The following is a 230,686-nucleotide window of genomic DNA, read 5'->3' on the forward strand; positions in this document are numbered from 1 at the left end:
CACAGCAGATTGCACGCGGTGCAACCACGGCAGAGTCAACCGCAACAGGGCTTTAGTTAACGTGTTGTTTCAGCACATATAATTTTTCTGACGTTTTCCAGGCTTTCTTTATAAATCATACGGATATCGTCACAGTTTCATAGGTTGAAACAGAAAGTATATGTCTGGAGCAGGTCATATTTGTGACACTGGCGTGAATATTGCGCATTGATCTTTTCATACAGAGCGAGTAAAACAAAAGGGTGGCTGAACATTAATTCACCACCTTTTTCTTTCCACCAGATTCCACAGACCTTACATGAGGGACACGGAGTATGAAGAGACAGAAACGAGACCGCCTTGAGCGCGCCCATTCACGTGGTTATCAAGCTGGCATTACAGGACGCTCTAAAGAGATGTGTCCGTATCAAATGATAGACGCTAAGTCTCACTGGTTGGGAGGTTGGCGACAAGCCATGGAGGACAGGTCGGCTGCGGCTTAGCCGGATGTCACTGAAAAGGGATATAACCTCCGCACTGTGCGGAGGTTTTCGTTTCTGTGGAATGAAACGTCAGAATGCAGCAGTATCTTTGAACAGGCCAACTTTCAGATCGCTGGCTGTATAGATCAAATTCCCGTCAACAAACACTTCACCATCTGCCACGCCCATAACCAGTTTACGGTTAATCACGCGTTTAAAGTGAATGCGGTAGGTGACTTTTTTCGCGTCTGGCAGAACCTGACCGGTGAATTTAACTTCACCCACGCCCAGCGCGCGGCCTTTTCCTTCGCCACCCAGCCAGCCGAGATAGAAGCCAACCAGTTGCCACATCGCATCCAGGCCCAGACAGCCAGGCATCACCGGATCACCAATGAAATGGCAGCCAAAGAACCACAGATCTGGATTGATATCCAGTTCAGCTTCCACGAAGCCTTTATCATATTTCCCGCCGTCCTCGGTCATTTTGACCACGCGGTCCATCATCAGCATATTGCCGGAAGGGAGTGGCGGACCATTTTCGCCGAACAGTTCACCGCGACCAGACAGGATCAGGTCTTCTTTGGTATAGGATTCGCGTTTATCTACCATGTTCTTATTAAGCCTTCTTTTAGTGAATCACGAATATTAGCGAACAGTTGTACACTGAGCAAATGAGATTAACGGTGGTTGAACCAGTTAAGCCATCTCAACGGCCATGCCCGAGGGGTGGGCTCAGGCTGATTCATCTGACTGATGCGCTCCTGAATCGTACGCAGCAGGCATTCGCCTTCGCCGTCTTCCGTGTTCCAGACTTTTCCGGTCAGTAAGGGCAACGCTTCATCAGCCGTATCGATTGCCCAGATATGGAAACGACCGGCTTCGACCGCACTCACAACCTGCTGATTCAGACTCAGGTGGCGCACATTGCAGGCAGGAATAATCACACCTTGCTGACCCGTGAGCTCACGCTGATGGCAGATGTCGAAGAAGCCTTCAATTTTCTCATTCAGGCCACCGACCGGCTGGACGTTACCAAACTGATCGACCGAGCCCGTGACCGCAATTTGCTGATTTAGCGGTGTATCGGCAAGGGCACTGATCAGAGCACACAGTTCTGCCAGCGACGCGCTGTCGCCGTCAACTTCCGAATAGGATTGTTCAAACACCAGCGAAGCAGAAAAAGGCAGTTGCTGATCTAACTCCAGCTCCGCAATAAGATAGGCCTGCATAATCATCATGCCTTTAGCATGAATATTGCCGCCCAGCTCCGCTTTGCGTTCGACGTCGGTAAATTCTCCGTCGCCAGGATGAACCACGCAGGTGATACGGCAGGGATCGCCCCAGGCCCGCGGGTGACCGGGATATTCCACGACGGAAAGACCGTTGATCTGGCCCACCACTTCGCCTTCCGTTTCGACCAAAATCTGGCGCAGCAAAATCTCATCACGCATGCGTTCATTCAGATAATTTTCGCGCCACAGACGTGCTTCCAGCGCGTCACGCAAGGCTTCAGCGTTTAGTGTTTCACCCATCAACGCGGTCTCACGCAGCTGACGCAGCAGCCAACGTGGACAAAGGGGATAGGTTTCCTGATCGCCACTATAGCGAACGCCTTCTTTGATGAGCTCAGGCCAAAAGTCCTCATCTGGCGCAGCGATATCAGCCTGTGCGGCCAAATCTACTGTCCAGCGGCACCATGCCAGCACATCATCTTCATCCACAATTTGAAGGTTTTCTTCAAATTCAGTGTAAATCGCCATCTCATGCGCTTCGGCATCCAGCTCCTGAAAATCAGCGAGCGTATCGCGTTCGCCACAGAGCACCAGATTTAACTTCAGCGGAAGCGGCGGGACAGAGACAGGCAAAGGGCGGCGCTCATCCTGCGACAGCCATTCGAGGTAGCCTTGCTCAATGCTTCTTTTCAGCCGCAGCCAGAGCAGGGGCTGAGCGAGGAGCGCACGGAGTGAAAGCACCAGCGTTCCGCCATTGGCACGATGGATCAGACCAGGTTCCAGCTGAATACGATCTTTATGTACCCGGACACAGCCAAACAGCTGCTCCTGCTCAATCCAGTCGGCAAAATGCACACCACCCTGGCTGGTAAAAGGACGCTGACTGTCAGTGGGCGGCTGCAACGTGACGTTGTCGGCCAGGATATGATAATCCCCGCCCGCCAGGGACGAAGCGGTGCCCATTACGCGCTGTGCCGCACTGGCGATCAGCGAGAGATAATCGCGGTTTTCCTGGCTGCGAACCAGCAGCAAAGGAAAACCCTGACTCTGATGGTGCAAGTGGGCCAGCGCATTCAGCAATCGGGGCTGCACCGTTGCTAAAGCATCGGTTTCTTCATCAGCAATTCGGGAGAAAACGGATTGATATTGCGCGCTATCCGGCTGTAAGGTTTGCCACGTGAGTTGAGTGCTGGTCAAAATAATCGCATTTGTCTGTTTTGAGAAAAGCGAGATTATACAGGATTCACTGTGCTTAAGCACTGCGGAGTTCAATCAGAAGTTGTGACACTGACAGCATGTTTTTCGTTGCTGCATCCAGTAAAAAAGCTGTTATTCTTAGTTCGTTACGTGATCACGATGAGATTCCGATGAAATACCAGCAGCTCGAAAATCTTGAATGTGGATGGAAGTGGAAATACCTGGTGAAAAAACATCGGGAAGGTGAACTGATCACGCGTCACCTTGAACTCAGCGCGGCACAGGCGGCAGTCGATAAGCTGTTAACGATGGAGAATAATCCCGTCGACGTTAACGACTGGATTAGCCAACACATTCATCCCGAACTGGACAACCGGCTTAAACAAACGATCCGTGCGCGGCGAAAACGGCATTTCAATGCCGAGCATCAGCACACACGAAAAAAATCCATCGATCTGGAATATCTGGTCTGGCAGCGGCTGGCCGGCCTGGCGCAACGGCGCAACTGCACCCTGTCTGAAACGATTGTGCAGCTAATTGAAGATGCCGAACGCAAAGAAAAGTACGCCAGCCAGATGTCGACGCTGAAGCAGGATTTGCAGGCTATACTGGGCAAGTCGGATACTGACAACGGTTAGTTTACGGAGCAATATTCAGGCCTGCTCCGGATTAAAGGACAAAAAAAACCCCGCATGCGCGGGGTTTTTTATCACGTATAACTTAAGCCTGAGGCTGAGTTACCACGTCTTTGATACCTTTAACGTCGATTTCTACACGACGGTCTGGCGCCAGGCAGTCGATCAGGGCTTTACGGCCTTTCACGCTGTCACAGGTGTTGCCAGTCACTGGGTTAGATTCACCCATGCCGCGAGCAGAGATCTTGTTAGCAGGGATACCTTTAGATACCAGGTAATCTACTACAGACTGAGCACGTTTCTCAGACAGTTTCTGGTTGTACTGCTCTGAACCGATGCGATCGGTGAAGCCCAGAACAACGACTGAACCGTCTTTAGGATCCATTGAGCTCAGCTGGCTGTACAGCTGATCCAGAGCCTGCTGACCTTCTGGCTTCAGAGTTGACTTGTTGAAGGTGAACAGAACGTCTGATTTCAGAGTAAAGCGCTTAGTCTGAACAACTGGCGCTGGTGCTGGTGCTGGAGCCGGAGCTGGCGCAGCAACATCATCCTGACCGAAACGGTAAGAAACACCCAGGCTCAGCATGCCGTTGTCTGGACGAGCACCAACGGTCTGTGCGTCACCGATGTTGTTCACCCACTGGTAATCCAGACGGGTTGCCCAGTTTTTGGTCAGAGCATACTCAACACCAACCGCTGCCAGTGGAGAAACACCGGTGTCGTGGTCGCTGATGCGGTTGCCGCCAACTACTTGCTGGGTAGAATCTGCACGCCATACCATACCACCCAGGCGGGTATAAACGTCGAGATCGTCAGCGATTGGGTAGCTCAGTTTAGCAGCCAGTTGGATGCCCTGTGCTTTGAAAGCGCCGTTAACCTGGTTGCCTTTGTTAGGCATACGGCCTAACCAGTCATAACCCAGCTCGAAACCCAGGTATGGGTTAGCCTGGTAACCGGCGAATGCGCCAGCACCCAGTTGGCTTTCGTGAGTTGGGCCGTCGTTATTTTGGTAACCGTGACCGTAGTAGCCAGTGTCGTGATACTGAGACCAGCCCAGTTTAGCACCGGTGTACCAGGTGTTATCTTTAGGGGCGGCCTGCGCTACGGTAGCGAAGCCAGCCAGTGCCACTGCAATTGCGATAGCTGTCTTTTTCATTTTGCGCCTCGTTATCATCCAAATAGGCAATGAGCATAAAGGTTGCTCTTGGTTTAATCCTTCGCCGGGTCAAAACGCTCGCTTATGACTCTACCGCAAAAAACGGAGGTTATTGAGCACCCTGGCGAGATAAAGTCTACAACGAGATTGGAAACTTACAAGTGTGATGTGAGGCACTTATGTAAAAAAACAGTGTTTTATACATAAATTCTAACAATTTAGGGTGAACTTCTGTGATGGGGGTAACCCGCAAAATGGGGGCTAAGCCATTGTCATTACTGGCAGGAGCAGAATCAGTGTCTTAGCCCAACGCGAGAGAAAAAATTTCTTGAGATAAATCTCATTTTTTACTTAATGAAACAAATCAGACTGAATTTTTAGCCGACTTTCTGGTCTGACTGGCGTTTTAGAGGACTCACCCGAGCGCAGGATGAGTCCTAACGCTTCACCTTCAGCCGCAGCGAGCTCTAGTTCCCGACGCTCATCTTCATCCAGATCGTAGGGAATCCAGGCTAAAACGACACTGTAATTTCCCGTACGCAGGGCCTTAATCATGGCCTCGACGGCGTTGTAACGTTCAGCGTCGGCGATATGCATACTTTTCTCCAGGGGCAAGCCTGCTTCCTGCATCCAGACCCGACTCAACTTATGCGCAGGTGTTAACCAAAGCTGCCAGCGGGATTGCTGGCTCAGTTGCTGAAGCAACGGTAACAGCAGCATCTGCATCATTCCCGGTTTTTCGCTATAGCGCAATTCAGTAATCCAGCCGCTCTGAGAAGCGGGGTCAGAAGGCGAAGCGTAACGGTGAGTCGGGCATACATTACGGGGATGTTGGGTGCGCATAAATTAATCACTCAGCAGTTGACTGTATGGATATACAGTAATGACATCCTGGATAAAGATCAACCTGAATTTCTGAAAATGCCTCGCAAAATTCGCATAATGTTGACGCCAAAGTGATTTATTCATTGAACCTGCAACTGAATTTTCTTATCTTCTAACCGACTGAATAGTAACGTTTTTAACAGGTTTTTGTTACAAGGAGGTGATGATATGAAGAAAGAACAGCGGGTCGTTTTGCGATCAAAACAACAACTGGCATCTTTAGGTAATGTCGAATCCCGTACTCAGTTTGGCGGTTACGCCTTAGCTGTTGAGCGCGTCGTGTTTGCCTTGATAAAAGACGATCAGCTTTATCTGCGCGCCAGCGAAGCCCTGCGGGAATATGTGGCTAAACGCCCCTTGGAGCCGCTTATTTTTCGCAAACGCGGTATGCCGGTCAGCCTGAATTATTTCAGGGTCGATGAAAATTTATGGTGTGACCCGGAGCATCTGGTTGCGCTCTCAGCGGCCTCACTACAGACCGCCCGTCGGGAACAGGATGACCGACAAGACCGGTTGCGTTTAAAAGATCTGCCTAATGTCAGCTTACGGCTGGAAATGATGTTGCATGAGATAGGCATTTGCAGCGTTAAACACCTGCACGAGGTCGGAGCCAGGGCGTGCTGGTTAAAACTAAAACGTTATAACCAGCATCTCGGTTTCAAAACCTTGCTGGCGCTTCAGGGTGCTATTTCGGGTCATCATGAAGCCGCTCTCCCGCCAACGGTTAAAGCGGAGCTGGGTGAATGGTACCAGGCTGCGCTCAAAACAGTGGAAGAGGCGAAGAAAGGGCCTTAGTGAGAACCTAAAGCACGCCGCAGGCGAGCGATTTCCGGCAGCAAGGCAACCAGTAACCCAAGTTGCTGCAGTACCAGTGGCGTAGGCGAATCAGACCCGGCGGTAAACCGGGTAAGGCGTTGTTCCAGTTCCCGACGCATTTCCTCAGCCCGGCTGTCACTGACGATGTCGGTTTGCAGCACATCTTCGACATAGCACACCGTGTCGTCGAGAAGCGCCAGCAGCGCTGGATCAGTGACTTTATCGCGGTGCGCCCCCAGCGCGGAGATATAGCTGAGCAACGAGTGGTTCAGGCAAAGTAGCTGAAAGGCCGATTCCCGCAGCTTAGGGTTGGTACGGGTTTCACTGCTCATGTTCGACACGACGGAGGCCAGTTCCGCGTCAGCATTGTGTGCATCGCGGCGGGCAATACGGTAAGCGAGGCGATTATCTTTGCCCTGATGGTATTGTTCCATAATGGCATCCAGATAACGGCAATTGGCATTGAGTGTGCGCGTCGCCACCGCCGGAAGCTGGCGAAAACGCCAGTCTGGCCAGATAAAGGTGACGGCCAGCCAGGCCAGCGCACAGCCCAGTAACGTGTCCACTACCCGGGGCAGGGCCACCTCAAAGCCTTCGCCTAACAAATTAAAACAGAACAACACCAGCAGAGTAATGAACAAGGTTGCATGAGCATACTGCACCTGACGAAACGCAAAGAACATGATGCCCGTGACCACAATCAAGACCAGTTGGCCTTCAATGGAAGGGACCAGCCAGAGCAGGGGCAGTCCAAGCGCAATGCCCGCGAGCGTGCCGCCAATGCGTAGCGCCAGTCGGCGTTGGGTTGCGCTATAGTTAGGCTGGCAAACAAACAGACTGGTCAGCAGGATCCAGTAGCCGCGCTCCAGCCCGGTAATCTGGATAAATCCGTATCCCACACACATCACAATCGACATGCGTACGGCGTGGCGAAACAGGGCAGAGGCCGGACTCAGGTGAAGGCTGAGGCGCAGTTTAATATCACTCCAGCCACTCAGTTCTTCGCGTGACAGCAGGTTGTCGCTGTGCTGCGGATCAACTGCCTGCGCCTGCTCGGTTTCGATTGAGGCCAGTTGTGCATCGATGGCCTGCAGGTTGCGAAGCAGCCAAAGCAGTGCACCGGTATGGGCGGCATCCGGCTCGCTCTGTGCCAGCCGGTGAATCGCATTTTCCAGACGTTCAAAAACACGCTCAAAGCGGCCATCATGTTCCCAGCGTTCGCGCAGCAGAATCGCCCGGGCAAGCTGGCGACAGGCCTGTGCCTGCATATTCAGTAAACGCTGAAAGCGAAACAGGATCTCGTTGTAACGCCAGTCGCCACGCAGAAGATGGTACTGCAGATGCGAAGAGCTGGCGCGTTCATGGATATCCTGAGCCACGAAGTAATAGTGCAGGCTGCGTCGGGTACCGCGTGAGCCTCTGTCACCTCGTAAACGGCTTTGCAAGGTGGTCTTGGTCAGATTGAGCTGTGCAACAAGCTGGCTGTTTACCATCGCGGCTTTAACAAATGCAGCATCATCCTGTTCACCCGCGTCAGGATCAAAAAGATTGGCTTTGGCATCCAGATAGTGGGCCAGCTGTGAAAAACTGGCTGCCAGTTGTTCCTGCACCGGACGAACCGGAAACATTAAATGGCCCAGCAGCGTCAGCAGGTTATACCACAGTGCCCCAACCAACAGCAGCATGGGCTGCATATACCATTGTGAGAACAACCCAATGCCCAGCATGGTGTAAACGGCAATCAGTAAGGCGCCAAATGCAATGGTGGCATAGCGCTGTCCCAGCGCGCCTAACAGAATGAATCCCCATGTTGAACCTGCCAGGCCGATAATAAATACCAACGGATGCGGGAACAGCAGCTCTACTGAAACCGAAGCGATGCAAAAACAAAGTAAGGTAATCAGCAGGTTTTTAAGCCGCCCGGCCAGCCTGTCATCCAGATCGGCCAGCGCGGCGGCAACCACGCCGAGGGTTAACGGAATTGTCCACTCAATTTGCTGCAGTATCCAGGGCACAGCCGCACATCCTGATAAGGCAAACAGAATGCGCAGCAGATAACGCCAAGTGCTGTTAAAAAGATACTTTCGCCACCCGGACAGCATACTAATAGCGGCGGCGGGCATTGGCATCACGCGCGGCACGCGCTTCTTCCACAGAGACGACCCGACGTCCTACCGGCCAGAGTGCAATGGTGGCAATCTTGAAATTGGCGAGGCCCACCGGAATACCAATAATGCTGATGCACTGCACGATGCCGACAGAAATGTGCGACAGGCATAACCACCAACCGAAAAAGATAAACCAGAAAATGTTCAGAAACGTGCCGCCGGTGTTCATGATAGAGCTTTTATTCTCCGGGCGCAGAACGTCAACATGGACCGCTTCATTGCCAAACGGCAGAAATGACAGCTTAGTGATCTCCCAGCAGGAGCGCGTTAAGGGCAGGGTAAAGATCAGGACGATACTGATGAGCGTGGCGAATAACCAACTCAGCGTGGTGAAAAATCCACCCAGGACAAAATTAAGAATATTTAAAACAGTACGCATAACAGGCTTTTCCTTTTGCACTCCGCAATCTGTGCCGCCAAGTTTAGCGTGTTTTAAGGCTGGAGCGTCAAGAGTCTGACAGGTAAACTCCGATTACTCTCTATCTCGGTCGTTGGTGTCGGCGTGGAACTTAAAGCAACATCCATGGGCAAACGGCTTGCCCAGCATCCTTATCATCGTGTTCGCCTGTTATCCGCGGGCGTTGAGGTCAGCGGCGACAAACACGAATATTTGATCCCCTTCAATCAGTTGTCCGACATCACCTGTAAACGGGGAATGGTGTGGGGTGAACTGGAATTCTTACTGGCGGACAACAAGGTTGTGCGTTTGCACGGTACGGAATGGCAGGAGACGCAGCGTTTTTTCCACTACCTCATGCAGTCGTGGCAAAGCTGGAGTCAGGAAATGAGTGAAGTATGCGCCGCGGTTTTACAGGCGCTGCGCGACGACATTCAGGGATTCAGCGAACAGGAGCGTTGGCTGAAGCGCAGCGAACTTCAGGCGATCAAAGATAAGATCCGCAAACAGTTTGACGCGTTACCTTTGCCGCTTTCCCGCATTGAGCAGTTTGATTCCTGCCGTGAAAACTGGGCATTTTGCCAATACTGGCTGCAGCAGGGCGAGACGGCGATGACGCAGCGCAATCGTGACTGGACGGCGGCCATGTTGACCCGCTACCGGGATTTTTTCGCCACGGTGGAATCCACCCCGCTGAACGAGTCACAGGCAGAAGCGGTGGTTAACGGCGAAGACGCTGTGCTGGTGCTGGCGGGCGCTGGCAGCGGCAAAACGTCAGTATTAGTGGCCCGCGCGGGGTGGCTGTTACAGCGCAGACTGGCCGCTGCCGATCAGATTTTGTTGCTGGCATTTGGTCGTCATGCGGCGGAAGAGATGAATGACCGTATTCAACGCCGCTTAGGGGCCGGGGATATCCAGGCGCGTACGTTTCATGCGCTGGCCCTGCATATCATTCGGGAAGGAAGTCATAAACAGCCGGTCATCAGTAAACTCGAAAGCGATCCCGACGCGCGTCGGACATGGCTGATCGACCACTGGCGTCAGCAGTGTAATGAAAAAAAAGCTCAGGCGAATGGCTGGCGGCAATGGTTGCGTGATGAACTGGAGTGGGAGGTCAGCGAAGGCCCTTTCTGGCAGGATGATCGTTTAGCACAGCGCCTGGCGTCTCGTCTTGAACGCTGGCTTGGCCTGATGCGGATGCATGGCGGCGCACAGGCCGCCATGATTGAGGATGTACCTGACGCGCTGCGCGACGTATTCAGTAAGCGGATTAAATTGATGGCACCCCTTCTGAAGGCCTGGAAAAGTGCGCTTAAGGACGAGTGCGCAGTCGACTTCTCCGGGCTGATTCATCAGGCCATCGCGATCCTCGAAAAGGGCCGCTTTGTCAGCCCCTGGAAGCATATTCTGGTTGACGAATTTCAGGATATCTCGCCACAACGCGCGGCTTTACTCAGCGCGCTGCGTCAGCAAAACACACGCACGACATTGTTTGCGGTGGGCGATGACTGGCAGGCAATTTACCGGTTCAGCGGCGCAGAGATGAGTCTGACAACGGCATTCCATCACTATTTTGGTGAGGGCGATCGTTGTGTGCTGGATACGACCTATCGTTTCAATGATCGTATTGGTGAAGTGGCGAATCGGTTTATCCAGCAAAATCCGCATCAACTGCGTAAGCCCTTAAACAGTCTGACGAAAGGGAATAAAAAGTCGATTGCTTTGCTCCCGCACGATCAGCTTGAGGCACTTCTTAACAAGCTAAGCGGTTATGTTAAAGCGGATGAGCGCGTACTGCTGTTGGCCCGCTATCACTATTTGCGTCCTGAACTGCTGGATAAGGCAAAAACCCGCTGGCCAAAAATGCGTATCGATTTTATGACCATTCATGCCAGTAAAGGTCAGCAGGCCGATTACGTCATTGTGCTGGGTCTGCAGCAAGGCAAAGAAGGGTTTCCCGCGCCGCAGCGTGAGTCCATTATGGAGCAGGGGCTGCTGCCGCAGCCCGAAGACTTCCCTGATGCAGAAGAGCGCCGGCTGGCGTATGTTGCCCTGACGCGCGCGCGGCAACAGGTCTGGTTGCTGTTCGATAAACAGCAACCCTCAGTCTTTGTCGATGCGTTCCGGGCACTGGATGTACCCGTATTACGTAAAGCCTGAATCAGTTCAGGCGTTCGGCAAGGTAGCGCGCGTAATCCGGGATTCGTACGTCCACTGTCTGCGAAAAAAGCGGTGACTGAATAATAAAATCGGCCGTTGCCCGATTGGTGGCGACCGGAATATTCCACACTGTCGCCAGACGAAGCAGGGCCTTAACGTCAGGATCGTGGGGCACGGCATTAAGCGGATCCCAGAAAAACATCAGCGCATCTATTTTGCCTTCGGCAATGAGCGCATCGACCTGTTGATCGCCGCCCATTGGGCCACTGAGCATCGCGTTCACGTTCAGACCGGTGTGACGGTTGATGAGATTACCGGTCGTCCCGGTTGCGTAAAGAATATGGGGTTCAAGTGCGGATTGGTTACGTGTAACCCAGTCCAGCAGAGAAGCTTTGCAATGGTCATGGGCGACCAGCGCAATATGTTTTTGTTGACCAAGCGTTCGTACGGTGTAGTCCATAACAGCATCCTGATGCCAGTGAGCCCAACAGCCCGTTGCCGCAGTTTACCTTGTACGCTTTCTGTCTATCAACTTGCCCGCAGCATTTTGACCAGATTGATAAATTGCTGGCGGGTTGCTTCATCAAAACGTTCAAACCAGCGCTGAATTGTAGGCGTTGTGCTCTGAACGGACCAGGCGAGGTCCGCCGTCAGTTGGGCGGAAGGAGAGGGCGCGGTAAGATTCGCGAATTGCGGCACAGAGGCCGCCAGGCCCATGCGATTATACTTAACCATGGCTTTTTCGATGTCCACGCCCGGGCTGGTGGGCAGCCGATCGCGCACGCTGAATATTTCTTTGCCCTTCTCGTCCACCAGCCTGAAGGCCAGCGTTCGGTCGAAGTTATGTCGCTCGCGCGCACTGGTCAGCGGTGGCAGGCGAATCGTGATGGTTTTTGCCGCCGCAGTGAATGCCACGATCATGGGCACGGACTGGTAGCCCGGTAGCGCCGTCTTACGCGGATCTGCCGGTTGTTCTACCCGAAATAAAAATTGATGTTGACCCCGTTCAAGCTCCAGGCTGTCGGCCCCTTTCAAGAGAGAGCCTGATATCTTACGCCCGTCCAGTACCATTAGCGTAATCTGCGGATCAAGTTTTAACGTAATTGCAGAACAGGACGCCGAAACGAGGAGGGCAATAAACCCCGTTACAGCCATTGACAGCTTCATTTCGACTCCGGTCAAAAGTGGGTGGATGTAGCAATTTTTTACATTATGGCATTAAGTTTACAATTATACATATATATTCGAGCGAAGCGGCACAATATGTCTTTACGCCAGGGGCGAACTCTGTAACGCCTCATCTACACTAAAGATTAAAGTGAAAGGAGATGGACATGAATGATCAGACTATTCGTGATGTACTGACCCGGACAAAACGCATCGCGTTGGTGGGGGCGAGTGATCGTCCGGAACGCCCCAGTTATGGCGTAATGAAGTATCTGCTTGATCAAGGCTATGAGGTTATTCCGGTGAGTCCGAAGCTGGCAGGCAAAACCCTGTTAGGGCAGACAGCCTATGGATCGCTGGCAGAGGTGCCGGGAAAAATCGATATGGTGGATGTGTTCCGTAATTCAGAGGCGGCATGGGAAGTGGCTCAGGAAGCCATCGCTGCCGGAGCCGATTCGCTCTGGTTACAAATTGGGGTAATCAATGAGCAGGCCGCCGTGCTGGCCCAGGATGCGGGAATGACGGTGATTATGGATCGTTGCCCCAAAATCGAGATCCCGAGACTGGGGCTGGGACACTAATATCAGGCGCGGCAACACCGTTGCCGCCCGCTGTTAATGGCGCAGATGAGGAGCCTGAAGCTGTTTACGTACCGAGGCGGCCAGTTCATCCATTGAGGGCTGTTCAGGATGTTCCGGGCTGGTTTCACCGGCCAGCTGAATTTCGGCCACATAGGTATGAACCTGACTGCCTTGTTCATCTTCCATCACCACATGATACCAGGGCGCACTGCGCATGGTATCGGCGGCACCAATTTCATCCAGGTGCGGCTCATCTAACGCGTATTCAGGATCGACATCGACAATGACACCCAGCACGCCGGAGAGGCGATGACGAACCTGCTGACCAATACCAAATTTACTGGCAATCATGATGACCTCCGAAAAAAACTGTCCTGCCTGTTATATGGGGGCAGGGACAGTCATTTCAAGTCACATGACGCGGCAGGCGAAGCCTTTCAGGTAAAGTCCTTCAGGATAGGTTGCAATCACGGGATGATCGGCCGCCTGGCGGAACTGTTCAACAAACTGCACGTCACGGCCGGCATCCAGTGCGGCATCTGCGATGATTTTCTGGAAAAGGTCGGTAGCCATTAAGCCCGAACAGGAGAAGGTCATCAATATTCCGCCGGGATTCAGTAACTGAATGGCCAGCATGTTAATGTCTTTATAGCCACGGCAGGCTCCCATGAGCTGGCTTTTATTCTCCACGAACTTAGGCGGATCCATAATGATGAGATCAAATTTTTCACCCTCATCACGGTAGCGGCGCAGCAGTTTAAAGACATCATCGCGCTGAAATTTAGCACGCGCGAGATCCAGCTTATTCAGCTCAACGTTTTGTCGTGCAACATCCAGCGCGTCCTGAGACGTATCTACGCTGATAACTTCCTGACAACCGCCGATTAGCGCTGATACGGCAAAGCCACCGGTGTAGGAGAAACAGTTAAGCACGCGAGCATCTTTGGCATAGCGCCGTGTGGCATAACGGCTGTCGCGCTGGTCAAGGTAATAGCCTGTTTTATGCCCACCCTGAATATCCACCAGCAGTTTCATATCGTGTTCGGTGATCGGCAAGAGTGCGGGAGGATACTCACCGGTAACGGTGCCCTGCGCCAGTTCCAGCCCTTCTTTTTTACGGACAGCGACATCAGATCGATCGTAGATCGCACAATCCGGAAAGCACTGCTGCAGCGCTGAAATGATAGCCGGGCGTTGGTATTCTGCGCCGGCGGATAATAACTGCAGCACCAGAAAGCGTCCGAAACGGTCAATAGTCACGCCAGGCAGACCATCCGACTCGCCAGCGATCAGGCGATAGCTGTCCAGCCCATCGCGCTCAGCCAGCCATTCACGCCAGACCAGCGCGTGCTGAAAACGCCGCACGAAAAAGGCGATATCGATGGATTCGTCCTGCTGCCAGCTCCAGACGCGGGCGCGAATCTGTGACTGCGGTGAATAGGCGGCGCGAGCCAGCCATTTGCCATTACTGTCACAGACATCAATGGTTTCACCTTGTTGCGCTTTGCCTTCCAGACGAGCAACGGCCCCAGAGAAAACCCAGGGATGGCGACGGAGCAGGGACTTTTCACGTCCCTTCGCGAGAATCAATCGAACGGTCATATTTGCTATGCTTACCTGAAAAAATGAGGCGCTATTGTCCAGTGGATAATGGCAAATTGCAACGAAAGGCAGGAGAAGGCCATGGCGAAGGTCTGTTACAAAGCCTGGGTACAGGGCACGGTGCAGGGCGTGGGTTTCCGTTACAGCACCCAGGCGAAAGCAAATAAACTTAACGTGCAGGGTTACGCACGGAACCTTGAAGATGGTCGTGTGGAAGTCCTGGCCTGCGGCGATACCGAACAGGTCAATGCATTACTCGACTGGTTAAAAGCGGGCGGGCCGCGCACAGCCCGTGTAGAAAAGGTCCTGGTGGAGCCGCATCATGCCGCTGACATGCCGCACGGCTTCACCACGGGTTGATTACAGGCATTTTGCCGGTTTTGGCAGACCGGCAATTTTGGTTGCCTGCTTAGCAGGGCCCTCGGGGAAAAGGCGAAACAGGTAACGGCTGTTTCCTTTTTCTTCGCCATACTTTTTTGCCATCGCCTTCACCAGCATTCTTACGGCGGGGGAAGTATTAAATTCCAGATAAAAGTCGCGTACGAAGCGCACGACTTCCCAATGGGCATCTGTCATGGTGATGGCTTCTTCTGCCGCAATCTGGAGCGCCAAGCCTTCGCTCCAGTCCTGATGGTTTTTCAGATAACCTTCGGCATCGACAGCAATTTCGTCACCGTTGTAATTCATAGTGCATCCTCAGATTCGTTCGGGCTGCAGTTTACCAAACTGGCCTCACAGAAAAAGCAAAAACCCCGCCTGAGCGGGGTTTTCAGTTTACATGCAGTGCGTTAGTTACTGCGTGAGAAACCTAAAATGCTTAACAGGCTCACGAAGATGTTATAGAGGGAAACATACAGGCTGACCGTTGCACGAATATAGTTGGTTTCGCCGCCATGAATGATGTTGCTGGTTTCCCACAAAATAGCCCCCGCCGAGAACAGAATGAACAGGGCGCTAATCGCCAGTTGCAGCGCTGGCAAGTGCAGGAACAGGTTCGCCACAACGGCGACCAGTAACACGACAAAGCCCGCCATCATCATGCCGCCAAGGAAGGACATATCCCGTCCTGTCGTCAGCACATAGGCAGAGCAGCAGAAAAACACCAGTGCCGTTCCGCCGAGCGCCAGGGCGATCACGTCACCCATCCCTGCGGCCAGATAGGTGCTCAGGATAGGACCCAGACAGTAGCCCAGGAAGCCCGTAAATGCGAAAGCAGCTAAAATTCCCGTCGGGCTGTCAGCCAGACGGTAGGTCAGGAACATCAGACCATAGAAGCCCACCAGCATCAGGATCAAACCCGGGGCGGGCAGGGCCAGCAGTGTACTCGCTGTTGCGGTCAGCGCGGAAAAGGCGAGGGTCAGGCCCAGCAGAAAATAGGTGTTACGCAGGACCTTGTGCGTACTCAGTAATGACTGTCGCGATGATGATGAAACTATTCTGTCCATGTTGCGCTCCTGTAAGGCAGAACACCAAATATGCGTTGAGAATACGCAGCGCGATAAAGCGGGAAAAGAGGTTTTACCCTTCTTTACGCGAAAAAAACGCTAATTCTTTGAGCACACTGGCGATTTTGACAACGAATAACGCTTTTTTGACTGTTTTTCAGGCGAACGGATTATCACAGGCTTTACATCTCCATAGGGGATGTTTATAGTGCGCGTCATTGCGGAGGGGTGGCCGAGCGGCTTAAGGCAGCGGTCTTGAAAACCGCCGATGGGAAACCATCCGAGAGTTCGAATCTCTCCTCCTCCGCCACTTCATCTCTTAAAGAGTGAAGTGGCAAGACAGCGTTATCGCATCTTGCCTTTGCAGTAGTATGACAACCCGGAGGGATGGCCGAGCGGCTTAAGGCAGCGGTCTTGAAAACCGCCGATGGGAAACCATCCGAGAGTTCGAATCTCTCTTCCTCCGCCACATTCACAGGCCAGCACAGCGTGCTGGCCTGTTTCGTTTTACGTGCCTGACACATTTCTTCATTATTATCCCTTCCTTTTCAGTAAACTGGACTGTTTTTACCCGCGTCCGGTATCTCTGCTATAGTCCAGTAATTGTTTTTACTGTCACCTGGCGCTTTTCAGGGGCAAGCTGAGTTACACTATCCGTCACGTCGCTCTATGGCGAGCTAATCGGTTGATAGCCAGAGTGTTTTTTTACTGAATGAATGGAATAGGCACAATGATCAAGAAACTGAGTCTTTGCGCATTGTCGGTACTCGCTGCATTACCGATCGGGACGCTGGCCCACGCCGCGGATAACGAGATGCAGCTCCAGCAGGTACTGATGTTTAGCCGCCATAATCTGCGTGCGCCGCTTGCGGATAACGGTAGCGTACTGGCACAGTCCACCAAAAAAAGCTGGCCAGAGTGGGAGGTGCCCGGCGGGCAACTGACCACCAAAGGTGGCGTGCTGGAAGTCTATATGGGTAACTACACGCGCCAGTGGCTTGCGCAGCAGGGCCTGGTGAAGAACGGCGCCTGTCCGGACAGCAACAGCGTGTTTGTCTACGCAAACAGCCTGCAACGTACCGTAGCGACGGCCCAGTTTTTTGTAAATGGTGCCTTCCCGGGCTGTGATATTGCGGTGACCCATCAGGATGAAATGGGCAGCATGGATCCGGTATTTAATCCCGTGATCACCGACGGCAATGAAGAATTCATCAAAAAAGCGCTGGCGGACATGACTGCCGCTAATGAGAAGCTGGCCCTGAAGCCAGCGTATCAGCGTCTGGACAAAATTGTCGACTACAAGTCTTCTCCGGCCTGTAATAACAAAAAGCAGTGCGATCTGAGCAGTGGGCAAAATACCTTTATTGTTGAAAACGGCAAAGAGCCTGGCGTGAACGGACCGCTGAAAGTGGGAAATTCCCTTATGGATGCCTTTACGCTGCAATATTACGAAGGCTTCCCGCTGGATCAGGTTGCCTGGGGGCAAATTAAAACCCCTGAGCAGTGGCAGTCACTGTCAGCGATCAAAAACGGCTATCAGGACACGCTGTTTACCACACCAGATGTGGCACGCAACGTCGCGGCTCCGCTGGTGGACTATATCCGCAGCCAGCTCATCGATCAGGATAAAGCTGACTCACCCAAAGTGACCCTGATGGTAGGGCATGACTCCAACATAGCGTCATTGTTGAGCGCCTTACAGGTCAAACCTTATGATCTGCCAGAGACCTATGAGAAAACGCCCATCGGTGGACAGGTGGTGTTTGAACGCTGGCATGATGCCAAAAACAACAAAGACCTGCTGAAGATGGAATACGTGTATCAGACCGCCGATCAGTTGCGCGATGCCCAGGTGTTAAGTCTGAAAACGCCACCGAAGCGCGTCACCCTGCAACTGGCGGGTTGCCCGACTGACGCGAACGGTTACTGCAGCTGGGAGCAGTTTACTCAGGTGCTGAACAGCGCGCTGCAGGGGACCGCGTTGCAACCGGCGGCGGCAGAGCAGCCAGCGGCCAGTGCCAACGCGGGCGCGGCGAATCCTGCGGAGTCAAAAGCTGACGATAAAGCCAGCGCCGATAAGGCGACGGCTGATAACGCTGCTGCCCAGAAAGCGGCTGACGATAAGGTAAAGGCGGACAAAGCGGCTGACGAGAAAGCGAAAGCTGATAAAGCCGCCGCGGATAAAGCCGCTGCGCAAAAGGCGGCGGATGAGAAGGCCAGCGCTGATAAGGCTGCTGCCCAGAAAGCGGCGGATGACAAAGCCAAAGCGGAAAACGCCGCCAACGCGCAAAATAAAACAGATAACAGTCCTGCGAAGCAGCCCGCTGCAGCCAACTAATATCTTTCTGTCACTGAAAACAAAAAACCCCGTCAAGACGGGGTTTTTTTTACGCTTCAGGCTGCGCTTATCCGGCCACAACCACCAGTTTCTGGTTCGCAAACTCTTTGATACCCAGATCGGAAAGTTCGCGTCCGTAGCCAGAACGCTTCACACCGCCGAAAGGCAGCTCCGCAGAGGTGTCGCTCTGCGAGTTGATGAACACCATGCCCGTTTCAATGGCGGAGGCCAGCTTACGGCCACGCGCAATATCGCGTGTCCACACGGAACCGCCCAGCCCATAGTGTGAATCATTGGCCAGGGCCACCGCCTCGTCATCACTGGCGACCACATAAACCTGCGCCACCGGGCCAAAAAACTCCTGAAAATAGGCAGGGTTATCGCGGGTGATATGGGTAAGCAGCGTGGGCTGGTAATAGCACCCTACGCCCGCCACCGCTTTACCACCTGTGACCAGCTTAGCGCCGTTTGCGACGGCTTCATCAACCTGTTTAACCAGACGATCGCGCGCATCAGCCGACGAAAGCGGTCCCAGAGTGGTTTTCTCATCCAGCGGATCGCCCAACACCGCTGCGTTAAGCGCCGCACTGAATTTATCGATAAAGGTATCCGCAATCTTCTCGTTCAGAATAAAACGCTTGGCTGCTGTACAGACCTGACCGCAGTTGCTCAGTCGCGCCTGCACGCCCTGACGAACGGCTTCATCCAGATCGGCATCCTCCGTGACCACAAAGACGTCATTGCCGCCCAACTCCAGCGTGGATTTTTTCAAATGCTTACCGGCCTGTTCAGCAACGGCGCTTCCCGCCCGTTCGGATCCTGTCAGAGCCACGCCCTGTACCCGGTCATCGGCAATCAGTTCCGCAACCTGATCGGTAGAGATAAACAGGTTGGTCCAGGCACCCTCAGGCGCGCCCGCTTCCTTCACCAGCTTTTCGAAGACATCGGCACAATGCGGCACGATGTTGGCGTGTTTAGCCAGTACCGGATTACCCAGTGCCAGATTTGGTGCCAGCACGCGCATCAGTTGGTAGTAGGGGAAGTTCCACGGTTCGACCGCAACCAGCACACCAATGGGATGATACTCAACCCAGGCGTCGCCCAACTCACTTTCATAAGGTTGTGGCTTCAGGATGCGTTCTGCATGCTCAGCGTAATAGCGGGCGATTTGCGCGCAGATTTTGACTTCGCCACGGCTTTGGCCAATCAGCTTGCCCATCTCTTTACTGGCAATAGTCGCCAGTTCTTCCGCACGGTCATCAATCAGATCAGCCAGTTTTTTCAATACCTGAAGTCGTGGCTGAATAGCGCCTTTACTCCAGTCAGAGTGGAACAGCCGATCCGCCGTTTCCAGCGCTTGCGTCACGGCCGCGCTGTCATGGGAAGGCCAGCTTTTCATTAACTGATTGTTTGCCGGGTTGATGCTTTGATAGGAAGACATAGAATTCTCCGTGGTCAACGATAAAAAAAAGGGCGGGGCCAGGCCCGCCATGCCGTCAGACGTTCTTTCGCTCAACCGTTTTGTCGTCCCACGTGAGGACGTCCTGATCGGTTTTTTCAAACGCGCGGATTAAGACGTCATCGCTTCCCTGTTGACGCCAGATCTCTTCCGCCAGGCGCTCGTCATAGTTTGCGACTTCAAAAATGGCCTCGGCAATTTCGGGCGAGGTGTGACGCAAAGTGGCCCATTCACCTACGTGATGTGCTTTTGACTGATTCGTCGACATACTGATCTCCTTCTGGAAGGTTAGTCCTTAAGTTTTGCTGCCAGCCCGGCAACGTGTTCGCCCTGGAAACGGGCAATAATCAATTCTTCCTGGGTTGGCTGACGTGAACCGTCACCACCGGCCAGCGTAGTGGCACCATAAGGCGTACCGCCGCGGACCTCAGAAATGTCAAACATCTCTTTGGTACCATAGCCGATAGGCACGATGACCATGCCGTGGTGGGCGAGGGTGGTCCAGACAGACGTAATGGTTTGTTCCTGTCCTCCTCCGGTACCGGTGGAGGTAAAGACGCTGGCAATTTTGCCGTAAAGCGCGCCAGAGGCCCACAGGCCGCCTGTCCGGTCCCAGAATGTTCGCATCTGCCCTGACATGTTGCCGAAACGGGTAGGGGTGCCCACGATGATGGCATCATAGTCAGGCAGTATCTCTGGCGTCGCTTCAGGCGCGGATTGCTGAGTTTTACCGCCAACTTCCGCAAAGCGTTGTGCATCCATGGTTTCGGGGACGCGCATCACATCTACCTGGGCGCCAGGTACCTTGCGTGCGCCTTCCGCGACAGCGTTCGCCATGGTTTCAACGTGTCCATACATTGAATAGTAAAGCACCAGAATCTTAGCCATTGATCTCTCCGGGAGTTAGTCAACACATCGAAAAGTATAGAAGAGCTTTACCTGACTGTGAGAAATCACCGGTCAGACAGTCAGCGTAACGACACTGAAAATGCTGAGAATGGGTTTTTTTAAGGATTAATCGTCGTCTTTTAAGTCAATTCTTAGCGTAGAGTCTGTTTCTAAATGTAATTTTCAGCGATCCAGAGACCTAAAAGGTGGAATGTCACACAGGCTTCCACGCACATGTCCTTCGATGAACATCAAGCCGCCTCACGTGAAGCGATGTGGCACTGAACGTTCATGCATCAGAAGATCGCAAACAGGTGCAGGTATGTTCACCTGTTATCGCTCCAGCCCAGACCGTGTCAGGCGACAGGGTGCCGCCTGATGCGAGGCGACAGTCACGCGGCAGCAAACGGAATTGCATTCGCCCGGAGCACTGATCACAATAGCGCCTGAAAACAGATACAGGTGAATTATGTCGGATACGACTCGCAAACTGACTGTCGGTATTACGCGTCAGGAACTGGTCCTTATTTTTATTACGGTAATCTGGGGGGGAACGTTTCTGGTCGTGCATCAGGCGATGCATTATTCAGGTCCGTTCTACTTTGTCGGTTTACGCTTTGCTACCGCTGCGCTGTTACTGGCGTTTTTTTTCCGCCGCTATCTTGCTGCCGTCTGTTGGCGCGAAGTCAAAGCGGGCACGATGATCGGCCTCACGATTGCGGGGGGCTACGGCTTACAAACCTGGGGCATGCAGACGATATCCAGCAGTCAGTCAGCGTTTCTCACCGCGCTTTATGTTCCCGTGGTGCCGCTGTTGCAGTGGCTGTTTCTGCGCCGTCCGCCAAAACTGATGGCGTGGTTGGGTATTTCACTGGCGTTCTGCGGATTGATTCTGGTCGCGGGGCCGCAGGATGGCCGAATTGCGCTGAATCAAGGGGAAGCCGCGACGTTACTCAGCACGCTGGCTATTGCCGGAGAAATCATTCTTATCAGTCGTTATGCCGGTCAGGTTGATGTGCGTCGGGTGACCTTCATTCAACTGACTGTCGCTTCACTGTGTGCCTTCTGCTTTATGATCCCGAATGGTGAATCCGTGCCTGCGTTATCGGCCCCGCTGTTAGTCAGCGCGGTCGGGCTCGGCGCAGCCAGTGCGCTGATACAGGTAACAATGAACTGGGCTCAACGCAGCGTATCACCGACACGCGCCACGGTCATTTATGCCGGTGAACCGGTCTGGGCGGGTGTGGTGGGGCGTTTAGCAGGCGAGCGTCTGCCGGCCGCTGCCATTCTTGGCGGTATCCTGATTGTCTGCGGGGTCATTGTCAGCGAGTTGCGCTGGAAACGTAGCATGCCATCGGCCTCTTCCGATGAATAGTGGCGCGAGAATAAGTGCTTATGGCCCTGTCAGTGTGGCCCTTTCCCTGCGCCGTATATCACAGCTGTCGGCACGTTACCGCCTGAAAACAGTCTGTTGCCGTGATGCGTAACGGTAACGTGAAGGAGATACGTATGAAAAAGGCTACGCCCGGGCCAACGCGTCGTGCGGTCGCCGTTGCAGCGAAACGTGCGGCAATTCTGCAGGCTGCCCTGACCTGTTTTTCCCAGTTTGGTATTCACGGGACGCGGCTGGAGAAAGTCGCGGAGCAGGCTGGCGTCTCCAAAACCAATTTGCTGTACTACTATCCCTCTAAAGAAGCGCTTTATATTGCCGTATTAAAAGAGATCCTGGATGTCTGGCTGGCACCGCTACGTGCCCTGACTTACGAGCAGGAGCCGTTGCGCGCCGTGCGTCAGTATATTCGCCTTAAGCTGGAGGTTTCTCGCGATTATCCACAGGCATCAAAGTTGTTTTGCCTGGAAATGCTGCAGGGTGCGCCCTTGCTGAAAGGTGAACTGGCCGGCGATCTGAAGACGTTGATGGACGACAAAACAGCGATAATTGAGCGCTGGATAGCTGAAGGACGGCTGGCGGCAATTGCGCCTCAGCATCTGATCTTTATGCTGTGGGCGACGACACAGCATTATGCTGACTTTGCCAGCCAGGTCGAAGCGATCACGGGGAATCAGCTCAGCAATCCTGTTTTCTTCGAGGAAACGGTGGAGAACGTTCAGCGCATTATTATTGAAGGCATTCGCGTTCGTTAATAAAACGCGATCAAACTCAGCCCTGTAACAGACAAGGGAGTGGCGTGATGGATTCTGTTTCACAATGTGTTCTGGGCGCATCCGTGGCGCTGGCTGTGATGGGGCGGCGCGTACCTGCCTGGCAAGCCGCGGCGGTAGGCGCAATCAGTGGCACATTGCCCGATCTGGATGTGTTTATCGACCACGGTGATGCTATCCGCAACATGACGCTGCACCGGACTGAAAGCCATGCCTTACTCTATCTGACGTTGTGTTCACCGTTGCTCGCCGCGCTGGTCGCGCGGCTGTTCAAATCCGGCGTGACATGGATCGCCTGGTGGCCTGCTATTTGGCTGGCGCTGATCACGCATCCCCTTCTTGATTTGATGACAGTCTATGGCACTCAGCTTGGGCTGCCTCTCACCGATCATCCTTATGCGATTGGCAGCATGTACATCGTCGATCCGCTTTATACGTTGCCGCTTATCATCGGGCTCTGTGTCGCTTTGTGGCGGCGTAACAGACGGGGATTACGCTGGAATCACGCGGGGCTGGCACTCAGTACCGGCTACCTTGCCTGGAGTATGGTCATTCAGCAGGTGGCTGATGAACACATTAAACACTCACTCGAACAGCAGGGGGTGGCGACTGACAAGGTGTTGGTCACCCCAACGGCATTCAATACGCTGGTCTGGCGCAGCGTCATCATCACGCCTGACCGCTATGGCGAGGCTTACTGGTCTTTGCTGTCGCCTGCTCGTCCTGTCACGGTAATGTGGCGGCCGCGTCATCCTGAGCTATTCGTCCCGTTTAAAGGAAACTGGCTGGCAGAACGTGTTGCCTGGTTCAGCCATGGCTTTTATGCCATGGATGAGCGTGACGGGCAGGTCACCATTGCAGATTTGCGTATGGGAGAAGGGAGCCATTACACGTTTACGTTTGGTTTGGGCACGGCGGAAAGCCCTGATTTGCAGCCACAGCGCCTGCCGTCTGGTGAACGGGCCCTGCGCCGCGGCGTCAGTCGTATACTTGAGCGGTTATAAAAAAGCCCGACGTGCGTCGGGCTTTTTTCAGTCTCTATATCAACGACGCGTGCGTCGACGCAGTTGCCAGCCTGCGGCGAGCAGGATAAACCACAACGGCGTGACCATGAGTGCCTGTCGCGTGTCTTCCTGCAGTGTTAGCAGCACCAGTATAAAGACAAAAAACGCCATACATGCCCAGCACATGAATTTGCCTAAAGGCATTTTAAATGTCGAGGCGGCATGACGTTCCGGAAATTTTTTGCGATATGCAAGGTAACTGCACAGGATAATGGTCCACACAAACATAAACAGAATGGCAGACACGGTGGTCACCAGCGTAAAGACCGTCATCACATTCGGGATCAGGTAAATCAGAGCCACACCACACAGCAGGCAGAAGCAGGAAAAGAACAAGCCGGTCGTGGGCACCGCGCGTGACGATAAACGACCAAAAGCACGGCTGGCAACGCCCTGCTGCGACAGACCATACAGCATGCGGCTGGTGGAGAAAATACCGCTGTTGGCTGAGGATGCCGCCGACGTCAGGACCACGAAGTTAACAATGCTGGCCGCAGCTGGCAGGCCAATGAGCACGAACATTTCCACAAACGGACTGCGATCGGCCATCACTTCGGTCCACGGTGTAACGGACATAATCACCAGCAGCGCCAGAACATAGAACATAATGACGCGCAGCGGAATGGCATTAATGGCCCGCGGTAAAACCCTGTGCGGGTCATGCGTTTCGGCCGCCGCTGTACCCACCAGCTCTATACCGACAAACGCAAAGACGGCGATCTGGAATCCGGCAAAGAATCCGCTCAGTCCTTTCGGGAAAAGCCCCCCGTGATCCCAGATATTACTCAGTGCAGCGGTGCCACCACCCGGCGACGGGTAATGAATGGACACCAACACAATGCCGGTAATGATCAGCGCGACAATCGCCACGATCTTGATGATGGCAAACCAGAACTCCATCTCGCCAAATAATTTCACCGTGGCAATGTTTAAGGCCAGGAAAACAAAAACACATAGCAGTGCGCTCATCCAGATCGAAAAGCCGGGAAACCAGAGCTGGAAGTAGGCGCTTATAGCCACCACGTCGGCAATGCCGGTAACAACCCAACAGAACCAGTATGTCCAGCCGGTGAAGTAGCCGGCCCAGGGACCCAGTAAGTCAGCCGCAAAGTCGCTAAAGGATTTATACTCAAGATTCGACAGCAGTAATTCGCCCATTGCCCGCATGACAAAAAACAGCATGAAGCCGATGATCATGTAAACGAAAATGATCGAAGGCCCTGCCAGACTAATTGTTTTACCCGAGCCCATGAACAAACCGGTGCCAATCGCACCGCCAATAGCGATGAGCTGGATGTGTCGGTTATGAAGATTACGTCGCAGCGTGTCATCGCCCTGTGAGCTCGCCTGCGTTTGAGTAGATTGATCAACCATGAAAGTGTCTTTCCTGTCTTGATGTTGTGTCAGCTCTGGTGGCTGTTGAGAATACCGGATTGCCGGGAGCAATTTGGCATAAGATAGTGGAAGTGTTAATGAAAACGGTAATTGTTTTTTAACAATATCGGACAACGCTGGCATTAAAACGGCGCTTTCACTTAACGTTGGCGATTTTTACGTCAGATTAGGTAATATTTCATCACCCTGTGTCATCTTTTAAGCGTATCCTGCCGTGTGCTTCTACACTACCTCCGTACAGCTTCTTTCAGCTACAGAGGTTCTATGCGCACACTTGTTCTGCTTATCATCATGACCGGAGTGGGGTGGATGAGTTTGCCATGGTTAAAACAGCACCTTCCTGCGCAATTTAATCCCTTTACGCCACTCTCTGTAACGGATCCGCCGGGCTGGATGACGCGATTAAAATTCAAAAGACTGCAAACTGATCCCGCCGCCTGTCTTGACGTGATGCAGCGTGCACAGCAGGCCGGCGTTGTACGTTTCAGTCAACGGCCGGCGGTGACAGGGGCCTGTCCGTTGTCCGGCCCCCTCAGGCTGCAAAATTTTGGGCCCGTCTCGCTCAGCAGCAGTTTCCTCGCCAGTTGCCCAATGGCCGTTGCGGCTACAATGTACGTGGCTTACAGCCGCGAGCAAATGTTACATCTGTCTGGCAGTGATCTGACCCGAATTGAACATGTCGGAAGTTATGCCTGCCGCAACATCTATCATCAGGCCACCGGACGCCTGAGTGAACATGCCAGCGCGGATGCCTGGGATATTACCGCCTACCAGCTTGCTAACGGCGAGCGGTTGGTGCCAGGAAAAAACTGGCAACAACCTGGCCAGAAATCACTATTACTTCATGCATTATGGCGATCGGGTTGTAACTTTTTTGGTAATGCGCTTGGGCCTGATTATAATCGCGCGCATGCTACACATTTTCATCTGGGCATGCGGGGGGCGGGTTATTGCAGGTGAGATTAACCTTTACTTTCACCGTAAAACTGTGTCGTGGGTTTAATATTATTTTCTTCTGTTCTGCTTTTTTACTGTTTTAAAAAGGGTGTCACATCTGCTTATTTTTTCTCATGGCGTCAGTGTTATTTAAATCATTCACCCGGTGTTATCACCGTTCATTGCCTGCTAAATGACCAAATTGAGAGAGTATACTGCATTATTATTACCTGACTGGGTGAATGATGCCGTTTTAACAGGGCGATAAATTTGAGTTATCTGTACATAAATAAAGGAGGATGACAGTGTCGTTAAATAATTATTTTTCTCTTTTCAGATGCGTTATTTATTAAATAAGTTATCTGTACAAGCCCGCACCAGGCCAAAATGACAGCGGTGACCGGTCACCGGTCTGCGCCATCCGCCAGGCGTCTTGCCTGTAAAGACGGGCAGTGCCGTTATGCTGGCCGTTCAACAGGCCTTGTACGGCCGTCTGCCCTACGACGCAGAGCCATAAGCCATCTTTTGTAGGACCAAAAGATCCGGGTAAAACGCGTACCAGAAAAGGGGTACTTTCCCTGCCTGACTGCAGAAAACATGCGGTGGTGATTGCCTGAAAAAGACATCGTGTTTTACAAGATATGATCTGCGTTTTTTTTCAGCATAATACGTTGCCGGGCGCAACTTATCGAGTGAGATTTGTTGATCATGGCTATGTTAAATGATTGAAAAAATATAAGAAAAATCTTATTATTTCCTCTATTGCACTCGCCTGAGTTATCCCGAAGCGTTTGCTTACCCTGTATTTTTATCCTTTTCTCTGCAGGTCGTTGTCGCCAGAATGAAAATAATGCTTTTTATGACGTCGCAACAAAGAGTAAATTAATTACATAACGTGTTAATCAGAAATACCCGGCAAGTTGTTGAATTTGAGGCAATATGATAGGTGAAGATTATTTTTCCTGGCGTGAAAATGTCGAACAGCACTTTCAGGTATTAACGGCAGCTCCGCAATTAAAGGGGCTTTTACAGGATTATATCCAGTCACTGGGCTTCGATTTTTTCGCTTTTTTTATCCAGCATCGCGTTCCTTTTACGCGTCCGCGAGTTTATTTGCATGATACTTACCCCGAAGCGTGGATTAAACGTTATAAGGAACGGAATTATTATGCCATTGACCCCGTGTTGCAGCGCTGCCTGCGTGCTGGAAAGGGGGTGGAATGGACACCTGAACTCTTTTGCTCGGCGAAGGAAATGTGGCAAGAAGCGGGTAATTTTGGGCTGCTGAGCGGATTTTCTTGTTCTGCAATGGCGTCAAATCGAGCCGTTGGTATATTATCTATAGGTTCGCATCGTCCCTTTATTACTGACTGTCGGCAAGTGGAGCTGGAGGTAAAGTTGCACTTCCTCGCCGAGCAAAGCTTGTGCTTACTTGAACGCCTCAATGATGAAGCGCTGATGGTTCAGGGAAATGATTTCAGCCAGCGTGAGCTGGAAATTTTGAAATGGACCGCAGAGGGAAAAACCTCTCAGGAAATTTCACTTATTTTGTCGATTTCTGAACACACCGTAAATTTTTACCAAAAAAATATGAAAAAACGTTTTAATGTTTCCAATAAAACGCAGATTGCCTGCTATGCCGCAGCAATTGGTGTGATTTAAAAGAAAAGCAACTGCCAACTTTAGTAGTTCCTTACCTGAAGGGACTTCTCTACCCTGCGCGGGTGCGCTTTTGGCAGGCGCATAGAAATCATTGCAAACATGGGGATGTCAGAGGCGCATGATGAAAATAGTTCAAACGCAGTTAAAGGATATGCCATCCTCTTTGCTTGCCGAACTTGGCAGCTACCGTTACAGCGTGTTTGCGCGGGGTGAAGGCTGGTCGATTCCACCGCGTCTGAGTACACCAGGGCAAGAATATGACCGGTATGACCGCTCTGATGTGACCTGGTTAATCGCCTGGAGCGTGCGAAGCGGCATTAGCGGCTGCGCCCGCCTGATGCCCTGGACGGAACCCGAGCAAACGGAAGGCATTGTTTTGCCGTTCGATCATGAAAAGGTCTGGGAAATGTCCCGCTTCTCTGCACGACTGGAAGTGGATCCTGAGCTACCGCTCAATATTCTGTGGCATGCGGTACAGCTGGCGGAGCTGAACGGCATTGAATGCATTATCAGTTCGGCTACGCCGATGCTGGAAAAAATGTTTGAAGAACATCAGGTCGTCTATGAACCTCTGACGCCGGGTTTAATTCTGTCAGAGGATAATCTCTTTGCCATCCGTATCCCCGTCAGTCAACCTGCGCTGGCAGAGAAATACCGTGGTACGCGGCGTTTCAGCCCGGAAGAGGTGCTGCCTTCACTCGGCGTGTCCGTTAACTGGCATTCGAACGGTTAGCGCGCTGCCCCCGGGCGGGGGCAGCACAAGCCATTACTGGCGATAAGCCGCTTTGATTTGTTTAATGGTGTTACTGAACACGTCTGCCTGCGGCTTTTCGCCCAGGGTTTTCACATAACGTTCCATATTAATGATTACTTTTCCGGCATCAGCCTGGCCCATCCCTTTCAGGATCAAAGTAATCATCATCTTAAGGCAAGCCACTTCATCAGATAATTTTTGCGTTTCCTGCGAGGTAGCGAAATCTTCATCGCTCATGAATTTCTCCTTGGTGATTAACATCGTCTCTACAATCTTTACGCGCAGCAATCGGTGAGTATATCACACGAAAGACCACTTGCTGTTAGCGTGGGCAACGCAGGCTGTTTAACTATGTCAGTTCAGTCATATTAATTAATAACGGATGTGAATAGTAGCTGACGAGAGCGTCGCAGTTTGGTAAAAATCTCATAAATACAATATCGTCTGATTGTTGTAACTGTTTGATAAAACATTTTTTTTACATTATACAGGCTGTCATGTCTGTTCCTGCAGGCGTAAACAAGAACAGAGCCAGGTTGCATGAAGATAAAACACTGACGCGATCTGACCTGCCACTTTGTATCTGTGCTTTTAATGCAAAAACAGGTATGATTGCCGCTTGCAATCGTTAAATGCTACCTCTTTATTAGCTGCGGAGTGCTTCGCGTTGATCACTGTCCTTCTTGTCGATGACCATGAGCTGGTACGTGCCGGCATCCGCCGTATTCTTGAAGATATCAAAGGTCTGGTGATCGCTGGCGAAGCGTGTTGTGGCGAAGATGCAGTTAAGTGGTGTCGGGCTAATCAGGTTGACGTCATCTTAATGGACATGAATATGCCGGGTATCGGTGGGCTGGAAGCCACGCGCAAAATCGTGCGCTACAACCCGGATATCAAAATTATTATGCTGACGATTCACACTGAAAACCCGCTGCCTGCCAAAGTGATGCAGGCCGGTGCGGCAGGTTATCTGAGTAAAGGTGCCGCGCCGCAGGAAGTGGTGAACGCCATTCGTTCGGTTAAGGCCGGCCAACGCTACATTGCCTCGGACATTGCTCAGCAAATGGCGTTAAGCCAGATTGAGCCGCAAAAAGCCGAATCTCCCTTCAGCTGTTTGTCGGAAAGGGAATTGCAGATTATGCTGATGATCACCAAAGGACAAAAGGTGACGGAAATTTCCGAGCAGCTGAATCTCAGTCCTAAAACCGTTAACAGCTACCGCTACAGAATGTTCAGTAAGCTGAATATCAGTGGCGACGTAGAGTTAACGCATCTGGCCATCAGACATGGCCTGTTCAATGCGGAGCCGTTAATCAGTAGTGAGTGACCTCTTTAATCCCAAAAATTTTCTCAGTACGGTCACCAGCGAGCCAGGTGTTTACCGGATGTACGATCTGTCCGGAACGGTTATCTATGTCGGCAAAGCGAAAGATCTGAAAAAGCGACTGACAAGCTACTTTCGCACCCAGGTGGGTAGCCGAAAAACCGAAGCGCTGGTAAGTAACATCCATCACATTGATGTCACCGTAACCCACACTGAAACCGAAGCGTTGTTGCTTGAGCATAATTACATCAAGCTTTATCAACCGCGCTATAACGTTCTGTTGCGTGACGATAAATCCTACCCCTACATTTTTCTGAGTGGCGACACACACCCGCGTCTGGCAATGCACCGGGGCGCTAAGCACGCCAAAGGGGAGTATTTCGGTCCGTTTCCTAATGGTTATGCGGTAAGAGAGACGCTGGCGTTGCTGCAAAAGGTCTTTCCGATACGGCAATGTGAAAACAGCGTTTACCGCAACCGCACGCGCCCCTGTTTGCAGTACCAGATTGGCCGCTGTCTTGGCCCTTGCGTGGCAGGGTTGGTCAGTGAGGAGGAATACGCCCAGCAGACAGATTACGTCAGACTGTTTTTAGCGGGCAAAGACGATCAGGTGCTGAATCTGCTGGTGACGCGCATGGAAGAGGCCAGTCAGTCACTGCGCTTCGAAGACGCGGCCCGGCTGCGCGATCAGATTCAGGCCGTCAGACGCATTACCGAGAAGCAGTTTGTCTCTAATCAGGGCGACGATCTGGATGTGATTGGCGTTGCCTATGACGCCGGAATGGCGTGTTTGCACGTCCTGTTTATCCGCCAGGGGAAAGTACTGGGAAGCCGAAGCTATTTTCCCAAAGTGCCCGCGGATACGGACCTGGCTGAAGTCGTCCAGACCTTCGTCGGACAGTTCTATTTGCAGGGTAGCGAAATGCGCACCTTGCCCAGCGAGATTTTACTCGATTTCACTTTGCCCGAACGTGAGTTGCTAGCAGACTCATTGACAGAATTAGCCGGTCGACGGGTAAACATTCAAAGTAAACCCCGCGGCGATCGCGCGCGTTACCTCAAGCTGGCTCGGACCAATGCCGGTTCGGCATTAAAAACGCGTCTGTCGCAGCATTCCACGATTCATCAGCGCCTCACCGCGTTGGCCGAATTTCTCAAACTGGAGAAGGTTGGCCGCATGGAGTGTTTTGACATCAGTCATACCATGGGTGAACAAACCATCGCTTCCTGCGTCGTGTTTGATCAAAACGGCCCGCTTCGCGCTGACTACCGCCGTTATAACATTACCGGCATCACACCCGGCGATGACTATGCGGCTATGAATCAGGTGCTACGCCGCCGTTATGGCAAAGCGATTGAGGAAGAAAAAATTCCCGATGTGATCCTGATAGATGGGGGCAAAGGTCAGCTGGCACAGGCAAAACAGGTGTTTGCAGAGCTGGACGTGCCCTGGGATAAATCCCGCCCCATTTTGCTGGGCGTTGCAAAGGGCACCGATCGTAAAGCCGGTCTGGAAACCTTATTTTTCGAGCCAGAAGGCGAGGGCGTTTCTCTGTCACCCGATGCGCCAGCGCTTCATGTCATTCAGCATATTCGTGATGACGCTCACAATCATGCAATTTCAGGGCACCGTAAAAAACGGGCCAAAGTCAAAAACACCAGCGCACTGGAAAGTATCGAGGGCGTGGGACCAAAACGGCGACAGCAGTTGCTCAAGTACATGGGCGGCCTGCAACCGTTGATGAATGCGTCGGTCGAGGAGATCGCCAATGTGCCCGGTATATCGCATGCGCTGGCGGAAAAAATCTACTACTCGTTGAAACACTAGCATTGAAACAGGGGGGGCAATGTAGGAACATACGTTAAACACCACCCAATCCAGACAGTTACCAGCATATGCAATTTAACATTCCGACCTGTCTTACCCTGTTTCGCGTCGTTCTTATTCCGTTCTTTGTGCTGGCTTTCTATCTGCCTTTCCACTGGGCGCCCTTTGTTACCGCGTTGATTTTCGTTGTTGCCGCCGTGACCGACTGGTTCGATGGCTTCCTGGCTCGCCGCTGGAAGCAGACAACCCGCTTTGGTGCGTTTCTCGATCCGGTGGCGGATAAGGTGATGGTGGCCATTGCTTTGGTACTGGTTGCGGAATATTTCCATGCCTGGTGGATCACGCTGCCCGCTGCCACGATGATCGCCCGTGAAATTATTATTTCAGCCCTGCGTGAGTGGATGGCAGAGATAGGTAAACGGAGTAGCGTTGCGGTTTCCTGGATCGGTAAAGTGAAAACCACCGCGCAGATGTTTTCGCTTTTTGCTCTGCTGTGGCGTCCGGACAGTATGGTGGTCGGTGTTGGCGTGGTCGCGCTGTACATTGCCGCGGTGCTGACGTTCTGGTCCATGTTCCAGTATTTAAGCGCTGCCAGAGGCGATTTGCTCGAACCGTGATCGATGCGATTCAAAAAGCAGCAAACGGACGCAATGTGGGGATAATTTTATTGACTCACCGCGTCATCTCAGTAGAATGCATCGCATCGAACGGCAGCACAGCTGCAGAAGCTAAGAAAAATCAGTAAGTTCGATAAAGCGTAGTAAAGTCTGACCCTTCAGCAGCGAGTTATCTGAACGGTAAGATGATGCGGGAATAGCTCAGTTGGTAGAGCACGACCTTGCCAAGGTCGGGGTCGCGAGTTCGAGTCTCGTTTCCCGCTCCAAATTCGCTGGCCAGGCAATCCTGGCGGCAAATCGGTTTTAGGCGCGTTGGCAGAGTGGCTATGCAGCGGATTGCAAATCCGTGTACCTCGGTTCGACTCCGGGACGCGCCTCCAGTTATACCTCGCCCGGGTGGTGAAATCGGTAGACACAAGGGATTTAAAATCCCTCGATCGTAAGGTCGTGCGGGTTCAAGTCCCGCCCCGGGCACCATATTGAAACACCCATAAAATCAAGTAGTAGCAATGTCGTTTAAGCCGCCTCTTTGGGCGGTTTTTTGTTTTTATAAGCCCTTCCTGCTATGTCATTTCTGATTCTGGTCTCAGGCTCTTGTTAAACCCCTTTCTCCCTTTGCCGTTTGTCTCCTCCTGTGCTGACCTGAAGCTGTTTTTTATAACATGCCACGTCTGGCAATCCAGCAAGGGCATCAAGATGCGTCTGCACGATGAGTGGAAACAAGCCCGGTAGACTGAGAAAGAGAGGCTTTACGGGTACAGGCAGCATGATATCGATTACCGAAAACGCTCGTCCTGAATGTGGGTGACAGTAGCAAAACCAGTAACAGTTTTGACTATGCTCTCTATCCCGTTTTGACAGACATGACGGTGACAGACGGCATTATCTGGTATTTTCGCCTTTTGCTACGGGCAATCCTGTCACGCATCATTGCCGTTTCTCAATCAAAACGGAATGGATTACCTTTGATCAATACATTCAGGGCCAAAATAAACGCGAGGAAAAGGGGGCAGATTGAGAAGGCTGCGGATTTTAAGCGGTTCAATCCGTTCATTAAAAAAGCCTGCGTTACACAGGCAGAAATCGTTACAAGGGAAAATCCAGTTGTCAGCATGCGCTGACCCGGCAAGCATACAGCGAATGGGGTTTTTAGATACAAGTGAATAACTTTTGATCAGTAAAAGGCACGATGTGTATGTTGCAGGCATAAAAAAGCCCACTCGGATGTGGGCATAGCAAAATTGGCTATTAATGTAAGGTTCTAACAATTACTTCCTTACTATCGGCAATCCCGCGGCAGGCTTTAGCCGCTGTAAAAAATAAACCTTTTATATTGCCGACAGCCTTCGGTGCGGAAGGCGGGCAACGTGCTCTGTTCTTATCCCGTTGACTGACTTTTACAGCGTGTCGCTATTCGGTTTTGCAAGATTGATCGTGCTGGCAGAAGAGGCAGAGTCAGATTCAGAGCAGGTGTCCCTAAGACTTAATGGTGCCGTTAAGCGCTTATCCGTCGTTTGAGCAATGGCAGTGTGTTCCCTGACAATCAACATAAAAATGGAGTGGAGATGTTTTGGCAGGCGTTAAACGATATGTTCTTACGGTCGGATACGACTTTTTCCCCCGCGGCGGGGTTACTGTGGCGGACAGGCTGAGGCCAGCAGGTTACCTTTCTTCTCTGTGTACTAATCTTGTCTGCAGTCATTTCATTATTCAGAGAAGGGCAAGCCGTGCCGGGAAACAAAGCAGAAATCACTGTGGGTTCAGATCATATCATCATCGCTCGACGTTACCGCGCTCTTGGCGCGCTCAACGATCTCTTTATCGCAGTATGGTTCCTGACGGGCAGCATCCTGTTTTTCTTCGACTCGCTGATGACAGGTGGAACATGGTTATTTGTCGTGGGGAGCCTTCAGTTATTACTTCGCCCGGCAATCACCCTGGCAGAACTGGTACACGTAAAGCGCATCGATCAACATCCACAAAAACCTCAGTAGTCCTTTACCCCTGTATCACGGACAGCTAAACGCATTCAGCCTGCCTGATATATGAACGACTCAGGCAGGCTAAATGAAAGGTGAGGCGATTTCAGGAGATCACCAGGTGCGGGCGGGCGGTGGTGGCGGTTGCTGCCCGGTTGCAGGCGGCGGTGGTGCAACGGTGCCTGCCGGTGGTGGGGCCAGTGCCTGACCCGGTGGTGGCGGCGGAGGTGGCGGCGGGCGATGATCGTGTGGCGGTGGGGGTGGCGCACAGCCGGGGCCCGGTGGCGGCGGTGCGCACGCGGTCAATGTTGAGGCAGCGACAACAGCAGCGAAAAAAGTCAGACGACGATTCATGCTATTTCCCTTGTGAAATTAACAGTAAGCTAATTGTAGTTAGCTGTTACTAAACATAACGGGGGTAAAGCAGAAAAGCGAAGCGATTCCGCCCTCTATCCGTTTTTTGAGATACTTCTCATCTCGCGCGTTTAATCCGGTTTTTTGTCTCAACGCCAGCTAAAGTAGCGCATCACAAAAGAGGAGTGGCGTTTATGAATGGCATTTTGAAATTCGTCCGCGGCTGGCTGATTTTTTCAGTGTTATGGGGCGTCTTCATGTGGTTTATGTCATGGCAGGCGCAGGGCAAAGAAATTGGCCTGGCTGTTTTGATGAGTCTTTATGCTGGCCTGTTATACCAGGCATTAATAACGATGGTCGCGCGCTATCGGGCACGGCGACAGCAGGCGTAAGAGGGGCCTGCTGCGTGCCGCAGCAGGCCAGTGTCTCAGCTCAGATTACCGCTCAGGCGGCGATGAAAATCGCTGCTGCGCATATCCAGCCCTTCAATGGTGACGCTGGCACCATGACGCTGATAACGGTATTCGATACCATCCAGTGCAGCGACGGTGGAGGCATCCCATATCTGTGCGTGCGTTAAATCAATGGTGACAGATTTAGGGTCATGTGCGTAATCGAAGTGCTCAAACAAATCGTTGCTGCTGGCAAAAAACAGCGGTCCGCGAACATCGTAGCGCACAGACTGTCCGTCCTCACTCAACGTTCTTTCCGCATGAATCACATGCGCAACGCGCCGGGCAAACAACATCATTGCCACCACTACACCCGCAAGCACCCCCAGCGCCAGGTTACTGGTTAACACGGTAATACCTACCGTTAACAGCATGACCAGCGTTTCTGACCAGGGCATCCGTTTCAGCGTCGCGGGCTGCAAACTGTGCCAGTTGACCGTCTTGACGGCGACAATAATCATGATGCCGGCCAGCACCACCATCGGGATCTGCGCCATGATGTGGCTCAGGCCCGTCACCAGCAGTAACAGCACGAGGGCGGCGGCAACCGTTGAAACCCGGCTACGTGCTTTACCCAGTTCCACGTTGACAATGGTCTGTCCGATCATAGCGCATCCGGCGATACCACCGTAAAAACCGGCCAAAATATTACCTATACCCAGCCCCCAGGATTCGCGACGTTTGCTGGACGGCGTATCTGTAAGGTCATCCACCAGCTTGGCGGTCAGTAGCGATTCCATTAGTCCTACAAACGCCACGCTCAGCGCGGTGGGCCAGACGATGGATAAGGTCTGCCAGTTGAGCGGAACGGTCAGTGCCGTAAAGTCTGGCAGACCTGCGCTCATGGGGCCTTCATCACCCACCGTCGGGACGCGATAGCCCATCGCCAGCGCCACGGCGGTCACGGCCACGATGGCCACTAAGGGAGAGGGCACACTTTTCAGCACGCGGGGCAGGAGCAGCACGATGGCCAGCGTCACGGCGAAGAGTGCCCACACCAGCGGCGATTGACCCCAGACATGCGGGACCTGAGCAAAGAAAATTAAAACGCCAAGCGCATTCACAAAGCCGATCATGACCGAACGGGGAATATAACGCATCGCACGTGATATACCTGTCACGCCGAACAGAATCTGAATGATCCCGGCCATTACAACGGCAGGAAGGATATAGGCCACGCCATGCGCATGGACCATAGGCCCAATCACCAGCGCAACCGAACCCGCTGCGGCGGTTACCATGGCAGGGCGGCCGCCAAGCAAAGACAGCGTCAGGCAGAGTACGACAGAGGCCACCAGGCTGACCTTCGGATCGACACCGGCGATAACCGAAAACGAGATCACTTCCGGAATAAGCGCCAGCGCCGTGATCACGCCGGCCAGGCATTCTCGCGTCAGCAGTGCAGGCGAGCGTAAGACGCGGCCGACACTGACATCGTTTTCCACAACGGCTGTTGTGGCGACATCATGTTGTTGATTCATAGTGTAAACAGGCTCTTTTATTTTAAGCTTGCGCGAAAGGCAAGGAAGACAGGATTTGGTGAAGGGCGAATGTTACCGACAGCTCAGAGAAGAAGCCAGAAAAAGCGAAATGACTCCATCCATGGAGAAAGGATTATACCGTCAGGTCGTCTGGCGTTTTATACACCACCATCTCAAGCAGATGACGATAAACGTCCAGTGAGACTTCGTCGCGCTCCAGCTCGAGGCGATGAATCAGTTTCGAAATAATGGCTTTATTATTGACGGCCATACCTGACTGTAAGATTTCCGCGACAACGAGACCAAGAATCTCCATATCGCTGTCGGGTTTATTCGCCGCAGCGGTGAAGTAATCCGCGATCTCTTTATCCGTTTGGGGCAGTGTGTTTTGCATGTGTCAGCCTTTGAAAAAGTCGGCTACCCGGTAGAGTGCGCGACAAACAGACCTAAAAGCCATCGCATAAAAATACAATGGCGCCAAACTCAACAAGCAGGTCATCAAAATCAAAAAAGAAACCTCTGAGGGTGGAAATCCATTACACCTTCAGAGGCGACGCAGATGCATCATTCGTTACAGAGTCGTGATCACAACTCGTTGTATGTAAAGTTATACAATTAAAGTTTATTTGTACAAGTAGATTATTAAGCATAAAATGCTAATCCTTAACAATTAGGATGTTAAGAATTTTGTTTGTCGCTTTCCTGTACAGGAAATGTGTACAAGCGGGCCAGGCCGACGGGAAAGCAGCGTGCTTTCCCGGGAGGGTTAACTAAACAGGTTGAGTTTTGCAGTGAGTTTGCGAACCGCTTTTTTGTCGCCCACTATCGCCATCCCAAGCAGGCGCCATTCCGGGGCGGGCAGCGTCTTCATCGTGTCACTGAAGGCCTGGTAGTCGGTGGTTGACTGACCCTGCTCGGGAAAGACCACAATGTCACAGTCTGTCTGTTCACTCTGGTGCCACACGGTGCTGAGTTGTGCACTATCGGCCCCCAGGACAGGAATGCCAACGGGGATGAGCCCCGGATAGCGCTGCGTTGTCGCATCTTCCAGGTCTTCACCGACCAGACTGGGATGACGTTGTCCCAGCGTCAGAGCGATAACGGCGGCAGCATTGGTGGCTTTGCCGGCCGGTAACGCACTGTTCAAAATCATGACACATCGTAAGTCGCTCATTATCTTCTCCTGACACAAAATGCCATTGTGGCAAGGCTAGTGATCAGCGTCTGGAAGATTTGTGCACAGTTGCTGGTAACGTGCAGGCGTCAGCTGGCAGGCGCGTTTAAACCAGCGCCCCAGATGACTCTGGTCTGCAAAGCCAAGATCGGCAGCCACCTCAGCGGGTAAATGGCCCATAGCCAGCCGTCGGCGTGCCTGACTGAGCCGCCACTGTACCAACCAGGCGTGGGGCGGCAGGCCCCACTGCTGCTGGAACAGGCGGGAAAGCCGAAAACGATCCACGTTCAGCGCCTGTGCCATCTGGGCAATGCCGGGGTTATCGACGTGGTAAGCAATAAGCCAGTCTCGTGCCTGATGGGCCAGTGTCGGTGCCACATCCGGCCGCGTATTGCGCCAGACAGGCAAGTGACGAAGATGGCGGAATAGCCGCTCCAGCGCCGCATCTTTGATTAACTGCGGGTGATTGTGCCAGAGCGCGTCGAAGGCGTGCCAGACCGCCCAGGAGAGCCATTTCTCATCCTGAAGCGTGGTGGCAAAACGCAGTTCACTGCCGGGCGCACTGTCCAGACAGCCAGGTGCAAACTGCTGGTGCAGATGATGAGGTGACAGATAAAGCATGCGGTAGGTAAAGCCCTGTGCATCAATGGCATCGCCATCGTGAAGCTCTTCAGGTTCCAACATAAAGACCGTGCCCGGTCGGCTCCGATGACGTTTCTGACGGGAGTGGAACTGCTGCACGCCTTGCTCCGTCACGCCAATTAAGTAACTGTCATGCCAGTGAGGATCGTAAGCATGTCCGGTAAAATGCGCCCGTATCGCTTCGATGCCGCTACGCGCGTCGCGGCGCAGATCGATCCAGTTATGGGTGGAGGTGTTCACGCTTTTGTCCTCCCCGAGGTGTTGACAGCAGGATCATGACTGGACATTTTGACGTTGTTATCCAGTATTTAACAGTACAGATGCTTTTCTTTCGCATTTTGCTTTGCGTATAATAACTTAATCAATTAATTAGAACTCTAATCATTAGGCAGCTACTTATAAATGTCATCTAACCGTACCTTTACCCACCTGCTGCACCTGACCGCCCATGCCTGGCGCCTGGCCGTTGACCGCCATCTTAAAGACAGCGGTCTGAGCACCAGTAGCTGGATGGCGATAGGGCTTATCGCCAGTGAACCTCAACGCCTCACGCAAACCGAACTGGCGCAGTTAATGGGCCTGGAAGATGCGAGTATGGTGCCGTTGGTGGATCGCCTGGTGAAACAGGACCTGTTATCCCGGGTCCAGCCCGCCGAAGATCGCCGCAAGCGTCATCTGGTGCTGACCGAGAAGGGCAATGAAGCGTTCGCAAAAGTAAAGACGCAGGCCGATGCGCTGCGCACGCAACTGCTGGCGGATATTGATCCTCAGGAAATCGCCCTGGTAGAGCGCGTTTTACAAACGCTGCTGACCCGAATGGGAAGTATGTAAGTATGGCCCGGCGCAATCCCTACGCTGCGCGTGAATGGTTGCCTCATGAAAAACCCATGCTGCCGGGCTCGCCTTCGACGCCAATCCATTCCCCACCCAAGCGTGTTGCCTTTGGGCTGATAGGGTTGCTGATCTCGCTGACCGGCGCGTTAAGTAATGCGCTGGTTACGGCTAATCTGACCAATCTGCAAGGCACCTTCGCGGCTTATTCCAACGAAATTGCCTGGCTGCCCGCGGTTTATGTGATGGGGAACATCTCCATCAACCTGCTGTTGGTAAAATTTCGCCAGCAGTTTGGTTTACGCGTATTTACCGAAGCGTTTTTGGTGCTGTACGTCCTGGTCGCCTTTTTCCATCTGTTTGCCAACGATCTGAGTTCAGCGATTATCGTGCGCACGGCCCATGGCATGGTCGGTGCGGCGCTAAGCTCGCTGGGCATTTATTACCAGGTTCAGGCCTGGCCTGCCAGGCATCGCTTAAAAGCGCTGGTCATTGGTCTCACCGCCTCACAGCTCGCTATTCCGCTGGCGCGCCTGTTCTCCAGTGAGTTGCTACAACTGGACGAGTGGCGAGGGCTGTATCTGTTTGAGCTGGGGTTAGCGCTGATTGCATTAGGAGCGGTGCTGGTGGTTAAGCTGCCGCCGGGCGATCGTATTAAAGCTTTTGAAAAGATGGATTTCCTGACGTTTATCCTGTTGGCTCCGGGCATGGCGTTGCTGTGTGGCGTGCTGTCGCTGGGCCGTATTGAGTGGTGGTTCAGTACGCCCTGGCTGGGGATCTGTTCAGCCCTGGCGCTGGTGCTGATCGTCAGTGCCTTTGTGATTGAGCACAATCGCCGCAATCCACTCATTAACACGCGCTGGCTCAGCAGTGGAATGATCGTGCGTTTAGGCATTGTAATGATCATGATTCGCATCGTACTGGCAGAGCAGAATACGGGGGCAGTCGGCTTCCTGCAGCTGATTGGATTACAGAATGATCAAATGCACGGCCTGGCGCTTGCCATCATGGCCGGTGTGGTGGCGGGCATTGCCGCCAGCGCGCTGACTATCAAGCCTACCCATCTTAACTGGCCAATCGTCGCATCGCTGGTCGTCATGATTATCGCCTCACTGATGGATGCGCAATCCAGCCCGGTCACGCGCGCGAACAATATGTACCTGAGTCAGTTTCTGCTGGGGTTCGGCAGTGCCTTTTTCATGGCGCCGGCCATGCTGATGGGAATTGGCAGCGTCGTCACGCAGCCTAAAAATCTGGTCAGTTTCGTGGTCCTGTTCGGCATGAGCCAAAACCTGGGCGGTTTAATCGGATCCGCGATTCTGGGGACCTTTCAGGTCTGGCGTGAAAAATACCACTCCAGCCTGCTCGGCGATCAATTATCGTTACTGAATCCCAACGTCAGCGACCGGCTTACACAATATGGTGGGCTCTTTAGCAGCCAGATTGGCGATAGCGCGTTATTGAGTGCCCAAAGCACCAGCCAGCTTCAGTCCGTCGCCACCTTGCAGGCGAACGTCCTGGCCTACAACGACACCTATCTGCTGACCGCAACCCTGGCGCTGGTTACGCTGATGTGGGTGTTGTGGCGTTTAACACGTCGACGCTACCTTGACTGGCGACAGGCCAAATTTCATCTGGCAGAGCAGCGTCAGCTCGCCGCCGCACAAGAACGAACGGAGTAAGTATGAGTCAGCAGGATGAACTTCAGGCAGCAGAACGCGATCGGGCCAATCGTCGTCGTATTCTCTCCATCGCCCTAGGGAGCGGCATTGCGGTCATTGGTGTGCTGGTTATTCTGTATGCCTGGCAGCTATGGCCTTTTACCAGTCCGGTCCAGAGCACGGAAAACGCCTATGTACGCGGCCAGGTCACCTTTATCAGCCCGCAGGTGAGCGGATATCTGACTGCTGTGAACGTGGCCGATTTGCAGCCGGTCAAAAAAGGTCAGGTGCTGATGACGATTGACGATCGTATTTATCGCCAGCGAGTGCATCAGGCGCAGGCACAACTGGCCATGAAGCAGGCCGCTCTGAGCAACAACCAACAGCAGCGTCTCAGCGCGCAGGCCACGATCCAGAGCAACAAAGCCGCTCTGGAAAACGCCAGAGCGCAGGCGGTGAAAAGTGGCCTGGATCTGAAGCGGGTAGAGAATCTGGCCGCGGATGGTTCGCTCTCCGTGCGTGAGCGGGATGCCGCACGCGCAGCGAACGCGCAGGGGCTGGCTCAGCTTCATCAGGCGGAAGCCCAGGTTGCAGTCGCTCAGCAAAATCTGCAAACGGTGATCGTAAACCGGGCGTCGTTGGAGGCGGACGTTGCCAGTGCGCAGGCGGCGCTGGAGCTGGCTGAAATCGACCTGGCAAACACCCGTATCATATCACCCGATGCGGGTCAGTTAGGGCAGTTATCGGTGCGTAAAGGCGCCTATGTGACGGCCGGGACGCGCCTGACCTCCGTGGTGCCTGCACATAAGTGGATCATCGCAAACTATAAAGAAACCCAGCTTGCGCATATCCGCGTGGGGTTGCCGGTGACGATTCGTGTCGATGCGCTGGATGGTAAACGTTTCGACGGTCGCGTTGCCGATATCTCGCCAGCGGCAGGCTCAGAATTCAGCGCTATCTCACCGGATAACGCGACCGGTAACTTTGTGAAAATCGCCCAGCGTATTCCCGTACGCATTGACGTCGCGCCGGAGGTGCAGCAACAGTTACGGCCCGGCATGTCAGTCGAGGTCAGTATTGATACGGCGGCCTCACCAGTCAGTGAGACCGCACCATGAAGGGCGCTCGGTTAGTGGCAGGCGTGCTGGCCGCCCTGTTAACAGGGTGCAGCACCCAGGTTGAGATAGCCCCGGCCTCGTTACCCATTCCGTCACAATGGCGCGAACAGGTTGGGCCTTCCGCGCCGCCAGAGGCGGCCTGGTGGCAGGCGTTTGGCGATCGGGATCTGAACCGACTGGTGGAGCAGGCATTACAGCATAATCCCGATATTTTGATAGCCCGTTCGCGGGTGGATCAATATCGTGCGCAACTGCGTGGCGCTGAGGGCGATAATTTTCCCACGCTCAGTGGCGGGGTTGCGGCAACGCGTCAACGTGCCCTGTCGGCTGTGACCGGGCAGCCTTATGAAACCTCCGTTTTTCAGGGGCAGCTTCAGGCCAGTTACAATGTCGATTTGTGGGGCGCACGGGCCGATACGATTGATGCCACCCGCGCCACGCTGGAGGCGCAGCAGGCGGCCGCGTCGGCCGCAGAACTGACCATCGCCAGTTCCGTTGCATCGGGTTATATGACACTCTGCGCGCTGGATGAACAACTGCGCGTGACCGAAGCGACGCTGGCCATACGGCGTAACTCGCTCCGACTGGCGCAGCGTCAGTTTGAAACAGGTTATACGTCCCGGCTGGAGTGGATGCAGGCCTCATCGGAGTATCAGTCCGCGCAAGCCCAGGTGCCGCAGTTACAGCATCAGATTGCTCAGCAGGAAAACGCGCTCAGTATTTTAGTCGGCATGAACCCTCGGGAGGTAGCCCGTCACCGCGACTTTACTGTCCTGATGCCACAGACGATACCGGGCATTTTGCCGTCAGCCTTACTGAATCGTCGCCCGGATATCGTCCAGGCGCAGCGCCAGCTGCTGGCCGCCGATGCCAGCCTGGCTGCGTCAAAGGCGAAGTTACTGCCGGGAATTAATCTGACAGCGTCGGGCACATTACAGCGTTCCGTTTTGCATCAGCTGGTGGACGATCCGTTCCGCCTCTGGAGCGTAGGAGGCAGTATTCTGGCACCGTTGCTGAACCGTGAAGCATTGACTGCCCAGGTCGATGTCGCTATGGCTTCTCGCAATCAGGCACTTTACACCTATGAGAAAGTGGTAAGAAACGCGTTCTCCGAAGTCAATAACGCGCTGGATGCCATTCGCCAGGGCGAAGCACAGCGTGAAGCGCTCCAGAAGCAAGAGCAGTTTGTCGCCGAGGCACTGCGTATTGCAACGAATCGCTATCAAAATGGCTATGCTTCTTATCTGGACGAACTGGATGCGCAACGCACCCTGTTTGCCACGCAGCTAAATCTGGTAACGGTAAAGAATAATCTGTTGCAGGCCCAAATCGCGTTATACAGTGCACTCGGCGGGGGCTGGTCGGGCGAAAACCAGAGTGGGGCACGGCATCAGGCTGACGCCAGGGGGCCGTAATCGTCGCCCATCAGTTTGCCAGCGGTCTGTTTTGTAAAATCACGGCTAACGCGACGGGGTTGTTTTACACTGTCGCGCACTATCGCCCCATTATGCCGTTTTGACCAGGAAGAGCATGTTCTTACCCCACCCACCAGAAGAGCATGAGGAACCCGTGGCTCAGCCGCTTGCCGATGCGCACTTCGCGATTGTGGTGCTTGCAGTGACGTCGGTAACGCTTATAATTTTCGTTCTGATCGTCACGCTTTGGATGAGCTAGTGTTTATCAACCGGACCTGAAAGGAGTGAGGGATGGAATCGCGCGATGATAAACTGATTGCGATTATTGGGCTGCTGACGGCTTGCCTGATTGGTGTCACCTTTCTGTTTCTGATGACATGGTTTAACGACAGCCGTCTTACCACGCCCGTCGACCATGTCGATGCACAAACCTGCTATCCTAAACCGCCCACCGGTCAACGCTGAACGCGCTGACTGAATTTAATCTGCTGGCTTCGTAGCACCAGTGCCAGATTCTCGTGTACCGTTCGGTTGCCGTTCGGATCGGCCAGCCCTAACAGTGAGCCTGGCGACCGTCTGTCATCGGCCCAGGCCGGATACTCAACCACCGGGTACAGAGAAATCCCTTCCATCGCGATACCCTGATCCAGCGCGACCATAACATTTTCACTGACTTCCTGCAGCCAGGGGGCCCGTGCCTCGCCTTCTGCGCCCGTCTCAGCGATTAACATGGGGCGCTGATAGCGTTGCCAGTACTGGGCCAGTAACAGGTGGAGTGGGGCCCGTACGGGATCGTCTCTGTCCATGGGCTGATCGGGAAAATACCAGTGGTTATCGGGGTAATAATTCAGACCCAGAATATCCAGATACTCTTCGCGCCCGCCCAGTTCCTTATCAAGGCGACCGGCCAGCATATCCCAGGCCTCAAACTGAGCCTGATGTTGGGCATCGGCCCCGGGTTTACTGTCAGGGTTATCAGGATGATGGGCAATCTGTACCAGCGGATCGGTAAGGACAAATCGCGCCGCGGGAATCACGTCGCGAATCGCCTGTATCGCCGCCAGAGAGGCACGGACCAGTTGCCGTTTTAACTCTTTTCCGCGCTGACTGACGTGAGGATTAAACCAGGCCACCTCCGCACCCGCCCAGGACCAGAACGATATTTGGTTAATCGGGGTAAAAAAGGGCTGTTCGATTCCCCGATCGCGCAGCAATGTCGCCATCGCACGGGCATAACGTTCAAAATGATCGACAAAGCTGGCTTTCCAGATAGTGAGATGGTCCGGATAGCCAAAATGGGCCAGCTCCCAGATGACCTGCAACTGTTGATCCCGCGCCGCATCGACCATGGGTAAAAAGCTACGCCAGTCGTACTGGCCTGGCGTTTTCTCAATCAGATGCCAGCGCGCACCGTCACGTGCGGTCAACAGATGCAAATCGACCAGCGCGGCATAGTCTTTTCTGAACAACATATCGTGGCCACTGCTGATCACCATATCCAGGCGCTTACCTGGCGTGCGGCAGGCGGTAGAGCAGGGAAAACTGCCCTGAAAAAAGCTTTGAAACAGACGGGGTTGATGGTGTACGTGATCGTCAGTGATAGGCTGGTTGCGCATATTCCTCTCCTGCCGGACAAATGTCGGTCACAGATCGTTGGAGTAAGTCTAGACTAAAAAACATTGCCTTCAGTCTTGCAGCTGAGCAACCGCGACTGGCATCCCGTGCCGCGCGAAGGAATAATAATAAATGACCGTAAGATTCAGGGACTCTCCATGACCGAAGCGTTTAATCTTCCCCAGCCTGCACCGAGCCAGAGTTGGCTTGAGCAACGGCTTGTTCCGCCCGGGCTGCGTCATCCGGGGCTAAGCGGTATTCATCCGCTGAGTGACGGGCTGGATGCCTTTGCTGCCCGTTACCTGCTGATGGAAAAAGCGACAAAGACGCTGGATATTCAATACTATATCTGGCAAAACGACATGTCTGGTCGGCTCCTGTTCAGCGCCATGCTGGATGCAGCCAATCGCGGCGTGAAAGTCCGGCTCCTGCTCGATGATAACAATACGCCAGGGCTGGACGATACGCTGGCGCAGCTTAATCATCATCCAAATATTACCGTCAGACTGTTCAACCCCTTTTCCTTTCGCACGTTGCGCGCCTTGGGTTACCTCACTGATTTTGCACGCCTCAATCGTCGTATGCACAATAAAAGCTTTACCGCCGATGGCATCACCACGGTGGTGGGTGGGCGCAATATTGGCGATGAATACTTTGGGACAGGTAACGAACCGCTGTTTGCCGATCTCGACGTGCTGGCAATTGGAACCGTGGTCAAGGAAGTGGCGGAGGATTTTGAACGCTACTGGCACAGTAAACCGGTTTCCCCTTTGGACGATGTGCTGGAACAGGACGTGACGGCACATCCTGAAGTCGTTCTGCCTCCCGAATGGCGTGAGAACGAGGGCGTTCAGCACTATCTGAAGCGACTGAGCCATTCGCCACTGATTCAGCAACTGACGCAGGACAGCTTACCGTTTGTCTGGGCAAAAGCCCGGCTGTTGAGTGACGATCCGCGCAAGGGGCTGGGTAAAGCCCGTCGCAAATCGCTTCTGCCCCAGCGCATGCTGGAGGTTATCGGTTCACCCCAGCGTCAGTTTGATATCATTTCCGCCTACTTTGTTCCCACCCGCGCGGGCGTGGCGCAGTTATTGTCGCTAAAGCGTAAAGGCGTGAAAATTGCGATTCTGACGAACTCTCTGGCAGCGAACGACGTTTCTGTTGTGCATGCCGGTTATGCCAAGTGGCGCAAAAAGCTCCTGCGTCATGGCATCGCGCTGTATGAGTTAAAGCCGCAGGCGGGCGTAAACGATGCGCCGCACGATCGCGGGTTAACCGGGAATTCTGGTTCAAGCCTGCATGCGAAAACCTTCTCGGTAGACGAAGCCATCCTGTTTATTGGCTCGTTTAACTTTGATCCGCGTTCCGCCGTGTTAAACACGGAGATGGGACTGGTGATCGAAAGTGAAACCCTGGCCACGGAAACCCACCGGCGCTTTAGTGAATCCATGCGTGACAGAGCCTGGACATTGCAACTGGATAAGTGGGGCCGGGTAAACTGGCTGGAATATCCGGGCGAAGCGCAGCAGGTTGTGCATAAGCATGAGCCCGGCTGTAGCTGGTGGCAACGTCTGCAGGTCCGGCTGGTCTGGCGGCTGCCTATTGAGTGGCTACTGTAATAAAAAAGGCGACCCGGATGGTCGCCTTTACCTTAACGCTTTTGCGGTTTACCGGAGAACAGAAAGCGCAGCAGAGGAATGCGCAGGTGCAACTCATACAAAATGAAGGAGGCACCAAACACCATTAAGAGGCCCAGAAAAAAGCCAAACGTGTTGTTGTGCAGATGCGGCGTCATAAAAATTCCGTACAGCAGGGTCAAAGGGTGATGCACCAGGTAAATGAACAGGGAGGCATTGACCAGGTACATGATCTGAGGAGAGTGAGAATTCAGCCATTTATGACCCAGGCTGTAACAAACGTTCAGCATGCAAAGCCCCATCATGCTGCTGATCAGCGCGTCGGTTTCATACAGCCAGCCTTCACCACTGTTCAGCCGTTGGTTTGCAATGTAGGCGACCAGCATCACGACGGCCCCGACGTACAGCAGCGGGTTTGCCCGGACAAACAGCGTTTTCAGCGCCTGATGTTTCCAGCTGAGGGCACCCAGCATAAAAAACGGCAGGAAGAACAGACACTGCATAACGGCAAAGTTAAACAGCGCATCGCCCAACAGGGAAGGGTGGGCGTAAAAAATCGCCCGCCGTACCGCTCCCCAGAGCACGGCCCACAATAACAGCCCCAGAGCCAGCTTTGTCCAGCCGACACGTTGGTAGTCAATATTGCGCTGTTGATCGCGTAGCCAGCGGAAGGTGAGCATGCCCAGTGTGGTAAGCAGCACCAGCACCAGCAAAAACCACAGGTGCGAGATCAACTCCCACATCAGCGTATTGTACTTGTCATACAGCGATAAATTGTTCCAGTTCGACAGCTTCGGTGTCCAGGCTTTCAGCATAAAGAACTGCGGCAGCGTGATCAGCGGAACCGCGGTGAGCATCGGAATCCCGACGCGCTCTAAGCGGACTTTCAGAAAGCGCTGAGGCTGATAGCGCAGATAGAGCATATAAGAGAAGTAGCCCGAGATAACAAAGAACACCTGCATACGAAACGAATGAATAAAATCATTGAGGGTAGTGAGCCACAGTGAGGCATCGTGGCTGTTGACGGCCCATGACTGAGACGAATAGATCAGGGATACGTGAAACGGCACGCCTAACAACATCAAACAGGCCCGAATGGAGTCGAGAAAATATTCACGCTCAGGTTTTTTTGTACTCATAAAGTTCCAGTTCGTTAGTACGTTTTAGGCGGTTTCGCCCTGAAACCGTTTTATGTTGGAGGGAAATTCTAGCTGGAGATAACAGAGTATACTATCAGTTGAATCTCAGTTGAGCCCGTAACGTTTAATTGTCCTAAAATCACCTCGCGAGTAGATGATTATCGGGAACATTGTTGTGCATATGCTGTCGGAAAGCCGAATTATCCATTAAGATAAGCGGGTTTGTATTAAGCACACGAAAGGGGGGGATGTGCTGACTAATGTAAAAAATAATGTGGGGCTGACGAAAATGCGCTGGATTGGCGCAGCGGTCCTGCTGGCTTTGTATGCCAACAACAGTTGGGCGTTTAACTTTGATGATGTCGCGAAACAAGCGAAAGAGTTGTCTGGAAAAAGCTTTGAAGCGCCAAAAAGTAATTTACCCTCTCAGTTTCGTGACATGAAATTTGCTGATTATCAGCAGATTCAGTTCAACCACGATAAAGCGTATTGGGGCAAACTGCGTACGCCGTTTAAGCTCGAGTTTTACCATCAGGGCATGTACTTTGATTTGCCGGTGAAGATCAATGAAATCACCGCCAATACCGTACGTGAGATCAAATACAATCCTGACTATTTCAACTTTGGCAACGTGAAGCACGATGCTGATGCGGTTAAAAACCTTGGCTTTGCCGGTTTTAAAGTCCTGTATCCGTTGAACAGCAAGAATAAGAAAGATGACGAAATCGCCAGCTTCCTGGGGGCCAGTTATTTTCGTGTGATTGGTGCAGGCCAGGTTTATGGTCTGTCTGCCCGTGGTCTGGCGATCGATACCGCGCTGCCGTCAGGTGAAGAGTTCCCGCGTTTCAAAGAGTTCTGGATTGAACGTCCAAAACCTCAGGACAAGCAGTTAGTGATTTATGCGCTGCTGGATTCTCCACGTGCCACCGGTGCCTACCGTTTCACGATTCACCCAGGCCAGGAGACTACCGTCGATGTTAAGACGCAGGTCTATTTGCGTGACAAGGTTGGTAAACTGGGCATCGCGCCGTTAACCAGCATGTTCCTGTTTGGCCGCAATCAGCCATCGACGGTCTCGAATTTCCGCCCTGAACTGCATGATTCGGACGGTTTGTCGATCCACAGCGGCAATGGTGAATGGATCTGGCGTCCACTCAACAACCCGCGCCATCTGGCGGTCAGCACCTACACGATTGAAAATCCGAAAGGCTTCGGGCTGCTGCAGCGCGGACGTGATTTCAATAATTATCAGGATCTGGACGATCGTTACGATCTGCGCCCAAGCGGCTGGGTTGAGCCATTAGGCGAGTGGGGCAAAGGCCATGTTGAGCTGGTGGAAATCCCCACCGCTGACGAAACCAACGATAACATCGTGGCGTTCTGGACACCGGAAAATCTGCCGGAACCCGGTAAAGCCATGGACTTTGACTACCGTCTGCACTTTGGCCGTAATGAAAACAAGCTGCATTCAGATGATGTTGCCTGGGTCAAAGATACGCTGCGCTCGGCGGGCGACGTGAAGCAGTCAAACCTGGTTCGTCAGCCGGATGGCACCGTGGCCTTCACCATCGATTTCGTAGGGAAAGACATGAGTGAAATGCCGGCCGACAGCCAGGTTGCGCCTCAGGTCAGCGTAGGTAAAAACGGGGAAGTGGTGGAACAGAGCGTTCGCTACAATCCGGTTACCAAAGGCTGGCGCCTGGTTCTGCGTATCCGGGTTAAAGATAACAAGCAGGCGACTGAAATGCGTGCCGCGCTGGTAAGCGGTGACAAAACATTGACGGAAACCTGGAGCTATCAGTTACCTGCCAATGAATAATCTGACTTTTACACCTCAACGCTATGTAGAAGCCCTGCCGCTGGATGCGGCAGGAAAAGCGCGTCTGGCGGCGTCTTTACAGAATGCCCAGACGTTCCATCAACTGCACGAATCGCTGGGTCAGGATGTGGCCGCCAGCGATCGTCCTGACGATGCACCGCTGAAGTCCGTTTCATCACGTGTTGAAATGGCCTGGCCTGATTCCCTCGCGGGTGGTGCACAGCTAGGCAAAGACTATCTGGAACGTACCACCCTGAAAGCGATGCCAAAGGTGAAGCGTTCACTGATGTTTCCGGAAGCCTGGCGCACTAACCCGCTGGCACGTGCCTGGGACTCATTACGGGGTCATAAGGCGGTTCCGCGTTATGCCACGGCGGAAGAGCAGCGCGCAGAAGAAAAATGGCGCCATGTTGGTTCTGTTCGCCGCTATATCCTCCTGATTCTTACGGTGTTTCAAACCGTGGTGGCCACGTGGTACATGAAGACCATTCTGCCTTACCAGGGCTGGACGCTGCTGGATCCGATGGACATGATCAACCAGAACTGGCAGCAGTCTGTCATGCAGATTCTGCCTTATGTGTTGCAGACGGGGATTTTGTTCCTGTTTGCGATTCTGTTCTGCTGGGTGTCGGCGGGCTTCTGGACAGCACTGATGGGCTTTTTACAACTGCTGATCGGTCGGGATAAATACAGCATCTCTTACTCGACAGTCGGGGATGAGGCGCTGAATCCCGAGCACCGTACCGCGCTGATCATGCCCATCTGTAATGAAGATGTGGGCCGTGTGTTCGCAGGCTTGCGCGCCACCTGGGAATCCGTTGTGCGTACAGGCAACGCTGAGCACTTCGATGTCTATATCCTGAGTGACAGCTACGATGCCGATATTGCTATTGCTGAGCAAAAGGCCTGGATGGAGCTGGTGCGTGATGTCGGTGGGGCAGGAAAGATCTTCTACCGCCGTCGCCGTCGTCGTGTGAAGCGTAAGAGCGGCAACATTGACGACTTCTGCCGTCGCTGGGGCAGCAACTACAGCTACATGGTCGTACTGGATGCGGACAGCGTCATGAGCGGGGAATGTCTGACCGGTCTGGTGCGCATGATGGAAGCGAACCCGAATGCCGGGATCATTCAGTCGTCACCAAAAGCGTCCGGAATGGACACGCTGTATGCGCGCTGCCAGCAGTTTGCGACGCGTGTTTATGGGCCGTTGTTTACCGCGGGTCTGCATTTCTGGCAGTTAGGGGAATCGCATTACTGGGGCCATAACGCCATCATCCGTGTGAAGCCGTTTATTGAGCACTGTGCGCTGGCACCGCTGCCCGGTGAAGGGTCTTTTGCGGGATCCATTTTGTCTCACGACTTTGTGGAAGCGGCACTGATGCGCCGTGCGGGTTGGGGCGTATGGATTGCCTATGATCTGCCTGGCTCGTACGAGGAATTGCCACCGAATCTGCTGGATGAGCTTAAACGCGATCGCCGCTGGTGTCATGGTAACCTGATGAACTTCCGCCTGTTCCTCGTTAAAGGGATGCACCCGGTTCACCGTGCGGTCTTCCTGACGGGCGTGATGTCATACCTTTCAGCGCCGCTGTGGTTTATGTTCCTGGCGCTGTCCACCGCCCTACAGGTGGTCCACACGCTGATGGAACCGACCTACTTCCTGCAGCCTCGACAGCTGTTCCCGGTCTGGCCGCAATGGCGTCCTGAACTGGCGATTGCGCTGTTCTCCACCACGCTGGTGCTGCTGTTCCTGCCGAAGCTGCTGAGTGTGGTGCTGATCTGGTGTAAAGGCGCGAAACCTTACGGTGGTGCACTGCGTCTGTTTGTGTCGCTGCTGCTGGAAATGCTGTTCTCGGTTCTGCTGGCACCGGTGCGCATGCTGTTCCACACCGTATTTGTGGTCAGCGCGTTCCTGGGCTGGGAAGTCGTCTGGAACTCACCGCAGCGTGATGATGATGCAACGCCCTGGAGCGAGGCCTTTAAACGTCATGGTTCGCAGATGGCATTGGGTATCGTATGGGCAGCCGGAATGGGCTGGCTGGATCTCAACTTCCTGTGGTGGCTGGCGCCTATTGTCTTCTCACTGATTCTGTCACCGTTTGTCTCGGTGATGTCGAGCCGTTCGGGGCTGGGCCTGAAGACCAAGAAGGCGAAGCTGTTCCTGATTCCGGAAGAGTATGATCCGCCAAAAGAGCTGATCGATACTGACCGTTACGTCGAGCTGAACCGCCAGCGCGTCCTGAAAAACGGCTTTATGCACGCATTGTTTAACCCGGCGTTTAACGCACTGGCGACAGCGCTGGCGACCTCACGGCACAAGCACAGCCAGTTGTTAGATCATGCGCGCGATCGGCGGGTTGATCAGGCACTGAGCGATGCGCCCGAGAAGCTGGGTCGTGAACAACGTTTGCAGTTGATCAGCGATCCGGTGGTACTGGCGCGCGTTCACACCCGTTTGTGGGAAAGTGGCGAGAAATACCATCAGTGGGTAGAGAGTTATCAAAAACTTTCGCTCAATCCTGACGCGCTTCCGCATCAGGCATAATGAAAAAAGCGGCAGAGATGCCGCTTTTTTTTGCCCCTGGCCCGACACAGACAGCAACATTATTTTGCAGTTTTACGTAAACAGGATGGTAACGCCACCTGAGTCGTGATTAAAATGACGGCTGTCTAACCTGAGTCGCTATTGTGAATAAACTCGTTATGTTAACGCTGCTGTCCCTCGCTATCGTTACGCTGAGCGGCTGTGGCAGTATTATCAGCCGTACCGTGCCCGGACAGGGACACGGTAACCAGTTTTATCCCGGCGTAAAGTGGGACGTCAGGGAGGGGGCATGGCGGATTATCACCATTCTCGACCTGCCGTTATCACTGGTCGTCGATACGTTGCTTATTCCGGTCGACGCCAGCCATGGACCTTACACGTAACCGCGATCGGAATCGCTGTTATCGTCTTCCCACTCTTCGGCGGCAGCCTTACCTTCTTCACTGTCCAGTGGAGGCTCAAGCTGAAATTCGCCATCGTCCCATTCATGCAGCGTGTTTTCCGCTAACCACTCCTGACGCAACTCAATCTCATCGAAGTCACCGTCAAAAATTGCCTGAGCGGCTTCACCACTGCGAATCGGTAAACATTCGCCTGAATCCCCTTCGTCTTCGAAGAACTCTGCCTGCCACATGATATCGCCATCCTGCATAACATATTTTTGCAGACCGAACTGATTGATAGCTGCATCATCTTGCTCAAGGTCTGGATGGTTGGCGAGAAACTCTTCACGCGCAGCGTCAATCGCTTCTTCCAGTGTAGTGAACATACTCATGCTTCTCTCCTTGCCTGATTAACGTGATTTCAGTGAAGGATAGACCAAAATCGCAGGAGAGAAAGTCAGTGCGTCAGAGGACGAATATGTCTGGCGGTTCGGCAGGCAAAATGATGTGATGAAATCAGGCGGTACATCGTGCTGGCTTGTCTCGCGGAGAAGGTCATCACAGCAGTTCGATGCCCCAGCGTTTCAGCAGAACGGCCCAGAGAACGAATACGATAAGCGTCAGGACGCAGCTCAGTCCCAGGGTAAGCCAGAAGCCTGTACGCTGATACAGAAAAGGAAACAGGATAAACATGGGCAAGGTCGGCACCACATACCAGAAGGTGTACCAGGCGTGGGCGGCAATTTTGGTCTGCGCTTGTCCTTCCAGTTTCATCCAGACAAGCACCAGAATCGTGACCAGTGGCAGCGCCGCAAGCAGGCCGCCAAGACGATCGCTGCGTTTTGCCGCTTCCGAGATCACCACCACCATCAGAGCCGTTATTGCATATTTTGAAAGCAGCCAGAGCATCGTTTTCTCCTGTTCAACCGCAACGCGTCACCCAGCTTAACATGAAGGGCGTGCCTGACGGTGGAATGGGGGCAGGGCGAGGTCGCACCGCCACGTCGGGCGCAGAACAAACGGTTTATCACCCCGTAAGAGAAAAGCGCTGCCCGCATCGGTGTCGGGCAGCGGTGAGGTTAATAGCGCGAAGGTTCGCCTTCAGGGCGGGTTTTAAAGCGGCGATGCAGCCACATGTACTGCTCAGGCGCCAGCAGTACGCCTTCTTCCACCACTTTATTCATGCGCGCGGCGGTGTCTTCTTCGCTGGTCAGCGGAAAATCAGCGCTGACATCAGGCAAAATGATCAACTCGTAACCGCGTCCTTCCGGCAGACGGCGCGGCACAAACGGGATAACCGCCGGTTTTCCGGTACGCATTAACATATGTGTCCCTACGGTGGTGGCGGCTTTGTCGACGCCAAAGAAGGGCACGAACACGCTGCTGCGGGGACCATAATCATGATCGGGCGCATACCAGATGATATCCCCACGTTTTAAGGCCCGGATCATGCCTTTCAGGTCCTTACGATCCAGCATGCCTTTATTGGAGCGCATACGACCGCGGGTTTGTAACCAGTCGATTAATTTATTGTCATTCGGCCGGTAAACGCCAATACCGGGATTATGAATGCCAAACATACGCGCGCCAATTTCCAGCGTCAGGAAATGCATACCGATAAGTAACACGCCGCGCTGGGTATCATGGGCCTGCTGAATATGTTCCAGACCGGAAGGTGTGTGCCATTTATGAATCCGCCAGTCGGGCCAGAACCACGCCATGCCGGTTTCAATCAGACCCATGCCCACAGATTCAAAATTATGCTTAATCATGGCTTCACGATCGTTGGTCGGCATATCCGGAAAGCTCAGTTCCAGGTTGCGGCGAGCAATGGCCACACGTCGCTTCATAAACCGCATAGCGATACGGCCAATACCGCTACCCAGCGCGTAGAGCAGGGGATAAGGTAACAGGACCAAAATATAAAGAAAAATGATACCCAACCAGGTCAACCAATAGCGGGGATGAAAAAGTGCACGTGAAAATTGAGGCAATTGGGTCATCTTGAATACTGTTATCCTGCGTCGTGCACCTGCGGTGCTGTTATTCGTCAGTTGCGGTTATTGTGCCATTTTTTTCCCCGCGGCTGAAATGTTAGAGCATTTCTCCGGGTGTTGCAGAAGATGAAAATGAGGGCACAACACCATCGCGCAACGAAATTTACCGTTTTACCTATCAATTTTTCTTATACGCTTCGCATTTTTTTCATTTCAGGTATCATGTGCGCGCTAAATTTCTTCTATTGATAACAGGAACGAACACCATGCCAGTGTTACACAACCTTGTTTCCAATAAAGAGCTGAAGGCGCGTATGTTGGCCGAAACCGAACCGCGCACCACAGTCTCTTTTTACAAGTACTTCACCATTGCCGATCCCAAAGCCTTTCGCGATGCGCTCTATGTCGGGTTAACCGCATTAAAGGTGTTTGGTCGCATCTACGTTGCCCATGAGGGCATCAATGCGCAGATCAGCGTGCCAGCCAGCCAGTACGAGGCTATGAAAGCCTTTTTGTACGGCTTTGATCCCGCGCTGGACAATCTGCGCATGAATATTGCGCTGGATGATGATGGCAAGTCGTTTTGGGTGCTGCGCCTGAAAGTGCGCGATCGCATCGTGGCTGACGGGATTGAGGACGACACCTTTGATGCCAGTAACGTCGGCAACTACCTGAAAGCGGCCGAAGTTAACGCCATGCTCGACGATCCTGATGCGGTCTTTGTCGATATGCGCAATCATTATGAGTATGAAGTCGGGCGTTTCGATAACGCATTAGAGGTGCCTGCCGACACGTTCCGCGATCAACTGCCCATGGCCGTGGATATGCTTAAAGACAAGAAAGACAAAAAAATCGTGATGTACTGCACCGGGGGGATTCGCTGTGAAAAAGCCAGCGCCTGGATGCGACACAACGGTTTTCAGGATGTTTATCATGTCGAGGGTGGGATTATTGAATATGCTCGTCGGGCGCGGGAACAAAATTTACCGGTGCGTTTTAAAGGTAAAAACTTTGTTTTTGATGAACGCATGGGCGAGCGTATATCGGATGATGTTCTGGCGCATTGTCATCAGTGTGGTGAGCCCTGCGATACGCACGTCAACTGCGTCAATGATGGTTGTCACTTACTGTTTATACAGTGCGAAAGTTGTGCCGAGAAGTATGAGCACTGCTGTAGCCCGTTGTGCCAGGAAGAAGCCCGTCTGTCGCCTGAAGAACAGCGTGCCCGTCGGGCGGGACGTGAGAATGGTAATAAAATCTTTAACAAGTCGCGTGGCTTGCTGAATATGACCATTCCGGCACCGACGCGGAAATAACCGACCCCGCCTGAAGGCCGACTTCAGGCGGGTGTTTTGTTACTGACGGACGCCTTCAACAGAGATAATTAACTCGACGTTCTGCGAGGCAGGGCCCAGGTCATGGGTGATATTAAAGTCTTTCAGCGCAATCTCGCCTTCAGCTTCAAAACCGGCACGATAACCGCCCCACGGATCTTTTCCTTCGCCCATCATTTTGGCTTCCAGCGTCACCGGTTTTGTCACGCCATTCAGCGTTAAATCCCCGGTGACCGCCAGTTTGTCACCGTCTTTTTTCACGGAAGTCGATTTGAACGTCGCGGTGGGATGTTTCGCCACGTTCAGAAATTCAGGGCCACGAATATGTTTGTCACGCTCGGCGTGGTTGGTATCCACGCTGTTGGTTTTAATCGTGACATCGACTTTATCGGCGGTGGGATTGTCTGCATCGAAGGTAAATGAGCCATCAAAATCTTTAAACGTCCCATATAGCCAGCTGTAGCCCAGATGCTGAATACGGAACTGAACAAAGGCGTGCTGGCCTTCTTTATCGATTTTGTAATCGGCGGCATTAGCGGTCAGTGATCCCAGCAACAGGCCAGTAGCGGTAACAGCCAGAAGCGTTTTTTTGAACATATCATTTTTCCTTTTCAGAGGGAGAGTGGATGCGCCGTCCCAGCATCCTTTTCAGGGTGATATCGCGGTCAATAAAGTGATGTTTTAACGCGGCAAGACCATGCAACACCGACAGCACCACGATGTTCCACGCCAGCCACAGATGAATATTTCCTGCTAAATCCGCCTGTTCACCCGCTCCACTGAATAATGCCGGTAACGAGAACCAACCGAAAACAGACACGGGTTTGCCATCCGCAGTCGAGATCAGATAGCCACTTAACAGAAGGGCAATAAGCAGGCTGTAAAGCAGCCAGTGCACGAACACTGCCGCGAAGCGCACCGCAGGAGAATAGCTACGCAACGGTTCAGGGGGCGGCGAAAGCACACGCCATACCAGTCGGATGACCAGCGCCAGCATTAATAACACGCCGATGCTTTTATGAATGTCAGGCGCGTTATGGTACCAGCTGTCGTAATAACTCAGGCCAACCATCCACAGGCCCAGCGCGAACATGGCGTAAATAACCACGGCCATTGACCAGTGCAGAAAAATCGTGAGTAAACCGTAACGGGTGGAGGAATTTGTCAGCGACATTGTGCTACAGCACCAAAGGAATACGTGGAAACAAGAATCTACAGAATGAAACACAAAATCAATGATGCTTACTTTTCTATAAATTTATTGTTGCTGGTGCAATGGGTTTGGTGAACCGATTTGACTAAGCGCAGGATTATTGAATAAACGCCCTTGTCTGGCGGCGGCATGATGTGACTGATGGAGAAAACATCTCTGAAACACCTGGCTGGCAGAAGAAAAAGCGGTAAAACGGGCTGGCGTGTAAATCTGTGTCAATGCGGCGCGGTGCACTGCACGCGCGCCGTACGGTCAGGCGTGAAAACGCGATAAACGGAAAGGGGTAAGATCGAAACTGAACGGTTTATTCTGTGCAAACTGACTGGCGAGTTCACCCAACACGCTGGCAAATTTAAAGCCATGTCCGCTTAAACCGGTGATGATCAGACGATTCGGTTCGCCCGGCAGTGTATCAATGATGAAATCCTCATCAGGACTCACGTCATAGCTACAGGCTTCACCGTGCAGGCAAACCCCAACGCCCGGTAAAAACTGACGGAGAAACCGGAAGGCTTCACTGCCATCGGCGGAAAGGCTGCCGAACGGCTTGCGGTCTTCAGGTGTTGTCATTAGCTGACCACCATCATGACGACCGACTTTTAAAGCATTGTTGTCCGCCGGGAAACCATAATACTGACTGCCATCCGGCATTTCGCAGGTGAAGCCAGGAAACGCATTGTTTTCACTGTAGCGGCCATCAGCCTGATACCAGGCAAATACTTTACGCGTAGGGGCGATGGGCAAATCGGGGACCAGTTTACTCACCCAGGTGCCCGTACTGACCAACAGTTTGCGCCCGCGGTAAAGGCCATCGAGCGTGGTAACCTGTTGCAATTCGCCGTCACGCCGGATCTGAGTAACCGGGCAGTTAAACAACTGCGCGCAGCCCTGTTTTTCTGCCAGCTGTATCCAGCTTCGAACCGCCTGTTCACTTTTTAAAAAGCCAGAGTTTGGTTCGAAAACGCCCAGATATCCGTCAGGAACCGCCAGCTGTGGCCAGCGCTTGCGCACGTCAGCCGCCTGCAGCACCTCGACAGGGAGCTGCCAGGTTTGGGCGCTGCTTACGACGTTTTGAATAAATTCAGACTGGACAGGCGCAAGATTCAGGACACCGCAACGATGCATAATGCGCTCGCCCGCCTGCTGTTCCAGTTCATCCCACAACGTTTGCGCACGCAATACCAGCGGTACATAGCGTTCGCCCTCGCCATAGGCATGACGAATCAAACGGCTTTCTCCGTGATGAGCACCCTGATGATGGGGAGGATGTGCGCTGTCAATCATCAGCACGGAAAGGCCAGCCTGGGTCGCATAATAGCCAGCCGCTGCACCCACTGAACCGCTACCGACCACAATGAGATCGTAAATCATGAAAATGGAACTCCTGAAAGGGTTACATAATCAATAGCATACCAGAAAGTCCATGAAAAAAGGCACCCGGGTGGGTGCCTCGCTGATGCAGCAGTATTAATGCTTCTTTCGTAGTCGTTCTACTTGCTCGGCAGATTCAATCTTAGCGATACCCGCTTCGAGAATAGAGATAAATTGCCTGGCTACATCTGTCGTCAGCCAGTAGGTCGGGCCGACGTCCGCGTCTTCTTCAGTTTGATCCTGCGACGAAAGGGAGTGCAGACGGATCATCATCGCATCATAGCTGTCAACAGTACTGATATCCCAGCCCACCAGAGGATGGGTCTGAATTACATCTTTCCGACTGTCCATTATAACCTCCTTATTACTCGTTAAACGAAGTGCATGATGAGGTTCAATGCGGCTTTTAATCTCCACTGCGAAACAATTATAACAGCAAAATGGCGATTCACTGATTAAAACGTATCATGGAAAGCCTGAATGCAGAATGATTATCTCTAAAACAGTCAGGCTGAGAAGATATAATACCTGAATACCGGGGTGCAATTGTCCTAATTGAACAATAAAAAAGGCTTATTAAGGTCGTTAAACAGAGTTAAAGAGGGGAAGTTTCAACGCCTGCTGAACCGCTACGTTTTTGTAATGTCTCTGCAAGGCGCGCAAACTGCTGCTGCAATTGCTCATCATGGTTTTGATTTTGCGCTTCAAGCGAAAGATTATGCACCAGTAACTGACTGGCCCGGTCATCAAGACAGAAAATCAGGCTGGAAAAGGCGTTTTCCAGCACCGTCAAGCGGCGTTGCTGTTCACCGATGAGCGTCAGCAGCTCGCCAAAGGTCATGGCTTCTTCGGGTTTATCTGTAGTCATGGGATGAAACTCCTTTTATGCATGATCAGCGCCAGCATAGGGCATTGGTCATTCGGAGTCCAGATGGGCAAGCGGTTAGTCAGGCATAAATGAAGATAAAAAAACCGGGTGGCGAAACCCGGTAAAAACAGCACAGTGGCGGTTAATCGGTAATGAACCAGTCGTCAGCGCTTTCCCACGTTTGCTGCAGGATTTCACTGATTTGTTCACGCGTGTCTTTGTCACCGCCCATTACGCTCAGCTGATTCGCCGTGGCGTAACGCACTTTGACCTGATTGGTGAATTGCGGAAATTGTTCATCGATCCGGCGCGACAGCTCCTGGCTCAGGGCTTCCATCGCACCAGCGGGAAGAGGTTGGGTTTTGGCAACGGTAATTTCAACACGCATAAAAGCCTCCGTATAAGATACTGTATATAATTACAGTATAAATATAGCGGAGGCAAGCGAAATTATTTTATACGCCAGTTGAGGGTTTCCCCGGCCAGGAAAGGCACCAGCGTATGAGAGCCCATTGCAATGCTTTCTTCTACCGTCCATGGCTCACGCACCAGCGTAAGGGTGCCTTCGTTCAGCGGCAGGCCATAGAAACGCGGACCATTTTCAGAACAAAATGCCTCAAAATGCTGCAGGGCATTGAGCTCTTCAAATACGGTAGCGTACGCGGGCAGGGAGGTAGGGGCGTTGAACACACCCGCACAGCCGCAGCTGCTCTCTTTCAGATGGCGCAAATGAGGCGCGGTGTCGGTACCCAGAAAGAAACGGGGATGACCGGAGGCGACAATCCTGCGCAGCGCCTGCTGATGCGTATTGCGTTTCAGGATCGGCAGACAGTACAGGTGAGGGCGGATACCCCCGACCAGCATATGGTTGCGGTTGAACATCAGATGCTGCGGCGTAATCGTTGCCGCCAGGTTTTCATTGGCGCTTTCCACATAGTCAGCTGCATCTTTGGTCGTGATGTGTTCCATCACCACTTTCAGCGCGGGGAACTGTTTGCGTAGCGGTTCCATCACCGTTTCAATAAAGCGGGCTTCGCGGTCAAAAATATCGATGTGCGAGTCCGTCACTTCACCGTGCACCAGCAGCGGCATTCCCAGCGTTTGCATCCGCTCCAGCACTGAGGCAATCGAAGCAATATTGGTGACACCATGGCTTGAATTGGTCGTGGCATGAGCGGGATACAGTTTGGCGGCCGTGAACAATCCCGACTGAAAACCGCGGGCCAGCTCATCGGCCTCTAACGAGTCGGTCAGGTAGCAGGTCATCAGGGGGGTAAAAGCGTGCCCATCAGGTAAGGCAGCCAGAATGCGATTGCGATAAGCTTCGCCCGCCGCGACGCTGACTACCGGCGGAACCAGATTGGGCATGACGATAGCACGACCATTGACTGCGCTGGTATAGGGCAGCACAGTGTTGAGCATATCATCATCACGAAGATGGATATGCCAGTCATCTGGACGGCGGATAGTAAGTTGCTGAGGGTGTGCGGTCATGAATGCGGCTCCGGCAAGTAGAATAAACGAAAGGCGTGTTTAGGCCGGATTATAAGCATAAGGACTCAGGCAACCGTTTGCACCTGTTTTTCTTTTTTAAAAAAAATCCGCGCCTGAAGGCGCGGATAAGATGACGGTAAAGCTGCCTGTCAGGCGGTTAGTCGGTGAAGGGGATGACCAGTTCACCAGGCTTCACTTCCAGCCCTTTCGCGAATTTTTTCGCCAGCGATTCCGCTTTACTGCGATCGGCGCTCAGCACGTAGGCGGGGTGCTGATCAAAGTAGCTTTTTAACGACTGATTCAGATAAGGCGTCAGGGTTTTCATAATAGAGGCCATCTTCTCGGGCTGAACCTGCGCATCGACGATTTCCATATCGCGCAAATATATGGCTCCTTGCTGCTGATCAAACACTGGCTGCGCACGCATTTTGAGTTGCATATCGGCCTGTTGCGGACCAAAGAGTGAGGAGACATTAATTTTGGCATCGCCCGATAAGGTGACTTTCCCTGGCACGTCCCGACCAATCTGGCTATTCAGGTTAGTTAACACAATATGGGCATTGACCAGACCTGATACGCCAATGTCTTTTTCGAAGTTATTATGTTTTTGCAGGGCCTGATTGACTTCCTGTTCGCTAATTGTGTATTGCGTTAACTGATTACAGCTACTCAGTAAAACCGCTAAAAACAGGGCAACCAGCCCGTGAAAAACCGTCTTCATACTTCCCTCGTTTAACTGAAAAACTCGCTCGTGGCATAGCCTGCCTGAATGCAAACCGTCTGTCATCAGGAATGGGATGATAAGGATTTGCCGAAAATGCCTTCCGGAAGAAAGTGCCCCGATCTTCCGCTGTTAAAACGGGCGGCTTGCGGCACCCACGGCTTCTTACGCGGCGGGGCAGTGACAGCGCACAGGGTTAAGAAACCGATGTGGTTACCGAACCAGTTTTCTGGATCGGAGATATGAACAGGTCTTTTGACGCGTCTGCGCTGCACGGTGGGCCGGACGATAATTCAGCGACCTGGCTGTTGTGGTATGCGTAACGTTTTACCGCAGACCTGGCGGCGGTTATAGTGAAAGTTATCAATGACTGGCATTTCCTTCCCGCCATGGACTTCAGGAGAGATGATGTTTGGCTATCGTTCTGCCGCACCAAGGGTGCGACTCACGACCGAGCGGCTGGTGGTAAGACTGGTTCATGAACGCGATGCATGGCGTTTAGCCGACTATTACGCGGAAAACCGTGACTTCCTTAAACCCTGGGAGCCGGTGCGTGATGACAGCCACTGTTATCCCTCTGGCTGGCAAGCCCGGCTGGGCCTGATCGCTGATATGCATAAACAGGGCTCGGCGTTCTATTTTATTTTAATGGACAGCAATGAAACGGAAGTGCGTGGCGTGGCGAATTTTAGCAATGTCCTGCGCGGTGCCTTTCATGCCTGCTATCTTGGCTATTCGCTTGGCGAGAAGTGGCAAGGGCAGGGCCTGATGTTTGAAGCGCTGCAGTCGGCGATTCGCTATATGCAGCGCCAGCAATATATCCACCGCATCATGGCAAACTACATGCCGCATAACCAGCGCAGTGGTGACCTGCTGGCCCGCCTGGGATTCGAAAAAGAGGGCTATGCTAAAAACTACCTGATGATTAACGGTCAGTGGCAGGATCATGTCCTGACTGCGCTGACCAGCAAGGAATGGACACCCAATCGTCGTGGGTAAAATGAGGAGTTCGCAATGAAGATGACCTTGTCGGCGCATGCGTTGCGCGTGCTGGGTTGCCTGCTGGAAAAGCAAATCACCACACCGGAACAGTATCCTCTTTCATTAAATGGCGTGCTTACCGCCTGTAATCAAAAATCTAATCGCGAGCCCGTGATGACGCTGAGCGAAAGCGACGTGCAGGATCAGCTCGATCTCCTGATTAAAAAGCATCTGGTGACCGCCAACAGCGGGTTCGGCCAGCGCGTGGTGAAATACGAGCAACGCTTCTGCAATTCCGCCTTCGGTAATTTACAGCTCAGTAGCGCAGAAGTTGCCGTTCTCACATTGCTGTTCCTGCGTGGCGCGCAAACCCCTGGTGAACTGCGGACCCGGAGTGGGCGTTTGCATGAGTTTGCCGACGTCAGCGACGTTGAACAGACGCTTGACACGTTGATGTCGCGCGCTGAGGGGCCCATGGTCATGCGCCTGGCGCGGGAGCCGGGTAAACGTGAAAGCCGTTTTATGCACATGTTTGCTGATGAGGTCGAACTCGGGGCGCTGGAGCAACACCCAGCTACGGCGGACGATGTCGCGCTGCGGGATCGGATTGAGGCGCTTGAGCAACAGGTTGCCGATCTTCAGGAACAACTGGCGCAATTACTGGAAAGAGAACAATAAATGACGATTCGCATTGGTGTTGTTGGGTTAGGCGGTATTGCGCAAAAGGCCTGGTTGCCTGTGTTATCGCAGGCAAATAACTGGCAGTTAGTCGGCGCATTTTCGCCGAATCAGGCCAACGCCCGCATCGTCTGTGACCGCTACCGTATCACCTGCTTCCCTTCACTGACCGCTCTGGCTGCCGCCTGTGACGCCGTATTTGTGCACAGCAGTACGGCCAGCCATTACGACGTGGTCAAAGCACTGCTTCAGGCTGGCAAGGATGTCTGTGTCGACAAACCGCTGGCAGAAACCCTGAATCAGGCAGAGGCGCTGGTCGCGCTGGCCGAAAAGAAACAACGAAAGCTAATGGTGGCGTTTAACCGGCGTTTCGCGCCCTGCTATCAGCAACTGAAAACACAAATGCACTCCGCCGCTGCGCTGCGTATCGAAAAACACCGCAGCGACAGCGTGGGTCCACAGGATCTGCGCTTTACACTGTTAGATGATTACCTGCATGTCGTTGATACGGCTCTGTGGCTGGCAGGAGGCCGTGCGCTGCCCCGTCAGGGCCATATTGCGACCAATGAACAGGGACAGATGCTTTACGCCGAGCACCATTTCAATGCGGGTGGATTGCAGGTAACCACCAGTATGCACCGTCGGGCAGGCAGCCAGCGCGAACGTATCAGCGCCATCTGTGATGGCAAATGCATTGATATTCATGACATGCGCGACTGGCAGGAAGAGTGCGGTGCAGGCGTAGTGATCACGCCGCCTGCCGCCTGGCAGAGCCACCTGGCTCAGCGCGGATTTGTGGGCGTGGCAGAACATTTTGTTCACTGCATCGAAAATCAGACAAAGCCGGAAACGAGTGGTGAGCAGGCACTGCTGGCGCAACGTATCGTCGAATCCATGTGGCGCGACGCGGAACGGGAATAACGCCTTGTAACACTCAGTGCTGGTCATTTCACGCGATCGCAGTAGACTATCGCCCGACGTGTGACAGGACCCGTGCTAAGTCACTCATTTTGCCGATTCTTTTCAGGATGCCCCGTCAATTATGAATTTGTTGAAATCGCTGGCAGCGGTCAGTTCAATGACCCTGTTTTCCCGCGTGCTGGGTTTTGCCCGGGATGCCATTGTGGCACGGGTGTTTGGTGCCGGCATGGCGACCGATGCGTTCTTTGTTGCGTTTAAACTACCTAATCTTCTGCGGCGTATTTTTGCTGAAGGAGCCTTCTCGCAGGCATTTGTTCCTATTCTTGCCGAGTATAAAAGTAAGCAGGGCGAAGAGGCTACGCGGCTTTTTGTGTCCTACGTTTCCGGTCTGCTGACCCTGGCGCTGGCGCTCGTGACCGTCGCAGGCATGGTTGCCGCTCCCTGGGTCATCCTGGTGACGGCACCGGGTTTCGCCGATACAGCCGATAAATTTGCCCTGACCAGCGCGCTGCTGCGCGTCACTTTCCCCTACATTCTCCTGATTTCGCTGGCTTCGCTGGCTGGGGCCATATTAAACACCTGGAACCGTTTTTCGGTGCCGGCGTTTGCCCCCACGCTGCTGAATATCAGCATGATCGGCTTTGCGCTGTTCGCCGCACCGCACTTCCATCCGCCCATCATGGCGCTGGCGTGGGCGGTGGTGGTCGGCGGACTGCTGCAACTGGGCTATCAGTTACCGCATCTGAAAAAGCTGGGCATGCTGGTCCTGCCGCGGATCAACCTGCGTGATGCTGGCGTGTGGCGCGTGATGCGCCAGATGGGGCCGGCAATTCTTGGGGTTTCAGTGAGTCAGATCTCACTGATCATCAATACGATTTTTGCCTCGTTCCTGGTTTCGGGCTCTGTCTCATGGATGTATTACGCTGACCGCCTGATGGAGTTTCCGTCCGGCGTGTTAGGCGTGGCGCTGGGCACGATTTTATTGCCTTCTCTGGCAAAAAGTTTCGCCAGTGGCCACCATGAAGAGTACTCGCGCTTAATGGACTGGGGCCTGCGTTTGTGCTTTTTACTGGCGTTGCCCAGTGCGGTGGCGCTGGGTATGTTGTCCGGTCCGCTGACTGTCGCGCTGTTCCAGTACGGAAAATTTACTGCCTTTGATGCCGCTATGACACAGCGTGCGCTGATTGCCTACTCGGTGGGATTGATGGGACTGATCGTCGTTAAAGTCCTGGCGCCGGGCTTTTATTCCCGTCAGGACATTAAAACGCCGGTAAAAATTGCGATTATTACGCTGATCGCGACCCAGCTAATGAATCTGGCCTTTATTGGCCCGCTGAAGCACGCCGGACTGTCACTCTCCATTGGTCTGGGTGCCTGCCTCAATGCTGGGTTGCTCTACTGGCAACTGCGTAAAAAGAAAATCTTTCAACCTCAGCCTGGCTGGGTCGGTTTTCTGATTCGCTTACTGGTGGCGGTAATCGTCATGGCGGCCGCGCTGTCAGGCATGCTGTACTGGATGCCGGACTGGGAGCAGGGCAACATGCTATGGCGCCTGTTGCGGCTGGCTCTTGTCTGTGCGGTAGGCGGCGGCGCTTATTTCCTGGCCCTGGGCATGATGGGCTTCCGACTGCGGGATTATGCCCGCCGAACCGCCGTCTGACCATGAAACCCTCCAACGGTTAATGCCGTAATCCAGGCCGTAATGAATAACATTACGGCCTTTTTGTCATAAACCTGCGCAGTGCAGGCCGGACTAACAAGGGATTCTGTGCCAGACCAGTCATTTCATCACGCCCGGCGATGCCACGAGCCTCTGTCATCCCTTTTGCTGGCCTGTTTGCTAGGGGGGACAGCCCTCGCAGCAGATTAGTTGGCATTTTCAGGTGAGTAATCCGCTCAGCGGGTTGCCAAGAGACGACACCCGATAATGGATGGGGGCACGCCGTTACTGACTCATCATGCGCAAGACGTTAATACGGCGCGTCGAAAAGCCTGTTTACAGCGTATCGTCATAAAAAATTCATGTTTTTTTCATTGCTATTTAGCGTCTGACATCGCTTCGGGCGGTAAGTCCATAATGTTGTAAGAAACTGATTCAAAAGTCCGTTTTGGCGTAAATCCTGTCCTCTTCCTGCCGATGAGTACCTTTAGTCCATCATTGAGAGGAAGATCAAAATGCATACCCGCGCTCATGAAAACGCGATGCCAGGTTTCTGGTACAACCTCAATCTTATTCCCTTATTCAGCCTGATTTTTGGCGGAATCTTATTTCTGTTCGTGTGCAGTAGCACGATATCCGCCTGGTTTCTGACGCAGGGGCAACATTCCCTTGACGTATCAACGGATGAAATTTCGGTAAGGCAGGGATTACTCGACAGCTCAACGCATATGCGCTCTGCCAGGCTCAATATTATTCAGGCCGGCGCAGCGGCACGTATTGCCGACACGGATAACTACGCCGCTTTCCTCAGCGCCACAGAGGGCAGCATTAAAAAGGCAGAAAATGGGCTGAATATTTACCTTAACCGTCCGGTCAGGACGCCAGTCGGCATCGAACTCGATAAACAACTGCAGGCGCGATTTAAGGATTACCTGCAAAAAGGGTTGATGCCGATGATTGAGGCAGCCAAACAGAACAGTTTTGAAGAGATCATTGCGGATGAAACGGCGGCTGACAAACTCGACAAAGCGTATAAAGACGTGTTGATGAAAGCCATTCAGATGCGCAATCAGCGCTCGATGGACATTAAACAGCAGGCGGTTGAACAGGTTAAAACAGGCTATACCACGATGTTAGTGGCCTTTATCGCATCCGTAGTGATTGTGCTACTGGCTTTTGCTCTGCTGAGAAAAGTGGTAATTAAGCCTTTAAGACAGTCACTTCACCGTATCGATCTGATTGCCCACGGCGATTTGACCGTACCACCCTCGGCCTGCGGTCGTAACGAGCCGGGTATGTTACTGTCAAACCTGCAACGTATGCAGTCATCGCTTGCCCAAACTGTCGGCGCTGTCCGCGATGGGGCCATTGCTATCTTTCAGAGCGCGGGGGAAATTGCCTCCGGCAATACCGATCTTTCCTCCCGAACGGAACAGCAGGCCGCGTCGCTGGAACAGACGGCTGCCAGTATGGAACAACTGACCGCGACGGTGAAACAGAATGCCGACAATGCGCATCACGCCTGCCAGCTGGCGTCCGATGCGTCCGAAAAAGCCCAGTCGGGTGGAGAGATTGTTAATCGCGTCGTCAAAACCATGGACGATATCTCCGGCAGTTCGAAAAAGATCGCTGAAATTACCAGCGTCATTAACAGCATCGCCTTTCAGACGAATATTCTGGCATTGAATGCCGCGGTCGAAGCCGCGCGGGCAGGGGAGCAGGGACGCGGATTTGCGGTGGTCGCCAGCGAAGTGCGCAGCCTTGCTCAGCGCAGCGCGCAGGCTGCAAAAGAAATCGAAGGGCTTATCGCCACTTCTGTCGGACTGGTTAACAACGGCACGGAACTGGTCAGCGATGCCGGTACCACCATGATGAAAACGGTAGACGCATTCCAGCGTGTGAATGACATCATTTCTGAAATTGCCGTCTCTTCAGACGAGCAGAACCGAGGCATTCAGCAGGTCAGCCACGCGATCACAGAAATGGATGCAGTAACCCAGCAAAATGCGTCACTGGTTGAAGAGGCTTCAGCCGCTGCGGCCTCCCTTGAGGATCAGGCGGATAAACTGACGAAAGCCGTGGCCGTCTTTAAACTTGAACGAGCCCCGTTAACACCGTCTGACGCCCCCACTATAGTCGTTGCTCCCGCCGTTCCTGCTTTTGCAGCAGCGGCACCGAAGAAAGGTCATGACAACTGGGAAGCGTTTTAAGACGAATGCCTGCCAGATCGTGGCAGGCTAAATCAGCGTCCGCTTCTGATCAGAACAGGCAGTGTGCGCAGGGATGCGCTGGAGCAGAAACGTTATCCGGGATGCCGGAGGTGCAGGATGTATAGCGCGTTGGACACTGCATCTGTTGGGCGAAGGGGGCAGATATTCTGCATAACAGACCCGCCGCCCTGTGAGGACAGCATGAAAAAATCCGTCATCCACGCGTGATGACGGATTCTTCAAAAATGGACAGCGTGATCAGCAGACTGACGTTATCAGATTTTACGGCTCAGCGTCGCCTGGCCCTGACCTTTTCCATCCGGTCCGTAGAACGCTTGCGTCTGATGCGGCTTAAGCACGTCTAACGCATCATGCGTGAAGGTAATCTGGTGCTGTAACAGGATGCCGTTGTGCGTGTTGGCACGGTGTAACCGGCGTGTATGCTGCTGAATACCTTCCCAGCGGCGCGCCATGTCACTCTGACCACGATAAGGTGCAGATGTCCCCAGACTTTTCTCGTTGCTACGGCGCATCTCATCCAGATAGTTCAGCGTCGTCAGCAGCGCGCTTTTATCTTCGGTAATGCGCTGCAAATTGTTGCTGTCAATCATTCCGGACGACAACTGTTGTTCTTCTTCATCCAGAACGGTCGCCAGAGACACCAGCACTTCCTGCATCTTATCTAATGTGGTCAGCAAATTACTCATGGGGATTATTTACCCTCTAAATACGCCTTAGTGTCGGCAATCAGCGCATCGGCGATCTTGCCGGTATCCATCTTCAACTCGCCATTACGAATAGCGGTTTTCAATTGTTCAACGCGTTGGACGTTAATGTCCTGGCTGCCTGGCTTCATCAACTGCGCCTGGGCGCTGCTCAGGCTCACCTGAGCGGCGGCTGGCGTGGTCGCTGTTGCGCTGTCACTCTGGCGCACACGCGCAGTTTGCGGCTCGCTGCTGTCACGTGTTTGCACGGTGCTGGCGGGCTTTAACGGTTGTGTTCTTTCGATGCTCATATTCGGGCTCCTGTAAGGTCAGGGGGTCTGCCACCTGAATCATAATAGCGTAATCGCTTTGCTGATTCTTCTATCGGCAAATAAACAGGCTTCTTTAATGTTTTATAGTGTTATAAGAATTTTCCCATCATCACTGACCCGACCGCTCACAACCTGACCGTTCCCCATACGTACACGAACCCATTGCGCAATAGTGCCATTGCTTAAGGCTTTCCCCTCGCCGCTGGCATCAAATCCGTCGCCACTGGCAACCACCATGACATCCTGACCTGCTTTTACACGCCACGGCTGGCGCAGCATCGACTGACTCACCGGCTGTCCCGGCTGAATGTCTCGCAGCACCACAGAATCGGCGACGGTCTCATCGTTAAGCAGGGTGCGCGGCGGCAGCGTATCCAGACGTCCCTCTTCGATACGGAAATCGTCTTTGCTCACGGTTGCGCCGCGGGCGATTAAATTTTTCGCCACCAGATAACGGCCAGTGACCTGAACCTGGACCTGAATATAACGTCGATTTTCTCCGCAGTTGGCTGCCACGCTCATATTGCCCCACGGGCGGCTGTTGCCGGGCAACGTAAATTGCGGCGTATCACATAAGGGCCACTGTGCCTGTGGCGTGCGAATGACGACGTTCATGCCCGTGGCATGCTCAGGATCACGGGCTTTAAAAAACTGGTTCAGTTGGGCGCTGAAATCGCCTGCCATAACGGGTAAGGCAAACAGGGCCAGCAGGCTGGCTAACAGGGCTGGATATCCACGCATGTGCTTTTCCTCACTGATGATGGCAATGAGTGTACGCGTTTGAAAAAAAACTCAAGAGTTAAAATAGCGACGATTTGAGGCGTTATTCAGACGATGGCTCTTGCTTTTTCCCAATTATGCTGCCAGCTCGAAATTCTCATTTGCGGAGGAAGCATGCTCGACAAACTCGATGCGGCGCTACATTTCGGTACCGAAGCCCTCAACCTGCGAGCTCAACGTCAGGAGATTCTGGCATCCAACATTGCCAACGCCGACACCCCAGGCTATCAGGCCAGGGATATCGACTTTGCCAGCGAGCTGAATCGGGCAATGGCGAATGGACGTGCTGAAGGCAGTAGCCTGGCGCTCAAAGTTACTTCGTCGCGTCACATCGAAGCGCAGACGAACACGGCACCGTCGATGGATTTGCTGTATCGCATTCCGGATCAGCCATCTGCGGACGGTAACACCGTCGATATGGACCGCGAACGTACTCAGTTCGCGGATAACAGCCTGAAATATCAAACCGATCTCACACTTATCAGTAGCCAAATCAAAGGCATGATGAGCGTGTTACAAGGGCAATAATCATGGCATTGCTGAATATTTTTGACATTGCCGGCTCAGCGATGACCGCGCAATCACAGCGATTAAACGTCAGTGCCAGTAACCTGGCAAACGCCGACAGCGTGACCGGCCCGGACGGGCAGCCTTATGTGGCAAAGCAGGTCGTTTTTCAGACCGACGCTGCGCCGGGTGCGGCCACCGGTGGCGTAAAAGTGGCGCAGGTTGTTGATGATCCTACGCCCGCGAAACTGGTGTATGACCCGGGTAACCCGATGGCGGATGCCAAAGGCTACGTGAAGATGCCTAACGTGGATGTGGTAGCGGAAACGGTCAACACCATGTCGGCATCACGCAGCTACCAGGCGAACGTCGAGGTGCTGAATACCGTGAAGTCGATGATGATGAAAACGCTGACCCTGGGTCAGTAACGGAGAAAAATAATGACTATCGCGGTAGGCGTTAATGAAAAGCTGGACCCCACGGTCCTTAGCTCATCCAGCACCGGCACAAGTAACAGCGCCCAGGATCTGCAAAACCAGTTCCTGACCATGCTGGTGACGCAGCTGCAAAACCAGGATCCCACCAATCCGATGGATAACAGTCAGCTGACAACACAGCTGGCACAGATCAACACCCTGAGCGGTATTGAAAAACTGAACACCACACTGGGATCGATTTCGGGTCAGATCAGCACCAGCCAGTCACTGCAAAGTTCGACGCTGATTGGTCATGGCGTGATGGTGAATGGTTCACAGATTCTGGTCGGTAAAGGCACGACAACGCCGTTTGGCGTGGAGCTGACTAACGCAGCCACCACCGCCACGGCGACAATTACCGATGCACAGGGCAATGTGGTCAGCACCCAGGACCTGGGCGCACTGACCGCCGGCGTTCACACGTTCTCGTGGGACGGCAAATTACCGGATGGCAGCGTCGCGCCAGATGGAAAATACAAAGTTGCGATTGCTGCCAGTAACAGCAGCGGTCAACAGGTGGCTCAGCCACTTAACTATGCCTACGTCAATGGCGTAAGCACAGCGGGTAATACCGCAAAACTGGATCTCGGCACCATGGGCTCCGCCACCCTTGACGACGTACGTCAGATTCTCTGATTCACCTGTAGACAGGAGAGATTTAAATGTCATTTTCACAAGCGGTCAGCGGTCTCGGCGCTGCCTCAAGTAACCTGGACGTTATCGGTAACAACATCGCTAACTCCGCCACAGCGGGCTTTAAGTCCAGCACCATCGCGTTTGCCGACATGTTTGCCGGTTCAAACGTGGGTCTGGGGACTAAAGTCGCTGCCGTGATCCAGAACTTCAACGATGGTGCAACGACAACGACCAGTCGAGGACTGGATGTAGCGCTGAGCGGTAACGGCTTTTTCCGTTTGACTGACTCGGCGGGCGCCGTGTTTTATTCACGTAACGGGCAGTTCAAACTGGACGAAAACCGTAACCTGGTCAATGCCCAGGGCCTGAACGTTACAGGTTATCCTGCGTCAGGGGTTCCTCCGACCATTCAGGCAGGTGCTAACGCCGTGTCGCTGTCTATTCCTACGACACAAATGGCTGCCAGAGCGACCACGACCAGTAATTTAGTCGCAAACCTGAATTCAACGTCACCGATTCTGGATGACACCAAATTCAACGTTTCTGATGAGACCACACGTAGCGCGAAGAGCACAATTTCGATGTTCGACACGCAGGGTAACAGCCATAACGTCGACCTGTACTACGTCAAAACAGCTAACAATACCTGGAACGTCCATGCTGTGGATTCGACTGTAGGCTCTGCAGTAGGTAATTACCAGATGTCGTTCGACGCTAACGGCAAGTTGACCAGCGTTTCCCAAATTACTGCAGCGGGTGCCATCGTTCCGGGAACGACAACTGACAGTACTGCAACGTTGCCACTCACCGGCGCAAACGGTGCTAACGGCACGACGGTTGCACTGAATTTCGTTGGTAGCCAGCAGCAAAATACCGGTGCATCAACTTTTGGTAGCCCAACTCAAAACGGCTATGCGCCGGGCGATCTGACCAGCTATGCCATCAACAATGACGGCACCATCACTGGCGCTTATTCCAACGGACAAACTCAGCTTCTGGGACAAATCGTTCTGTCCAGCTTTGCTAACCCTGAAGGTCTGCAGTCAAAAGGTGACAACGTTTGGTCGGCAACCAGCGCGTCCGGACAGCCCGCTATCGGCGTAGCTAATACCGGCACCTTCGGTTCACTGACCGCAGGCGCACTGGAAGCTTCGAACGTCGATATGAGTAAAGAGCTGGTCAATATGATCGTCGCGCAACGCAACTACCAGGCGAACGCGCAGACCATCAAAACGCAGGATCAGATCCTTAACACTCTGGTCAACTTACGTTAATTCGCTAACGGGATTGCTCTATGGATCACGCGATATATACCGCGATGGGCGCGGCCAGTCAGACACTGGATCAGCAGGCGGTTACCGCCAGCAACCTCGCCAACGCCTCAACGCCCGGTTTCCGGGCGCAGCTGAACGCGTTGCGTGCTGTACCGGTCACTGGTTGGTCACTGCCCACGCGCACGTTGGTCACGGCGTCCACGCCGGGTGCCGACATGAGTCAGGGGGCCATGGATTACACCCAGCGCCCACTGGACGTGGCAATGCAGCAGGATGGCTGGCTGGCAGTACGCACCGCCGACGGCAGCGAAGCCTATACCCGCAACGGCAACATGCAAATTCGTTCGGACGGTACGCTGACGGTGCAGGGCAATCCCGTAATGGGCGAAGGTGGTCCGATTGTGATCCCTCAAGGTTCTGAGATCACCATCGCGGCTGATGGCTCTATTACCGGGCTGAACGCTGGCGACTCACCTAATGCGACTGTACAACTGGGCCGTCTGAAGCTCGTCCAGGCAACCGGTAAAGAGTTAGAGCGTGGGGACGATGGCATGTTCCGTCCCACCGCCGCGATGCAGGCGACACGTGGCGCAGCCCTGCAGGCCGATCCGACTATGCAGGTCATGCCGGGTGTGCTTGAGGGCAGTAACGTGAAGCCGGTGGAAACGATGGTCGATATGATCGCCAATGCCCGCCGTTTCGAGATGCAGATGAAGGTCATTAACAACGTTGACCAAAACGAACAGAAAGCCAACCAGTTGCTCAGCATCGGCAGCTAAGGCGCGAGGATAAATACATGATTCGTTCTTTATGGATCGCCAAAACCGGTCTTGATGCACAGCAGATGAACATGGACGTGATCGCCAACAACCTGGCCAACGTCAGTACTAACGGGTTTAAGCGCTCACGTGCCGTGTTTGAAGATCTGATGTACCAGACCATGCGTCAGCCGGGCACGCAGTCATCTGAGCAGACGACGCTGCCGTCAGGTTTGCAAATCGGTACTGGTGTACGTCCGGTGACGACCGAGCGTTTGCATACGCAGGGCAACCTGTCGCAAACCAACAACTCAAAAGATATCGCCATCAACGGCCAGGGTTTTTTCCAAATCCAGATGCCAGATGGAACTTCTGCGTATACACGTGATGGTTCATTTCAGGTTGACCAGAACGGCCAACTGGTGACCAACGCGGGTTTCCCTGTGCAGCCTGGTATTACCATTCCAGCCAACGCCACAAGTATCACCGTGTCGCGTGATGGTGTGGTGAGCGTAACCCAGCAGGGGCAGACGCAGGCCGCCCAGGTCGGACAGTTAACGCTGAGCACCTTCATGAACAATGCGGGTCTCGATAGCGTGGGTGAAAACCTCTACAAGGAAACGCAGGCATCGGGTGCGCCGACGGACAGTACGCCTGGGCAGAACGGTGCCGGTTTGTTGTATCAGGGTTATACCGAAACCTCTAACGTAAACGTCGCGGAAGAACTGGTTACGATGATCCAGACGCAGCGTGCTTACGAAATTAACAGCAAAGCGATCAGCACCTCCGATCAAATGCTGGCGAAGTTGACACAGCTGTAACACGAACAGGGCCAGCTAAGGCTGGCCTGAAGACTAGTCATGAATAAGGTCGTAACTCCGTGGCGATGCAACATATTCTTAAGCCTGGACATTGGTTAGTAGTCACCGCACTGCTGACGCTTAACGGTTGTGCGTTGGTGCCACGCACGCCACTGGTGCAAGGAGCGACCACGGCTCAGCCGTTGCCCTCTGCGCCACCTGTGGTAAATGGGTCCATTTTTCAGGGTGTTGCGCCGCTCAACTACGGCTATCAGCCGCTGTTTGAAGATCGCCGCCCACGTAATATCGGCGATACGCTGACTATCACCTTGCAGGAAAACGTCAGTGCCAGCAAAAGTTCGACCTCGAATGCCAGCCGTAACGGCAGCGGCAGTCTGGGTATCACTGCAGTGCCTACCGGTTTAGAAGGTTTAGCCGGCGCAACGGGCGAAAAAGCCAACTTTGCGGCGGGTGGCAAAAATGATTTCGCAGGCAAAGGTGGGGCATCTGCTAACAACACCTTTACCGGCACCATCACCGTCACGGTGGATCAGGTTCTGTCGAACGGCAACCTGCACGTGGTCGGAGAAAAACAAATTGAGATCAACCAGGGCACCGAGTTTATTCGTTTCTCGGGCGTGGTTAACCCACGCACCATCAGTGCGAGTAACGCCGTGTTGTCTACAGCCGTGGCCGATGCACGTATTGAGTACGTCGGAAATGGTTATATCAATGAAGCGCAAAATATGGGCTGGTTGCAGCGCTTCTTCCTGAATATCTCGCCGTTCTAAGAGGTTGTAATGAAAAAGCTAACATTATGGCGTGTCGGTCTGGGATTACTGTTAGGCGTAAGCCTGATGGCGCGTGCCGATCTGATCCGCGACTTAACCACCGTACAGGGTGTGCGTGATAACCAACTGCTGGGTTATGGCCTTGTCGTGGGCCTGGACGGAACAGGCGATCAGACAACGCAGACGCCGTTCACGACCCAAACCGTCAGCAACATGCTGTCGCAACTGGGCATTACCGTGCCGCCGGGCACCAACATGCAGCTCAAAAACGTCGCCGCCGTGATGGTTACCGCCAGGCTGCCTTCGTTTGCCCGCCAGGGCCAGACGCTGGATGTCGTGGTGTCGTCCATGGGTAACGCGAAAAGCCTGCGCGGCGGCACGCTGTTAATGACGCCACTGAAAGGCGTGGATAACCAGGTTTATGCGCTGGCCCAGGGTAACATTCTGGTCGGCGGCGCGGGTGCCGCAGCAGGCGGCAGCAGCGTTCAGGTCAACCAGCTTAACGGTGGACGGATTACCGATGGGGCAACGGTTGAACGTGAACTGCAGAGCAACTTTGGTTCGCAGAATACGATTAACCTGCAGCTGAACACCGAAGATTTCTCCATGGCGCAACGAATTGCTGATGCGATCAACGCCCGTGGCGGATACGGTTCGGCCCAGCCGCTGGACGCCCGTACGGTCCAGGTCCGCGTGTCTCCGAATAATGGTGCGCAGGTTCGTTTACTGGCAGAGATTCAGAACATTGATGTCTCCGTGCCGGTTGAGGATGCCAAAGTCATCATTAACTCACGCACCGGCTCTGTTGTGATGAATCGTGAAGTGAAACTGAACACCTGTGCGGTCGCTCAGGGCAACCTGTCTGTCACGGTCAATCAGCAGCAAAACGTGAGTCAGCCGAACACGCCGCTGGCGGGTGGACAGACTGTCGCTACTACCAATACGCAGATCGATCTGCGTCAGAGCGGCGGTGCGTTGCAACGGGTTAACTCCAGCGCCAACCTGAACAGCGTGGTGCGTGCGCTGAATGCGCTGGGTGCATCGCCTATCGAACTGATGTCTATTTTGCAGTCAATGCAGAGCGCGGGTTGCCTGCGCGCAAAACTGGAAATTATCTGATGAACGATACGCAATCGCTGATGAATGCGGCTTTTGACAGCCGCTCGTTGAACGACCTGAAACGCGATGTCACTGCCGATCCCAAAGGGAAAGCACTGCAGGTCGCGCAGCAGGTTGAAGGGATGTTTGTTCAGATGATGCTGAAGAGTATGCGTGAAGCGTTACCGCAGGACGGCATTCTCAGCAATGAACAGACCAAGCTTTTCACATCAATGTACGATCAGCAGATTGCGCAGGACATCGGTAAACGTGGCCTGGGCCTGGCGGATATCATCGTTAAACAGATGGAACCCGCCAAAGCCCCGGACGAGCGCGCCGGTACGGTGCCGATGAAGCTGGATAACAGTTTCATCATGAGCACCATTGGCGCCACGCCGCTGGAGCAAATGGTGCGCAAAGCTATGCCGCGCCTGCCCGCGCCTTCGCCCACCGGCCTGCCGAGCGACAGTCGTGACTTTATTGCCCAACTGACTCAGCCCGCTCAGGCCGCCAGTCAGCAGAGTGGTATCCCTCATCACCTGATTCTGGCGCAGGCTGCACTGGAGTCAGGCTGGGGGCAACGTCAAATCCTGACCCGTGATGGAAAGCCGAGTTATAACGTCTTTGGCATCAAAGCCAGCGGGAACTGGAAAGGCGAAACGACCGATATCATGACCACAGAATATGAGCACGGTGAAGCTAAAAAGGTGCGTGCGACATTCCGGGTTTACAGTTCTTATTTCGAAGCGTTAAACGACTACGTCAAACTGCTTTCAAATAACCCACGTTATGCGGCTGTCACCAATGCACAGAGCGCGGAGCAGGGCGCCCAGGCATTGCAGGCTGCGGGCTATGCCACCGATCCGAAATATGCGCAAAAACTGATGGGAATGATTCAGCAATTCAAGAGCATGGGTGAAAAAGTGGTGAAAGCTTATAGCCAGGATTTAAGCACATTGTTCTGAGAATTGTGCCTCAAGTTTCACTTAAGCATGCCGATAATAGCAGCAAGAGCCAGGCGCGCCAGCGCACGCTGGCGACCACACTGATGACAGCGACCCGTGTAGCGGGGAATGTAAGGAACCGAGATGTCCAGCATAATTAACTCCGCAATGAGCGGGCTCAGTGCCGCACAGGCCGCCTTAAGCACCACCAGTAATAACATCAGCAATTACACCGTTGCCGGCTATTCACGTCAGACGACGATTCTGGCAGAAGCCAACAGTACCCTGCAGGGAAAAAGTTATTACGGTAACGGGGTTAACGTAACCGGTGTTCAGCGTGAATACGACAGTTTTATCGCAGCGCAGCTGCGTGGGTCTTCAGCCACCTACAATGCGGCAAATACGCAGTATTCGCAGGTCTCCAATATCGACGATCTGATGTCAACCTCGACAACGAGTCTGTCGAGTGCGATTCAGGGCTTCTTTAGCAACATGCAGAACGTGGTCAGTAATGCTAACGATCCCGCAGCGCGTCAGTCTATGCTCAGCAACTCCCAGGGGCTGGTCAATCAGTTTCAGACCCAGGCGCAATATCTGACCAACCTGCAAAACAGCGTCAATACGGACGTTGCGGCCAATGTGGATCAGATCAACACGTTTACCAGTCAGATTGCGAACCTCAATCAGCAAATCGCGAAACTCACTACGGGTAACGGTGCGGTGCCGAATGACTTACTGGACCAACGCGACCAGCTCGTCAACGGACTAAATAATATTGTCGGTGTGACGGTGTCACAACAGGATGGTAGTTATACCGTTTCGATGGCTAACGGCACCTCATTAGTTAACGGCTATCAGACAACCAAAATGGTTGCCATGCCATCAAACAGTGATATTACCCGTACAACAATTGGTTATGTGGATGCACAGGCCGGTAATGTACAGATTCCGGAATCCTCTGTAACAACGGGTTCTCTGGGCGGCCTTCTTAGCTTCCGCTCTCAGGATTTAGACCTTGCTCAAAACCAATTGGGACAGCTTGCGGCCGCTTTTACGACCAGTTTTAACACCGTGCACAAGCAGGGATTCGATAGCAATGGTGATCAGGGCGTCGACTTCTTTACTATTGGCGGCCCAACTGTTCAGGGCAACAGTAAAAACACCTCATCTGCAACGATGACCGCAGCATGGAGCAATGCCAGTGCTCTGCAGGCATCGAATTACACCGTCAGTTATGACGGAACAAACTGGTCAGCTACGCGTTTGTCAGACAATGCCAAAACGACCCTGACGCCCACCACCTCGGGCGGCGTGACGACGCTCAGCCTGGACGGGATGAGTCTGACGGTCAACGGTACGCCGAATGCCAAAGACAGCTTCCTGGTGAAGCCGGTTCAGAACGCTATTACTAACATGTCAGTGGCGATTACCAGCGGCTCGCAGATTGCGGCGGCGGCGGCACCAGGCGGTGAAAGTGATAACCGCAATGCCCAAAATTTACTGGCGCTACAGGATGCCAAAATCGTCAACGGTAATTCTACGTTGTCCCAGGCCTATGGCGCGATGGTGAGTACCGTTGGTAACAAAACACAGGCCCTGAAAACGGCCAGTACAACGCAGCAGAACGTAGTGACGCAGTTAACAAACCGTCAGCAGTCTGTCTCCGGCGTTAACCTGGACGAAGAGTATGCGAACCTGACCAAATACCAGCAATATTACATGGCGAATGCGCAGGTTTTAAAAGCGGCCAGCACCGTTTTTGACGCCCTGCTTAGCATTAACTAAGAGCAGAGGACATCATGCGACTCAGTACAAATATGATTTTTGACCAGCAGGTTCGCGGCGTAAGTGATGCGCAATCCTCCTGGTTGAGTGCGGGCAAACAGCTGTCTACCGGATACAGAGTGTCTAACCCGTCTGACGATCCGATCGCCGCTTCCCGTGCCGTGGTGTTATCGCAAACTCAGGCGCAGGCAAGCCAGTATGCGGTTGCCCGTACCTTCGCCGACCAGGGCTTATCCCTGGAAGAAAACACGCTGGACGGTGTGACAAACAGCATTATGAGCGCGCAGTCGATGATTGTGGCCGCCTCAAACGGCTCATTGAGCGACGATGACCGCGCCTCGTATGCGACGCAGCTGGAAGGGGTGCGTGCGCAGTTACTGAACCAGGTCAACAGCAAAGACGCAAACGGGCGTTATATCTTTGCCGGCTATAAAACTGATACACCACCGTTTGTGGATGGTGCCGGCGGTGTGACCTATCAGGGCGGAACCGACGCGATTACGCAAAAAGTCGATACGGACCGTACGATGACGATCGGTCATACCGGTAACAGCATCGTAATGTCGATCACCAGCAACGCGGTGAAAGAACCGAACGGTGGCACCAGTGAAACGAATTTATTCAATATGCTGGACAGTGCTATCAGTGCGCTAAAAGTGCCCCAGAATGGCGCGGATGATGCCACCAAAGCGACCTTTTCAGCGGCAATGGATAAAACCAACCGTGGTCTGAGCAACTCGCTTAACAACGTGCTCAGCGTGCGTTCCGAGATCGGAACACAGCTGAAAGAGCTGGATACGTTGAATGCGCAGGGTGACGATCGCAAAGTGATTTATGACTCGCAGATGAGTAGCCTGGTGGATGTGGATTACACCCAGGCGATTTCCAGCTACACCATGCAACAACAGGCGCTGCAGGCTTCTTATAAGACCTTCACTGATATGTCTCAGATGTCATTGTTCCAGTTAAATTCATAAAAATTTTAGGCGTACTTTAACCGGGTGCGCTTAGTTTTTCCCATCGTCCTACAGGGACGGTGGGATTTTTTTTGTCTGCGTAATGCCTCTTTCGCTGCTCAATTAACATGGCGACCTGTGCGGAGAACCTTTGCTGCATGATTGACGCTGTGCTGCACGGATCAGGCTAATGTAGCCCTGATTACATACCTCAGGATGATCCCTCCGTGGTGTTTCTGCCCGCATACCTCACCCGAAATGTCCGTAACAGACAATAAAAAACCCGGCCGGAGCCGGGTTTATCACGTCTGCGAACCGTGCTTATGGCTTGGTCGCAGGGGCCGTTGCCTGGTGGGTAGCACTATGGCCGCCCGCAGAACCTTTGCCTTCAAAATTGAAGGAAGGACGCTGCCAGTCGCTGTGACGCGCAGGCTCTGGTTGCCATGCTGGCGCAGGCGCTTTGGTCATTGGGGCTGACGCAAAGTGCTTCCAGCGCGTTTCCGCATTGGCCTGGAGGGCTTCTACAGCAACGTCGCGCGCAGCCACAGGCGCATGCGGTTCGGTGATGGGTGCACCGGTTTCCTCTGCAGCAACCGGTGCATTTAACACCGCGTCAACCTGAGCTTCGGTTGTCGGGCTCACCGCCGTACCGGCCTGCTCTGCGGGCCCAACGTGCTCGTGTTGGGCGACCTCGGGCGCGGCGGTCACGTCGGACTTATGCGCGTCTTCAGCCGTGACATCGGCAGGTTGTGCCTGCTGCGCGACGGCGTCGGCGCGGGCTTCTGCAGCCGCAGGAATCACAGAGGGTTCCTGATGCACAGGAGCATCAATCGCCTGCGTGTCATCCGTATTCACCACAGTAACCGGCGTGTCTGTCTGGGGTTCAGCAACCTGTACTGGATCGGGCTGTGAAACCGGCGCCTCGTCTACGGCCGCTGCCACAGGCAGGGCGATAGCAGGTGCTGTGTCTGCATGGCTGTCGTCCTGTGCGGTTTTCACGGCATCCTGTGTGGTCTGCTCTTCGTTCGTCTGTGCGACCGGATAGCGCACCCAGACTTTGCCTGACGCCATCTCAGGTGAGGCCGAAGCGGCTTCTAATGGCATAGCAGACTGTGTTGGGTAGCGCTCATCGCGGTAACGACGGCGACGCTGACCACTGACGCGCAGATGGCGCGGTGAACGACGAGAGCGACGCGGCATGTTGGCGTTATCACGCGCTTCGGTTTCGTCCGCGTCGTCGACCTGTGAGGCTTCTGCAACCGGCTGAATCTTGCGGGCTTCAACAGATTCTGCTGACTCGACGGCAGCATGCTGAGGCTGATCATTGTTGTCGCCAACACGCACTTTTTGCGTCAGCTGACGCGGTTTGCGGCGTGGCATAGCCTGAACGCGCTCATCGTCCTGTGCTTCAGCCGCAACGGGCTCAGCGGTTTCAACGGCCTGTTCAACCGCGCTGTTCGCTTCCTGCTGGGCACGTTTCTCTTCCTGACGACGACGCTGACGTTCAGCACGCTGTTCACGACGCTGCTGCTGTTGCTCATCGCGTTGCTGGCGAGCTTCATCGCTCAGCGCCGGACGTTCATCACGCGCCTCATTAGACTGCCCCTGACGCTTATTACGACGGTTGTCTTCACGCGGTTCACGATTGTCACGGGTTTCGCGGTTGTCCCGAGATTCACGCTGCTGAGTGGTGTCACCATTACGTGGCGTGCGCTCACGGCGGTTATTGTTACGGCGGTTGTTACGACGATCGCCACGCTGATTGCCGTTCTCCTCACCGCTGGTTTTCTGCGGTTCGGTCACTTCAGCAACGGGCTCTGCCGTGGCAGGCGCAGGCTCACCGGCGAACATTTTTTTCAGGCCCGCCAGCAGGCGACCAACAAAGCCTGTTCCGTTGGATGGCGTTGCAGGGGCGGTTTCAGCAACCGGCGCAGTTCGCGCTTTGGTCGCTTCCGGCGCTGCTTCCGTCGGTGCCGGTGGCGCATCAGGCATCACAAATGCCGCCAGGGCCGGTTGTTCTGGACGACGACGTTCGGCATGTTCTTCTTCCGAAGGCATCGCCATTTCGGCTTCGTGCAGCTTAGGCAGGTGATAGCTCAGCGTCTGCGTTTCTTCACCTTTCCGCACGCGCAACACGGAGTAGTGCGGCGTTTCCATCCGGTCGTCCGGTACGATAACCGCACGCACGCCGCCCTGGCGTTTTTCGATAGCATTGACCGCTTCACGTTTTTCATTCAGCAGGTAAGAGGCCACAGGCACCGGGACAATAGCATGCACTTCTTTGGTGTTGTCCTTCAGGGCTTCTTCTTCGATCAGGCGCAGAATAGACAGTGACAGCGACTCGTTATCACGAATGGTGCCGGTACCGCTACAGCGCGGGCAGACATGATGGCTCGACTCGCCCAGTGACGGGCTGAGACGCTGGCGGGACATTTCCAGCAGGCCAAAACGTGAAATATGGCTGATCTGAATACGGGCGCGATCCTGACGGACCGCCTCACGCAGACGGTTTTCTACCGCGCGCTGATGGCGAACCGGCGTCATATCGATAAAGTCGATAACGATCAAACCGCCGAGGTCGCGCAGGCGTAACTGGCGGGCGATTTCATCTGCTGCTTCGAGGTTCGTGTTAAACGCGGTTTCTTCGATATCGCCACCACGCGTAGCGCGTGCCGAGTTGATATCGATGGCGGTCAGTGCTTCGGTGCTGTCGATAACAATCGAGCCACCGGAAGGCAGGCGCACTTCACGCTGGAAAGCGGACTCGATTTGCGACTCGATTTGATAGTGGCTGAACAACGGGATTTCGCCGGTGTAGAGCTTGATCTTGCTGGTAAAGTCCGGACGGCCCAGAGCCGCAATATGCTGACGCGCCAGTTCCAGGACCTTCGGGTTATCGATAAGAATTTCGCCGATGTCCTGGCGCAGGTAATCGCGGAATGCGCGCACGATTACGTTACTTTCCTGATGAATCAGGAAGGGCGCAGGACGGCTGTCAGCGGCTTTCTTAATCGCTTCCCAGTGTTTCAGACGGAAGCTGAGATCCCACTGCAGCGATTCGGCTGATTTGCCTACACCTGCGGTACGGACAATCAGCCCCATACCATCAGGCAGTTCCAGTGCCGAAAGCGCTTCTTTCAGTTCGGTACGGTCGTCACCTTCAATTCGACGAGAAATGCCGCCCGCGCGCGGGTTGTTCGGCATCAATACCAGATAACTTCCTGCCAGCGAGATAAAGGTGGTCAGCGCGGCGCCTTTATTACCCCGTTCTTCTTTATCGATCTGAACAATAACTTCCTGGCCTTCACGCAGCACATCCTTAATGTTTGGACGACCGTGAGCGTTGTAGGAAGCAGGGAAGTATTCGCGAGAAATTTCTTTGAGAGGGAGGAAACCGTGACGTTCTGCACCGTAGTCGACGAAAGCCGCTTCAAGGCTGGGTTCGATACGGGTGATTTTACCTTTGTAGATATTGGCTTTTTTCTGTTCGTGTCCGGGACTTTCGATATCCAGATCGTACAGACGTTGACCATCAACCAGGGCAACGCGCAACTCCTCCTGCTGAGTTGCGTTAATTAACATTCTTTTCATCGTAACGTACTCGTTATTCTTTCATGAGTGATTAAAGCTGCGGGCATAGTTACCCTGGACGAGTATCAACCGATGGCCCCGTGACTTAGTGCAATGTCGTCAACCTCACGGTTATCGACCGCGCGAGGGGCGCAAATAACGTCGGTGGCCTGTTTTTCATAAGGAACAACAGCACCAGATAGTGGAAATGCGAGAGATAATTCTGTAAACCCGTGCACTCCATCTCATGTCCAGGCCGCAACCCGCAGCCCGCTAAGTGCCTGATTTCGCATTACGTCTTACGCCATTGCTGCGTGTCTGCTCAATCCGACAAAATAACTAATTTCGCTTTTTTTCTTATCTGAATCCTCAGCTAAGAAACCTAAGCATTATTCCACTGCTAACCTTCATATAGCAAGGTGACTTTAACTGACTGATCAATTTTCTTTACATTTTAAGAACCCTGCGACAGAAAGCGCATTCAGGCTGTTGAAAATGCCAGCAATCTGATTGCTCATCCCGACGCTACGCAGAGAGTTAAGCACATAAAAAGGGGTGGCGCTATCAGGGGACACTATTTAGAATCGCCGCCATGAAAACAGAGAATCCCGGCGTACAGTTTGTCGCCATCACGGCTGAAAACGCCGGACAACGTATTGATAACTTTTTGCGCACCCAGTTAAAGGGCGTGCCGAAGAGCATGATTTATCGCATCGTGCGAAAAGGTGAAGTGCGCGTGAATAAAAAACGCATCAAGCCTGAATATAAACTCGAAGAGGGCGATGAGGTGCGCATTCCGCCAGTACGTGTGGCGGAGCGTGATGAGGACGCTGTCTCGCCCAAACTGGCCAAAGTTGCCTCACTGGCTAACGCCATCCTCTTTGAAGACGATCATTTGCTGGTCATGAACAAACCGTCCGGTACAGCCGTACACGGCGGCAGCGGCTTAAGCTTTGGTGTGATTGAAGGACTGCGCGCCCTGCGTCCGGAAGCGCGCTTTCTGGAGCTGGTACATCGCCTTGACCGCGATACGTCCGGCATTTTACTGGTGGCCAAAAAGCGCTCAGCATTGCGTTCGCTGCATGAACAGCTGCGTGAGAAGGGCATGCAGAAAGATTATCTTGCGCTGGTGCAGGGCAACTGGCCCTCGCATATCAAAGTGGTTCAGGCGCCGCTGCTGAAAAATATTCTGCAAAGCGGTGAACGTATGGTGCGTGTCAGCAGTGACGGCAAACCGTCGGAAACCCGCTTTAAAGTGGAAGAACGTTTTGCGTTTGCCACGCTGGTCAAAGCCAGTCCGGTAACCGGGCGTACGCACCAGATTCGTGTACACACCTTGCACGCCGGTCATCCCATCGCCTTTGACGATCGTTACGGCGAGCGCGACTTTGACAGCAAACTGGCCTCTACGGGGCTGGATCGGCTCTTCCTGCACGCGGCTGCGTTGACATTTACGCACCCGAATACAGGGGAAACCCTGCGTATGGAAGCGCCGCTGGATGACACGTTACAGCAGTGCCTGACGAAGCTGCGCCAGCAAAAAAACTGACGCAGGGCGGCATCACGCTCCCAGGGGATTGATGCCCGCTTCACGCAGCATCGCGCTGAGCGCGATAAGCGGTAGTCCCACCAACGCATTCGGATCGCGCCCTTCAAGCCGGTCAAATAAGCAGATGCCCAGTCCTTCACTTTTGAAACTGCCGGCGCACTGTAGCGGTTGCTCTTTCTTTATATAGTTGGTGATGTCGGCCTGACTCAGCGTGCGGAAATGCACGGTAAAAGGTTCACAGCAATGCATCAGTCGCTGGCTGGCAGGGTGGTAGAGGGCGAGGCCGGTATAAAAGGTTACGCGGTTGCCACTGGCAGCGCGTAGCTGTGCTTCTGCGTTCTGCGCCGTATGGGGTTTTCCGGTAATCCTGCCGTTAAGGACGCAGACCTGATCGGAACCAATGATCCAGTGATGTGGATAACGTTCAGCCAGCGCCTGAGCTTTGGCTATGGCCAGGCGCGTAACCAGATCCTCTGCGCGTTCATTTTCTAACGGCGTTTCATCTGTCTGGGGTGAATCTACTGTAAAAGGCAGGCCAAGCTTGCTCAGCAGCGCCTGACGAAACGGTGAGGTTGATGCTAAAAGAATCGATGCTGTCATTTTTTTTCAATATTGATAGCGAATTGGTGGCAGTCATTTTAAACTGTGCGCCGCACTGGATGCGAATAGTGGTTGAAAGATGCTGTCCAACGGCCTTTTTCTTTGACTCTATGTGATTACAAAGTTAATATGCGCGCCCTATGCAAAAGGTAAAATTACCCCTGACGCTGGACCCCGTCCGCACCGCTCAAAAACGCCTTGATTACCAGGGTGTTTATACCTCGCAACAGGTAGAGCGTGTGGCTGAGTCGGTCGTCAGTGTGGACAGTGATGTTGAATGTGCCATGTCGTTCGCGGTTGATAACCAGCGTCTGGCAGTACTGACGGGTACTGCTGATGTTGAGGTTACGCTTCGTTGTCAGCGCTGCAACCAGGTTTTTCCACATCATGTTCACGTAAGCTATTGCTTCAGTCCTGTTTCATCTGATGAGCAGGCCGAGGCGTTGCCGGAAGCGTACGAGCCGGTTGATGTCAACGAATTCGGTGAGATCGACTTGCTGGCGGTTATCGAGGATGAAGTTATTCTCGCGCTGCCTGTGGTTCCGGTGCACGATTCTGAACACTGTGAAGTGTCCGAGGCGGACATGGTCTTTGGCCAATTGCCTGCAGAGGCAGAAAAACCAAACCCATTTGCCGTATTAGCCAGTTTAAAGCGTAAGTAATAGGAGTAAGGTCCATGGCCGTACAACAGAATAAACCCACCCGTTCTAAGCGTGGTATGCGTCGTTCGCACGATGCGCTGACCACTGCTGCTCTGTCAGTAGATAAAGTTTCTGGTGAAACTCATCTGCGTCACCACATCACTGCGGATGGTTACTACCGCGGTCGCAAGGTTATCGTTAAGTAAGATCTTTGCTTAGCAAGGCGATACCTTGACACGTTTGACCCTGGCTATCGATGCCATGGGCGGGGATTTCGGTCCCTGCGTGACGGTGCCTGCAGCATTGCAGGCACTGGCCTCTCATTCGGAACTTATCCTTCTTCTGGTCGGAGACCCCGACATTCTCACGCCATTGCTTGCCAAAGCCGATTCCGCCCTGCTGGCGCGTTTGCAGGTTGTCCCTGCAGAATCCGTTATTGCAAGTGATGCGCGACCCGCACAAGCCATACGTAACAGCCGCGGCAGTTCAATGCGAGTGGCGTTAGAGTTGGTGAAAGAAGGGCGGGCAGAGGCCTGCGTCAGCAGCGGCAATACCGGCGCGCTGATGGGGCTGGCGACATTATTACTGAAGCCGCTGGACGGCATTAAGCGTCCGGCGTTGATGACCGTTTTACCCCACCAACATCAGGGAAAGACGGTCATTCTGGATTTAGGTGCCAACGTCGATTCTGACAGTGCGATGCTGGTGCAGTTTGCGGTAATGGGCGCGGTCATGGCCGAAGAAGTGTTGGGCATAGCGCATCCCCGCGTGGCACTTCTCAATATTGGCCATGAAGAGCATAAAGGGCTTGAAAGCATTCGCGATGCGGCGTTAAGTCTGAAGGCATTACCGCAAATTAATTACATTGGTTACCTTGAAGGTAATGATTTGCTGACCGGCAAAACGGACGTGCTGGTTTGTGATGGTTTCGCTGGAAACATCACACTGAAGACAATGGAAGGCGTGGTAAGAATGTTCCTTTCTCTGCTGAAATCATCGGGAGAAGGTGAAAAGCGGTCGTGGTGGCTGACGTTGCTGGGGCGCTGGGTTAAAAAGCGTTTGGTCAGGCGTTTCGGCCATCTCAACCCCGACCAGTATAATGGCGCTTGTCTGTTAGGATTGCGCGGGACAGTGATCAAGAGTCATGGCGCAGCAAATCAACATGCCTTTGCCATGGCGATCAATCAGGCCGAGCAGGCGGTGAGGCGGCAGGTTCCTGAACACATTGCCGCCCGTCTGGACGCTGTATTAGCCAGGAGTGACAAAGCCTAGATGTTTACCAAAATTATCGGTACGGGCAGTTATTTGCCCAGCCAGGTCCGCACCAATGCCGACCTGGAAAAAATGGTGGAGACCTCGGACGAGTGGATTGTTACCCGTACCGGCATCCGTGAGCGCCGTATTGCTGCGCCGGATGAGACTGTTGCAAGTATGGGCCACCAGGCAGCACAACGTGCCCTGGAGATGGCGGGCGTCGATGCCAATGACGTGGGCCTGATCATTGTGGCGACCACGTCTTCCAGTCATGCCTTCCCCAGCTCTGCCTGCCTGATTCAGCAGATGCTTGAAATCAAAGATTGTGCCGCGTTTGACCTGGCTGCGGCCTGTGCAGGCTTTACTTATGCGTTAAGCGTTGCCGATCAATACATCAAAAATGGTGCAGTGAAACATGCGCTGGTCATCGGTTCTGATGTCCTGGCGCGTACGCTCGATCCTGAAGATCGTGGCACGATCATTCTGTTCGGTGACGGTGCGGGCGCAGTGGTACTGGGTCAAAGTGAAGAGCAGGGCATCATTTCTACCCATCTGCATGCTGATGGCCGTTACGCCAAATTGCTGACGCTGCCTTATCAGGATCGCGCGCATCAGGATCAACCCGCTTACCTGACAATGGCAGGTAATGAAGTCTTCAAAGTGGCCGTGACAGAACTGGCGCACATCGTTGATGAGACCTTGCAGGCGAACAACATTGCGCGTGAAGAGCTGGACTGGCTGGTGCCGCATCAGGCAAACCTTCGCATTATCAGCGCCACGGCGAAAAAACTGGGCATGACCATGGAAAAAGTGGTGGTCACGCTGGATCGTCATGGAAATACCTCAGCCGCATCGGTGCCCAGCGCACTGGATGAAGCCGTGCGCGATGGCCGCATCAAACCCGGACAACTTATTTTGCTGGAAGCCTTTGGTGGCGGATTCACCTGGGGTTCTGCGCTGGTTCGCTTTTGATTGACAGGAACTGAAAATGACGCAACTTGCTTTTGTTTTCCCAGGTCAGGGCTCACAGTCTGTGGGCATGTTGACAGAACTCGCTGCCGCTTATCCGGTGGTTGAAGAGACGTTCCGTGAAGCCTCTGAGGCCCTCGGTTATGATCTGTGGCAGTTAGTGAGCCAGGGGCCCGCGGAAGAGTTGAACAAAACCTGGCAGACGCAGCCTGCGCTGCTGGCCGCTTCTGTGGCGATTTACCGTGTCTGGCAGCAGCAGGGGGGCAAACAGCCTGTGCTGATGGCGGGCCACAGCCTGGGCGAATATTCTGCGCTGGTCTGTGCGGGCGTACTGGATTTCGCGGACGCAATCAAACTGGTTGAACTGCGCGGTAAACTGATGCAGGAAGCCGTGCCAGAAGGCACCGGTGCCATGCAGGCGATCATCGGTCTTGATGATGCGGCCATTGCGAAAGCCTGTGAAGAAAGTGCGCAGGGTGAAGTCGTTTCGCCGGTGAACTTCAATTCGCCAGGCCAGGTCGTTATCGCGGGTAACAAAGATGCGGTAGAACGTGCAGGCGCGGCCTGCAAAGCGGCGGGCGCCAAGCGCGCGTTGCCGCTGCCGGTCAGCGTACCTTCGCATTGTGCACTGATGAAGCCTGCGGCGGAAAAACTGGCACTGACGCTGGAAACGCTCACCTTTAAAGCACCCCAGGTGCCGGTGATTAACAACGTCGACGTGAAAGCCGAAACGGATGCCGACGCGATTCGTCAGGCGCTGATTCGCCAGCTTTACAGCCCGGTACGCTGGACAGAAAGCGTAGAGGCGATGGCTGCGCAGGGCGTGACGCAACTGATTGAAATGGGTCCGGGTAAAGTGCTCACTGGCCTGACCAAACGTATCGTAGATGGCCTGTCTGCGGCAGCGGTGAACGATACTGCGTCATTGACTGCGGCACTTGCACAGGAATAAGAGGAAAATCATGAGCTTTGAAGGTAAAGTAGCGCTGGTAACGGGCGCGAGCCGCGGCATTGGCCGTGCGATTGCAGAAACCCTGGCTGCACGTGGTGCAAAAGTGGTGGGAACTGCAACCAGCCAAAGTGGTGCCGATGCGATCAGTGCTTACCTTGGCGATAAGGGACTGGGCCTGCTGTTAAATGTGACAGATGCCGCTTCCATCGACAGCGTTTTAGAGAAAATTCGCGCTGAATTTGGCGAAGTGGACATTTTGGTCAATAATGCAGGCATTACGCGTGATAATTTACTGATGCGTATGAAAGACGATGAGTGGCAGGATATCCTTGATACCAACCTCACATCAGTTTTCCGTCTTTCTAAGGCGGTGATGCGTGCCATGATGAAAAAGCGCATGGGACGTATCATCACCATTGGTTCCGTTGTCGGAACCATGGGTAATGCGGGTCAGGCAAACTATGCTGCAGCAAAAGCGGGTTTGATTGGCTTTAGCAAATCACTGGCGCGGGAAATCGCGTCACGTGGCATTACCGTCAACGTCGTGGCTCCGGGCTTCATAGAGACCGACATGACGCGGGCACTGAACGAAGATCAACGTTCCGGTATTCTGGCAGAAGTGCCTGCGGGTCGCTTAGGCGAAGCGCAGGAAATTGCTAATGCTGTTGCATTCTTAGCCTCTGACGAAGCAGCCTACATCACGGGTGAGACGCTGCACGTCAATGGCGGCATGTATATGGTCTGATAATCACGAAATCATTTGCATTATTTGCGTATAAAACCGCACAATAGCGTAAATCGTGGTTAGACCAGCCGGGATTTTGTTGCATCTTTTTCAACATTTTATACACTACGAAAACCATCGCGAAAGCGAGTTTTGATAGGAAATTAAATAGTATGAGCGATATCGAACAACGCGTTAAGAAAATCATCAGTGAGCAGCTGGGTGTGAAAGAGGAAGAAGTGACCAACTCTGCATCTTTCGTAGAAGACCTGGGTGCCGATTCTCTTGATACCGTTGAGCTGGTAATGGCTCTGGAAGAAGAGTTTGATACTGAAATTCCAGACGAAGAAGCTGAGAAAATCACTACCGTTCAGGCAGCGATCGACTATATCAATAGCCACAAAGGCTAATGAATATCTTCAGGCGGTCAATTGACCGCCTGAGTTTTATGTTTGCCCCACAATAGTCATTTTTTTCCCTCCCTGGAGGACGAACGTGTCTAAGCGTCGTGTAGTTGTGACTGGTCTTGGCATGTTGTCTCCTGTCGGCAATACCGTAGAGTCTACCTGGAGTGCTCTCCTTGCCGGTCAGAGCGGCATTAACCTGATCGACCATTTTGATACCAGCGCCTATGCAACACGCTTTGCAGGTCTGGTAAGAGATTTCAATTGCGATGACTTTATTTCCCGTAAAGATCAACGCAAGATGGATGACTTCATTCAGTACGGCATCGTGGCAGGCATTCAGGCCATGCAGGACAGCGGTCTTGAAGTGACCGAGGAAAATGCAGGCCGGATTGGCGCGGCAATTGGTTCGGGCATTGGTGGTTTGGGTCTGATTGAAGAAAACCATACCTCGCTGGTGAACGGCGGTCCGCGTAAAATCAGCCCTTTCTTCGTGCCTTCCACAATCGTCAATATGGTGGCGGGACATCTCACCATCATGTATGGCCTGAAAGGCCCCAGCATTTCCATTGCGACCGCCTGTACTTCTGGCGTTCACAACATTGGTCATGCGGCACGTATCATCGCTTATAACGATGCTGACGTGATGCTGGCAGGTGGCGCGGAAAAAGCCAGTACACCATTGGGTGTAGGTGGGTTTGGCGCGGCGCGTGCACTGTCTACACGTAACGACAACCCGCAGGCGGCAAGCCGCCCATGGGATAAAGACCGTGATGGTTTTGTACTGGGCGACGGCGCGGGCATTATCGTACTGGAAGAGTACGAGCATGCTAAGAAGCGTGGCGCTAAAATCTACGCGGAAATCGTGGGCTTTGGGATGAGCAGCGATGCCTATCACATGACCTCGCCACCGGAAGACGGCTCTGGCGCAGCCGCAGCGATGATCAATGCGCTGCGTGATGCACAGATAACGCCTGACAGGATCGGTTACGTCAACGCGCATGGCACGTCAACGCCAGCAGGCGATAAAGCCGAAGCGCAGGCGGTGAAATCAGTGTTTGGTGAGGCTGCCAGCAAGGTTATGGTCAGCTCAACTAAGTCGATGACCGGCCATTTACTGGGTGCGGCAGGCGCGGTTGAATCGATCTATTCGATTCTGGCGCTGCGCGATCAGGCGGTTCCACCGACCCTGAACCTGGATAACCCGGACGAAGGTTGCGATCTTGATTTCGTTCCTCACACTGCACGTCAGGTGTCTGGACTGGAATATACGCTGTGTAACTCTTTCGGTTTCGGTGGCACTAATGGTTCACTGATTTTCCGTAAAATCTAAACCTGGCGTTTATGATTGCTTAAAAGGCCCGCTATGCGGGCCTTTTTTCTGTCCAGCGACGAAGAGAAACCGATAAAATCACCGTCATGACAACCACGATATCGATACGGGAGACGCGGTAATGTGGATTAACGGCATCGAACAATCTCATCTCACGGCCCGCGATCGCGCCGTACAATTTGGCGATGGCTGCTTTACCACGGCCGCTATCATCAAGGGCAATATCGCGCTGTTTGACTGGCATATTCAGCGGCTACAGCAAAGCTGCGAACGCCTGTGGTTACAGAATGTTGACTGGCAGGCTCTGGCGGGGGAAATGCTGCAGGCGGCCTCGGGCCATGACAGCGCGGTGCTTAAAGTCATTATCAGCGCAGGCAGTGGGGGACGCGGTTACAGTCGTGCGGGCTGTAGCGGGCCGACGCGCATTGTCTCGGTCTCTGACTGGCCCGGACACTATGCTGCGTTAGAAAATACCGGTGTCAGGCTGGTGGTCAGTCCGGTCCGGCTGGCACGCAACCCCCAGTTTGCCGGGCTAAAACATCTCAACCGGCTTGAACAGGTGATGATTCGTGCCCATCTTGAGCAGACAGACGCGGATGAAGCGCTGGTGCTTGACACCGAAGGTTGGGTGGTGGAATGCTGTGCGGCCAATTTATTCTGGCGGAGCGGCAACACGATCTTTACGCCCCGGCTGGATCAGGCTGGCGTTGACGGCATTATGCGGCAGAATCTGATAGCGCAAATACATGCAGCGGGACAGAGTTGTCAGGTGGTGCAGGCGACGCTGGCGGCGCTGTTAGCCGCAGACGAAATTGTCATCTGTAATACGCTCATGCCTGTCTTGCCCGTTCGACAACTTGATGCGGTGACCTTTCATCAACGCACATTGTTTAACCAGCTACAGGCAAGCTGTAAAACGATAATGGAAGCAGAATGAGTCGAAGCAAAAAAATTATTGCGGGTGTGCTGGCAGTGCTGCTGGCGGCCGCAGGCGTCAGCTACTGGCAGGTGAAGCAACTTGCTGCCAGCCGTCTGACCCTTTCCCAGGAAACGATTTACACGCTGCCCGCCGGGACGGGCCGTGTGGCGTTAGAAGCCCAGCTGGAAAGTCAGCATATTATTCCCCACAGCATCTGGTTTGGCGCGTTGCTGAAGTTTGAGCCTGAACTGGCAAAATTCAAAGCCGGGACCTATCGTCTGGAACCGTCAATGACGGTGCGCGAGCTACTGGCGTTGCTGGCCAGCGGCAAAGAGGCCCAGTTCCCGCTGCGCTTTGTAGAAGGACAACGCCTGCAGGAGTGGCTGAGTGAATTACGCCAGGCACCCTATGTAAAACATACGTTGCCTGATGATAAGTATGCCACCGTGGCAAAAGCGCTCAGGCTGGATGAAAATCAGCTGGAAGGGGGCTTCTGCCCGGATACCTATCTGTATACCGCCAATACAACGGATATTGCGTTGCTGACGCGTGCGCATCAGCGAATGCAAAAGATGGTTGATGAAGTCTGGCAAGGCCGCATGGACAACCTGCCTTACAAGAATGAGCAGGAGATGGTGACGATGGCGTCGATCATTGAAAAAGAGACGGGCGTCAGTGAAGAGCGGGCGAAAGTGGCCTCTGTGTTTATTAACCGACTGCGGACGGGCATGCGCCTGCAGACCGATCCGACCGTGATTTACGGTATGGGCGCAGCCTACAATGGCACGCTGACGCGCAAAGATCTGGAAACAGCGACGCCGTACAATACCTATATCATCAGTGGTTTGCCGCCAGGCCCGATAGCGATGCCGAGTAAGGCCTCATTGATTGCCGCCGCCCATCCGGAAAAGACCAACTACCTCTATTTTGTGGCGGATGGCAAAGGTGGACATACGTTCACGACCAATCTTGCCAGCCACAACAAGGCCGTCCAGGCTTACCGGCTTGCGTTAAAGGAAAAAAATGGACAGTAAGTTTATTGTGATCGAGGGCCTGGAAGGCGCGGGAAAAACCACGGCCCGTGAGGCCATTGTGGCAACGTTACAGGCACACGGGATTGAAGACATCGTCTTTACCCGTGAACCCGGCGGTACGCCGCTGGCTGAACAGCTCCGTATTCTGGTGAAGCAGGGCATTGAGGGCGAGCAGGTGACCGATAAAGCGGAACTGTTAATGCTGTACGCCGCCCGTGTCCAGCTGGTCGAAACCGTGATTAAACCGGCCCTTGCGCGCGGCGCCTGGGTGGTGGGCGATCGGCATGATCTCTCCTCTCAGGCTTACCAGGGCGGCGGCCGTGGGGTTGATGCCGAACTGATGCGTACATTGCGTGATACGGTGCTGGGGGATTTTCGTCCTGACCTGACGTTGTATCTGGATGTCACACCGGAAACAGGATTACAACGTGCCCGCGCTCGTGGTGCGCTGGATCGCATCGAGCAGGAGTCACTGCGCTTTTTCGAACGCACACGTAACCGCTATCTGGCCCTGGCGGCAGAAGATGCGACGATTCGGACAATCGATGCGACGCAGCCTCTGGAACAGGTGACCACCGCGCTGCAATCCACATTGTCTGCCTGGCTGGCGGAACAGCGGGCATGAACTGGTATCCCTGGCTAAACCAGCCTTACCGGCAGGTGATTGCACAGCACCAGGCGGATCGCGCGCATCACGCGCTGCTGGTGAATGCCATGGAAGGCATGGGCGATGATGCCCTGGTGTGGGGAATGAGCCGCTGGCTGATGTGTCAGCGCCGCGACGGACTGAAAAGCTGCGGTCACTGTCATGGCTGTCAACTGATGCAGGCAAACACGCATCCTGACTGGTACCGGCTGGAAGCCGAAAAAGGCAAAGCCACGCTCGGCATTGATGCCGTGCGCCAGGTGACGGAAAAAATGTACCACCATGCACAGCAGGGCGGGGCTAAAGTCGTCTGGCTACCCGATGCGTCGCAGCTCAGTGATGCGGCAGCGAACGCCTTGCTGAAAACCCTTGAAGAACCGCCGGCAAACAGCTGGTTCTTTCTGAGCAGTCGTGAACCTTCGCGTTTGCTGGCGACGCTGCGCAGCCGCTGTATGGTGTTAACGCTGGCACCGCCAGACGAAGCCCACAGTCTGGCATGGCTCAGAAAGCAGGGAGCGTATGACGAGTCACACTTACTGGCTGCGCTGCGCCTGAGTGCGGGCGCGCCCGGTGCCGCCCTGGCGCTGCTGGATGAGCGAGCATGGCAGGCAAGGCAGGCACTCTGTGATGCCCTTGTCAGCGCCCTGCAACAGGACATCCTGCAACTGCTTCCAGTACTGAATACTGATAACCCAGGCACGCGCATAGGCTGGCTGCTGGCGTTGATACTGGATGCCATCAAGTGGCAGCAGGGTGCGACACAGTGGCTGACCAATGTGGATCGTCAGGATGTAGTGGCGATGCTGGCGCAGCATTTCTCGCAAACGGCGCTGAACAACAGCGCTCAGGACTGGATGCGCTGCCGCGAAACGCTGTCAGAGGTTGCGGCAGTGAATCGTGAACTTTTGTTAACTGACAGGCTACTGAGCTGGGCGGACAACCTGAAGCCCGCAGTACCCGGCTGACTGAGAAAACTATGTTTATTGTTGATTCCCACTGCCATCTTGATGGCCTTGACTATGAAAAAAACCATCAGGATCTTGATGACGTGATCGCGAAAGCGGCAGCGCGCGACGTCAGGTTTATGCTGGCGATTGCCACAACGTTACCTGGCTTTAGCACGTTAAAGGCGCTGGTAGGCGGTCGCGAAAATATCGCACTCTCCTGCGGTGTACATCCGCTGAACCAGGAGGAACCTTACGATGTCGACGAATTCCGTCGGCTGGCCGCCGATCCACAGGTGGTGGCCTTGGGTGAAACCGGACTGGATTATTATTACCAGCAGGAAACCAAAGCGCAGCAGCAGCACTCGTTTCGCGAGCATATCCGTACCGGGATCGCGCTGAACAAGCCGATCATCGTGCACACGCGTGATGCGCGTGAAGATACCCTGGCGATTCTGCGTGAAGAACAGGTTGAACGCTGCGGCGGTGTACTACACTGTTTTACGGAAGATCAGGCGACAGCGGCGAAGCTGCTGGATATGGGGTTCTACATTTCTTTCTCAGGGATCGTGACGTTCCGTAATGCTGAGCAGATACGCGAGGCGGCACGCTATGTTCCCCTTGATCGTATTCTGGTTGAAACCGATTCGCCCTATCTGGCACCTGTACCTTATCGCGGCAAGGAGAATCAACCGGCCTATACACGCGATGTAGCGGACTATCTGGCGGTACTGAAAGGCGTGGATATCGAGACGCTGGCGGCAACCACCACGCAGAATTTCTCCACGCTTTTCCATATCCCCATGAGCCGCCTCGGCGCCTGACAGTTAGTTTATTTCAGGCTTTGTAATAAATACGAAATATCCGCTGCTGACTCTGTTTTTGTCCAACAGAGTCAGAGGATTTCGCTGAAAAAATAGGCGGTTATGCACGTATGTTTACCCATCTGAGCGCTCTGGTTTGCGAAACGTGATAGCCGTCAAAGTAACGAGGCGTAATTTATTTTACCCTTCGTAATAAATCAAAATGGCGGATAACGCCAACCGGTAAAGAACCTCCCTCTTTACCACGCGCACTGCGCGAAAAACGCACTCATACTCAGGAGTTTCACGTTATGTTCAAAAACGCTTTTGCCAACTTACAAAAGGTTGGTAAATCGCTCATGCTGCCGGTGTCGGTTCTGCCTATCGCCGGTATTTTATTAGGAGTAGGTTCCGCCAATTTTAGCTGGTTACCTGTGGTCGTCTCACATGTTATGGCGGAAGCGGGCGGCTCGGTCTTTGCGAATATGCCGTTGATTTTTGCCATCGGTGTTGCGCTGGGCTTTACCAATAACGATGGCGTTTCGGCCCTGGCGGCGGTAGTGGCTTATGGCATCATGGTGAAAACCATGGCCGTGGTGGCACCGTTAGTGCTGCATCTGCCTGCGGCAGAAATTGAGGCCAAACACCTGGCGGACACCGGTGTGCTGGGCGGTATTATTGCCGGCTCCATCGCGGCTTACATGTTCAACCGCTTCTATCGCATCAAGCTGCCTGAGTATCTGGGCTTTTTTGCGGGCAAGCGCTTTGTGCCGATTATTTCCGGTCTGGCGGCTATCGCGATGGGCCTGGTACTGTCATTTATCTGGCCGCCGGTCGGTTCAGCGATTCAGGATTTCTCACAGTGGGCAGCCTATCAGAACCCTGTGGTCGCTTTTGGTATTTACGGCGTGGTTGAACGTGCGCTGGTGCCATTTGGTCTGCACCACATCTGGAACGTCCCTTTCCAGATGCAGATTGGTGAATATACCAATGCGGCAGGTCAGGTCTTCCACGGCGATATTCCGCGCTATATGGCGGGTGACCCAACCGCAGGTAAACTGTCGGGTGGCTTCCTGTTTAAGATGTATGGCTTGCCTGCGGCCGCCATTGCGATTTGGCATTCGGCAAAACCAGAAAACCGGGCGAAAGTGGGCGGCATCATGATTTCGGCTGCACTGACCTCGTTCCTGACCGGGATTACCGAACCGATCGAATTCTCGTTCATGTTCGTTGCGCCTGTCCTGTATGTCATCCATGCGATCCTGGCCGGTCTGGCGTTCCCGATTTGTATTCTGCTCGGCATGCGTGATGGCACCAGCTTCTCTCACGGACTGATCGACTTTATCGTTCTGAGTGGTAACAGCAGCAAAATCTGGCTGTTCCCGATCATCGGGATGATTTATGCGGCGGTTTACTACACCTTGTTCCGTGTGCTGATCGTTAAGCTGGATCTGAAAACGCCAGGCCGTGAAGACAGCGCCAGCGAGCAGTCGTCATCAGCAACCGGCACCGAAATGGCGGGCAAACTGGTTACGGCGTTTGGCGGTAAAGATAACATTACCAACCTGGATGCCTGTATTACCCGTCTGCGCGTCAGCGTGGAGGATGTCAGCAAGGTCGATCAAACAGAACTGAAAAACCTGGGTGCACGCGGTGTGGTCGTGGCAGGTTCAGGAGTTCAGGCCATTTTCGGCACTAAATCTGATAACCTGAAAACCGATATGGATGACTATATCCGTAAAATGTAACAGGCCGTAGCGTACGTTTTTGCCTTTCATAAACAGCGTTGAGTTCCGACTCAACGCTGTTTTTTTATGGCATGACATAACGGCATGACGGCGATAACCTGTTTTGGGCTGGCTTTAGCTGGCCTGACGCGTCACAAATTTAGAGGTCGTCTGCAACAGCAGATCGGACAACCGTTGCAGCTGAGCTGTGGCCGCCGCCGTTTCTTCAACCAGTGCCGCATTCTGCTGCGTATCGCTGTCCATCTGCGCCACGGCAATGCCGACCTGTTTCACGCCGGTGCTCTGCTCATGGCTTCCGGTGCTGATTTCGGCAACCAGATCGTTAACGCGATGAATCTCTTTCACCACCGCCTTCATGGTCTCGCCCGCCACGCTGACATTATTCACCCCGGTTGCTACCCGCGAGTGGCTCTCCGTAATCAACGCTTTGATTTCCTGAGCCGCCACGGCGCTGCGTTGTGCCAGACTGCGAACCTCACCGGCTACCACAGCAAAACCCCGTCCCTGATCGCCCGCCCGGGCCGCTTCGACCGCCGCGTTAAGCGCCAGGATATTGGTCTGAAAAGCAATTCCGTCAATCACGCTAATGATTTCACCTATCCGGCTGCTGCTGTCCTGGATAGCGTGCATGGTCTCTTCTACATCCGAGACGGACTGGCCGCCGCTGGCCACAATCTGAAACGCGTGTTTGACGACATCATTGGCCACCCGCGCATTATCTGCATTGCTCTGTACTGCCGAAGAGAGCTGTTCCATTGAGGCGCTGGTTTCTTCCAGTGCAGATGCCTGAGGCTCGGTACGGCGTGACAAATCCTGCGTGCCGTTGGCGATTTCTGCGGAGGATTTTGCCACCTGCTCAGCGGCATCCTGGACTTCACTGATCAGATCGCGGATGTGCTGACGCATCACAGACAACTGAAAAATCAGGCTGGAGGTATCACCGGGTTTTGTTTCGTTGTGCCCGTGAAGGTCACCGCGCGCAATCAGTCCCGCCATGTGGACCGCCACTTCCGGTTCCGCCCCCAGTTGCTTCATGACAGAGATAAAAATCAGCGTACCGAGTACGCCGCCGGCGAGGAAGGTCAGACCGATTAACAGAATGAGCGTGAACGAGGTACTGTCTATGTGGGAAACATTGTCATCAATGACCTGATGCACAGAGGCGTTGTAAATCTTCACGGCCTCCAGCAGCGGATCTCTGACAGCGACGTGCAGGCGGTCGGTGTGCGTGGCAATTTCCTTCAGGGCGCCCGGAATGTCGTTATTGTTCGCCAGCGCATAAACCCGCTGCATAGAGGCCAGATAGTCCGGCCAGGCCTGCAACACTTTTTGCGTAATCGCGACCAACGCGGGATCCTGGGACTGTTTCAGAAAATCCACTGCGGTCTGGACCGACTGCTGTGATTTTTGGTTAAATTTTATCGTATTTTGACGGGATTCGGCCGCGGTGACGTTGCCACCCGGAAAAACATACGCATAGCCCCGACGAAAGTGGGTCGCCATTTCGCGGGCCGCCACGTTCATCATCTGAACCGGCTCAAGCCGCGATGTGTATAACCGCTGTTCTGACGTCGCCAGTGTTCTGAGAGAATGAAGACAGATAACGGCAATAATGACCATGGCGATGAGGAAAAAAGCGGTGAGAAAAATCAGTCGGTGTGACAGTTTAACGCGTTGTAAGAATCGCATAATTAACATCCTGTTTAACGGTTAATTGTAATCGTTTTCATTCAGGCACGTTATTGCGCATCAAGATTTAACGGCCTGAAGCGGTGTAAAACGCGACGGGCTCGGGATCAAACTAATCCGACACGTTATTTATAGTTTCGGCAAGAAATGATAGGGCTTTAATGATCAAATGTTGCAACCTTTTGCTGTCACCCCCGCTCAGTAATGCAGGGACTTAAGCAACGCCCGTCACGCTGTGGATGAGCCGACTGTTGGGGTCAACAGTGCGTAGAGCAGAAAGGGCTGTTGTTTCTCGGAAAGACAGCGGGTGATATCCGTCAACCCGGCCAGGACAGCAGGGGAGCGGAGACTGTGGCAACGACCCAACGTTTGCAGGGCTGCTGCGCGTGAAAACCAGAGATACGTGATCGTTTCATTACCCGGCAGGCTGCAGGAAAGGAGACGACACTGACTGTGGGATGATAAAAATGGAAAGGCCCGTTTCGTGTCCTTACAAGGGCGGAAATGCGTTAAACACCGCCACTTAATGTAAGAAAGAGCGGCGCGAGGTTGAAAGAAAACGAATTTCTCCCGCATACTGAGAGATTATCTACCCAGGCTAAAGGAACTGCTCTCTATGGCTGAAGAAACGATTTTCAGTAAAATCATCCGTCGCGAAATTCCCGCCGACGTGGTTTATCAGGATGAACTCGTCACGGCGTTTCGCGATATCTCGCCTAAAGCCCCCACGCACATCCTGATTGTCCCTAACATTCTTATCCCGACCGCCAACGATGTTGAGGCGGCACATGAGCAGGCGCTTGGCCGAATGTTCACGGCGGCGGCGAAGATTGCGCGTGAAGAAGGGATTGATAAAGAGGGTTATCGCCTGATCGTCAACTGCAATCAGCACGGTGGTCAGGAAGTTTACCATATTCATATGCATCTGGTAGGCGGTAAACCGCTTGGTCCGATGCTGTCACATTGATCCCTGAAGGGGACCTTGCTATGCGTTCATGGCTGACAGGACTGGCCGTTTTGCTGAGTCTGACCGGTTGCAGTAGTGATAAACCGATGATCAATACGTCTCAGTCGCTGGTGATGGAATCATCCGTGCTTTCAGCGGGCATTATTACCGATGAGCCCACGCTGGATGACCACGACGGTCAGAAACGTGCCAGCAGCATACTCTACAATCAGCGTGAAACGCCGGTTGTGGTGCACTATCGTTATTACTGGTACGACGATAAAGGGCTGGAAATAACGCCGCGTGAACCCGCGCAGATTGTCACGGTGCCGCCTGACGGCAGCGTCGCTGCGGTGTCGCAACTGGGTAACCTGACGGCCAGCAAGGTTCGTCTCTATATCTATCTCTGAGGACTGTTACGTGATTCGCAGTGTTAATCGTACTGGCGCACTGATGATGGCGCTTATTCTTTCGGGCTGTGTGTTGAAACAGCAGCAGCCTGCCCCCGTGGAACAGCAAACTCAGCCCGAGGAGCAGACTCAGCCCGTTCCTCAGCCTGAGCCGCAGCCGGTTCCTCAGCCTCAACCCGTTCCGCAGCCGCCAAAGCTGGTGACAATTAACTGGGATGCCACCGTACAGCCGCTGGTCGCCCAAATGGTGCGTGCCGCAACTGTGCAGCCGGGCAGCGTGCTGTTGGTGGATCGTATCAAAAACAACACCAACGGTTCACTCCAGTCGGAGAAGGCAACCAGTGCCATTCAGACGGCGCTGAACAACAATGGTAAGTTCAGCCTGGTGTCGCCGGAGCAGCTGGCGCAGGCCAAACAGGCGCTGGGGCTTTCGCCGGACGACAGTCTTAACTCACGCAGTAAAGCGATTGGCCTGGCGCGTAACGTTAACGCCCAGTATGTGCTTTACAGCACGGCGAAGGGTGACGTCAAAACGCCGACCATCCAGATGCAGCTCATGCTGGTGCAGACGGGCGAAATTATCTGGTCGGGCAACGGTGTCGCCCAGAATTAATGCCGCTTTTTTACAGCTGATTCAGGCTACAACGGGTGAGCAGCCGGTCAACCTGACCTCACTCGCGGGCTTAACCGGGCAGAGTTGTCGCATCCTGACCGCACAGGGACGCTATCTTCTCCGCCCGACACCGCATCCCGCGATACCGTTCGTTAATCGCCAGCGCGAGCACCGTGTGTTGCGCAAGTTGCAGCCCAGCGGGCTGGTGAACGCGCCGCTGGCGGGTAACCGCCATGGCCTTATTATGCCCTGGCAGGAAGGTGAGGTGCTGGATGAGGCGGGTTTTCGTGCACAGCGGTACGAGGTGATTACGCTCCTCCAGCGGCTTCATCACCAGCCGCTGACCGGTTATCGTGTCGTGCTGTTACCCCTGCTGTGGCAATACTGGCAGCAGTGCCAGCAGCGTCAGTATTGCTGGCTGCGCCAGCTAAAACGGCTGACAGAGCAGGGGGAGCCGCGTCCGTTGCGCCTTGCCCCGCTGCATATGGATGTTCATCCTGCCAACCTGATCCAGTCATCGCAGGGGCTGCATCTTATCGACTGGGAATATGCCGCGGACGGGGATGTGGCGCTGGAGCTGGCCGCCGTCTGTTTTGCCGTGCCGGATCAGCAAACCGGTTGGCTAACCGACTATGCTGAGCGGATGCAGTTACCGCTGGCTTCACTTCAGCGTCAGGTTCGTCGCTGGCAACCATGGCTGCACCTGCTAGTGGCCAGTTGGTATCAACTGCGCGCAGAACAGAGTGGCGATGCCCAATTACAACAGCTGGCTCAACAGAGCTGGTCACAGATTTAACGGCTTTGCGCAGAGGCGCAGAGAGACAGGATACAGGTTATGACAACACGTTTTCCCGGCCCACTCATGCTGGACGTTGAACGTTTCGAGCTGGATGCCGAAGAGCGCGACATACTGCGCCATCCGCTGGTGGGTGGCGTGATTCTTTTTGCCCGCAATTACCACGATCCGGCGCAACTGGCCGAGCTGGTCCGTCAGATCCGCGCCGCGTCGCACACTCGTCTGGTTGTGGCCGTCGATCAGGAAGGTGGTCGGGTACAGCGTTTTCGTGACGGCTTCACCACACTACCGGCGATGCAGTCATTTGCTGCGCTCCACGATATGAGCACGGCAGGGGAGTTGGCCCAGCAGGCAGGCTGGCAGATGGCCGCCGAAATGATAGTGATGGATATCGACATCAGCTTTGCGCCGGTGCTGGATATCGGCCACATCAGTGCGGCCATTGGCGACCGGTCATTTCACGCGGATCCGCAGATCGCCCTCGCGATAGCGCGCCGCTTTATTGCCGGTATGCATGAGGCGGGAATGAAGACGACCGGTAAGCATTTCCCCGGTCATGGTGCGGTCAGCGCAGATTCCCATAAAGAAACCCCGCGCGACAATCGCCGTGAAGCCGAGGTGCGCGAGCACGATATGGCCATTTTTCGTACGCTGATTCATGAACAGGCGCTGGATGCCATTATGCCTGCCCATGTGATCTACAGCGAAGCGGACCCGCTTCCTGCCAGCGGATCACCCTACTGGCTGAAAACGGTGTTACGCCAGGAACTGGGCTTTAAGGGCGTGATTTTCTCTGACGATCTCTCCATGGAAGGTGCCGCCGTGATGGGCAGCTATGCGGAGCGTGCGCAGCAGTCACTGTCTGCCGGTTGTGACATGGTTCTGGTTTGTAACGATCGCAAGGGCGCCGTCAGTGTCATAGATAATTTGACCCTGATCGAAGCGGAGCCTGTCATGCAGTTGTATCATCGTGGAACCCTGAGCCGGGAGAGCCTGAAAGCGAGTCGCCGCTGGAAAGACAATGCGCAGCAGCTCAGTGCGCTACAGGCGCGCTGGCTGGCACATAAAGCCGCGTTATAGCCATCAGGTTGCCCGGCGCGACAGCCATAGAGGATAAACATGATTATTTATCTGCACGGTTTTGACGCGACGAGCCCGGGCAACCACGAAAAAGTGTTGCAACTGCAGTTTATCGATCCTGATGTCAGACTCATCAGTTACAGCACCCGTCATCCTAAACATGACATGCAATTTCTGCTGAAAGAAACGGATAAGATGCTGGGCCTCAGTGATGATCCCCGTCCGCTGATCTGCGGGGTCGGCTTAGGAGGCTACTGGTCCGAGCGTATTGGTTTTTTATGCGGTATCCGTCAGGTCCTGTTTAACCCCAACCTCTTTCCCTTCGAGACCATGGAAGGCAGGATTGATCGTCCTGAAGAGTACCTGGATATAGCCACCAAGTGCGTCAGCGATTTTCGCGAGCGTAATCGTGACCGCTGCCTGACCATTTTAGCGCGTCATGATGAGGCGCTTGACAGCCAGCGCACCGCGACGCTGCTCCAGCCTTATTACCCCCTTATCTGGGACGAAAGCGAAAGCCATAAGTTCCGGAATCTCTCGCCCCATCTCCAGCGAATCAACGCCTTCAAAACCACCGTGTAACACAACGCGGCAACCGCACGATGCCGGGCTCTATGCCAGGAACAGTCTGCTAAATTTGATGTACATCAATTTTCTGAGGCCCATCCGGGGCCGTCATGGTATTCTGCCTTCAGATAGCGATGTTATGTCGCCAACCCTATGTTTATTAAGGTTTAATTTAACCATTGATTAACTTTTGGTTCACAATTTGAGGGGGTCCTTGTTGACTGCATCTGTTAAGAAAATTGTTATTGTTGGCGGCGGTGCCGGCGGGCTGGAAATGGCCACGCAACTGGGCCACAAGCTGGGGCGTAAAAAGAAAGCCGAGATTATTCTGGTCGATCGCAACCACAGTCACTTGTGGAAGCCGCTGCTGCATGAAGTCGCTACCGGATCGATGGATGAAGGGATTGATGCGCTGAGTTATCTGGCGCATGCCCGTAATCACGGTTTCCAGTTCCAGCTGGGTTCGCTCACTAACATCAACCGCGAAAAGAAAGTGATTCAGCTGGCCGAAGTGGTCAATGCGCAGGGGGACGTGTTAGTGCCCGAGCGCGAACTGGCCTACGACACGCTGGTGATGGCGCTGGGCAGTACCTCAAACGACTTTGGGACGCCGGGCGTCAAAGATCACTGCATTTTTCTCGATAACCCGCAACAGGCTCGCCGTTTCCATAACGAAATGCTCAACCTGTTCCTGAAATTCTCGGCCAGTGAAGGGGCGCTGGAGAAGGTCAATATCGCCATCGTCGGGGGCGGAGCAACAGGCGTTGAGCTGTCGGCGGAGCTGCATAATGCCGTGAAGCAACTGCACAGCTATGGCTATAAGGCGCTCGACAGTGAAGCGCTGAACGTAACGCTGGTGGAAGCGGGCGAACGTATCCTGCCAGCCTTACCACCGCGTATTTCGGCTGCGGCCCATCAGGAACTGTCAAAGCTGGGTGTTCGCGTGCTGACACAAACGATGGTCACCAGCGCAGATAAGCAGGGCCTGCACACGAAGAGCGGCGAATTTATCGAAGCCGATTTAATGGTCTGGGCAGCGGGCATCAAAGCGCCTGATTTTATGAAAGGCATCGGTGGACTGGAAACGAATCGCATTAATCAGCTGGTGGTCAAAGACACGCTGCAAACCACGTTGGATGAGGATATCTACGCTATCGGCGACTGTGCCTCCTGTGCCTTGCCGGGTGGCGGATTCGTGCCACCGCGTGCGCAGTCAGCTCATCAGATGGCGTCCTGTGCGCTGGATAACATCCTGCTGCAGTACCGGGGCAAGCCGTTGAAAGCCTACGTCTATAAAGACCACGGCTCGCTGGTGTCGCTGTCGCGCTTTAGTACGGTGGGAAGCCTGATGGGCAACCTGATGCGCGGCTCTATGATGATTGAAGGGCGCATCGCCCGTGTTGTCTATATCTCCCTGTACCGCATGCATCAGGTCGCCCTGCATGGCTATATCAAAACTGGCCTGATGATGGTGGTGGGGAGCCTGAACCGGGTGATTCGCCCCCGGCTGAAACTGCACTAAGAGTACGGGGCGGATTCGCCTGACTTCGCCACCGGTGCTGTTCCGGTGGCGAAACCCGCGCACGATTTTACGCTGTCATTCCTGTTCAGAACTCTCCGAAAACGTGGTAGTACCACTGTTGGCGCGATTTTCTTCCCAAATTCCGATATTGCAAAAGCTTTACATCTGTAAAACTTATCTCAACCAAACGGCGAGTCGCGCACGCCGGTTCTGCCAGTGCTGTGAGGGATATCCAGCGGCAGGAATGCGCGGTAACACTTTCAGGAGGAACTTCCTGTGAATAAATCAATGTTAGCGGGTATCGGTATTGGCGTGGCAGCGGCACTGGGTGTTGCCGCCGTAGCAAGCATTAACGTGTTTGACCGCGGTCCTCAATACGCACAGGTGCTGTCAGCAACACCAATAAAAGAATCTATCAAACAACCGCGTCAGGAATGTCGTAACGTGACGCTGACGCATCGTCGTCCGGTTCAGGATGAAAACCGTATCGCCGGTTCAGTACTGGGTGCGGTAGCGGGCGGTGTGCTGGGTCATCAGTTTGGCGGTGGTCGCGGACGCGATGTCGCAACGGTAGCCGGTGCACTGGCAGGCGGTTATGCCGGTAACCAGGTTCAGGGCGGCCTGCAGGATCGTGATACCTACACGACGTCTGAACAGCGTTGCAGAACCGTATACGACAAACAAGAAAAGATGCTGGGTTATGACGTAACCTACAAGATCGGCGACCAGCAGGGTAAAATCCGTATGGAAAACGATCCGGGTACGCGTATTCCGGTTGACCGTAACGGACAATTGATCCTGAACGGCGACAAGGCTTAAGGGCAAAGCTTGCCGCATTGCGGTCACACAGCACACATAACAAAAATGATAAGCGCATCTCCGGATGCGCTTTTTTTTGCTTATCCGAACGCTAAAGCGCGCAACCGAACGATAGCCTCTTCCAGGCTGCTCGCCGTGCGTGGCTGACCTTATGCATCAGATCCCCGCTGCACGGTAAATATGGCTGCGTTAAAGCGGCGGCGTCAGGCTGACATTTTCATTCACGCGATTCACAGACAGTCACGTCAGGACGGTTTTTGTAACACATTACTTGCTGGATTTTTACATATTTAGAACAAAGTGCACAGTCAGGGAAAGAGCATTACGCTTAATTACTCTTTCTTATCAAATGCATTGAGAAAGCAGGCTAACCGTTGATAACAAAACCGGTTTGCTTCGGTGCAAAAGTAAAAGGGAGCAGTTCAATGCGTGATAACACCTCAGTCGAGCACAGCACGGTGCGCAAGATGGCATGGCGGCTGATGCCGCTGTTTACGGTAGGCTATTTTCTGGCGTCCCTTGACCGCGTCAACGTCGGCTTTGCGGCATTACAAATGAATGGCGACATCGGCTTATCCGCTGCCGCATACGGCCTGGGTGCAGGGCTGTTTTTCTTTGCCTACTGCCTTTTCGCCGTGCCCTGCAATATGGTAATGACAAAAGTGGGCGCAACCCGCTGGCTGTCTGCCGTCATGATTGCATGGGGATTGCTGGCGGCGGGCATGTCAATGGCGCAGGGCCCGGTATCTTTTTATCTTCTCCGGTTTTTACTGGGGATCGCGGAAGCCGGCTTTTTCCCGGGCGTCATTTATTACTTTACGCTTTGTTTTCCCAAACGTTATCGTGGACAAATGGTGGCCATCCTGATGATGGCGCTGCCGGTGTCCAGCGTGCTGGGTTCACCGCTGTCCGCCGCACTGCTTAATTTCGATGGCCTGATGAACCTGCGTGGCTGGCATTGGTTATTTATCCTTGAAGGTACGCCGGCTGTCGCGCTGGGCTTCCTGACTTTTCTGATGTTGCCGAGGCAGCCTCTGGAGGCTAAATGGCTGAGCCCGCAGGAAAGCAGCTGGTTACGTCATACGATGGCGGAAGAGCAGAAAAGTACCGCCCCGACAACCCCGCGCGTCAGCCTGTTCGCCACGTTGTTCAGTCCGCGCGTGCTGCTGCTGACGCTTATTTATCTGGGCGGAACCGCCGTTACCAATGGTCTGGCATTATGGCAACCTCAAATCATTAAAACCTTTAACCTGAGCGTTATTCAGATTGGCTTAGTCAATGCCATTCCGTTCGCGGTGGCGAGCCTGGCGATGTATCTGTGGGGACGTCACTCTGACCAGACAGGCGAGCGTCGTCTGCACACCGCTTTTCCGTTATTGCTGGGAGCGACCGGTCTTGCGGCCAGCATGTATGTTACCCATCTCTGGCCGATGCTGATGGTGCTTTGCCTGACCATTACCGCAGCGTCGATGATTAAGGGCCCGTTCTGGGCGATGGCAACCGAGATGATTCCCGCCAGCGCGGCGGCTGTGGTCATCGGGCAAATCAATGCCCTTAATAATCTGGGCGTGTTTGTGGGTACCTGGCTAATTGGCTTAATTCGCACCAGCACGGGGAGTTTTACCTACGCGCTGACGCCCCTGATGCTGGTCACGTCCTGTGCCTGCCTTGGCGCGCTGTTGATTGGCCGACGTCAGTCACCGCGTGATCCGCATAAAAAGCCTGTCTGACACCACGGCATGAATACACGCTCCTGATGAAAAGCGTGGCGGCGGAAACAGGCGCATGATACGCACTTCTCAGCCAACCATAAAAAAAGCCGCCGTAAGGCGGCTTGTCAGCTGCATGAATGCAAAACGATGAGCGAGTTTAAGACGCGACCTGATTTTCCAGTAACTGGTTCATAAATGACTGCACCCAGTCCATGCGCACCTTTCGTTCCGTCAGCTCACGGGTAAAGCGTAACCGTGTCGGACCTTCCAGTTTCCACTGCTTTGCATCTTTCTGCAGCAGACCAATCAGCCAGGCCGGATCGACACTGTTCTGCGGAGCAAAATCAAAATAACCGCCTTTGTCGCTGGCTTCAATTTTGCGCACGCCCACCGCTCGCGCTTTCATGCGCAGCACGGCGATGTCCAGCAGATTACGCGCCGGATCGGGTAACAGACCGAAGCGATCGATCATTTCCACCTTCAGCTCCTGCAACTCCTCTTCCGTTTCGGCACTGGCTACGCGTTTATACAGCGATAAACGGGTATTCACGTCCGGAATAAAGTCTTCCGGCAGCAGGGCAGGCATGCGCAGTTCTACTTCGGTCTGATTACGGGTGAGATCTTCCAGCGAAGGCTCGCGACCGGCTTTCAATGCATCGACCGCATTTTCCAGCAGTTCCATGTACAGCGAGAAGCCCAGGGTTTCCATCTGACCACTTTGCTCTTCACCCAGCAGTTCACCGGCACCCCGAATTTCGAGATCGTGCGTAGCCAGCGCAAAGCCTGCCCCCAGATCTTCCAGGGAGGCGATGGCTTCCAGACGTTTTTGCGCGTCGGTCGTCATGGCTTTGGGATGTGGGGTCAGCAGCCAGGCATAAGCCTGATGGTGCGACCGGCCCACGCGACCACGCAACTGATGTAGCTGTGCCAGCCCGAAGTGATCGGCCCGTTCAATAATGATGGTATTCGCCGTCGGAATATCAATGCCGGTTTCGATGATGGTGGTACATACCAGAACATTGAAACGCTGATGATGGAAGTCATTCATCACCCGTTCCAGATCACGTTCGCGCATCTGTCCGTGACCAATGGCAATGCGCGCTTCCGGCACCAGTTCCGCCAGCCGCTGCGAGGCTTTCTCGATATTTTCGACATCGTTATACAGGTAATAGACCTGACCACCGCGCAAAATTTCACGCAAAATGGCTTCGCGAATCACTAAGTCGTCGTATTCCCGTACAAAGGTTTTTACCGCCAGACGACGCGCGGGTGGCGTGGCGATGATGGACAGGTCGCGCATCCCGCTCATGGCCATATTCAGCGTACGGGGAATCGGCGTGGCGGTCAGCGTAAGGATATCCACATCGGCGCGCATCGCCTTGATGCGCTCTTTATGACGCACGCCAAAGCGGTGTTCTTCATCGACGATCAGTAAGCCCAGATCGTGCCACTTAATGTCGCTCATCAACAGCTTGTGAGTGCCAATCAGCACATCAATTTTGCCTTCGCTGGCCTCCTGCAAAATCTGATTCTGCTCTTTGGCGCTACGGAAGCGTGACAGCATTTCGATGCGCACCGGCCAGTTAGCGAAGCGGTCACGGAAATTATCGTAATGCTGCTGAGCCAGCAGGGTGGTGGGAACCAGCACCGCCACCTGCTTGTTGTTCTCCACCGCCAGGAAGGCCGCGCGCATGGCAACTTCGGTTTTACCAAAGCCCACATCACCGCACACCAGACGATCCATGGCCAGCGGCTGGCACATGTCACTTAACACGGCATTGATGGCCTGGGTTTGATCGGGTGTGGTTTCAAACGGAAAACTTTCGCAGAACAGTTGATACTGCTCACGGTCATGTTTGAAGGCAAACCCGGCCTTGGCGGCACGCTGAGCATAGATATCCAGCAGTTCAGCGGCCACGTCGCGCACTTTCTCCGCCGCTTTCTGCCGCGCGCGCGACCAGGCATCGCTGCCCAGTTTATGCAGCGGTGCATTTTCGTCGGCACCGCCGGCATAACGACTGATAAGATGCAGGGAGGAAACCGGGACGTACAACTTGGCGTCATTGGCATAGGAGAGCATCAAATACTCTGCCTGAATGCCGCCGGCTTCCAGCGTGGTCAGGCCGATGTAGCGCCCGACGCCGTGTTCAAGGTGCACCACAGGCTGGCCCGGATGCAGTTCCGCCAGGTTGCGAATCAGGATGTCCGGATTAATGGTGCGGCGCGTATCCTGGCGGCGGCGGCTGATGCGTTCGCCCAGCAAATCGCTTTCACAGATGAAAGCCAGCTTCCCCTGTGTATCCACAAAGCCCCGCTCGCTGGCACCGAGCATCAGACCATACTGTGCCTCCCGGGCCTCGCGCAGATGACGAATGGGTTTCGGCCGTACTTTAATGCGCGCCAGCAACTCCTGCAGGCTTTCACGGCGGCCTTCGCTTTCAACGGAAAACACCACGTCACCGGTAAACTGTTCCAGGAACTGACGTAAATGATCCAGCGGCGCTTTCGCCTGCGCCTGAACGGACAGATCGGGCAGGGATTCATAGCCCAGGTTGGTATTGGCGGCCCGGGCCGGCAGCACCTCATGGGTCATACGGATACGCGGCCAGGCTTTGAGTTCCCCCATTAAGGCATCCGGGCGCAGCCACAGCGTGGTCGGCTCCAGCAGCGGGCGCATGGGATCGACACGGCGGTTTTCGTAACGCGCATTCGCATCCTGCCAGAAGCGCTCGGCACTGCCTTCCAGATCGCCACAGTTCACGATCAACGTGTTGTCAGGCAGATAGCTAAACAGCGACGGTAACGGCTGGTCGAAGAACAGCGGTTGCCAGTATTCAATACCGGCCGGCAGGGTGCCTTTGCTCACCTGCTGATAAATATGCTCTGCCTCACGGCGCACATCAAAGTTTTCACGCCAGCGGCTACGGAACAGTTCAATGGCTGTTTTATCGCTGGGAAATTCATGGGCCGGCAGCAAATTAATGGCGGGAACGGCTTCCAGCGTTCGCTGGCTGTCGACATCAAACAGGCGCAGGCTGTCGATCTCGTCATCAAAAAAATCGATACGGTAGGGCTGATCACTGCCCATCGGGAACAGATCGAGCAGGGCGCCGCGTGTGGCGTACTCGCCGTGCTCCATCACCTGATCGACATGGCGATAGCCGGCCTGTTCAAGCTGGTCGCGCAGGCGGTCGCGTGACAGTTTCTGGCCCTGCTGCATCACCAGCGCATGACCGTGCAGGTAGCTGTGAGGACAAACACGCTGCATCAGCGTGTTGACCGGCATAATCAGCATGCCGCGTTGCAGCGTGGGCAACTGATACAGGGTGGACAGACGTGCCGAGATAATATCCTGGTGGGGTGAGAAGCTGTCATAAGGCAGCGTTTCCCAGTCCGCAAGGTGGGTAACAGGTAAATCGGTAAACTGACGAATCTCGTCCAGCAGACGCAGGGCGGTTTGCGTATCGGGTGTAATCATTAACACCGGACCTGCATGGCGCTCAGTGATGCTGGCACACTCAACCGCGTGCGCAGCGCCAGTCAGCTGACCGAGCAGGCGTTGGTCGCCTGATTTCACGGGCAGGGTATAGCGAGTCGGTTCGGACATGTGATCTCGAGGTTGCTCCATTTTTACCAGGGCGTCATCATTCCATAATACGCCATGGGGATCACCTCTGCGGCAGATTTTTTCTGCCGCTTCGCCTGATGCAGGCGATGCAGAAGGGTTGCTGTGTGTAAATCTTTTTTGCGAACAGGGCTCGCAGGAAAGTGAATCGGGTACATCAGAGTCACGGTCATAGCCGTCACCGCTTTACCCGAATAAGTATACCGATGTGGGGCGTGGATGATCGTACGATAAACATCATCTTTGTGGCTTAATCCTGTGCATCAAACCGTCTGCTAACCTATTCTGATACAACTTTGCAGCAGACTCAGAGGGTTAGAGGTTTCATAAAGTGCACAGCTCCTTTATCATCCTCTCTACTTATTTTCCAGCAACTGCACATTGGATACCATGTATCAACCTGTCGCGCTATTTATCGGTCTGCGCTACATGCGCGGAAGAGCAGCGGATCGTTTCGGTCGCTTTGTCTCCTGGCTCTCCACCATTGGTATCACGCTTGGCGTGCTGGCCATGATTACTGTGCTGTCTGTGATGAACGGTTTCGAGCGCGAGCTTGAGGGCAACATCCTGGGCCTGATGCCACAGGCGCTGATCACCAGCAACACGGGCAGCATCAATCCGCAGCAATTCCCTGCCTCTGCACTCAAGCTCAACGGCGTTGACCGCATCGCGCCGCTGACCACCGGTAATGTGGTGCTGCAAAGTGCACACAACGTCTCAGTCGGGGTGATGCTGGGGATCCAGCCGGACGAAAAGGATCCCCTGACGCCTTTTCTCGTTAACACGCCGCAAAGCGTGTTACAGCCCGGTCAGTATAACGTCATCCTGGGCGAACAACTGGCCTCGCAGCTGGGCGTGAAACGGGGTGATCAGATCCGCCTGATGGTGCCGTCCGTCAGCCAGTTCACGCCCATGGGGCGCGTGCCGAGCCAGCGCCTGTTTACCGTGGCGGGCACGTATGCGGCTAACAGCGAAGTTGATGGCTATCAGATTCTGGTTAACCAGCAGGATGCGTCGCGCATTATGCGCTATCCCGCGGGCAACATCACCGGCTGGCGTCTGTGGCTGGATAAGCCGCTTGAGGTTGACAGCGTGAGCCAACAGGCTCTGCCCGCGGGCATGGTCTGGAAAGACTGGCGCGAACGCAAAGGGGATTTATTCCAGGCCGTGCGTATGGAGAAAAACATGATGGGGCTGCTGCTGAGCCTGATCATTGCCGTTGCGGCCTTCAATATCATCACCTCGCTGGGCCTGCTGATCATGGAGAAGCAGGGTGAAGTGGCCATTCTGCAAACCCAGGGATTAACCCGCCGTCAGATTGTCGCCGTTTTTATGGTGCAGGGTGCCAGTGCCGGGATTATTGGCACGTTGCTCGGGGCGCTGCTTGGCGTCCTGTTAGCCAGCCAGCTTAATAACCTGATGCCGGTCATTGGCCTGTTTTTGGACGGTGCCGCGCTGCCTGTGGATATTAATCTGTGGCAGGTGGTGACTATCGCCTTCAGCGCAATGGTGATTGCGCTGCTTTCTACGCTTTACCCTTCATGGCGCGCTGCCGCCGTACAACCCGCTGAGGCTTTACGCTATGAGTAACTCTCCTTTGTTGCAGTGCCGCGACCTGTGCAAACGCTATCAGGAAGGAAGCGTACAGACCGACGTACTGCGCAACGTGAATTTTGATGTGCAACCTGGTGAACTGATGGCGATTGTCGGCAGTTCAGGATCAGGAAAAAGTACCCTGCTGCACCTGCTGGGCGGGCTGGATACGCCCACTGCGGGCGATGTGGTGTTTGACGGACGTTCGCTGAACAGCATGTCTTCTTCTGATAAGGCCGAACTGCGTAACCGCGAACTGGGCTTTATCTACCAGTTTCACCACCTGCTGCCCGACTTTAGCGCGCTGGAAAACGTCGCGATGCCGCTGCTGATTGGCAAAACCGCTAAAGGCGAAGCCCAGGCACGCGCGCGGGAAATTCTGGCCGCCGTCGGGCTGGAACACCGCGCCGCCCATCGTCCGTCTGAACTGTCTGGTGGTGAGCGTCAGCGCGTGGCGATTGCCCGTGCGCTGGTGAATCGTCCCCGCCTGGTCATGGCTGATGAGCCCACCGGTAACCTGGATGCCCGCAATGCGGATGCCATTTTTGAACTGCTGGGGGAGCTGAATGTGCGTCAGGGCACGGCGTTTCTGGTGGTCACCCACGATCTGCATCTGGCAAAACGCATGACGCGTCAGATGGAAATGCGCGACGGCCAGCTCAGCGATCAGATTATCCTGGCGGGAGCGGTCTGATGGGATCGTCGCTATCACTGTTACTGGGGCTGCGTTTTAGCCGTGGCCGTCGTCGCGGCGGCATGGTGTCGCTGATCTCGGTGATTTCCACCGTGGGCATTGCACTCGGCGTTGCGGTGCTGATCATTGGCCTGAGCGCCATGAACGGCTTCGAGCGTGAGCTGAATAAACGCATTCTTGCCGTGGTCCCGCACGGTGAAATCGAAGCCGTTAATCAGCCTTTTCAGCGCTGGCAGTCATTGATCGCGCCGATTGAGCAGGTGCCTGGCATCGCGGCTGCCGCGCCCTATGTCAACTTTACCGGCCTGATTGAAAGTGGCGCGAAGATGGAAGCGTTGCAGGTGAAAGGCGTGGATCCGGCACAGGAGCCACGGCTGAGTGCCTTACCTTCTTTTGTCACCGACAATGCCTGGTCATCCTTTGCGGCAGGGAAACAACAAATCATCCTCGGTGGTGGTATCGCAAAGGCGCTCAACGTGAAGCAGGGCGACTGGATCACCATCATGATCCCGAACAACGACGGTGAGAATAAGCTCCTGCAACCCAAACGTATTCGCCTGCAGGTGAGCGGTATTTTGCAGCTGAGCGGAATGCTGGATCACAGCCTGGCTCTGGTGCCGCTGGCGGACGCGCAGCAGTATCTGGATATGGGTGACAGCGTGACCGGCATCGCGCTGAAGATGAACGATCCCTTCCAGGCGGCCAAACTGGTGCGCGCGGCGGGTGAAGTAACGCACGCTTACGTGTATATCAAAAGCTGGATTGGCACCTACGGTTATATGTACCGCGATATCCAGATGATTCGCGCCATCATGTACCTGGCCATGGTGCTGGTGATCGGCGTCGCCTGTTTCAACATTGTGTCGACACTGGTGATGGCCGTTAAAGACAAGAGCAGTGATATCGCCGTTCTGCGGACGCTGGGCGCAAAAGATGGCCTGATTCGGGCAATTTTTATCTGGTACGGCCTGCTGGCAGGCCTGCTGGGCAGCGTGAGCGGCGTGGTGGTCGGTGTACTGGTGGCGCTGAATCTGACATCGCTGATGAAAGGTCTTGAAACGCTGACCGGTCACCATTTGTTAGCCGGCGATATCTACTTCATCGACTTCCTGCCGTCTGAATTGCACTGGCTGGACGTGTTTTCAGTACTGATTACCGCTATTGTGCTAAGCCTGCTGGCAAGTTGGTATCCCGCACGGCGCGCCAGCCGCATCGATCCGGCGCGTGTCCTGAGTGGACAGTAGTCGTACCAGACAGCGCCGTTCATGCTGCGCTGTCGGCCCTGTTCTTTAGATTGTCGGGCCAACTGGCCCAAACTTTGTTGATTGACCTGCGGACGTTTTACTCACCGCACCAGGAGACTTTATGCGTACACCTCGTCGCCGTATACGACTTGCCCGCCTGAAGAAAACACGCAGGAAAGTGCATCAGCGCTTTCGCCAGCGTATTTTCGAACGCGATCGTCAGGCCGAACTGGCGGCGCACCCGTTGCCGCGCATCGTCGTGTTAACGGGGGCAGGGATATCCGCCGAATCCGGTATCAGGACCTTTCGTGCCGCGGACGGATTATGGGAAGAGCATCGGGTTGAAGATGTCGCCACGCCAGAAGGTTTCCGACGCGATCCGGCGCTGGTGCAGCGCTTTTATAACGCGCGGCGTCAGCAGCTTCAGCAGCCCGAGATCCAGCCGAATGCCGCGCATCTGGCGCTGGCAGAACTGGAACAGGTGCTGGGCGACAACTTTTTCCTTGTCACGCAAAATATCGATAACTTGCACGAGCGCGCGGGCAACAGCCGTGTGCTGCATATGCACGGCGAATTGTTAAAAGTGCGCTGTGCCAGTAGCGGACAGGTGATCGACTGGCAGGAAGACGTCACGGAGAACGACCGGTGTACCTGCTGTCAGTTTCCCTCTGTCCTGCGCCCCCATGTCGTCTGGTTTGGCGAAATGCCGCTGGGTATGGAAGACATCTACCAGGCGCTGGAACAGGCCGATCTGTTTATCGCCATCGGCACCTCAGGCCACGTGTATCCCGCGGCGGGCTTTGTTCATGAGGCAAAGCTGCAAGGCGCGCATACGGTGGAACTGAATCTGGAGCCCAGCCAGGTGGGCAATGAGTTTGCCGAAAGTCACTACGGGCTCGCAAGTGAAGTGGTTCCCGCCTTCGTACATAAGCTGTTGCACGGGCTGCACAAATAATCTTGTGTGTGATGCCACCGCACACCTGAAAGAAAACACTTTCAGCAGTAAGACGGTCGCGCCACACGCCGGCCTCAGGGTTTACGGCAGCCCAGCTGCGGCAGGGAGTCAGGCCGCCTGTTGATGCACGGGTTAACGGCCTGCGTGCGGTTTCCGAACGGCATGCGGCTGTTGCCTGCCTCCTCTCATCCTCAGTCGCGTTAAACTCCGCCGCCGTATGATTAAGCGCAGCCGGATGCTTCCTGGGGCGCATCACATCGGCATCACAAAGGTTACAGGTGCCCGAAACGGCTGTGCGTGTTTGCCTTATTAATATTTCTGTCTGCTGACACAAGAGCCTGTCAGCAAAGAAAAGGGCCGCGATAGCGGAAAAAAACGCGCCCCGGTTTTGACTCTGAATCTGGCTGATGCAGGGCAGGGTTGCGTTAACCGCCGCAAAAACCAGCGATTGCCCGTTTTTTTATGCTGTCTGGCGTGCGGAATATGCCCCGGCAGCCTTAACCTGAACGATAATGATTTGACGCAACACGATGTCTTGCCGGTTTATCAATAATGACCGGCGGTAAATTTTAAGGATGGCATATGAAGCAACTATTAGAACGCTTTTTGCGTTATGTGGCAGTAGAGACGCAGGCAAAACCGCAGGCACGTCAGGTGCCCAGCAGCGAAGGTCAGTGGGTACTGGCCCGCCAGTTGCAGGAAGAACTGCTGGCCCTGGGTTTTGTGGATGTCAGCCTGAGCGATCACTGTTGTGTGATGGGCACACTACCGGCCAATGTGGACTGGCCAACGCCGGTGGTGGGCTTTATTTCGCATATGGATACCTCACCGGATTTCACCGCGAAACATGTTAATCCGCAAATCATCGAAAACTACCGGGGCGGCGATATCGCGTTGGGCAATGGTGATGAAGTGCTGTCACCGGTCATGTTCCCCGTGTTGCATAAGCTTATCGGTCACACCCTGATCACCACCGATGGCAAAACCCTGCTGGGCGCGGATGATAAAGCGGGCATTGCCGAGATCATGACGGCCATGGCCAGACTGGCGGAAGGCGATATTCCGCACGGTGCCATTCGCGTTGCCTTTACCCCAGACGAAGAGATTGGGCGGGGCACGTCGCATTTCGATGTTGAAGGCTTTGCGGCTGACTGGGCCTATACCGTCGACGGCAGCGATCTGGGCGAATTTGAATACGAAAACTTCAATGCGGCCTCGGCGCTGGTGAAAGTCGTGGGCAACAATGTTCATCCCGGGTCTGCGAAAAATGTCATGGTCAATGCGCTGGAGCTGGCGACGCGTTTCAGTGCAGCGTTGCCTGCGAAAGAGAAGCCGGAATGGACAGACGGTTATGAGGGCTTCTTTCATCTGCACCAGATGAAAGGCACGGTTGAGCACGCTGAGCTGCACTACATCATTCGTGATTTTGATACCGAGGCGTTTGAACAACGCAAACGCACACTGCAGCAAATTGCGGATGAGATCAATAAAGACCTGCATCCCGGCTGTGGTATTACGGTAGAGATCAGCAACAGCTACCGCAATATGCGCGAAAAAGTCGAACCTTTCCCGCACATTATCGATCTGGCCTTGCAGGCGATGCGCGACTGCGGCATCGAGCCGGTGGTGAAACCGATTCGCGGCGGTACGGACGGTTCGTCCCTGTCATGGAAAGGATTGCCCTGTCCAAACCTGTTTACCGGGGGCTATAACTACCACGGCAAGCACGAGTTTGCCTCGCTGAACATCATGGCGCAGTCTGTCGACGTCATCGTTCGCCTGGCAGAACTGGCCGGTCAGAAGAAAGGTTAAAACAACGTCTCCTCGTCCGGGCAGGGCGAGGAGACGGCGTAAACGGATGGGAACACCACTTCTCCAGCGGTTTATTCAGCGCCGAAATACCAGTAACCCGCGTTAATCAGCCCGGCAATCTGCGCCAGCACGGCCGGATCGTCAAGAGCCTCCCCCAGATCATCCAGGGTAATTTCATCGCGATGTGCCAGCACTGACATCACGCGCGGATCGGCGCATTCGACGCGCTCGCCGTTGATATAAATCGCATCGCCCAGCGTCAGGACGCGTAATCCACCCAGACGGGACAATACATCGCCCTGTTGCAGCGCATCATAGATTTCATCGGGCTGATAAGGCGGTTCCGGTGGCGCAACGTCAAGTTCGTGGCGTGATTGTGAAATAAATTCGCCCAGCCACTGCTCAAAATGCGCAGGCTGATTCACCACATCCAGCATCACCTTGCGTAAGCCTTCCACTTCTTCAGGCAAAATCAGCGACGGGCAGTCGCGCGAAGGCACATCGGGATCGGTATAACGCAGGCTGCCCAGCTCGTTGGCCAGCGCATAATCGGCGAAGCCGCTGATGAGTTCACGTCCGCTGGGCGCGCGGAACCCTACAGAGTAGTTCAGCGCATTTTCGAGGGAGTAGCCTTCATGCGGGAAACCCGGCGGAATATAGAGAATATCGCCCGGTTCCATTTCTTCATCGATAATGGCGTCAAACGGCTCGACCTGCAGCAGGTCAGGATGCGGGCAGTGCTGTTTCATCGGCACTTTTTCGCCGACGCGCCAGCGGCGGCGGCCGGTGCCCTGAATAATAAACACATCGTACTGATCGAAATGCGGACCCACGCCGCCGCCGGGCACGGAGAACGAGATCATCAGATCGTCAATGCGCCAGTCCGGCAGAAAGCGGAAAGGGCGCATCAGTGCGGCAGAGGGCTCATGCCAGTGATTGACCGCCTGAACCAGCAGTGACCAGTTGTTTTCGCCCAGGTGATCGTAGCTTTCAAATGGACCATGGCTGACCTGCCACTTTCCGTTTGGCTGGCTGACCAGCCGACTGTCGACCTCATTTTCCATGGCTAAGCCCGCCAGTTCATCCGGCGAAATGGGATCGATAAAATTTTTAAAGCCACGCTTCAGCACTACCGGGCGCTTTTGCCAGTAACGCTGAATAAAATCGGGCCAGTTGAGATCGAGCTGATAATCCATAAAGAAAGTCCGCTAAGGGCTGAAAATACCTGCAAGTATAACAGCCCGCAGCCTGAACTACTCGCGGCGATGTTCCATTTCCTGACGCTGAAATACGACTTCCATGCGCGCACCGCCTAACGGGCTGCTGGAGGCGATGACATTACCGGCGTACTGCTCAAGGATATCTCGCACCACGGCCAGCCCGAGCCCCTGGCCTGGTCGCATGGTGTCGACGCGCTGTCCCCGCACGAAAATCAGGTCGCGCTTACTTTCCGGAATGCCCGGACCGTCATCATCAATATAGATGTGCAGCGCATCTTCGGTCTGATGAGCACTGACCTCAATAAATTCCAGACAGTATTTGCAGGCGTTATCCAGCACATTGCCCATCACTTCCATAAAGTCGTTCTGATCGCCAAAGAAGGTGATTTCCGGGGAAATATCCAGGGTAATTTCCACCCCTTTACGCTGATACACTTTATTCAGTGCCGAGCACAGGCTGTCCAGTAAACCCGATACCGAATGCAGATCACGCTGCAGGGGATTATGATCGGCCTGCATGCTGGCACGGTGCAGGTAATAACCGACCTGCTGAGAAATGCGGCTGATCTGCTCCAGCATCACCGGCTCGGCCTGTTCGATGGTTAACTCTTTTCCGCCGCGCAGCGAACGCAGGGTACTTTGCAGGACCGCCAGCGGTGTTTTCAGGCTGTGGGTCAGGTCGGCCAGCGTCGTGCGGTAACGCGTGTAACGTTGACGCTCGTTGGTCAGCAACAGATTGAGGTTACGCACCAGCGAACGCAGCTCCTGCGGGGGCTTATCGTCCAGATTTTCACGCTGTCCGGTTTCCAGTTCGCGTACCTGAAGCGTCAGATGCCCAATCGGCCGTAAACTCCAGTGCGCCGCCAGCCAGAGCAGCGGGACAATTAAAATCAGGTTAGCGGCCAGAACATAGCTGAACCATGACCAGACCACATCGGAATGCTGTAGCTCTTGTGGAATGGTATCGACCACCACAATGGTCAGGGCGGGCAGGTTGGTGGTGGCATCGTAGCGGTTGACGGCAACCGAATGGGTAAACGTATCCTGATCGTCATCGTCGTTATCATCCCACGCATGAAGCTGCTGCTGTGCCGTCAGATTGTCGCCCATGGCGGCCCGGCTGGTGCTGTTGTTCGTATCAATCTCGTAGAAATCAGGTTTTAACAGCCATTCGGGTTGAATCTTCTCACGAATTTCCGGCACATCACGCTGCTGCCAGAGCAGCTTGCCGTGTTCATCATAAATAAATACCAGGGTGGGGAAATTAAGCATGGTGCGCTCGGGCTGCGCAATTGTCAGCTTATTATCTTTCCACTGTGCCAGGGTAAAAAATAAATTGCTCTCGCCTCGCATCACACGATAGGTGTTTTTATCAAAACTCACCACATAGCCAATCACGGCGACCATGCCATAAGAAAGCGAGAGAATGAGAACGATGGCTGCGGAGGCCAGTAAAAAGCGTGTCCGCAGCGAAATAGGGCGATAACGTTTAAGCCAGGACATCATCAGAGATCAAAGCGGTAACCCTGGCCGCGAACGGTAGCGATAACTTCGTCAGAATGCAGCGCGAGGATTTTTTTGCGCAGGCGGCCCATTAATACATCGATCGTGTGGCTTTCACGCAATTCGGCATCGGGATACAGCTGCAACATTAATGAATCTTTACTCACCACTTTGCCCGCATTACGAATTAAGGTTTCCACGATGGTATATTCAAAGGCGGTCAGCTTAACCGGGCTTTCATTCACCGTCAGTTCGCGACGCGATAAATCGACCTGAAACGGCGGCATGGCAATAATTTGCGACGCATGACCACTGTTGCGGCGCATTAATGCCTGGAGGCGTGCGGCAACTTCTTCAATATGAAACGGTTTTGTGACGTAATCATCCGCACCGGCTTCCAGCGCTTCGACTTTCGCCTGCCAGCCTTCACGGGCGGTCAGCACCAGAATAGGCTGACGCACGGCATCATTGCGCCAGCGACGAATTAACGACATGCCGTCTTCACCGGGTAAGCCCAGATCGACCAACGCGATATCAGGTAAATGTTCCTGGAGAAAATAATCGGCTTCTTTGGCATCTTCAGCAGCATCAACCTGATGACCCATTTCTCGCAGTTGTACTGAAAGATGGTGGCGCAGCAGGGCATTATCTTCCACAACCAGAACACGCATAGGATTTCCTTAGCATCAGATCGAAACGAATTTAAATAAGTATAAGCGAAATGAATTAAACAGCAGGTTAACGCAGACCGGCGGGAACCGGTCTGCAGAAGGGATATTATTTCAGATCATCAACCATTTGAATCGCACGGCCAAGATAATTTGCCGGGGTCATCTGTTTTAAACGGGTTTTTTCTTCTTCAGGCAGCGCCAGGCTGTCGATAAAGGCCTGCATACCTGCGGCGTCAACACGTTTACCGCGGGTTAGCTCTTTCAGCTTCTCGTACGGTTTTTCGATGCCGTAACGGCGCATCACGGTCTGAATCGGCTCGGCCAGCACTTCCCAGTTGTGATCCAGTTCATCCAGCAGGCGCTCGCGGTTCACTTCCAGTTTTGAAATACCTTTTAAGGTGGCCTGATAGGCGATCAGCGCATAGCCTACGCCGACACCCAGGTTACGCAGCACGGTAGAATCGGTCAGATCACGCTGCCAGCGGGAAACCGGCAGTTTGCTGGCCAGATGCTGCATGACCGCGTTGGCCAGGCCCAGATTGCCTTCCGAGTTTTCAAAATCGATAGGGTTTACTTTATGCGGCATGGTCGACGAGCCGATTTCGCCCGCAACGGTTTTCTGTTTGAAGTGGTTGAGTGCCACATAGCCCCAGATATCGCGATCAAAGTCGATCAGGATGGTGTTAAAGCGGGCGATACAGTCAAACAGCTCGGCAATGTAGTCGTGCGGCTCGATTTGCGTCGTATAGGGATTCCAGGTGATGCCCAGCGAGGTAACAAACTCTTCACTCAGCTGGTGCCAGTCGGCTTCCGGGTACGCCGCAATGTGCGCGTTGTAGTTGCCCACGGCGCCGTTGATTTTGCCCAGCACTTCAATCTGCGACAGCTGACGCAGTTGACGTTCCATGCGGTAGGCGACGTTGGCCATCTCTTTACCCATAGTCGATGGCGTAGCGGGCTGGCCGTGCGTGCGAGACAGCAGGGGAATATCACGGTATTCCTGCGCCAGGCCTTTTATGGCGGCGATCAGCTGCTGCCAGTAAGGCAGAATGACATCGCGGCGTGCTGTTTCCAGCATCAACGCATGGGACAGGTTATTAATGTCTTCAGAGGTGCAGGCAAAATGAATAAATTCCGACACTGCATGCAGGGCGGGCACATCCGCCACTTTTTCTTTCAGGAAATACTCAACCGCTTTCACGTCATGGTTGGTGGTGCGCTCAATGGTTTTGATGCGTGCGGCGTCTGCTTCGCTGAAACGGGCGACGATCTCGTCAAGGAAAGCGTTTGCGTCAGCATCAAATGCAGGAACTTCCTTGATCTCTGCGGTCGCAGCCAGTTTTTGTAACCAGCGAACTTCAACCTCAACGCGGAACTTCAGCAAACCAAATTCGCTGAAAATTGCGCGCAGCGGGCTGACTTTATCGCCGTAACGACCATCGACAGGTGAGACGGCGGTCAGAGAGGATAATTCCATCAGTGCAACTCCTGATTCATTTAACGGTGTTTGCCTCACTGACTCAGTAAGTCAGTGGCAGGCGGGATAAAATCGATTTGGCTTCGCGCAGTAAACGCTGGCGCGAAAACATCAGCTGCAGTCGGCCTCCGCCAACCTGTTGCCACAACACGGCGGCACGAATGCCGGCCAGCAGCGTGGCGCGAACTTTACTCTGTAGCAGGGAATTCTGTAGCACTGCCGGCGATCCGGTTACCTGAATACGTGGGCCGAGCGGGCTAATCACATCGACATAAATGCCCGCCATGGCGCTCAGAATAGTGTCGGATTCCAACGTGTAATGCGCCAGCTGACGATCGAGCTGGCTGATACGCTGGGCCAGGGTGTTCATAGCCTGCTTGTTCGCATTGAGCTTGCGCTCCAGTACCATCAGGCTCAACGTGTAACGGGTCAGTTCGGCACCAGCGCCCTGACGTTGCGTGCTGTTCAGCACGGCCATCAGGGTTTCCAGCCCCAGGCGCAGGTTGGCTTCGTTGTTACCAAATACCGCCAGGGTCGAGGGAGGATTCAGGTCCAGTACGCTGCGCAGTGACACCGCCAGCGCCTCCGGCTGACAATGTCCCTGATTGGCTAACTGCTGCACCAGATGGGCCGCCTGGCAAATGCCCGCCAGTGCAAAGGTAATGTCCTGATAGTTTTTTGCCACGGTTACTCCTGTTTACGCGTTATTCCCACCGGTATTATGCGGCAACCCAAGGCAAACGTTCTTCGATGATACCGCCACCCAGGCAGACTTCATCAAGGTAGAACACCGCAGACTGACCCGGCGTGACCGCAGCAACGGGCTCATCAAACCGGACTTCAATTTTATCCTCGCCGTGCGGGATAATTTCGCAGGGGATATCGGTCTGACGGTAGCGGGTTTTCACCGTACAACGCAGCGGTGCGGTTAGCGGCTGACGATCAACCCAGTGTAACTGCTGGGCAATCAGACCCACTGACATCAGTCGGGGATGGTCGCCGCCCTGCGCCACGATCAGGCGGTTGCGCGCCACATCTTTATCAACGACGTACCAGGGATCGTCTTTGCTTTCTTTAAGACCGCCAATGCCCAGCCCTTTACGCTGGCCGAGCGTGTGATACATCAGGCCCTGGTGCTCACCCACAACCTGTCCGTCGACGGTTTCAATTTCACCCGGCTGGGCAGGGAGGTAGCGCGCGAGGAATTCGGTAAACTTGCGTTCACCGATGAAGCAAATGCCGGTGGAGTCTTTTTTCTTCGCCGTCACCAGCTCAAGTTGTTCAGCGATGCGACGCACTTCAGGCTTTTCCAGCTCGCCGACCGGGAACAGGCTCTGCGCGATTTGCTGGTGGCTGAGTGTGTAAAGGAAATAACTCTGGTCTTTGTTACCATCCAGACCGCGCAGCAGGTGGCTGCGGCCATCGATATCCTGACGGCGGACATAGTGCCCGGTGGCGATGAAGTCTGCACCCAGATCCTCTGCGGCAAACTCCAGAAACGCCTTGAATTTGATTTCTTTATTACACAGGATATCGGGATTGGGAGTGCGGCCCGCTTTGTACTCTTCCAGGAAGTGTTCAAAGACATTGTCCCAGTACTCTGCCGCAAAGTTCACTTTGTGCAGTTTAATACCTAACTTGTCGCACACGGCTTGCGCATCCGCCAGATCGTCAGCGGCGGTACAGTATTCCTCGCCATCGTCTTCCTCCCAGTTCTTCATGAACAGGCCTTCAACCTGATAGCCCTGCTGTTGCAGTAACCAGGCGGAAACGGAAGAATCGACGCCGCCGGACATTCCGACGATCACTTTTTTCTGGCAGTTATCAGACATCACAAGCTCGCAAAACAGTAAAACAGGCGGCGCATTCTATCACGCTGAACGCGGGTGCGCACCTTCATGAAACGGCCAGTTGAACGGGCTGATCAGGTCGAGCGGATAGCGTACGCCCTGTTGCCAGCGGCGTACGCTTTCGGCAACCAGGGGCGAACGCAGGTTAGAGGCCGACAGAATCTGCTCTGGCGCGACCCACCAGCAGCAATCAATGTCGCTGTCCTGCGGAGCCGTTGGCTGGATATCGTCCAGATCCACGCCAAACAGAAACCGCACAAAAGGCGTATTATCCGGGGCGATCCACTGGTTTATGCCGATAAAATACTGCATTTCGGCCCGAATGCCGGTCTCTTCAAACAATTCCCGTGATGCGGCTTCATGCAGCGTTTCATCGGCTTCAAGATGACCGGCAGGCTGATTCCAGGTGGCGATGCCGTTGACGCGTTCTTCAACGACCAGTAATGCACCCCGAGCCTGAACCAGGCACGCGACGGTGACATGCGGTTTAAACATCGATCCTCCTGAATTGTTAACTTAAAGTTATGGAAATGATAATGGCAGTCAGTCTTGTGCGCTGATATCGCGCCAGGCACCCGGAGCCAAATTGCCCAGAGTAAACTCGCCCATGGCATAGCGCACCAGACGCAGGGTTGGAAAGCCAATATGGGCCGTCATACGTCTGACCTGACGGTTACGACCTTCAAAAAGCGTTATTTTCAGCCACTGTGTTGGAATGGCTTTGCGCTCGCGAATCGGCGGCTGGCGCGGCCACAACCAGTCGGGCTCAGCCACTTTTTCGACGCCAGCCGGTAACGTCGGGCCATCTTTCAGATTAACGCCATCGCGCAAAGGTTGTAGATCGCTTTCCTCAGGCGCGCCTTCCACCTGCACATAGTAAATCTTGCCGGTGCGCTTGCCGGGCTGCGTCAGCGCCGCCTGTAGCGGGCCATCGTTAGTCAGGACCATCAGTCCTTCGCTGTCGCGATCGAGTCGGCCCGCCGCGTAAACGTCACTCACGTCGATAAAATCTTTGAGGGTGCGGCGGCCAGCTTCATCGGTAAATTGCGGCAGAACATCAAAGGGTTTGTTGAACAGAAGCACGCGGCGGACGGCAGGCGGCGATGACGGCTTGCGATGCACAGGACGTGTTTGTCGGCTGAATCGTTTATTTGGATGAGAAGTCTGATTAGTTTTTCGCATACGCTTTGCAGTCTGGAACATTCAGCGCATTATAACGCGAAATTGCGGTGATTGGCGTGGCGTGAATATTCAAGTAGTATTGACGCGCATCTTACAAATCATTAACAAAAAATCGCTCGAAGGAGAGGTTAATGGAAAGCAAAGTAGTTGTTCCGGCGGAAGGTCAGAAAATCACCCTGAATCAAGGTAAACTGGTTGTCCCAAATAACCCGGTTATCCCTTACATCGAAGGGGATGGTATCGGCGTTGATGTGTCACCAGTGATGCTGAAAGTGGTTGATGCCGCTGTGAAAAAAGCCTACAACGGCGAGCGTAAAATCTCCTGGATGGAGATTTATACCGGTGAAAAATCGGTTGAACTCTACGGTCAGGATGTCTGGCTGCCGCAAGAAACCCTCGATTTAATCAAAGAATACCGCGTAGCGATCAAAGGCCCACTGACCACGCCAGTTGGCGGTGGCATCCGTTCTCTGAACGTTGCGCTGCGTCAGGAACTGGATCTGTACGTTTGCCTGCGTCCGGTGCGCTACTACACCGGTACACCAAGCCCGGTAAAACGCCCTGAAGACACGGATATGGTGATCTTCCGCGAAAACTCCGAAGATATCTATGCCGGTATCGAATGGAAAGCGGGCACGCCAGAAGCGGATAAAGTCATCAAATTCCTGCGTGAAGAAATGGGCGTGAAGAAAATTCGCTTCCCAGAAAACTGCGGTATCGGTGTTAAACCGTGTTCGGAAGAGGGCACCAAGCGCCTGGTCCGTGCAGCAGTGGAATACACCATCACTAACGATCGTGATTCACTGACGCTGGTACACAAAGGCAACATCATGAAGTTCACCGAAGGCTCCTTCAAAGACTGGGGTTACCAGTTAGTGAAAGACGAGTTCGGCGGTGAGCTGATCGATGGCGGCCCATGGATGAAATTCAAAAATCCAAACACCGGTAAAGAGATCATCGTAAAAGACGTGATCGCCGATGCCTTCCTGCAGCAAATCCTGCTGCGTCCGGCAGAATATGACGTTATCGCCTGTATGAACCTGAACGGTGACTACATCTCTGACGCCCTGGCGGCGCAGGTGGGCGGTATCGGTATTGCACCAGGCGCAAACATCGGTGACGAATGTGCGCTGTTCGAAGCCACCCACGGTACGGCACCGAAGTACGCAGGTCAGGATAAAGTGAACCCAGGTTCCGTGATTCTGTCCGCTGAAATGATGTTGCGTCATATGGAATGGTTCGAAGCCGCAGACCTGATTGTTAAAGGCATGGAAGGCGCAATCGCTGCCAAGACCGTGACCTATGACTTCGAACGTCTGATGGATGGCGCTAAACTGCTGAAATGTTCAGAGTTTGGTGACGCGATTATCGCGAATATGTAATCCAGAATTTGGGTTAAACGAGAACGGGAGCCGGTTGGTTCCCGTTTTTTATTGAAAGCGAGGTTGGATGAACGGCTGCATGTGGCGTTGCCGATAAAACGCCGTCCGAGGGGAACGCTGGCTTCGCCCTTCACGTTTTATGCTATATACTGCGCCCGCAGTTTTCCGCCAGTCTGCGTGACTAAGAAGCATGCGCTTCTTGCCTTGACCACACGGAAAAGGGGCCGGGGGCACAGTAAGGATAATGAGGCGTCAGTCAGGACCACTTATGAGTAAAATCGCAAAGCAAAAAGCCGCCAGATTGTTCCTGTCGCTATGGAGGTTGACTGGTTATCGCGTCAAAAAAATTGACCGCTTTTCTGAGCACCATGATCTCAAAAGCATCGCAATTATTTCGAACACGGCACTTGGCGATTTCATGTTTAACACGCCCGCTATTGGCGCGATAAAAGATCGCTGGCCCGATGCCAAAATCATCATGGTGATTCAGCCACGTAATCTTGCGCTGGTGGAAGGAAGCCCCCTGATTGACAAGATATTATACTGGGACGGAAAAATCGGCGGTATGATGCAACTGGTCAAATCGCTGCGTAAAGAGCAGGTTGAAGCGACCTTTATCCTGCATTCGCGCGCACCCTATGACATTGTTGCCGCCTCGCTGGCCGGGTCTGACTACATACTGAAAGACGTTTATTACGCGGACTACCAGGGCAAAGAAAAATTTATTCTGGAAAATTGTTTGTCCGCGTTTCATGACAACCGAAAGCACGGCAATATTCATCTTATCCGTCAGAAAAAAGACCTGTTGAGTGCTGTCGGTATTCCGATGCCCTCAGAAGCCATGTTTATTCCGGCGCCTTTCAAGCGTCAGGTTAATCACGCGCCGGTCATTGGTATTCATGCTGGCGCATCCAGTATGGAGCGATGCTGGCCTGACAACTATTATTCACAGCTCATCGATACCTTAATTTCCCGACATGATGATCTGACCATTGAACTTGTAGGTGCTCCGGGCGAAAAGGCCCTGAACAAACGCATCATTGACGGCATGAAAGTGCCCAGTGAGCGGGTCAAAAATGTGGCGGGCACCACAAACCTCATTCAACTGGCGGAAAAGATCAGCGGCTTTAAAACGCTGGTGGTGGGCGATACCGGCCCCTTACATCTGGCTGTAGCCGTGCAAACGCCGACCGTGGCGTTGTTCAGTGATCAGAATGCGATTGATGGCGCTGCGCCTGTTCAGGACAGCACAATGCATCAGGTATTGCGCCCTGCAGAATCACATGCGGGGCTACGTGCGATTCGTTGTGATGACGTTTTAGCCGCTGTTGAACGTAATCTTTCAGCGTAGTCATCCTGTCTCGGGGGCCCGGCACGGTCTGTACGTTTATCGCCGTAGCCGGACCACACAGTGTTACAACGCTGTGTGAGTCTCTATCGCGTCCGCATTACCGTAGATATGAATCGCGTTCTACGCAGCGTATCGCCGGAAGAAATAACGGGAATGAAACAGACATGAACGCTCGCGATACGACCATTAGATCTTCATCGCCTATTTCGACGCTCCGTCTCATCTATCCATTTAGCGATTGCAACTAATGACGCGTGGCGATTAATTTTTTCATCCATTTTTTACGAAATAGTCCCCTCGAGGGCAATAACGTGATGCGCCGGTCATACTGTAATCGGGCAGGCATAAAATCCTCATCTCTTCTCTGTCATCTTTACCTCTTTCATATTGACCTTGTATTGCATTTCAAGGCTGCTGTAATGTCAGTTCATCCTCAGTTTAAATAGGTCGCTGTTATTTTTTTCGGAAATTTAAACGGATATATATTTAAATAAAACTGCACTTCATGCATGGGCTGTAAGCTATCCGATATGGCTATTTTGCTATTTTTAGTAAAGCCATTTTCTAAATAAATGCTTAGATGGGTAACTGACTTATAATGGTTTTGCTTCATGGGTTTTTCATTGAAATATTAAGGTTTAATTTCGACTGGCCGACAGTTTTACTGATTTTGAACAATAAACGCATAAGATGATGATGTAGATTGATTGGGTGAAGTTTTTACCCCTTTCCCAAACTTATTCAACGACAGAGAAACTTAATCAGCGATGATATACATGGATTAATGGCATTCAAAGTGAATGGCTGATATGTCACAGCAGGTGCCACTTTTAAATTAAGAATTGATAACTCAACGGTTTGACCGTGGAGTATTGCTTGTGCGCTGTCTGATTTTAATCATGATTAGCAAATCAAAAGACATTCACAGTTATGGCCGTTAAATTTTTCAGAGTGAATTTAAAATAACATAAAGGAGCGATATATGTGGTTTTTCAGAAATGCAAAAATGATCCCATGGAGTCTGAACGGTCATCAGCCCGGAGATGTTCTTTCTATGGGGGCAGTAGAAATCAATCCGGACGTTACGGAGGCGCAAAAAAAATACAAGGTAGCGATGCGCCTTTATCGGGTCGGATGCGATACCGGCATAATACACTGGTCCGGTGGTCCATTTGTCAGCCCTGGATACGTATTCATTAACTACAACGGTACGCGAAATATTTTTCCTTATGGAACTACGGCTGACAGGTTCGACACTGTCGGCGACTTCCTGGAGTATCAAAAGGAGAATGTTAAAATTTACCATAATCTTGTCGAGGACGGTATAATTAATGAAAACATGTTTATTTTGCCCATTAATGGCTATCTGTTTACCGAGGCAATTATGGAAATTATGGTGTATGAAAACGAAGAAGATGAGAGAGATAATATCGAATATGGAAGTTTCCAGTTGAATGCCGTGTTTTGCCCGCTTACGAAAAATTAAAAAGATAAAAACTGCGCTTCATTGAAGAAAGAACCTTGTCAGAGGCACTGCGTTTCAGTGCCTCATCAGCGTTCCATATCATCTCTCTTTGTGCCAAAAATAGGTAATTCAGCTACTTCCCAACTGTCGCGCGAAGCGTGCTGCGATGTTTCTCAACGTTACCGTTCTGATCAATCACTTCATATTCGACGTTTGCGCCGGGATTAACGGAAGTGGTGACGGGAACCACAATATCAGACAGCGGTGCGACCATAATATTTCTCAATACCGCTTTTTCCACTTTCGCGTTCAGGCTCATATACCAGGGCGTAGGGTTAGAAATCATGATTTGCTGGTTTTGTCGGGTAAAGCGTAGTTTTTGTGCATCTTCCGGCCGGGGTGCACCCAGCCCTGTCGGACGTACAAAAACCTTCAGGCGAAGACGCAGCGGCAGAACGACTTTTTTATCGCGCTGGTTGTCAGATTTTTTGAGCGCCGGTATCTGGTAGATATTCAGCCAGTACAGGGTTTCTTTCCCGGGGGGCAAACCAGCGCGTGAGGTGAGCATCAGCTTTATAGAGCGTAATTCGCCGGGCTGCATTTTCAAGACCGGCGGCATAGCCATGACTGGTGTTTTGCTCTTCTCTGGCGGGGCATAGAGATCGCCGTCATCTGTCCAGATTTGTAAAACGGCAGGGCTGTTTTCACTGTTGACCAGATTGACGGATTGCGCAATCTCGTTGGCGTTGAAAATAATGCGGGTTTTATCAATGTTTACAACGGCAACTGCCTGCGTTGACAATAACGCCGTGAGTAAATACAGGCTGCTACTGAAAACTGACCACCACTTGTAACTGTGCATTAACGGTTCCTGAAGTGATAACTTGTCCGGGAATAGCCTCAAGGGAGGCAGTAAAATCGCCGCTGTAGATCTCACCGTTGTCTGATGACGTAAGTGTGGTTAAATCTTTATAGGCATACCATCCACGCGTATTGCCTGTGCCGGTACTGCTTATATCGGGCAACAGGTTGAGAGGAGTACCGGCACTATTGTAGATTTTTATCCCTACGCCAGAGGCTGAACTGCCGTTGCTTTCCCCATAATTTGTGTCAAGCAGCCAGGTTAATCCACCGCTACTGGTGGTGAGACCCAGCGTCTGAGCCATGGCCACAGCCTGAGGCTGATTTACCAGAAAACCCATTGCGACGTTGGCTGATGTCACAGTGGAATTCTTGATCCCGGACGTTGCCCCGGTCTCGCAGCGGAGGGTAATGGAAAAAGGCGCCTGGCTGTTGCCTCCAGCGGCTAAAACACCCACGCTGGTTAATGGCAGAGAGACGACCGCGGGGTAATCGTACACCTCGCAGGCTGCGCCGCGAACATAGGTGACTGTCTTCCACGAACTCCAGCCAACAGGCCAGTCATAGTGCCAGCCATTCCACACCGTGGAATGATCCGCACCGGGATAAAGATTATTACTTTCCAGTCCAGGACCTTTAAATGCAATATATCCGCGGGGTTGATTGTTTGTCTCAAAATAATAGTTGTCACTATTGACGTAATGTTTACCTTCATCGATTTTAAATATTTCGTAGAGCACACTGCTAAATATACTGGCCGGGATGTATATTTTTTGCCCATCGGTATACCAGTCGCTGGCACTAAGCTGCCGTGCTTTCCAGTAGCGGCTGTAATATTCACCCGTGGTAAGGTTGGTCAGTCTGACCGCCACATTTTTGAACTTATCAAAATAAGCGCCTTCAACCTCGCTGGTGGCATATTTACCGGCTTCTTCTCTGTCGCCATTCGTGGAATACATTTCAAAGAGTTTATCCGCATCACCCATGTCGCAGCGGTACAGAATCTGATTCGGCGTAAACGCATCCCTCATCGGGTTGTTGAGCGGATGGCCGACCGCACTGGCCAGCAACGTCCCCGAGGGCTGAAACAGCTTGCCCGAATTGATATTGATGATTGCAGGCAATGCCAGCCGCCCTGTGCACTCATCACAGGCACCTTCCCATCCCTTTGCGGTATAGCCGGCATCTTTAGCGGCCTGGGAAAGCTGGCCCTGACTCGTGACCTTTGTGCAATTCGCCAGAAGTGGAAGCGGTACCAGTAGGGTAGTGATTAACAAAAGCAGGATTCTTGTGAACACGCGCTACTCCTTATTACATAAGCCGGTAAGCTGGATCAGGTGATCGTCTTGCTTTCCGGTAATTTGATAATTCACCAGGCAGGTTTGTTGACCATCGTTATCCCAACTGACTTTAAGTGTGCCGGAGTCGTGGGGGACACGTGCATAAAGCTGACCACCCTGACCGACGACACCAATAACCGTGTTGTTGGCATCACGAACTTCAGCGCCCATAGGGGGCGTTTCCCCCGCATTACTGGTGAGCGAGATCAAGACAGCTTTGCCTTTGATGGTGGCGAAATTTATCCGTACAACAGCCCCCGCATAGGGGACCACACGTTGACTACCGCCGCTCAGTTCGGCATCGGCATTCATGTCCAGCGTGTCCAGACTGATGTTATTTTCGCGATAGGCACTGAGTGAGGGCAAAATGGCATAGCCAAAGCGATCGATGACAGCTCCCTGACCATTTCGTACCAGCGCGCCCTGTGCGCCATCGGCCTGAACCAGGGCGAATGTCTCACTGCTGTATGGGCCAAGTGTAATGCCGCCCCGGTGAAGCACCACGGTGCCGGATGCCCCCAGCCCAGCCTGACGATAGTTTTCGCCCTGACCATAGTTGGCGCGAACAGCGCCCAGACGCGTATTTTGCTGAACGTTTCCGCCGAAGTTCAGTGCCTGTCCACTATTGCCATTGCGATAATGTTCACTGCCGCCATAGACAGAATAAGAAATATCATTGTTGTCACCCGCCGATCCTGACAGGGACAGCGATGAGCTACGTGTTTGTTTTGACTGGTTATAGTAATAGGAAACAGAAGAGGTGTTGTTCCAGGCAAGAGGCATTGAGATATTAAAGGAAAAGGTGTTTTCGGTATAACGTTGCGCGCGAGTGTCGTCCTGGCGATTGAAGAGATCCAGATCGGATCGCGTTGTATCCCAGGTCGTGCGCTGACGTGCGACGTTGAAGCCGTAACTGATCTTTTTCCAGTTGTTGTTATAGCCAAGCTGCAACTGAGTGATGCGGGATTTATTGTTGTAGTAATCGGCTGTGCTGGCGCTCAGGGTAAACATACCGACGTCATCAAATGACTGCCCCAGGGTTGCGGATAACCGGTTACGCTGGTTCATCGAATCGGAGTAGTAGCTGATACCTGTGTCATTCTGCCTTCTGACGCCCAAAACGTCCTGCAGATCGCGAAAACCGCTGGTGGAATAACGGTAAGCGGCTAAAACCAGATTTGTCCCGGTTTCAAAGGTTTTGCTGTAGCTCAGTTCGGCACGCCAGCCGGTCGTTTTTTTGTTTTGCTCAACGCGTGCTTGTGAAAAAATGGTGTTCATACCTACAGCACCGACCGGTGAACCCCATACACCGCCTGCCAGCCATGCCTGATAATCTTTTGCGAGGCGTGAACCGGCCGTCGCCGTGAAGCGGTTACTGATGCCGCGCTGTAAAACCCCTTCAAAAAACGTGTTTTCTACGCTGTAATACTGACGTACACGTCCCAGCGCCAGACCGTATGTCCAGTTTCCTGGACGAACAGAATCCGGTACAGAAGAGTAGGGCACCGTAAAGGTGGAACGCTTACCGTTAGCTTCGATGACCTCAACCTCAAGGTCTCCCTGACCGCTGGTGTTATACAGGTCGTCGATGACAAAAGGGCCGGGGGGAACGCTTGTCTCATAGATCACGTTATTAAGCTGACGCACGATAACGCGGGCATCGGAAGTGGCAACACCCTGAACTTCTGGTGCATAACCCCGTTTGCCCTGTGGCCACATGCGTTCATCAGAGGCGAGTTTGATACCGTTGAATGCAAGGCTACCGAAGAGGGAGTTACTGGTGTAGTTATCACCTAAAGCAAGCTGACTGTTTATCCCCTCTAAAGGCCGCTGGACCCAGCTTCTGACCTGGTTGTACTGGTAACGGCTTCCGGTTCTGCTGTTACGCAAATAGCGCATATTGCCCTGATGACGGAACTGCCATTTTTCCAGATTGGTGCCTGCCGTTATTCCGCTCCACAAATATTCATATCGGTAATTTGACGAGCGATTTTCTGACCAGGTGAAATTGGTGTTGTGGCGCAAAAATAATGCCGTAACGCCCTCATCCCATTCCGATACGGGGATGTAGCCACGCGGAGTCCGGTTCAGGCTTGCCATAGGTAATGTAAAGTGCAAACGAAGCGATGCCTGATCGAAACGCCAGCTGCCCGCTTCTGTCCAGCCGGATAAAGGCCGACAAGATGCTGTCGGTTGTCCGGTGCGCAGGGTTTTTATTTGCAATAGCGTTACGATTTCTTCAGACAGACAAGGTTCTACTCCGCCCTGGTCGTTAAATTTCCTGAAGTTTATTTTTACCCCAGATTTAATCATTTTACTATTGAGGTAAATATCAACCAGGTAATTTCCCTGCGCAATTTCATTTTGATTGAATTGTTCGAGGTTTTTCCCAAATGTCGCCCCTTGAAAAAGCGAGGTGTCAAAATAATATTCTTCGCTGCATACACCGTAAGAGAAACAGGCCGACACGGTAAAAGCTATGAGTTTCGGACTAATTAACTTCAACCGTAAAGTTTTCACTGATTTTAGCTCCCTGATCATTAACTGCCGAGACTGTAATCACCCCTGAGCCCTTAAGGCGTTTACTGTTATTGAACCAGTAAGTTTGCCGGGAAAAGGGCGAAACCATATCCGCATCTCGCTTTAAAGACTGATTACCCACTTTTAATACAACGTCTACTAATGAAGCGTGCCAGGGTTGGGGGTTATCAATTTCAATACCCATACCCTTATTCGCCTGATAGAAGGATGTGACCTTTATACCTTTAAGGATATTTTTAGGCGCGCCAATGCTTTTAGGGCGATAAAACACCTTCATGCGGTTACGTAATACCACCAACATTGCATTTTGCGCGTTATCTTTGGCGATATTAGAAGGCGGAATCTGAAGTGTATTGAACCAGTAAACGGATTCACGATCCTGGGCTTGTGAGACGGCATTTTTTAATATTATCTTGGCAATTTGTCCGGCTTTAGGCTGAATGCGAAATACCGGCGGCGTTATGATAAAAGGCGTGTTTACCTGGCCATCCGGCTGAGAATCTTTATTGCCGTTATCAAACCAGCTCTGAATAACATAAGGAATAGCATCATTATTTTTAAACTGCACATCTACTGAGCGCGCCTGTTCAGGATAAATAATCCTACTGCCCATAATCGTCACGCTGGCATTAGCACAAATGGGAAGTAATAATGCCGGAACTAATGCCAGCGAAACTTTTAAAGCAAATAAGTGTTGGCGAATAAACATAGACAGGTTCTCAATCATTTATTGTGCACTCCGCTTTATGGGAGTGCACCGGGTAAGGATTACTGATAAGTCACGGCATACTGAAGTGAAGCGCTGATGGTACCCGCAGTGGCCACATCAGTAGCCAGATACTGGGCAGAATAGGTCGCTGATTTTTCGGTTTCGCCTGAGCTCAGGGTCAAATCACCGTCACCGGTATAGGTGCTGGTTAAATTAATTTCTTTACCTGCCGGATCCAGCAACTGGATTTCGACGTTTTCGGCATTACCACTGTTTTTCAGGTTACCGGCAGCACTCACATTGTTACCCACAAACACGGTGGATACACGGGTGGAATTTGTGGACCCGGTACAGCCGCTGATCGACACGGAGAAGTCCGTCTTACCGGCAACTTTTCCGCTCGTATCTAATTCATTCACGGCCACGGTTGGCATGAGTACAAGCGGGGCGCTTTCATTACCATTCACACTTACTGAACAGGTTTCATCGCTCACTTCGCCCTGAAAGTTAATAGTGTTAGCAGAATTTGCCAGTGCCTGTCCTGATACCAGAGCCGTGCTGATTAACAGAGGTAAGATCATAGCCTTAGTATTTAACATGATTGTATTTTCCTTTTACATTATTAACTGGAGAACAACTGATTCAGGCTGGTTCCCGTCTTGCGGCGCACTGAATCTTTTATGCAATAAATCTTTTTTACGCCAAGGCGCATTTTTTCTGAAATTTCACCCAGAGATAATCCATGACTCACCAGTTCCAGAAAATTAACCTCATCGCTGGTTAACGGATTAACACCTTTTTTTTCACCTCCTTTTAAACCGTAATAACATGCGTTTATTGATTTTTTCATCTCGGTAATCCCCGTTCCCGGATAGATCACCGTATTGATGCTTTTGTCCTGCTGTTTCCAGAAGGCTGCTAAGGATGCCAGGCGGCGATCGCAAATCAGAATAATAATTAAACCTGGAGACTTCAGGTAGTCGAGCCAGTTGTGATTAGTAAAGTAGCGAATGTTGTGTGCGGAAAAGTCTACAAAAATGCAACCTTTCATATATAAGCTTTCATAACGGCCAGTGACTACTGACAAAATTCCTTTAACTAAAAAAGAATTCCTTGCTGGCCAGATGGCTACTTTCTGTATCGGACAGCGTTTGATTTCTGCTGTAAGTTCATTCACTAATTCGCATCGATAGCGGCAGCTAAAACAGGAAATCCTTTCTCGTGTAATCCTTCTCATAAGCTGATTCTGATGCTCTTTAAGAAAGGTGAGGTAAACATAGCATCATTAAGCTTTATAACTCAACGCGTTGGAAAGGCGCAGTGTATAATATGTGCGGAATAATCCGAAAGAGTTATGTTTCATTTTTGAGCGGTGTCGAAAAGAGATTTTTCTCACAACAGGGCAATTTCATACGAACTGTCAAAGATGGCACTTTTTTTCGAAAGTAAGATAATTCCGCGCTTTCCAGGATTTTTCAATTAATTCTTTTTAAACGATCAATAAAATTATCGCACTTTAAGATAAAATCACTTTTCTAGTTAATTTCCTGTTATGGTTATATTTAAATGATAATAAATCATGGTGTGATGTTAAAATCCCTAGTGTTGGTAATTAATAATGCCGAAATTTTGATGTTATATTTATAATTTATGCTTAAATGTTATCTTGATTAATTTTTGCGCAATAATGCACGAGATACGCGATGGGGGTTTGATCCATACGTGTTCATTTACAATTGGAGAACTTTTCTTAAACTTTTTGACACTGCTGTAATGTTTCGCCTTCGTTTGTAAGGTATGAGACCATAAATGCAAACTTGATGAAAAGCTATCACAATATTTGGCCTGTCAGATCAATGATAATGAGAAGACAGCATTGCCGTTTTAAGGCCTCGATAAGAAGCTATGTTGCGCTTATGTAAATTGCCTGTAATGGTGTGTTCTGAATTATAAGGCAAAGTTCTGATAACCGCGGGCTATCACACTAAACAATAATAACAATTTGCCGCATCTGCCCTTCAGCGTGACTATGGGGATATGAAGACATATCGTATTAAAGTGGGTTACCACAATCCCTCTCCACTTACATTCATGCAACTGGATGAGCAGCTTGCTGATCACGCTTTTTACAGCGCGCGTACCGATGCTGATAATGGCGGGTTTCGCTATTTCCAGGAATATGAGTACCAGTCTGATTCTGCCGATTATTGTTCAGTGTGTTCCCTGGCTTATCATCACGCCTGCCAGGTCCGAAAATGTCCGCTGGTGCTGGTGGAGGTAAAAGAAGATAGCGCCGGATGACAGGCGCTATACATAAAGCCTGTCCGGGACAGGTCGCAGTATCCCTGTACTTCCTCGGTATTCAAATTTTCCCGGCTGGCATACACTGACCACGTATACAACGAGGGCTAAGCGATGCCATCCATCAAACACATAACCTCCGATTGCTGTATTGTCGGTGGTGGCCCGGCAGGTCTGATGCTGGGATATTTATTGTCACGTGCCGGTTTGCAGGTGGTGGTGCTGGAAAAGCACGCTGATTTTCTGCGCGACTTTCGTGGCGATACCATTCATCCCTCCACCCTTCAAATCATGCACCATCTGGGCTTACTTGATGCGCTGCTCACGCTGCCGCATCAGCGCGTCGAAAAACTGCAGGCAGAAATGGGCGGTGAAGAGGTCACGATGGCCGACTTCTCCCGCCTGCCGGTGCGTTGCCGCTTTATTGCCTTTATGCCGCAGTGGGACTTTCTGAATTTTCTGGCGGAGAAAAGCGCGCAGTTTTCAGGTTTTACACTGCTTAAATCGACCGTTTGTCGTGAGTTGATCACCGAGAATGGTCAGGTGTGCGGCGTACTGGCGGAGCAGGCAGGCCAGCCAATGGAAATTCGCGCCCGTCTGGTGGTGGGAGCGGACGGACGGGATTCCGTTATTCGTGCCCAGGCCGGGCTCAGCAGCCAGCATTTCGGCGCGCCGCGCGACGTTCTCTGGTTCCACCTCAATAAACAGCCCGACGATCCGCTGACCGGCATGGGCCATACCGGCCCGCGCAACAATTTTATCGTCATTGATCGGGGGGATTACTGGCAGTGTGGTCTTACCATTCCCAAAGGCCAGTTTGAGGCCTTACAGGCGCAGGGGCTGGATGCGCTTAAAGACACTATTGCGGCGGTTTCGCCCTTTGCCGCTTCACGTCTGGCGGAGGTCGACAGTTGGGAAAAACTCAAACTGTTGTCTATCCGGATAGACCGTCTGGATCAATGGGCAAAACCGGGCGTGCTGTGCATTGGCGATGCGGCGCATGCTATGTCACCGATCGGCGGGGTTGGGGTTAACCTGGCGATTCAGGATGCGGTGGCGGCGGCGAACCTGTTAACGCGACCACTGCGCAGGGGAACGCTGAAGTTAAGCGATCTCCATAAGGTCCAGAAACGCCGTCAGTTTCCTACCGTGGCGACCCAGTTCCTGCAAATTAAAATGAGCAGCAACAAGCCACGTGCCAGTGGGCAAAGCAAGATGCCCGCCATGATGCGTAAATTCCCGTTTCTGCGCTTCGTATTTGGCCGGCTTATTGGTTTAGGATTCAGAACGGAAAGGCCGAGGGAATACCGTTGACAGCTCGCTGTCTGCCTGACAGTGAACAGTCGGCGCTAAAGGCTGAGCCCTCGGGCCGCATGGCGGAAGATGCGCAACGTTATACCCGCGAGCCATAGCCCCAGGCTATAAAAGACAGCCAGGCTGTGTCTGCTGTCTGGTGGGTTTTTGCATCCGGCGTTTTGCTGCCACGCGGTATCCGGTTTTTCCCCCTGACACGACCTGCTGCGTAAAGCCCTGCGGCGCGTTTAGCGACTATTCCAGTGTACGTGCCTTAGCCGCGTGAGTGCTCCCGTCCTGTCAGGCATTCATCGCTTTACGTACTGTGATGCGTAAAATATTCAACGGGTAAGAAACTTCACGCCCGGCTGGCCGAATGTCCTGATGACGCAGCAACTCTTTACATACAGTGTCCAGCGGTATATTGCTGTCGGCACTGCACGCAGGGCAGGGCGCCAGGGTGTGATGTGATTATTTTCGTCCGGGAGACAAAATCGTATCGGCTGAAATTCTATACTCTCACTGTCAACGCCGTACTGATTTTGCATAAATCCCGGAGGAACCCTGAATGGAAACGCCTCTTTCACCCGTAAAACACTCAAAACGCGCATTGATTGCGGGTGCGGTAGGCAACTTTATCGAATGGTATGAATTTGCCATCTACGGTTTCCTCGCCACAATTGTTGCGCACAATTTTTTTCAGCTTCAGGGCGAGTCAGCGCTGAGTGGCCTGATCCTGACCTGGGCGTCCTTTGCCATTGCGTTCTTTTTTCGCCCCCTTGGCGCCCTGGTGTTTGGCCGACTGGGCGACCGCCTGGGCCGCAAGCCTGTCCTGATTACCGTCCTGATATTGATGACGCTGGCGACCACCGCTATCGGGTTAATTCCTACCTATGCGACGGCGGGCATTCTCGCGCCCGTGCTGCTTACGGCACTGCGTATCCTGCAAGGGTTATTTGCCGGCGGCGAATATGGCGGGGCGGTGGCGCTGATGACCGAATTTGCGCCGCGCGGTCAACGTGGACGCTATGGTGCCTGGCAGTCGCTGACCGTGGCGTTTGGCCTGTTGGCCGGCGTGGGGCTGGTGGCGCTGCTGTCCTGGCTGCTCAGCCCGCAGGCGATGCTGGCATGGGGCTGGCGCATTCCGTTTTGGCTGGCGTTACCGCTGGGCCTGGTTGCGCTATGGTTGCGTCTGGCAATCACAGAAACGCCGGACTTTGTACGCCAGCAACAGCAGCGCGTCAGGGCTGCACCGCGCCAGACGATAAAAATTATTTTCCTGGCGATCGCGCGCGTCATGCTGTGGTCCTCCGCAGGCTATACCTGTCTGGTGATCATGCCCGGCTATTTGCAGTCGGCGCTACATACCGGTATGAATCAGGCGCTGCTGATTGCCGTGATCGCTAATGTGGGCTTCGCATTGACAATTATCCCGGCGGGCATCGTCAGTGATCGCGTTGGTCGGCGTCGTGTCTTGGTTAGCGCCAGCGTACTCCTGCTGCTTATGGCGATGCCGCTATTGAAAATAGTGCAGGCGGATGGCGTGAGTTTGCTGCTAAAAGCGCTGGTGGTGCTGATAGCGGGGGGACTGGTTGGTTTGCTCGCCGGGCCGGGGCCTGCAATGCTGGCGGAAATGTTTCCAACAACGGTACGTTATACCGGGCTGGGTGTCGCCTATGCGTTATCCAATGCGGTGTTTTCCGGCTGTGCGGGTTTAATTATTACAGGGTTGATTAAGCAGACGGGCAATCTGGATATTCCGGCCTGGTATATGATGGCAACGGCACTGGTTTCCATCCCGGCCCTGATGACACTCAATAAAGACGACCACACGCGGGAGCTGACATAAAGGAAAAACGGGAGCAAACGCCCCCGTTTTGAACTTACTTACGACCGAGCAGGAAGCCCAGTACGACGCCCACACCGGCCGCGACCGCCAGACCCGCAAACGGGTTAGACTGCATCTGATCTTTGATGCAGTCGGCGGCATCGCGTGCGGCATAGGATGCCTGATTGGTGTAGCGGCGGGCTGCACCACGGGCGCGGTGACGCGGCGAATCGGTGACTTCACCCCATTGTTGCTCTGCGGCACCGGCGACTTCTTTTACGGCATCTTCAATTTTTCCTGACATGCTTCATCTCCTTGGTTATCACAGTCATTTAAAGCGTAGCAAACCTTCGCCACTGTGCTGCGTTTAGACGCATTAATCGTCTGTCAGGGAGGAATTGACCAGATGAAAACTCCGCCTGGTGATGGCCATCGGACTGGCGGAAGGCGCGGAGAGACGGGCATGAAGCGGGCAGCGTGCGTTAACGCCACCACGCGAAGGGCCGGGCGAGGAAAATTATTACCAGCTGTTTCACCTGACGGGATGACGTGGATGGGATCGCGTGTTGGGATACCAGCTCACCAGAAAATGCCGCAGATGGTCAAAGCACCACTCGGCATCCCCGGCCTGCTGGCAGTAATACTGAATCGTGATTTTTTCATAATGGCGCTGGCGCTGCTGTAGCGGTGACCAGCCCCAGTCGAGTACACAACGGGCAAAGTTCACCAGCGTGTCGGCTGCCAGCGCGTGCTGCTGCTCTTGTTCCTTCAGATAGTCATAAAAGGCGGCTTCTAGCTGGAGTGCCTCCTTGTGAGAACAGTGAAGGAGTTCGGGCCGAAAGGCGATATCAATGAATCCGCATACCGCGTTTTCCTGCTGCTGCCAGTCGCAGGCCAGGGTCATAAACAGGCCTTCCTGCAGATTCACCTCTTCCAGTAAACGTTGCAGGTTAGGGGAGTGACGAATCACGGCGATCTCGTCCAGCCGTTCTGTCTCCAGGGTCAGGTCGATACCGCAGGGATTAACAGAGCCATCTGCATTGCGGGTAGCAGGGAACGGGAAATCAATATAACCGTTGTTATCCAGCCGTTTTTCCATGATGAGCCTGACCTGTCGCTTGACGTTTCCTGACACTATATCACGCAGTGTCAGGATTGCCTGCTTTACGGACAGGTCCAGGTAATCATGGTGTCCTGATAAGGGTTGATCAGACGAAACTGTTTATCGGACAGGCGTTGCGCGTAGTAACCTTCAGACGTCACCGCAGAGGGGACATACTGAAAGCGATCCAGCGACTGAAGCGGCCCGCTCTGCACGTTTACGCCATCCCGACTGACGCTGAACGCGGTGACCAGATCGAATACCGTTCCCTGCGTTTGCCCCAGTGACTGACCGTAAATTGTGCTGACGTCGCCCGGACACTCCACACCTTTCGGCGAAGAGGAACAGCCTGAGAGCAGTGCCATAAAAATGAAAAATCCTGGTCGCAACATAGCCTGCTCCTGCCCCGGTCCATAGAATGAATGATCGATTTTAGCCTGAAACGCGACAAATAACATGATCATAGCGTTTACGCGCGCCGGGTTGATTTGCCGTTTGTTCAATCGTTAAGCAGTGGGAATGTAAAAGATGACTTTCGGTGCAAATAAACGTTATTCTTGCCATCTTTGCGCGTCGCTTAAGCAAATTCAGGGATAAAAGATGAAAGAAGAAGAAGCCAGTCTAATGATTATTCGCCATGCCATCGATGCGCTGGACGCAGAGAAAAGGCAGCAGGTGATTGCCTGTGCGGCAGAAATCCGCGATGTCATGAGCAGTTTCGACAACGAACCTGCCGGTCTGGCCTTGATGCTGGTCGCGGCGGAGGTTGCGGCAGAGTAAGTTTCATCCGTCGCGCCTGGTATCCGCATGCGCGAGTGTCATCCCGCTGGCGGCAGCCAGTCACGCGTCTCTTACGGCCTGATGTGCCGTTTTTTATTGCGCGGTCGCGCTCACCGCGCGATGCTTTACCCCTGCTTACAGCGTCTTAGCGCCACCTGACATGTGGCCGCCCTTATTTTCAGTGGAGGAATCAGATGAAAGCAGCCCGTCTTGCCCTGTGCCTGATCGCCGGTTTCAGCGCATCCGCATGGAGCGAAAGTGAGTTTCAGATCCAGTGTCCCGGACGTCCCGTTATGACCGTCTCGCGGGCGCAATATGGGCTCAGCACGCTCTACTGGCCGAAACAGCATTTCCAGATTGCCGCAGGCCAGCTGCAAACCCGCACGGATAACGGCGACAAGGTCGCGATTACACGCTTTCGCAACGGCGATCAGTTGATTGTGAACAAAAGCAATCTCGACACCTTCTTTGTCTACCATGACAGCGACGATCTGATCCCGTGCCGCCGTACCACGACGCGTGAGGTCGATGCGCTGAGCCTTGAGCGCTATGATGATCGCCAGCGCAACGACTCCTGACCCGCAGCGATAAGGAAGATAAATGCAGATTACCCTGACTGACACGGTGAGCAGTAAGGATCTGGATGAAATCCGGCTGGGCCTGAATGCCTGGAACAATCAGTTTTACGATGCTGACCTGATTAAACCCCTTGGGCTGTTCATCTGCGATGCGCAGGGCAGGAAACTGGCCGGATTGACCGGCACGACCACCGGCAACTGGCTACGCATTGATTTACTCTGGGTCGCACAGGCGCTGCGTGGGCAAGGCACCGGTCGCCAGTTGGTGCTGGCGGCTGAGCAGGAAGCCCGCCAGCGCGGCTGCCGTTTTGCACAGGTGGATACCGGCAGCTTTCAGGCAAAGCCGTTTTACGAAAAGCTGGGTTACCGTGTCCGGCTGACGCTGGGCGAGTACATTATGCATCATCAGCGTCACTATCTGACGAAAACGCTATGCTGAGGGCAGCGCCTGCTGCCGCAAATCCAGCGGGTGCTGCTCAGCCTCATCAATCGCGGCCAGCCAGCAGGGCAGTGTAACCTTTTGCCAGGACAGATGACCACGCGTGGTGCTCATCAGCACCACATCGGGACGCAGGCTACGGTAAAGCTCCAGCGACGCCGCCAGTTCGGCAGGATTGCTGTCGGGTACCAACACGGTTACCCAGCGGTCATGATCACGCGTCAGCGTATCCCCGACAAATAAATAGGTCGGCCCCTGCGGCGAATGGTAGAGGTAGCTGCAGCTGCCGGGTGTATGGCCGGGCGTGGGCAACAGATGAAAATCACCGAAATGGGTTTCCTGCTGGGTAAAAGTATCGTCCGGCTCCACAAAGCGGCTGATTTGCCCGAGCGAGCGGCTGTGACAGTACAGCGCGCTGCTAAAACGCTTCTGGATTACCGCTGCGCCCGGTGCAGACTCATGCCAGTGAGTCAGATAATGGCGAATCACGCCGTTCTCATCGGCCAGCACTTCATGATCGAGCGGATTTTCCACCCGGCCAATCAGTAAATTACCGCGCGGATGGCGCAGTAAAAACCCATGCATCATGATATCGACGGCATCGTCTTCCGGAAACTCCGGCGTAGAGATCCACAAATCGTCATACAGCGGCTTCAATGTCGATCTCCTGCAACTCCAGTTATGTGCGCAATACGGGATGCCCGCTTGCCTGTAAACTGACCTGTCCCTGATGTACCGCTAAGGTCGCCCTGGCACCCAACGGCAGGGTCACGGTGTCAGGGCCGTGACCGAAATCCAGATCGCTGATAACGGGCAGACCGCTCAGATCGCGGAGGTACTGCCAGACCGTGGCGAAGTCAAACCCGTTATCGTAGTCGGACAAGGCGGTGCTGGTGAAACTGCCGGTGATAATCGCCCGTTGCTGCGCCAGAATCCCACACTGGTGGAGCTGCAGCAGCATACGTTCAATCCGGAACGGATGCTCATTCACATCCTCAATCACCAGAATGCCGTCTGTGATGGCCGGCATCCACGGCGTACCGATAAGCGAGCTGATCATCGCCAGGTTTCCTCCCCATAACGTACCGTGCCAGGTGCCGTTATCGGGCGTGTCACTTTTCCAGTTCACACTGACTGTAGGTGATGTCAGCGCCTGCCAAAAGTGCTGCAGGGTAAATTCGGATAAAACCGCAGCGCCAAAGTTGCCCGCCAGCATCGGCCCACTGAAGCTGATTATTCCGGCGTGTTGCAGTAAGGCCAGTTGAATCACGGTGAAGTCGCTGTGGCCACATAGTGCCAGCGGCTGGTCCGCTAAGCGGCGCTGTAACGCGGCATAGTTGATTGAGGGCAGCAGGCGCGTGGCACCGTAGCCGCCGCGCACTGCCAGCACAATATCAGGTAAGGTCGCCAGATCGGCCAGCGCATTGATATCGTCTAAGCGTTCCGAATCCGTACCGGCAAAACGTTGAAAGCGCCGTGCGATTGCCCCCGTATTTTCAACCTGGTGCCCCGCTGCGTGCAGGCGTTCAACCCCCAGATGGGCTGCAGGCTGATTGTGGCAATAACCTGAAGGGGCGATAAGACGGATTGAACGTGACGTCATAGTAAATTCCTGAAATTAGTCAGTGACAGACGTCACGATAATGACGAAAAAGTGCCAATAAGTCATCCGACTACTGTAATTAGGATAAACGGTAATTTTGCAATTTACCCTGCCAGGTATGATAGCTTCCGCCACTTCTGCGACGAGATAAAAAATTGCTTAAAATTCGCTACTTTGTCATTTCAGCATTATTGCTGACAGGCTGTGCCAGTGAACCGCCGCATACGTATGTTAAAGAGAAGAATACACCGCTGACGCAGGCACCGCCGTCGCGTATTTCGGGCACATGGTCACTCTTTACCGAAAGCGCGGCCAGCCAGTACGGGGTGGATGAGAAACTGATTAGCGCGATTATTAATGTGGAATCCGGAGGAAATCCGGGCGTGGTCAGCCGTTCGAATGCTGTCGGGTTGATGCAAATCAAAGCGGCAACGGCCGGACGTGAAGTGTACCGTACCCAGGGGCGCCGGGGTCAACCGACCACCGCTGAGTTACGCGATCCCGCCAGGAATATTGAGATCGGCACCGCCTATATCAAAATCCTCCAGCAGTCTGCGCTGTCCGGCATCCGCGATCCACTCACGCTGCGTTATGCCACGATTGTTTCTTACGCTAACGGTGCCGGGGCATTGCTTCGCACGTTCTCGCGCGATCGTGACCGCGCGATTGCCATGATTAACGCCATGACGCCGGACGAATTCTACCAGCACGTGCAGAACAAGCATCCGGCTGCTCAGGCACCGCGTTACTTATGGAAAGTCACCACGGCCTACCGGGCTATCAGCTGAGTCGCGTTTTTTCTCCTCACCTGACAGAAGGTGAGGAGAAAACACTTAACCCACCAGCAGCCGGGCCGTCGGATAATCGACGATCAGCACATTGACATAACCGCCGCGCAGGGCTCCGCGAATCGCCTGGGCCTTCTCTTTGCCACCCGCCAGCGCCACCACCTGCTGACACTGTCTGACCTGTTCCAGTTCCATACCAATCACCGGATCTTCGTCGGCCTGCAGCACGGGCTGGCCCTGTTCGTCAAAATAATGCAGACAGATATCGCCGACCGCGCCGCGCGCTGCCAGCGTGCGCAACATGGTTGCATCGTAATAGTTACCGGAGTTGCGCAACAGGGCGGACGGCTCCAGGTCGCCGATGCCGACAATCGCCAGGTCTACTTCGCCGAACTTATTCAGCACCTCGGCCACCTCCGGATTGGCCGCCAGCCGCTGACGGTCGCTCACCGAATGTTCAATCGACTGCGAAGGCAGCAGCCAGGCCGGACAGTTCAGCAGCGCGGCCAGGTTTTGCGTCAGGATAGTCGCCTGCACGTTGCCGTTCGCCCCCACGCCGCCCAGGAGCTGAATCACCCCTTTGCATGAGGCATTCAGCGGATGCAACGCATCGACCATACAGCGAATGGTGCCGCTCCAGGAAGAGATGCCGATCAGCTCATCGGGGCGCAGTCGCGTCTCCAGATAGTGAGCCGCCGCCGATCCAATCGCCTGTTTAATTTCGCTGACAGAAGCCTGTTCTGCCACATCCACTACGATGGCCTGAGGTAACTGATAGGTTTGCTCGATCGCTTTTTCCAGTTCAGGAAAAACGTTGGCGGGGGGAACCACGCTAATTTTCACCACGCCTTCTTTCACACTGCGGGTCAGGATGCGTGAAACAAACGACTGGGACAGCTTAAGTAACTGCGCAATATCGGATTGCTTCCTGCCTTCGACATAGTAGAGCGTGGCAATTTTCACCATGAGCCGCTGTTCGTCCTGCTTCGCCATCTGTTTTTCCTCTCGTGTTCTGCCCGCCATTGTTAACCACTGACGTGAAAAGCACAATCCAGGGCAATTTGTGATCGTTTTCGCTTTTTATCACTTCGTGCATAGACGCCGTCGTTCGTCGGGCGCATAGTACTTGTGAATATAAAATCATTATTGAATATATATTCATAACTGTTAAGGCTGTTGTGTTTCTGCGCGTAATAGCAGGCGATGAAAGGGTAGGTTATTGCTGTCATCACGGCGAAAGAAGGGAGAGTTGTACTCTCTCTGAATATATATTCAAGTTCGACTTAAAATTCAAAGGTGAAATATGAATCCATTTACGCTTTCTGTGGATGCGCTCGAAAAAAAGGCCCGGGCCGTACGCCGCCGCATCATCCAGCTTAACGCGGGCAGTCCGGCAGGCGGGCATACCGGTGCCGATCTGTCACAGGTTGAGATTCTGACCGCGCTCTATTTTCGCATTCTGAATTGTGCACCGGATCGAACGGAAGACGATCAACGTGATATCTATATCCAGTCAAAAGGTCATGCTGTGGGAGGATACTATTGCGTGCTGGCGGAAGCCGGCTATTTCCCGCTGGACTGGCTGCCTACTTATCAACATGCCGATTCTGCGTTGCCGGGCCATCCGGTACGGCAGAAAACTCCGGGCGTTGAACTCAACACCGGTGCGCTGGGTCACGGATTGCCCGTGGCGGTGGGCATTGCGCTGGCGGCGAAAAAGAGCCACAGCCCGCGCCGTGTGTTTGTGGTGACCGGCGACGGTGAGCTGGCAGAAGGCAGCAACTGGGAAGCCGCGCTGGTAGCCGCGCACTATGGCCTGGATAACCTCATCATCATAAACGACAAGAACAAGCTGCAACTGGCGGGTGCAACGCGTGACATTCTCAATACCGATCCACTGGCAGAAAAATGGCGCGCCTTTGGTCTGGAGGTCAGGGAATGCAACGGCAATGACATGGCCGCAGTGGTGAATACGCTGGAAAACCTGCCTGTGAACGGTAAGCCACAGGTCATTATCGCGCACACCGAAAAGGGCTTTGGCATCTCGTTTATTCAGGGACAAGCCGAATGGCACCATCGGGTGCCGAAAGGGGACGAGATTGCGCGGGCACTGGAGGAATTAAACGATGAGTAATGCACAACACCTGGCCAACGTCATGGTCGACGCGTTAACAGATGCCGTACATCGCGGCATCGATGTGGTGCCGGTCGTGGCGGATTCGACCTCCACCGCGAAGATTGCGCCCTTTATTGACGCCTTTCCCGGTCGTCTGGTTAACGTCGGTATTGCAGAACAGGCGCTGGTCAGCACAGCCGCTGGCCTGGCGCTGGGCGGCAAAATCGCTGTGACCTGTAACGCCGCGCCCTTTCTGATTTCGCGCGCCAATGAGCAGATCAAAATCGATGTCTGCTACAACAATACTAACGTAAAGCTGTTTGGACTGAATGCCGGAGCCAGCTATGGTCCGCTTGCCAGCACCCATCACAGCATCGATGACATCGCCGTCATGCGTGGATTCGGCAATATCGAAATTTATGCGCCCGCCTGTCCAGTCGAGTGCCGCCAAATTATCGATTATGCGCTTGACCACAGGGGGCCGGTTTATATCCGGCTGGACGGCAAAGCGCTGCCGTCGTTGCACGACGAAAATTACCGCTTCCGGCCCGGTCAGATTGACCGGCTGCGAGAAGGCCACGATATTGCGCTTGTTGCCATGGGCTCGACGGTACATGAAGCCGTGACCGCCGCAGAGCAACTGGAAAAGCAGGGCGTTTCTGCCGCCGTGATTTCGGTTCCGTCCATTCGCCCCTGTAATACGCAGCAGCTGCACAATCTGCTCAGCCACTTCCGCGCCGTGATTACGGTGGAAGAGCATAACATTAATGGCGGCGTAGGCAGCCTGGTGGCGGAGGTGCTGGCGGAATACGGCTTGCCGGTTAAGCTTCTGCGGCTGGGGATTGCCAACGGCGAATATGCTATAGCCGGCGATCGGGCCGCCACGCGCGCGCACCATGGCATTGATGCCAGCAGCATCGCCGCGCAGGCGTTACGCCTCTGTGCAGGAGGCTGACGATGCGGGAGTCGGTGATTCTGGCCATTGATGAAGGCACCACCAATGCCAAAGCGGTCGCTGTCGATCGAAAGGGACGCATGGTGGCGCGCGGCAGTCAGGGTTTAACGTTACAACATCCGCAACCCGGCCTGGCAGAACAGGATCCCCAGGCGATATGGTCAGCCGTCAGGCAGGCCATCACCGACTGCCTGGCGCAGTGCGACGGAGCAAGCGTGGCAGGGGTGGCTATCAGTAACCAGCGCGAATCCGTACTGATCTGGCAGCGCCGTGATGGCGTGCCGTTAACGCCGCTGGTGAGCTGGCAGGATCGTCGGTCAGAATCGTTTTGCCGGGATTTACAGCAGTCGGGCAGCGCCGCGCGCATCAGCGCTCTGACGGGCCTGGCGGTCGATCCGATGTTCCCGGCCGCCAAACTGACCGGTATGCTGGCAGCCATACCGGACGGTTTCGCCCGTGCAGCGGCGGGGGAACTGTGCATCGGCACCGTGGACAGCTGGCTGACCTGGCAACTGACGGCGGGCACGACATTTGTGACCGATCATGCCAATGCCGCGCGCACGCAGCTTTACAGCCTGCACCGCAATGACTGGGACGATGAACTGCTGTCATTGTTCAGCCTGCCGCGTGCGGCGCTGCCACAGATTACCGCGTCGGCGAGCGTGGCAGGCATGATACGCGTGAGCGATATACCGGGACTCGCACCCGGCACACCGATTCTGGCGCGCATCGGCGATTCTCATGCCGCGCTTTATGCTCAGCGACGCGGCACGGCGGAAGTGGTCAAAGCCACTTACGGCACTGGATCATCGCTGATGATGTCGATGGCCACGCCGCTGCTGACCGATAACGGGCTCAGCACCACCGTTGCCTGGCACGACGGCCAGGCGCGCTTTGCCTTTGAAGGTAATATCACGCACACCGGGTCCGGGGCCGCCTGGCTGGGGACGATGCTGGGCATTCACGATCCCCGGCAACTTACGGCACTGGCTGAAGGCTGTGATGATAATCAGGGCTGCTATTTTGTTCCGGCGCTGTCGGGGCTGGGGGCGCCGTGGTGGGATCTCAAGGCCAGAGGCCTGATCTGCGGCCTGACCGATGCGGCCACGCCCGCCGTACTGGCGCGGGTGGCGCTGGAATCCATCTGCTGGCAGATTGCTGACGTGTTTTTTGCCATGGAAGAGGCCTGCGGCACAGCGCTTCCGGCCTTGTGCGTTGACGGCAGCGCCACGCAAAACCCCTGGCTGATGCAGTTTCAGGCCGACGTATTGCAACGTCCGCTGCACTGCGCGCCGACCGCCGAAGCCTCTGCGCTGGGGGCGGCACTGCTGGCAGGAAAAGGGCTGGGATGGTGGCAGCAGGGCGACGATATGCTGGCCTTGCAGGGCGGGCCGATCATCATGCCGCGCACCCATCTGGCGCAGCACATGCAGGATAACTATCAGGGCTGGAAAAACGCGGTGACCCGCTGTCGCTATCAGCCACAATGAACGGAAAATGAGGGCCAGACTGTAACAGCCAGCCCTCAGTACAGCGAGGTTAACGACTGACGCGTTGCGGGACAGTCTCTTCATCGTCCGGCACCGGTTTAAGATCGACCGGCGGTAAACTTCCGCCGCTGAATTCGACCTGACGGATCGGAAAGGCAAAGCGAATATTGCGTTCTTCCAGCGCCGCCATCAGTTGCAGGTTAATCTCCTGCTGAATATCCATATAGACGTTGTAGTCGGCGCTCAGCACAAAGTAGACCACTTCAAAGGTCAGCTTCGAGTCATCGAAGGCCAGAAAATGGGCGCGGTCAAAGCGCGTCATTTCAATGCCCTGAATGATGGTTTTCACCAGTTCGCTGATTTCTCGCACCTGCTCAGACGGCGTGGCGTAGCTGATACCGAATGTAAATACTAGACGACGTTGCTGCATCCGCTTGTAGTTATGAATCGTCTGCTGCAACAAAATGGTATTGGAACAGACGATCTGCTCACCGCTCAGGCTACGCAGTCGCGTGGTTTTCAGGCCAATATGCTCAATAGTGCCGGCAATATCGCCAAATACGATAAAATCGCCGTGCTCAAAAGGCTTATCAAAGCCAATCGCCAGGGAAGCAAACACATCACTCAGGACGGTCTGAATCGCCAGGGCGATGGCAATACCGCCCACGCCCAGACTGGCTACCAGCGCCGTGATATCGATGCCCATATTCGACAGAATCGCCAGCAGCATCATGACCCACACCACGACCCGCAACAGAATCCCCAGAATGACGGTGGTCACCGGATTGCGCACGTGAAGCGGATCGCGCAGCAGGCTTTTTAACCACAGGCGAATGCCGCAGTCGATCCACAACGCCAGTTGCACAATCAGCGCCAGGAACCAGCTGTGAGAAACTGTCGAGCGCCACGAGTCGGGCAAATCGATGAAACGCAGGGCAATCAGCAGCGAAAAAATCAGCAACAGCAGGTGGCTGGTGCTGCGCAGTATTTCCACCAGGATGCCGGTAAATCGGACGTGGCGGTCTTCGCTGAAGTGCGCAATGCGGTTGGACACGAAACTGATCAGGCTGCGCAGCAACCAGTAAATAACGAGGGTGGCAATGATGACGATGGCGCTGTTGATCCACAGCGTTTGATTAAAAAGAATGGACTGAAAATGACGCAAACTGAGCCAGTTTTCCATTGGGGAGTGTCTCCTTGCTGGTTCCGGTTAAACGAGAAAGCAAGGAAAGCATAGCCTGGATGCGCCGCGGATGTGCGGCGCGGAAAAGAGCGGAGGTTACTGGAAGCGTTGCGCTTTGTCGCGCGCCAGCCGCTCCAGGCTAAAAATCACCTGCTGCAACTGCCGTTCCTGATGGGGTTCGAGTGCCGTAAAACGGAAGCTCAGCCGCGGCGTAACTTTGGTTTCATTTTTACTGGTAATCATGCTGCGTTCACCAATATGCATTAACGTCGCATTGACGTTGAACTGACCGTATTCACCCAGTTCCACCTGCAGATTTTTAAAATCGTCGCCGCTTTTCAGGCCGTCCGGCATCGCGTCGTCCACCAGCACGCCGATACCGCCTAACGATAAATCCTGTAATCGCAGTCGGGCAGCCGAGCCGTCAGGCCATGTGCAGTGACACCAGAACTGCGGGTCCATCGGTGCGCTGATGCGGAAGAATTCACGCCGCTGAATTTGCCACAGCACCTCCGGTAACGTTGCCTGAAATGCAGGCAGGCCGTCGAATTCCGTTTTCTCCAGCCCAGGTAAGGCAAATTCAACCTTCGCGCCCTGGGTTTCGGCAAACACGGTAATATCGTTGCACTGCAGTGCGTAGTCGTTATCCAGATTATTACTGCCCAGATCAAAAACAATGCGGTTTTCATCCGCCGCCAGCATACGGCTGATAAACTGCCCACGTGAGAAATTCACCAGCAAAGGTGTTTGCGCCTGAAGCAGGTCTTTCATGACGCCCAGAACCGCCAGCGTGCCACGTTTGAGATAATGTTCTTTATCGGCTTCTTTCACTTGCTGGCCCCCGATGAGCAACGCTTTATCATTTATATTTATCCTGTTACTACCCGTTCGTTATCGGCTGACAATAATAAAGCTTTAACACAATAATCACTATCATAACCTTCACGCGCAGCATTTTTAAAAATTGCGACTATACTAAGCGCGTGAACCGCTTGATTAATCAGGCGATCGCCATTGACTAACCAAAAGGAAGGAGTAACAGATGGGTATTATTTCATGGATCATCTTTGGTTTAATCGCTGGTATCCTGGCGAAGTGGATCATGCCAGGCAAAGATGGTGGTGGATTCATCATTACTATTATTCTGGGTATCGTGGGTGCCGTTGTCGGTGGATGGATCAGTACCCGCTTAGGTTATGGAACTGTGGATGGATTCAACTTCGGTAGCTTCGTTATCGCGGTTATCGGCGCGCTTATTGTGCTGTTTATCTACCGCAAAGTACGCAGTTAACGTACGCAGTTAACGTACGCAGATAACCAAAAAAGGCCCGCCTCGCAGCGGGCCTTTTTTATGTTAACGCGATCTTTCGCCTGCTCGCTTTATTTCGCGCTGCTTTGCGCCTCGGGAATATCGTGGGCGCTGTTACAGGTTTTATCTTTCGGACAATATTTATCCAGCAATTTTAACGTGACCCCGTTCGTCCAGCCAAAACCGTCCTGAAGCGGATATTCACCACCGCCGCCGCCGCCAAGATTGTTGCCTTCGACCACGTATTTTTCGACCAGCTTATGCTCTTTATCGTACGTCAGCTGAACGTTACGCAGGAAACGCAGGCCCACCTGCTGCGCCAGTTGCGGCTTTTTATAGTGCTCCAGCCCTTCAACGGCCACCCACTGCAGCGGTGCCCAGCCGTTGGGAGCGTCCCATTGCTGGCCGTTGTTCACTGTGGTGGTCACCAGACCGCCCGGTTTCAGCAGCTGTTTTTCCACCGCGCTGGCGGTGCTGTCAGCCTGTTTGTCACTGGCAATCTGCATATAGAGCGGAAACAGCGTAGCAGCCGTTAGCTGCGGATGAATCTTACGCGTTTTCCAGTCGTAGTCGGCGTACCAGCCCTGTTTGCTGTCCCACAGATAGCGGTTAATCGCCGCCTGACGTTTTTCAGCCCGATCGGCAAAGGCTTTAGCCTGCGCATCCTGTTTATTCAGGCGATACGCCGTCGAGAGCGTTTTTTCCAGATGGAACATCAGGCTGTTGAGATCGACCGGGGCCAGTTGCGTGGTGCGGATGGTCGAAAGGTTATGCGCATCGGTAAACCAGCGTGAGCTGAAATCCCAGCCCGATGCCGCACCGGCGCGCAGATCGCGATATATCTCTGCTTTGTTGCGCTGTGGCGCTTTGTTTGCCGTTGCAATGTCGTCCATCCATGATTCGGTACGCGGCACGTCGCGTGCGTCCCAGTAGCGGTTCAGCACTGTCCCGTCGGCCAGTTTGACCACCCGCTTGCTGGCATTACCTGCGGCGACGCTGTCGCTGTCCGCCATCCAGTAATCGTACTCTTTTTGTAACTGCGGCAAATAACGCACATAGACGTTATCGCCTTCATGCGTCGCCAGCAGATCTACCATCAGGCTAAAGAATGGCGGCTGTGAGCGACTCAGATAGTAAGTGCGGTTGCCGTTGGGAATGTGGCCATAGCGATCCAGCAGCGAGGCGAAGTTGTCCACCATATCCTGCACTTTATCCCAGTGGCCGCTTTCCGCCAGGCCGAGCATGGTAAAGTAGCTGTCCCAGTAGTAAACCTCACGGAAACGCCCGCCTGGCACCACATAGGGTTTGGGCAACGGCAGCAACGAGTCATATTTTCCTGTGTTACTTGTCGTCCGCGTTAACACCGGCCACAGGCCGTTAATATGGTCACGAAGGTTCTGGCCCGCAGGCGGCACATATTTGTCACTGTCGGTGGGCAGGGTGAAATTCGCGGCGACGAAGCGCTTTAAATCAAAACCGCGCTGATTCTTCTGCATCTGCCAGTCGGCCAGAATGGAGGACGGATCATATTTAGGCACGGCATCTGCAAACGTCTTTTGGTCAGGGTAAAATTTTGCCTGTTGTACGGCATTGAACAACGGTCCTAAACGGACATCGGGCGGCTGGGGTTGACTGGTCAGTAATCGGGAATCCTCGGCTGCCCAGGTGCTGAAAACGGTCGCACTTAACAACACGCCAAGCAAAACGGGCGCATGACGTTGAGACCGTTTAGTCGTTGTTACCTCAGTGTTTCTCATCGGTGTTTCTCCTTGTCCGAAATGTGATCATGTGTCACGCATTGACCACTCTCCAACTTTAGACCTTAACCGCAATTTTCACCCTTTCGTCCGGCGGAAATGTGAAGCCGCGTAACTTATTGATGATCATAGCCTGCGAAATTTTGTGCTTTTTTTTCAGGCTCCGCTTGCCCTGAGACCACTTTTCCCCGAGGCTGAGAAAAAAAGAGGATCACTATGGACATCATCTGGTTTCATCCATCGCAACCTGCTGACGACTGGATCAGCGGGTTACAGCAGCGCTTAGCCCATGCACGTGTCCGTCACTGGACGACCGACGATACGTCCCCGGCAGATTATGCGCTGGTCCGTTCGCCGCCGCCGGCCATGCTGCGGGGCCGCAACGATCTGAAAGGGGTATTTGCGCTGGGGGCGGGCGTCGACGAAATTTTGCGTCAGCTGCAGCAAAACCCGGACATGCTGGCAGACAGTGTTCCCCTTTATCGTCTGGAAGACACGGGCATGGCGCAACAGATGCAGGAGTACGCGGTCTGTCGGGTGCTGGGCTGGTTTCGGCGCTTTGATGATTACCAACAGCAGCAGCAGTCGGCCCAGTGGCAACCGCTGCCGTCGTATTCGCGTGACCAGTTTCATATCGGGATTTTAGGCGCGGGCGTGCTGGGACAACAGGTGGCGAAAAGCCTGACGGCCTGGGGATTCCCGGTGCGCGTCTGGAGCCGTTCAGCCAAGCAGATTGCCGGTGTGACCAGCTTCGCCGGGCGCGACGCGCTGGACGATTTCCTGCGTGACACTCAGGTGCTGATCAATCTGCTGCCCAGCACCGCAGAAACGCGCAATCTGATTGATCAGAAACTGTTAGCCCGGTTGCCGCAGGGCGCGTTTTTCCTTAACCTCGCTCGTGGGGATCAGGTTGTGGAAGCCGATTTGCTCACCGCCCTGGATAGCGGGCAAATAAAGGGCGCCGCACTGGATGTTTTCCAGGTCGAGCCACTGCCTGCCGATCATCCGTTGTGGTTCCATCCGCGCGTCACAATTACTCCGCATAATGCGGCGGTCACCCTGAAAGAGGAAGCGATGGACTACATTGCCCGCGCGATTACTCAACTTGAAGCAGGTGAAAACCCACAGGGCTACGTCGATCGCCAACGTGGCTATTAACGATTCGGGCCGTAACCGGCCCCTACAGGAGCAGACAATGTATCCCGTCGATCTTCACATGCACACGGTTGCCAGCACCCACGCCTACAGCACGCTACATGATTATGTCGCGCAGGCTAAACTGAACGGCCTGAAACTGTTTGCCATCACCGATCACGGCCCGGATATGGCCGATGCACCGCACTACTGGCACTTTGTGAATATGCGCATCTGGCCCCGTATCATTGACGGCGTGGCGATCCTGCGCGGCATCGAGGCCAACATCAAAAACCAGCAGGGCGAAATCGACTGTTCCGGCCCGATGCTGGAATCGCTGGATCTGATTGTGGCGGGCTTCCACGAACCCGTCTATGCACCGCGCGACCTTACTCAGAATACCGAGGCGATGATTGCCGCCATGGCGGGAGGGTTAGTGCATATCATCAGCCATCCCGGTAACCCGAAATATCCCGTTGATATCCCGGCGATTACCGAAGCGGCCGCACACTACGATGTGGCGCTGGAGCTGAACAATTCCTCCTTTACCCATTCGCGTCCGGGCAGCGAACCGAACTGCCGGGCGATTGCCGAAGCCGTCGGCAAGGCGGGTGGACGCCTGGCCTTCGGCTCTGATTCCCATACGGCATTTACCCTGGGCAATTTTGAGCACTGCCTGCGTATCGCCAGAGAAGTGGATTTTCCGGAGGATCGCGTGTTAAATGTCACGCCGCGTCGCCTGCTCGATTTTCTGGCACTGCGCACGGGCAAGACGATCCCCGAGCTGGCGGACTTTTAATTTTTCTCCTTCAAGGAATTCTGACTCATGAATGAGTTTTCCATTCTGTGCCGCATTATCGGCTCGCTGTTTAACCGCCATCCGCAGGATCCCCTGCTGGCACCGCTGTTTACGCTGATTCGCGAAGGCAAACTGGCGGCGCAGTGGCCGCTGGAGCAGGATGCGCTGTTGAAACGGTTACAGCAGAGCAGCGATCCGCAGGCACTGACTGCCGACTATGAGGCGCTGTTTGTTGGCGAATCATGTAACGTTTCGCCCTTTGCCTCACACTGGCCGGAAGGAAAGCCGGAGTCCGAGATCCGCGCCTTTTTAACCTCGCGCGGTATGCCGCTGGGTGAAGCACCGACGGACCATTTTGGCGCGCTGTTGCTGGCGGCGTCATGGCTGGAAGATCAGTCTGCGGCAGACGAAAGCGCCGCTCAACTGGCGCTGTTTGATACGTTTCTGATGCCGTGGTGCGGCGCGTTCCTGGGCAAAGTCGAGGCGCATGCCACTACCGCCTTTTACCGCACCCTGGCCGAGCTGAGCCGTGAAGCGATTCAGGCCATGTACGATGAGCTGGTGGAAAGCGCCAGCGAGCAGGGCGACGACGCCTGATTTACCACGCCGCCGGATGGCTGCCGGGTGGGCAGCCGGGCGTGGCACACTTCAGGGCGGTGCCGGGCAGCCATGCGGCGGAGTGCAGACGTACGCCGATTCCCCACGGTGTAAGTTCCAGGCTGGGCTGATTGTCGCTGTGCTGCGGGATGATCCCCGAATGGGCCATGTCGCTGGCGTAACGGTGCTGCTCCAGCAGCCAGGCGGTGCGCGCCAGCGAGAGGCGCGTCTGACTGCCGCTGCCTTCATGAAGGCGCTGACGCAGACCGGCCAGCACGGCCGCCGCTATCAGGTAACCCGTGGCATGATCCAGCGCCTGAACCGGCAGAGGCACCGGTGCAGTATGTTGCTTCCAGCGCATGCCCTGTTCGGCAATACCGCAACCCATCTGCACCAGACTGTCGAAACCGCGCCGGTTGCGCCAGGGGCCCTGCCAGCCCCAGGCATTCAGGCCCACGTCCACCAGGCCGGGACACAGGCTTTGCAGCGATTCCGCATCAAATCCCAGCTTTTCCAGCGCATCGGCACGGTAACCGTGCACAAGCACATCGGCCTGTTTCAGCAACCAGATAAACTGCGCACGGTCAGCGGGCTGTTTCAGGTCCAGCACGGCGCGGCGCTTGCCGCAGGCGAGCTCCTCATCCGCGCCCGGCTCCTGCCAGCCGGGTGGATCGATACGCAACACATTTGCCCCCAGGCTGGCGAGAAAGCGCGTGGCCACCGGGCCCGCGATGATGCGCGTCAGATCCAGCACCCTGATGCCCAGTAACGGACGCGCGTCGGGCAACGCCCAGTCGACCGCAGGGCCTTCGGTCATGGTCTGCCGGGCAAACAACGGTTCATGTATGACGGCCAGTCCCTGCGGGTGCTGTCGCCAGGCTTCAGCACTGCGCATTTCGGCAGCGCAACCGCCAGCGTCAATCACGGCCTGCTCCAGCTCGGTAGCCTGCCACTGCGCCACTTCCCGCGCCAGCGCATCCCGATCCGGATGCTGACCCAGCACGCTCTCCATCGCCAGGCGATGGTGGGGCGCATTGGTATGCAGACGGATCCAGCCGTTGCGGCAGGCGTAATCGCCCGCGAAGGCATCCCACAGTGCGGGTGCAGGGCGGTTAAGCGGCATAAAACTGTGCTGGAACCAGCGTGAGGCAAGGCGGACATTGATCTGTGCACGGACAGGACGATTGAGTAATTCAGCGATGCCCTGCGTCGCTAATCCCAGACTGGTGGCCGCCAGTTCACTGACGGCATAGGCGGAGGAAAAGGCCGCGTGATCGGTGAAAACGGGCAGCGCGTGTGGCGCAGGGTTGCCATGCAATCCTTGCCACATCTGCTGCCAGAGTGCGTTGGCCAGATGATTCATGCTACAGGCTCCTGAAGCGGACGATTCCTGAAGCATAGCATGTGCCTTTAACGACGTCGTAAGCGCGGAAACCGGGCGTGCATGCGCAGATTACGCAGGTTGATTACCGCAATGGTAGTGCCGAGGATCACCAGCGAGGCACCAATAATTTTGAAACTGTTCAGGCTGTCGCCCAGCACCACAATGCCCATGATCACTGCCAGCACCGGTGTCAGCAGGGAGTAGGGCATAATCAGGTTAACGTTGTATTTCTTCAGCAGTGAATACCACAAGGTATAGGCGACTACCGAAGAGGCAATCGCACTGTAGAGAATGGCAAACCAGCCGCGCCAGCCCGCATGTTGCAGGGCATAAAGCTGGTGTGATTCGGACATATAGCTGGCCGCGCCGACAATGGGCAACGCCAGAAACGCGATCCAGCCCGTCATGGTCAGCGGCTTAATCGGGGGCGATTTTTTCACAATCAGATTGCTCACCGCCCAGCCCGTGGCGCTGCACAGCAGGATACAGAGCACCCACCAGGCGGGGATCGTCGGGCTGCCGGACAGCACCACTACACCGCTCAGCGAAATCATAATGCCGATAAGCTGGATAAGCCGCAGCTTCTCTTTCAGGAATACCATCGCCAGCAGCATCGCAATCGGCGTGCCCAGTTGCACCACAATCGCTCCTGTTCCGGCATCGGTGTAACGCATGCCGAGAAACAGCAGCGAGAAGTGCATAAAGCCAAACGTAAAGGCCAGCAGTAACAGCCAGGGAAACTGTTGACGGTTAATCCGGCAAAACGGTACCAGGACAATCGCCACGACGAAAAACCGCATCCAGGTCAGGAACAGGGGCGGTAAATCCACTAAGCCCCATTTCACCGCCACGTTATTAAAGGCCCAGATGGACACAACCATCAGAACCGTAAAGAAATGCCGCACTGCCACAATGTCATCCTTTGAAAAAACACGTTACCCGATAATCATGGCATGAACCCGCGCGGTTAAGACAATGATTAACGTTTTTTTTATTTAGTTAACTCTAAAAATTCATAAGACTTTTACAACAGTTGCTGTCAGACTGATTTTCCGAAACGTTAACGCCTGTGAGGATCCGATTCGGTATGACTTATGCACCTGCCTTGCCGCTTGCCCTGATTCAGTTAGATGTTCCTCCTGCCAGTGTGGTCGAAAAAATCGGTGAACAACCGGTCTGGTTTATTGATGCTCTGAATTTACAGCCTGAAGATTACCTTATCGTCCGTCCGCATCTGGGTGAGCCGTTGCCACAGTTTACTGAAATCTCCGGCGCGGTATTAAGCGGTTCGTGGGCAATGGTGACTGACCATGAGGAGTGGAGCGAACGCACCGCCGCCTGGGTTCGCGCGGGGATGGACGCGCAGTTGCCACTACTGGGCGTGTGCTACGGCCATCAGCTCATGGCGTATGCGCTGGGAGGTAAAGTCGCGGACAACCCTCATGGCTGGGAACGGGGATTACTGGCGCTGAACACGACGACCGCGGCGAAGCACGATCCCCTGCTTGCAACCCTGCCGGAACACTTCGAGGCCTGGCTTTCTCATCGTCAGTCGGTGGTGATACCGCCGCCGCAGTCGACGATTCTGGCACAGTCAGAAAAAGATCCCTGCCAGGTATTGCGCTATTCGCCGAATGCGCTGTCCATGCAGTTCCATCCCGAATTTGATCGCCAGATTATGGATGCCTGTCTGCCCGACGATGTAGACAGCGATGGCGCCGAACTGCAGGGGGCGGACTGGTCACGCAGCATTTTAACCCATTTCTGGCTGCAAACGCGCCCGGCAGTCGACAGCGCTCAGGGCGCATAGTGACGGGTGCAGCGGTAAACCCAGGCGGGCGGCACGTTTTTTAAAACCCGCTGACGTTCCCAGGTAAAGTAACGGGACAAATCGGGCTGGGTCAGGGATGTGTACTGAAACTGTACAAAGACGCCGTTGGGGCCCAGCGCGTGGAAAACCGCCTGTAAAATCGCCTCGCGCAGTTCCGGCGACAGCGACAGAAGCGGAAGGCCAGAAAAAATAGCGTCATAGCTGCCGTTCAGGTACTCCGCCGAACAGGTGCGTACCGTCATGCGTTCATCATCCAGCGCGTTAAGCTTTTGTGCCAGCGCGCTGCTGATTTCGAATACGTCCAGTGTGGCCTCAGGTGCCATCTTTGCCAGCAGGCGACGCGTCAGCACACCATCACCTGCGCCTAACTCAGCGATCCGGAATTGATGACGCCAGTCGACCGCTTCCACCATGGTGCGACACAGCGCTTCGGAAGACGGGGTGATGCTGCCCATCTTGCGCGGATTGCGGATGAACTGGTGGACGAAATCTGCTTTTGCGCGCATTAACGTGAAAGCCGAAGCCAACATGCTGACCTACCTCCAGAGTGAACATATCCTCATATTGACCTCATTCGCGCCGAAAGTTTCCAGTTAACAGGCGAAGCGGTAAAAAGTCGGAATTATCTGTAGTGGCTCTGGCGGGTATTTCCTTCGCCGCGGTCACAGTTTAGGGACAACAAACCTGTCAGGCTGGCGCTGATCGAATATGTTAACAACAAGTTTCATAGTTGTTTCACATCACACAGCGTAAGGAGATCCAGCATGCGTTATGCCGCTCCAGGAGAACAGGGTTCTCTCATCACTTTGCAGAAGCACTACGGCAATTTCATCAACGGCGAGTTTGTCGCCCCGGTAAACGGTAACTATTTTACCAATACGTCCCCCGTTAACGGCTCAGCCGCGGGCGAGTTTCCCCGATCGGACAAGGCCGATGTCGATAAGGCCGTGGCGGCGGCGGCCGCCGCCGCTGACGCATGGGGCAAAACCTCACCTCAGCAACGTGCGCTGGTACTGTTAAAAATTGCTGACCGCCTGGAAGAAAATCTGGAATACATGGCGGTCAATGAAACCTGGGATAACGGTAAGCCGGTGCGGGAAACGCTGGCTGCGGATATGCCGCTGGCGGTGGATCATTTCCGTTATTTCGCCGGTTGCGTCAGGGCGCAGGAGGGCAGCGCAGCTGAAATCGACGAGTTTACCGCCGCCTATCACTTCCACGAGCCACTGGGCGTGGTGGCGCAGATTATTCCGTGGAACTTCCCGCTGCTGATGGCGGCCTGGAAGCTGGCACCGGCACTGGGTGCGGGCAACTGCGTGGTGCTTAAACCGGCAGAACAAACGCCGCTGTCGATCACGCTGTTTGTTGAACTGATTCAAGATCTGCTGCCGCCCGGTGTGGTGAACGTGGTTCACGGCTACGGAAAAGAAGCCGGTGAGGCGCTGGCCTCGCATCCCGGTATTGCCAAGGTGGCCTTTACCGGATCGACGGCGACGGGCGGACACATTCTGGAGCTGGCGGCGAAAAGCCTGATCCCGTCCACCGTTGAGCTGGGCGGTAAATCACCTAACATCTTCTTCGAAGACATTATGCAGGCCGAAGAGAGCTTCATTGAAAAAGCGGCAGAGGGCGTAGTACTGGGCTTCCTGAATCAGGGCGAAGTCTGTACCTGCCCGTCGCGCGCGCTGGTGCAGGAATCCATCTATGAGCCCTTTATGGCGGCGGTGCTTAAACGTATCAAAACCATCAGACGCGGCGATCCGCTGGATACGGAGACCATGGTCGGTGCTCAGGCGTCACAGCAGCAGTTCGACAAAATACTCTCGTATCTGGAGATTGCCCGTCAGGAAGGGGCCGAAATCCTCACCGGCGGCGGCGTTGAAAAGCTCGACGATGCACTTGCCAGCGGCTACTACATCCAGCCGACGCTGCTGAAAGGCAACAACAGCATGCGCGTCTTCCAGGAGGAGATCTTTGGGCCGGTTGTCGGCATCACTACCTTTAAAGACGAGGCAGAAGCTATCGCCATCGCCAATGATTCCATCTATGGGCTGGGCGCGGGCGTCTGGACGCGGGATATCAACCGCGCCTATCGGGTGGGCCGTGCGATCAAAGCCGGTCGCGTCTGGACTAACTGTTACCATCTCTATCCTGCCCATGCCGCCTTTGGCGGGTACAAGAAATCGGGCATTGGTCGTGAAACCCACAAGATGATGCTTGATCACTATCAGCAGACTAAAAACCTGCTAGTGAGTTACAGCATTCAGCCACTTGGCTTCTTCTGACCTGGTGCGGCGTGCCCTGTGCACGCCGCATTTTCCTCTGATTGTTGTCATATAAGCGTAATCTGCTTGTGACAGGGTGATTAGCGGCTATTATCGATCCTTCGCAGTGATCATTTCGTGCCTGTGTTGACTGGATTACCTGCTTCACTATGGATAACTGAACAGAGACGATTTATGCAAAATGCTTACGACTATCTGAACCTGATGGATGAGGTGCTCGACGGACCGGAAGAGAGCATCATCATCGTTAATCTGCCTGAACGGCACAGCGCTTACCCGTCTTGTGCGCAACAACCTGATGCGCCTTTCTCCGCACGCGCACCCCAACAGGCCGCCAGACCGCGTCGGGACGGCGTGTTCTGACAGGACGTTCACGTCGGGTCACGCAGGTTATGTCGGCCAGACGCCGCACTCGTCCGACTTATCTGCGCCCTGGTCAGGCGGTCAGGACACCACCGTCATGCTGGCCGCATAACCTGATCGCCCGTTACACAGTCAATTTCCCTTATGCCTGCTCAGTCACCCGCCTGCGCCGGTGCACTCACTGCTCTGCACCTGTAACAAAGTGTGACCAAAAACGATACGAAGGCCGGACGCGAAAATTATCTTTTCGTGCCAGTTCTGGGGCAGTATCAATAAGAAAACTTAACCATTCCTAAACCAGCGGCAAAGAGTTCGCACGCGTTGATAACTTCTGCGCCATACCTGTCTTGTGGTTGTCATCAAAATTTACATATCACATAAATAAAATTTAACTTTCCCCGCTATACATTCCTTAGGACAGTGCATGTCGGCGACTTTATCAGCAAGGAACGAGGTAGTGTATTTATGAGTAAATTAACCCGAAGAAGTTTTATGGCTTTTGCGGCGGGCGGCACCGTCGCGCTGGCGGCCGGACAGGTGCACGCGCATGACAGCATCCAGTCTTTTTCCGGCGGGGGCCGCGATCCCGGCCCGCACGATCCGATCCGCGAAGCCGAAAACCCGGATATCGTGAATCCACCGGCGACGGACAGCGGCACGTTACCGAATCTGCGCTTTTCCTTCAGTGACGCGCACGTACGTAAAAGCAGCGGTGGATGGACCCGCCAGGTCACTCAACGTGAGCTCGGCGTCTCCACCACGATTGCGGGCGTGGATATGCGCCTCAATGCAGGGGGCATTCGTGAGCTGCACTGGCATAAAGAGGGCGAATGGGCCTACATGACCTATGGCAACGCCCGCGTCACGGCGTTTGATACCGACGGCACCTGGTTCGTGGACGATATTGGCGTGGGTGATTTGTGGTATTTCCCGCCGGGCATTCCGCACTCTATTCAGGGCCTGGGGCCGGACGGCTGTGAGTTCCTGCTGGCCTTTGACAACGGTGGATTCGATGAAGACAGCACCTTCCTGCTGTCCGACTGGTTTAAACATATTCCGCCCGAGATCCTGGCGAAAAACTTTAAGGTCCCTGTCTCAACCTTTGCGAAACTACCGTCGCCGCAGGACGAATATATCTTTGCCGCACCGGTGCCCGGCAGCCTGTCATCGGTGCAGGTGCAAGGGGCAACCAAAGCCAAACGCACCTTTACTCACCGTATGCTGGCGCAGGACCCGATCAAAGCGCCAGGCGGCACGGTCCGCATCACCGACTCTTCCACCTTTAAGGTCTCCAAAACCATTGCGGCGGCACTGGTCGAGATCGAACCCGGTGGCTTGCGTGAGCTGCACTGGCATCCAAACAACGATGAGTGGCAATACTATCTGGAAGGCGAAGGACGCATGGGCGTGTTTGGTTCATCCGGCCAGGCCAGAACCTTTGATTACCGGGCCGGAGATGTCGGCTATGTGCCGTTCGCCATGGGGCACTATGTGGAAAACACCGGCAAGGGGCCGCTGCGGTTCCTGGAGCTGTTCAAAAGCGATTATTACGCTGACATTTCACTGAATCAATGGCTGGCCGGTACGCCACGCGACCTGGTGAAACAACACCTGCAACTGGACGATGCGTTTATGGATGCGTTGTCGTTGCAGAAAAACCCGGTAGTGAAATAGCCAGGCGGGCGCATCCGTCTTCAGGATGCGCCGGTATCCGCACTAAAAATCCGGTTCTGCTGCGGGGCTGGCCTGATGAAAAATCATCTGCCAGCCTTGCGTTGCGTGGTACACCCAATGGGACGACCGCCATGCGGCATGGCGGCCATCGGGTCTTGCGGTACGGTAAAGCAACAGGGCGTGATGTGTTCCTGTCTGTATCAGCTGAAAATCGCGGCTGACGATTGCCGGCGCATGCGCTTCAGCTTGTAAGGCCGCAATCGTCTGCGCGCGATTCACCCGCACGCCCGAGCGGGTAATTTCCTGAAATTCAGGATGCAGTCGCTGCGCCAGCCAGGCTGCATCGTAACGTTTTTCCTGATGCAGACTGCATTCCAGCGCCGTCAACGCGGCAAGCAGTGTCTGATAGCGTCCTGTCTCCGTCTCAAAGGGGGCGGAGTGATGTATCACTGCCACCTGAGAATCGAGCTGAATCGCGGGATAGTGCTCCTGCATGCCCGCCAGCAGTTCCGCATCGGGCCATTCCTCATCTTTGCCCAGATGCTGCGCGACGGATGACAGCGGCATCATGACAACCCGTTCAACAGTCACTATGACGCTGTCAGCAGGATCTTCGTGGTTGATATAACGCAGTGGACCGGGCGTAATGGCCTGTTCCTGCCAGCGTATCGTATGCCGTTTGTTGCCCGCCCGCACCGCTGTCATCAGGCGAGGCACAATGTGCAGCATTTGCATCACTTCACTCCGTGAGCCCTGGATGGACGTTAACCCTGGCCTGGCTGAGTCTCAGGGCGCAAAGCGCGACAGCCAGATTTGGCGCAGTTCCCGGGCCTGCAACGATACTGCCGCCGTCTCACTGCCGTGAAAACCATGAAACGCGCCCGGCCAGACGTGCAACTCCACGGCAACCCCGGCGCGGATTAACCGCTGTGCATAGTCGAGGTTCTCATCCAGAAACAGATCCAGCGTACCCACGCCAATCCAGGCCGGGGGAAGCCCGCGCAGGTCTGTGGCGCGAGCGGGGGCCGCATAAGGCGAAACGGCTTCGCCACCGGGCGCTTCGCCCAGCAGCGCCGACCAGCCGATGCGGTTGTATTCCCGCGTCCAGACAAACTCGCCGGTCACGGGATTGGGGTGGGTTTCGGTGACCGTGCGGTCATCCAGCATCGGGAACATCAGATTCTGAAAGGCCAGCGTGGGGCCATTCCGATCGCGGGTGAACAGCGCCAGTGAGGCTGCCAGCCCGGCACCGGCGCTGTCGCCCATAACACCGATACGTGCCGGATCAATGCCCAGCATCGCGGCTTCATTCACCATCCAGTTCAGCACCTGATAGCTGTCTTCCAGCGATCCCGGAAATACGGTTTCCGGTGACAGCCGATAGTCCACCGAGACCACCACACAGTTATGTCGCCGTGCCGTCGCGCTGGTCAGCGACAGAGACTGCTCCGGGCTGCCAAACAGATGACCGCCGCCATGAAGATGTAATATGCCCATGCGTTTACCGGCGGCCGCAACGGGCGTGATCACACAGACTCTGACCGACGGATGGCCGGGAAACGCGATCAGGTGTTCATCAATGTTCAGCCCCTGGTCGCGGTACGACTGGACCTGCTTAAGCGCAGCATCCTGGCGCTGCTGGCGTAGCGTAATGATTGCGTCAGGCGTGAGTTCCAGCGGCGCGCTGTTAGCGAGCAGGGGACGTAGCTCGGGATCGACGAGATGCAGCGTGTTCAACTTAACCCTCTCTTCAGGTTGATGTGACAGCAACGTGTTTCTGCCAGATATGCATGGTAGCGGCTGAGATCAAAATGACCTGCTGACAGCGACTGCCAGCAGGTCACAGCAATGGCGTTCAACCGGCTTAATGACCCGTGTCTTCGCCATTAGAGGCTATCAGTTTTTTATACCAGTGATAGCTCTTTTTTAAGGTACGTTTCTGCGTGCCATTGCCCATATCGTCCTGATCCACGTAGATAAACCCATAACGTTTAGACATCTGCGCCGTACCTGCGCTCACCACGTCAATCGGTCCCCACCAGGTGTAGCCAAACAGGGGAACGCCATCCGCAATGGCCTCTTTCATTTGCGCGACGTGCTGGCGCAGGTAGTCAATGCGGTAATCGTCATCAATACTGCCATCGGCCTTGACGGTATCCACTGCGCCCAGGCCGTTTTCGGCAATAAAGAGCGGCTTTTGATAGCGATCATACAGCTGATTCAGTGCCAGTCGCAGGCCTTTGGGATCGATTTGCCAACCCCATTCACTGGTTTCCAGGTGTGGATTTCTGATGCCGCCGGTGATCAGATTGCCCTGCGCGCCGGTGAGTTTTTCAGGATGGGCGCTGACCGTGCTGGACATGTAATAGCTAAAGGAAACAAAGTCCACCGGATGTTGCCGCAGGATTTCATCGTCGCCCACGGCTTTAATCAGCTGTACGCCTTTTTCCGCCAGCATTCTTTCTGCATAAGCCGGATAGTAGCCGCGTGCCTGCACATCGCTAAAAAACAACGACACGCGCTGCATCTCTTCGCACGCCTGCACATCATCCGGATGGCAGGTGTGCGGATACAGGATTTGATAGCTGATCATACAGCCCACCTGCGCACCGGGAATAATGGCGTGGCAAGCCTTTGTCGCCAGCGCGCTGGCGACAAACTGATGATGGGCACCCTGGTATTTATCCTGTTCAATATGCGGGTGACCTTCTTCAATTACGCCAATGCTCACGTAAGGGTGATGCTTAACACAGTTGATCTCGTTGAACGTCATCCAGTATTTCACTTTTTTGCGATAGCGCATGAAAACTGTGGTGGCAAAACGCACATAGAAATCTACCAACTGGCGATTGGGCCAGCCGCCGTAATCCGTCACCAGCGCAAGCGGCATTTCGTAATGTGACAATGACACAATCGGTTCGATCCCGTGAGCGAGCAGAGCATCCAGCACTGCATCATAAAACTGCAGGCCCGCCTCGTTGGGTTCTGCTTCATCGCCGCGTGGAAAGATGCGCGTCCAGGCAATCGACATCCTGAAGCACCTGAATCCCATCCCGGCGAACAGCGCGATATCCTCTTTAAAGTGGGTGTAAAACCCGTTGCCTTTACGTTTGGGATAATATTTTTTGCTCTCCGGATTCTGTGCTTCCGCTACCTGCGCATGGGTCATGCTTAACCACTGATCCAGCCACTGGTCTTGTGGTGTGGATGCGTCAAAGGTGTACACATCCGATACGGACAGCCCTTTACCGCCGACATGCCAGGCGCCCTCAAGCTGATTCGCGGCCGTGGCACCGCCCCACAGAAAACCTTCGGGAAAAGAGGGTGAATACGTCATGCTTTGCTCCTTAAACCGCCGCAGCGGTGAGTGTCAGAAAAGCGTCACGGCAGGCGATATGTCCCCCGGCTTTTACCGGGCGAACCTCGCCATAGCGTTCGCAGTTGGTCACGATTACAATCACGCTCGGATCGATGCCTTCGGCCTCAAGCGCGTTCAGATCGAATGTGATCAGCAGATCGCCGGTGCGGATAAACTGGCCCGGCTGAATATGGCTGGTGAAATGGCGGCCGCCGAGTTTCACGGTATCGATGCCAATGTGGATCAGGATTTCCGCGCCAGTGTCACTTTTCAGCCCCAGCGCGTGGTGGGTTTCAAAGAGCGACTCGACGCGGCCATCAATGGGGGAGCGTAACTTGCCGCCGGTCGGGTAAATCGCCAGCCCTTTGCCAAAAATTTCATCGGCAAAAACCGGATCGGCTAAGGCGCTTAACGGAGTGATCTCACCGCTGACCGGCGCAAAAAGCCTTACGTGGTCCTGCGTATGATGACAGTGTGAGGAGGCTGTATTGTCCACGTTCTTCCGGGGCGCTTCCTCAAAACCCAGTATGACGGTCAGCAGGGCCGCACTGGAAAAGGCAATGACCAGACTCAGCAGTGCTGATAAGAAGGTGGGACCAACCAGGGCGGGAATGCCGGGCAGGCCGCTGAGTGCAAACGCATAGGTTTTTACGCCCATCGCCATCGCAAACGCGCCACCACAGGCACCGCCAAGCAGAGCGGCGGCAAAGGGACGTTTGTAGCGAATGTTGATGCCGTACATCGCAGGCTCGGTGATGCCCATGGCAGCACTGAAGCTGGTGGTAAGCGCCAGCGATTTAAGCTTTTTATCCCGGGCCCGCAGAAAGACGCCAAACGCCGCACCGGCCTGACCAAGGTTGGCCACATAGAAAAGAATTTTAAACGGGTCGAATCCCATATGGCTGATGTTATGGATCATGACCGGCACCAGCACATAGTGCATGCCGGTAATAATAATCAGCGACAACGTCCCGCCGACCACCACGCCCGCGATAATGCCCATGTTTTCGACCAGCCAGATAATGCCCCCGGTCAGCGCGTTACCGGCAAAAATCCCTAATGGCCCGATAGCGATCAGCGTCACCGGCGTGACGATAAGCAGGCTTAAAAGCGGAACAAACATGGTTTTGAGGGCGGCAGGGATAACGCGGTCAATCAGGCGCTCCACGTAACTCAACAGCCAGATTGATAGCAGGACCGGAATGACTGTCGAAGCATAGTTCACCGTGGGAACGGGTAAACCCAGAAAACGTATCGGCTCACCTGCGGTAAAGAGGGTTTGCAGGGCAGGGTGAAAGAGTGATGCCGCCAGCGCAACAGCGACATAAGGATTGGCACCAAAGCGTTTTGCCGCACTGAACGCCAGCGCCAGCGGCAAAAAATAGAACACGCCATCACTGATCGCCAGCAGGATCTGGTAGCTCTGGTTTTGTGTCTCCAGCCAGTGAAACTCCACCATTAGCGCCAGAATGCCCTTGAGAATCCCTGCACCCGCTATGGCCGGAATAATCGGTGAGAAGATGCCGGACAACCCTTCAAGCACTGCGGAAACAGGGTTACAGCGCGAAGCAGGGCGGACAGAAGCTTCCTGAAGCGGAAGCTGACTGAGCAGCGCATCGCACAGTGGTTTGACATCATTACCGATGATGAGTTGAAACTGGTCGCCAGAAATATTAACCCCGATCACGCCATCCAGTGCTTCAAGCGCGTGACGGTCGGCTTTACTGTTATCTCTTAGTAAAAAACGCAGGCGGGTAATGCAGTGAAATAAAGACTGTACGTTATCTTTTCCGCCTATCAGGGGAATAATTTGCTGTGCGGTGTCCTGATAATTCATAAATCCCTCCAGACTGAAGTCGATATGACGTCATCCACAATGACCGGCATAAACCGGGTGGCATATTTTCTGGGGTTTGCCTGATTAAACAGTCACAAGCCGGTAAAGCAATTCAGTAATGCATTATGGGGTGTCAACATCATGCGCACTGCGCTGCACGATGTTTTCAATGTGTACCGTTAGATAGAGTTTTTCTGAGTGACTCATACTGTGGTGATAATGTTTTTTTACGAAGGTGCTGATGGCTTCTACGCACTCAAACGTTCGGGCATATCGCTGTTGTGCCAGCGTGAATAATTCCTCGTCGTCGTTATTTAATACTTCGCCATCAATGACCCGCTGCGCAAAGAATTTTAAATGGGTAATGAAGCGCTGGTAATTCAGACTGTGTTCATCGCGGGTCAGCGTAAAAAAGTATTTTACGATTTGTTGTAACTGACAGAGGAGTTGGGTGATTTTAGTGGTTTTGCCTAAGTTATCATTGAGCCCGGCATTCACGATATGCAGCGCAATACTGCAGGCTTCGCTGTCTGGTAACACGGTGCCGGTGCGGGCCACTACCATGCCCAGTGCCTGGCGGCCAATCGCATATTCTGCGGTGTAAAAATGACGGACTTCCCATTCCAGTGGGTTGGCGAGCAGCGCGTTATTTTTATGCCGCTCCAGCGCAAAGTAGAGGTGATCGGCCAGCGTAACATACAGCCCTTCGCTTAGTTTATGCTTCAGCGTTTCATGCGCCAGGCTGACGATATCGGCGGTCAACTGGAGAATATCGATGGGAACTTCACTGACCAGATCTTTAAAGCGTGCAGAGAGGCCTGAATCTTGCAGCCGAAATATCTTTTCTGCTTCGTGCAGATGAATACGGGCCCCGTTGCGTGTATTAAATCCCAGCCCCCGACCGGTTAAAATCACTTCAAGGCCGTTATCATCTACGGCACTGACCACATTATTATTCAGTATTTGTCTGACCAGCATCGCTCACTCCTGAAACACAATCGGGCAAAACATAAATACAGCGTTGAAGGGATTATCCCTCAGCCTGCATTCAGGTTTTGCCCGATAATCGGTAACAAGCGTGATGCCGGTTAATCCTGGCACCTGGAAAATTGATATTCAATATGAAATTGTGCAGTGAGTCATCTGGCGCGCTGATTTGTGATCCGCTTTACGAAAAGTAATAGATAAAGCCGTTACGTGATCGGGGGGAATGGGCGATGCCGGCGGGTTAGTGCGCTGGCAGGTGAGGGGTAGGGTGTTGGGTAGCAGGCAGATCGGGAATAAGCAGGGACGTGATGGCTGTTAAAAAATGAACGTCTGCTTTGAGCGAGGAGCAGAAGTTAAGGGGCGGTTTATTATCTAACATGATCTATATGAAATAGGGATTCTTGGCGTATTGCTAATACAACCCCGATTTAATGTAACTCTTGTCCACTTTCATCTAACTTCCTCTTGTTCAGGTTCATTTTTAACTGCTAATATGCAGTATATAAAGGAACATGGATTTACCATTGTAAGATGCTGCTGAAAGGTAGGCATAATTATACTGTTAGGTGTCTTTTTTATTTTTAAAGGCTTTAAACATGTCTAAAACACGCGATGATTTCAGCTCAAAAACTGTAAGAGCTCTAGCACTACGGGCAGGTTATAGGTGCTCATTCCCCGGTTGTAATCAGCTTACAGTTGGCCCCAGTGATGAATCCTTAACATCTATCACAAATATTGGGGTAGCTGCGCACATTCATGCCGCAGCTCCTGGGCCATTAGCAAGACGATATGATCCAAGTCAAACACCAGATGAAAGGAAAGATATAAATAATGGCATCTGGATGTGTGTTAATCACAGCGTTGAAATTGATAGAGATGAAATTAGATATACAGCAGAAATTCTTAAAGAAATGAAGAAAGCCCACGAAGAAGAGATTAAAAAAGAGGTGAGTAATGGTTCTTCATCAACCAAACATAATGATTTCATTGCAATAGGTATAGACATTATCGTTTTCGGAGAGCTCACCGGAATCTCAACCAGTGAGTGGACTATAAAATTTTCAAACTTCTTTACTGGCGATTTATCTAAGCTAATATCTTTCAACGAAAGATTCCACTCCATCCCAACCGAAGAAAAATTTATTCTAGTTAATCAGCTTGGTGAGGGGCGTTTGTTATCAGCACCAATAAAATTAAATAAATTACCAGATAGCTATGAAGTAATCGTCCCTGTTGAAATAGACACTCCGCGCATCAATTGCAATAGCCTCCCAATGGATTTAGATATTTTCACGACAGGCGATTTATTTGTAAATAGTTCTGGTGATATAGCTACGATATCGGGGTTTGAAGCTTTACCACAAAAAATATATACTTCCCTTTCCACCATTAGAGGTGAGATTTATTCCCACCCAACATTGGGTTCCAGAATAAGACAGTTCTTCCATGACTTTGAAGGAACAATGTGGCTAGACAAATTAGTTAAATTAGAAGTTATACGCTTATCTTGCATACCAATTTTTGATTCAATCACAAAAAAAAAATACACTCCATTACATTGTGTAAAAAATGTCAAAAATATTCGGGTGATATCAACTGAATATAAAGATAGCAAATTACCTATTGAGTTCACCCTTGATATTGAAGGTTTCGGCATCTGGTCCAAAGAAATAAGTGTTTTCTTACCTAAATACGATGAATAAAATTGAAGTTCTTGAACCGCTATATTTGGTTCCGGTATTTCCTCAGCGAGTGGTATCTTAGGGCCCTGTGCGGAGGATTTCATTGTAATGCTCATACGTTGTAGCCAGGTTCGTGTTTCTTCAGCAAGGCCATTTGGGCTAGTGGCCTGCTCCCCATTGCTCCACACAAAAAGTTATTCATTACGTCCGCTCCTGGCACACAGTAGACATCGAGAGACAGCTTCGAGCTATAATCAGAAGTTCGCAATTATCATCACCCAAAAGTTGTTTATAACTTGTAGCAAGGTGCATTATTCAACGTTGAGTTGGTCAAGTTCAGTTAATGAACGGACGATATCTCACTCTGCCCAATAGCACATCTGTTTTACGGGAAGTGAGTTTTAACATCACGAGCTTTATTAGTAAACATCACTTATTTATTAAGAATATTTTTCATAGAACAGGGCCGGAGAACTTAATTTCATATTCTAAAAAGTGATGCGCAGACATCACTTTAAACTTTTTAAAGAGCGAAAACCCTGCGTCAGAATTTGACAGTAGGAACGGTTGGCCAGATTCTAGCAATAGACTTAAACATAGTTTCCACAATATATTCGAGTATTTCATCATCAGGCTCTTTCATTAATGATTTTACTTTATTTATTCTATCCTGGAGTGAAGGGTGAGATTTTGAAAAACCCCAATTGTTTTTGCCTAACATAGTTACGCTAAATAATGCACAGTATATAGAAAGTCTTCTTTTCCTGCTCACCAACACACGGTCATATATAGACTCTTCACAGTAATTATCTATATGGTCAAGGATAAATTTAGTTGCAAACTCATCACATGAGAACTCTTCATTATGAGCTTGTTCTTGTGTGAATTCATTCATATCATAACTGGTACCTTCCTGCTGATGAATTATATGTCGGACTTCATGCAAAAATGCCCAAGCAGCAGCAATAATTGCTAATTCAGCTGTTGCTCTTTTAACTGGTTCGATTTTACTGTCAGGCATGGTGCCAGGTTCAGGAATTCCAATTGGTAGTGGTTTTTCATCCGGTACCTCATCTTTAGCCGTGTTTTCGAAAGCACAGATTAACTGTTCAAAGTTCACGAAGTCTGCCGAACTGAAATCAGCAAGTTCTTCCTGTAGCTCCTTGAGTAAAACATGTAATTCTGATTCGGTTGAGACTAATGATATTTTATTCGAGTCAAAAAGTTCTAAAATACAATCCCTTTTATCGATAAAGTCTTTAATTTTTTTATTTTGCTCAGTGTTTATTGCTTCGTAGCCCGCCATTGCAGCAAATGTTCCTATCCAGAACGTGCGCAAAACACGATGATTGAAGCGGATAAATCGATACATACCCGCATCAAAAATAAATTTACCGTCTGTATGATTATCGCTATGATTTTGGAAGGTCATGTTAAATTTAGACCAAAACTCATTCAGTTCATTCTGACGCTCTGGAATAGAGGCTAAAAACATTTTTCTTACGCTATCCTGAACTGTTTTATCTTCATTATGCTCTTCAAACATTTGCTCACCTATATTGCTGTTAATTTTATCTAATGATGAACCGAGTGGGTTGTTTACAAAGCCTCATGTTACATGTTTTTTGCTTTCCGAATATTTAAGCGTTGGAAGCAAGTAGGAAAAACGTAGAGCAGTTAACCAAGGCTTTCTACAGGCAGATTAACATAACTTGGTTAGGAATGTCCGCTCCTGGCACAAAGCGGACTGACGGCAGACTGATGTCAGCTATTGGCACATAGCGGTATGAAAACAAGATCGTTAGTTCCACTGTGAGCGAGAAAGAGACATATAACCTTCTTAACAAATGATTCGTGGTAGCACTACAAAAGTGCCTAGATTAGCCACAGTAATTCAAGAAGAATAAGTCACATGCCCATATTTTTATCAAAAAAATCCATGATGAAAAAACAGCGCTTGTAACTTTTTTAATAAATAGTAGTATTGCTTTTTTCATAGAAATCATCAATCCAAAATGAATATTAGAAAAATAAAGCAGTCCAGATTTGATTCTCTGGCGGCGTATGCGAGGGACCCCCGGGCAAAAACCTTTGGTAGGGAGATCGCTTGGTATGAAACTGAAGACAAAAGTATTGTTTCATGCATCATACAAGATTACACCGATAAAGATTTTTTCGGGATGTTAATGGCTCGTGATGAATCTGAACGATACCGTTTTATTGATAATTCCGAATGGAATGAAAATTTTTCTGTTTCTGAATCCGCCTTGTTGATCAAAATGCTAGAAATACATGAGAATATTGATAAGGAAAGATTGCAAGGGGGGACACATAGAGCCCCGGTTGATTTTTTTACCCCCCTAATAAAAACAAAAAATAAACTATCTCCTCTTTTCAAGGAGTTGGTATGTGATTCTTTATTTGCTTCTGCAAAGAATATTATTGAACCAATGATGCGTTGGTATGAAGATGCAGATGGTAATTTTGTAGAGCAATTTCAGACAACAGGTTTTAATCAACGAATATGGGAGTTGTACCTATTCGCTCTATTGACTGAGAATGATATAACATTCAATCAGAAAGAAGCTATTCCTGACTTTATTTGTGACAGCTTTCAAGGTGAATTTTGCATAGAAGCTACAACTGTCAATCCTTCAATAATAGAGGGTAAAGATGAAGAGCTGCCACAATATTACAATTTAAAAGATTTCGAAGATATAAAGAATAACTATTATCCTATAAAATATGGAAGTGCTCTTTTTTCAAAACTTAAAAAAAAGTATTGGGAAAAGCCAGTTTGTAAAGACAAACCTTTAGTTTTTGCTATCACAGACTGTCTCAGCCCTGCTTCCGGTAAGGATTCCAGGGCGTCGTTACCATATTATCTTTATGGGTACAGACATGAAGCCAAAGTAGACGATAGTGGGAGTGTGACAATAGTTCCTGTTAAAATCGAAGAGCATAGCTGGGGAAAAAAAGTAATCCCTTCAGGTTTTTTTTATCTTCCAGAAGCGGAAAATATTAGCGCTGTAATTTTCTCTAATGATGCATCATTTGGAAAGTTCAATCGTATGGGACTTCTAAATGAATTCGCACCTGAAGGTTCAGAGATGATTAGATCGGGACTTAGAATTAATCATGATGTCAATGCAATAAGACCTCTATCATTTAGCATGGAAGTCGGCTCTCCTTCCTACCATGAGCAATGGAGTGAAGGTCTAGAGGTTTACCATAACCCTAACGCTTTACATCCTCTATCTAGGAATGTATTTCAAGATGCCGCGAATCATTATTTATTAGCTGATGGGCAAATTAAAACATATTTACCAGCCTTTCATCCGCTTGGTTCAATTACTAAAGTAAAACATTTAGAGTAAGCGTTAGTATTTATCATAAAAGACTAAAATATACTATTTGGTTACCGAAGGTGGGGCAACCCACCTTTGATTTATGTCAGCAACGTCCGCTACTGGCACAATTCAACCCATCCGCACATCACCATAACCATCACCATTCTACTCAACTCTACTCGGCAAACCTCGCCCGCAGCCACCGAATAAACGTAGTCACAGCCTTAGGAACCTGCGCAGTATGCGGACGTACTACCCATAAGCTTTCGGCAAATGCGTCTACTGTTCGCCATGCGGGCAGAACCTGCGTTAGTGTCCCTGCAGCCAGCGCGGCTCGCGCACTAAAATCAGGAAGCAGGGCGATACCGAGTCCCTGTAATGCCGCATCGCGGACGGATTCGCTGTTGTTAGTGGCAAAGTTTCCCTGTCCCTTCACCATTACGGTTTCCTCTCCGCCCGTCACTTTATGGAAATGCCATCGCGGCGGTTCCTGTCCGCGCAGATAGTACAGACAGTTATGCCGCTCAAGGTCGTCGGGCTTTTGCGGGGTGCCGTGTTGCGCCAGGTAAGCGGGGGAGGCAACCAGAACCGCATGCGTGTCACACAACTTCTGCGCAATGTGGGTTTCCGGAAGTGTCTGGCTGTGACGGATGGCCAAATCAAAACCTTCACGGGTCAGTGATACCAGACGGTCGTTGACATCCAGCTGAATAGTGACCTGCGGGTACTCCCGGACAAAATCGCCAATAACCGGGACGAGCTGCTGGCGCGCAAAGGCTACCGGCGCACTGACACGCACCAGGCCTCTCACCGGGCCGGTTTCATCACGAATGCGTAAAAAGGATTGCTCAATTTGCGCAAAAGGATCGCGTAAGTTATCCACCAGTTTTTCGCCCGCCGAGGTCAGACGGACGCTGCGGGTAGTGCGCTGCACCAGTGCTGTGCCGGCCATATTCTCCAGCTCTTTGATTTTCTGGCTCATGGCTGCCTTGCTGACCTCCAGCCGATCAGCCGCGCGGGTAAAACTTCCCGATTCAGCGAGTACCGTCAGCCAGTACAAATGTACCCACAGTTCATCCGTGCGGAATGCTTTCATAGGGATTGTTCAAAATAGCGAATAATCATTTCAGCCCTGTCTCTTTTTCTTTTCAACAGTAGTCGTCAACATAGCGCGACATCATACACTTACGATTTAGACCAACCGAGGGTTTATTTATGCCATTGCTGACATTCGACATCATTGAGGGACGTTCTGCTACGGAAATCAGAACAATGCTGGACGCTGCACATCGGGCTGTGCTCACCGCGTTTAACGTTCCCGAACGTGACCGTTATCAGATTGTTCACGAAAATAAAAATTATCAGATGGTGTTCCAGGATACCGGGCTGGGGTTTGAACGCAGCGACCGTCTGGTGATGGTCCGGGTGTTTACCAGCCCGAGAAGTGAAGAGCAAAAAACGCGTTTCATGGCGGAACTGGCACGGGAGTTGGCAGAACACTGTGGGGTGGATGGGAAAGATCTGATGATCAGCTTTATTACCAATGCGCCGGGTGACTGGAGCTTTGCGGATGGTGAAGCACAGTATCTGACCGGAAAGCTGTAATTACCGCGTTTCCTCTCGGTTGTCAGTCACAGCGTTTTGAGAGGAAAGATAACATTCTCACCACGCCCCAAAGCATGTTATCCGTGGCACCCGATACCACGCCGGGGCATTATGAAAGACAGCGTCGAAGTAAACGGCCTTGCTTCCCGTTGACTGACATTAAACGATATCTCTCCATTAATTCCCCGGCGGATATTAGTCTTTTCCTATGACTCACCCCGGCACCGGGGCCGATTTCACCCGGATTCGTTGAAATAACGCGGTTGCCATTACTTTTTTATCTGACTATAGCCTGCCGTTATACCCCGCCACCAAACAAGCATTCGTCACCTTTCAACACGCATGAAATAGTGGTTTCAGAACCTTACCTTTGTCTGAAACGAGAACTCTCATGCTAATCCCACAACCCTATTTACTTTTTCTTGGCGATGTTACCGATCCCCTCGCGGCAAAAACGGCGCGCGGTATTCATATCTGGCGACCGGAACAGTGCGTTGGCGAAATTAAACTGCCGGGCTGTACGGTCAGCCTGGGGCTGGATGAACTTGATATCGCCAGCGCCAAAGCGCGCGGCGCGAAAACGCTGGTGCTGGGCACCGCCAACGCAGGGGGGTATCTGCCCGAACACTGGCTGGATACGGTGAAAAGTGCCATCAAAGCCGGCATGAACGTGGCCAGTGGATTACATCATCGTCTGGTGGATGAGCCCGAGCTGGTCACGCTGGCAGAGACGTTTGGTGTTGCGCTTTTCGATTTGCGTCATATGCGTCCGAAGCTGAGTGTCGGTAGCGGTAAGAAGCGTTCAGGTAAGCGGATACTCACGGTGGGGACTGACTGCTCAGTGGGCAAGATGTACACCTCACTGGCGCTGGAAGCGGCAATGCGTGCGCGCGGAATGAAAGCGGATTTTCGTGCCACGGGACAGACCGGGATTCTGGTTGCAGGGGAAGGCATTGCTGTGGATGCGGTAATCGCGGACTTTATTGCCGGTGCGGCGGAAGCCCTGTCTCCTGCCAACGATGATGATCACTGGGATATCGTGGAAGGGCAGGGATCGTTGTTCCATCCCTCTTACGCGGGCGTCAGTATGGGGCTTATGCACGGTGCGCAACCGCACTGGCTGGTGATGTGCCATGAAATGGGCCGTCCGCATATGCGCCATTTGCCGCATCAACCGATGGTCAGCCTGAAAGACTGCGTGGAAGCCAATCTGCGCGCCGCCCAGGTGACCAGTGAGTCCGTTCAACTGGCTGGCTTTGCGATTAACACCTCAAACTACACGGAAGAAGACGCGCGCGCCTATTGTGCTGAAATCCGTGCCGAATTCGGTTTACCGGCAACCGATCCGGTGCGTTTTGGTATCGATGACATCGCCGCGCTGCTTCAGGAGCGGGGCTGAGATGAGACAGGTGCAGATCAACGTGGTGGAACTGCCGCTGGCGCGACCGTTTGCTATCTCGCGCGGTGTGCGTACCGCCGTGACGGTTATCCGCGTCACGCTTGAGCAAAACGGCTTTATTGGGCAGGGCGAATGTACACCAACGGCGCGCTACGATGAAACGCCAGACAGCGTTCAGGCCCAGCTTGAGGCGATACGTGCTGACGTGGAAGCAGGCCTGAGCCGCGATGATCTGCAACACCGTTTGCCCGCCGGTTCCGCGCGCAATGTGCTGGACTGCGCACTGTGGCGACTTGACGCCGCACGGGCCAGTCAAACGCTCTGGCAACAGAGTGCATGCCCGCCGCCACGCTCGGTCGTGACGGCGGAAACCCTCAGCCTCGATACGCTGGAAAACATGGCGCTGGCGGCGGCGGATGCCGTCTCGCGGGGTGCCATCCTGCTCAAAATCAAGCTCGACCGCGATGCGGTTCTGGAAAAAGTGGCGGCGATTCGTGCCGCGGCCCCGCGTGCGACGCTCATTATCGATGCCAATGAAGCCTGGTCGGGAATGGATCTGGAAAGCCTGCTGGTGGCGCTTCAGGCCTTTAACATTGCGATGGTCGAGCAACCGCTTCCCGCAGGTCAGGATCATGACCTGCAACGCTTCCGTCATCCTGTTCCCGTCTGTGCGGACGAGAGTTGCCACACGCGAGAGGACATTGCCAGCCTGCGTCATCGCTACGAGATGATCAACATCAAGCTGGATAAGTGCGGAGGTCTGACGGAAGCGCTGGCGATGGTCGATGAAGCGCATAAGCAGAACATGCGCATCATGGTCGGCTGCATGCTGGGTTCATCCCTGGCGATGGAAGCGGCATTGCCCGTGGCGGTGCACGCAGAGCACGTCGATTTAGATGGCCCGATCTGGCTGGCGGCCGACAGCTCTCCTTTTTTGAATTACTCCGATGGCCGTATCTGGCTGTAACGCGACGAGGCATTGATGACGGACACACGACTCACTTCTTCTGCCACACGTGCTGACGGTGCATCACCGGTGCTTGCTGTTCAGGACCTTAGCGTCTCATTTCGTGGACGCAGTGGTGAGAATCAGGCGCTGAAAGGCATCAGTTTCGCCATTTATCCAGGCGAAATTGTCGCCGTGGTGGGCGAGAGCGGCTCAGGTAAATCAGTCACGTCGCTGGCCGTGATGGGCTTGCTGGCGAGCAGCGGCCGTATCGATCGCGGCAGCATGCAGTTTCGCGATCGCCGCGGAGAAGTTCATGCGTTAGAAACGCTGGATGACAGTCAGCGCCGCACGTTGCGTGGCCGTGAAATGGCGATGATCTTTCAGGAGCCGATGACCTCACTGAATCCGGTGCTGCGTATCGATGATCAACTCACCGAAGCGTTACGCGACCATCATCAGTGCGACAAGAAACAGGCTCATGCGCGCGTACGTGAACTGCTGCGACAGGTACGTATTGCCGATGTCGATCGCGTCATGAAAAGCTATCCGCACGCGCTGTCCGGCGGGATGCGCCAGCGCGTAATGATTGCTCAGGCGCTGGCCTGTGATCCGCAACTCCTGATTGCCGACGAACCCACGACGGCGCTGGACGTCACCGTACAGGCGCGCATTTTACATATCCTGCGTGAGCTGCAACGCGAGAAGAACATGGCGGTGTTGTTTATCACCCATGATATGGGCGTTGTGGCGGAAATTGCGGATCGTGTTGTGGTCATGCTGCGTGGCGAAGTGGTCGAGCAGGGCACCGTGTCAGAGATTTTTGCCGCCCCGCAGCATGCGTATACCAAAGCGTTGCTGGCAGCCGTGCCAAAACTGGGCGATATGCGCGAATACGCGTGGCCGCAACGCTTTCCCCTGTTGGGTGCACAACAGGCGGCGCAACACGAACAGCTGACGGCGCGCTACGACAGCGAACCGCTACTCGATGTACGTGGGCTAAAAGTGTATTACCCCATCCGCAGCGGCATCTTCTCGACCCATACGCATCATGTGCATGCGGTTGAGCAGATTGATTTCAGTCTGTGGCCGGGTGAAACCCTGGCCATCGTGGGTGAAAGCGGCTGCGGTAAATCGACCACCGGGCGTGCGCTGATGCGCCTGATCGCCAGTGAGGCGGAAAGCATCCACTTTGAAGGAAAGGAAATCTCTCATCTGAAAGAGACGGCATTCCAGCCGCTGCGCCGTGAAATTCAGATGGTGTTTCAGGACCCCTATGCGTCACTGAATCCACGTCTGACGGTGGGGTTTACCATTGCCGAGCCGTTGCTGTTGCATGGCATGGTGGACTCACTGGAACAGGCTTCTCCACACATCGATGCGCTGCTGAAAAGCGTTGGGCTGTTGCCGGAGCACGCGCGTCGTTATCCGCACGAATTTTCGGGCGGTCAGCGCCAGCGTATTGCCATTGCCCGCGCGATGGCCCTGAAACCGAAAGTGATTATTGCTGATGAAGCCGTATCGGCCCTTGACGTTTCAATTCAGGCGCAGGTGGTGAATCTGATGATGGATCTCCAGCAGCAAACGGGCGTAGCCTGGATATTCATCTCTCATGATATGGCGGTCGTCGAGCGCATTGCCAACCGCGTGGCGGTGATGTACCTCGGCCAGATTGTCGAGCTCGGACCGCGCCAGTCGGTCTTTAATCAACCGCAACATCCTTATACCCAACGTCTGCTGGCCTCCGTGCCGGTGGCAGATCCCGAGAACCGTCAGCCTCGCCGTTTTGATGACAGCGAAATCCCTTCGCCGTTGCGAAAGGTGGGCGAAACGGTCACGAAACCCCGTTATCGGCAGGTTGCACCGCAACACTGGGTCGCTGACGGCATTGCATTGCGATAATCCTTAACGACCAGGAGATTTTATGAAAACGCTGTTCCGCCGTACTTCACTCGCCCTCGCCTTAACGACGACACTGGTCATGACCGCGCAGGCACAGGATCTGCGCATTTCAATGTATGCCGATATTACGGGGCTCGATCCGCACGATACCTCGGATAATGTCAGCTACTCGGTGCAGAGCGGTATCTTTGAGCGCCTGTTTCAGTTTGATCCCCAGATGAAGCTGGAGCCCTGGCTGGCGACCGGTTACACCTCCAACGACAGTGCGACGGAATTTACGCTGACGCTGCGTAAAGGCGTTACCTTTCAGGATGGTACGCCTTTTGATGCGGAAGCGGTCAAAGCGAACCTTGATCGTCTGGCAGACCAGAAAAAAGGGCTGAAGCGCAACAGCCTGTACAAAATGATCGATAAGGTGACGGTGTTGGCTCCCGATCAGGTGAAAATCTCACTCAATCAGTCATTTGGTGCTTTTATTAACACGCTGGCGCACCCTTCGGCGGTGATGTGGAGCCCGTCGGTTCTGAAACAGTATCCGGACGAGGCCCAGTTGCGGCTGCATCCGGTGGGGACCGGGCCATTTAAATTCGTAAACTGGACTCCGGGCAAAGCGGTCACGCTGGCGAAGTATGACGGTTACTGGCGGCAGGGCTGGCCCAAAGTCGATCAGGTGATTTTCTCACCCAGCCCGGAAGATGCGACACGGGTTGCCGCGTTGAAATCGGGTCAGGTGGATGCCATTTGGCCTTTGCCTTCGGATCTGATCGCGGCGGTGAAGCAGGACAGCAACCTCGCGATTCAGCGCGATCCGAGCATCTATCTCTATTACATGGCGATCAATACGCAGCATAAGCCACTGGCCGATGTCCGCGTGCGCCAGGCAATCAACTATGCGATTGACCGTCATCTGTGGTTGAAGGTGGCCTTTGCCGGTTTGGGTAAAGCGGCCACCTCCGCGATGCCGGAAGGGGTGCAGTTCTATGAGAAGCAGAGCGATCCTGATTACCACTATGCGCCGGATAAGGCCAAAGCGTTGCTGAAAGCGGCGGGCTACCCGAATGGGCTGGATCTCAAGCTCTGGGTCACCAATGCGACCGCCAGCGTGCGCGCCGCCCAGGTGCTGAAGGCGCAACTGGCCACGGTGGGTATTCGCGCCACGGTGACACCGATGGATTCCGGAACGCGCAACGCGAAGCTGTGGGGCGTTCAGGACCCGAAAAAAGCCGAATTTGACCTCTATTATGGCGGCTGGTCGACGTCTACAGGCGATGCCGACTGGGCTCTGCGTCCGCTGTTCGCCACCGAATCATGGGTACCTACCTCGTACAATGTCTCCTATTTCAGCAATCCTGACGTCGACAAGGCGATTGCTGCCGGGCTGGCGACGGCCGATCCGGCAAAACGTGGTATCGCCTATGCTCAAGCGCAAAAGCTGTTGTGGAAAGAGGCCCCCGTGGCGTTCCTTGGCACGCCAGACAATCTGGTAGGCAAACGCAGCACCCTGAGCGGCGTTTCGATGCTGCCTGATGGCAATCTGTTGTTTACTCAGGCGTCGTTTAAATAAGTCGCGGATGTCCCTCACGTGCCTTTGCCGGTTGCGGCGGCACGTGAGGCTCCCCGTCTCACCTTTATTTCAGGGAATGGCATGTTTGCATACATCATTCGCCGATTGCTGGAGATGATACCGGTTTTGCTGGTGGTCTCGCTGCTGGTTTTCGGTTTCATCAAGCTGCTGCCGGGCGATCCGGCGCGCATTTATGCCGGACCGGATGCACCGATTGAAGCGGTCGAAGCGGCACGTCAGCACCTCGGGCTCAACGACTCGTTGCCGCAGCAGTATGTTAACTGGATAGACAGCCTGTTACATGGCGATCTTGGCACCACGTACCGCACCCAGCAACCGGTGCTGCAGGTGATTAAGCAGGGCTTCCTGCCCACACTGTGGCTCGCCTTAGCCGGTTTCGCCTGGTCTGTGCTTCTCGGCCTGATGCTTGGCGTACTCGCGGCCCTGAAACGAGGGAAATGGCAAGACTGGACGCTAATGAGCGTGGCGGTGGGGGGGATCTCGATGCCGGCGTTCTGGCTGGGGCTGCTGCTAATCCAGTTCGTTGCGATGCCTTTTGGCCTGTTCTCGGTCAGCGGCTTTAACAAGGCCAGCGATATTGTCCTGCCCGCCATCACGCTGGGATCGTCCGTTGCGGCGGTCATGGCACGCTTTACCCGCTCGGCCTTCCTTGAAGTGGCACAGGAAGATTACGTGCGCACCGCGAAAGCGAAAGGGCTGCGTAACCGTCTGGTGACGTGGAAACACGTGATGCGTAACGCGCTCATCCCGGTGATCACCATGCTGGGGTTGCAGTTTGGTTTTCTGCTGGGCGGTTCGATTGTCGTGGAAAGCGTCTTCAACTGGCCAGGGTTAGGCTGGCTGTTAATTGAGTCTATCAAAGCGCAGGATCAGCCGGTCATTCAGGCGCTGGTGATGCTGTTTGTATTTGAATTTATCGTCATTAATCTGCTGGTGGATCTGCTTTACGCGGTCGTCAATCCGGCAATTCGTCTGCGACAGGAGCCGAGATGAGTCATCAATCGCTGACTGATAACCCGCCTCAGGTTATTCGCTCGCCGTGGCGCGATTTCCTGCATGCTTTTGTGCGCAATCCTCTGGCGCTGGTTTCAGGCGGATTTGTCCTGCTGCTGATTCTGGTGGCGATCTTTGCGCCCTGGCTGGCTCCCTGGGATCCGATGGCGCCCGACTGGATGGCGTTATCCTCGCCCCCTTCGGCAGCACACTGGATGGGCACCGACGAACTGGGGCGCGACCTGCTCAGTCGTATTATCTATGGGGCGCGTATTTCGCTATATGTCGGCGTGCTGTCCGTGACGCTGGGCATGATTGTCGGCGTCGTGCTGGGATTGCTGGCGGGCTATTACGGTGGCTGGGTCGATATGCTGATCATGCGCGGTGCCGATGTGTTATTCGCGTTTCCCGGCATGCTGCTGGCCATTGCGGTGGTGGCGCTTCTGGGAACGGGCCTGAACAATGTCATCATCGCCGTCGCGGTGTTCAGCGTGCCCGTCTTTGCCCGGATTGTGCGCGCCTCCACGCTGTCATTGAGACAGGCTGCCTATGTGGAAGCCGTGCGCTGTGCCGGTGCACCCGACCGAATCATTATCCTGCGCCATATACTGCCGGGCACGCTTTCCAGCGTCATTGTTTATTTTACGATGCGCATTGGCACCAGTATCCTCACAGCGGCAGGCTTAAGCTTTATTGGCCTCGGACCGGAGCCGGATGTGCCTGAATGGGGCAATATTCTGGCCATGAGCCGGAGCATGATGATGGCGGGCGCGTGGCACATGAGCGTGTTTCCGGGGCTGGCGATTTTTATCACGGTGCTGGCGTTTAACCTGCTCGGCGACGCGCTGCGTGACACGCTCGACCCGAAACTCAAGGGCTGACGATGGACTTTCAACAATGGCAGTGCGAACTGCTGCTGGATCGCTGGCGTAACGAGCGTCAGTTGGGGCAGCCGCGTAGCGCATGCGGCCCCACTAATCGCATCAGCGATGTGGCTGGTGTGCGCGTCGGCCACGTCACGCTGGCTGAGGGAGAGCGGCAGACTGGCGTCACCGCTATCGTTCCGCCGGGTGATAACCTGTTTCTCACGCCGCTGCCGTGCGGAGCTGAAGTTCTGAATGGCTTTGCGAAACCGGTCGGACTGACACAGGTCGAGGAGCTGGGTGTGTTACACACGCCGATTCTGCTCAGTAACACGCTGGCGGTGGGCACGCTGTTTACCGCGCTGGTAAGGGATGCCATCAGTCGTAACCCGGAACTCGGGCGGACGCTGCCGACGGTGAACCCGCTGGCCCTGGAGTGCAACGACGGCTGGCTCAATGATATTCAGGCGCTGGCCATCAGTGAGGCGATGGCGCAGGAAGCATTGCATACAGCCGCAGCGGACTTTTCCCGCGGCAGCGTTGGCGCAGGACGCGGGATGAGCTGTTTTAATCTGAAGGGCGGGATCGGCACGGCCTCGCGTGTTATTCCGTCGCTCAATGCCACGCTGGGAGTGCTGGTGCTGGCGAATTTTGGCTCGCTCAGCGCGCTCACGCTTGACGGTGTGCGACTCGGTGAAGTGATTGCACCACTGCTGGCAGGAGAGGCACCGCAGCGTGATGCCGGTTCTGTCATCATCGTGATGGCGACGGATGCGCCGCTGGATGCGCGTCAGTTGAAGCGTATCGCGAAGCGTGCCGGTGCCGGCCTCGGGCGGCTGGGCAGCTACTGGGGCCACGGCTCGGGCGATATCGCCGTAGCGTTTTCAACGCAACCGCTGCCGCAACCGCCGCAGGACGCCATGCTGGAGCCGCTGCTTGCCGCCGCAGCAGATGCCACCGAACAGGCTGTACTCGATGCCTTGTTGAGCGCAGAGCCTGTTACCGGCTTTCGGGGTCACCATCGCCCCTCACTGACTCAGATTCTGGACAGGTTAACCACATGAAAATTTTTATTTCTGCCGATATTGAAGGTATCGCGGGCGTTATGCGCCCGGAGCAATGCACACCCGGCAACCCGGAATATCAGTTGGCCCGTGGTCTGATGGAACAGGAAGTGAATGCCGCGATTGAGGGGGCGTTCGCGGGAGGCGCAACGGAGGTGGTCGTTGCAGACAGCCATGCGCAAATGACCAACCTGCGGGCGGAAAATCTTGATCCCCGCGCCCGGCTGGTGCAGGGCAAACCGCGCGGCTTGTCGATGGTTGAAGGCATAGAACAGCAGACGTTCGACGGATTATTTCTGGTGGGCTATCACAGCGCAGCAGGCGAACCCGGCGTACTGGCGCACACCATTAATGGCCGTGCATTCTGGCGTATCCATATCAATGGCCTGGTGATGGGCGAAACCGATATTTACGCCGCTGCCGCCGCTGAGCAGGGCACGCCACTGTGGCTGGTCACGGGCGACGATCAGCTGCAGAGCTGGATAGCAGAGTATTACCCAACGGTTGACTACGTTTGTGTCAAACGCGCCATTTCTCATACCTGCGCAGAATCCATTAGTCCCAAAGCGGCACAACGTGCCATAGGCAGTGCTGCACGCGCCGCGCTTGAGCATCAGCGCGATACGCGCACGACCCGGTTGACCGCGCCTTATCATATGCAGCTTCAGGCCAGCAAACCCGTGTTGGCCGATCTGTTCTGCCTGATCCCCGACGTCACGCGCATCGATGCGGTTACCGTGGGATATCAGGCAGAGCGGATGGAGACGTTGATCAGCTTGCTCAGTGCATTTTCTTACCTGGCGAGTACCCAGGCGTAGCACAGGGACAGCCATGAGTTCAGGGGCGGGTAACCTTCGCCCCTGCAGCTTCCTTTTTTCAGAAACATCGCCGCCGGGCGCGATCGTGCGCACTGACCGACAATCCGCCACCAGGCACCGTCGATCCACATGAGATAACCCGGCCGTCTCCCCGCTGCACCATGGCAGGGCGAACGCCTGGCTTTACCCTTTTCAATAATTCAGCCAGTGAGGGGAAATGGGCCGATACCGGCGCGATTTACACCTGTTTCCCCTTGCTTAAGCCCGGCGCCGCCTTATTTCAGCGCAAGGCGGTAGCGGGTCGCTTCGCCTCCCTCTGTTTTACGGTACAATTTTTGCAGCAGGGATTGTCCTGTCTTTACCCGCCCGGATCGTATCGGCAGTAAGGAATAACGACAGAGGCAGGACAGATTCAGGCGCTGGTCGTTTCTTTGCCCGTACCGCGGGTGAGATGACAGATGGTTCAGGTTTTCCATTTTGATTCAGGCGTTGGCGGTGCTGTAAGTGAAGCGCTGAAAAGGGTGCATCACAGCGGCCTGCGGGTAGCTGAATCCACACAGGGTAAATAATGATGCGGCTCCGTCACATAGAAGTCTTTCAGGCCATCGTACAGACCGGCAGCATCAGCGCAGCCGCGCGCCTGCTCAACGTATCGCAGCCCAATATCAGCCGCGTGCTGAATCATGCAGAACAGCAACTGGGCTTTGCGCTGTTTGAGCGGCGTATCCAGGGCATGAGCGTCACGGCAGAAGGGCGACGGCTGCTGCCAGAGGTGGAAGATCTCTACCAACGCTTACAATCCATCACCCAGCTCACTGAACAACTGCGACGCGGCGAAGGACAGATCGTCCGTGTTGGTGCGGCTCACGCTTTCGGTCAAATGGTGTTGGCACCGGCATTGGTCACCTGGCGACAACAGGTGCCCTCGGTCAGCGTTGAGCTGGTCACGGAACACTTTAGTACCTTATGCCAAATGATCCTGGAGAATCAGCTTGATTTCGCCCTGGTCTTTGGTCAGCAGGTGGATGCAGCGCTGCTGGCGGAACCGCTGTTTCAGTCGTCAATGGTGGCGCTACTGCCGCCAAATCATCCCCAGCATGAGCCCGTTACGCTGGCATGGTTATGCGCGAATAACCTGCTGATGATGCAGACCCAGGATCCGCTTGGGCGCGTCCTGCACCGCGCGCTACGCGATAAAAAGCTGAATCCGGCGGTGTCGCTATCGATTAAAACCTACTCGGTAATTGCGGATATGGTACTGGCAGGCGGCGGTGTGGGCGTGGTGGATCTGTTCACGGCTTGCCGCTATGCCGAACAGCTAAAATTACTCCCCGTCGCACAACCGTTGCCGTTTGAAGTGATGCTGATCAGCCGTCGTGATCAACCCCAGTCCCAGTCCACGCTGCAACTTAAGCAGGTCATTCGCAACAGGCTGTGGGAAATCGCCCGCCAGTGCGAAGCGCAGTTTATTTGTGACTGAGCAAATAAACGGTGGTACGAGGTGCGTTCAGGCCTTTCGCCGCGCCTGAACGGCCCTGGTCGGGCTTTTCAGATGCGCGTTGTGGCTTTCACGGTGTCGACAAACAGCCGTAACGCGACGGGCATGTGCCGGTTTTGTGGAAAATAGAGTGCGATACCTTGCGAGGTGATTGTCCAGTCGTCCAGCACGGTTACCAGGCGCTGTGTATCCAGCCCGTGCTGTGCATAGCGCTCCGGTACATAAGCCATGCCTAATCCGGCGATGGCAGCATCTGTAATTAACGCAGCGCTGTTAAGCGTCAGGCTACCGGGGACATCCAGTGCATATTGCTGCTTACCTTGCTGATATTCCCAGTGATAACGTTTGCCGCTGGGCAGTCGCTGCCGTAAGCAAATGTGCTGCATAAGATCCTGTGGATGCTGAATGGCGGGCCGTGATGCCAGATAATCAGGCGATGCCACCGTCACAAAACGCAGCGGACCGCTCAGGAAAACAGCCACCATATCTTTCGGCACGTCTTCAAACAGCCTTATACCTGCATCGAATCCCTGTTCAACAATATCGACCAACTGACCCTGTGCGACTAAATCCGTTTCAATGCCGGGAAAGGTTTGAAGGAACGTTGGCAATACTGTCTCCAGCAGAAGGCCAATCGCGGCATCACTGGCATTGATGCGCAGTGTTCCATAGGGTTGATGGTGGCTGGCAGTGACGTCATTCAGCAACTCGTCCATTTGAGTCAGCAGCGGCGTCATACGCGCAATCAGCATTTCACCGGTTTCGGTTAACGCCACACTTCGCGTCGTCCGATGGAAAAGCCGCACGCCAAGTGCCGTCTCCAGACCTTTTATGGTGTGGCTGAGCGTTGAACGTTTAAGGCCGAGCACATCCGCCGCACGGCGAAAGCTGCGCTGGTCAGCCACCGTTTTTACGGCCAGTAATTCGTTCCAGGACGGGCGCTTCATTGTTTAAAATTTCCCACCATCTCATGCCAGTTTGGGGAGATTATGCCATCAGTCAGGTGTTTTATGATGAATGCCGGTTCACTCAACGGAGATAAAACGCATGAAAACCTGGCTCATTACCGGCGCATCCAGTGGTCTGGGTCGCCTGATGTGTGAAAGTCTGCTGGCCCGAGGCGATCGGGTTGTCGCCAGCGTACGACATGAAACGGCGCTGAATGATTTACGCGTGGCGTACGGGAAGACGCTACAGCCCATCGTGCTGGATCTCAGCGAGACGGCAATGATTAAACCCGTCATTGAGGCGGTATTCGCGCAGGTGGGACGAATCGATGTTGTAGTCAGCAATGCGGCTTACGGGCTGTTTGGCGCAGCGGAAGAGCTGGGCGATGCGCAGATTGAACGTCAGATTGCGACCAATCTTACGGGCTCCATTCAGCTGATTCGCGCTGTGATTCCATTTTTACGCGAGCAGGGCGGCGGGCGCATTGTACAGGTCTCATCTGAAGGCGGGCAGATTGCTTTACCCAACTTCAGTGTGTACCACGCCACGAAATGGGGAATCGAAGGCTTTGTTGAAGCGGTTCGCAAGGAAGTGGCGGCGTTCGGCATCGACTTTTTGCTGGTGGAACCGGGGCCAACGGCGACGGGATTTGGCGCAGGCCTGGATATTGCGGATGCCTTGCCCGTTTACCGCGATACTGCGGCAGGTAGCCTGCGGACAGCGATAATCAACGGTGAGTTTGCGATTAAAGGTGATGCACAAAAATGCGTGACGGCGATGATCGCCGCTGCCGATGCTGACAATCCGCCACTGCGCTTACCGCTGGGGAGCACGGCCTATCACAATATTGAATCGGCACTAAGCCTGCGACTGGACGCCCTGCGGGCAATGAAAGTTGTGGCATACAGTGCAGACAGGTAGAACGACGATGACGAGGGGACAACGGGCAGAGTACGTTGCCCCTTAACACGCGGAGGCCAGTCCTGACACAGCGCGGCATGGTGAGCAGAGAGTCTGTCGTGAGCAAAAACGGACAAGTGGTTTAGAAGGCTGGCGTCATGTACCCAACAGAAGCGGACTTAGCTGGGATTGAGCACAACGACGGCATAACGGCATACCTGATTTGTATCATTTCTGAATACGCAGTCTGCAGGGTCACCAAGCTCAAGGCAGTCGCCCGTCATCATGTCAAATGTCTGTGCACCTTCTACAAACGTCAGCCTGCCTTCAAGTACCCAGATGAGCTGCCGTCGTGAAAGATATGAAACCGACGGCATGGGTACCGCAGTATTGGCGGGAAGCTCAACGCTGACCAAATCAATCGGGATACGTCCCGGAGAAACGTGTCGGCGAATATAACCGGTTTCCGGATCCTGCCACAGGGGCTGATTTTCATGCCTCAGAAGTGAGCCACTACGGGCCTCAGTGAGGGCAAGCAACTGCGACATCGACATGTCAAACGCACCCGACAGGCGGGCCAGAAGCGTTGCTGTCGGACTGCTCTCGCCGCGTTCGATTTTATGTATCATCGCCCGTGATACGCCGGAGTTGTCCGCCAGCTCGGTCAGAGACCACCCTCTTTTTTCTCTTTCCTGCCGTACTTTGTGTCCGATACGGGAATTAAGTTCATCTTCTTTGTTGGACATTTTGTTTAATATAGTGGATAAGTAAGATGTTGTACGATTTGTCTACTTTAGTGAATTAATAACGGGGTGTCTATCATGCATATTCGTGCTGCAACGGAAAGCGATGCTGAAACCATCGCGGAAATTTATAACGATGCCGTGCTTAATACGACGGCTATCTGGAATGAAAAAACGGTGGATTTCCTGAATCGCATCAAATGGATAAGAGAACGTCAGGCCGCGGGTTTTCCCGTCATTGTGGCGGCAGATGAGAAGGACGAGGTAACGGGCTATGCGTCCTATGGCGACTGGCGACCGTGGGATGGTTACCGATTTACCGTTGAACACTCTGTGTACATCCATAAAGATGCGCGCGGGGCCGGTTCGGGTTATGCACTTATGCGCGAGCTTATCAGGCTGGCTACACAACAAGGTAAGCATGTTATGGTCGCAGGCGTTGAATCTGAAAACGTAGCATCACTGGCATTGCATAAAAAACTGGGATTTTCAGAGGCGGGAAGAATGGCTGAAGTGGGCACGAAATTCGGCCGCTGGCTGGACCTGACGTTTCTGCAGCTCCGTCTTGCATCCCCGGAATAAATGGCATTTAAGACCCGCAGAATGTGGTATAAAACAGTCGTATCGTTCAGGATGAACGATACGTGATCCCCAGTAAACGACTTCATAATAAAGGCTTCTGGGTCTTCGCCAACCTCAACCTGAGCAGATCGCTTTTCCATATTCTCCCAATGGCCAGGCGCATAAATTCTGGCTGAGGCGCGTCACACACAGCGCCCCAGCACGGCCTTGCGTTATGCCTTAAAATGTCTCCCAGTTGGCGTCTGAGGTTTTCACTGAAGCCGGAATGTGCCGACTGCGCGCGATCACCGGAGCGCTGGTCACGGTCATTGAAGAGGGCGCCGGTAACCGAAATACGGCCACGGTTTTTTCAAGTTCCAGCGCCTGATCCTCCAGGCTGCTGGCCGCCGCAGATGACTCCTCAACCAGCGCAGCATTCTGTTGCGTCGTGGTATCCATTTCCGTCATCGCCTGCGCTATCTGGGTAATGCCCCGGTTCTGCTCGTCAGACGCGGCAGCGATTTCGCCCATAATATCTCTGACCTGAGTGACGGATTTGACGATATCTCCCATGGTATTACCGGCACGGTTAACCAGTTCGGTACCGTTGTTTACGCGCTCCAGGGATTCGCGAATGAGTGCCTCAATTTCTTTTGCCGCAACAGAACTGCGCTGTGCCAGGCTACGTACTTCACCTGCTACCACAGCAAAGCCGCGTCCCTGTTCGCCTGCCCGTGCCGCCTCGACCGCGGCATTCAACGCCAGAATGTTCGTCTGGAAAGCAATACCGTTAATGACAGTGATGATTTCTCCAATTTTGCCCGAGCTCTGACTTATCCCACCCATCGTGGCGATCACGTCGCTGATAATTTCCCCGCCACGGCTGGCGTTATGTGATGCTTCGGTAGCCAACTGGCTGGCATGATGGGCGTTCTCAGCATTCTGTTTTACGGTTGAGGTCAGCTCTTCCATACTGGCAGCGGTCTCTACAACGGCTGCGGACTGCTGTTCTGTTCGTGAGGAAAGGTCAGTATTACCTGCTGCAATTTCAGAGGAGGCGCGAGCTACGCTGTTCACACCGTCACGGACTTTCGAAATGATAGTGCGCAGACTGTGATTCATGGCACCGACGGTGGTCATCAGTTCGCCCAGTTCATCAGTACGCGAACTGGTTATTTCTGACGTCAGGTCGCCTGCTGAAATGCGTTTTGCTGAAGAAAGCGTCTCTTTCAGGGGAACGGTAATGCTACGGGTCATTCTCCAGGCGACAACAAGGCTAAGAATAATACAGGTAATCGTAGTGAAACCTATCTGCCAGAGGGCGGTATGTATGTACTCTTCAGCCATCTGAGACTGGAAGAAAGCCAAATCTGTCATGGACTGATTGAGTTTGCCTGCGGCGGCCGTCATGTCGTCTGAGGCGTGTTTCTCTGCGTTAACGGCAAGAAGATAGTTGTTCAACAGCACAGGGCCGGACGTTGTTTTTTGCTCCACTTCGGCTAACAAGGTAGTGAATTCTGAAGCGGACGGACCGGACAGCTGGGTCTTAAGCGATGAGAGGGTATCCCTGATGCCAGCAAATTTATCCAGCGATGACGAGTCTGGCGTTTTAATAAATGCCTGCACATAAAACGCGGCCTGTTCGATCTTCAGGCTCAGCGTGAGCAGTTGAGCAGCAGCGTCAGCAGGAACGGACGTCTGTCGGGCAGCCAGTTTTTCTGACAGCGCGGCCAGTTCCAGGCGGTTCAGTTCATTCAAGGAGAGGACGGTTTTGTCTGTACTCGCAAGAAAAGTCTGCCGTTTCTCCCGATACTGATTCAGGGCAACGCTGAGAACAGAAAGCTTTTCACGCCCGGCCGTGGACCAGGAGTAGTGCTCCAGGCTTTGCCGTAAACCCGAAAGCTGGTTCATTGCCTCGCCATTGATTTCGATAAACTTCGTCTCACGAGTATACTGAAAAAGTGTGCGGTTAAGCCGGGCTTTAGCCAGTGAATCCAGCATTTGTACGGTAATGTCACGTTTGGCAGAGTTCTCTTTGATATTTAAAAAACATTTGAGCGCCAGCGAAGAGATAATCAGTGAGGCAAGAATAACTAACAGAAAACCCAGAACCAGTTTCCCGCCTATCTTTAAATTGTAAAAGCTTTTTATAATTTTCATTTAATTAACCCTGTGTTGAACGTTACCCCGAGCCTTAGGTTTTCTCAGGCGGTAATCGTGTATCGGCACAAAAGATACATTCCTTATGCTTCTTTTGTTTTTTTATCTGCCGTTTTTAACTTTCTTTGATTTTGATCAATTTTATTGTTCTTTCTCCACAGGTTGAAAATCATGGCGTTAACTATTGCTCGCGTTACCATCTGTATTCTAACTGTGTTTTTTAAACGAGTCGGGATATCGCTGGGGCACGTACTACCTTGACAGGTAAAAAGGGCAGTGTGCTTTTTGAGGTTGAAATACAGGCTAAGCCTTTTCACACGAAACAGAGTAGAGAAGGTGTCAGTGGTGCCGGAAAAGGCGTAGTAAAGACAGGCTAAGTGTGTGTACGGTTATTTCTGTTAAATAAATTTCAAAAACATCCTGACTCGCTTAATCATTCTCATGTCAGCTCTTTTTAAACAAAGCAATTGCCCGGTTACTTTTCAGGACAATTTAATATCGCAGTAGACCTGTAAAAAGTCCGGCTGATAATCCTGAGTGGTATTACCGCCTCGTTTGCAACGCTCAGGCATCAGTACAATAATAATTTAACGTGGGTGCCTGCTGGCGCCTACAGCTAAAGTAGCCTGGAACTGTTTAGTTGGTTCACCCCCGCTATTGAGTGGGGGCGTTTTTTTACTTCGGCCCAGGGCTGGCGCAGCATCTGTATTATCTTTGCGATGAAGAAGCTGACGCGCAGGATGAATAATATCCGCAGGAATATCTGATTAAATACGCTGAAGCAGGAATCTCACAGGGAGGCTTATGATGTTACCTATAAATAAAAATCGCAGTTTTCCACCAGACATGGGCGATTCTCAGTGAAATTACAAGCCAGCCTCAGTGGGCTTAACCCGAAACTGCCGATATGTGGCAATAGCATCGTCTGGGCGTGAGCCCGTGACTCAGACATGGCAGGTTTCGTTTCGGACGGGTAAAGCGTTAACCCCCGATTACGCCTGATACAGGGCGGCCAGCGTCAATCGTTCTGTAAAAGGATGTTAACGTTAAATGCCACTCTCTTTTTGTCGAGCCCCGAACGTCTTTTTAGGATGTGTAGCTGAATGTCCGCCACCGCCACGGCGCTTATCCCTATTTTCTTAACCCCTCTCCGCCAGTCCTTGCCGGCTAAGAATAGCGTATAAGGTTTTTTAAAGTACCAGTGAGAACTATTTTTCATGACCGCTACTTTTATTCGCATCGGATAGCGCTTTAACTTTACCCGGTAATAATTCTTTTATTGAAGACGGTTAATGGGCAAATTTGTACAATAATCCTGATTCCTGTAAAAATTAATGGCGGCGGCTTTTGAGAGTAATCTTATAAATGTGTTAAGCATCCGGCGGAAAGCCAAAACGCAACGGTAAAGCACCATAAAACATCGGGCGTGTCATGCGTGTATTACAATGAGTATAAGTGAGATGGAAAAAGGGTTAGCAAATAATTGTCTGGATTTTTTCAGGCGGGAAAATTTCCTTAAGAAATAATTCAGGAAGGTGGGTAATAATCAATGATTCACAACCCGCTGTTCTGTTTGTTTTTTCTTTAACCGTGGGACGAAGTGAGGGTAAGAAACGGAGAGGAAGCGTTAAGCCGGATGCGAGATTTGTATAAGGTTGCCCCGTAAAATCCCCAGAAAGAATTTCCGTCACGCTTGCAGTATTAAAAAAGTTTTATAGCCTTACAATGCCATGCTTAGCATGGAAATGAAGCATGTAACTTTTACTTTTAGGAGGAAATATCATGACTGAACATCGTGGCGGTTCCGGTAATTTCGCTGAAGATAAAGAGAAAGCTTCTGAAGCCGGCAAAAAAGGCGGCCAGCATAGCGGTGGTAACTTCAAGAACGACCGCGAAAAAGCCTCTGAAGCAGGTAAGAAAGGTGGACAAAACAGCCATCGTGGCTCCTGATTCACTTTAATTAAAGGACAGACTGCGGAGCAGGGAGCGCTCCATGAACAACGCCCGTTGAACGCTGCTGTTATTCGTAGAGATCCTTCTTTTATGTTTATCACTGGCCGGAAGGGTGGTTAATCTGTGAAAGTAAAAACGTTACTTGATCTGTTTATTCATGACCTTTCTGACGTTTACAGTGCTGAAAAGCAAATTTCGCGCCTTGATCAGATTATTGATGCCCGCGATAAACGTCGCATTGTTCATCTGAAATGCCATGCTCTGGAGGGACTGGTTGCAGACGCGCATTGCGCTTGCCTCTCCACTCGGCCTGAAAGAAGCATCACAACGGCGTGCGAAGAGGCTTGAAGAGGAAAAATCCACCGATGTAAAACTCAGCTGAGCAATACTAACGATAGCCAGGCCGGAGGCGCTTCGTTCCCCATGCACTGCTTATTACTCATGTACGTTCTGAACGCCAGGCATCGTGCATTCCGACGGCTGTCTGCCTGTGCTTCTTTTGTTTCAAACACGTGCGTTATCAGGAACAGCCATGCAGTACAGCCATTCACCTCATGCTCTCAGAGCCTTCAGTCATACAGGTTTCCAGATACCGCCTGTCTGAACGTTTACAACATTTTAAAGCTGGGTAAATTATGAAAATTCATCATCTTAATTGTGGATGTATGTGCCCGGTGGGCGGAGCGCTGTTTGATGGTTTCAGTAAAGGCCTTTATGCCCATCTGGTGTGCCATTGCCTGCTGATAGAAACAGATCGACACGGTCTGGTCCTGGTCGATACCGGTTTTGGACGGGATGATATGCGCCACCCAGAAAAACGTCTTTCTGGCTTTTTTCGGTTGCTGAACAATATTCAAAGGCGGGAAGCCCTCACTGCACGCTCCCGCATTGAGGCGCTGGGATTCAATGCTAACGATGTGCGTCACATCGTTCTTACTCATCTTGATTTTGACCATGCCGGGGGGCTCACTGATTTCCCTGGCGCGCAGGTACATCTGCTACAAACCGAGATTGATACATCACAACAGCGGCACAGTTGGCTGGCCCGCGAACGCTATCGGCCCGGTCAGTGGACCGGCCTTTCTGGCTGGACAGGCTATCAGGTTCAGGGAGAGCAATGGTACGGCTTTGATGCCGTAACCGCACTCAAAGGTCTTCCCGCTGAAATTCTGCTTGTGCCACTGCCCGGCCATACGCAAGGCCATGCCGGTATTGCAGTCAGTCGGTCGGAAGGGTGGTTGCTTCACGGCGGCGACGCCTGGTTCTATCAGGGCGAGATGGCGCTGCAGGATCCTCATTGTACGCCAGGGCTACGTTTCTATCAGTGGATGATGGCCATGGATAACGAAGCCAGAAAGCGTACACAACAGCAGCTTCGTGCGTTGTTGAGTCAGCATCATCAGGATATCACCTTCTTTTGCAGCCATGATGCGAAACAACTCAATGCCCTGAATCCCGGGGCGGAAAAAGAGTGATCATTCCCGATCACCTTTAACGTGTTAAGCAGGGCATTTTCGATGTGAAAGAGAAAATGTCGCTGCGATTAGCGTGTCGGTAACATCATTCTTTCTCTCATCTCGCAGAATTCAGAACCAGTTCAGGAATGCTGTGGCGTCGGTGGTGAACCCACCCGGGATCAGGACTGAAAAGCCTGTCAGATTCTCGTGAGATCAGCCAGGATGGAGGAAAAAGCACGTTTTGCAAAAGAAAACAAGCGTTTCCAAAAATACACCTGTACAGCGGACCATCAAGTCTATAACTTTACCGACACGTAATAGTTAACTCATTAAATATTTCCCCAGAGCCGACATTGTATAAAAACTCGTCCAGACCCGACGCCATGAGCGCCATTGCCCGCTACTTTGAAAGCGCGTCACTGCCTACGCAGCAAGAAACGCTGGGCAGCATTGCATCCGAAATACTTCGAGCAGGAAAAAGCCTGAACCGCACGGCTATTTGCAGCAAACTCGTCCGACGCCTGGAGCTGGCAGGAAGTGCAGAAGAAGAACAGCACTACCGTGAACTGCTGGGTCTCTTGTTCGGTCGTAAATCAGGTAACTGATCCGTTAAGGTTGCCAGGCCAAACCTGAATATCTGTCCTTGCCTGCTGATGCCTTGTATCACCTTCACTGCCTGTGCCGCTGTAAACCCCTGGCGGCATTGGCGTCATTCTGACTGAAGCGCACCGCTTCACATGCGGCTCTCCCGGAAAGCGAACAGTGATCCTCGCGTGATAGCGGTATTGCGTGCGTGCAGCTATGCAGCGATTTTCAGCGGAGCCTCAAACCGGTTTGTTGGGAAGCCACAGTAACTGTCTTTCGCGGGGGCATCCTGCAAGAGGAGGGACGCTTCTGCGTGTTTCCGGCGGGGACTGCGCACATTAAGTTCACTATTCATGGCTACCTGGCTCGAAGTAGGGCGTAACCAGCATATGGGGAATAGCGAGCGAAGCGAGCGCAGCAAACAGCGATTTAATGTCTGCGTCACTGGACGGGTACATCATACAGGTTGTCACTGCCGCCAGCAGGATCGCTCCTGCAAACACCGGCCAGGTTGCATAAAGGTAGCCTGTGTAATGCGCATAGCCCAGCTGAAGACGGCGTAACCGGGTTTGTGGCAGGGCATGCAGAATCAAAAATCCCATAGAAAAGCCGACAAAAGGCGGAAGGAGCAGCAGCGCCAGCGTCCCGGTCATGAGCCGCACATCGTGACGACTCACGCCGGTAATGAGCAGGCTAATGGCACAAAGTGCGCCGGCAATCGCCATGCATAACGTCACGGAGCCGGGCAGAGTGGGTGCCAGCCCTGCCTGGTGAAGAATGATGTTGTATTCTCGCGGGTGAAAGAGGGCCGGCGTCGCTATCATGCTGACGCCTCTGGCCAGACGTTCGGTTATCGCTCCCTTTGGGGCATCCTCAAGGGCAAAATGCAGCGCAGATGCCAGCAAGAAACCGGGTAATGCCAGTGCCGTAGACCAGTGCCACCAGAACAGGCAAAGCAGAATGATCACGCCATAAGCAGCCAGAAAGGGCACCTTACGTCCGCGTTTTACTACTGCCAGATCGCTGGCACCGTGAGCCATGCCAATAACACCTATTGCGACAATGGCAAAAATCAACTGCACGGGCATCGGACTGAAAGAGGCAGCCAGCGCTGCCCCCCAAAGTCCTGTCCAGCCGGCAATCTGCCGCAGAGTCATACCCGCACAGCACCATCAAAGGTGGTATGGCGCAGCGCTTTTTCAAGACTGGACGCCGCGTAAAAGGCGTAAAACACCTTGGCGATGATATCAAGAACCAGGAATGCCCATACGGACGCAGGATCGGTGATGATTTTTAATCCTTCCGGACCGACAAGGAAAACGATGGGGTAGATGAACCAGACCACCGTCAGCAATGCGACGTTTTTGTTGTAAGCCTCTGCCATCGCCCTGCCGCGCTCAGCGGCAATCGTACGTAACGGTCCCCAAAGAAGGTAAACCACGCCAAGAAACGCAGCACATGACCAGAGATACCATACCCATTTTGCGGCGAACGTTTCCGCCAGCGAAGAGACGAGACCGGTGATAATCATCATCACATCCAGAATGATGATGGCTGTTAAAAACCCGCCCATTTCACCCGGTTTACTCTGCTCATGAAAGGCAACCATAACAAGCCCTGCCAGTAAAACAGGCGTGGTGACAGACCAGTCAGCATAGCGGGCGAGATAAACGATGCTGCCACTCTCTGTGGCCAGATTTCCGAAACCAAAGGCCATGGCCAGATAAGCGGTGGCGGCAATAAAAGGCACTGAGGCATGCATTAACGTGTGATGTCGAAAGGGAAAGGTTTTTTTGCCTGTGGCATAAATTACCAGTGACGCAATTGCCATGACCGAAAACCCGATCAAAAATGCGGTTTGATCCATAATACTGTCTCCTTGCACAGACGCCTTTACATAACCGTTTGTGCTGCCATAAATTGAAATGAGTCGTTATATTCCGAATGAGAATATGCCTGAAGTATATGGCAACCTGTTCAAAGCGCGAGTGACTGAAGCGTATTTCAAAAACGGCTGGAGAAACAGGTTGAATAAATGCTTTTATATTCGGCACTGGCCAGGCGAGAAATGTAAAGAGCTGTTTCACCGGTTTTCACTTTTAACAGTTTTCGTCCATCAATAAAAGATTGTCAGGTATTTTTTGCCTTTATTATTAATGGTTTATTTGTAAATGGTGATTTTGTGGAAAAGGAGAATAAATAACCCGAAAGGAACAGAATTATATTTTTCGCTAGAGAAAATAAAATGGTGTACTAAGCGCGGGATAAGATTTTCAGAGGGCGTTAACCTGCCGCTATTAAAGAGCTTCTCGTATAATCACTGTTAGTGACTATATGGCTGACGCAATCCCCTTTCTCTGTGACGGAATACGCTGGCATTACATTGCTGTTAAGTCAGTCAGCTCACTATTACAATAAGCTGCATTTCATCTCAGAGAGAGCAGTAAAAGCGATTATGCGGCGTTACCCTGTGGAGGGATTATCCAGAATAACTCGCCCGGCATGACTAAATGTTTTTTCAGAACAAAGCGAACAGGTCTGGAAAGCGGTTCGTCTTCATTTTGCCTGATTAAAACCGCGTTAATGATCGCGGCATTATCTCAAGTGACGAGGTAAAGGGGAAAGCGCCCGCGTTATGCAACATGCTCTTCGAAACACGATCACGTCAGTGACCCGAGTTTTGACCTGCACCATATAACCGCATCTGCAGATAAGCCGCTTGCCGGAACACTAAATTAATCTTGAGGGCCTGGGCTTCAGTTAACGGGAGTGACACTTTATGACGACGCCAACACCTCAGGCTGTAGTCGAAACCTTCTTTCATCGTATCGCCACCTCAGAGGCGGTGAGCGAGATCGCTGAACTGGTCAGTGAAAAGGTGGACTGGCTTATCGCCGGTAATACACAAGTGGTTCCCTGGATTGGGCGTAAAAAAGGCAGAACAGGTGTGGCCGAATTCTATGCGCAAATCCGGGAGCAGACGACGTCAGAAAAGTTCGACATCAACGACATTCTTATCAACGGCAACCACGTCGTCGCCACGGGCGAGCTTGCCACGCGCGTTAAAAAAACCGGTAAGTTAATTGAGACCGAATTTGTACTCGATATGTACATCGAACAGGGGCTCATTACGCGTTTCCGTATGTTTGAGGACAGCTACGCCGTGTCGGAAGCCTGTCGTGAGTGAGAAGCCTCATCCGGTACGAGGAGAGAGAGGCGGCACGACCAGCAGGCGCAATACGGGTGAGACCGGACGCAAAAGCGCCCCGCAGCATTCGCGGGGCTTCTACCTTTACGGTGAAGGGTGCGCATCTTTCATGGGCCCACGGCTTCCGTCAGGGAAGCAATGGAGAAGATGGCATGTTTCTTGTGCCCCTGCCGACATTCCAGCTTGTCTCAGGGCAAGGGTCAAAAGTCTATTGCGGTGGGACGTATAACGATTTCGTTGATGTCGATGGCTTCTGGCTGGCTGATTGCAAACGCGATGGTTTCAGCCAGTTTTTCTGCCGGGATAGCCGTTTCGTGTATCTTTCTGACCTGCTCTGCTACGGCAGCATCTGTCACGCTTCCCGGTAAATCCGTATCAACCGGTCCGGGCGAAATAATCGTGCTGCGAATATTGTATGGCGTCATTTCCATACGCAGGCCCTCTGATATAGCCCGTACCGCAAATTTAGTCGCTGAATAAACAGCCGTGGTAGGGCGAACACGCAGGCCAGCTACAGAAGACACGTTAATGATATGGCCGCTTTTCTGGTCTTTCATAAAGGGCAGGGCTGCGGCAATGCCATACAGCGTGCCTTTAAGATTGATATCAATAGCCTTTTCCCAGTCCTCTACCCGCAACTGGTCCAGTCGTGAATTGGGCATAATACCCGCGTTGTTAATCAGCACATCAATCCTGCCGAACGTGTTTACAGCTGTCTTAATCAGTTTTTCGGCATCCTGACGGTTTGACACGTCCATCTGCACGACTTCTGCTTTTCCGCCCGCCCGAGTCAGTTCATCCGCCAGAGCAGTCAGCTTTTCAAGACGACGGGCACCCAGCACGACACTCGCACCTGCGGCGCTTAAAAGCCGGGCAGTGGCTTCACCAATACCGCTGCTGGTACCGGTGATAACAATGACTTTTCCACTCATATTACTGTTCATAGAAGATTACCTTTACTGGGTTACCGGAAATGACGAGAGAACCTGAACGGGTCGGGTAATAAACACCGGGTTTATTACCCGTCTTCAGAGTCAGGGAGAGTATAGGAGGCCGCAACGCTGTGTGATATTCCAGATTATCACCAGCTCAGTATGCAAAAATTCACAAGCTACAGGCAGGCTCAAGGCAGCCTTTAAGGAAGTCCAGGACAGTACTGATGCGTCTCGCATACCGGACATCTTCATGAACGCTCAACCAGATGTCCTGAATGAGAACCGGGCCATCGGGATCTGTCGGCACAAGGTGATATTCCTTCGCCAGGTATTCGGGTAACAGCGCTATACCGGCATGGCCAGCCGCCGTAATAGCCTGTATACGTAAATCATTACTGAAGAACACAACTTTCAGCCCCGCGCACTGCGCTTTCAGCCAGGCCTGCTGTGGCGTCTCTGTCACGTCCTCATCGTAAGCGATGACGCTCCGTTCTCCTGGTGTGGCGAGATATTCTGCACTGCCGTAAAGCCTGAACTTAACCTGGCCAACGCGCTGCGTACGAACGGCAGACTCAATGGGGCGGACCATACTGATGGTTATGTCTGCCTCACGACGGGTAAGTGAAAGACGTTCTTTGGTCACCAGGAGACTCAGGCGAAGACCCGGGTGATCCTGACGGAGACTTCCAACGTAAGGGGCTATAAAAGCACCAATGAAAGCCGGAGGAGCAGCAACCACTACGTCACCTTCTGCAACATCCTGTTCAGCACTGGAGTAACGTTCCAGTGAGTAGGCTGCCGCATTCATCTGTTCTCCGTAACGTGCTATCTGATGCCCGTCTTCCGTCAGAACATAGGCCCGCGGCCGACGGTCAACCAGCCTGAGATTAACCGACGCTTCAAGTGAGGCTATCCTTCGGGCAATGGTTGCATGATCGACGCCCAGTTTTTTTGCCGCAGAGGCAAGTGAGCCAGTCTGGGCAAAGGTTGAAAAATAGCGCAGATCTTCCCAGTCAAACATAAGGCCTCTCAATACCGGTAAATCAAACTAAGGGTAAAAAGCGATAACTTGCGGCATGCCTTTGCTGCAAGGCCAGGCATCGTAACGGTGCATCAGACGGCTCCTGCAACTGAAAGGTAGCCGGAAAAAGCGTAAAAAACAGCGCTGTTAAACGGTTTTTTTGCCTCTGGTCAGATGAACGACTGTTTCTGGGACGACAACCTCGCTCCGCGCGAAGCCATTGAACTGGCGTTGCGCCGTTCGGTAACTATGCAGACAGAGCAGGGGCACCCAAGCGGTTGCCTTATCGCGTTATCCGTCAATACCTGTTCGCCCGGGCATGAGCATATCCGTAAGCTTCTTGAAGCACGCCGCAACCGTATCCGCGAAGGGTTCCTGAAATGCGTTCTCAAAGCAACAGACTCGGGCGAACTGGCTGCAGACACGAATGCACAGGCACTGGCCAGGTATCTGCACAGCGTTGAAACAGGTCTGTCAACCGAAGCGCGTGATGGTGCAACAGGCGAGGAACTGAATGCCGCAGTAACCTTCGCGATGAAGGCCTGGGACGCCAGTCGTTTGCAGCATGTTAATGAGTGAGGGCGTGAGGTTGTTTTAGTCTGCTTTTGGTACAGCGCGGACATCTGCATCCTTCATCGACTGCTATGAGCGGAAATGTGACGTTCGCAGTTGCTCTTTCAGGTGACAGTGAGCGTTGTTCAATTGATGGCAAGTGTATCAACTAAGGGAGCGATCTGGTTATGCTGTATCGCTTAATGCCAGCTGGCTCAGGCTCGCCCCATGCAGATAGTAATTTACGATCTTGTCATTTATTCTGCCGCCCAGAGACTGATAAAAACGGTTAGCGTCAGAATTAGATTTCTCAGCGTTCCAACTGAGGCTATGGCATTCGTGTTTAAGCGCAAGCATGGCTATAAAGCGCATCATCGATTTACCGATACCTTTACTTCGAGCTTCCCTGGAAACATAGAGCTCTTTGATGTGCAACTGACTGCTGTATCGGGGAGAAGGGAAAAGCAGGCTGCAACAGGCCAGTCCAGTAATGCTATTGTCGCTGTGAGCCTTGATTACCATGGTTCCGGAAAGCGGGTTAAACAAAAAATTACGGAGATAATCCTTCATCAGCGATTCATGAATTGTTCCCTTGCCATAATAATGTTCTTCCATTTCAGTAAAAATGGTTACCATGGATTCCCATTCCTCAGGTGGACATAATGCTACCTTTACTTCCATGTTTATTCCCTTTCGTTAATTCAGTATCGTGGTCGCCAGGGGACATTTTCGCGCATCAATCTGCATTATTACCAGAACTTCAGGCTGGCTGGCAGATTTGCAGGGGCGGCTTTGTCATTCAGAAAGGCCCGCCCGTTTCTCTCTTGATTGTCCCGATGTGTCGATTGTGGCTCTTTCTCAGTTGTTTAAAAAAGTCTTTAAAGAGCGAGGAGAGCCCATTACATACTAAAAAAGCACGACCAAAACAGTCGTGCCTTATCAGGCTTAAAGAAAAGGGCTATTGCAGCTTAATGCCTTTCGTTTCGGGTGCCATCCACACCACAACCATTGCGGCGATAAAGGCCAGAACCGTGGTCGCCAGCCCTGCGGTAAATCCCCCTATGCTGGCAACATAGCCAATAAGTAGCGGTGCAATAAACCCACCTAAGCGACCACCGTTATAAGCCAGGCCCATTAAAAAGCCGCGTGACTGTGTGTCGCCAATAATCTCGGCAAGAAAGGGCCCGGAGCCGGCAAAAATACCGTTTACACCAAACCCCGCCATAAAGATGGCTGCCATCAGAACCAGTGGCTGGCTTGTCGCCAGATACAGGCCGACTGCCACAGCGCCGATAAACAGGTAGAGCAAAAACATGGGCCTGCGCCCCCATTTATCTGCCAGGAGTGAAAACACAAGGAAGCCGGCAATCGCACCTGTTTGCAAGGCCAGCACAAATTTCAGGCTGTGCAGGAAATCAAGGTGCTTCACTTCACGTAGATAGGTGGGCGTCCAGGTAAAAACACCCCAGAACAGGTACTGAATGAAAAAAATAAAGGTAAAGGCCAGCAACAGTCCTTTTAGATTCGTTTTGCCCGACCGCGCCGTCTGGGTCGGTCTGTGAGCCCGTTCCCGCTGGCGTGCCAGCCACACTGGCGATTCAGGCGTGATATAGGCAATGACCATCATGATAAAAACCGGCAAGGCGCCAATCATGAAAAGGTATCGCCATCCGCCGTTTTCCAGTTTGCCTGTCATCGCCGTGACCAGTGCCGTCAGCCCAATCGCTAAAATGGCCCCCACCGGCAAACCCATTTGCATCAGTGCACCACCCCGGGCACGGCGTTCAGGGCGCCACGTTTCGGCGATGAGCGCTGCCCCTGAGGTCCACATCCCACCCATTCCCAGTGCCCCGCAAAATCGCAGCAAAGCAAAGGTTTGTTGATGATGGGAAAAGGCCAGCAGTCCTGAGAAAAGCGAATAGATCGTAATACAAATGAAAGCGGTTCTGACTCGTCCGATTTTGTCGGCGACCATCCCGAATAGAATGCCGCCAATGATTTGTCCGCCAGCCGTGGTGCTGATAAACAGACCCAGTTCAGTTTTGCTGACAGCAAATACCACGCCAAGCACAGGCAATAAAAGCGAGAGCAAAAATGAGTCATAGCTTTCAAAAGCCCACCCGAGCCCACCCAGCGCGAGCGTTCGTTTTTCTGCCGATGTTTGAGAGAGCGTCAGGCTGGCTTCATTCTGTTCCAGTGAATGAGCCTCATGCGGTCTTGATTTGATATTCATCAGCATTCTCCAGGGAAGATAAGCGATAACTCAACGCTGCGGTGCGCCAGAAAAGGTGTGCTTTTTCGTCGGCAGACACGTGTTCAGCCAGCCGTTTGCAGGCGTTCCAGAACACGCCATAGCTGAACATGCCTTTGTCGACCGGGAAATTGCTGGCAAACATACAGCGTGTGACGCCGAACGTTTCGACCAGCGTTTCAAACAGTGGCCGACAGGCGAGAGAGAGCGTCAGCGAGTCCGGTGGTGTGGCGTTTTGTGCGAAGGGAAAGCCCATGACAGTCATGCCAAAGCCGCTGATCTTCATGCTGACGTTTGGTCGTTCAGCCAGAGCGGTAATGGCGTTTTGCCACGTCTGAAAGGTGGTATCCCTTTTGCCAGCATAAGGCCCCGTGCCGATCGGCCCGCCGCAGTGGTCCACAATGATATGAAGATCGGGTAGCGCATCTGCCAGCGCAATAATGTCATCAAGCTGGGTGTGGTAAACCCAGACATCCAGCGAGAGTCCGTTCCGGACAAGGCAGGCTGCGCCTTTGCGAAATGCGGTAGTGGTGGCAAGGCCAGCAGGCGGTGTGACAGGGCTTGATACGACGCGGGGATCACTGTGCCAGGCAAGCGGATTACGCATTCCTCGTAAACGTCCACCTGAGCGCGCCATCATGAATTCAATGACGGGTTGCAGGTCATCTCCTGTCAGCAGACTGGCACCACCTACAATCGCTTCGCAGCCTGCTGCCTTACCATAATGGCCACTGTCAAACATAGCGGCGGCGCCGCTCGCGAACTCAACCTCACCCACGGGCCTGAAAGCTTCAGGTCCGTTACAGCGCAGCATGGAACGGCACTGCACATAAACCGTCGACAGAACCCGGTGTCCGGACTGCTCAATATCGTGGCTGAACTCAGGAACCAGATAACGTCCTGACTGGCGATCCCATAAGTGGTGATGAGCATCCACTATCGTTAGATCGGGCATCAACGCGTTTTCGTGATGCCGTGCCAGCCAGTTTTCTCTGACAGGCAAATGCGGTGCGTTAACTGTCTCCATCGCTTCCCCTTATGCTTTGTAACCGAACCCAATCTGACGTTGCTGACAGGGCTCGGGAGCCAGTCTGCACGCAATGCGAGGTTTACAGAGTAAAACTGTGTTTTACAGAATAAATTGACTATAGAGTCATCGCCCAGCGGCAAGCCAGCAAAAAGAGGATGTTAATTGTGTAAATAAGATGTTAATCACAAATAGCCGGTCTTAACGTCAAAGACGCGTTTTTAGAGGGGCCATCATGTTGCAACCTGTACGTGTCAACCAGCAGAAGATTGGGTATGTAGCATAATCAGCTGCTGGTTATGCAGACCCTCGCTTTAAGCAATAAACAGACGTTACCCACAAATTTGACTATTGAACACCGGGAAATGATAAGCCAAAAATCTTGCAGGTATTCACTCCTCTTCCATGAGCTTATCCGTAGATAATTCCATCAACTTAATTTTTTTATTTTTATATTCATTAAAAAGATTTTCATATTCAGCCTCTTTCACTTTATGAGCGCTTTTCCTCCATTGGACTGATAATCCTATAAGTAGATGACTAAAAATTACACCATTCAAGCCAGCGAGTATAATCGCTGCTGCTTGCATTGATGTTACGGATGAAGCATCTAGTTCAATTGCTAATGTCAGTGAGATCAATAAAAATGACAGATAAATAAAAGTTGCAAGGCCAGAGTTTATATCTGTCATTGCATTTTTAAAGCGAGCCAGAAGGCCTGGGCTGACTATGGAAATCTGATAAGGCTCAGAATACTGAAGCCTACCATCAAGCTTATTAAAGTAACCAACGGGTTTGTTATATGTGGACATAATTTCAATTAGAATTTCGTGATAAGTCGGGTCTTTAATGCCTGTAATATGAGTATTGATATCATTCTTTACAATTTTAAGTTGAGGATGATTTTCAATGCTTTTTTTATCTATTTTTGAAAATTCAATGACATCTTTAACTCTCAACTCTTCATCTTTAAAAAGAGATGTTGTTAATGCAGCAACACCAGCAACTATAGCAACAGATGAAAATCCCATTTTACACCTCAGTATTAATTAATTGCTCTTCGATAAAATAAATTATATAGTTTGTTTCTTTTTCGTCAGTATGATACACCAATTTACAGTAACCTACTCCTGCAAGTGACTAAGGTTGTTATCCATTCTGTTGATTTAGGCATAATGTTAGTATAAGACGAAAACCCGTACATTTGATGGCCCTTTCACTCAATACTTAAACACGGTTTCAACGTAATAAAGCCCTCATGTGGCACGTATCGACGTTTAGCCTTAGAACGAAAAAAACTGGCGAAAATTTTATAATCTCTTCCGATAAGGCGCCTGTCGACTTAAAGGTAATTCGATTACTATCAAAGCGAATTGGACATATTGCGTAGATAGTCTGGTGAGATAATACCTTTTCTAACAGGTTCTGCGTAGTAAAAACTGATTACCTGATGCTCTGAGTTTTCCAAAAATCTATAAACTTGTTTTCAGTGTTTTTCAGGATAGTGCAGGATTTAAAATGTAAAGAGCCTTAATTAAAAATTTGATGAAACTTTCCGATAACTATCTGTAACTAAATCCAAAGTATGCTTTTTCGTCAATTGAAACGTTAAAAAAGCGAATCGATGAAATCGATAGTGCACCGGTTAACCTCATCGCGCAACGCAGCGAATGTGTTAAGGCTGCTGCAGCGTTCAAAACTGATCGCTCAGACGTTCGTGCGCCAGATCGTGTCTGTCAGGTTATCCGTGGGATCATTTGACCCGCCCCCGAAAAACCCAGAAAGCCCAGCTATTGTAGGCCAGTGTCAGGGGCATAATGATGGCGATGCCTGCCAACAAGAAATACTGGCCGGAGGCACCTGAAGAGGCGTCATGCAGCGTTAACGTACCAGGAATCAGCCATGGATACATGCCGGTCATCAAGGTGATAAACGTGAACGTCACCATCAGCAGCGCAAAAATTAACGGCGATAAAGCGGCGTTACTTTTCAACTTCACGACCAGCCCTGCCCAACAGAGTGCGACAAGCGCGAGGCTTATTTTTCCGGGAAGCGTTGAGAGGGCTTTCTGCCAGGGGGCAGGTAAATACGCTATGTTAAAAATGAAAAACAGGAAAGTCAGCCCCAGTAACCACCCACTCAGTTGCCTCGCACGTATGTTTGCCTGATCGCCCACGCGCCAGCGTATCCAGCAACAGGCCAGCAGGCTGTTAATCCATACCATGCCCAGGCCACTGATTAATGCATATCCCGACAGCCAGCTAAATTCGGTTTGACCCGGTAAACCGCTCACCAGTAAGCCGGCCATATAGCCCTGCAAGAAACCGGCCGCAAACGATGCGATAAAAAGGACGAAATCAAGCCAGCGCTTAACGCGAGATGAAGCCTGCCCGCGGTATTCCAGCGCCAGCGCACGGCCAAAGAGGGAGAAAAACATCAGAAACAGCGGAATATAGATAGCATTAAAGATCCGACTGTAGGCCGCGGGAAATAACGCTAAAAGCGCACCCGCAGTCAGGACAAGCCAGGTTTCATTAGCATCCCACACAGGCAGGATGGACTGGACCAGGCGGCGGCGATCCTGCTCATTATCAAAAAAAAGAATAACGGAACCGACGCCCAGATCGGTTCCGTCCAGCAAGAGGTAGATGAGTAACGAAAAGGCTACCGTGGCGGCGGACAGATCATCGAGACTCATGAAGAGGCCTCCGTGCTGATTTCGTCGCTGAGCGCATGACTGTCGAACGAATTAACGAGGCGTAAGAAATAGTAGATTCCCAGGCCAAAGACCAGAGAATACACCCCGATGATGCCGGTGAAAGAGAAGATGACGGTCGATAAGGAAAGGGGAGCAATACTTTGGTCGGTACGTAATAACCCGTAGATCGTCCAAGGCTGACGGCCCACCTCAGTCACGATCCAGCCTGCGAGCAGGGCAATAAAGCCAGCGGGCGTCAGGCCCACAACCCACTTCATCAACCGGCGCGGCCACAGCGCGCGCCGGTAACGCAGCCAGAGCGCGGCCAGGCTGGTCACAAAAATAATGAGCCCCATGCCTACCATCACGCGGAAAGCAAAAAAGACCGGCCAGACCGGCGGCTGTTGATCTGGCTGGAATTCGCTCAGGCTTTTAATGTGCCCGGTGAGGTTATGGCGCAAATAAAGTGAGGCCACTGTCGGGATCGCCACTTCTGCGTGGTTAACCTGCGCTTTTTGATCGGGCAGGGCGAAAAGGCGTAAAGGCTCCCCCTCACCCTGAGGCGGCCTGCGCCAGCTGCCTTCAATTGCAGCCAGTTTAGCAGGCTGGTAGTCACGGGTTTTTTCACCCTGCAGATCGCCCGTTACGATTTGCAGCGGCATAGCAATCAGCAGCAGCCAGAGGGACCATGACATCACACATTTCGCGGCACGGTCGGCGGGCTGCTTGAGTAACCGCCATGCACTGGCCCCGGCAGTCACGCAAAAACTCGCAATAAGAGAAGCCAGCACCATATGCGTAAACCGCAGTGGAAACGAGGGAGAGAAGACGATGCTTATCCAGCTCCTGGCATGGAAAATGCCATGCTCATCGCGGAGATAGCCAACAGGCGTTTGCATCCAGGAGTTGGCGGCAAGGATCCAGAATGCGCTGAGGAAAGCCCCTAACGCCACCAGGCAGGTTACAACGAAGTGCAGTTTTGGGTTTATTTTACCCATACCAAATAACATCACGCCGGTCAGGCCTGACTCCAGGAAAAACGCCACCAGGATTTCATAAAACATCAGCGGGCCCATGACGCCACCCACTTTATGAGCAAAGGGGCTCCAGTTGGTACCAAACTGGAATTCCATGACCACACCCGAGACGGCACCCACTGCAACCGTGAGCGAAAAGACACGCATCCAGAACTGAAGCGCCTGCCAGTGGTGTGAACGGCGGTAGCGTAACCAGGCTCCTTCCAGCAAAACAATGAGCAGGCCAAGCCCCAGGGTAAACGCCGCCAGCACAATGTGCATGCCTATCGTCAACGCAAACTGCGCGCGCGACAGCAAGAGTACGATTTCGGATTCAGGCATCAGCTTGGCTGACCACGGTAACGGCTGACACCGTTTCCAGACGATTGTCGTCTCTCCTGGCCCGACGCGCACATGTCTTGCCGGGCCGGTTTTATCTCCCGCCGTAACGTATCGTCTTTCATTAACCTGATGATGTGCTCATCAGCCCGTCCTGCCATCTGCGTCGTTTTTGCAGCATGAACGATGACTAACGCCACCGGATTAAACGCCCCGGACGGAATCGTTACCTGCGGCTCAAAGCGCCGTAACCGCTTCTGCACGGCATTGCGCACACCAGGCGGATGCGGGTCGTTGACTGGCTGCGCATAAATCGATGTGTGGCTATCGGCCTTGTCCGTGACAGGACGCAGGAAACCCTGTCGATGTCTGCTTTCCCGCAACCAGACAGAGCATCTGCTTGCCGTATGCCCGGTGCGGACAAATTGCGCGCCAGGTCTGGCGGTTCGGCGATAAGAATGTCGCTGGACAGGCCGCCTGTTCAGGGAGCAGGGGGTAACACGGCTGACGCCTGACGGCTGTTCCGCATCGCAGACAGAGGAGTATGTTTCCATCGTATTCGCCTTTCTGACCAGCAGGCCCGTGCGCTGAAAGGGTGACTCGCTGTTGCGCATCAACGGACCGGGTAATTTACTCAACGTTGTTTTTAAATTAGCTGTCAGACGGGAATAAAACAGGCGAACCGGCAGACTGAATAAATGAAAAGCCGCCGTCAAAGATAACAGTCAGAAAATTTTAATAACTGTAAACAGTCAGTTAGCGCAGCTGGATAGACGCTCGGGAATAATCTTAATTTTATCCATGAGTGGGATGATCACGTTACCGCTTACCCCTGAAATAACAGGCTGCAATAAACGAAGCGCAGACGCTGATCTATTCGTTTGCCGCTGCGCTCTGAATGGTTATTCCAAATGGATTTTGATTCATAAAAGAATACATGTGCTGTAGAAAGTCAGGTAATGACAGAATTTCAACGCTACAGCTTACAACTCCTGTATCCTGTGACAGTCCTTTTAAAATGATTTTATGCACGCATTAAACCTGTCACCGTGCAGAACGTATCAGACAGGGCCTGGCAACCGGTAAACTGAGTCGGCGAGTCACGCAGGATAGCTTTGGCGCGACTGGATCGAGGTGACATCAGCTTCAGGCTGAATATTCACTCTGATCCTTTACCTTTATAAAAACCCGCCAAAGCGGGCCTGATAATCTGTCCTCATGCGGCCATCTTCCTGCAGTGTTCAGCACACTGGTGACAGGCTCTGGCGCAGTCCTGGCAATGGTCATGTTTGTGCTGACCACATTCATCGCTGCACCGCTGACAGACCTCCGCACAGAGCTGACAAAGCGCTGACGTAAATTCGCTATTAAGCGTCATAAACTGCGCGGCAAGACGACAAATATTGGCACATTGCATATCCAGTTTTATGCACGTGCGCATCATATCGACATTTTCTTCTTCAAGGCATGAGGCGGCACAATGGTCGCATGCGGCTGCACACAAATAACAAGCCTCAATACAGCTTTTGTATTCATCACGCATAATATCTCCTTAGTTAAGGTGGATTAATAAGCATGAAGAAGATGGCTGTTTATTCAAGGCTGAAATGACGCAATAACCGGTTATACAGGCTACATGGTTGACTTCCGGTGAATTATTCATGGGTGCTTAATTCCGTTATGCCGCGACGGACATAAAACGACGATTAACGTCAAAGAGGGGATAACGCCCGTGCGTCATAATCAACGCACAGGCATCATCAGCGGTTTGCTAAGCCCGCATTTTTTATACGACGGATCTGTTCCCGCGCAAGGGCGTCCCGACTGCCCACTTTTGTTTACGCCGGCCGGAACCCGCGGCGGTCAGCGATTAAGGAATTATGCGGGCAGCTCTGAACCGTCTGAACAGACGGAAGAACATCTCATCTGTTGCCTGCATGCCCCGAAATCCTGCACGGCGCAGCTTACTGCCATCGCCGAACATGTCGTAATCCCAGCGAAAAACAAAGTCTGCGAACTGCCCGTCGTTCAGCTTCAGAATGTCAGATTCTGCCAGACGCTTGCTCAGCGCAAGTTCACGCCAGACTGCGCGGTAATCTTTGAACATACGCTCAAACGACACTCTCACGGGCGGTGCGCATTCAATCTCAAACCAACGCGCAATCAACGGCCAGAGTTCAGCCCAGCGCCAGACATCGCCGTTGTTGACGTTGAACGCCTGGTTTGAGGCAGCGGGTGAGGTGGCTGCCCAGAGCGTTGCATCAGCGAGTAAACCTGCATCCGTAAAATCAACGATGCTGCCCCAGGTCTGCGGTGATCCCGGAAAACGGAGCGGGAGATTCAGCGACTGACAAAGTGAAGCATACAGCGCGATGCTCAGCGCAAGATTCATGGTATTACCGGGCACGTTACTGCCTACTACGCCCGGCCTGACAGCATTCCATCGCCATAACCGTCCGCGTTGATAATCGCTGAGCCACGTCAGTTGAGCCGCATTGAATTCAGCGCCAGCAACGCCAGGATCGCTTTCACGCGCAGGCGTTTTAAAGGGACCAAGATGTGCGCCATACACTTTATAACCCTGCATCAGGCTTACCGTTTTTAACGATGCCACGGTATCAATGTTGGACACCAGATTACGCAGCATGGTGACGTTGGGTTCCACCATTTCGGCCCAGTTGGCCGCGTTAAGCCAGGCACTGTAAAAAATATGCGTGACATGCGTTAACGGCTGCAGCGCACGTGCGGCCTGCCCGGCATCCCGTAAATCTACGGTGACAACGGGTAGGTTTTGGAGATGCGGCGATGGGTTACGGCTCAGGCCAATCACCTCCCAGTCATTTTGCAGCAGCGTGTTAACGAGCTGACGCCCGACAATGCCACTGGCTCCCGCGACCAGCGCGACGTTTTTCGTTTGCAGCGTATTCATGCATCTTCTCCAGATAAGGTGACGGGAGAGAGTGTGATATATTCATTTTTTTGCGCATATCCCCCTTAACTGATGGCACTTATAAGTGAAATCATTAAATGAACAACAAGCTTAACGCGATGGCGACGTTCCTGCGGGTCGCTGAGGCAGGCTCCTTTTCCGCCGCTGCGCGCCTGATCGGCATGAAACAGTCTGCCGTGAGTCAGCAGATTGCCGCACTGGAAGCAGAACTGGGGGTGGTGTTATTTCGCCGGACAACGCGCGTTATGATGCTCACTGAGCAGGGAGAGAGGTACAGACGCGACATCAAACCTTTGCTGGATGCAATACGGGAAGCAGAGAGGGCGCTCAATCCCGGGGATCAGCAGTGGCAGGGCACGGTGCGCGTGCAGTTGCCCAGCGGCTTAGGGCGCCTTTTTCTTCCCCATCTTCTGGCGCTCCAGAAATCGCACGCCGGATTACATCTTGAGCTTTCACTTGATGATCGTATTGCCGACCTGGTCAGTGAAGGGGTAGATGTTGCGGTGCGGCTGGCGGGCAAACCGCCAGACTTACATGCGGTACGCATGCTGGGCCGCGTGACATCCGGGCTTTATGCGGCGCCGGGATTTAAACAAATTCATTCAGTTGATGAGCTGACGCAGTTGCCTCATATCCGGTTCAGCGGTCTCGCGCTGGACAGGCCTCTGCAGTTAGTTTCAGGAGAGGAGGCAATCGAATTAGAGGTGAACACCGTTTTTCGGGCCAACACCAGCGAAGGGCTCATCGCTGCTATTCAGGCAGGTATCGGGATCGGGGGCATTCAGCATCCGCTGGCAACGGAAGGGCTGGCGTCGGGGTTACTGGTTCCTGTCCTGCCGACATGGCGACTCCCGGATAGGTTTCTTTATGCGATTTTTCCTGATGCTCGTTTTATTCCCCCGAGCGTCAGGGGCGTTGTGGATGTGATCGCGCAGTTACTTCCTCAACTGGTGGGTATTCACAGTTAAGCCTGGTCCGTTCAGACGGGCACTGAGCGGGTCAGAAAGCGTTTTAGTCTGCGCCAGCCGCACAGCGGCCTGGCAAGATTAACAGGATCTCCCGTCATATGGTTGTATAATACAACTATATCGTAAAGGGTCTACGCTGATGAACACAGCCTCAAACACCATTAACACTATCCGCGTTGCATCACGTCTGATGGTGCGCGAACTGGGCTTTATGAATCAGACCCTGGCGGCAACCGATTATTCAGCGTCTGCCGTTCATACCTTACTCGAAGCAGAAGCAAAAGGGTGCGTGACCGCGTCCCAGTTGGTAGAGACGCTGGGGCTTGAGAAATCCAGCGTGAGTCGCCTGCTCACTAAACTCGTCGAGGCCGGTGAGCTGGATGAAGCCCCGTCCGCGTATGATGGCAGAACGAAATACCTGCGGCTCACAGACAAGGGGATAAAGACCGTGGGGGCGATTAATCAGTATGCTGATGAGCGGGTCGCCGCTGCGCTGAGAAAGCTTGACCCTGCGCGACAGCACACTGTCTCACTGGGGCTGTCATCCTACGCCCGCGCACTCAAAGCCTGTCGTGAAAACACAGAGCTTGATGAACACAGCCATGTGAGCATCGTCACTGGCTACCAGCCGGGCATGGCAGGCCGCATTACGGAGATGCATGGCCGTTACTATGCCAGAGAGCACAATTTCGGTGCCTTTTTCGAAGCAAAGGTCGCAGCGGGCCTTGCCGATTTTACGGGACGTCTCGGTAATGAAGGCAACCAGATCTGGCTGGGAGTCATGAACGATCGTATCGTTGGCTCTGTGGCCATTGATGGTGAAGATCTCGGGAACAATGAGGCGCATCTGCGCTGGTTCATTCTTGACGATGACTGCCGGGGCAGCGGTCTCGGTCGAAAACTGATGGCAATGGCGATGGCGTTTTGCGATGAGCAGAAGTTCTCTGCGGTGCAGCTATTGACCTTTAATAAGCTAACGGCGGCAAGGCGCTTATACGAGTCATTCGGGTTTGAATTATCGAAAGAGTGGGAAGGGGATCAATGGGGCAGCACGATTACGGAACAGCAATTTACCCGCAAAATCCGCTAACCGCGCAGTAAATATTCCCAGGCGGCGAAGATGGCCCTGGTGGTTTGTCATTCCGCTGCGGGTACGACCCGGCGGTTAAACCTGTTTCTGAAAAGGAAAGGATGCTTTCAGGAAACAGGATTTTTTAACATGATCTTCAGAAGGCTGATGACGTCGTTTTGTTCATTTTTTTCTAACCTGTTCAGAAAATGGGAATCAACGCGTTCAGCTATCGGTGCCGCAGTTTTAAGCATCTCTTCGCCCTGAACCGTCAGCGTGATAAATCTACGACGTTTGTCTTTTTTTCCCTCTGCACGATTGATCAGTCCCTTACGTTCCATTCGAACAAGCAGTTCTGCCAGCGTAGCCTTTGAACTCAATGCCGCCTCCATTAAGTCCAGTTGTTCGATTCCTGGTTGAGCATGAACGGCTGACAGAACAGCGAACTGCTGCTTTGTCAGAAAGGGCATCTTTTCCTGCCATAAGGCGGTATGTTCCTGAAGAAGTTTCCGTGTCAGATGAAAGAAAAGGTTGCTCAAGTCTTTGTGCATTAAGGTTTATTCCTGATTTTTTACCCGCTGTGTCCCGCTAATGTTAAATCATTATTCCCTCCGTTCAACATTCTTTGTCGGCAGACATAAAAGATAACGCTGATAATAGTAACTATAGAAATCAATTGACTTTCAGGGCGTGCCTGGCGTACCGTCAATTTCATTCGTACACGAACATTATTTTAATGAGGCAGTCAGATGAGAATTGTCATCGGTATGACGGGAGCCACAGGCGCGCCTTTAGGGGTTGCGCTGCTCAGGGTTTTACAGGAAATCAGCGAGGTTGAAACGCATCTGATTTTGAGCAAGTGGGCTAAAACCACAATTGAACTTGAAACGCCTTTTTCATCGCGTGAGGTGATGAATATGGCTGATGTCGTGCACGGTCCTGCCGACCAGGCCGCTACCCTCTCGTCAGGCTCTTTTCACACCGATGGGATGGTGATTATTCCCTGCAGTATGAAAACGTTAGCTGGCATTCGCATCGGATACGCGGAAGGGCTTATTGGACGGGCTGCTGACGTCATCATTAAAGAAGGCAGAAAACTTGTCCTGGTTCCCAGAGAGACGCCTCTCAGTCCTCTTCATCTTGAAAATATGCTGGCCCTCTCCCGTCTTGGCGTCGCTATGGTTCCGCCAATGCCCGCTTTTTATAACCACCCCAAAACTATTGATGATGTGATCGATCATGTCGTCGCCCGCGTTCTCGACCAGTTTGGAATTGACTCGCCAAAGGCAAATCGCTGGAAAGGCCTCAACTAGTCTTTAGAAATTTCTGAGTATGGAGAGTGAATAATGGCGTTTGATGACCTACGTAGTTTCCTGAAGGCGCTGGACGAACAGGGCCAGCTTCTTGAAATTGATGAAGAGGTGTTGCCCGAACCGGATATCGCCGCCGCGGCAAATGCGACAGGGCGAATGGGTGAAGGCGCACCGGCCCTCTCGTTTAAAAAAATTAAGGGTTACCATCATGCTCATGTCGTGATGAACACCATCGGTTCCTGGCAAAACCATGCCATTTCGCTGGGCCTCCCACTGAATACACCAGTGAAACAGCAGATAGACGAATTCATTCGCCGCTGGGAAACGTTTCCTGTGGCTCCAGAAAGGCGCGCCAATGCGCCCTGGTCAGAAAATACCGTTGAGGGTGAAGAGATCAACCTCTTCGACACCCTTCCACTGTTCCGCTTAAACGATGGCGATGGCGGTTTCTATCTTGATAAGGCCTGCGTAGTTTCACGTGACCCACTTGACCCGGAACATTTCGGGAAGCAAAACGTTGGCATTTACCGGATGGAGGTGAAAGGTAAACGCAAACTCGGACTGCAGCCCGTGCCGATGCACGATATTGCACTTCATCTTCACAAGGCAGAAGAACGTGGCGAAGATTTGCCCGTGGCTATCTCGCTGGGCAATGTCGGTATTAACGCGTGGTCTCTCTGGAATGACTGGCGCCTCAAACTTTGTGAGCGGGAGGAAGGCGCGCGTAATCTTTCCGTCTCACTTGCCAGGCAGGCCGAAGACGCGTTTCTTCAGGTGGACATCACTCTTAGCGACGCAGTGAGGCAACTTACGCTGAACGGACCGGAGTATGCTTCCACGTCAGCATTTAAAGCGCAAATCCACGAGCAGCAGGGAAAGCTTCCCCAACTGCACGGTTTGTTTATCTATGACAAACAAGGTAACTGGGTCGCGACGTCAGGCAGCTTCGTGCCGGTAAAGGCAACTAATGCTGACCGGGACTATTTTATCTGGCACCGCACGCATGCTGATACAGGGATTCATATCAGTCACGTAATCCGAAGCCGCTCAACGGGCGATTTGGTCATACCGGTATCGGTCCGGCTGAATGACGCCGCCGGCAATTTTGCAGGGGTTGCGCTGGCGACCGTGAAGGTGGACTATTTTCGGCAGTTCTACAGTTACTACAGCCTGGGCAAGCGGGATATGCTGGCGCTTATCCTTGCCGACACGTCCGTGCTTTACATTCGTCCTTTACCCGATTCCTATATTAACCGCAGCCTTTCCTCAAGCCCGCTGTTCAGGAGCGTGCTTAAAAATTCTGACAGCGGCAGTGCGTCATGGCGCTCTGCGCTTGACGGTGTGGAGCGGATATTTGGTTATGCCCGGCTGGAGCGGTATCCACTGATTGTGACGGCAGGATATGACCGGGACGAAGCCCGGGCTGAGTGGATATCTGAAAACCTGATCGATTTAGCACTCAATGTCGTGCTGCTGTTTGTCATCACCGGGATGGGGTTATTTATGCTGAGACAGGTCAGAGTCAACGTAAAAAACCAGCTGGAGCTGACGCTGGTCAGGGATGAACTTACCGGCATTAACCATACGCTCCAGTCACTGGCACTGGTGGATGGCCTGACGGGACTGGCTAACCGCAGGCAGTTTGATGTGCTGCTGGAAAGGAATCTGAAACGCTCGGCTGAGTCAGGTGAACCGCTGTCGCTGATTATGGTGGATATTGACTACTTCAAGCGCTACAACGATACGTACGGGCACGTGACGGGCGATGAGTGTCTGAAAAAAGTAGGTTTTGCCCTTAAGAGCGTTATCCATCGCAGTGACGATATCGTGGCCCGTTACGGTGGAGAGGAGTTTGCTGTCATCTTGCCAAATACCAGTCAGGCTGATGCACTGAAAGTGGCGCAACGGGCGGTGCAGGCCGTGTCCGATGCCGGACTGGTGCATAAAGCAACCGCTGTAGAGGGCGGGACCGTAACTGTCAGCGCCGGGTGCGGGACGATAATCGCCAGGGGAGACGCCAGTGAGGCAGAAAGACTAAAAGAGCAGGCTGATAACGCGCTTTATCAAGCCAAGCGAAACGGAAGAAACCGCGCCGTCAGTGGAAACAGTCAGTCCTGAGAGTATGGGGTTTAAGTTGTTCAGCGTCGATCGTCTGCCGGAGCCACGCAAAGACATATACGGGTTATTTCAATCCGGCAGCGACCAGAAATCCACTGGGTTACAAACCTGTTTCCACACAGCGCAGCCCAGACTTCGCTAAAGAAAGTATGAAAATCTTTCGTTTTCCAGAAAGTCCGGTGCACATCCATTAATTCCTGAAGTGACAACGTCTGCTTCTGACACAAAGCGGACAGGCAGACTGAGATGAGGGTCCGCTTTGAGCGAAAAGCGGACGTTTCACTTATGTATCCAATACCTTGAGCATAACTTTCCTAAGTAGCATAAAAAAAGTAAAGTTAAAAAAGGTCTTTGCACATAAACACTTAATGGATCTACAGCATACGGGGGAATGCACCGCATATTTTGTACCCATAATTAAGATAAAGTGCGATGGCAGGTTGCTGGTTAGTCCTCATTTCAAGCCGTAATAAGCACGGAGCCTTCTCTAGATTCATCGTCTCGATTGCGCTGACTATCCGCTCTCTGAGCGTCCTGCCCCTGTATTCTGGTCGAATATAAACCCGCTTAATTTCAGCTGAGTCATTTTCCTGAAATAGTAAAGCAACACAACCCGCAGGTGCACCAGCTTCATCACGAAGGGTAACGCTGCGGAGCTGCTCGTCAATGAGGGTTGAAAGATCTAGTCAGTGATTACTTTCAGCAGAATACAGTTCGCGCTAAAAGGCATTGAGCTCGCTTACCCGCCCACCATGTCAGGATCACTTTTATCCACTTCTGAAATGCTGAACATTCGCTATCCTCGACAGCTTTAAGTGCTAATGGGTATTGATGGAGGCTTCAGGGCGCCATGAGCATTCAATGAACCCATGAGTTAAGTCTAAAAGGAACACTTAGCCATCTTTTACTTTCCTCAAAATCAAAGGTTTATATATTGATGAACTAAAGAAGAGGGATCCAAGTGCAGCGAAAGCTAGAAAAAGAAAACACTTTTCTGCCGTGAAGTGGTCTATACCAACAACAATCACAAATCCTAATAAAGACTGGTAGCTTCTTGATAGCATATCGGAAGTAGCTATTATTTCTGAGAACTTACCTTTGTCAGTAAGCTCCTGTCCTGAGCTATATAATGAAATTTTAAGTAGCGACAACCCTAAATATATGATGAATGTGCCTGATAAATAACTTAAAACCAGAAACTTAGTCAATGGAACGGACCATATCAGACAGCCTACAGATATTAGAACGGCTCCTAAAATAAACGATTTATTAATGCTTTCAATTTTAAATATTTTCCCTGCTATCAAGCTTCCAACTAACAAAGAAAATGTACTCATGCTTGAAAATAAAGCAACAACAGCAGAGTACGAAGATACATAAGTAATATTTATATGATTGATGAGTTCTTTGTAGTTATCAGTTAGAATGTAAGTCGATATAATCTCATAAGCAACCATAGATGTAATTATGGATAATCTAAAAAAGAGAATGTTTTTTTGAACTTTATCATTGAAAATATAAGTAAATCCTGAAAAAATACTTTTCTTTTGAGATGGGTTTTCAGGTGTCCATTCTTCAAGGGAAGAAACTAAATATGTAGACATCAGGAAAAGAAAGCTTTCGACATAAAAAATAAATTTTATTCCAAAGATTCCTATTGCCAGTGAGGATATAATAGGTGCCATTAAACCAAAAAAATTATAATAAAACTGTTGTTTTGAAACAAAACTTACTCTTTCATTACTATCAACAAATTTCTGAAATGCAACGTTTTTCAGTGTCGTATTTAATCCTGCGCAAAGAGTTATCAGAGTTGATGAAATTGCAAGTACATAGATATTCCAGGTGAAAACTATAGTTAGGCAGGTTACAGATCTGGCGAAGTCAGTCAATATGCTTAGTACTCTCATTGATAAAATTTTTAGCAAATAAGGAATGAGAAAAAAAACAAGCATACTTGAGATCAGTCTCAAAGATATAATGTAGGCCGTTTTTTCGGGGGATTTAGTAATCATGTAGGCCATTGTAATAATTGCCACATCACTAATGCCTGTGCCAAATGAGGAAATGATATCGGTCAAAAGCAGCTTGTTTTTATTTTCCATTTTCCACCTCTGCGTTTATTTTACTTTATTCAAAAATGGTATCTCTCCCAAGCTCATTAAGTGTGAGCAATGATTACATACGTGAATAAATTTCCTTTGGTCAATATCTTTTCCATAAGCATGAGTATAAGTTATTCCACAATTGGAACAGGTTTCATATTCTGCTTTTTTAATGTTGTAATTTTTGTTGAGTCGTTCCAGTGACTCAAAGAAGTTAAACCCTAATCCGGGCCAGAGACCTGAAAGCAAATCAATCATGAAATAGTTTATATCCCTATTATGATCTCCCCTGTCATAATCTGTCGGAGAACCTTGTTTTGAGTGAGTCTCAGGTGCAACAAATTTTAGATAAAGCGTCAGCTCTTTCTTTGTAATTGTCCATAGGGGAGATGTATGAGTGAATTCTCCCCATGTTTTCAATGGTGCTGATTCACCTAACAAAGTTCCGAGTGTGTATGTCCTAAATACGCTAGCAAACAAATCTTCGAAATGATATCCAAATGAAATTGTGGAGATTCCTCTTTGACGGGCAAAGCGTTCTACACATGCACGCATAACGTGATGCCACAGCGTGATTGAGTGGCCACGACCTTCTGTTACAAGAATTTTTTCAATTGCATTTTCAAATCCATATTTAAAATTCATTGTTTCATTTACATATTCTAATGGTAGAACAGTGTAATCTTTTACTCCAAGATTTTGAATGGCTTCCATAGCCACTGTAATGTCCTTTGTAGAAGCTGCTGTATCTGCCACTGTCACTCCAACGAGTTCATGAGGAGGGAGCTTATCTTTGTTCCTTCTAAGCAAATAAAGCAAAGCAAGGCTGTCTCTGCCGCCAGACAACGCTAAAACAATTTTTTGATTCTCGATTATGAGTTTTTTTTCCATGATACCTTGGACGAACATATCATCTACATATTTGACAAAGCTATCAGGGTCGAACTGAGTCTCCTTCATCTCACAAATGCCATTATCGTTGAACCACAAAACATTTTTTGTGTAAACTGATTCAGTATATGTTTTAGTAGATTCGACCCCTTCATCTTCCCACAGCCTCAACGTTCTGCAGTATTCAGGTAGCTGATAAGCCCGAACCATGTCTAAGACAATTTTGTCATTGCTATTAATCGTGTAGGTATGATCATCAATTATTTTTTCATTCACATAACAAATGACTGAGTCTCTAGGTATATAATTTCTCTTCAAAAAAACACGCAACGGCTCTTCTTCATGTGCTTTTAGAATGTGAACCTTATCAAGTCTGTCTTTTAAAATTATTTTCACACTATTCATAGTAATTTCCTCATCATAGGCCTGCTGTATTACAGCAGGCCTAAAATTAGTTAAAATTAAATATGAGCGATGAAATCCGAAATGCTCATCAGTAGGTTGGCGTCACGTTTGATTCGACCCTGCACCATAGTGCTTATTGCGCTAAAGCAGATGTCTTTAGGTTCTGATTTATATAACTTTATAGGCTCAGGTTTTCTCGCGAAAACAGGCTGATAAAGCTTTTCTGCGGTTGATTGCATCTTATTACTCCTATCTGTTGAAATGGACAGAAATATTTGTGCCGATCAAAATAAAAAACTGCTTAAGCATTAGGTTAGCTAACCACTGTGGACGGCTTACGTAAATTTACATAACTGTAATTTAATGTCAATAATTTGAATTATAATTTTTTTAACATAAAAATCAATCAGTTGATTTTTAAACCTAAACAAAACTTAAACATTTTTATTATGGGTTTTACTTTTATAAAACATGAAAATATAAAATAATTTAACCATTAATTAGGTGGCAATAAATTAGATCGCTAATGGATTTGTGTCTAACTAGTTTCTTTCAGCTTGTATTCACCAGGATTTCTAGTGAGCTTTTATGTGACCTGCTCCCCGTTGATTAATACACCGCGATGTCAGTAATGTCTTCATAAGCCACTTGATGACACCCCCATGAAGAAGCGTTTTTCCGACGAACAGATCATCAGTATTCTCCGCAAGGCTAAAGCCGGGGTTTCTGCCCATGAGCTCTGCCGCAAGCACGCCATTTCCGACGCCACCTTTTATACCTGGCGTAAGAAGTATGGCGGTATGGAGGTGCCCGAGGTTAAGCGACTGAATTCGCTTGAGGAAGAGAACGCCAGACTCAAGAAGCTGTCTGCCGAAGCTATGCTGGATAAGGAAGCACTTCAGGTGGCTCTCGGCGAAAGTACTGACGACAGACCAGAAGCGGGAAATCGTTGAGTCTATGTGTGATGCGACCAGTCTGTCTCAACGTCCTGCCAGCAGGCTTACAGGTTTGTCCCTGTCGACCGCCTCTATGAAGCTCAGCGTCTGGCGGCTGATGCACATTTATCAGGCCGTATCACAGAACTGGCGCCCGAACGAAGGCGTTCTGGGTACCGGCGCATCTGGCAGTGATTACGTCGGGAGGATCTTCCCGTCAACCACAAGCGGGTATACCGCATTTACCACCTTAACGGCCTGAGTGTGAAGTGCAGACGACATCATAAGGGGCTGGCGGCTGTGCGGCTTCCGCTTCTTAGCCCGGATGCGCCGGACCTGACCTGGTCGATGGATTTTGTCATGGATGCACGGGCCAACGGTCGCAGGAACAAGTGCCTGACCTGTGTGGACGACTTCACGAAGGCGTGTCTGACGATCAGCGCTGCTTTCGGGATTTCAGGCGTTCAGGTCACGCGTATTCTGGACAGTATCGCGCTCTTTCGCTGCTGGCCGGCGCCAATAGAACTGATTAGGGCCCGGAATTTACCTGCCACGCGCTCGAACAATGGGTCTTTGAGCATGGTGTGGAGTTGCGCCTTATCCAGCCAGGTAAGCCAACGCAGAACGGATTTATAGAGAGCTTTAACGGTCGCTTTCGGGATGAATGCCTGAATGAATACTGGTTCAGCGATATTCCTCATACCCGGAAAATCATTAATGACTGGCGGCAGGACTATAACGAGTCCAGACCTCATTCATCGCTGAATTACCAGACGTCGGCTGAATTTGCAACAAGCTGGAGAAATGGAAAATTAGAAGATAAACAAACCGGCATTTATAACTGAGCGTTGTATCTAATACCGGTAGCAGGCCACCCTTAAGCTAAATATTATCCTTTCATATAAAAGCGCTTTCTCAGCTCGGCCAGTAAAAGAAAATTCTCTTTCTTTCATGAATATTTCAGTGCGTTATTAGTGACGTCTTCCATAAAAACAGTCTGCTGTTATCCGGAATTTATGCCAGCTATCAATACTTATCCGTACTGGAATCAGAATGATCTGTATATTCAGAATAATGGTAGTTTTCCGAAGAGTCTCTTATTGGTATATTTGCCCCTCGCACGCACGTCGTTTGTATATGGCCTTTATTGCCGCTTCGCAACCTGACATTTCCTGATAGGCTTAACCTCTGCTGAGGCTTCGCCGGCGGTAGCCATATTATGAAATTTCAGTTCTGCAATATCGAATCATCTAAAAATGCAATGAGTTTCTGCTGTGCTGCCGGAAGCGTGAAAGTATGCGTCATTTACTGATGTGCTGTGATCTACGGGGCATAGCCAGATGGATGTCTCGGGCTCTGGTTTGCAGCGCATATACACATAGGGATGTAAGTTATGCTTAACCGAATCACCGTTCAGCTCCCGGTCGAGGGGCTACTTTTCTGGAAGCTTTCCGGGCGCGAGTCGCTGTCGGAGCCGTTCATGTTTACCCTGACGCTGCTTGGGACTGACGCGCGTACCGACCGCAGCGCGCTTCTGGGCCAGCCGGTGACGGTGACCATCCCGACTCAGGCCCTGATGACGCCGCGCTACCTCAACGGCAAGGTGACACGGGTGGCGGTGACCGCTGTGGAGATGTCCGGCATCCGCTACGCGGCGTATGAGCTGACGGTTGAGCCGGACGTATGGCCGATGCAGCGCGACCGCAACCTGCGTATCTTCCAGGGCCAGACGGTGCCGCAGATAGTGAAAACGCTGCTGGGCGAGAGTCAGGTGAACGTCGAGGAGCGGCTCTCCGGCAGTTACCGGGTGTGGGAATACTGCGTGCAGTATCAGGAGAGCAGCCTCGACTTCATGAGCCGCCTGCTGGAGCTGGAGGGCATCACCTATCACTTCCGCCACGAGCAGGAACGCCACACGCTGGTGCTTACTGATGCCCCCGGCCAGTACAAGCCTTTTCCCGGCTACGAGACTATTCCGTACCACGTGACGCCATCAGGCGGTACAACCGATGAAGAGGGTATCAGCCAGTGGGCGCTGCAGGATAACGTGACACCGGGCATCTACAGCCTCGACGACTACGACTTCCGCAAGCCGAACGCGTGGCTGTTCCAGGCGCGGCAGAACCCAAAATCGCCACAGCCAGGGAGCATTGACGTCTATGACTGGCCGGGCCGCTTTGTGGAGCACGATCACGGGGAGTTTTACGCGCGCATCCGCCAGGAGCGCTGGCAGGTGGAGCACCGCCAGACGCAGGGCAGCGGGACGGCGCTGGGTATCGCGCCGGGGCACACCTTTGTGCTGCGCAACGCCCCGTTCTTTGGTGACAACGGCGAGTACCTGACCACCGTTGCCCATTACCACTTTGAGGAAAACCGCTACGCCAGTGGCGCAGACAGTAACACCATCCACGAAACGCGCTTTGAGGTGATACCGGCGGACGTGCCGTACCGCCCGGCGCAGAAGACGCCGTGGCCGCGTACCTACGGGCCGCAGACGGCGAAGGTCGTGGGCCCGCAGGGCGAGAGCATCTGGACGGACAAATATGGCCGGGTGAAGGTGAAATTCCACTGGGACCGGCTGTCGAAGGGCGACGACACCAGCTCGAGCTGGGTGCGCGTGTCGAGCGCATGGGCGGGCCAGGGCTTCGGTGGCGTGCAGATACCGCGCGTGGGTGACGAAGTGGTTGTGGACTTCATCAACGGCGACCCGGACCGCCCGCTGATTACGGGGCGCGTATACAACGAGGCGAGCATGCCGCCATGGTCGCTGCCGGCGGCGGCGACGCAGATGGGTTTTTTAAGCCGCTCGAAGGACGGCTCGCCGGACAACGCCAACGCCCTGCGCTTCGAGGATAAAGCCGGTGCCGAGCAGGTGTGGCTGCAGGCCGAGCGCAACCTTGATACGAGCATCAAGAAAGACGAGACCCACAGCGTCGGCGGTTCGCAGTTGCTTTCCATTAAGCAGGACTACACCGGCAAAGTGGAAGGCAAACACGAGCACGCGATTCAGATGACCCGCAACGAGCTGGTCGGCGGCCAGTACGACATCAAAGGCCAGGGGATGGTAACTATCTCTTCCGCAACAGGCATCCGTCTGGTGACGGGCGATTCTGTGCTGGAGATGGGCTCGAATGGCCAGGTCAACCTTTACTGTACCAGGTTTGCGATCAATGCCAGCGGTACGGGGCAAATTAACACCGGCGGTACGCTCGATCTGAATCTCAAGGAGCCGGACAAAGCGACAAACGTGGCGCCGACACCCGCAGATATTCAGAACGAAGTGGCAAAAACTTTTACCCCTGACGGAGAAGGGCAGGCATGAGCAACGTGAAATATACGCTATCAGAAGGGACGCTGACGCTGCCGGAAGCGGTGCAGGATCGCAGCATGACAATATTGTCACTGCCGAAAGCGGGCGCGTCGCTGGTGCTGACCCGCGCATGGGACGTGAAGCCTGGCGAGGAAGAGGCGTACCTGAAAAGCCAGGTCGCTAAAATCAAACGCGACATGAAGAAGTTTACCGGCGGTGAGGTGCAGGACACCCAGGTCGGTGGCCGGCCCGCACAGGAAGTCGCCCTGCGTTTTGAAAACCACGGTGTGACGGTTCATGAACAGCTGGCGACCACGATGCTTGACGATCATCTACTGGTGATGGCCATGAGCCGCACCGCGCCGTTTGATGAAGACGAGCTGGCGTTATGGGAATCCATTAAAGCGGGTCTGGAGTTTACGCCCGGGGAAGGAGCATAAGCGTGTCCGAACCGTTAGCTGCCCGTTATCAGGATCCGCTCATCCATAGCTCTCTGCTCGCCGACGTTGTCAGCGGTGTGGTCGAAGGAGCCATCTGTCTTGCCGCGTTTACCGCGGGTACGGCAATGATGACGACGGGGCTTGGCACGGTCGCGGGCGTTGCATTGATTGCCGTTGTCTTCACCAGCGGCATCGCGGAGGAAGCAGGCGATATGGTCGGCCAGGGTGCCGATGCCGTGCTGGATTTCTTCGGCTGGCGTGGACCGCCGGATGCCCTTATTACCAGCGGTTCGCACAACGTTCATATCATGGATCTCCCTGCCGCCCGTGCGGCGGGCACGGTCGATCATGATTATCTCAATACGCCTATCCCGGAAGAGAGCTTTTCCGATAAGGCGAAAGCGTTCGCGATAAACACGGCCGTTACCATTCTCGAAGTGGCGCAGTTTACGCTGCACCCGGTTGATAATCTGGCAGCGGGAGCAAACGCGATTGCCAGCAGTGGCTGGCAGGGTGTGAAAAATTTTGCGGGCAGCGTCTGGGATAACTTAACCCAGCCGGTCGTGGCGGGGGCGAGCCCTTTTGCTAAAGAAGCGCCGCTGGATACCGTTGAGTGTACCAAAGGCCATACGGTTACTGGCGGTAACTTCCTGGCGGAAGGCTCAAAAAAGGTGCTGATCAATGGTCAGCCTGCTTGTCGTGACGGCGATCGCAGCACCTGCGAAGCAAAGATAAAAGTTAAAGAGAACACGCGCGTGCGCATCGGCGGTGAGAGCATTGTCGTGCGCGATATCCGCAGCGGTAAAAATTTCTGGGCGCGGCTTATTGGTAACGCCATCGGCAGCCTCGGTCCGGGAATTATTCGCAACCTCAGTAAAGGCCTGCTGAAGACGATTTTCAGCCGCCAGATACTCAAGGCATTTTGCTGTCAGCTCGCCGGCGATCTCGGAATGGGGCTAGCCACGCTCGGGCTGATCCAGGCCGGGAAGGTTGGCAGCGAAGCGCGCCACACGCAGCACCCGGTGGATATTGCCAGCGGTGCGAAAATTCTCGCGGGCAAGGAAGACCGCGATTTCACGCTCGAAGATCGTATTCCGCTCATCTGGCAGCGCATCTACAACAGCCGCAATCTGGCGACCGGTATGCTTGGCACTGGCTGGCTGCTGCCGTTCGAGACCCGCTTCTTCCGCCTTGAGGACAATACGTTTATCTGGCGCGATATGTCAGGCCGCGATCTGGGCTTTGGGGAGCTAAACCCCGGCGACGTGGTGGATTATCTCGAAGATGGTATCACGCTCTATTACACCGTGACCGGTACGCTGATGCTCCAGATGGCGAACGGTGAATACCATGTCTATGAGCCGGACCCGACGAACCCCGGCGAATGGCGCCTGTTCCGCATCTACGATCGTCACGAGAACTGTCAGCACTACGCCTGGGACGAGCACGGCAAACTGGTACGGATTTCCGGTGACAACGAATCGCTGGATGTCGAGCTTACCTATGAGAAACAGCATGACCGTCTCGCCAGCGTGCATCAGGTTTACGCAGGCGAGCGCCGCCTGCTGGTGACTTACGGCTATAACGAACACGGCCAGCTAACCGACGTGACCGACGCCGACGGCATCGTCACGCGCCGTTTCGGCTGGGACCGCGCCAGCGACATGATGGGCTGGCACAGCTACTCCACCAACCTCAGCGTGCATTATCAGTGGCAGCCCGCCGCCGATGCGCCCAACTGGCGCGTGTGCAGTTATCAGGTGCTGGATGACCAGGATAACGTGCTGGAGCGCTGGCGCATCGACGCTGACGAGGCGAAACGCTCCGCGACGGTGAGCTGCGACGCGGGCTTCTCGACGCGCCACTGCTGGGATTTCCTCTACCGCATCACCGAATTCACCGACCGCAACGGCGGCGTATGGCGCTACGAGTGGGCGGACTACGCCGAACTGCTGAAGGCGGCCACCACGCCGGACGGCAGCCGCTGGGAATACGGCTACGACGAGCACGGCAACCTGACGGAAGTGCGCGACCCGCTCGGCAACAGCACGTTCACCACCTGGCACCCGGTTTTCGCGTTCCCGCTGAAGGAAGTGCTGCCGGACGGCGGCACCTGGCAGTATGAGTATAACGCGCGCGGCGACGTGGTTTCGCTCACTGACCCGAAAGGCGGCTTGACGCGCTTTGAGTGGAACGAACAGGGTGATCTGGTGAAGCAGACGGACGCGCTGGAGAACACGCACCGTTTCTGGTGGAACGAGCGCGGACAGCTGGTGCGCGATGAGGACTGCTCCGGCAACCAGAGCCACCGGCTGTACGATGCCGCAGGGCGGCCGCTGAGCGCCGGGGATGCCGAAGGCAACACCGACCGCTGGACGCTGAGCGCGGCGGGGCGTCTGCAGACCTGGCGACGGGCCGATGGCCGCGAGACGCACTACGAATATGACAACGCCGGGCTGCTGTGTGGGCAGGACGAAGACGGGCTGCGCGAGCGCAAAGTCACGCGCAACGCGCGCGGGCAGGTGGTGAGCGCCGCCGACCCGGCGGGCCACCTGACGCGCCTGCATTATGACCGCCTGGGCCGCCTGACGACGCTGATTAACCCGAACCGCGAGAGCTGGCGCTTTGAGTATGACGCCACGGGGCGGCTGACGGGCCAGCGCGACTACGCGGGTCGTCTGACGGAGTACCGCCACGACGCGCTGGGCCAGGTGACGGAGGTGATTCGCCATCCGCTGCCGGGCAGCCAGGAGGCGCCGCTGGTCACCGC

At 53.2% G+C, this 230,686-nt stretch carries 215 protein-coding genes, 5 tRNA genes and 3 pseudogenes (2 of these 223 cut by a window edge); 130 read left to right on the plus strand and 93 right to left on the minus strand.

Annotated features, from left to right (window positions below; genetic code table 11):
* Together pqiC and rmf are read left to right on the plus strand one after the other, a co-directional pair.
* Positions 1-56, plus strand: partial view of a membrane integrity-associated transporter subunit PqiC gene (pqiC, locus tag C1N64_RS09720; protein ID WP_033737612.1) — the final stretch only. Its footprint begins 529 nt before the window's first position; only the last 56 of its 585 coding nucleotides appear in the window; its start codon lies off the left edge, out of view; its stop codon occupies positions 54-56.
* Between the two features lie 258 nt (positions 57-314).
* Positions 315-482, plus strand: coding sequence for a ribosome modulation factor (rmf, locus tag C1N64_RS09725; RefSeq protein ID WP_006118662.1), 168 nt, complete (start codon positions 315-317; stop codon positions 480-482).
* 69 nt (positions 483-551) lie between these two features.
* Here the strand turns inward: rmf and fabA are convergent, their stop codons facing one another.
* Positions 552-1,070, minus strand: a complete 519-nt coding sequence (fabA, locus tag C1N64_RS09730; RefSeq protein WP_006118663.1) for a bifunctional 3-hydroxydecanoyl-ACP dehydratase/trans-2-decenoyl-ACP isomerase — start codon at positions 1,068-1,070, stop codon at positions 552-554.
* Between the two features lie 68 nt (positions 1,071-1,138).
* A complete protein-coding gene (locus C1N64_RS09735; RefSeq protein WP_039341249.1) occupies positions 1,139-2,965 on the minus strand; it encodes an AAA family ATPase in 1,827 nt (608 codons plus the stop codon).
* 95 nt (positions 2,966-3,060) lie between these two features.
* Between C1N64_RS09735 and matP the strand changes: the two genes are divergently transcribed.
* Positions 3,061-3,528: a macrodomain Ter protein MatP gene (gene matP, locus C1N64_RS09740; RefSeq protein ID WP_152998377.1), complete on the plus strand. Its 468-nt coding sequence runs from the start codon at positions 3,061-3,063 to the stop codon at positions 3,526-3,528.
* A gap of 82 nt (positions 3,529-3,610) precedes the next feature.
* Here the strand turns inward: matP and ompA are convergent, their stop codons facing one another.
* A complete protein-coding gene (ompA, locus tag C1N64_RS09745) occupies positions 3,611-4,681 on the minus strand; it encodes a porin OmpA (RefSeq protein ID WP_033737609.1) in 1,071 nt (356 codons plus the stop codon).
* Positions 4,682-5,032: 351 nt separating this feature from the next.
* Entirely contained in the window at positions 5,033-5,524 is a 492-nt protein-coding gene (sulA, locus tag C1N64_RS09750; protein WP_039341244.1) for an SOS-induced cell division inhibitor SulA, read from the minus strand.
* Positions 5,525-5,734: 210 nt separating this feature from the next.
* On the opposite strand from sulA, the gene C1N64_RS09755 reads away from it, so the two are divergent.
* Entirely contained in the window at positions 5,735-6,361 is a 627-nt protein-coding gene (locus tag C1N64_RS09755; protein WP_394515455.1) for a TfoX/Sxy family DNA transformation protein, read from the plus strand.
* Here the strand turns inward: C1N64_RS09755 and yccS are convergent.
* Both yccS and C1N64_RS09765 read right to left on the minus strand, forming a co-directional pair.
* Positions 6,358-8,505 carry a YccS family putative transporter gene (yccS, locus tag C1N64_RS09760; RefSeq protein WP_394515505.1) on the minus strand — a complete coding sequence of 716 codons (2,148 nt, stop codon included), beginning with the start codon at positions 8,503-8,505 and terminating at the stop codon, positions 6,358-6,360. The two genes, C1N64_RS09755 and yccS, sit on opposite strands and share 4 nt — an antisense overlap.
* On the minus strand, positions 8,486-8,929 hold the full coding sequence (locus C1N64_RS09765) for a YccF domain-containing protein (protein WP_394515456.1): 444 nt from the start codon (positions 8,927-8,929) through the stop codon (positions 8,486-8,488). Before C1N64_RS09765 ends, yccS begins: the two co-directional genes overlap by 20 nt.
* A 123-nt stretch (positions 8,930-9,052) precedes the next feature.
* Between C1N64_RS09765 and helD the strand changes: the two genes are divergently transcribed.
* Positions 9,053-11,107: a DNA helicase IV gene (gene helD, locus C1N64_RS09770; RefSeq protein ID WP_394515457.1), complete on the plus strand. Its 2,055-nt coding sequence runs from the start codon at positions 9,053-9,055 to the stop codon at positions 11,105-11,107.
* A gap of 1 nt (position 11,108) precedes the next feature.
* On the opposite strand, the gene mgsA is transcribed toward helD, so the two are convergent.
* Both mgsA and C1N64_RS09780 read right to left on the minus strand, forming a co-directional pair.
* Positions 11,109-11,567 (minus strand): methylglyoxal synthase, encoded by a 459-nt coding sequence (gene mgsA / locus C1N64_RS09775; protein ID WP_394515458.1) that lies wholly within the window; start codon positions 11,565-11,567, stop codon positions 11,109-11,111.
* Positions 11,568-11,635: 68 nt separating this feature from the next.
* Positions 11,636-12,274, minus strand: coding sequence for a YccT family protein (locus C1N64_RS09780; protein ID WP_033737603.1), 639 nt, complete (start codon positions 12,272-12,274; stop codon positions 11,636-11,638).
* Positions 12,275-12,441: 167 nt separating this feature from the next.
* On the opposite strand from C1N64_RS09780, the gene C1N64_RS09785 reads away from it, so the two are divergent.
* Positions 12,442-12,855 (plus strand): CoA-binding protein, encoded by a 414-nt coding sequence (locus tag C1N64_RS09785; RefSeq protein ID WP_033737602.1) that lies wholly within the window; start codon positions 12,442-12,444, stop codon positions 12,853-12,855.
* 33 nt (positions 12,856-12,888) lie between these two features.
* Here C1N64_RS09785 and hspQ read toward each other — a convergent pair whose 3' ends face one another.
* The gene (gene hspQ, locus C1N64_RS09790) at positions 12,889-13,206 is read right to left on the minus strand and encodes a heat shock protein HspQ (RefSeq protein WP_006118675.1); all 318 of its coding nucleotides are present in this window, start codon (positions 13,204-13,206) and stop codon (positions 12,889-12,891) included.
* Positions 13,207-13,266: 60 nt separating this feature from the next.
* Positions 13,267-14,457: a 23S rRNA (cytosine(1962)-C(5))-methyltransferase RlmI gene (rlmI, locus tag C1N64_RS09795; RefSeq protein ID WP_033737601.1), complete on the minus strand. Its 1,191-nt coding sequence runs from the start codon at positions 14,455-14,457 to the stop codon at positions 13,267-13,269.
* 81 nt (positions 14,458-14,538) lie between these two features.
* Between rlmI and yccX the strand changes: the two genes are divergently transcribed.
* A complete protein-coding gene (yccX, locus tag C1N64_RS09800; protein ID WP_054634208.1) occupies positions 14,539-14,817 on the plus strand; it encodes an acylphosphatase in 279 nt (92 codons plus the stop codon).
* Here the strand turns inward: yccX and tusE are convergent, their stop codons facing one another.
* Together tusE and yccA are read right to left on the minus strand one after the other, a co-directional pair.
* Positions 14,818-15,144 carry a sulfurtransferase TusE gene (gene tusE / locus C1N64_RS09805; RefSeq protein WP_006118678.1) on the minus strand — a complete coding sequence of 109 codons (327 nt, stop codon included), beginning with the start codon at positions 15,142-15,144 and terminating at the stop codon, positions 14,818-14,820.
* A gap of 101 nt (positions 15,145-15,245) precedes the next feature.
* On the minus strand, positions 15,246-15,902 hold the full coding sequence (gene yccA, locus C1N64_RS09810; protein ID WP_006118679.1) for an FtsH protease modulator YccA: 657 nt from the start codon (positions 15,900-15,902) through the stop codon (positions 15,246-15,248).
* A 222-nt stretch (positions 15,903-16,124) separates the two neighbouring features.
* Here yccA and C1N64_RS09815 point away from each other — a divergent pair.
* The 3 genes from C1N64_RS09815 (at position 16,125) to agp (ending at position 18,240) form a co-directional block, all read left to right on the plus strand.
* Positions 16,125-16,212, plus strand: a tRNA-Ser gene (locus C1N64_RS09815).
* Positions 16,213-16,283: 71 nt separating this feature from the next.
* Positions 16,284-16,371 (plus strand) — tRNA-Ser (locus C1N64_RS09820).
* A gap of 261 nt (positions 16,372-16,632) precedes the next feature.
* Entirely contained in the window at positions 16,633-18,240 is a 1,608-nt protein-coding gene (gene agp, locus C1N64_RS09825) for a bifunctional glucose-1-phosphatase/inositol phosphatase (RefSeq protein WP_205949826.1), read from the plus strand.
* Positions 18,241-18,307: 67 nt separating this feature from the next.
* Here the strand turns inward: agp and C1N64_RS09830 are convergent, their stop codons facing one another.
* The 3 genes from C1N64_RS09830 to wrbA are packed head-to-tail and all read right to left on the minus strand — an operon-like array spanning position 18,308 to position 20,587.
* Positions 18,308-19,681, minus strand: coding sequence for an NAD-dependent succinate-semialdehyde dehydrogenase (locus C1N64_RS09830; RefSeq protein WP_033737598.1), 1,374 nt, complete (start codon positions 19,679-19,681; stop codon positions 18,308-18,310).
* 55 nt (positions 19,682-19,736) lie between these two features.
* Positions 19,737-19,967 (minus strand): YccJ family protein, encoded by a 231-nt coding sequence (locus tag C1N64_RS09835; protein WP_039341215.1) that lies wholly within the window; start codon positions 19,965-19,967, stop codon positions 19,737-19,739.
* A gap of 20 nt (positions 19,968-19,987) precedes the next feature.
* The gene (gene wrbA / locus C1N64_RS09840; protein WP_006118683.1) at positions 19,988-20,587 is read right to left on the minus strand and encodes an NAD(P)H:quinone oxidoreductase; all 600 of its coding nucleotides are present in this window, start codon (positions 20,585-20,587) and stop codon (positions 19,988-19,990) included.
* 469 nt (positions 20,588-21,056) lie between these two features.
* On the opposite strand from wrbA, the gene C1N64_RS09845 reads away from it, so the two are divergent.
* From C1N64_RS09845 to C1N64_RS09855, 3 genes are all read left to right on the plus strand, one after another.
* A complete protein-coding gene (locus C1N64_RS09845) occupies positions 21,057-21,962 on the plus strand; it encodes a DMT family transporter (RefSeq protein WP_394515459.1) in 906 nt (301 codons plus the stop codon).
* A gap of 134 nt (positions 21,963-22,096) precedes the next feature.
* The gene (gene rutR / locus C1N64_RS09850) at positions 22,097-22,732 is read left to right on the plus strand and encodes an HTH-type transcriptional regulator RutR (protein ID WP_033737596.1); all 636 of its coding nucleotides are present in this window, start codon (positions 22,097-22,099) and stop codon (positions 22,730-22,732) included.
* 47 nt (positions 22,733-22,779) lie between these two features.
* The gene (locus C1N64_RS09855) at positions 22,780-23,754 is read left to right on the plus strand and encodes a metal-dependent hydrolase (RefSeq protein ID WP_394515460.1); all 975 of its coding nucleotides are present in this window, start codon (positions 22,780-22,782) and stop codon (positions 23,752-23,754) included.
* A 39-nt stretch (positions 23,755-23,793) separates the two neighbouring features.
* Here C1N64_RS09855 and cycA read toward each other — a convergent pair whose 3' ends face one another.
* A complete protein-coding gene (cycA, locus tag C1N64_RS09860) occupies positions 23,794-25,188 on the minus strand; it encodes a D-serine/D-alanine/glycine transporter (protein ID WP_039341206.1) in 1,395 nt (464 codons plus the stop codon).
* Between the two features lie 285 nt (positions 25,189-25,473).
* On the opposite strand from cycA, the gene C1N64_RS09865 reads away from it, so the two are divergent.
* The 3 genes from C1N64_RS09865 (at position 25,474) to C1N64_RS09875 (ending at position 28,540) form a co-directional block, all read left to right on the plus strand.
* Entirely contained in the window at positions 25,474-26,169 is a 696-nt protein-coding gene (locus tag C1N64_RS09865; RefSeq protein WP_394515461.1) for an extensin-like domain-containing protein, read from the plus strand.
* Positions 26,170-27,084: 915 nt separating this feature from the next.
* On the plus strand, positions 27,085-27,807 hold the full coding sequence (gene sdiA, locus C1N64_RS09870; RefSeq protein ID WP_033737592.1) for a transcriptional regulator SdiA: 723 nt from the start codon (positions 27,085-27,087) through the stop codon (positions 27,805-27,807).
* Positions 27,808-27,928: 121 nt separating this feature from the next.
* Positions 27,929-28,540 (plus strand): acyl-homoserine-lactone synthase, encoded by a 612-nt coding sequence (locus C1N64_RS09875; protein ID WP_006118772.1) that lies wholly within the window; start codon positions 27,929-27,931, stop codon positions 28,538-28,540.
* Positions 28,541-28,573: 33 nt separating this feature from the next.
* On the opposite strand, the gene C1N64_RS09880 is transcribed toward C1N64_RS09875, so the two are convergent.
* Positions 28,574-28,798: a DUF2594 family protein gene (locus tag C1N64_RS09880; RefSeq protein ID WP_006118773.1), complete on the minus strand. Its 225-nt coding sequence runs from the start codon at positions 28,796-28,798 to the stop codon at positions 28,574-28,576.
* Positions 28,799-29,228: 430 nt separating this feature from the next.
* On the opposite strand from C1N64_RS09880, the gene uvrY reads away from it, so the two are divergent.
* The 8 genes from uvrY (at position 29,229) to C1N64_RS09920 (ending at position 35,055) form a co-directional block, all read left to right on the plus strand.
* Positions 29,229-29,888 carry a UvrY/SirA/GacA family response regulator transcription factor gene (uvrY, locus tag C1N64_RS09885; RefSeq protein WP_006118774.1) on the plus strand — a complete coding sequence of 220 codons (660 nt, stop codon included), beginning with the start codon at positions 29,229-29,231 and terminating at the stop codon, positions 29,886-29,888.
* Positions 29,881-31,713: an excinuclease ABC subunit UvrC gene (gene uvrC / locus C1N64_RS09890; RefSeq protein WP_394515462.1), complete on the plus strand. Its 1,833-nt coding sequence runs from the start codon at positions 29,881-29,883 to the stop codon at positions 31,711-31,713. The genes uvrY and uvrC overlap by 8 nt, the downstream gene beginning before the upstream one ends.
* A 68-nt stretch (positions 31,714-31,781) precedes the next feature.
* On the plus strand, positions 31,782-32,330 hold the full coding sequence (gene pgsA, locus C1N64_RS09895; RefSeq protein ID WP_006118776.1) for a CDP-diacylglycerol--glycerol-3-phosphate 3-phosphatidyltransferase: 549 nt from the start codon (positions 31,782-31,784) through the stop codon (positions 32,328-32,330).
* Between the two features lie 190 nt (positions 32,331-32,520).
* Positions 32,521-32,596, plus strand: a tRNA-Gly gene (locus C1N64_RS09900).
* 40 nt (positions 32,597-32,636) lie between these two features.
* Positions 32,637-32,710 (plus strand) — tRNA-Cys (locus C1N64_RS09905).
* Between the two features lie 10 nt (positions 32,711-32,720).
* Positions 32,721-32,807, plus strand: a tRNA-Leu gene (locus C1N64_RS09910).
* Positions 32,808-34,084: 1,277 nt separating this feature from the next.
* Positions 34,085-34,324, plus strand: coding sequence for a YrhK family protein (locus C1N64_RS09915; protein WP_237166121.1), 240 nt, complete (start codon positions 34,085-34,087; stop codon positions 34,322-34,324).
* 533 nt (positions 34,325-34,857) lie between these two features.
* Positions 34,858-35,055: a DUF6404 family protein gene (locus C1N64_RS09920; RefSeq protein ID WP_006118780.1), complete on the plus strand. Its 198-nt coding sequence runs from the start codon at positions 34,858-34,860 to the stop codon at positions 35,053-35,055.
* A 35-nt stretch (positions 35,056-35,090) separates the two neighbouring features.
* On the opposite strand, the gene C1N64_RS09925 is transcribed toward C1N64_RS09920, so the two are convergent.
* The 4 genes from C1N64_RS09925 to C1N64_RS09940 form a co-directional block, all read right to left on the minus strand.
* The gene (locus tag C1N64_RS09925; RefSeq protein ID WP_394515463.1) at positions 35,091-36,596 is read right to left on the minus strand and encodes a SulP family inorganic anion transporter; all 1,506 of its coding nucleotides are present in this window, start codon (positions 36,594-36,596) and stop codon (positions 35,091-35,093) included.
* 133 nt (positions 36,597-36,729) lie between these two features.
* Entirely contained in the window at positions 36,730-36,990 is a 261-nt protein-coding gene (locus tag C1N64_RS09930; protein WP_058708512.1) for a biofilm/acid-resistance regulator YmgB/AriR, read from the minus strand.
* Positions 36,991-37,362: 372 nt separating this feature from the next.
* Positions 37,363-37,770 (minus strand): DUF2000 domain-containing protein, encoded by a 408-nt coding sequence (locus C1N64_RS09935; RefSeq protein WP_039341184.1) that lies wholly within the window; start codon positions 37,768-37,770, stop codon positions 37,363-37,365.
* A gap of 36 nt (positions 37,771-37,806) precedes the next feature.
* Positions 37,807-38,652 carry an AraC family transcriptional regulator gene (locus C1N64_RS09940; protein ID WP_394515464.1) on the minus strand — a complete coding sequence of 282 codons (846 nt, stop codon included), beginning with the start codon at positions 38,650-38,652 and terminating at the stop codon, positions 37,807-37,809.
* A gap of 162 nt (positions 38,653-38,814) precedes the next feature.
* On the opposite strand from C1N64_RS09940, the gene C1N64_RS09945 reads away from it, so the two are divergent.
* From C1N64_RS09945 to C1N64_RS09970, 6 genes are all read left to right on the plus strand, one after another.
* Entirely contained in the window at positions 38,815-39,243 is a 429-nt protein-coding gene (locus tag C1N64_RS09945; RefSeq protein ID WP_033737583.1) for a MarR family winged helix-turn-helix transcriptional regulator, read from the plus strand.
* 2 nt (positions 39,244-39,245) lie between these two features.
* A complete protein-coding gene (locus C1N64_RS09950) occupies positions 39,246-40,925 on the plus strand; it encodes an MFS transporter (RefSeq protein WP_394515465.1) in 1,680 nt (559 codons plus the stop codon).
* 2 nt (positions 40,926-40,927) lie between these two features.
* Positions 40,928-42,022 carry an HlyD family secretion protein gene (locus C1N64_RS09955; protein ID WP_033737581.1) on the plus strand — a complete coding sequence of 365 codons (1,095 nt, stop codon included), beginning with the start codon at positions 40,928-40,930 and terminating at the stop codon, positions 42,020-42,022.
* Entirely contained in the window at positions 42,019-43,437 is a 1,419-nt protein-coding gene (locus tag C1N64_RS09960) for an efflux transporter outer membrane subunit (protein WP_039341170.1), read from the plus strand. The genes C1N64_RS09955 and C1N64_RS09960 overlap by 4 nt, the downstream gene beginning before the upstream one ends.
* Positions 43,438-43,552: 115 nt before the next feature.
* Positions 43,553-43,696, plus strand: a complete 144-nt coding sequence (locus tag C1N64_RS09965; protein WP_006118788.1) for a hypothetical protein — start codon at positions 43,553-43,555, stop codon at positions 43,694-43,696.
* Positions 43,697-43,728: 32 nt separating this feature from the next.
* A complete protein-coding gene (locus C1N64_RS09970) occupies positions 43,729-43,902 on the plus strand; it encodes a hypothetical protein (RefSeq protein WP_006118789.1) in 174 nt (57 codons plus the stop codon).
* On the opposite strand, the gene C1N64_RS09975 is transcribed toward C1N64_RS09970, so the two are convergent.
* On the minus strand, positions 43,893-45,053 hold the full coding sequence (locus tag C1N64_RS09975; RefSeq protein ID WP_033737580.1) for a glycoside hydrolase family 1 protein: 1,161 nt from the start codon (positions 45,051-45,053) through the stop codon (positions 43,893-43,895). The genes C1N64_RS09970 and C1N64_RS09975 overlap by 10 nt on opposite strands.
* 156 nt (positions 45,054-45,209) lie before the next feature.
* Between C1N64_RS09975 and C1N64_RS09980 the strand changes: the two genes are divergently transcribed.
* Positions 45,210-46,670 carry a phospholipase D family protein gene (locus tag C1N64_RS09980; RefSeq protein WP_033737579.1) on the plus strand — a complete coding sequence of 487 codons (1,461 nt, stop codon included), beginning with the start codon at positions 45,210-45,212 and terminating at the stop codon, positions 46,668-46,670.
* Between the two features lie 32 nt (positions 46,671-46,702).
* Here the strand turns inward: C1N64_RS09980 and mdoC are convergent, their stop codons facing one another.
* Positions 46,703-47,827, minus strand: a complete 1,125-nt coding sequence (mdoC, locus tag C1N64_RS09985; protein WP_033737578.1) for a glucans biosynthesis protein MdoC — start codon at positions 47,825-47,827, stop codon at positions 46,703-46,705.
* Positions 47,828-48,107: 280 nt separating this feature from the next.
* Between mdoC and C1N64_RS09990 the strand changes: the two genes are divergently transcribed.
* From C1N64_RS09990 to C1N64_RS10000, 3 genes are all read left to right on the plus strand, one after another.
* On the plus strand, positions 48,108-49,646 hold the full coding sequence (locus C1N64_RS09990; RefSeq protein ID WP_172677658.1) for a glucan biosynthesis protein G: 1,539 nt from the start codon (positions 48,108-48,110) through the stop codon (positions 49,644-49,646).
* On the plus strand, positions 49,639-52,191 hold the full coding sequence (gene mdoH / locus C1N64_RS09995) for a glucans biosynthesis glucosyltransferase MdoH (RefSeq protein WP_033737576.1): 2,553 nt from the start codon (positions 49,639-49,641) through the stop codon (positions 52,189-52,191). Before C1N64_RS09990 ends, mdoH begins: the two co-directional genes overlap by 8 nt.
* Positions 52,192-52,349: 158 nt before the next feature.
* Positions 52,350-52,574, plus strand: a complete 225-nt coding sequence (locus C1N64_RS10000) for a YceK/YidQ family lipoprotein (RefSeq protein WP_033737575.1) — start codon at positions 52,350-52,352, stop codon at positions 52,572-52,574.
* On the opposite strand, the gene C1N64_RS10005 is transcribed toward C1N64_RS10000, so the two are convergent.
* From C1N64_RS10005 to C1N64_RS10015, 3 genes are all read right to left on the minus strand, one after another.
* Entirely contained in the window at positions 52,565-52,966 is a 402-nt protein-coding gene (locus tag C1N64_RS10005; protein ID WP_033737574.1) for a MysB family protein, read from the minus strand. The two genes, C1N64_RS10000 and C1N64_RS10005, sit on opposite strands and share 10 nt — an antisense overlap.
* A 166-nt stretch (positions 52,967-53,132) precedes the next feature.
* Positions 53,133-53,483, minus strand: coding sequence for a DUF3147 family protein (locus C1N64_RS10010; RefSeq protein WP_058701399.1), 351 nt, complete (start codon positions 53,481-53,483; stop codon positions 53,133-53,135).
* A 170-nt stretch (positions 53,484-53,653) separates the two neighbouring features.
* Entirely contained in the window at positions 53,654-54,577 is a 924-nt protein-coding gene (locus C1N64_RS10015; protein ID WP_006118797.1) for a Kdo(2)-lipid IV(A) acyltransferase, read from the minus strand.
* Between the two features lie 260 nt (positions 54,578-54,837).
* Here C1N64_RS10015 and C1N64_RS10020 point away from each other — a divergent pair, with 260 nt between their 5' ends.
* Positions 54,838-55,887 (plus strand): oxygen-dependent tRNA uridine(34) hydroxylase TrhO, encoded by a 1,050-nt coding sequence (locus C1N64_RS10020; protein ID WP_033737572.1) that lies wholly within the window; start codon positions 54,838-54,840, stop codon positions 55,885-55,887.
* Positions 55,888-55,926: 39 nt separating this feature from the next.
* Here C1N64_RS10020 and C1N64_RS10025 read toward each other — a convergent pair whose 3' ends face one another.
* The 8 genes from C1N64_RS10025 to C1N64_RS10060 all read right to left on the minus strand — a co-directional run bounded on the left by C1N64_RS10025 (position 55,927) and on the right by C1N64_RS10060 (position 61,572).
* Positions 55,927-56,502: a YceI family protein gene (locus C1N64_RS10025; RefSeq protein WP_006118799.1), complete on the minus strand. Its 576-nt coding sequence runs from the start codon at positions 56,500-56,502 to the stop codon at positions 55,927-55,929.
* A gap of 1 nt (position 56,503) precedes the next feature.
* Complete coding sequence (locus tag C1N64_RS10030) at positions 56,504-57,079, minus strand: cytochrome b (protein ID WP_324028648.1); 576 nt, start codon at positions 57,077-57,079, stop codon at positions 56,504-56,506.
* A 291-nt stretch (positions 57,080-57,370) separates the two neighbouring features.
* Positions 57,371-58,489: an N-methyl-L-tryptophan oxidase gene (gene solA, locus C1N64_RS10035; RefSeq protein WP_006118801.1), complete on the minus strand. Its 1,119-nt coding sequence runs from the start codon at positions 58,487-58,489 to the stop codon at positions 57,371-57,373.
* 96 nt (positions 58,490-58,585) lie between these two features.
* Complete coding sequence (bssS, locus tag C1N64_RS10040) at positions 58,586-58,840, minus strand: biofilm formation regulator BssS (protein ID WP_006118802.1); 255 nt, start codon at positions 58,838-58,840, stop codon at positions 58,586-58,588.
* Between the two features lie 244 nt (positions 58,841-59,084).
* Entirely contained in the window at positions 59,085-59,357 is a 273-nt protein-coding gene (locus C1N64_RS10045; protein WP_006118803.1) for a hypothetical protein, read from the minus strand.
* A gap of 142 nt (positions 59,358-59,499) precedes the next feature.
* Complete coding sequence (gene dinI / locus C1N64_RS10050; RefSeq protein ID WP_006118805.1) at positions 59,500-59,745, minus strand: DNA damage-inducible protein I; 246 nt, start codon at positions 59,743-59,745, stop codon at positions 59,500-59,502.
* Positions 59,746-59,807: 62 nt separating this feature from the next.
* Positions 59,808-60,851, minus strand: a complete 1,044-nt coding sequence (gene pyrC, locus C1N64_RS10055; protein WP_006118806.1) for a dihydroorotase — start codon at positions 60,849-60,851, stop codon at positions 59,808-59,810.
* A gap of 157 nt (positions 60,852-61,008) precedes the next feature.
* A complete protein-coding gene (locus C1N64_RS10060; protein ID WP_394515466.1) occupies positions 61,009-61,572 on the minus strand; it encodes a lipoprotein in 564 nt (187 codons plus the stop codon).
* 408 nt (positions 61,573-61,980) lie between these two features.
* Between C1N64_RS10060 and rimJ the strand changes: the two genes are divergently transcribed.
* The 5 genes from rimJ (at position 61,981) to C1N64_RS10085 (ending at position 68,022) form a co-directional block, all read left to right on the plus strand.
* Complete coding sequence (gene rimJ / locus C1N64_RS10065; RefSeq protein WP_033737566.1) at positions 61,981-62,571, plus strand: ribosomal protein S5-alanine N-acetyltransferase; 591 nt, start codon at positions 61,981-61,983, stop codon at positions 62,569-62,571.
* Between the two features lie 15 nt (positions 62,572-62,586).
* Positions 62,587-63,231 (plus strand): YceH family protein, encoded by a 645-nt coding sequence (locus tag C1N64_RS10070; protein WP_006118809.1) that lies wholly within the window; start codon positions 62,587-62,589, stop codon positions 63,229-63,231.
* On the plus strand, positions 63,232-64,152 hold the full coding sequence (locus C1N64_RS10075) for a Gfo/Idh/MocA family protein (protein ID WP_394515467.1): 921 nt from the start codon (positions 63,232-63,234) through the stop codon (positions 64,150-64,152). It abuts the gene before it with no gap.
* Between the two features lie 121 nt (positions 64,153-64,273).
* Positions 64,274-65,812, plus strand: a complete 1,539-nt coding sequence (murJ, locus tag C1N64_RS10080; protein WP_039341137.1) for a murein biosynthesis integral membrane protein MurJ — start codon at positions 64,274-64,276, stop codon at positions 65,810-65,812.
* 515 nt (positions 65,813-66,327) lie between these two features.
* Positions 66,328-68,022 carry a methyl-accepting chemotaxis protein gene (locus C1N64_RS10085; RefSeq protein WP_394515468.1) on the plus strand — a complete coding sequence of 565 codons (1,695 nt, stop codon included), beginning with the start codon at positions 66,328-66,330 and terminating at the stop codon, positions 68,020-68,022.
* 275 nt (positions 68,023-68,297) lie between these two features.
* On the opposite strand, the gene C1N64_RS10090 is transcribed toward C1N64_RS10085, so the two are convergent.
* The 3 genes from C1N64_RS10090 to flgA form a co-directional block, all read right to left on the minus strand.
* Complete coding sequence (locus tag C1N64_RS10090; RefSeq protein ID WP_006118813.1) at positions 68,298-68,729, minus strand: flagella synthesis protein FlgN; 432 nt, start codon at positions 68,727-68,729, stop codon at positions 68,298-68,300.
* A 5-nt stretch (positions 68,730-68,734) separates the two neighbouring features.
* Positions 68,735-69,037, minus strand: a complete 303-nt coding sequence (flgM, locus tag C1N64_RS10095) for a flagellar biosynthesis anti-sigma factor FlgM (protein WP_006118814.1) — start codon at positions 69,035-69,037, stop codon at positions 68,735-68,737.
* Positions 69,038-69,139: 102 nt separating this feature from the next.
* The gene (flgA, locus tag C1N64_RS10100) at positions 69,140-69,799 is read right to left on the minus strand and encodes a flagellar basal body P-ring formation chaperone FlgA (RefSeq protein WP_033737561.1); all 660 of its coding nucleotides are present in this window, start codon (positions 69,797-69,799) and stop codon (positions 69,140-69,142) included.
* Positions 69,800-69,952: 153 nt separating this feature from the next.
* On the opposite strand from flgA, the gene flgB reads away from it, so the two are divergent.
* The 11 genes from flgB to flgL all read left to right on the plus strand — a co-directional run bounded on the left by flgB (position 69,953) and on the right by flgL (position 79,884).
* The gene (gene flgB, locus C1N64_RS10105; protein ID WP_006118815.1) at positions 69,953-70,366 is read left to right on the plus strand and encodes a flagellar basal body rod protein FlgB; all 414 of its coding nucleotides are present in this window, start codon (positions 69,953-69,955) and stop codon (positions 70,364-70,366) included.
* A gap of 2 nt (positions 70,367-70,368) precedes the next feature.
* Complete coding sequence (gene flgC, locus C1N64_RS10110) at positions 70,369-70,773, plus strand: flagellar basal body rod protein FlgC (RefSeq protein WP_006118816.1); 405 nt, start codon at positions 70,369-70,371, stop codon at positions 70,771-70,773.
* A gap of 12 nt (positions 70,774-70,785) precedes the next feature.
* Positions 70,786-71,457, plus strand: coding sequence for a flagellar hook assembly protein FlgD (gene flgD, locus C1N64_RS10115; RefSeq protein WP_006118817.1), 672 nt, complete (start codon positions 70,786-70,788; stop codon positions 71,455-71,457).
* A 26-nt stretch (positions 71,458-71,483) separates the two neighbouring features.
* Positions 71,484-72,731 carry a flagellar hook protein FlgE gene (gene flgE / locus C1N64_RS10120; protein ID WP_006118818.1) on the plus strand — a complete coding sequence of 416 codons (1,248 nt, stop codon included), beginning with the start codon at positions 71,484-71,486 and terminating at the stop codon, positions 72,729-72,731.
* A gap of 20 nt (positions 72,732-72,751) precedes the next feature.
* Positions 72,752-73,510: a flagellar basal body rod protein FlgF gene (locus tag C1N64_RS10125; RefSeq protein WP_394515469.1), complete on the plus strand. Its 759-nt coding sequence runs from the start codon at positions 72,752-72,754 to the stop codon at positions 73,508-73,510.
* 17 nt (positions 73,511-73,527) lie between these two features.
* Positions 73,528-74,310: a flagellar basal-body rod protein FlgG gene (gene flgG, locus C1N64_RS10130; RefSeq protein ID WP_006118820.1), complete on the plus strand. Its 783-nt coding sequence runs from the start codon at positions 73,528-73,530 to the stop codon at positions 74,308-74,310.
* 65 nt (positions 74,311-74,375) lie between these two features.
* A complete protein-coding gene (locus C1N64_RS10135) occupies positions 74,376-75,080 on the plus strand; it encodes a flagellar basal body L-ring protein FlgH (RefSeq protein ID WP_170317968.1) in 705 nt (234 codons plus the stop codon).
* Positions 75,081-75,089: 9 nt separating this feature from the next.
* Positions 75,090-76,199, plus strand: coding sequence for a flagellar basal body P-ring protein FlgI (locus C1N64_RS10140; protein WP_006118822.1), 1,110 nt, complete (start codon positions 75,090-75,092; stop codon positions 76,197-76,199).
* Complete coding sequence (gene flgJ / locus C1N64_RS10145; RefSeq protein WP_324028641.1) at positions 76,199-77,143, plus strand: flagellar assembly peptidoglycan hydrolase FlgJ; 945 nt, start codon at positions 76,199-76,201, stop codon at positions 77,141-77,143. The genes C1N64_RS10140 and flgJ overlap by 1 nt, the downstream gene beginning before the upstream one ends.
* Before the next feature lie 123 nt (positions 77,144-77,266).
* Positions 77,267-78,907, plus strand: a complete 1,641-nt coding sequence (gene flgK / locus C1N64_RS10150) for a flagellar hook-associated protein FlgK (protein ID WP_006118824.1) — start codon at positions 77,267-77,269, stop codon at positions 78,905-78,907.
* A gap of 14 nt (positions 78,908-78,921) precedes the next feature.
* Positions 78,922-79,884, plus strand: coding sequence for a flagellar hook-associated protein FlgL (gene flgL / locus C1N64_RS10155; RefSeq protein ID WP_006118825.1), 963 nt, complete (start codon positions 78,922-78,924; stop codon positions 79,882-79,884).
* A gap of 300 nt (positions 79,885-80,184) precedes the next feature.
* On the opposite strand, the gene rne is transcribed toward flgL, so the two are convergent.
* Positions 80,185-83,454 carry a ribonuclease E gene (gene rne / locus C1N64_RS10160; RefSeq protein WP_394515470.1) on the minus strand — a complete coding sequence of 1,090 codons (3,270 nt, stop codon included), beginning with the start codon at positions 83,452-83,454 and terminating at the stop codon, positions 80,185-80,187.
* A gap of 571 nt (positions 83,455-84,025) precedes the next feature.
* Here rne and rluC point away from each other — a divergent pair.
* Positions 84,026-84,982, plus strand: coding sequence for a 23S rRNA pseudouridine(955/2504/2580) synthase RluC (rluC, locus tag C1N64_RS10165; protein ID WP_039341117.1), 957 nt, complete (start codon positions 84,026-84,028; stop codon positions 84,980-84,982).
* A 12-nt stretch (positions 84,983-84,994) separates the two neighbouring features.
* Here the strand turns inward: rluC and C1N64_RS10170 are convergent, their stop codons facing one another.
* A complete protein-coding gene (locus C1N64_RS10170; protein ID WP_394515471.1) occupies positions 84,995-85,582 on the minus strand; it encodes a Maf family protein in 588 nt (195 codons plus the stop codon).
* Between the two features lie 140 nt (positions 85,583-85,722).
* Here C1N64_RS10170 and yceD point away from each other — a divergent pair, with 140 nt between their 5' ends.
* The 14 genes from yceD (at position 85,723) to ptsG (ending at position 97,953) form a co-directional block, all read left to right on the plus strand.
* Positions 85,723-86,244 carry a 23S rRNA accumulation protein YceD gene (yceD, locus tag C1N64_RS10175; RefSeq protein WP_006118829.1) on the plus strand — a complete coding sequence of 174 codons (522 nt, stop codon included), beginning with the start codon at positions 85,723-85,725 and terminating at the stop codon, positions 86,242-86,244.
* 14 nt (positions 86,245-86,258) lie between these two features.
* Complete coding sequence (gene rpmF, locus C1N64_RS10180) at positions 86,259-86,429, plus strand: 50S ribosomal protein L32 (protein WP_003849870.1); 171 nt, start codon at positions 86,259-86,261, stop codon at positions 86,427-86,429.
* A gap of 25 nt (positions 86,430-86,454) precedes the next feature.
* Positions 86,455-87,495: a phosphate acyltransferase PlsX gene (gene plsX / locus C1N64_RS10185; protein ID WP_033737556.1), complete on the plus strand. Its 1,041-nt coding sequence runs from the start codon at positions 86,455-86,457 to the stop codon at positions 87,493-87,495.
* Positions 87,496-88,449, plus strand: coding sequence for a beta-ketoacyl-ACP synthase III (locus C1N64_RS10190; protein ID WP_006118831.1), 954 nt, complete (start codon positions 87,496-87,498; stop codon positions 88,447-88,449). It begins immediately after the preceding gene.
* 16 nt (positions 88,450-88,465) lie between these two features.
* The gene (gene fabD, locus C1N64_RS10195; RefSeq protein WP_006118832.1) at positions 88,466-89,398 is read left to right on the plus strand and encodes an ACP S-malonyltransferase; all 933 of its coding nucleotides are present in this window, start codon (positions 88,466-88,468) and stop codon (positions 89,396-89,398) included.
* A 10-nt stretch (positions 89,399-89,408) separates the two neighbouring features.
* Positions 89,409-90,143: a 3-oxoacyl-ACP reductase FabG gene (gene fabG / locus C1N64_RS10200; RefSeq protein WP_006118833.1), complete on the plus strand. Its 735-nt coding sequence runs from the start codon at positions 89,409-89,411 to the stop codon at positions 90,141-90,143.
* A gap of 152 nt (positions 90,144-90,295) precedes the next feature.
* Positions 90,296-90,532, plus strand: a complete 237-nt coding sequence (acpP, locus tag C1N64_RS10205) for an acyl carrier protein (protein WP_003849865.1) — start codon at positions 90,296-90,298, stop codon at positions 90,530-90,532.
* Between the two features lie 85 nt (positions 90,533-90,617).
* On the plus strand, positions 90,618-91,859 hold the full coding sequence (gene fabF, locus C1N64_RS10210; protein ID WP_164483133.1) for a beta-ketoacyl-ACP synthase II: 1,242 nt from the start codon (positions 90,618-90,620) through the stop codon (positions 91,857-91,859).
* A 121-nt stretch (positions 91,860-91,980) separates the two neighbouring features.
* Entirely contained in the window at positions 91,981-92,796 is an 816-nt protein-coding gene (gene pabC / locus C1N64_RS10215; RefSeq protein WP_110267680.1) for an aminodeoxychorismate lyase, read from the plus strand.
* The gene (gene yceG, locus C1N64_RS10220) at positions 92,793-93,812 is read left to right on the plus strand and encodes a cell division protein YceG (protein ID WP_033737554.1); all 1,020 of its coding nucleotides are present in this window, start codon (positions 92,793-92,795) and stop codon (positions 93,810-93,812) included. The genes pabC and yceG overlap by 4 nt, the downstream gene beginning before the upstream one ends.
* A complete protein-coding gene (gene tmk / locus C1N64_RS10225; RefSeq protein WP_033737553.1) occupies positions 93,802-94,437 on the plus strand; it encodes a dTMP kinase in 636 nt (211 codons plus the stop codon). Before yceG ends, tmk begins: the two co-directional genes overlap by 11 nt.
* Complete coding sequence (gene holB, locus C1N64_RS10230; RefSeq protein ID WP_164483136.1) at positions 94,434-95,423, plus strand: DNA polymerase III subunit delta'; 990 nt, start codon at positions 94,434-94,436, stop codon at positions 95,421-95,423. The genes tmk and holB overlap by 4 nt, the downstream gene beginning before the upstream one ends.
* An 11-nt stretch (positions 95,424-95,434) precedes the next feature.
* Entirely contained in the window at positions 95,435-96,226 is a 792-nt protein-coding gene (locus C1N64_RS10235; protein WP_039341084.1) for a metal-dependent hydrolase, read from the plus strand.
* Between the two features lie 290 nt (positions 96,227-96,516).
* The gene (gene ptsG / locus C1N64_RS10240) at positions 96,517-97,953 is read left to right on the plus strand and encodes a PTS glucose transporter subunit IIBC (protein WP_394515472.1); all 1,437 of its coding nucleotides are present in this window, start codon (positions 96,517-96,519) and stop codon (positions 97,951-97,953) included.
* A gap of 114 nt (positions 97,954-98,067) precedes the next feature.
* On the opposite strand, the gene C1N64_RS10245 is transcribed toward ptsG, so the two are convergent.
* The gene (locus C1N64_RS10245; protein ID WP_394515473.1) at positions 98,068-99,642 is read right to left on the minus strand and encodes a methyl-accepting chemotaxis protein; all 1,575 of its coding nucleotides are present in this window, start codon (positions 99,640-99,642) and stop codon (positions 98,068-98,070) included.
* 616 nt (positions 99,643-100,258) lie between these two features.
* Here C1N64_RS10245 and hinT point away from each other — a divergent pair.
* The 9 genes from hinT (at position 100,259) to C1N64_RS10290 (ending at position 108,125) form a co-directional block, all read left to right on the plus strand.
* The gene (gene hinT / locus C1N64_RS10250) at positions 100,259-100,609 is read left to right on the plus strand and encodes a purine nucleoside phosphoramidase (protein WP_006118842.1); all 351 of its coding nucleotides are present in this window, start codon (positions 100,259-100,261) and stop codon (positions 100,607-100,609) included.
* A 20-nt stretch (positions 100,610-100,629) separates the two neighbouring features.
* On the plus strand, positions 100,630-100,998 hold the full coding sequence (locus tag C1N64_RS10255; RefSeq protein ID WP_033737550.1) for a YcfL family protein: 369 nt from the start codon (positions 100,630-100,632) through the stop codon (positions 100,996-100,998).
* A 10-nt stretch (positions 100,999-101,008) separates the two neighbouring features.
* Positions 101,009-101,611 carry a penicillin-binding protein activator LpoB gene (gene lpoB / locus C1N64_RS10260; protein WP_039341074.1) on the plus strand — a complete coding sequence of 201 codons (603 nt, stop codon included), beginning with the start codon at positions 101,009-101,011 and terminating at the stop codon, positions 101,609-101,611.
* Positions 101,595-102,407 carry a thiamine kinase gene (gene thiK / locus C1N64_RS10265; RefSeq protein ID WP_367143162.1) on the plus strand — a complete coding sequence of 271 codons (813 nt, stop codon included), beginning with the start codon at positions 101,595-101,597 and terminating at the stop codon, positions 102,405-102,407. The genes lpoB and thiK overlap by 17 nt, the downstream gene beginning before the upstream one ends.
* Before the next feature lie 39 nt (positions 102,408-102,446).
* Positions 102,447-103,487, plus strand: a complete 1,041-nt coding sequence (gene nagZ, locus C1N64_RS10270; RefSeq protein WP_367143161.1) for a beta-N-acetylhexosaminidase — start codon at positions 102,447-102,449, stop codon at positions 103,485-103,487.
* Between the two features lie 39 nt (positions 103,488-103,526).
* Positions 103,527-104,069 carry an alpha/beta hydrolase YcfP gene (gene ycfP, locus C1N64_RS10275; protein WP_006118847.1) on the plus strand — a complete coding sequence of 181 codons (543 nt, stop codon included), beginning with the start codon at positions 103,527-103,529 and terminating at the stop codon, positions 104,067-104,069.
* A gap of 202 nt (positions 104,070-104,271) precedes the next feature.
* Positions 104,272-105,576: an NAD(P)/FAD-dependent oxidoreductase gene (locus C1N64_RS10280; RefSeq protein WP_039341063.1), complete on the plus strand. Its 1,305-nt coding sequence runs from the start codon at positions 104,272-104,274 to the stop codon at positions 105,574-105,576.
* A 276-nt stretch (positions 105,577-105,852) separates the two neighbouring features.
* Positions 105,853-106,395 (plus strand): glycine zipper 2TM domain-containing protein, encoded by a 543-nt coding sequence (locus C1N64_RS10285; protein ID WP_033737545.1) that lies wholly within the window; start codon positions 105,853-105,855, stop codon positions 106,393-106,395.
* A gap of 425 nt (positions 106,396-106,820) precedes the next feature.
* Entirely contained in the window at positions 106,821-108,125 is a 1,305-nt protein-coding gene (locus C1N64_RS10290) for an MFS transporter (RefSeq protein ID WP_367143160.1), read from the plus strand.
* A gap of 139 nt (positions 108,126-108,264) precedes the next feature.
* On the opposite strand, the gene mfd is transcribed toward C1N64_RS10290, so the two are convergent.
* Positions 108,265-111,714, minus strand: a complete 3,450-nt coding sequence (gene mfd, locus C1N64_RS10295) for a transcription-repair coupling factor (protein ID WP_394515474.1) — start codon at positions 111,712-111,714, stop codon at positions 108,265-108,267.
* A gap of 408 nt (positions 111,715-112,122) precedes the next feature.
* Between mfd and lolC the strand changes: the two genes are divergently transcribed.
* From lolC to pepT, 5 genes are all read left to right on the plus strand, one after another.
* The gene (gene lolC / locus C1N64_RS10300; protein ID WP_033737765.1) at positions 112,123-113,322 is read left to right on the plus strand and encodes a lipoprotein-releasing ABC transporter permease subunit LolC; all 1,200 of its coding nucleotides are present in this window, start codon (positions 112,123-112,125) and stop codon (positions 113,320-113,322) included.
* Positions 113,315-114,019: a lipoprotein-releasing ABC transporter ATP-binding protein LolD gene (gene lolD / locus C1N64_RS10305; RefSeq protein WP_394515475.1), complete on the plus strand. Its 705-nt coding sequence runs from the start codon at positions 113,315-113,317 to the stop codon at positions 114,017-114,019. The genes lolC and lolD overlap by 8 nt, the downstream gene beginning before the upstream one ends.
* Positions 114,019-115,263 (plus strand): lipoprotein-releasing ABC transporter permease subunit LolE, encoded by a 1,245-nt coding sequence (gene lolE / locus C1N64_RS10310; RefSeq protein ID WP_033737541.1) that lies wholly within the window; start codon positions 114,019-114,021, stop codon positions 115,261-115,263. The genes lolD and lolE overlap by 1 nt, the downstream gene beginning before the upstream one ends.
* A 121-nt stretch (positions 115,264-115,384) precedes the next feature.
* Complete coding sequence (gene cobB, locus C1N64_RS10315; RefSeq protein ID WP_033737540.1) at positions 115,385-116,218, plus strand: Sir2 family NAD+-dependent deacetylase; 834 nt, start codon at positions 115,385-115,387, stop codon at positions 116,216-116,218.
* 582 nt (positions 116,219-116,800) lie between these two features.
* A complete protein-coding gene (gene pepT, locus C1N64_RS10320; RefSeq protein WP_039341051.1) occupies positions 116,801-118,030 on the plus strand; it encodes a peptidase T in 1,230 nt (409 codons plus the stop codon).
* Positions 118,031-118,101: 71 nt separating this feature from the next.
* On the opposite strand, the gene C1N64_RS10325 is transcribed toward pepT, so the two are convergent.
* The 8 genes from C1N64_RS10325 to rluE all read right to left on the minus strand — a co-directional run bounded on the left by C1N64_RS10325 (position 118,102) and on the right by rluE (position 125,954).
* Positions 118,102-119,226, minus strand: a complete 1,125-nt coding sequence (locus C1N64_RS10325; protein WP_006118859.1) for a ribosomal protein uL16 3-hydroxylase — start codon at positions 119,224-119,226, stop codon at positions 118,102-118,104.
* A gap of 57 nt (positions 119,227-119,283) precedes the next feature.
* Positions 119,284-120,753 (minus strand): two-component system sensor histidine kinase PhoQ, encoded by a 1,470-nt coding sequence (gene phoQ / locus C1N64_RS10330; RefSeq protein ID WP_033737764.1) that lies wholly within the window; start codon positions 120,751-120,753, stop codon positions 119,284-119,286.
* Between the two features lie 2 nt (positions 120,754-120,755).
* Positions 120,756-121,424, minus strand: a complete 669-nt coding sequence (gene phoP / locus C1N64_RS10335) for a two-component system response regulator PhoP (RefSeq protein ID WP_033737538.1) — start codon at positions 121,422-121,424, stop codon at positions 120,756-120,758.
* A 106-nt stretch (positions 121,425-121,530) separates the two neighbouring features.
* Positions 121,531-122,901 (minus strand): adenylosuccinate lyase, encoded by a 1,371-nt coding sequence (gene purB / locus C1N64_RS10340; RefSeq protein WP_033737537.1) that lies wholly within the window; start codon positions 122,899-122,901, stop codon positions 121,531-121,533.
* Between the two features lie 43 nt (positions 122,902-122,944).
* Complete coding sequence (hflD, locus tag C1N64_RS10345) at positions 122,945-123,586, minus strand: high frequency lysogenization protein HflD (protein ID WP_205956313.1); 642 nt, start codon at positions 123,584-123,586, stop codon at positions 122,945-122,947.
* A 34-nt stretch (positions 123,587-123,620) separates the two neighbouring features.
* Complete coding sequence (gene mnmA / locus C1N64_RS10350; protein WP_039341044.1) at positions 123,621-124,733, minus strand: tRNA 2-thiouridine(34) synthase MnmA; 1,113 nt, start codon at positions 124,731-124,733, stop codon at positions 123,621-123,623.
* Positions 124,734-124,772: 39 nt separating this feature from the next.
* Positions 124,773-125,246, minus strand: coding sequence for an NUDIX domain-containing protein (locus tag C1N64_RS10355; protein WP_033737534.1), 474 nt, complete (start codon positions 125,244-125,246; stop codon positions 124,773-124,775).
* 48 nt (positions 125,247-125,294) lie between these two features.
* The gene (rluE, locus tag C1N64_RS10360) at positions 125,295-125,954 is read right to left on the minus strand and encodes a 23S rRNA pseudouridine(2457) synthase RluE (RefSeq protein WP_394515476.1); all 660 of its coding nucleotides are present in this window, start codon (positions 125,952-125,954) and stop codon (positions 125,295-125,297) included.
* A gap of 110 nt (positions 125,955-126,064) precedes the next feature.
* On the opposite strand from rluE, the gene icd reads away from it, so the two are divergent.
* The 3 genes from icd (at position 126,065) to C1N64_RS10375 (ending at position 130,152) form a co-directional block, all read left to right on the plus strand.
* Positions 126,065-127,315: an NADP-dependent isocitrate dehydrogenase gene (gene icd, locus C1N64_RS10365; RefSeq protein ID WP_033737532.1), complete on the plus strand. Its 1,251-nt coding sequence runs from the start codon at positions 126,065-126,067 to the stop codon at positions 127,313-127,315.
* Positions 127,316-127,583: 268 nt separating this feature from the next.
* Positions 127,584-128,666: a glycosyltransferase family 9 protein gene (locus C1N64_RS10370; RefSeq protein WP_324028570.1), complete on the plus strand. Its 1,083-nt coding sequence runs from the start codon at positions 127,584-127,586 to the stop codon at positions 128,664-128,666.
* A 982-nt stretch (positions 128,667-129,648) separates the two neighbouring features.
* A complete protein-coding gene (locus C1N64_RS10375; RefSeq protein WP_172912352.1) occupies positions 129,649-130,152 on the plus strand; it encodes a hypothetical protein in 504 nt (167 codons plus the stop codon).
* Between the two features lie 112 nt (positions 130,153-130,264).
* On the opposite strand, the gene C1N64_RS10380 is transcribed toward C1N64_RS10375, so the two are convergent.
* The 6 genes from C1N64_RS10380 to C1N64_RS10405 are packed head-to-tail and all read right to left on the minus strand — an operon-like array spanning position 130,265 to position 136,759.
* Positions 130,265-130,993, minus strand: a complete 729-nt coding sequence (locus C1N64_RS10380) for a fimbrial assembly chaperone (RefSeq protein ID WP_324028569.1) — start codon at positions 130,991-130,993, stop codon at positions 130,265-130,267.
* Positions 130,959-132,290 carry a fimbrial usher protein StbD gene (gene stbD, locus C1N64_RS10385; RefSeq protein WP_324028568.1) on the minus strand — a complete coding sequence of 444 codons (1,332 nt, stop codon included), beginning with the start codon at positions 132,288-132,290 and terminating at the stop codon, positions 130,959-130,961. Before stbD ends, C1N64_RS10380 begins: the two co-directional genes overlap by 35 nt.
* A gap of 3 nt (positions 132,291-132,293) precedes the next feature.
* Positions 132,294-134,873, minus strand: coding sequence for a fimbrial outer membrane usher protein (locus C1N64_RS10390; RefSeq protein WP_394515477.1), 2,580 nt, complete (start codon positions 134,871-134,873; stop codon positions 132,294-132,296).
* Entirely contained in the window at positions 134,824-135,582 is a 759-nt protein-coding gene (locus tag C1N64_RS10395) for a fimbria/pilus periplasmic chaperone (RefSeq protein ID WP_205955406.1), read from the minus strand. Before C1N64_RS10395 ends, C1N64_RS10390 begins: the two co-directional genes overlap by 50 nt.
* A 59-nt stretch (positions 135,583-135,641) precedes the next feature.
* Positions 135,642-136,181, minus strand: a complete 540-nt coding sequence (locus C1N64_RS10400) for a fimbrial protein (RefSeq protein WP_039341028.1) — start codon at positions 136,179-136,181, stop codon at positions 135,642-135,644.
* A gap of 23 nt (positions 136,182-136,204) precedes the next feature.
* Positions 136,205-136,759: a LuxR family transcriptional regulator gene (locus tag C1N64_RS10405; protein WP_367143156.1), complete on the minus strand. Its 555-nt coding sequence runs from the start codon at positions 136,757-136,759 to the stop codon at positions 136,205-136,207.
* 860 nt (positions 136,760-137,619) lie between these two features.
* Here C1N64_RS10405 and C1N64_RS10410 point away from each other — a divergent pair.
* The 3 genes from C1N64_RS10410 (at position 137,620) to C1N64_RS10420 (ending at position 141,025) form a co-directional block, all read left to right on the plus strand.
* Positions 137,620-137,883: a hypothetical protein gene (locus tag C1N64_RS10410; RefSeq protein ID WP_054634156.1), complete on the plus strand. Its 264-nt coding sequence runs from the start codon at positions 137,620-137,622 to the stop codon at positions 137,881-137,883.
* A 114-nt stretch (positions 137,884-137,997) separates the two neighbouring features.
* Positions 137,998-139,197 carry an FAD-dependent oxidoreductase gene (locus C1N64_RS10415; RefSeq protein ID WP_394515478.1) on the plus strand — a complete coding sequence of 400 codons (1,200 nt, stop codon included), beginning with the start codon at positions 137,998-138,000 and terminating at the stop codon, positions 139,195-139,197.
* 547 nt (positions 139,198-139,744) lie between these two features.
* The gene (locus tag C1N64_RS10420) at positions 139,745-141,025 is read left to right on the plus strand and encodes an MFS transporter (RefSeq protein ID WP_394515479.1); all 1,281 of its coding nucleotides are present in this window, start codon (positions 139,745-139,747) and stop codon (positions 141,023-141,025) included.
* A 34-nt stretch (positions 141,026-141,059) separates the two neighbouring features.
* On the opposite strand, the gene C1N64_RS10425 is transcribed toward C1N64_RS10420, so the two are convergent.
* The 3 genes from C1N64_RS10425 to C1N64_RS10435 form a co-directional block, all read right to left on the minus strand.
* Positions 141,060-141,308 (minus strand): glycine zipper domain-containing protein, encoded by a 249-nt coding sequence (locus tag C1N64_RS10425; RefSeq protein ID WP_006119721.1) that lies wholly within the window; start codon positions 141,306-141,308, stop codon positions 141,060-141,062.
* 228 nt (positions 141,309-141,536) lie between these two features.
* The gene (locus C1N64_RS10430) at positions 141,537-142,103 is read right to left on the minus strand and encodes a hypothetical protein (protein ID WP_033737522.1); all 567 of its coding nucleotides are present in this window, start codon (positions 142,101-142,103) and stop codon (positions 141,537-141,539) included.
* 65 nt (positions 142,104-142,168) lie between these two features.
* Positions 142,169-142,498 carry a hypothetical protein gene (locus C1N64_RS10435; protein WP_033737760.1) on the minus strand — a complete coding sequence of 110 codons (330 nt, stop codon included), beginning with the start codon at positions 142,496-142,498 and terminating at the stop codon, positions 142,169-142,171.
* Positions 142,499-142,706: 208 nt separating this feature from the next.
* Between C1N64_RS10435 and C1N64_RS10440 the strand changes: the two genes are divergently transcribed.
* The 3 genes from C1N64_RS10440 (at position 142,707) to C1N64_RS10450 (ending at position 143,903) form a co-directional block, all read left to right on the plus strand.
* Entirely contained in the window at positions 142,707-142,886 is a 180-nt protein-coding gene (locus C1N64_RS10440) for a hypothetical protein (RefSeq protein WP_006119718.1), read from the plus strand.
* 194 nt (positions 142,887-143,080) lie between these two features.
* A complete protein-coding gene (locus C1N64_RS10445) occupies positions 143,081-143,464 on the plus strand; it encodes a hypothetical protein (RefSeq protein ID WP_033737521.1) in 384 nt (127 codons plus the stop codon).
* Between the two features lie 22 nt (positions 143,465-143,486).
* Positions 143,487-143,903, plus strand: coding sequence for a GNAT family N-acetyltransferase (locus C1N64_RS10450; RefSeq protein WP_205956322.1), 417 nt, complete (start codon positions 143,487-143,489; stop codon positions 143,901-143,903).
* On the opposite strand, the gene C1N64_RS10455 is transcribed toward C1N64_RS10450, so the two are convergent.
* Together C1N64_RS10455 and ldcA are read right to left on the minus strand one after the other, a co-directional pair.
* Positions 143,895-144,560 carry an MBL fold metallo-hydrolase gene (locus tag C1N64_RS10455; protein WP_033737520.1) on the minus strand — a complete coding sequence of 222 codons (666 nt, stop codon included), beginning with the start codon at positions 144,558-144,560 and terminating at the stop codon, positions 143,895-143,897. The genes C1N64_RS10450 and C1N64_RS10455 overlap by 9 nt on opposite strands.
* Positions 144,561-144,582: 22 nt before the next feature.
* Entirely contained in the window at positions 144,583-145,506 is a 924-nt protein-coding gene (gene ldcA, locus C1N64_RS10460) for a muramoyltetrapeptide carboxypeptidase (RefSeq protein ID WP_394515480.1), read from the minus strand.
* A 155-nt stretch (positions 145,507-145,661) separates the two neighbouring features.
* Between ldcA and emtA the strand changes: the two genes are divergently transcribed.
* The gene (gene emtA / locus C1N64_RS10465) at positions 145,662-146,294 is read left to right on the plus strand and encodes a membrane-bound lytic murein transglycosylase EmtA (protein ID WP_006119712.1); all 633 of its coding nucleotides are present in this window, start codon (positions 145,662-145,664) and stop codon (positions 146,292-146,294) included.
* 45 nt (positions 146,295-146,339) lie between these two features.
* Here the strand turns inward: emtA and C1N64_RS10470 are convergent, their stop codons facing one another.
* A complete protein-coding gene (locus C1N64_RS10470; RefSeq protein WP_324028564.1) occupies positions 146,340-147,287 on the minus strand; it encodes a sugar-binding transcriptional regulator in 948 nt (315 codons plus the stop codon).
* Positions 147,288-147,597: 310 nt separating this feature from the next.
* On the opposite strand from C1N64_RS10470, the gene C1N64_RS10475 reads away from it, so the two are divergent.
* From C1N64_RS10475 to C1N64_RS10485, 3 genes are read left to right on the plus strand one after another with little or no spacing between them, the layout of a single operon-like run.
* The gene (locus C1N64_RS10475) at positions 147,598-148,428 is read left to right on the plus strand and encodes a transketolase (protein WP_006119710.1); all 831 of its coding nucleotides are present in this window, start codon (positions 147,598-147,600) and stop codon (positions 148,426-148,428) included.
* Positions 148,421-149,365: a transketolase family protein gene (locus C1N64_RS10480; RefSeq protein WP_006119709.1), complete on the plus strand. Its 945-nt coding sequence runs from the start codon at positions 148,421-148,423 to the stop codon at positions 149,363-149,365. Before C1N64_RS10475 ends, C1N64_RS10480 begins: the two co-directional genes overlap by 8 nt.
* 2 nt (positions 149,366-149,367) lie before the next feature.
* Positions 149,368-150,855, plus strand: a complete 1,488-nt coding sequence (locus C1N64_RS10485) for an FGGY family carbohydrate kinase (protein WP_283787185.1) — start codon at positions 149,368-149,370, stop codon at positions 150,853-150,855.
* Positions 150,856-150,904: 49 nt separating this feature from the next.
* Here C1N64_RS10485 and C1N64_RS10490 read toward each other — a convergent pair whose 3' ends face one another.
* Together C1N64_RS10490 and C1N64_RS10495 are read right to left on the minus strand one after the other, a co-directional pair.
* Complete coding sequence (locus C1N64_RS10490) at positions 150,905-152,038, minus strand: mechanosensitive ion channel family protein (RefSeq protein ID WP_110267667.1); 1,134 nt, start codon at positions 152,036-152,038, stop codon at positions 150,905-150,907.
* A gap of 96 nt (positions 152,039-152,134) precedes the next feature.
* Positions 152,135-152,869 (minus strand): flagellar brake protein, encoded by a 735-nt coding sequence (locus C1N64_RS10495; protein WP_006119706.1) that lies wholly within the window; start codon positions 152,867-152,869, stop codon positions 152,135-152,137.
* 211 nt (positions 152,870-153,080) lie between these two features.
* Between C1N64_RS10495 and C1N64_RS10500 the strand changes: the two genes are divergently transcribed.
* Positions 153,081-153,329, plus strand: a complete 249-nt coding sequence (locus C1N64_RS10500) for a GlsB/YeaQ/YmgE family stress response membrane protein (RefSeq protein WP_367143151.1) — start codon at positions 153,081-153,083, stop codon at positions 153,327-153,329.
* Between the two features lie 89 nt (positions 153,330-153,418).
* On the opposite strand, the gene treA is transcribed toward C1N64_RS10500, so the two are convergent.
* The gene (gene treA / locus C1N64_RS10505; RefSeq protein WP_324028563.1) at positions 153,419-155,104 is read right to left on the minus strand and encodes an alpha,alpha-trehalase TreA; all 1,686 of its coding nucleotides are present in this window, start codon (positions 155,102-155,104) and stop codon (positions 153,419-153,421) included.
* 216 nt (positions 155,105-155,320) lie between these two features.
* On the opposite strand from treA, the gene ghrA reads away from it, so the two are divergent.
* From ghrA to C1N64_RS10520, 3 genes are read left to right on the plus strand one after another with little or no spacing between them, the layout of a single operon-like run.
* Positions 155,321-156,262 carry a glyoxylate/hydroxypyruvate reductase GhrA gene (ghrA, locus tag C1N64_RS10510; RefSeq protein WP_394515481.1) on the plus strand — a complete coding sequence of 314 codons (942 nt, stop codon included), beginning with the start codon at positions 155,321-155,323 and terminating at the stop codon, positions 156,260-156,262.
* A gap of 37 nt (positions 156,263-156,299) precedes the next feature.
* On the plus strand, positions 156,300-157,037 hold the full coding sequence (locus tag C1N64_RS10515; protein WP_006119703.1) for a phosphatase: 738 nt from the start codon (positions 156,300-156,302) through the stop codon (positions 157,035-157,037).
* Between the two features lie 27 nt (positions 157,038-157,064).
* The gene (locus C1N64_RS10520) at positions 157,065-157,634 is read left to right on the plus strand and encodes a TorD/DmsD family molecular chaperone (RefSeq protein ID WP_006119701.1); all 570 of its coding nucleotides are present in this window, start codon (positions 157,065-157,067) and stop codon (positions 157,632-157,634) included.
* A gap of 1 nt (position 157,635) precedes the next feature.
* On the opposite strand, the gene C1N64_RS10525 is transcribed toward C1N64_RS10520, so the two are convergent.
* Entirely contained in the window at positions 157,636-158,997 is a 1,362-nt protein-coding gene (locus C1N64_RS10525) for a CoA transferase (RefSeq protein ID WP_394515482.1), read from the minus strand.
* 47 nt (positions 158,998-159,044) lie between these two features.
* Positions 159,045-159,929 carry a DMT family transporter gene (locus C1N64_RS10530; RefSeq protein WP_006119699.1) on the minus strand — a complete coding sequence of 295 codons (885 nt, stop codon included), beginning with the start codon at positions 159,927-159,929 and terminating at the stop codon, positions 159,045-159,047.
* A gap of 176 nt (positions 159,930-160,105) precedes the next feature.
* On the opposite strand from C1N64_RS10530, the gene C1N64_RS10535 reads away from it, so the two are divergent.
* Positions 160,106-160,828, plus strand: a complete 723-nt coding sequence (locus C1N64_RS10535) for a glutamine amidotransferase (protein ID WP_394515483.1) — start codon at positions 160,106-160,108, stop codon at positions 160,826-160,828.
* Here the strand turns inward: C1N64_RS10535 and C1N64_RS10540 are convergent.
* A complete protein-coding gene (locus tag C1N64_RS10540; RefSeq protein ID WP_039340985.1) occupies positions 160,816-161,379 on the minus strand; it encodes a class I SAM-dependent methyltransferase in 564 nt (187 codons plus the stop codon). The genes C1N64_RS10535 and C1N64_RS10540 overlap by 13 nt on opposite strands.
* 234 nt (positions 161,380-161,613) lie before the next feature.
* Between C1N64_RS10540 and C1N64_RS10545 the strand changes: the two genes are divergently transcribed.
* The 3 genes from C1N64_RS10545 (at position 161,614) to C1N64_RS10555 (ending at position 165,171) form a co-directional block, all read left to right on the plus strand.
* Positions 161,614-163,134, plus strand: coding sequence for an acetaldehyde dehydrogenase ExaC (locus C1N64_RS10545; protein WP_006119696.1), 1,521 nt, complete (start codon positions 161,614-161,616; stop codon positions 163,132-163,134).
* A gap of 174 nt (positions 163,135-163,308) precedes the next feature.
* A complete protein-coding gene (locus C1N64_RS10550; protein WP_039340978.1) occupies positions 163,309-163,497 on the plus strand; it encodes a hypothetical protein in 189 nt (62 codons plus the stop codon).
* Between the two features lie 465 nt (positions 163,498-163,962).
* A complete protein-coding gene (locus tag C1N64_RS10555) occupies positions 163,963-165,171 on the plus strand; it encodes a cupin domain-containing protein (protein ID WP_033737503.1) in 1,209 nt (402 codons plus the stop codon).
* A 42-nt stretch (positions 165,172-165,213) separates the two neighbouring features.
* Here C1N64_RS10555 and C1N64_RS10560 read toward each other — a convergent pair whose 3' ends face one another.
* The 5 genes from C1N64_RS10560 to licT all read right to left on the minus strand — a co-directional run bounded on the left by C1N64_RS10560 (position 165,214) and on the right by licT (position 171,344).
* Positions 165,214-165,906 (minus strand): DUF4440 domain-containing protein, encoded by a 693-nt coding sequence (locus C1N64_RS10560; RefSeq protein WP_394515484.1) that lies wholly within the window; start codon positions 165,904-165,906, stop codon positions 165,214-165,216.
* A 51-nt stretch (positions 165,907-165,957) separates the two neighbouring features.
* Positions 165,958-166,908 carry an alpha/beta hydrolase gene (locus C1N64_RS10565; RefSeq protein WP_058701358.1) on the minus strand — a complete coding sequence of 317 codons (951 nt, stop codon included), beginning with the start codon at positions 166,906-166,908 and terminating at the stop codon, positions 165,958-165,960.
* A 127-nt stretch (positions 166,909-167,035) separates the two neighbouring features.
* The gene (locus C1N64_RS10570) at positions 167,036-168,508 is read right to left on the minus strand and encodes a glycoside hydrolase family 1 protein (protein ID WP_164483154.1); all 1,473 of its coding nucleotides are present in this window, start codon (positions 168,506-168,508) and stop codon (positions 167,036-167,038) included.
* Positions 168,509-168,518: 10 nt separating this feature from the next.
* Complete coding sequence (locus C1N64_RS10575) at positions 168,519-170,366, minus strand: beta-glucoside-specific PTS transporter subunit IIABC (protein WP_394515485.1); 1,848 nt, start codon at positions 170,364-170,366, stop codon at positions 168,519-168,521.
* A 123-nt stretch (positions 170,367-170,489) separates the two neighbouring features.
* Complete coding sequence (licT, locus tag C1N64_RS10580) at positions 170,490-171,344, minus strand: BglG family transcription antiterminator LicT (protein ID WP_394514771.1); 855 nt, start codon at positions 171,342-171,344, stop codon at positions 170,490-170,492.
* Between the two features lie 605 nt (positions 171,345-171,949).
* Between licT and C1N64_RS10585 the strand changes: the two genes are divergently transcribed.
* On the plus strand, positions 171,950-173,056 hold the full coding sequence (locus tag C1N64_RS10585; protein ID WP_394514772.1) for a hypothetical protein: 1,107 nt from the start codon (positions 171,950-171,952) through the stop codon (positions 173,054-173,056).
* A gap of 523 nt (positions 173,057-173,579) precedes the next feature.
* Here C1N64_RS10585 and C1N64_RS10590 read toward each other — a convergent pair.
* On the minus strand, positions 173,580-174,581 hold the full coding sequence (locus C1N64_RS10590) for a phage exclusion protein Lit family protein (RefSeq protein WP_394514773.1): 1,002 nt from the start codon (positions 174,579-174,581) through the stop codon (positions 173,580-173,582).
* Positions 174,582-175,050: 469 nt separating this feature from the next.
* Between C1N64_RS10590 and C1N64_RS10595 the strand changes: the two genes are divergently transcribed.
* Complete coding sequence (locus C1N64_RS10595) at positions 175,051-176,412, plus strand: hypothetical protein (RefSeq protein WP_394514774.1); 1,362 nt, start codon at positions 175,051-175,053, stop codon at positions 176,410-176,412.
* A 148-nt stretch (positions 176,413-176,560) separates the two neighbouring features.
* Here the strand turns inward: C1N64_RS10595 and C1N64_RS10600 are convergent, their stop codons facing one another.
* Positions 176,561-177,481, minus strand: coding sequence for a LysR substrate-binding domain-containing protein (locus tag C1N64_RS10600; RefSeq protein WP_367143145.1), 921 nt, complete (start codon positions 177,479-177,481; stop codon positions 176,561-176,563).
* A gap of 119 nt (positions 177,482-177,600) precedes the next feature.
* On the opposite strand from C1N64_RS10600, the gene C1N64_RS10605 reads away from it, so the two are divergent.
* The 10 genes from C1N64_RS10605 to C1N64_RS10650 all read left to right on the plus strand — a co-directional run bounded on the left by C1N64_RS10605 (position 177,601) and on the right by C1N64_RS10650 (position 189,040).
* Complete coding sequence (locus tag C1N64_RS10605) at positions 177,601-177,990, plus strand: tautomerase family protein (protein ID WP_058701352.1); 390 nt, start codon at positions 177,601-177,603, stop codon at positions 177,988-177,990.
* Between the two features lie 391 nt (positions 177,991-178,381).
* Entirely contained in the window at positions 178,382-179,389 is a 1,008-nt protein-coding gene (gene dgcN, locus C1N64_RS10610) for an N-acetyltransferase DgcN (protein ID WP_033737483.1), read from the plus strand.
* 1 nt (position 179,390) lies between these two features.
* Positions 179,391-180,356 carry an N-acetyl-D-Glu racemase DgcA gene (gene dgcA / locus C1N64_RS10615; RefSeq protein ID WP_394514775.1) on the plus strand — a complete coding sequence of 322 codons (966 nt, stop codon included), beginning with the start codon at positions 179,391-179,393 and terminating at the stop codon, positions 180,354-180,356.
* A 15-nt stretch (positions 180,357-180,371) separates the two neighbouring features.
* Positions 180,372-182,237, plus strand: coding sequence for an ABC transporter ATP-binding protein (locus C1N64_RS10620; RefSeq protein ID WP_367143143.1), 1,866 nt, complete (start codon positions 180,372-180,374; stop codon positions 182,235-182,237).
* 22 nt (positions 182,238-182,259) lie between these two features.
* Positions 182,260-183,801 (plus strand): glutathione ABC transporter substrate-binding protein, encoded by a 1,542-nt coding sequence (locus C1N64_RS10625; protein ID WP_367143142.1) that lies wholly within the window; start codon positions 182,260-182,262, stop codon positions 183,799-183,801.
* A gap of 81 nt (positions 183,802-183,882) precedes the next feature.
* Positions 183,883-184,815 carry an ABC transporter permease subunit gene (locus C1N64_RS10630; protein ID WP_015065583.1) on the plus strand — a complete coding sequence of 311 codons (933 nt, stop codon included), beginning with the start codon at positions 183,883-183,885 and terminating at the stop codon, positions 184,813-184,815.
* Complete coding sequence (locus C1N64_RS10635) at positions 184,812-185,696, plus strand: ABC transporter permease subunit (RefSeq protein ID WP_033737479.1); 885 nt, start codon at positions 184,812-184,814, stop codon at positions 185,694-185,696. Before C1N64_RS10630 ends, C1N64_RS10635 begins: the two co-directional genes overlap by 4 nt.
* 2 nt (positions 185,697-185,698) lie before the next feature.
* On the plus strand, positions 185,699-186,742 hold the full coding sequence (locus tag C1N64_RS10640; protein ID WP_367143140.1) for a DmpA family aminopeptidase: 1,044 nt from the start codon (positions 185,699-185,701) through the stop codon (positions 186,740-186,742).
* On the plus strand, positions 186,739-187,560 hold the full coding sequence (locus tag C1N64_RS10645; RefSeq protein ID WP_058701349.1) for a M55 family metallopeptidase: 822 nt from the start codon (positions 186,739-186,741) through the stop codon (positions 187,558-187,560). Before C1N64_RS10640 ends, C1N64_RS10645 begins: the two co-directional genes overlap by 4 nt.
* A gap of 571 nt (positions 187,561-188,131) precedes the next feature.
* Complete coding sequence (locus C1N64_RS10650) at positions 188,132-189,040, plus strand: LysR family transcriptional regulator (protein ID WP_032413424.1); 909 nt, start codon at positions 188,132-188,134, stop codon at positions 189,038-189,040.
* A 68-nt stretch (positions 189,041-189,108) separates the two neighbouring features.
* Here the strand turns inward: C1N64_RS10650 and C1N64_RS10655 are convergent, their stop codons facing one another.
* Positions 189,109-190,005: a LysR family transcriptional regulator gene (locus C1N64_RS10655; RefSeq protein ID WP_394514776.1), complete on the minus strand. Its 897-nt coding sequence runs from the start codon at positions 190,003-190,005 to the stop codon at positions 189,109-189,111.
* A 100-nt stretch (positions 190,006-190,105) separates the two neighbouring features.
* On the opposite strand from C1N64_RS10655, the gene C1N64_RS10660 reads away from it, so the two are divergent.
* Positions 190,106-190,927 carry an SDR family oxidoreductase gene (locus tag C1N64_RS10660; protein WP_039340923.1) on the plus strand — a complete coding sequence of 274 codons (822 nt, stop codon included), beginning with the start codon at positions 190,106-190,108 and terminating at the stop codon, positions 190,925-190,927.
* Between the two features lie 158 nt (positions 190,928-191,085).
* On the opposite strand, the gene C1N64_RS10665 is transcribed toward C1N64_RS10660, so the two are convergent.
* Positions 191,086-191,652, minus strand: coding sequence for a helix-turn-helix domain-containing protein (locus C1N64_RS10665; protein ID WP_039340921.1), 567 nt, complete (start codon positions 191,650-191,652; stop codon positions 191,086-191,088).
* Between the two features lie 75 nt (positions 191,653-191,727).
* Here C1N64_RS10665 and C1N64_RS10670 point away from each other — a divergent pair, with 75 nt between their 5' ends.
* Positions 191,728-192,231, plus strand: coding sequence for a GNAT family N-acetyltransferase (locus C1N64_RS10670; protein ID WP_205954468.1), 504 nt, complete (start codon positions 191,728-191,730; stop codon positions 192,229-192,231).
* A 219-nt stretch (positions 192,232-192,450) separates the two neighbouring features.
* Here C1N64_RS10670 and C1N64_RS10675 read toward each other — a convergent pair whose 3' ends face one another.
* Positions 192,451-194,370 (minus strand): methyl-accepting chemotaxis protein, encoded by a 1,920-nt coding sequence (locus C1N64_RS10675; protein WP_367143138.1) that lies wholly within the window; start codon positions 194,368-194,370, stop codon positions 192,451-192,453.
* Positions 194,371-196,152: 1,782 nt separating this feature from the next.
* Between C1N64_RS10675 and C1N64_RS10680 the strand changes: the two genes are divergently transcribed.
* The 4 genes and pseudogenes from C1N64_RS10680 to ycgZ all read left to right on the plus strand — a co-directional run bounded on the left by C1N64_RS10680 (position 196,153) and on the right by ycgZ (position 198,385).
* Positions 196,153-196,320, plus strand: a complete 168-nt coding sequence (locus C1N64_RS10680; protein WP_033738455.1) for a con-10 family general stress protein — start codon at positions 196,153-196,155, stop codon at positions 196,318-196,320.
* A 126-nt stretch (positions 196,321-196,446) separates the two neighbouring features.
* Positions 196,447-196,705: pseudogene (locus tag C1N64_RS10685) on the plus strand (hypothetical protein).
* Positions 196,706-196,958: 253 nt separating this feature from the next.
* Complete coding sequence (locus C1N64_RS10690) at positions 196,959-197,798, plus strand: MBL fold metallo-hydrolase (RefSeq protein ID WP_164483162.1); 840 nt, start codon at positions 196,959-196,961, stop codon at positions 197,796-197,798.
* Positions 197,799-198,133: 335 nt separating this feature from the next.
* A complete protein-coding gene (ycgZ, locus tag C1N64_RS10695; RefSeq protein WP_039340900.1) occupies positions 198,134-198,385 on the plus strand; it encodes a regulatory protein YcgZ in 252 nt (83 codons plus the stop codon).
* 327 nt (positions 198,386-198,712) lie between these two features.
* Here the strand turns inward: ycgZ and C1N64_RS10700 are convergent, their stop codons facing one another.
* Both C1N64_RS10700 and C1N64_RS10705 read right to left on the minus strand, forming a co-directional pair.
* Positions 198,713-199,522 carry a Brp/Blh family beta-carotene 15,15'-dioxygenase gene (locus C1N64_RS10700; RefSeq protein WP_172912372.1) on the minus strand — a complete coding sequence of 270 codons (810 nt, stop codon included), beginning with the start codon at positions 199,520-199,522 and terminating at the stop codon, positions 198,713-198,715.
* On the minus strand, positions 199,519-200,232 hold the full coding sequence (locus tag C1N64_RS10705) for a bacteriorhodopsin (RefSeq protein ID WP_039340894.1): 714 nt from the start codon (positions 200,230-200,232) through the stop codon (positions 199,519-199,521). The genes C1N64_RS10700 and C1N64_RS10705 overlap by 4 nt, the downstream gene beginning before the upstream one ends.
* Positions 200,233-201,144: 912 nt before the next feature.
* Here C1N64_RS10705 and C1N64_RS10710 point away from each other — a divergent pair.
* Entirely contained in the window at positions 201,145-201,552 is a 408-nt protein-coding gene (locus C1N64_RS10710; RefSeq protein WP_033738445.1) for a nuclear transport factor 2 family protein, read from the plus strand.
* A gap of 221 nt (positions 201,553-201,773) precedes the next feature.
* Here C1N64_RS10710 and C1N64_RS10715 read toward each other — a convergent pair whose 3' ends face one another.
* Together C1N64_RS10715 and C1N64_RS10720 are read right to left on the minus strand one after the other, a co-directional pair.
* Positions 201,774-202,517, minus strand: a complete 744-nt coding sequence (locus C1N64_RS10715; protein ID WP_394514777.1) for an SDR family oxidoreductase — start codon at positions 202,515-202,517, stop codon at positions 201,774-201,776.
* Between the two features lie 160 nt (positions 202,518-202,677).
* Positions 202,678-203,529: a LysR family transcriptional regulator gene (locus C1N64_RS10720; protein ID WP_185199839.1), complete on the minus strand. Its 852-nt coding sequence runs from the start codon at positions 203,527-203,529 to the stop codon at positions 202,678-202,680.
* Between the two features lie 174 nt (positions 203,530-203,703).
* On the opposite strand from C1N64_RS10720, the gene C1N64_RS10725 reads away from it, so the two are divergent.
* Positions 203,704-204,108 (plus strand): TetR family transcriptional regulator C-terminal domain-containing protein, encoded by a 405-nt coding sequence (locus C1N64_RS10725; RefSeq protein ID WP_394514778.1) that lies wholly within the window; start codon positions 203,704-203,706, stop codon positions 204,106-204,108.
* A gap of 159 nt (positions 204,109-204,267) precedes the next feature.
* On the opposite strand, the gene C1N64_RS10730 is transcribed toward C1N64_RS10725, so the two are convergent.
* The 4 genes from C1N64_RS10730 to C1N64_RS10745 all read right to left on the minus strand — a co-directional run bounded on the left by C1N64_RS10730 (position 204,268) and on the right by C1N64_RS10745 (position 208,390).
* Positions 204,268-204,762, minus strand: a complete 495-nt coding sequence (locus C1N64_RS10730; RefSeq protein ID WP_205955215.1) for a GNAT family N-acetyltransferase — start codon at positions 204,760-204,762, stop codon at positions 204,268-204,270.
* A gap of 277 nt (positions 204,763-205,039) precedes the next feature.
* Positions 205,040-206,314 carry an MFS transporter gene (locus C1N64_RS10735; protein ID WP_185199840.1) on the minus strand — a complete coding sequence of 425 codons (1,275 nt, stop codon included), beginning with the start codon at positions 206,312-206,314 and terminating at the stop codon, positions 205,040-205,042.
* Complete coding sequence (locus C1N64_RS10740; RefSeq protein ID WP_367143136.1) at positions 206,289-207,359, minus strand: amidohydrolase family protein; 1,071 nt, start codon at positions 207,357-207,359, stop codon at positions 206,289-206,291. The genes C1N64_RS10735 and C1N64_RS10740 overlap by 26 nt, the downstream gene beginning before the upstream one ends.
* Positions 207,360-207,751: 392 nt before the next feature.
* Complete coding sequence (locus C1N64_RS10745; RefSeq protein WP_205955216.1) at positions 207,752-208,390, minus strand: hypothetical protein; 639 nt, start codon at positions 208,388-208,390, stop codon at positions 207,752-207,754.
* A 568-nt stretch (positions 208,391-208,958) separates the two neighbouring features.
* Between C1N64_RS10745 and C1N64_RS10750 the strand changes: the two are divergent.
* Positions 208,959-209,105, plus strand: a pseudogene (locus C1N64_RS10750) (chorismate mutase); the annotation flags it as partial.
* A gap of 7 nt (positions 209,106-209,112) precedes the next feature.
* Here C1N64_RS10750 and C1N64_RS10755 read toward each other — a convergent pair.
* The 4 genes from C1N64_RS10755 to C1N64_RS10770 form a co-directional block, all read right to left on the minus strand.
* Positions 209,113-210,057: a cytochrome d ubiquinol oxidase subunit II gene (locus C1N64_RS10755; RefSeq protein WP_394514779.1), complete on the minus strand. Its 945-nt coding sequence runs from the start codon at positions 210,055-210,057 to the stop codon at positions 209,113-209,115.
* On the minus strand, positions 210,054-211,415 hold the full coding sequence (locus tag C1N64_RS10760; RefSeq protein WP_394514780.1) for a cytochrome ubiquinol oxidase subunit I: 1,362 nt from the start codon (positions 211,413-211,415) through the stop codon (positions 210,054-210,056). Before C1N64_RS10760 ends, C1N64_RS10755 begins: the two co-directional genes overlap by 4 nt.
* A gap of 1,213 nt (positions 211,416-212,628) precedes the next feature.
* Complete coding sequence (locus C1N64_RS10765; protein WP_172912380.1) at positions 212,629-212,955, minus strand: four-helix bundle copper-binding protein; 327 nt, start codon at positions 212,953-212,955, stop codon at positions 212,629-212,631.
* A gap of 327 nt (positions 212,956-213,282) precedes the next feature.
* Positions 213,283-214,341, minus strand: coding sequence for an SDR family oxidoreductase (locus C1N64_RS10770; RefSeq protein WP_394514781.1), 1,059 nt, complete (start codon positions 214,339-214,341; stop codon positions 213,283-213,285).
* 98 nt (positions 214,342-214,439) lie between these two features.
* Between C1N64_RS10770 and C1N64_RS10775 the strand changes: the two genes are divergently transcribed.
* Together C1N64_RS10775 and C1N64_RS10780 are read left to right on the plus strand one after the other, a co-directional pair.
* Positions 214,440-215,330: a LysR family transcriptional regulator gene (locus tag C1N64_RS10775; RefSeq protein WP_324019952.1), complete on the plus strand. Its 891-nt coding sequence runs from the start codon at positions 214,440-214,442 to the stop codon at positions 215,328-215,330.
* Positions 215,331-215,469: 139 nt separating this feature from the next.
* Positions 215,470-216,420: a bifunctional helix-turn-helix transcriptional regulator/GNAT family N-acetyltransferase gene (locus C1N64_RS10780; RefSeq protein WP_394514782.1), complete on the plus strand. Its 951-nt coding sequence runs from the start codon at positions 215,470-215,472 to the stop codon at positions 216,418-216,420.
* Between the two features lie 107 nt (positions 216,421-216,527).
* Here the strand turns inward: C1N64_RS10780 and C1N64_RS10785 are convergent, their stop codons facing one another.
* Positions 216,528-216,950 carry a MarR family winged helix-turn-helix transcriptional regulator gene (locus tag C1N64_RS10785; RefSeq protein WP_324019950.1) on the minus strand — a complete coding sequence of 141 codons (423 nt, stop codon included), beginning with the start codon at positions 216,948-216,950 and terminating at the stop codon, positions 216,528-216,530.
* Positions 216,951-217,148: 198 nt separating this feature from the next.
* Here C1N64_RS10785 and C1N64_RS10790 point away from each other — a divergent pair, with 198 nt between their 5' ends.
* Both C1N64_RS10790 and C1N64_RS10795 read left to right on the plus strand, forming a co-directional pair.
* Positions 217,149-217,712 (plus strand): non-oxidative hydroxyarylic acid decarboxylases subunit B, encoded by a 564-nt coding sequence (locus C1N64_RS10790; protein ID WP_367143132.1) that lies wholly within the window; start codon positions 217,149-217,151, stop codon positions 217,710-217,712.
* Positions 217,713-217,745: 33 nt separating this feature from the next.
* The gene (locus tag C1N64_RS10795; RefSeq protein ID WP_394514783.1) at positions 217,746-219,830 is read left to right on the plus strand and encodes a diguanylate cyclase; all 2,085 of its coding nucleotides are present in this window, start codon (positions 217,746-217,748) and stop codon (positions 219,828-219,830) included.
* A gap of 374 nt (positions 219,831-220,204) precedes the next feature.
* On the opposite strand, the gene C1N64_RS10800 is transcribed toward C1N64_RS10795, so the two are convergent.
* The 3 genes from C1N64_RS10800 to C1N64_RS10810 form a co-directional block, all read right to left on the minus strand.
* The gene (locus C1N64_RS10800) at positions 220,205-220,498 is read right to left on the minus strand and encodes a GNAT family N-acetyltransferase (RefSeq protein WP_394515506.1); all 294 of its coding nucleotides are present in this window, start codon (positions 220,496-220,498) and stop codon (positions 220,205-220,207) included.
* A 225-nt stretch (positions 220,499-220,723) separates the two neighbouring features.
* Positions 220,724-221,935 carry an MFS transporter gene (locus tag C1N64_RS10805; RefSeq protein ID WP_367143131.1) on the minus strand — a complete coding sequence of 404 codons (1,212 nt, stop codon included), beginning with the start codon at positions 221,933-221,935 and terminating at the stop codon, positions 220,724-220,726.
* Between the two features lie 15 nt (positions 221,936-221,950).
* Positions 221,951-223,231 (minus strand): tRNA lysidine(34) synthetase, encoded by a 1,281-nt coding sequence (locus C1N64_RS10810; protein WP_164483173.1) that lies wholly within the window; start codon positions 223,229-223,231, stop codon positions 221,951-221,953.
* Between the two features lie 662 nt (positions 223,232-223,893).
* Here C1N64_RS10810 and C1N64_RS10815 point away from each other — a divergent pair.
* From C1N64_RS10815 to C1N64_RS10830, 4 genes and pseudogenes are all read left to right on the plus strand, one after another.
* A pseudogene (locus C1N64_RS10815) lies at positions 223,894-225,011 on the plus strand (IS3 family transposase).
* 548 nt (positions 225,012-225,559) lie between these two features.
* Positions 225,560-227,488, plus strand: a complete 1,929-nt coding sequence (locus C1N64_RS10820; RefSeq protein WP_394514784.1) for a type VI secretion system Vgr family protein — start codon at positions 225,560-225,562, stop codon at positions 227,486-227,488.
* Positions 227,485-227,916, plus strand: a complete 432-nt coding sequence (locus C1N64_RS10825; protein WP_164481811.1) for a DcrB-related protein — start codon at positions 227,485-227,487, stop codon at positions 227,914-227,916. The genes C1N64_RS10820 and C1N64_RS10825 overlap by 4 nt, the downstream gene beginning before the upstream one ends.
* Before the next feature lie 2 nt (positions 227,917-227,918).
* Positions 227,919-230,686, plus strand: partial view of an RHS repeat-associated core domain-containing protein gene (locus C1N64_RS10830; RefSeq protein ID WP_394514785.1) — the 5' portion only. It continues 1,810 nt past the right edge of the window; 2,768 of the gene's 4,578 nt are visible here — the first part of the coding sequence; the start codon lies at positions 227,919-227,921; the stop codon falls past the right edge of the window.

This window comes from Pantoea sp. SGAir0215 (genome assembly GCF_043543215.1).

What these genes read in the sequence shown, in the direction of transcription:
- rmf (WP_006118662.1), top strand. Translation starts at nt 315, where the DNA reads ATGAAGAGACAGAAACGAGACCGCCTTGAGCGCGCCCATTCACGTGGT.
- fabA (WP_006118663.1), bottom strand. Translation starts at nt 1,070, where the DNA reads ATGGTAGATAAACGCGAATCCTATACCAAAGAAGACCTGATCCTGTCT.
- matP (WP_152998377.1), top strand. Translation starts at nt 3,061, where the DNA reads ATGAAATACCAGCAGCTCGAAAATCTTGAATGTGGATGGAAGTGGAAA.
- ompA (WP_033737609.1), bottom strand. Translation starts at nt 4,681, where the DNA reads ATGAAAAAGACAGCTATCGCAATTGCAGTGGCACTGGCTGGCTTCGCT.
- sulA (WP_039341244.1), bottom strand. Translation starts at nt 5,524, where the DNA reads ATGCGCACCCAACATCCCCGTAATGTATGCCCGACTCACCGTTACGCT.
- C1N64_RS09755 (WP_394515455.1), top strand. Translation starts at nt 5,735, where the DNA reads ATGAAGAAAGAACAGCGGGTCGTTTTGCGATCAAAACAACAACTGGCA.
- yccS (WP_394515505.1), bottom strand. Translation starts at nt 8,505, where the DNA reads ATGCCCGCCGCCGCTATTAGTATGCTGTCCGGGTGGCGAAAGTATCTT.
- C1N64_RS09765 (WP_394515456.1), bottom strand. Translation starts at nt 8,929, where the DNA reads ATGCGTACTGTTTTAAATATTCTTAATTTTGTCCTGGGTGGATTTTTC.
- mgsA (WP_394515458.1), bottom strand. Translation starts at nt 11,567, where the DNA reads ATGGACTACACCGTACGAACGCTTGGTCAACAAAAACATATTGCGCTG.
- C1N64_RS09780 (WP_033737603.1), bottom strand. Translation starts at nt 12,274, where the DNA reads ATGAAGCTGTCAATGGCTGTAACGGGGTTTATTGCCCTCCTCGTTTCG.
- C1N64_RS09785 (WP_033737602.1), top strand. Translation starts at nt 12,442, where the DNA reads ATGAATGATCAGACTATTCGTGATGTACTGACCCGGACAAAACGCATC.
- hspQ (WP_006118675.1), bottom strand. Translation starts at nt 13,206, where the DNA reads ATGATTGCCAGTAAATTTGGTATTGGTCAGCAGGTTCGTCATCGCCTC.
- rlmI (WP_033737601.1), bottom strand. Translation starts at nt 14,457, where the DNA reads ATGACCGTTCGATTGATTCTCGCGAAGGGACGTGAAAAGTCCCTGCTC.
- yccX (WP_054634208.1), top strand. Translation starts at nt 14,539, where the DNA reads ATGGCGAAGGTCTGTTACAAAGCCTGGGTACAGGGCACGGTGCAGGGC.
- tusE (WP_006118678.1), bottom strand. Translation starts at nt 15,144, where the DNA reads ATGAATTACAACGGTGACGAAATTGCTGTCGATGCCGAAGGTTATCTG.
- yccA (WP_006118679.1), bottom strand. Translation starts at nt 15,902, where the DNA reads ATGGACAGAATAGTTTCATCATCATCGCGACAGTCATTACTGAGTACG.
- agp (WP_205949826.1), top strand. Translation starts at nt 16,633, where the DNA reads ATGATCAAGAAACTGAGTCTTTGCGCATTGTCGGTACTCGCTGCATTA.
- C1N64_RS09830 (WP_033737598.1), bottom strand. Translation starts at nt 19,681, where the DNA reads ATGTCTTCCTATCAAAGCATCAACCCGGCAAACAATCAGTTAATGAAA.
- C1N64_RS09835 (WP_039341215.1), bottom strand. Translation starts at nt 19,967, where the DNA reads ATGTCGACGAATCAGTCAAAAGCACATCACGTAGGTGAATGGGCCACT.
- wrbA (WP_006118683.1), bottom strand. Translation starts at nt 20,587, where the DNA reads ATGGCTAAGATTCTGGTGCTTTACTATTCAATGTATGGACACGTTGAA.
- C1N64_RS09845 (WP_394515459.1), top strand. Translation starts at nt 21,057, where the DNA reads ATGTCGGATACGACTCGCAAACTGACTGTCGGTATTACGCGTCAGGAA.
- rutR (WP_033737596.1), top strand. Translation starts at nt 22,097, where the DNA reads ATGAAAAAGGCTACGCCCGGGCCAACGCGTCGTGCGGTCGCCGTTGCA.
- C1N64_RS09855 (WP_394515460.1), top strand. Translation starts at nt 22,780, where the DNA reads ATGGATTCTGTTTCACAATGTGTTCTGGGCGCATCCGTGGCGCTGGCT.
- cycA (WP_039341206.1), bottom strand. Translation starts at nt 25,188, where the DNA reads ATGGTTGATCAATCTACTCAAACGCAGGCGAGCTCACAGGGCGATGAC.
- C1N64_RS09865 (WP_394515461.1), top strand. Translation starts at nt 25,474, where the DNA reads ATGCGCACACTTGTTCTGCTTATCATCATGACCGGAGTGGGGTGGATG.
- sdiA (WP_033737592.1), top strand. Translation starts at nt 27,085, where the DNA reads ATGATAGGTGAAGATTATTTTTCCTGGCGTGAAAATGTCGAACAGCAC.
- C1N64_RS09875 (WP_006118772.1), top strand. Translation starts at nt 27,929, where the DNA reads ATGAAAATAGTTCAAACGCAGTTAAAGGATATGCCATCCTCTTTGCTT.
- C1N64_RS09880 (WP_006118773.1), bottom strand. Translation starts at nt 28,798, where the DNA reads ATGAGCGATGAAGATTTCGCTACCTCGCAGGAAACGCAAAAATTATCT.
- pgsA (WP_006118776.1), top strand. Translation starts at nt 31,782, where the DNA reads ATGCAATTTAACATTCCGACCTGTCTTACCCTGTTTCGCGTCGTTCTT.
- C1N64_RS09920 (WP_006118780.1), top strand. Translation starts at nt 34,858, where the DNA reads ATGAATGGCATTTTGAAATTCGTCCGCGGCTGGCTGATTTTTTCAGTG.
- C1N64_RS09925 (WP_394515463.1), bottom strand. Translation starts at nt 36,596, where the DNA reads ATGAATCAACAACATGATGTCGCCACAACAGCCGTTGTGGAAAACGAT.
- C1N64_RS09930 (WP_058708512.1), bottom strand. Translation starts at nt 36,990, where the DNA reads ATGCAAAACACACTGCCCCAAACGGATAAAGAGATCGCGGATTACTTC.
- C1N64_RS09935 (WP_039341184.1), bottom strand. Translation starts at nt 37,770, where the DNA reads ATGAGCGACTTACGATGTGTCATGATTTTGAACAGTGCGTTACCGGCC.
- C1N64_RS09945 (WP_033737583.1), top strand. Translation starts at nt 38,815, where the DNA reads ATGTCATCTAACCGTACCTTTACCCACCTGCTGCACCTGACCGCCCAT.
- C1N64_RS09950 (WP_394515465.1), top strand. Translation starts at nt 39,246, where the DNA reads ATGGCCCGGCGCAATCCCTACGCTGCGCGTGAATGGTTGCCTCATGAA.
- C1N64_RS09955 (WP_033737581.1), top strand. Translation starts at nt 40,928, where the DNA reads ATGAGTCAGCAGGATGAACTTCAGGCAGCAGAACGCGATCGGGCCAAT.
- C1N64_RS09960 (WP_039341170.1), top strand. Translation starts at nt 42,019, where the DNA reads ATGAAGGGCGCTCGGTTAGTGGCAGGCGTGCTGGCCGCCCTGTTAACA.
- C1N64_RS09965 (WP_006118788.1), top strand. Translation starts at nt 43,553, where the DNA reads ATGTTCTTACCCCACCCACCAGAAGAGCATGAGGAACCCGTGGCTCAG.
- C1N64_RS09970 (WP_006118789.1), top strand. Translation starts at nt 43,729, where the DNA reads ATGGAATCGCGCGATGATAAACTGATTGCGATTATTGGGCTGCTGACG.
- C1N64_RS09975 (WP_033737580.1), bottom strand. Translation starts at nt 45,053, where the DNA reads ATGCGCAACCAGCCTATCACTGACGATCACGTACACCATCAACCCCGT.
- C1N64_RS09980 (WP_033737579.1), top strand. Translation starts at nt 45,210, where the DNA reads ATGACCGAAGCGTTTAATCTTCCCCAGCCTGCACCGAGCCAGAGTTGG.
- mdoC (WP_033737578.1), bottom strand. Translation starts at nt 47,827, where the DNA reads ATGAGTACAAAAAAACCTGAGCGTGAATATTTTCTCGACTCCATTCGG.
- mdoH (WP_033737576.1), top strand. Translation starts at nt 49,639, where the DNA reads ATGAATAATCTGACTTTTACACCTCAACGCTATGTAGAAGCCCTGCCG.
- C1N64_RS10000 (WP_033737575.1), top strand. Translation starts at nt 52,350, where the DNA reads ATGTTAACGCTGCTGTCCCTCGCTATCGTTACGCTGAGCGGCTGTGGC.
- C1N64_RS10005 (WP_033737574.1), bottom strand. Translation starts at nt 52,966, where the DNA reads ATGAGTATGTTCACTACACTGGAAGAAGCGATTGACGCTGCGCGTGAA.
- C1N64_RS10010 (WP_058701399.1), bottom strand. Translation starts at nt 53,483, where the DNA reads ATGCTCTGGCTGCTTTCAAAATATGCAATAACGGCTCTGATGGTGGTG.
- C1N64_RS10015 (WP_006118797.1), bottom strand. Translation starts at nt 54,577, where the DNA reads ATGACCCAATTGCCTCAATTTTCACGTGCACTTTTTCATCCCCGCTAT.
- C1N64_RS10020 (WP_033737572.1), top strand. Translation starts at nt 54,838, where the DNA reads ATGCCAGTGTTACACAACCTTGTTTCCAATAAAGAGCTGAAGGCGCGT.
- C1N64_RS10025 (WP_006118799.1), bottom strand. Translation starts at nt 56,502, where the DNA reads ATGTTCAAAAAAACGCTTCTGGCTGTTACCGCTACTGGCCTGTTGCTG.
- C1N64_RS10030 (WP_324028648.1), bottom strand. Translation starts at nt 57,079, where the DNA reads ATGTCGCTGACAAATTCCTCCACCCGTTACGGTTTACTCACGATTTTT.
- solA (WP_006118801.1), bottom strand. Translation starts at nt 58,489, where the DNA reads ATGATTTACGATCTCATTGTGGTCGGTAGCGGTTCAGTGGGTGCAGCG.
- bssS (WP_006118802.1), bottom strand. Translation starts at nt 58,840, where the DNA reads ATGGACAGTCGGAAAGATGTAATTCAGACCCATCCTCTGGTGGGCTGG.
- C1N64_RS10045 (WP_006118803.1), bottom strand. Translation starts at nt 59,357, where the DNA reads ATGACTACAGATAAACCCGAAGAAGCCATGACCTTTGGCGAGCTGCTG.
- dinI (WP_006118805.1), bottom strand. Translation starts at nt 59,745, where the DNA reads ATGCGTGTTGAAATTACCGTTGCCAAAACCCAACCTCTTCCCGCTGGT.
- pyrC (WP_006118806.1), bottom strand. Translation starts at nt 60,851, where the DNA reads ATGACCGCACACCCTCAGCAACTTACTATCCGCCGTCCAGATGACTGG.
- C1N64_RS10060 (WP_394515466.1), bottom strand. Translation starts at nt 61,572, where the DNA reads ATGAAGACGGTTTTTCACGGGCTGGTTGCCCTGTTTTTAGCGGTTTTA.
- rimJ (WP_033737566.1), top strand. Translation starts at nt 61,981, where the DNA reads ATGTTTGGCTATCGTTCTGCCGCACCAAGGGTGCGACTCACGACCGAG.
- C1N64_RS10070 (WP_006118809.1), top strand. Translation starts at nt 62,587, where the DNA reads ATGAAGATGACCTTGTCGGCGCATGCGTTGCGCGTGCTGGGTTGCCTG.
- C1N64_RS10075 (WP_394515467.1), top strand. Translation starts at nt 63,232, where the DNA reads ATGACGATTCGCATTGGTGTTGTTGGGTTAGGCGGTATTGCGCAAAAG.
- murJ (WP_039341137.1), top strand. Translation starts at nt 64,274, where the DNA reads ATGAATTTGTTGAAATCGCTGGCAGCGGTCAGTTCAATGACCCTGTTT.
- C1N64_RS10085 (WP_394515468.1), top strand. Translation starts at nt 66,328, where the DNA reads ATGCATACCCGCGCTCATGAAAACGCGATGCCAGGTTTCTGGTACAAC.
- C1N64_RS10090 (WP_006118813.1), bottom strand. Translation starts at nt 68,729, where the DNA reads ATGAGTAATTTGCTGACCACATTAGATAAGATGCAGGAAGTGCTGGTG.
- flgM (WP_006118814.1), bottom strand. Translation starts at nt 69,037, where the DNA reads ATGAGCATCGAAAGAACACAACCGTTAAAGCCCGCCAGCACCGTGCAA.
- flgA (WP_033737561.1), bottom strand. Translation starts at nt 69,799, where the DNA reads ATGCGTGGATATCCAGCCCTGTTAGCCAGCCTGCTGGCCCTGTTTGCC.
- flgB (WP_006118815.1), top strand. Translation starts at nt 69,953, where the DNA reads ATGCTCGACAAACTCGATGCGGCGCTACATTTCGGTACCGAAGCCCTC.
- flgC (WP_006118816.1), top strand. Translation starts at nt 70,369, where the DNA reads ATGGCATTGCTGAATATTTTTGACATTGCCGGCTCAGCGATGACCGCG.
- flgD (WP_006118817.1), top strand. Translation starts at nt 70,786, where the DNA reads ATGACTATCGCGGTAGGCGTTAATGAAAAGCTGGACCCCACGGTCCTT.
- flgE (WP_006118818.1), top strand. Translation starts at nt 71,484, where the DNA reads ATGTCATTTTCACAAGCGGTCAGCGGTCTCGGCGCTGCCTCAAGTAAC.
- C1N64_RS10125 (WP_394515469.1), top strand. Translation starts at nt 72,752, where the DNA reads ATGGATCACGCGATATATACCGCGATGGGCGCGGCCAGTCAGACACTG.
- flgG (WP_006118820.1), top strand. Translation starts at nt 73,528, where the DNA reads ATGATTCGTTCTTTATGGATCGCCAAAACCGGTCTTGATGCACAGCAG.
- C1N64_RS10135 (WP_170317968.1), top strand. Translation starts at nt 74,376, where the DNA reads ATGCAACATATTCTTAAGCCTGGACATTGGTTAGTAGTCACCGCACTG.
- C1N64_RS10140 (WP_006118822.1), top strand. Translation starts at nt 75,090, where the DNA reads ATGAAAAAGCTAACATTATGGCGTGTCGGTCTGGGATTACTGTTAGGC.
- flgJ (WP_324028641.1), top strand. Translation starts at nt 76,199, where the DNA reads ATGAACGATACGCAATCGCTGATGAATGCGGCTTTTGACAGCCGCTCG.
- flgK (WP_006118824.1), top strand. Translation starts at nt 77,267, where the DNA reads ATGTCCAGCATAATTAACTCCGCAATGAGCGGGCTCAGTGCCGCACAG.
- flgL (WP_006118825.1), top strand. Translation starts at nt 78,922, where the DNA reads ATGCGACTCAGTACAAATATGATTTTTGACCAGCAGGTTCGCGGCGTA.
- rne (WP_394515470.1), bottom strand. Translation starts at nt 83,454, where the DNA reads ATGAAAAGAATGTTAATTAACGCAACTCAGCAGGAGGAGTTGCGCGTT.
- rluC (WP_039341117.1), top strand. Translation starts at nt 84,026, where the DNA reads ATGAAAACAGAGAATCCCGGCGTACAGTTTGTCGCCATCACGGCTGAA.
- C1N64_RS10170 (WP_394515471.1), bottom strand. Translation starts at nt 85,582, where the DNA reads ATGACAGCATCGATTCTTTTAGCATCAACCTCACCGTTTCGTCAGGCG.
- yceD (WP_006118829.1), top strand. Translation starts at nt 85,723, where the DNA reads ATGCAAAAGGTAAAATTACCCCTGACGCTGGACCCCGTCCGCACCGCT.
- rpmF (WP_003849870.1), top strand. Translation starts at nt 86,259, where the DNA reads ATGGCCGTACAACAGAATAAACCCACCCGTTCTAAGCGTGGTATGCGT.
- C1N64_RS10190 (WP_006118831.1), top strand. Translation starts at nt 87,496, where the DNA reads ATGTTTACCAAAATTATCGGTACGGGCAGTTATTTGCCCAGCCAGGTC.
- fabD (WP_006118832.1), top strand. Translation starts at nt 88,466, where the DNA reads ATGACGCAACTTGCTTTTGTTTTCCCAGGTCAGGGCTCACAGTCTGTG.
- fabG (WP_006118833.1), top strand. Translation starts at nt 89,409, where the DNA reads ATGAGCTTTGAAGGTAAAGTAGCGCTGGTAACGGGCGCGAGCCGCGGC.
- acpP (WP_003849865.1), top strand. Translation starts at nt 90,296, where the DNA reads ATGAGCGATATCGAACAACGCGTTAAGAAAATCATCAGTGAGCAGCTG.
- pabC (WP_110267680.1), top strand. Translation starts at nt 91,981, where the DNA reads ATGTGGATTAACGGCATCGAACAATCTCATCTCACGGCCCGCGATCGC.
- yceG (WP_033737554.1), top strand. Translation starts at nt 92,793, where the DNA reads ATGAGTCGAAGCAAAAAAATTATTGCGGGTGTGCTGGCAGTGCTGCTG.
- tmk (WP_033737553.1), top strand. Translation starts at nt 93,802, where the DNA reads ATGGACAGTAAGTTTATTGTGATCGAGGGCCTGGAAGGCGCGGGAAAA.
- holB (WP_164483136.1), top strand. Translation starts at nt 94,434, where the DNA reads ATGAACTGGTATCCCTGGCTAAACCAGCCTTACCGGCAGGTGATTGCA.
- C1N64_RS10235 (WP_039341084.1), top strand. Translation starts at nt 95,435, where the DNA reads ATGTTTATTGTTGATTCCCACTGCCATCTTGATGGCCTTGACTATGAA.
- ptsG (WP_394515472.1), top strand. Translation starts at nt 96,517, where the DNA reads ATGTTCAAAAACGCTTTTGCCAACTTACAAAAGGTTGGTAAATCGCTC.
- C1N64_RS10245 (WP_394515473.1), bottom strand. Translation starts at nt 99,642, where the DNA reads ATGCGATTCTTACAACGCGTTAAACTGTCACACCGACTGATTTTTCTC.
- hinT (WP_006118842.1), top strand. Translation starts at nt 100,259, where the DNA reads ATGGCTGAAGAAACGATTTTCAGTAAAATCATCCGTCGCGAAATTCCC.
- C1N64_RS10255 (WP_033737550.1), top strand. Translation starts at nt 100,630, where the DNA reads ATGCGTTCATGGCTGACAGGACTGGCCGTTTTGCTGAGTCTGACCGGT.
- nagZ (WP_367143161.1), top strand. Translation starts at nt 102,447, where the DNA reads ATGACAACACGTTTTCCCGGCCCACTCATGCTGGACGTTGAACGTTTC.
- ycfP (WP_006118847.1), top strand. Translation starts at nt 103,527, where the DNA reads ATGATTATTTATCTGCACGGTTTTGACGCGACGAGCCCGGGCAACCAC.
- C1N64_RS10290 (WP_367143160.1), top strand. Translation starts at nt 106,821, where the DNA reads ATGCGTGATAACACCTCAGTCGAGCACAGCACGGTGCGCAAGATGGCA.
- mfd (WP_394515474.1), bottom strand. Translation starts at nt 111,714, where the DNA reads ATGTCCGAACCGACTCGCTATACCCTGCCCGTGAAATCAGGCGACCAA.
- lolC (WP_033737765.1), top strand. Translation starts at nt 112,123, where the DNA reads ATGTATCAACCTGTCGCGCTATTTATCGGTCTGCGCTACATGCGCGGA.
- lolD (WP_394515475.1), top strand. Translation starts at nt 113,315, where the DNA reads ATGAGTAACTCTCCTTTGTTGCAGTGCCGCGACCTGTGCAAACGCTAT.
- lolE (WP_033737541.1), top strand. Translation starts at nt 114,019, where the DNA reads ATGGGATCGTCGCTATCACTGTTACTGGGGCTGCGTTTTAGCCGTGGC.
- cobB (WP_033737540.1), top strand. Translation starts at nt 115,385, where the DNA reads ATGCGTACACCTCGTCGCCGTATACGACTTGCCCGCCTGAAGAAAACA.
- pepT (WP_039341051.1), top strand. Translation starts at nt 116,801, where the DNA reads ATGAAGCAACTATTAGAACGCTTTTTGCGTTATGTGGCAGTAGAGACG.
- C1N64_RS10325 (WP_006118859.1), bottom strand. Translation starts at nt 119,226, where the DNA reads ATGGATTATCAGCTCGATCTCAACTGGCCCGATTTTATTCAGCGTTAC.
- phoQ (WP_033737764.1), bottom strand. Translation starts at nt 120,753, where the DNA reads ATGTCCTGGCTTAAACGTTATCGCCCTATTTCGCTGCGGACACGCTTT.
- phoP (WP_033737538.1), bottom strand. Translation starts at nt 121,424, where the DNA reads ATGCGTGTTCTGGTTGTGGAAGATAATGCCCTGCTGCGCCACCATCTT.
- purB (WP_033737537.1), bottom strand. Translation starts at nt 122,901, where the DNA reads ATGGAATTATCCTCTCTGACCGCCGTCTCACCTGTCGATGGTCGTTAC.
- mnmA (WP_039341044.1), bottom strand. Translation starts at nt 124,733, where the DNA reads ATGTCTGATAACTGCCAGAAAAAAGTGATCGTCGGAATGTCCGGCGGC.
- C1N64_RS10355 (WP_033737534.1), bottom strand. Translation starts at nt 125,246, where the DNA reads ATGTTTAAACCGCATGTCACCGTCGCGTGCCTGGTTCAGGCTCGGGGT.
- rluE (WP_394515476.1), bottom strand. Translation starts at nt 125,954, where the DNA reads ATGTTCCAGACTGCAAAGCGTATGCGAAAAACTAATCAGACTTCTCAT.
- icd (WP_033737532.1), top strand. Translation starts at nt 126,065, where the DNA reads ATGGAAAGCAAAGTAGTTGTTCCGGCGGAAGGTCAGAAAATCACCCTG.
- C1N64_RS10370 (WP_324028570.1), top strand. Translation starts at nt 127,584, where the DNA reads ATGAGTAAAATCGCAAAGCAAAAAGCCGCCAGATTGTTCCTGTCGCTA.
- C1N64_RS10375 (WP_172912352.1), top strand. Translation starts at nt 129,649, where the DNA reads ATGTGGTTTTTCAGAAATGCAAAAATGATCCCATGGAGTCTGAACGGT.
- C1N64_RS10380 (WP_324028569.1), bottom strand. Translation starts at nt 130,993, where the DNA reads ATGCACAGTTACAAGTGGTGGTCAGTTTTCAGTAGCAGCCTGTATTTA.
- C1N64_RS10390 (WP_394515477.1), bottom strand. Translation starts at nt 134,873, where the DNA reads ATGATCAGGGAGCTAAAATCAGTGAAAACTTTACGGTTGAAGTTAATT.
- C1N64_RS10395 (WP_205955406.1), bottom strand. Translation starts at nt 135,582, where the DNA reads ATGTTTATTCGCCAACACTTATTTGCTTTAAAAGTTTCGCTGGCATTA.
- C1N64_RS10400 (WP_039341028.1), bottom strand. Translation starts at nt 136,181, where the DNA reads ATGTTAAATACTAAGGCTATGATCTTACCTCTGTTAATCAGCACGGCT.
- C1N64_RS10410 (WP_054634156.1), top strand. Translation starts at nt 137,620, where the DNA reads ATGAAGACATATCGTATTAAAGTGGGTTACCACAATCCCTCTCCACTT.
- C1N64_RS10415 (WP_394515478.1), top strand. Translation starts at nt 137,998, where the DNA reads ATGCCATCCATCAAACACATAACCTCCGATTGCTGTATTGTCGGTGGT.
- C1N64_RS10420 (WP_394515479.1), top strand. Translation starts at nt 139,745, where the DNA reads ATGGAAACGCCTCTTTCACCCGTAAAACACTCAAAACGCGCATTGATT.
- C1N64_RS10425 (WP_006119721.1), bottom strand. Translation starts at nt 141,308, where the DNA reads ATGTCAGGAAAAATTGAAGATGCCGTAAAAGAAGTCGCCGGTGCCGCA.
- C1N64_RS10430 (WP_033737522.1), bottom strand. Translation starts at nt 142,103, where the DNA reads ATGGAAAAACGGCTGGATAACAACGGTTATATTGATTTCCCGTTCCCT.
- C1N64_RS10435 (WP_033737760.1), bottom strand. Translation starts at nt 142,498, where the DNA reads ATGTTGCGACCAGGATTTTTCATTTTTATGGCACTGCTCTCAGGCTGT.
- C1N64_RS10440 (WP_006119718.1), top strand. Translation starts at nt 142,707, where the DNA reads ATGAAAGAAGAAGAAGCCAGTCTAATGATTATTCGCCATGCCATCGAT.
- C1N64_RS10445 (WP_033737521.1), top strand. Translation starts at nt 143,081, where the DNA reads ATGAAAGCAGCCCGTCTTGCCCTGTGCCTGATCGCCGGTTTCAGCGCA.
- C1N64_RS10450 (WP_205956322.1), top strand. Translation starts at nt 143,487, where the DNA reads ATGCAGATTACCCTGACTGACACGGTGAGCAGTAAGGATCTGGATGAA.
- ldcA (WP_394515480.1), bottom strand. Translation starts at nt 145,506, where the DNA reads ATGACGTCACGTTCAATCCGTCTTATCGCCCCTTCAGGTTATTGCCAC.
- C1N64_RS10470 (WP_324028564.1), bottom strand. Translation starts at nt 147,287, where the DNA reads ATGGCGAAGCAGGACGAACAGCGGCTCATGGTGAAAATTGCCACGCTC.
- C1N64_RS10475 (WP_006119710.1), top strand. Translation starts at nt 147,598, where the DNA reads ATGAATCCATTTACGCTTTCTGTGGATGCGCTCGAAAAAAAGGCCCGG.
- C1N64_RS10480 (WP_006119709.1), top strand. Translation starts at nt 148,421, where the DNA reads ATGAGTAATGCACAACACCTGGCCAACGTCATGGTCGACGCGTTAACA.
- C1N64_RS10485 (WP_283787185.1), top strand. Translation starts at nt 149,368, where the DNA reads ATGCGGGAGTCGGTGATTCTGGCCATTGATGAAGGCACCACCAATGCC.
- C1N64_RS10490 (WP_110267667.1), bottom strand. Translation starts at nt 152,038, where the DNA reads ATGGAAAACTGGCTCAGTTTGCGTCATTTTCAGTCCATTCTTTTTAAT.
- C1N64_RS10500 (WP_367143151.1), top strand. Translation starts at nt 153,081, where the DNA reads ATGGGTATTATTTCATGGATCATCTTTGGTTTAATCGCTGGTATCCTG.
- treA (WP_324028563.1), bottom strand. Translation starts at nt 155,104, where the DNA reads ATGAGAAACACTGAGGTAACAACGACTAAACGGTCTCAACGTCATGCG.
- ghrA (WP_394515481.1), top strand. Translation starts at nt 155,321, where the DNA reads ATGGACATCATCTGGTTTCATCCATCGCAACCTGCTGACGACTGGATC.
- C1N64_RS10515 (WP_006119703.1), top strand. Translation starts at nt 156,300, where the DNA reads ATGTATCCCGTCGATCTTCACATGCACACGGTTGCCAGCACCCACGCC.
- C1N64_RS10520 (WP_006119701.1), top strand. Translation starts at nt 157,065, where the DNA reads ATGAATGAGTTTTCCATTCTGTGCCGCATTATCGGCTCGCTGTTTAAC.
- C1N64_RS10525 (WP_394515482.1), bottom strand. Translation starts at nt 158,997, where the DNA reads ATGAATCATCTGGCCAACGCACTCTGGCAGCAGATGTGGCAAGGATTG.
- C1N64_RS10535 (WP_394515483.1), top strand. Translation starts at nt 160,106, where the DNA reads ATGACTTATGCACCTGCCTTGCCGCTTGCCCTGATTCAGTTAGATGTT.
- C1N64_RS10540 (WP_039340985.1), bottom strand. Translation starts at nt 161,379, where the DNA reads ATGTTGGCTTCGGCTTTCACGTTAATGCGCGCAAAAGCAGATTTCGTC.
- C1N64_RS10545 (WP_006119696.1), top strand. Translation starts at nt 161,614, where the DNA reads ATGCGTTATGCCGCTCCAGGAGAACAGGGTTCTCTCATCACTTTGCAG.
- C1N64_RS10550 (WP_039340978.1), top strand. Translation starts at nt 163,309, where the DNA reads ATGCAAAATGCTTACGACTATCTGAACCTGATGGATGAGGTGCTCGAC.
- C1N64_RS10555 (WP_033737503.1), top strand. Translation starts at nt 163,963, where the DNA reads ATGAGTAAATTAACCCGAAGAAGTTTTATGGCTTTTGCGGCGGGCGGC.
- C1N64_RS10560 (WP_394515484.1), bottom strand. Translation starts at nt 165,906, where the DNA reads ATGCAAATGCTGCACATTGTGCCTCGCCTGATGACAGCGGTGCGGGCG.
- C1N64_RS10570 (WP_164483154.1), bottom strand. Translation starts at nt 168,508, where the DNA reads ATGACGTATTCACCCTCTTTTCCCGAAGGTTTTCTGTGGGGCGGTGCC.
- C1N64_RS10575 (WP_394515485.1), bottom strand. Translation starts at nt 170,366, where the DNA reads ATGAATTATCAGGACACCGCACAGCAAATTATTCCCCTGATAGGCGGA.
- licT (WP_394514771.1), bottom strand. Translation starts at nt 171,344, where the DNA reads ATGCTGGTCAGACAAATACTGAATAATAATGTGGTCAGTGCCGTAGAT.
- C1N64_RS10585 (WP_394514772.1), top strand. Translation starts at nt 171,950, where the DNA reads ATGTCTAAAACACGCGATGATTTCAGCTCAAAAACTGTAAGAGCTCTA.
- C1N64_RS10590 (WP_394514773.1), bottom strand. Translation starts at nt 174,581, where the DNA reads ATGTTTGAAGAGCATAATGAAGATAAAACAGTTCAGGATAGCGTAAGA.
- C1N64_RS10595 (WP_394514774.1), top strand. Translation starts at nt 175,051, where the DNA reads ATGAATATTAGAAAAATAAAGCAGTCCAGATTTGATTCTCTGGCGGCG.
- C1N64_RS10600 (WP_367143145.1), bottom strand. Translation starts at nt 177,481, where the DNA reads ATGAAAGCATTCCGCACGGATGAACTGTGGGTACATTTGTACTGGCTG.
- C1N64_RS10605 (WP_058701352.1), top strand. Translation starts at nt 177,601, where the DNA reads ATGCCATTGCTGACATTCGACATCATTGAGGGACGTTCTGCTACGGAA.
- dgcN (WP_033737483.1), top strand. Translation starts at nt 178,382, where the DNA reads ATGCTAATCCCACAACCCTATTTACTTTTTCTTGGCGATGTTACCGAT.
- dgcA (WP_394514775.1), top strand. Translation starts at nt 179,391, where the DNA reads ATGAGACAGGTGCAGATCAACGTGGTGGAACTGCCGCTGGCGCGACCG.
- C1N64_RS10620 (WP_367143143.1), top strand. Translation starts at nt 180,372, where the DNA reads ATGACGGACACACGACTCACTTCTTCTGCCACACGTGCTGACGGTGCA.
- C1N64_RS10625 (WP_367143142.1), top strand. Translation starts at nt 182,260, where the DNA reads ATGAAAACGCTGTTCCGCCGTACTTCACTCGCCCTCGCCTTAACGACG.
- C1N64_RS10630 (WP_015065583.1), top strand. Translation starts at nt 183,883, where the DNA reads ATGTTTGCATACATCATTCGCCGATTGCTGGAGATGATACCGGTTTTG.
- C1N64_RS10635 (WP_033737479.1), top strand. Translation starts at nt 184,812, where the DNA reads ATGAGTCATCAATCGCTGACTGATAACCCGCCTCAGGTTATTCGCTCG.
- C1N64_RS10640 (WP_367143140.1), top strand. Translation starts at nt 185,699, where the DNA reads ATGGACTTTCAACAATGGCAGTGCGAACTGCTGCTGGATCGCTGGCGT.
- C1N64_RS10645 (WP_058701349.1), top strand. Translation starts at nt 186,739, where the DNA reads ATGAAAATTTTTATTTCTGCCGATATTGAAGGTATCGCGGGCGTTATG.
- C1N64_RS10650 (WP_032413424.1), top strand. Translation starts at nt 188,132, where the DNA reads ATGCGGCTCCGTCACATAGAAGTCTTTCAGGCCATCGTACAGACCGGC.
- C1N64_RS10655 (WP_394514776.1), bottom strand. Translation starts at nt 190,005, where the DNA reads ATGAAGCGCCCGTCCTGGAACGAATTACTGGCCGTAAAAACGGTGGCT.
- C1N64_RS10660 (WP_039340923.1), top strand. Translation starts at nt 190,106, where the DNA reads ATGAAAACCTGGCTCATTACCGGCGCATCCAGTGGTCTGGGTCGCCTG.
- C1N64_RS10665 (WP_039340921.1), bottom strand. Translation starts at nt 191,652, where the DNA reads ATGTCCAACAAAGAAGATGAACTTAATTCCCGTATCGGACACAAAGTA.
- C1N64_RS10670 (WP_205954468.1), top strand. Translation starts at nt 191,728, where the DNA reads ATGCATATTCGTGCTGCAACGGAAAGCGATGCTGAAACCATCGCGGAA.
- C1N64_RS10675 (WP_367143138.1), bottom strand. Translation starts at nt 194,370, where the DNA reads ATGAAAATTATAAAAAGCTTTTACAATTTAAAGATAGGCGGGAAACTG.
- C1N64_RS10680 (WP_033738455.1), top strand. Translation starts at nt 196,153, where the DNA reads ATGACTGAACATCGTGGCGGTTCCGGTAATTTCGCTGAAGATAAAGAG.
- C1N64_RS10690 (WP_164483162.1), top strand. Translation starts at nt 196,959, where the DNA reads ATGAAAATTCATCATCTTAATTGTGGATGTATGTGCCCGGTGGGCGGA.
- C1N64_RS10700 (WP_172912372.1), bottom strand. Translation starts at nt 199,522, where the DNA reads ATGACTCTGCGGCAGATTGCCGGCTGGACAGGACTTTGGGGGGCAGCG.
- C1N64_RS10705 (WP_039340894.1), bottom strand. Translation starts at nt 200,232, where the DNA reads ATGGATCAAACCGCATTTTTGATCGGGTTTTCGGTCATGGCAATTGCG.
- C1N64_RS10710 (WP_033738445.1), top strand. Translation starts at nt 201,145, where the DNA reads ATGACGACGCCAACACCTCAGGCTGTAGTCGAAACCTTCTTTCATCGT.
- C1N64_RS10715 (WP_394514777.1), bottom strand. Translation starts at nt 202,517, where the DNA reads ATGAACAGTAATATGAGTGGAAAAGTCATTGTTATCACCGGTACCAGC.
- C1N64_RS10720 (WP_185199839.1), bottom strand. Translation starts at nt 203,529, where the DNA reads ATGTTTGACTGGGAAGATCTGCGCTATTTTTCAACCTTTGCCCAGACT.
- C1N64_RS10725 (WP_394514778.1), top strand. Translation starts at nt 203,704, where the DNA reads ATGAACGACTGTTTCTGGGACGACAACCTCGCTCCGCGCGAAGCCATT.
- C1N64_RS10730 (WP_205955215.1), bottom strand. Translation starts at nt 204,762, where the DNA reads ATGGAAGTAAAGGTAGCATTATGTCCACCTGAGGAATGGGAATCCATG.
- C1N64_RS10735 (WP_185199840.1), bottom strand. Translation starts at nt 206,314, where the DNA reads ATGAATATCAAATCAAGACCGCATGAGGCTCATTCACTGGAACAGAAT.
- C1N64_RS10740 (WP_367143136.1), bottom strand. Translation starts at nt 207,359, where the DNA reads ATGGAGACAGTTAACGCACCGCATTTGCCTGTCAGAGAAAACTGGCTG.
- C1N64_RS10745 (WP_205955216.1), bottom strand. Translation starts at nt 208,390, where the DNA reads ATGGGATTTTCATCTGTTGCTATAGTTGCTGGTGTTGCTGCATTAACA.
- C1N64_RS10755 (WP_394514779.1), bottom strand. Translation starts at nt 210,057, where the DNA reads ATGAGTCTCGATGATCTGTCCGCCGCCACGGTAGCCTTTTCGTTACTC.
- C1N64_RS10760 (WP_394514780.1), bottom strand. Translation starts at nt 211,415, where the DNA reads ATGCCTGAATCCGAAATCGTACTCTTGCTGTCGCGCGCGCAGTTTGCG.
- C1N64_RS10765 (WP_172912380.1), bottom strand. Translation starts at nt 212,955, where the DNA reads ATGCGTGATGAATACAAAAGCTGTATTGAGGCTTGTTATTTGTGTGCA.
- C1N64_RS10770 (WP_394514781.1), bottom strand. Translation starts at nt 214,341, where the DNA reads ATGAATACGCTGCAAACGAAAAACGTCGCGCTGGTCGCGGGAGCCAGT.
- C1N64_RS10775 (WP_324019952.1), top strand. Translation starts at nt 214,440, where the DNA reads ATGAACAACAAGCTTAACGCGATGGCGACGTTCCTGCGGGTCGCTGAG.
- C1N64_RS10780 (WP_394514782.1), top strand. Translation starts at nt 215,470, where the DNA reads ATGAACACAGCCTCAAACACCATTAACACTATCCGCGTTGCATCACGT.
- C1N64_RS10785 (WP_324019950.1), bottom strand. Translation starts at nt 216,950, where the DNA reads ATGCACAAAGACTTGAGCAACCTTTTCTTTCATCTGACACGGAAACTT.
- C1N64_RS10790 (WP_367143132.1), top strand. Translation starts at nt 217,149, where the DNA reads ATGAGAATTGTCATCGGTATGACGGGAGCCACAGGCGCGCCTTTAGGG.
- C1N64_RS10795 (WP_394514783.1), top strand. Translation starts at nt 217,746, where the DNA reads ATGGCGTTTGATGACCTACGTAGTTTCCTGAAGGCGCTGGACGAACAG.
- C1N64_RS10805 (WP_367143131.1), bottom strand. Translation starts at nt 221,935, where the DNA reads ATGGAAAATAAAAACAAGCTGCTTTTGACCGATATCATTTCCTCATTT.
- C1N64_RS10810 (WP_164483173.1), bottom strand. Translation starts at nt 223,231, where the DNA reads ATGAATAGTGTGAAAATAATTTTAAAAGACAGACTTGATAAGGTTCAC.
- C1N64_RS10820 (WP_394514784.1), top strand. Translation starts at nt 225,560, where the DNA reads ATGCTTAACCGAATCACCGTTCAGCTCCCGGTCGAGGGGCTACTTTTC.
- C1N64_RS10825 (WP_164481811.1), top strand. Translation starts at nt 227,485, where the DNA reads ATGAGCAACGTGAAATATACGCTATCAGAAGGGACGCTGACGCTGCCG.